A 167,161-nucleotide genomic window follows, 5' to 3' on the forward strand; every position below is an offset into this window, starting at 1 on the left:
CGCAATGCTGACGGCGGCCGTGTTCGTGCTGCCGGCCAACGCGCAAACCGATGCCAAGGCGGTCATCAAGACCTATTCCGACATTGCGCTCGCCAAATACGAGGATTCGCTGATCACGGCCGAGGCGCTCGACAAGGCTGTCGATGCGCTGCTCGCCAAGCCATCTGCCGAAACGCTGAACGCCGCCCGCGAGGCCTGGAAGGCATCGCGCGTTCCCTATCAGCAGACCGAGGTCTATCGCTTCGGCAATGCCATCGTCGACGACTGGGAAGGCAAGGTGAACTCCTGGCCGCTCGACGAAGGCTTGATCGACTATGTCGCCAAGAGCTACGGCACCGAGTCGGACGCCAACGCGCTCTACACCGCCAATGTGATCGCCAACAAGTCGATCGAGATCAACGGCAAGAAGGTCGACGCCACCGACCTGACGCCGGAGTTCCTCTCCGGCACCCTGCAGGAGGCCGGCGGTATCGAGGCCAATGTGGCGACCGGCTATCACGCGATCGAATTCCTGCTTTGGGGTCAGGACCTGCACGGCACCGGTCCGGGCGCCGGCGAACGGCCCTACACCGATTACGACCTCGCCAATTGCACCGGCGGCAATTGCGACCGTCGCGGACAGTATCTGAAATCGGCGAGCGACCTTCTGGTTTCCGATCTAAAGGATATGGTCGACGACTGGAAGGAAGGCGGCGGCGCCCGCAAGACCCTTGTCGATGGCGAGCCGAACGCCGCCATTTCGACCATCTTCACCGGCATGGGCTCGCTGTCCTATGGCGAGCTCGCCGGAGAGCGGATGAAGCTCGGCCTCTTGTTGCACGACCCGGAAGAGGAGCACGATTGCTTCTCCGACAATACCTACAACTCCCATCTTTACGATGCGATCGGCATCCGTGCCGCCTATCACGGCAGCTACAAGCGGCTCGACGGCACTGTCGTCGAGGGGCCGTCGGTGGCCGACATGGTCAAGGCGGCCGACCCGGCGGTTGCCAAGGAATTGTCGGACAAACTGGACGTCACCGTCGCCAAGATGGAGGCCGTCAAGGCGCGGGCGCTTGCCGGCGAGGCCTATGACCAGCAGATCGGAGAAGGCAACACGGAAGGCAATGCCACTGTGCAGGCGGCGATCGACGCGCTGGTCGATCAGACCAAGTCGATCGAACGCGCCGTCGGTACCCTGAAGCTCAATGCGATAGCCTTCGAGGGCTCGGACAGCCTCGATTCACCGGACAAGGTGTTCCAATAGACTATCGAAACCACCAGCCACGCGACGCAGCGAAGCGCCGTTAGCCAGAGCGAAAAATGCTGATCTGCCATTGCAACATCATCACCGAAAAGGAGATAGAGCAGACGATCGTCGGACTGCTGGATGAGGACCCCTGGCAGCTGATCGTGCCGGCGAAGGTCTATCACGCCATGCACAAGCGCGGTCGCTGTTGCGGCTGCTTCCCAAATGTGGTCGAAACGATCATTCGGGTCACCGAAAATTACCATGCCCGCTCGGCGGCGAGTGGCGTGGACATCGTTTCACACCTGGATCGCGTCAGAGGCCTGCGCGTCCAATACGGGAGCAGAACCCATGAAAGGCGAACAGCAGATCATAGAGCGGCTTAACGAGGCTCTGTTTCTGGAACTTGGGGCGGTCAATCAATACTGGGTGCATTTCCGGCTGCTGGAAGACTGGGGATATGCCAAGCTAGCGAAGAAGGAACGCGCTGAATCGATCGAGGAAATGCACCATGCCGACCGGCTCGTGGCGCGCATCATCTTCCTCGAGGGCCATCCGAACCTGCAGTCCGTGGCGCCGCTGCGCATCGGGCAGAATGTCAAGGAAGTGCTCGAATCCGATCTTGCCGGCGAATATGACGCGCGCACCGCCTACAAGCGTTCGCGCGAGGTTTGTAACGAAGCAGGCGACTACGTGACGATGAAGCTGTTCGAGGAATTGCTGGCTGACGAGGAAGGTCACATCGACTTTCTCGAGACGCAACTCGACCTGCTCGCCTCGATCGGCGAAGAAAAGTACGGTCAACTCAACGCAGCGTCGGCCGACGAGGCGGAATAAGGATATGCCGGAATGCGGCGCCCCCTAGATTTCATGCGCCGCTTGCGGCCGGCCGAGCATTGTGGCCTGCCGCCTCAGAAGAAGCCGCGATACGGTATCCTTCGCGGCGCCTTTCTTGCCGTGGTGGCGACGCTCACAGCCTCGGCGCTGGCCGGGGCGCCGCAACCGGCGGGGCTTGCCACCAGCCGCACGGATCTGACGCCGAAGGATCTGGCGCGCGTCATCGCCATCACCAGGCCGACCAGCGATTTCTCCAAGCCCGAGCAATTCGAGCTGATGCAGGGCGGCGCCGGCACCTCGAAGAAGGACGTCAACAAGGACGCCTTCTCGCAATCCTCCGCCAACATCAGCTTCGAGGAAGAGGGCACCTTCAAGCTCGGCAACGCCATTTTCCGCAAGAACTGGGTGTCCTCGCCATCCTCGACACAAGCCTCGGATGGGCTCGGTCCGTTGTTCAACGAGCGCGCCTGCCAGAACTGTCATCTGAAGGACGGTCGCGGCCATCCGCCCCAAGGCGACAGCGGCACCACCTCGATGTTCCTGCGCCTGGCAAGGGAAGCCAGTACCGAGGAGGAGAAAGCCGCGCTCGCCGATCACAAGGTGCTCAACTTTCCCGACCCGGTCTATGGCACACAACTTCAGGAGCTAGCCGTTCCCGGCCTGCAGGGCGAAGGCAGGATGCATGTCGATTATCAGGAGCAAAAAGTAAAACTGGCGGACGGCAGCGTCGTGTCGCTGCGTAAGCCGAGCTATTCGGTCGAGGGTCTCGCCTACGGGCCGCTCGATCCGCACACCACGCTGTCGCCGCGCATGACACCGCCGATGATCGGCCTTGGCCTGGTCGAGCAGATCGCTCCCGCCGACATCCTTACGCGTGCCGATGCGGCCGACCGCGATGGTGACGGGATTTCCGGCAGGCCAAACATAATACGCGACGCCAGCAGCGGTGAACTGACGCTCGGCCGTTTCGGCTGGAAGGCGCAGGCGGCATCGATCCGCCAGCAATCGGCGGACGCTTTTGCCGGCGATATTGGCATTTCGACGCCCGAAGTGCCGAAGCACTGGGGCGATTGCAGCGCCGCGGAAAAGACCTGCCTTGGCCTACCTAACGGTGTACAGGAGCGCCTCGGTCCGGTCGAAGCGCCGCCGCCGGTCATGGACCTCGTGACCTTCTATTCGCAAAACCTTGCCGTGCCGGCCCGGCGCGATCTCGACAGACCGGACGTGCTCGCCGGCAAAAAACTATTCTACGATATGGGCTGCATCTCCTGCCATACGCCGAAATTCGTCACCCGTCGCGACACCCCGAACAAGGCGCAGGCCTTCCAGCTGATCTGGCCCTATTCCGATTTCCTGCTACATGAAATGGGACCCGGTCTTGCCGACGGACAGGCGGTGGGCGAGGCCACGGGAAGCGAATGGCGCACGCCGCCACTGTGGGGCATCGGGCTCACCCAGACCGTCAGCGGCAACACCTTCTTCCTGCATGACGGGCGCGCACGAAGCCTGGCCGAGGCGATTCTGTGGCATGGCGGCGAGGGTCAGAAGGCGCGTGACCGCTTTGCCGCTGCCGATGCGGCCGACCGCGCCGCGCTGATCAAGTTTCTGGAGTCGCTCTGATGCGGAAGCGTCTTGCATTCGCTCTGATGCTGGTCCTCGCCGGTGCGCTGCCGGCATCCGCGACGGTGAAGGCTTCGGATGTGATCCAGCGGGCGATCGACGGCTTCGTCCGCCCGGCCTATGCCAGATTGCATGACCATGCGGACAGCTTGGCCAAGACCATGCACGCGCTTTGCCAAGCGCCCTCGCGAGACAATCTCGATGCGGCACGCGCCGAATTCTCAGGCGTCGTGGATGCCTGGTCGGTGGTGGAAATCATCCGTTTCGGGCCGATCGCGGAAAACAACCGGCTTGAGCGCATGCTGTTTTGGCCGAATCGCAAGAGCATCGGCCTGAAGCAGGTGCAGGCAGCACTTGCCGGCAAGGATCCGACAGCCGCCGATCCGGCCCAGCTGGCTACAAAGAGCGTCGCCATGCAAGGGCTCGGCGCACTGGAATTCGTCCTCTACGGCGACGGAGCCGGTCAATTGGTCGGCAGGGACGACGCCTATCGCTGCGCCTACGGTGCGGCCATTGCCGGCAATGTCGAGACGATTGCCGGCGAGGTTGGCGATGCCTGGAACGAGCCCAACGGCTTTGCCGCGCTCTGGGCCAATCCGGGTCCGCAGAACGCGCTCTACCACGACGGCACCGAAGCGGTGACCGAACTGGTCGGCGTCTTCATCAACGAGCTGGAAATGGTCCGCGACGTACGCCTGAAAGGCTTCCTGGGCGCCAAGCCGGAGGCCGACAAACCGAAACAGGCGATCTATTGGCGCTCGCAAAACACCGCCCGCTCGCTGACCGGGAATCTGGCGGGCATGGACACGCTGTTCCAGGCCTCGCAGCTTGGCGACGCGCTGCCGCCCGATGCGCGCTGGATGGCAGAATCGGTCCACATCCAGCTCACCAACGGGATCGAGGCGGCCAAGGCGATCAGGGGACCGATCGACAAGGCACTTGCCGATCCGGCGCTGCGCCAGAAGCTCGACTATTTCTCGCTGGTGACATCCAGCCTGACGACCCTGATCGGCACCAGGCTGACCGCCGAATTCGGCCTGACCGCCGGGTTCTCGTCATTGGATGGTGACTGATCATGAGGACGCCGCTGATCGATCGGCGCGATTTCCTGAGGGCCGCAGGCGCTGGTTTCGTAGCGGCGATGGCGCCGTCGGCCTGGGCAAAGACAATCGACGCCGACGCGGTCTTCGCCACCGCTTTCGTCAAGCGCGACGGCAGCTATGGCGCGGCCGTCCTGTCCGAGGCCGGCAAGTTGTTGCACACGATCGATCTGCCCGATCGGGGCCACGACGTTACCTTCGACCCGGTGTCCAAGCGTTCGGTGGTGTTTGCCAGGCAGCCGGGCACCTTTGCTGTCGTCTTCGACCATACCGGCCGCGATAAACCCCACACCATTGCCAGCGTTGCCGGCCGGCATTTCTTCGGCCATGGTGTGTTCTCGGCCGATGGCACGCTGCTCTACGCAACCGAGAACGATTTCGACAATGCCGCCGGCGTCGTCGGCGTCTATGACGCGCATGCGAAATTCAAGCGCATCGGCGAGTTCCCGACCTACGGCGTGGGCCCGCACGAACTTCTGCTTCTCTCCGACGGCAGGACAATCGCTGTCGCCAATGGCGGCATCGAAACGCATCCGGATTATGGCCGCGCCGAGCTCAATATCGCAACGATGAAGCCTTCCTATGTTCTGGTCGACCGCCTTACCGGCGATCTCACCGAAAAGCACGAATTACCGCCGGCGCTGCACCAACTGTCGATCCGCCATATGGATGCCGACCGCTCCGGCACCGTCTGGTTCGGCTGTCAATACAGGGGGCCGGGTACCGATCGTCCGCCACTGCTCGGCCGCGCGGCGCGCGGCATGGACCTGAAATTACTCGACATGTCGCAGGACGTGCTCTCCGCCTTCAGGAACTATATCGGCTCGGTCGCCGCCAACCCTGCTGCCGGCACCATCGCGGTGTCTTCGCCTGAGGGCAATTCACTTGCCGTGATCGACGCGGCCAGCGGCCGCATCGTCGCCACCAAGGCGCTGGTCGAGGTTTGCGGCGTTGCAGCCGATGGGGAAAGCTTCATGGCGACGACCGGCGCCGGCGATATCGTCGAGTCCGGTGGCTCGATACATTCCGAGCCTGACTATGTCTGGGACAATCACGTGCTGCGTATCGAGCAGGTCGGCTAGTCCCGATACCTATTGTGGCGATTGCGTGCGTTGGAACTTACATTCTTGGACCCGCGCCGAAGCCAAGTCGCCTGACGATTTATCCATTATTCCCTTGCGGGGATCAGCCCTGGCGGGCAGAGGGAAGCTGTTTTCGAAACTGTCTCAACCGGCCGCTTCATGAAATTGCTTGCCATCGACTGTGCCGCCAATCTCTGCGCCGCCTGCGTCTACGACGCGGCGGCCGGGAAAGAACTCGGCCGTTCGGTGCTCGATCTCGGTAAGGGTCATGCCGAGCATCTGATGGGTGTCATCGAAAAGGCGTTGGGGACCAGCAGAACCGACTATTCCGGCCTCGGCGCCATTGCCGTTTCGACGGGTCCGGGCTCCTTCACCGGTCTGCGCGTCGGCGTCTCGGCGGCGCGCGGCCTTGCGCTGGCGCTGAAAATCCCGGCGATCGGCGTGACGACTCTGGAGGCCCTGGCGGCGCAAGCGAGAGCGGCATTTCCCGGTCGCGCCGTGCTCGCCGCGCTCGATGCAGGTCGCGAGGAGATCCATGCGGCACTTTACGATGAGAGGTCGGTTCTGATCTTTGGTCCGGCCGTGACCGCGCTCTCGCAAGCAGCAGCCATGGCGGTCGACAGATCTGCGGTTCTCGCCGGCACGGCGGCAACCCAAATTGCCGCGGCGGCCGGGCGCAGCTTCGATCTCGGCGGGACGGCGGCCACCGCCGACATCGCCGTCTATGCCCGGCTGGCCGCCGCCCAACGTGCCGGTAAAAAGGGCGAGGGCGAAAAGCCGAAACCGCTCTATCTGCGCGGCGCCGACGCCAAGCCGCAGGCCGGCTTTATTCTATCTAGGCAAAAAAACTGATGCGCATTCCATTCCTCCAGCCGCGTCGCAGGGACTATGCGATCGAGCCGCTGACGGTTGCCGACAGTGCGGCCATGTCGGTGCTGCATCGCGAGGATTTCGCGCGGCCGTGGACCGACGACGAATTCGCCGCGCTGCTCGAGCAGGACACGGTGTTCGGCTATGCCGCGCGCGAGACCGGACAGGGTGCCAAGCCGCCGGTCGGCTTCGTGCTGGCTCGGCTGGCGGCCGGCGAGGGGGAGATCCTGACGGTCGCGGTGGCACGCTCGCATCGGCGCCGGGGGCTCGGCTGGCAATTGATGGATGCGGTGCTGCGTGAACTGCACGCACAGCGCGCCGAGGCACTTTTCCTCGAGGTCGACGAGACCAATGTCGCCGCGATCGCGCTCTACCGGCGGTTCGGCTTCCGCGAGGTCGGCAAGCGCGCCAACTATTACAAGTCGCCGGAGCACGGCCCGACCGGCGCGCTTGTCATGCGCCGCGATCTTCGCTAGCCAAACGCCGGGGTGGTGCGGATGATAGGAAAAATCAGGATTTTCCTGGCCCTGGGGCTGGTTGTCGTCGGCTCATTGGTGCTTGTGCCTTTGCAGATACTGTCGATGAGGACCGGACTCTGGCGCGAGACCTTCATCCTGAAGATCTGGCACAGGGTGATCGTCAGGGCGCTGGGGCTGCGCATCCATGTCAAGGGAGCGCTGTCCGGCCAGCGCCCATTGCTGATTGCTGCCAACCACATCTCCTGGACCGACATCATGGTGCTGGGGTCGATGGTCGACGTGACGTTCATCGCCAGGGCCGATATGGCAGGCTGGCCGCTGATCGGCATGCTGTCGAAGCTGCAGCGCACCGTCTTCATTGAACGTGAGCGCAAACGCTCGTCGGGCGACCAGGCGAGCGAGATCGCCCGCCGGATGGCCAAGGGCGACGCCATGGTGCTGTTCGCCGAAGGCTCGACCGGCGACGGCAACATGATCCTGCCGTTCAAGAGCACGCTGTTCGGCGCCGCTACAATGGCGATTGCCGAAGGGGCGGCCGAACAGGTCTTCATCCAACCGGTGGCGATCGTCTATACGCGCCTGCATGGCGTGCCGCTCGGCCGCCGGCATCGGCCGGTTGCCGCCTGGATCGGCGATGAGGAGCTGATGCCGCACCTCAAGGTGCTGATGGCCGAGGGCGCCCTCGACGTCGAGGTGCATTTTGGCGAGGCGATTGCTTTCTCCAGGGGCTCGAGCCGCAAGGAGACGGCAAAGCAGATGGAACGCCAGGTGCGCGAGATGGTGCAGGCGGCGCTCGCCGAACCGCGCCCGAGCCGGTAGTCTGCGCAGCTACCGGCCAGATTCGTCTGTTTTTTGTCGGGGAAAGGCGCTAGAAGCCGCGAAATGGAATTGAACACGATAGAACGCGACGACATCGGCGCTGCCGCCGAAAACCTGGTCGTTCCGCCTGCCGCGACCAGAAAGGTCTTCGTCAAGACCTATGGCTGCCAGATGAACGTCTACGATTCGCAGCGCATGACCGATGCTCTGGCGGCCGACGGCTATGCCGCGACAGACGCCATCGGCGAGGCCGATCTGGTGCTGCTCAACACCTGTCACATCCGCGAGAAAGCGGCGGAAAAGGTCTATTCCGAACTTGGGCGCATCCGTGAGCTGAAGGCGGAACGTGCCAAGGCCGGGCGCGAAATGCTGGTCGGCGTCGCCGGCTGCGTGGCGCAGGCCGAGGGTGCCGAGATCATCCGCCGCTCGCCGGCCGTCGATCTGGTCATCGGTCCGCAGACCTACCACCGGCTGCCCGGGGTGCTGGCGAGGGCGCGGAGCGGCGAAAAGATCGTCGAGACCGACTATGCCGTCGAGGACAAGTTCGAGCATCTGCCGCAGCCGAAGCGCGCCGAACTGATCAGGCGCGGCGTGACGGCGTTCTTGACCGTTCAGGAAGGCTGCGACAAGTTCTGCACCTTCTGTGTCGTGCCCTATACGCGCGGCTCGGAAGTCTCGCGGCCGGTCGCACAGATCGTCGCCGAGGCCGAGCGCCTGGCGGATGCCGGCGTGCGCGAGGTGACGCTGCTCGGCCAGAACGTCAACGCCTGGCACGGAAGAGGTGAAGACGGCGAGGAATGGGGCCTTGGCCGGCTGCTGTTCAGGCTGGCAGAGATTCCAGGTCTGGCGCGGCTGCGCTACACGACCAGCCATCCGCGCGACATGGACGATGAATTGATCGCCGCCCATCGTGATTTGCCGACGCTGATGCCCTATCTACATTTACCGGTGCAATCCGGCTCCGACCGCATACTCAAGGCGATGAACCGCAGGCATATGGCCAAGGACTATCTGACGTTGATCGACCGCATCCGTGCCGCACGGAACGACATCGCACTGTCCGGCGATTTTATTGTCGGCTTTCCCGGTGAGACGGAAGCGGATTTCGAGGCGACGATGCAGTTGGTCGAAGACGTCAACTATGCCTCGGCCTTCTCGTTCAAATATTCTCCGCGCCCCGGCACGCCGGGCGCGGAGATGGGCGATCACGTGCCGGAGGCCGTCAAGGACGAGCGCCTGCAGCGGCTGCAGGCGCTGCTTCTGAAACAGCAGCAGCATTTCGGCGCAAGCCTGGTCGGCAGGGCTATCGACACGCTGATCGAAAAGCCTGGCCGCCAGGCCGGCCAGAAGGTTGGCCGCTCGCCGTGGCTGCAGCCGGTTATTGTTGATGAAAAGGCCGGCGAAATCGGTGACATTATCCAGGTACGAATCACGAAGACGGGCTACAACAGCCTGTTCGCCGAATTGGCCTGAAGGCCTCGGCAGATGAGGAGAGACGGTTGAGCGCTGCTGAAGTCAAGAACCTGCCCCAGAACCTACCCTCCGGGGCCTCGGATATCGCGCACATCGTACTGACTTTCGACAATAACAAGCTTGCCAGCGCCCTTTACGGCCAGTTCGACGAGAATCTGGCCAGGCTCGAGCAGAAGCTCGGCGTTGACATCCGCTCGCGTGGCAACCAATTGACCATCAAGGGCTCTTCCTCGGCCGCCGAGCAGGCGCGCCGCGCCTTGGACAATCTTTACGGCATTCTGCAGAAAGGCACCGATATCGGCCAGTCCGATGTCGACGGCGCCGTGCGCATGGCGATCGCCACCGACGACCAGCTGACGCTGCCGACGCTGGAGCGCAAGGGCAAGGTGTCCGCCGCCCAGATATCGACGCGCAAGAAGACCATCTATGCCCGCTCGCTCAACCAGGACGCCTATATGCGCGCGCTGGAGCGGTCGGAACTCGTCTTCGGCATCGGCCCGGCCGGCACCGGAAAGACCTATCTGGCGGTGGCGCATGCGGCAATGCTGCTCGAACGTGGCATGGTCGAACGGATCGTGCTGTCGCGCCCTGCGGTCGAGGCCGGTGAACGGCTTGGCTTTCTGCCGGGTGACATGAAGGAGAAGGTCGATCCCTATCTGCGGCCGCTCTATGACGCGCTCTACGACATGATGCCGGCCGACAAGGTCGAGCGGGCGATTGCTGCTGAGGTCATCGAGATCGCGCCGCTGGCATTCATGCGCGGCCGTACGCTGGCGCACGCTGCCGTCATCCTCGACGAGGCGCAGAACACCACGCCGATGCAGATGAAGATGTTCCTGACCCGGCTCGGCGAGAACTCGCGCATGATCGTCACCGGCGATCCGACCCAGATCGATCTGCCGCCAAACACCAAATCCGGCCTGGTCGAGGCGCTGAGAATCCTCGACGGCGTCACCGGCATGGTGACCGTACGCTTCAATGAAGGCGACGTCGTCAGGCATCCGCTGGTCGCCGAGATCGTCAAGGCCTACGACCGTGACGGCAAGCTGGCCAGGGGCTTGGGTGTCGAAAGCTGATACGATTATGCGGCCGCATGGCTGAGGAGCAAAAGGCGGGGGGACCGCTTCCCGTCGAGATCGATATCGCGATCGAGGCGGGCGACTGGCCCGACGAGGCGGCGCTGATGCGGCTTGTCGACCGTGCCGTCTCGGCCGCCTTTGCCGAAACCGGTGCGGACGGCCGTTCCGAGCTCAGCATCGTCTTTTCCGACGATGCCCATATCCGTACGCTCAATGCCGGCTGGCGCGGCAAGGACAAGCCGACCAACGTCCTGTCTTTTCCGGCTTTTCCGTTTGCCAGGGGCGGGCCTCTGCCGCCGATGCTCGGCGACATCGTGCTGGCCGCCGAGACTGTCGCGCGCGAGGCGGCACTGGAAGACAAGCCCATCGAGGACCATATCTCCCATCTCGTCATCCATGGCCTGCTGCATTTGCTGGGCTATGATCACGAAACGGATGCCGAAGCGGAACTGATGGAAGCGACAGAGCGCGCAGCACTTGCGAGGCTTGCCATTCCCGATCCCTACACGTAATTACAAAAGACCAATTGACCGGACGATGATGAACGACAAACCAGAGACTGCCGCCCGCTCCGACGCCGGCAGTGTGATCAAGCCTTCCGAAACGACGGAAGAGGGCTCGAGTCCGAGTACCACGACCGGCAGCTTCGCCAGCGAGGCATCGCCTGCCGGTCCTTCCCTGTTCGATCGCGTGCTCGGGCTTTTCAGGCACCGCAACGGCACCAGCCTGCGCGAGGAGATTGCCGGTGCGCTTGCCGAAACGGCGAGCGATGCAGAATCCTTCTCGCCCGGCGAACGCGCCATGCTCAACAACATCCTGCGCCTGCGCGAAGTGCGGGTCGAGGACGTCATGGTGCCGCGCGCCGACATCGAGGCGGTCGAGATCACCACGAAGCTCGGCGACCTTCTGGGGTTGTTCGAGCAGTCCGGCCATTCCCGCATGCCGGTCTATTCGGAGACGCTCGACGATCCGCGCGGCATGGTTCATATCCGCGACGTGCTGGCGCACATCACCAAGGTCGCCCGCGTCAGAAAGGGCAAGACGACCAGGAAAACTCCGGTCGCGACGGTTCTCGATCTCGCCCAGGTCGATCTGGCGCGCACCATAGGCGATCTCAGCCTGATCCGACCGGTGCTGTTCGTGCCGCCGTCGATGCTCGCCTCCGACCTGATGGGGCGAATGCAGACGACGCGCACCCAGATGGCGCTGGTCATCGACGAATATGGCGGCACTGACGGTCTCGTCTCGCTCGAGGATATCGTCGAGATGGTGGTCGGCGACATCGAGGACGAACATGACGAGGACGAGCCGATGATTACCCAGGCCGGCGAAGGCGTCTTCATCGTCGACGGCAAGGCCGAGATCGACGACGTCGCCAAGATGATCGGCGAGGATTTCGCCGCCGGCGAGCACGGCGAATATGTCGACACGATCGGCGGCATGATCTTCAACACGCTTGGCCGGGTGCCGGCGCGCGGCGAAGTGGTGCAGGCCATACCCGGCTTCGAGTTCCATGTGCTCGACGCCGATCCGCGCCGCGTCAAGCGCGTGCGCATCGTCGAGACCCTGAAGGGCGAGCGCCGCCGCCGCGCCGTCCGCACCGAGCAGGCTTAGACGTCGAGTTTCGGCAAGCGGTGGAACCGGTTAGCGTCTTAGTTGGCCGTTAGAGCCAACCCTGGACCATGGCTTGCAGCGAATGCGGTCCAAAGATCCGACACCGAAAGAGTTCCTTTCCAAGGCCGAGCCAGCGCGAACAGCAGGACTGCACTTGGGACGGAAACCATCAGCATGGCCAGACGCCATTGAGCAGCGAATGTCGCCTCAAGTGAATTGTGCTCCCGTGACGACCAGCATCATCGCATCGCTGGGCAAGGTCTGCCAAGGTCGAGGCCGAAGTTAATGCTCGGCAGCCCCAGCTGGGCGCTATTTGGAGCCAAGGCCGCGGCCTGATAAATCTTGCTTCCTGATTCGCACGACTCGGAAGCATAGATGGAGCGCCAGGCCGGCCGGATAATTCTGCTTTGGGGCTGGCGGCGCGCGCTGGTGGCGTTTCTTGCCGGCGCGCTGGCGGTTCTTGCCCAGGCGCCTTACGATTTCTTCGCCGTCTGTTTCGTTTCGTTTCCCCTGCTGGTGTGGCTACTCGACGGCGCGACCGGCGAAGCCTCGGACGGTTTTCTGCGGCGCTTGCGTCCGGCTTTCGCCATCGGCTGGTGGTTCGGTTTCGGCTACTTTCTTGCCGGTCTCTGGTGGGTCGGCTCGGCGCTTCTGGTCGAGGCCGACAGCTTCGCCTGGGCCTTGCCGTTCGCGGTGGTCGGCATCCCCCTCGCGCTGGCCCTCTTTTACGGTTTCGCTGCCGTGGTTGCCCGGCTGTTGTGGAGCAACGACATCGGCCGCATCGCCGCGCTCGCCTTCGGCTTTGCGCTGGCGGAATGGCTGCGCGGCTTCCTGTTCACCGGCTTTCCGTGGAATGCCGTCGGCTATGCGGCGATGCCGGTGCCTTTGCTGATGCAGAGCGTATCGGTGACCGGCATGGTCGGCATGGACGCGCTTGCGGTCTTCGTCTTTGCGCTGCCGGCGCTGCTTGCGGCGCGCCGGCATCTCCGCCTCGGCGCGGCATTGCTTGTCGTGCTCGTCGCCGCCCATGCCGGCTTCGGCTATATCCGGCTCGCCGCCCCCGAAAAGCCGGCCGCCCGCAGCCTTGACGTCCGTATCGTGCAGCCTGCCGTCGACCTTACGGAAAAATGGGATACCTCGGTGCGTGACCGCATCTTCGCCACCATGATGGGGCTTTCGGCCAAGGCGCCGGAACCCGGCCATGACAGGCCGCAATTGATCCTGTGGCCGGAGACCTCCGTGCCGTTTCTGTTCACCGAACGTCCGGATGCCCTGCCTGCGATCGGAGAGGTGCTCGGCGATGGCCAGATGCTGGTCGCCGGCGTCGTTCGCGAAGAAGGCGGCTCGGCGGCCGGCAGCCGTTACTACAACTCTGTGGTGGCGATCGACGAAAGGGGCGAAATCGTCGATGCCGTCGACAAGGTCCACCTGGTACCCTTCGGCGAATACCTGCCTTTCGCCGATCTGCTCGGCCGCTTCGGGCTTGAGCAGCTTGTTGCCGGTCCAATGACCTTCGCGGCGGGCAATGAGCGGCATCCGATCGCGCTGCCCGGCGGTATCCGGGCGCTGCCGTTTATTTGCTATGAGGTCATCTTTCCCGATCTGGTCGCAGTTGACGCAACGTCAGCCGAGCTTATTGTGAACGTCACCAATGACGCCTGGTTCGGCGACACGCCGGGGCCGTACCAGCACTTCAGGCAGGCGCAGATCCGGGCGGTGGAGAATGGGGTGCCCCTGTTGCGCGCGGCTAATAACGGCATTTCGGCCGTTGTCGACTCGCGCGGTCGCATCGTCGACGCGCTGGCAATCGATGCACGCGGCGCGATCGATGTGCGTGTGCCGATCTCCAACCAAGCCATCGTTTCCTCCGGCCAACGACGCATTAACGGAATGCTGATCATGTTTTTGCTTGCCGTTGCGGCATGCATTTTGAACGTAAGGCAAAGGCTACGGGCGAATTGACAGCCGACACATTAGAAACTCATACTGTAAGCGCCTGAAAATTTTCGAAGTCGATAAGGTCGTTCTGTTGGGGCACGGGCCGCGGCGTCGTTTGGGCAGCAAAATAGAAAAAGCCGGAAAAATTCGGCGAGGAAAAAATGACAGAAGAAAACAAGAAAAAGCCGAATCCGATCGACATCCACGTCGGAAGCCGCATCCGGCTTCGCCGCAATATGCTGGGAATGAGCCAGGAAAAACTGGGTGAAAACCTCGGCATAACGTTCCAGCAGATCCAAAAGTACGAAAAGGGCACCAATCGCGTCGGCGCCAGCCGTTTGCAGGCAATCGCCTCCATACTCGGCGTCCCCGTCGCCTTCTTTTTCGAGGATGCGCCCGGTCAGGAGCCCGTGGGCAACCGTGGATTTGCCGAGGATGCTTCGATGACCTCCGCCGTCGAATTCTGCGGCAGCCCGGAAGGCCTCCAGCTGAATCGCGCCTTCGTCAAGATCGCCGATGTGAAAGTGCGCCGCAAGATCATCGAGTTGGTGAAGTCGCTTTCCACCGACGAAGTCGATTGACTGGCCCGTGAAGAGTTCAACAAGGAAAGGCTCGTCGTAGCTGGGCATGCAATTTCTCGCGGCTGCGCGCATTGAGGGATGTTCATTCCGCAGATGCGCTAAAGCGCAGATCGATTTCGCTCGACTCGCTTCCTGGAAGCCGTTTTCCTCAGTCTGTTGCGCAAGGGCTGATCGCAGTGCGCCCTGCCGCCGTCTCGGGATGCAAGGATAATAACGTCAAAATTCATGCCAGAACGGCTGCATGGCTTGACTAGCGACGCCCGGCACCGTTAACAACTGGCGCGCCAAAATCGGCGGCCTGCCGATATTTTTTTCAAGAGGGGACACCCGTGACGCGGCACAATTACTTCTTCACCTCGGAATCCGTTGCCGAGGGCCATCCCGACAAGGTCTGCGACCGCATCTCCGACGAGATTGTCGATCTCGTCTATCGCGAAGCCAGAAAGACCGGCATGGACCCGTGGAAGGTCCGCGTTGCCTGCGAGACGCTTGCGACGACCAATCGCGTTGTCATCGCCGGCGAGGTGCGCGTCCCCGAGACGCTGCTCAAGAAGGACAAGGAGGGCAACGTCCTGAAGGATGCGGCCGGCCATCCGATCGTCAACCCGGCCAAGTTCAAGTCGGTCGCTCGCAAGGCGATCCGCGAAATCGGCTACGAGCAGGCCGGCTTCCACTGGAAGACAGCCAAGATCGAGGTCCTGCTGCACGGCCAGTCGCCGGATATCGGCCAAGGCGTCGACAACGCCTCCGACCGGCAAGGCGAGGAGGGAGCCGGCGACCAGGGCATCATGTTTGGCTATGCCTGCCGCGAAACCCCGGACTTGATGCCGGCGCCGATCTATTACAGCCACAAGATCCTCGAATTGCTGGCGGCTGCGCGCCATGAAGGCAGCGGTGATGCCGGCAGGCTCGGGCCGGATGCCAAGAGCCAGGTCACCGTCCGCTATGTCGACGGCAAAGCGGCGGAAGTGACGCAGATCGTGCTGTCGACCCAGCATCTCGATGAGACGTGGGATTCGAAGAAGGTGCGCAACGTCGTCGAGCCCTATATTCGCGAAGCACTGGGCGACCTGAAGATTGCCGACAATTGCAACTGGTACATCAATCCGACCGGCAAGTTCGTCATCGGCGGGCCTGATGGCGACGCCGGCCTGACCGGCCGCAAGATCATCGTCGACACTTATGGTGGGGCTGCGCCTCATGGCGGCGGCGCTTTTTCTGGCAAGGACACCACCAAGGTCGACCGCTCGGCGGCCTATGCGGCGCGTTATCTCGCCAAGAACGTGGTTGCCGCAAAGCTCGCCGATCGCTGCACCATCCAGCTTTCCTATGCGATCGGTGTCGCCCAGCCGCTGTCGATCTACGTCGACCTGCACGGCACCGGCAAGGTCGACGAGGCAAAACTCGAGCGTGCACTGCGCGCCGTGATGGACCTGTCGCCTTCCGGCATCCGCCGCCACCTCGATCTCAACAAGCCGATCTATGCCAAGACGTCGTCCTACGGCCATTTTGGCCGCAAGGCCGGCCGCGACGGATCCTTCTCCTGGGAGAAGACCGATCTCGCCAAGGCGCTCAAGGACGCTCTCGCCGAACCGGTCGCCGAAGCAGTCGCCGCCTAACCGCGGCGCCTATGGATCCGAAGGACCGGCCAAGCCGTGCGACCGAGGCCTTTTTCGGTCGCCGGCGCGGCAAGACCATTCGACCACAACAGGCAGCGGCGCTGGAGAGCGGCTTCGCCGCCTACAAGCTCGATCTGACGGTTGAACCGCCGGCCGACTTGCGCAGCCTTTTCGAAGCCGAAGTTTCGGCTGTCCAGCTCGAAATCGGTTTTGGCGGCGGCGAACATCTTCTGCACCGTGCTACGGCCAGCCAGACGACCGGCTTTATCGGTGTCGAGCCTTTCGTCAACGGCATGGCCAAGATGATGATGGCGGTCCGGAAGCGGCCGCTTGCCAATCTGCGCGTCTATGACGACGACGCCACACGTCTGCTGGACTGGCTGCCGCAGGCTTCGCTTGACGGCATTGATCTTCTCTATCCGGATCCGTGGCCGAAGAAGAAGCACTGGAAGCGGCGCTTCGTCAGCCCGGTCAATCTCGACCGCTTCGCGCGCGTCCTGAAGCGCGGCGGAAAGTTCCACTTTGCGTCCGATATCGATAGCTATGTGAACTGGACGCTCCTGCATTGCCGGGCGCACGACGCCTTTACGTGGCAGGCAAGCGAAGCAGCCGACTGGCACCGGCCCTATGATGGCTGGCCGGGGACGCGCTATGAGGCCAAGGCCATTCGCGAAGGCCGACGGCCCGCCTATCTCACCTTCGTGCGGAAATAAGCGGGAAATTAGAGCTGAGCACAAGGCGAGCGGGCCGAAGGCTCTCGGCGCTCACTTGGCTCAGAAGCGACGGATCTTGTCGAAGGCTGCCGGCTCCATGCCGAGATTGCGCAGATCATGCGCACGCGGCTTGCGACCGCTTTCCACAGCCCGCGACGCGGCTACGGCGCTGCCGAACACGCTAAAGACATCGCCTATGGCTGAAAAAAATCCACGATTGTTCATGATGGTACCCTTTCGAGCGCAGTGAGCGCTCCAATTGTGCAATGCAACATAGGTAGTCGTGCGTGGCCGGTGCTCAAAGGGGGATCACTGCATGGGCGCCATGCATTTGGCGCAGCGCTGCGGACTCGGAGCCTTGCCGTCATGCAGGACGGGCTTGAAATGAGGACCACGATCGTCTATATCAGCTTCAAATTCTTGGTCGGTATGACGAAGAGTGGGTCCACCCGGTCCCGCTCTTTTTTATTACCTGCCGACCAACAGAAATCGAGTGACAGGACCGAATGACAGTGACGGCAAGCGAAGGCGACGACCGCATCATCCGCGAAAGCGGCATCGATGCGCGCATCGCGCTGATCGTTCAGCCGGTACTGCGCGCCATTGGCTTCCGCTTGGTACGTGTGCACCTGTCGGGCCAGAACGGGCTGACGCTGCAGATCATGGCCGAGCGCGAGGACGGCACGATGACGGTCGAGGATTGTGAAGAGGTCAGCCGGGCGGTGTCGCCGGCGCTCGATGTCGATGATCCGATCGAGAAGGCTTATCATCTCGAAGTGTCGTCGCCGGGCATCGACCGGCCGCTGGTCCGCAAATCGGACTTTGCAGCCTGGACCGGCCATCTGGTGAAGATGGAAACGTCGGTTCTCGTCGCCGACCGTAAGCGCTTCAAGGGCAAGATCGCCGAAAGCGACGCGGACGGTGTGCTGATCGAGCGTGACAAGGCCGCTTACGGCGAGGAGCCGACGGTACGTGTTCCCTACGATGCGATTGCCGAAGCGCGGCTGATTCTGACCGACGACCTTATCCGCGATGCGCTGTCGAAGGACAATCGGGCGCGCAAGGAAGCCAGGAAACGCCGCGGCGAACCCGAAGACGCACCAGAGGGTGCGGAAGACGAAACCGAACAGGAAATGTGATTGGGCTGCCGGCCGTAAAGGTCGGCAACAAGCTCGGGAGAAAGAAGATGGTTGTAAGCGCCAACAGGCTTGAACTGCTGCAGATCGCCGATGCGGTCGCGCGTGAAAAGTCGATCGACAAGTCGATCGTCATCGCCGCCATGGCCGATGCGATCCAGAAGGCCGCGCGCTCGCGCTACGGCCAGGAAACCAATATCCGCGCCGACATCAATGCCAACACCGGGGAGATGAAGCTGCAGCGGCTGATGGAAGTGGTCGAGAAGGTCGATGACTACGCGACGCAGATTGCCATTTCCTCGGCGCGCGAGCGCAATCCGGACGCCCAGCTCGGCGATTTCATTGCCGAACAGCTACCGCCGATGGATTTTGGCCGCATCGCCGCCCAGTCGGCCAAGCAGGTCATCGTGCAGAAGGTGCGCGAGGCCGAGCGCGACCGGCAATATGACGAATACAAGGACCGTATCGGCGAGATCGTCAACGGTACCGTCAAGCGCGTCGAATACGGCAACGTCATCGTCGATCTCGGCCGCGGCGAAGCGATCATCCGCCGCGACGAGCTGATTCCGCGCGAAAACTACAAGTATGGCGATCGCGTCCGTGCCTATGTCTATGACGTGCGCCGCGAACAGCGCGGCCCGCAGATCTTCCTGTCGCGCACCCATCCGCAGTTCATGGCGAAGCTGTTCACCATGGAAGTGCCGGAAATCTACGACGGCATCATCGAGATCAAGTCGGTCGCCCGCGATCCGGGTTCGCGCGCCAAGATCGCTGTCATCTCGCGCGACAGCTCCATCGATCCGGTCGGTGCCTGCGTCGGTATGCGCGGCAGCCGCGTCCAGGCGGTCGTCGGTGAATTGCAGGGCGAGAAGATCGACATCATTCCTTGGTCGCCTTCGGCGGCGTCCTTCATTGTCAATGCATTGCAGCCGGCGGAAGTCGCCAAGGTCGTGCTCGACGAGGATGCCGAGCGCATCGAGGTCGTCGTTCCCGACGATCAGCTGTCGCTGGCCATCGGCCGCCGCGGCCAGAACGTCCGTCTTGCCTCGCAGCTCACCGGCTGGGATATCGACATCCTGACCGAGCAGGAAGAGAGCGAACGCCGCCAGAAGGAATTCGTCGAACGGTCGTCGCTGTTCATGGAAGCCCTCGACGTCGACGAGATGGTCGGCCAGGTGCTCGCTTCCGAAGGCTTCACCAGCGTCGAGGAGGTCGCGTATGTCGACTCCGGCGAAATCGCGTCGATCGACGGCTTCGACGAGGACACGGCTTCGGAAATCCAGACCCGCGCCCGCGAATATCTGGAGAAGATCGAAGCCGAGCATGACGAGAAGCGCAAGGCGCTCGGCGTCAAGGACGAGCTGCGCGAGATCCCCGGCATCACCACCGCCATGATGGTGACGCTCGGCGAGGACGGCGTGAAGACGATCGAGGATTTCGCCGGCTACGCCGCCGACGACCTGACCGGTTGGAAGGAACGCAAGGACGGCGAGACGAAGGTATTCCCGGGTGTGCTCGCCAACCACGGCGTATCACGCGCCGATGCCGAGCAGATGGTCCTGGCCGCTCGCCTGAAGGCTGGCTGGATCACCGAAGACGAGCTTGCCGCCGAGGGCGTGCCGGCTGACGAAACCGTCGGTGCGTGAGGTGAAACCGCATCGCACCGAACCCGCCCTTGGACGAGATGAACGATCGCACCTGCATCGTCACCCGCAGTCAAGCCGAACCGGATGAACTGATCCGTTTCGTCGTCGGCCCGGATTCGGCCGTCGTTCCGGACATCAAGAGAAACCTGCCCGGCCGCGGTTGCTGGGTGACGGCCGACCGCCTACATATAGAGAAGGCAGCGGCCAAAAACCTGTTTGCCCGTGCTTTTAAGGCGCAGGTGAGCGTGCCGGCCGATCTTGGCGGCATGGTGGACGCGCTGCTTTCCAGGTCCGCTCTGGGCATGCTTGGCCTGGCCCGCAAGGCGGGCGCTATGGCGCTCGGAGCGACCAAGGTCGAGAGCGCCGTGCGCGGCGGACTTGCACTTTTCGTGCTCCACGCGACCGAGGCTTCCGACGATGGCGTCCGCAAGATAAGCCAGGCGCGACGGGCAACCGTCCACCTTGGCGGGCCTGCGATCCGCGCTTACAAACTTTTCTCCGAGGCCGAGTTGAGCTTGGCATTGGGGGGTACAAATGTGATACATGCTGCCGTTCTCGCGGGAGACGCGGGCAGGGCGGTCCAGAAGCGCATGGTTGCGCTCGACCGATATCGGGGCGGTTCCCCGGACGATCTGGCAATGCTTGCGGCCGTTGCTGACGAAGATGATGCCGCAGAGGATATGGAATGAGCGATACGAAATCGGGCGACGACAAGACGCTGAGTGTTACGCCGAAGAAGACCTTGACGCTGAAGCGCCCCGGCATGGAACAGGGCACGGTGCGCCAGAACTTCTCGCACGGCCGCACCAAGTCGGTGGTCGTCGAGACCAAGAAGCGCAAGTTCTCGCTGCCCGGCGACAAGCCGGAGCCGGCGGCAGCGCCTGTGTCCGTCTTCACGCCGAAGCCGGTCGCGGCAGCGCCTGCCGTTCAGGAAGCTCCCAAGGCGCCTCCCCCTCCGCCGCCGGTCGAACGCGGCGGCATGGTGCTGAACGAGTTGTCGCGCCAGGAAATGGAAGCACGCCGCCGGGCTCTCGAGGGCTCGAAGGTCCGCGATGTCGAGGATCGCCAGCGCGCCATCGAGGAAGCCAAGCGCCGCAGCGAGGACGAAGAGCGCCGCCGCCGCGAGCGCGAGGAATCGGCTCGCCGTCAGGCCGAGGAAGAGGCACGGCTGCAAGCCGAGGCCGAATCCCGCCGCCGTGCCGAGGAAGAGGCGCGCCGCCGTGCGCCGCTCGCCGCCGAACTGGCAACAGTCGATGACGAGGAAGAGGTCAAACCGAAGCGGACCGGTGCCGGCGCACCAGTGCGCCGTCTGGTTACGCCGGAAGTGGCGCGTCCGGCCAAACCGACCAAGGGCGAGGAAGACCGCCGCCGCGGCAAGCTGACTCTGAATTCGGCGCTTTCCGACGAGGATGCGCGCGCCCGCTCGCTCTCGTCGATGCGCCGCCGTCAGGAGAAATTCAAGCGCGCGTTGCATAACGAGCCACGCGAGAAAGTCATGCGTGAAGTGATCCTGCCCGAAACCATCACCATCCAGGAGCTGGCGCAGCGCATGTCCGAGCGCGCTGTCGACGTGGTCAAGTTCTTCATGAAGCAGGGCCAGATCCTGAAGCCTGGTGACGTCATCGACGCCGACACGGCCGAACTCGTCGCCACCGAATTTGGCCACACGGTCCGCCGCGTCGCCGAGTCCGACATCGAAGAGGGCTTGTTCAACATCGCCGATCGTCCCGAGGACCTGCAGCCGCGTCCGCCGGTGGTAACGATCATGGGTCATGTCGATCACGGCAAGACCTCGTTGCTCGATGCCATCCGCAATGCCAACGTCGTCTCCGGCGAGGCCGGCGGCATTACCCAGCATATCGGCGCCTATCAGGTCGAGAAGAACGCTCACAAGGTTACCTTCATCGACACGCCCGGCCACGCCGCCTTCACGGCGATGCGTGCCCGCGGTGCCCAGGCGACCGATATCGCCATCCTGGTGGTGGCAGCCGACGACAGCGTCATGCCGCAGACGATCGAATCGATCAATCATGCCAAGGCGGCCGGCGTTCCGATCATTGTGGCGATCAACAAGATCGACAAGCATGACGCCGACCCGCAGAAGGTGCGTTCGGAACTGCTGCGCCACGAGGTGTTCGTCGAATCGATGGGCGGCGAGGTGCTGGATGTCGAGGTGTCGGCGACCAAGGGCATCAATCTCGACAAGTTGCTCGAAGCGATCCTGCTGCAGGCCGAAATCCTCGACCTGAAGGCCAATCCGGACCGCACCGCGGAAGGCGTGGTCATCGAAGCCCAGCTCGACAAGGGCCGCGGCCCAGTCGCTACCGTGCTGGTGCAGACCGGCACGTTGATGCCGGGCGACATTCTCGTCGCCGGCAACGAATGGGGCCGGGTACGCGCGCTCGTCAATGATCGCGGCGAGCAGGTCAAGGAAGCGCCGCCGGCAATGCCGGTGGAAGTCCTCGGTCTGCAAGGTACGCCGCTGGCCGGCGACCGCTTCGCCGTTGTCAACAACGAAGCCCGCGCCCGCGAGATCACCGAATATCGCCAGCGTCTGGCGCGTGAGAAGGCTGTGGCCAGGCATGCCGGCCAGCGCGGCTCGCTTGAACAGATGATGTCGCAGTTGCAGACCAGCGGATTGAAGGAATTCCCGCTGGTCATCAAGGGCGACGTGCAGGGCTCGATCGAGGCGATCAACGCGGCGCTCGACAATCTCGGCACCGACGAGGTGCGCGCCCGCATCGTCCATGCGGGGGCTGGCGGCATTACCGAAAGCGACGTGTCGCTGGCGGAAACTTCGGGGGCTGCGATCATCGGCTTCAACGTTCGCGCCAATGCGCAGGCCCGCGCAGCCGCGGCTGCGGCAGGCATCGAGATCCGCTACTATTCGATCATCTACAATCTGGTCGATGATGTGAAAGCGGCGCTCTCCGGCCTGCTCTCGCCGGAGCGTCGCGAGACCTTCATCGGCAATGCCGAGATCCTCGAGATCTTCGACATCACCAAGGTCGGCAAGATCGCCGGCTGCCGTGTCACCGAAGGCAAGGTCGAGCGTGGTGCGGGCGTGCGCCTGATCCGCGACAACGTCGTCATCCACGAAGGCACGCTGAAGACCCTGAAGCGCTTCAAGGACGAGGTTTCGGAAGTTCCGGGCGGCCAGGAATGCGGCATGGCCTTCCAGAACTACGAGGACATGCGCGTCGGCGACGTCATCGAGTGCTTCCGCGTCGAGATGGTGACCAGGACGCTGTAAAGCGCTTGGCACCGATATGGGCCAGGACGCTTCAAATCTGGAAGGTATGTTCCCTCTATGGGAATATACCTTCCAAACAAATGATACGCAGCTTAAACGTGCTGCGCGTTCGTTTTCCGACCTGCGGTATGGTCGATCCAGGCGTTGGATTCTCACAGGTCTTGCTTGGCTGATTTTGATAGCCTCAGTTCTTTTGATTATCTGGACATCTGCGTTGGCCGTCGCTCTGCTGGAGTACCTTTCAAAGGGCGTGGTCTCCAGTGAGACAATTTACGTTCTCGCCCCAATTGCGATGGGGACTATATATATTATAGTAGCTCGTAGTTTTTTTGGTTTCTTTAAAAGGAAAGTAAATAATAAGAAAATTGGCAATATCACCGAACCGGTAAAGATCTTCGATGGGTATGTTATTCAGTTTTTGGACGAGAACTCGATAAAGAATCGAAGGATAGAACGGGTGCAACTGAGCAACGACTACCTGTTTTTCCTCATAGATAACGGTACCCGTTTCGTTTTTATCCCAAGGGATGTCGTTCCCGCCGATGCGCTCGAGAAAATAAAAATCTGGGCAACTCAGGCTCGGTCGTAGAACGAAGACCTATTAAGGTCAGTTGCCCAGGGTAGCCAAACCTGCCCAACGGCGTTAAGTCAGCGGTTTGAGGCGGTTCGAACCCGCGCGAAGGAAGAATTTTCATGCCAAGACCACCATCGGCTGGCCCATCCCAGCGTATGCTTCGCGTCGGCGAGCAGGTGCGCCATGCTCTGTCGGAAACCTTGCAACGTGGCGAGATTCTCGATCCGTTGATCGAGAATGCCGTGGTGTCGGTCTCGGAAGTGCGCATGTCGCCCGATCTGAAGATCGCCACCGCCTTCGTCTCGCCGCTTGGCGCCAAGGATGCCGGCGTGGTGGTCGAAGCGCTCAACAAGCATGCGAAGTTCGTCCGCGGCCGTGTCTCCGGCGCGCTGCGGCAGATGAAGTACATGCCGGAATTCCGCTTCCGGCTCGACACCAGCTACGACAATTTCCAGAAGATCAACGAATTGCTGCACTCGCCCGAAGTGGCGCGCGATCTCAGCGCCGACGACAAAGACAAAGACGACCGGAAGGACAGCGAATAGTGGCGCGTCGCGGCAAGAAGAAGGGCCGGCCAATCTCGGGCTGGCTGGTACTGGACAAGCCGGTCGGCATGGGCTCGACTGAAGCCGTCGCCAAGATCAAATGGCTGTTCCAGGCGGAAAAGGCCGGCCATGCCGGCACGCTCGACCCGCTGGCGTCCGGCATGCTGCCGATCGCGCTCGGCGAAGCGACCAAGACCGTGCCATACGTCCAGGACGGCGCCAAGGTCTACCGCTTCACGGTTGCCTGGGGCGAGGAGCGTTCGACCGACGACCTCGAAGGCCCGGCGACCAAAAGCTCGGACCGCCGTCCGGCGGAAGCCGACGTACGGGCGCTGCTTTCGAAATATACCGGCGTCATCATGCAGACGCCGCCGCAATTTTCGGCGATCAAGATCGCCGGCGAGCGCGCCTACGACCTTGCCCGCGATGGCGAGACGATCGACATTCCGCCACGCGAGGTTGAGATCGGCCGGCTCGACCTGGTCGAGCACATGGCAGATCGCACCATCTTCGAGGTCGAATGCGGCAAGGGCACCTATGTCCGCTCGCTGGCGCGCGACATGGGGCGCGACCTTGGCTGTTTTGGTCACATCGCCGAGCTGCGGCGGGTCGAGGTCGAGCCGTTCACGCAGGAAGATTTCGTCACCTTGGCCGAGTTGGAGGCCGCCCGCTTCGGCGAGCAGGGCGAGCCGCAAGCAGCAGACGCGCCGATCGACTTCGGTACCATCGATGCCCTTCTGCTCGACACCGCCGCGGCGCTCGAATGCTTGCCGCAGGTTGCGATCAGCGACGATGCGGCAACCAAAATCCGCCTCGGCAATCCGGTCATCATTCGCGGCCGTGACGCGCCGGTAGAAGCGGAGGAGGCCTGCGCCACCGCGCGCGGCAAGCTGGTCGCCATCGGCGCCATCGAGCAAGGCATGTTCAAGCCAAAGCGGGTCTTTGTCGGGTAACAGCTGTCGCCCGGCGCATGATCTCCAAACCGGATTCTATTTTGGGAAAGGATCATGCGCTAAATCAACAGGCCTACGGCGTCGTTTGCCGTCCGAAAGGATGTGCTGCGCTGTAGTGCCGTTCGACGCTGCACTCGAGGGGGCACATGGCAAAGGCTGACACGGTCAACAAACGAGCGGCGCTCAAAACACGGAGGCCGCCGGTCGGGGCTTCGCCCGGCACGCTGATCGCCGACCCGGCGGCACGCCGTTCCGAGCTCAGGCTGACATTGATCTCGCCCGAAAAGTTCAAGACCATCGACAATGCCAGCATCGACGACGTCAACACCCATTGCCACAATTGGCCGGTTATCTGGCTCGATTGCACAGGCCTCGCCAACATCCAGCTGATCGAGGAGATCGGCCGGATCTTCAACCTGCATCCGTTGGCGCTGGAAGATGTCGTCAACACCGGCCAGCGGCCGAAGGTGGATTTCTTCGAGGACCATGCCTTTGTCGTCGTCAGGATGATCGACGATGTCACCGCGCATCGCTACGAACAGATCGCCGTCTTCTTCGGCAGGAACTTCGTCGTCACCTTCCAGGAGCGCGAAGGCGACCCGTTCGATCCCGTGCGCAAGCGGATCGCAAGCTCGGTGCCCAACCGCTTGCGCTCGCGCGGCGCCGACTATCTCGCCTATGCTTTGATCGACGCCATCGTCGACAGCTATTTCCCGCCGATCGAGGCTGCCGGCGAATTGGTCGACAGCATTGAGGACCAAATGCTGAACCAGGCGCACAAGCATCAGATGCGGCAGCTTCACGAATTGCGGCGCGATGCCAATGTGCTGAAGGGCGTGCTTTGGCCGATGCGCGACGCGCTGGCGACCATGATCCGCAATGACGTCTCTTATGTGAAGGCCGAAACCAAGATATTTCTGAACGACACGCTCGATCATTCGCTGCGATTGATCGAACTGGTCGAAACCCAGCGCGACATGCTGACCGGCCTGATCGAGATGCACTTGTCGCTCAGCCAGGCGCGCACCAACGACGTCATCAGCTATCTGACGATCGTCTCGGTGATCTTCATGCCGCTTACCTTTCTCGTCGGCGTATGGGGCATGAATTTCGACCCCGACACCTCGCCCTGGAACATGCCGGAGCTGAAGGCCTATTACGGCTATCCGCTGTCGCTCGCCTTCATGGCGCTTGTCGCGGTCGGGCTCTTTGCGTACTTCAAATGGAAGAAATGGCTCTGACTAGGCGGAAGTGCCCGTTTATGCAGCAAAAAGCCGGGTTGTGAATTAGGCTGGCCTTTTTGTCGGAATTGCACTATATGCGCCGCAGCCTCGCGCTTTGACGCGTTGCTTGCACCGGCCCCTGCTGGACGACATCCCGGCTGAGGGCGTCCCGTTTCCTCAAACAGACAAGGAAAAACACGATGTCGATTACTGCCGAACGCAAGAAAGAATTGATGGGCGAATTCGCAACCGCCATGGGCGATACCGGGTCTCCGGAAGTCCAGGTGGCCATCCTTTCCGAGCGCATCAAGAACCTGACCGATCATTTCAAGGACCACAAGAAGGATAACCATTCCCGCCGTGGTCTGCTCGCTCTCGTTTCCCAGCGCCGCAGCCTGCTTGATTATCTCAAGCGCAAGGACGACGCGCGCTATCAGACGCTGATCGAGAAGCTCGGTCTGCGCCGTTGACGAATTGACCGGCGGGTTCTTTCGAGAGCCCGCCGGTCGCGCATTGGAGCATCGGATCATCCAAGGCTCCAATGAAGAAAGCAGAGCGCCGCGCACCGGTTTGGACGCGCAAAGGACGCTCTGAAGTTTAGATTTGCGCAGGATACTTTCCGAAAACCTGGTTTTCGGGTTCACGCGCAAGGCCAGTCGGATCGATTGGCCAACCCGGTTTCGAAACAGCAGAGGGCTACTCGAAACCGCCCATGGACGGTCATGGGGCAGGATTGCAGGACGCTCGTGCGGCACCGCGCCGAATAAGCCGAGCCTCCCGTTGTCTTGCCCGTGGCTGCCCGAGAAAGGAAGCCAAGGGAAAGGGGCATCCGCGCACGCTGAAACGGCGCGGCCCTTTCCGCATACGAAGGACAAGACATGTTCAATTACCACAAAGTCGAAATCGAATGGGGCGGCCGTCCGCTCATTCTCGAAACCGGCAAGATCGCGCGTCAGGCCGATGGCGCGGTGCTGGCCACCTACGGCGAAACCAAGGTTCTCGCCACCGTAGTCTCGATGAAAGAGCCGAAACCCGGCCTCGATTTCTTCCCGCTGACGGTCAACTACCAGGAGAAGACTTACGCCGCCGGCAAGATCCCGGGTGGCTATTTCAAGCGTGAAGGCCGTCCGAGCGAGAAGGAAACGCTGGTTTCCCGCCTGATCGACCGCCCGATCCGGCCGCTCTTCGCCGAAGGCTACAAGAACGACACCCAGATCATCGTCACCGTCGTCCAGCACGATCTCGAAAATGACCCGGACATCCTGTCGATCGTCGCCACCTCCGCCGCCCTGACCTTGTCCGGCGTGCCGTTCATGGGTCCGGTTGGCGGCGCCCGCGTCGGCTACATCAACGGCGAATACGTGCTCAACCCGCATGTCGACGAGATGCAGGAATCGAAGCTCGACCTAGTCGTCGCCGGCACCGCCGACGCCGTGCTGATGGTCGAGTCCGAAGCCAAGGAACTCGGCGAGGACCTTATGCTCGGCGCCGTCATGTTCGGCCACAGGGGCTTCCAGCCGGTGATCGACGCGATCATCAAGCTGGCTGAAGTCGCGGCAAAGGACCCGCGCGACTTCAACGCGCCGGACTATTCCGCACTTGAAGCCGAGATGCTCAAGATCGTCGAAGGCGAGCTTCGCGACGCCTACAAGATCACCGACAAGCAGAAGCGCTATGCCGCCGTCGACGCCGTCAAGGCGAAGGTCAAGGCCGCGTTCGCGCCGGCAGAAGGCGAAGAGGCCAAATACACGTCCGAACAGATCGGCACCGTGTTCAAGGAGCTCCAGGCCAAGGTCGTGCGCTGGAACATCCTCGACACCGGCTCGCGCATCGACGGCCGCGACCTGAAGACGGTCCGCAAGATCGTCTCGGAAGTCGGCGTCCTGCCGCGCACGCACGGCTCGGCGCTGTTCACTCGCGGCGAGACCCAGGCGCTGGTCGTCGCCACGCTCGGCACCGGCGAGGACGAGCAGTATGTCGATTCGTTGACCGGCATGTACAAGGAGAAGTTCCTCCTGCACTACAACTTCCCTCCCTATTCGGTCGGTGAAACCGGCCGCATGGGTTCGCCGGGCCGCCGCGAAATCGGCCATGGCAAGCTCGCCTGGCGCGCCATCCGGCCGATGCTGCCGACCGCCGACCAGTTCCCCTATACGTTGCGCGTCGTTTCGGAGATCACCGAGTCCAACGGCTCGTCGTCGATGGCTACCGTCTGCGGCACCTCGCTGGCTCTGATGGACGCGGGCGTGCCGCTTGCCAAGCCGGTCGCCGGCATTGCGATGGGCCTGATCAAGGAAGGCGAGCGCTTCGCCGTGCTCTCCGACATCCTTGGCGACGAGGACCACCTCGGCGACATGGACTTCAAGGTTGCCGGCACCGCCTACGGCATCACCTCGCTGCAGATGGACATCAAGATCGAGGGCATCACCGAGGAGATCATGAAGATCGCCCTCGACCAGGCCAAGGATGGCCGTCAGTACATTCTCGGCGAAATGGCCCACGCGCTGTCCGGCGCACGTGCCGAGCTCGGCGAGTTCGCGCCGCGCATCGAGGTCATGCACATCCCGACCGACAAGATCCGCGACGTGATCGGCTCGGGCGGCAAGGTCATCCGCGAGATCGTCGAAAAGACCGGCGCCAAGATCAACATCGAGGACGACGGCACCGTCAAGATCGCCTCGGCCAATGCCAAGGAGATCGAGGCGGCGAAGAAGTGGATACACACCATCGTCGCCGAGCCGGAAGTCGGTGAAATCTACGAAGGCACGGTCGTCAAGACCGCCGACTTCGGCGCTTTCGTCAATTTCTTCGGTCCGCGTGACGGCCTCGTCCACATCTCGCAACTCGCCAATGACCGCGTCGCCAAGACCTCCGATGTGGTCAAGGAAGGCGACAAGGTCTGGGTCAAGCTGATGGGTTTCGACGAGCGCGGCAAGGTCCGCCTGTCGATGAAGGTCGTCGACCAGGCCACCGGCAAGGAAATCGTGCGCGACAAGAAGAGCGAAGGCGAAGAAAACGCCGCCTAAGCTGATCTAACTATGCAATCGAAGCGGGCGCGCCGGAAGGTCGCGCCCGTTTGCGTTTCAACAACAGCCTTGCAGTTCAAGAGTGGTGAATGTCCGCCGAGCCGCTGAAAACGCTTTTCCATCCGTTCGAGGCCGGTGCTGTCTCCCTGCCACGAAAGGATGAACGCATACTCTTTCTCGGTGCCGAGCCCGGCTTTCGCTTGCCCGAAAGTTTTGATGCCAAGCTTCATCTTGTCCAAGGCTTCAGGCCGCACTTTCGCGCCTTGCAGGCGTCCGGCTTCGCGGTCACGCCGCAGGTCGAAGGCGAGGCTTTCGACGCGGCATTTGTGCTCGCTGGCCGCCATCGCGGCCAAAACGAGTTGCGCGTTGCCGAAGCGGTCGAACGCGCAGCACCAGGCGGGTTGATCGTCGTCGCCGGCAGCAAGGACGATGGAATCGCCAGCCTGCGCAAGCATGTCGGCGCCCTTGTGCCGCTCGAAGGCCACCTGCCGAAACATCACGGCATTGCCTTCTGGTTTCGCCGGCCGGCCGATACCGTTGCCGCGGCAACGCTTCGCGCCGCCAATCCGGACTTGGTGGTCGAGGACCGCTTCCGCACGGCCCCAGGCATGTTTTCCTTCGACAAGATCGATGCCGGATCGAAGCTGCTAGTCGAAAATCTGCCCAACGATCTGCGTGGCAGCGTTGCGGACTTCTGTGCCGGTTGGGGCTATGTCGCCGCCGAAGTCGCCGCCCGCTCACCCGGCATATCGGCGCTTGACCTTTACGAAGCGGATTTCGAGGCGCTGGAGGCGGCCAAGGCCAATGTCGGCAACACAGGCGTGGAGCCACGTTTCTTCTGGATAGATCTGTTGAGCGAACCGGTCGAGCGCCGCTACGACGTGGTCGTCATGAACCCGCCCTTTCACCGCAGCCGGGCGACTGAGCCGGAAATCGGTGCCGGCATGATCCGCGCGGCAGGCAAGGCGCTGAAGCCCGGCGGCCGGCTGTTCATGGTGGCAAACCGCCAGCTTCCCTACGAACCGGTGCTGGCGGCCGCCTTCTCCAGCCATGCGGAGCTCGCCCGCGACGGCATGTTCAAGGTCTTATCGGCGCGACGCTGAAATCCTGCGGGGCAAGCCGGCGATACGTCGCTCGCGCTATTCCCGCCCGCCGTCGGTCTGCTTCAATTCGTCAAGCGTCGGCATGGAAACGATGTGATAGCCGGAATCGACATAATGGATTTCGCCGGTGACGCCGGAGGACAGGTCGGACAGCAAATAGAGCGCGGAGCCGCCGACTTCATCGATCGTCACTGTACGGCGTAGCGGCGAGTTGCGCTGCTGGTAGGAGAACATGTGGCGTGCGTCGGAAATCCCGGCGCCCGCAAGCGTCCGTACCGGTCCCGCCGATATGCCGTTCACCCTGATGCCGCGCGGGCCGTAGTCGTTGGCGAGATAGCGGACGCTGGCCTCCAGCCCCGCCTTGGCGACACCCATAACGTTGTAGTTCGGCATGACACGGACCGAACCGGCATAGGTCAGCGTGACCATCGAACCGCTATCCTTCATCAATGTGGCGGCGTGACGGGCGATCTCGGTGAAGGAGTAGCAGGAGATCACCATGGTGCGGATGAAGTTGTCGCGGCTCGTGTCGGCGTAGAGGCCTTTCAGCTCGTTCTTGTCGGAAAAGCCGATGGCATGGACGACGAAATCCAGCCCGCCCCACGCCTTCCCCAAAGTCTCGAAAGTCGCGGCGACCGACACGCTGTCCTCGACGTCGCAAGGCACCACCAGGGATGCGCCCAATTTCTCGGCGAGCGGCTTGACCCGGCGCCCGAAGGCCTCGCCCTGATAGGTGAAGGCGAGGTCCGCGCCATGTTCGGACAGTTTGCGGGCGATACCCCAGGCGATCGAATGATCGTTGGCAACACCCATGACAAGCCCGCGCTTGCCCTTCATCAATCCGTCCATGGTCGGCAAATCCTTATGCGGAATAGCGCTGGAAAATCAGCGTTGCGTTGGTGCCACCGAAACCGAACGAATTGGACAAAACGGTGTCGATCCTTGCATCGTCGATGCGCTTGCGCACGATCGGCATGCCCTCGAATTCCGGATCGAGGTTCTCAATGTGGGCGCTCTCGCCGATGAAGCCGCCTTGCATCATCAGGATCGAGTAGATCGATTCCTGCACGCCGGCGGCGCCCAGAGAATGGCCGGTTAACGATTTGGTCGACGTGATGAAAGGCATCTTCTCGCCGAACACCTCGCGGATGGCGCCCATTTCCTTGGAGTCGCCGACCGGCGTCGAGGTGCCGTGCGTATTGATGTAGTCGACCGGCGAGGACACCGTTGCGAGCGCCTGCTTCATGCAGCGCGCCGCGCCTTCGCCCGACGGCGCCACCATGTCGTAGCCGTCCGATGTCGCGCCATAGCCGACGATCTCGGCATAGATCTTGGCGCCGCGTGCCTTGGCATGCTCGAGCTCTTCAAGAATCAGCACGCCGGCGCCGCCGGCAATGACGAAACCGTCGCGATCGACGTCGTAGGCGCGTGAGGCGACCGACGCCCTGTCGTTGAACTTGGACGACATGGCGCCCATGGCATCGAAGAGATCCGACATCGTCCAGTCGAGATCCTCATGGCCGCCGGCGAAGACGATGTCCTGCTTGCCCCACTGAATCAGCTCGTAGCCATTGCCGATGCAATGCGCAGACGTCGAGCAGGCCGATGAGATCGAATAGTTGACGCCGTGGATCTTGAACCAGGTGGCAAGCGTCGCCGACGCGGTCGACGACATCGCTTTTGGCACCGCGAACGGCCCGATCCGCTTGGGGCTGCCGTTTTTGATCGTGGTCTCGGCCGCCTCGACGATTGCACGGGTCGACGGTCCGCCGGAGCCCATCACGATACCGGTGCGCTCATTGGTGATGTCGGCCTCGTCGAGGCCGGCGTCTGCGATCGCCTGGTCCATTGCGACATGGTTCCAGGCAGCACCCTGCGACAGGAAGCGCATGGCGCGACGGTCGATCATGCCCGACGGGTCCAGCGTCGGCGCACCCCACACCCGGCAACGGAAGCCATGCTCGGCGAAAGAGTCGGAGAAGCTGATGCCGGATCTGGCATCGTGCAGCGAGGTCTGCACCTCGTTGGCATTGTTGCCTATCGACGACACGATGCCGAGACCTGTGACTACGACCCGTCTCATTCGCAACTCCTTCCAGCGGACCCCGAACCTGAAATCAATTTCCGGAATGGAACCATGCGCAAAATTAAAGTGCTACAGCGTTCATCAGACGTCCAAGACGTCGTACTACAGGGTCTTCGTTCAGACGGCGGCCGATTGCTTGGACAGACCGACCTTCAGATCCGTTGCCGCGTATATGGGCTCGCCATCTGCCTTCAGCCAGCCATCGGCGATGCCAAGCACAAGCCGACCGCGCATCACGCGCTTGAAGTCGACGCCATACTCCACCTTCTTGACCGAAGGCGTGACCATGCCTTTGAACCTCACCTCACCGGTCGACAGCGCCATCCCCTTGCCGGGTTCACCGAGCCATCCGAGATAGAACCCCGTCAACTGCCACATGGCGTCCAGGCCCAGGCATCCCGGCATGATCGGATTACCGATGAAATGGCAGGCGAAAAACCACAAATCCGGCTTGATGTCGAATTCCGCGCGGATGAAACCCTTGTCGAACGCACCGCCGGTCTCGCTGATCTCGGTGATGCGGTCGAACATCAGCATCGGCGGATAGGGCAGCTGCGCATTTCCCGGTCCGAACAGCTCGCCGCGGGCGCAGGCAAGCAATTCCTCGTAACCGTAGCTGGATTTCGAACCCGCCATCAATCTCGTCCCCGTGATCGTCCCGGGCGATAGGCGCCCTTGTCGGTGGTTTCCTAACACAATCTGTTTCAGGCCGGAAACCGGCGCTTGCGCTTAACCTGCCCGTCTGCCCGGGTCAATGCGCGCTATTGATCGCATTCGGTCGACAGAATATATGTCAGGACACGTCCGGTTTCGGCAGATGCTCAATTTCTGCCATTTTGGACCTGTCTGAGGCGGAACTGTGAGCGCGACGGATAGATGGATCTGGGTTGCCGGAAGGATAATGTCGCTGTGGACAAGCGCGTTCGCGAGGCCGGTCTGAGGCCGACACGCCAGCGCATCGCGCTGGCCGATCTGCTTTTCGCCAAGGGCGACCGCCATCTTTCGGCCGAGGAACTGCACGAGGAGGCGCTTGCCGCCGGCGTGCCGGTGTCTCTGGCCACCGTCTACAATGCTCTGCACCAGTTTACCCAGGCCGGTCTTCTGCGCATCCTTGCCGTCGAGGGATCGAAGACTTATTTCGACACCAACACCTCCGATCACCATCATTTCTATATCGAGGGCGAAAACAGGATCTTCGATATTGACAGCGGCCCGGTGACGGTTTCCAACCTGCCGGAGCCGCCGGAGGACATGGAGATCGCCAATGTCGATATCGTGGTGAGACTGCGTCCGAAACGCTGCGACTGACCGGCGCCTTATGAAATTCCTGGATTTGACGCTCCGGCTCGAATGGGTCGCCGTCGCGGTGGCGGCTCTTGTCTTCTATGCAATCGCCGGTGTTTCCTGGTGGCTGTTTGCCGTGCTCATTCTGGCGCCCGACCTGTCGATGCTGGGTTACATGGCCGGGCCGCGCGTCGGGGCGGTCGCCTACAACGCCTTGCACATACTGATCTTGCCCGTTCTGCTGGCGCTTGTCGGCAGCGTCTTTGACAATGCAATGGCGGTAGCTGTCGCGCTGATCTGGATCGCCCACATCGCCATCGACCGCGCTCTGGGCTATGGTTTGAAGCTGTCAAGCAGTTTCCAGGATACCCATCTCGGCCGCATCGGCCGCTAAACCATCCCCGAACCGAAGATCAGCGAAACAAATGCCGGATCCGGTGCTTGCAGCGCTGGCCCGACCTGCGGTTCGGAAAGTCAGTTCTTGACCTTTTCGCCGGGATAGGCACCCCAGACCAGCGACTGCGCGAGCCAGCCGGTATGGCCGTCGAAGGTCATTTCGCACCACTGGCCATCGCAGGACTTGATCGTGCCCATCACCCCCGGTTCGAGGATCGCGATGACGCCTGCGTCTTTTGCCGGGTCGTCAAGGAGGTTGACGCGAGCGTCCTTGCCGCGCTGCCAGGGGGCGACGATCGCCGTGCGACGGCCCGAAAGCAGCGACTGATTGATCCAGCCTTCCGAGCCGTCGGCATCACGCACACGGCGCCACGTATCGAACTCCTGGATGATCTCCATCGGCAGGCCTGGCTTCATATACATCCAGTCGACGGAATAATTGACGCCCGGCCCAACGCGCGAGTTGACGCGGCCGGATTTCAGGCTGACGAAGCGCGGCAGCGGCAAGCCGCTTGGTCCGAGCGTGACGCTCTGGGCGGGTGCGGCGGCACTTTGCGCCATCACCAGTGGGCTATGGATGAGAGCGCCGAGGAATGCTGCACTGAGGGTCAGGCGGAGCGACGCGAAACCAGACACTTTCGTTCCTTTCGGCGCCGGCCCATCGGCCTTCGCCCCTTTTTCTTTGTCTTCGGCGGAACCGCTTGTTACATGAATGACCGGTACCGCGATCGGCTCTCAGTTTCGCCGTTCTTGGTTAAAGAGGTCTCAACGAGATCGGGTTCGAGGAAAACAATGGCAGGCAAAAAGAAGCCCCTCGTCGTCATCACGCGCAAATTGCCCGACCCGGTCGAGACCCGCATGCGCGAGTTGTTCGACGCCCGCTTGAATGTGGAGGACAGGCCGATGACGCAGCCGGAACTGGTGGCTGCGGTCAAGGAGGCCGACGTGCTGGTGCCGACCGTGACCGATAATATCGACGCGGCGCTGATTGCCCAGGCCGGCGACAACCTCAAGCTGATCGCCAATTTCGGCAATGGCGTAGACAAGATCGACGTTGCGGCAGCGGCCAAGAAAGGCATCACCGTGACCAACACGCCGAACGTGCTGACCGAAGATACGGCCGACATGACCATGGCGCTGATGCTGGCCGTACCGCGGCGGCTGGCCGAAGGCGCCAACGTGCTGACCGGGGACAAGAAATGGGCGGGCTGGTCGCCGACCTGGATGCTCGGCCGGCGCATTTGGGGCAAACGGCTCGGCATTGTCGGCATGGGTCGCATCGGCACCGCCGTCGCCAGGCGCGCCAAGGCGTTTGGCCTCTCGATCCACTACCACAACCGCCACCGCGTACTGCCGGCAATCGAGGACGAGTTGGAAGCCACGTATTGGGAGAGCCTTGACCAGATGCTCGCCCGCATGGACATTATCTCGGTCAATTGTCCATCGACACCGGCAACCTTCCACCTGCTTTCGGCGCGGCGGCTGGCGCTTCTGCAACCGTCAGCTTACATAGTCAACACCGCGCGCGGCGATATCATCGATGAGGAATCGCTGGTCAAGCTCATCCATGACGGCAAGATCGCCGGCGCCGGCCTCGACGTCTACGAGCACGAGCCGGCGCTGAACAGCAAGCTGCTGAAACTCGCCCACAAAGGCAAGGTCGTGCTGTTGCCGCATATGGGCTCGGCGACGCTCGAAGGCCGTATCGACATGGGCGAGAAGGTAATCATCAACATCCGCGCCTTCTTCGACGGTCATCGCCCGCCCGACCGCGTGCTGCCGCTGCGGGCGTGACCGGCCATCGTGGCAGCGAATTCTGGTCGCGGCAGCTGCCTGCTCGCTTTTGGATAGCGTTTGCTTACAAAAGCACCTTGCGCATGGTGATTGAGGTCGGCCGGTCGTAACCTTTGTGTGCTGTCCGTTCGGTTTCGCGAAAGCCGAGGCGGGCGAAGGCAGCGTGGTTTCCAGTCAGTTCGACCCGGGTCTGGAGCTCGATGGCGGTCCTGTTGCGGCTGCGGGCAAGATCTTCGACGGCCTGCATCAGCTGTTTTCCGACGCCTTGTCCCTGAAGCGTCGGCTCGACCGCGAGCTTTCCAATATAGAGGTCGTCTGCGCGCTTCAGGACGAAGACGCAACCGACGATCTCGTTTCCCTTCAGTGCCAGGAATGCTGTCTCCTCCAGCGCTCTAGCCCTGAGATTTTCAACGGTGAGCCGATGCGCCGAGGACGGCGGGTCAACAACCTCGTCCATAAAGGCGAAGGCGCGCATGACCAGCGCCAGCACCTCGTCCCAACGGTCGAAATCGGCCGCAAGCTGCACGATGGAAACGTCGGCAGGCAGGCTCATGGGCTGGTTCGCTTGTAGCGGATCGTGTCGAAGCGTGCCGCCAGCGCATCGTAGAGCAGCAGTCGTCCGACCAGCGGCTCGCCAATCCCGGTGATCAGCTTGATCGCTTCCATGGCTTGCAGCGTGCCGATGACCCCGGTCAGCGCGCCGACAATGCCGGCCACCGCGCAGGATGGCACAAGTCCCGGCGGCGGCGCCTCGGGAAAGAGATCGCGGTAGCTTGGGTTCAACTTGCCGTCCGGGCCGGTTTCGAATGGCTTCAGTACGGTGACCGAGCCGTCGAAGCGGCCAACGGCGGCATGCACGAGCGGCCGGCTTTCCGCGGCGCAGGCGTCGGCCACCGCGTAGCGTGTCTCGAAATTGTCGGAGCCGTCAACGACGATGTCATAACGGGCAATGAGGGTAGGGGCGTTGTCGACGGTCAGCCTGAAATTGTGCTCTTCCACGACGACGTTTGGATTGATGCGGATGATCGCCGCTCTGGCACTGTCGGTTTTTGCCATGCCGACCATGTCCGTGCCGTGGATCACTTGTCGTTGCAGGTTGGAAAGCGAAACGATGTCGTCGTCGACGATACCGAGAGTGCCAATCCCTGCGGCGGCGAGATATTCGAGCACAGGCGCTCCCAATCCGCCGGCGCCAATGACGAGCACCCGCGCCCGCTTCAGCCGCTGCTGGCCGGCGCCGCCGATCTCGGGCAGCACGATGTGGCGGGCGTAGCGTTCGAGCTCTTCATCGGTGAGGGCGGCTGTGATCATCGCCGGACCATATAGCGGAGGAAAAAGCTTGTCAGGTATCAATGCATGCCGCTCAGAAGTGCGCCATGAACCAAGTTCAAATGGTCGGCCTGACCGTGCCGTGATCGACGGTCAGGAATTGCGCGCGTCCCTTGAGGCTGTCAAACAACGCGGCATCGGTCCCGGTCATGAAGGCCTGGCAGTTTAGTTCCTCCAGGATCGAGAACAAGGCCGCCCGTCGACCGCCGTCGAGATGGGCGGCGATCTCGTCGAGCAGCAGGATCGGTGTCATGCCCGACATCTCACCGGTTAGCCGCGCATGCGACAAGACAATGCCGACCAGCAGCGCCTTCTGCTCGCCGGTCGAACAGAGCTCGGCCGGCATCGCCTTGGGCCGGTGGCGCACCACGAGGTCGGAACGGTGCGGGCCGTCGAGCGTGCGTCCGGCGGTGCGGTCGCGGTCGCGCCCCTGGGCAAGCGCACGACGGAACCGTTCCTCTACGTCGACGGCCGGCAAAATACCGAGTTCGCCTTCCAGTTCGCCAGAGATGCCGATGTCGGCTTGCGGAAACGGTCCGTCGCCGGGCAGCCGGTCGATCATGGCGGCGAGCAGGCGCACCAGTTCGGCACGCGCCGCGGCAATCGCCACGCCGGTCTCGGCCATTTGCATCTCGATCGCATCGAACCAGGCACCGTCGCGTGAACCGTCGGCGAGCAGTCTGTTGCGGCCGCGCATTGCCTTTTCGTAGTCAAGCGCGCGCTGGCCGTGGCCAGGATCGATCGCCAGCACCAGCCGGTCTAGGAAGCGCCGGCGGTCGGCAGCCGGCCCGGGGAACAGGCCGTCCATGGCCGGTGTCAGCCAGACCACGCGCAGCCATTCCAGCATGTCTTCGGCTGAGCGTGCCGTCGCGCCGTTGATCCGCACCCGCCGGCCGGCTTCGCCGTCGCTGCCCGATATTCCGGTACCGATCTCGACCTGGCCTTCCGGCCCGTCAAGCCGGGCATGCAGCGCAAAGCCACCGTCGCCGCCTTCGCGCGCCACCTCGGAATAGGGTGCGCGGCGCAGGCCGCGGCCCGGCGTGAGCAGCGAGATCGCTTCAAGCAGATTGGTCTTGCCGGCGCCATTGTCGCCGGAGAAAACGACAGCGCCGGGATCAAGGTCGATTGCCAACGCCGCATAGTTGCGGAAATTCGTAAGTATGAGCTTACTTATGTACGTCTGCTGCGGTTTTGCAGATCTGGTCACGACAGCAAGATGGCCCCGTTCGGGCCCTACACCCGCATCGGCATCAGCACGTAGAGCGCGGTCTCGTCGGCCATATCGTGGATCAGTGTCGGGGAACCGGCATCCGCCAGCATGAACTTCGCCTCCGTGCCGGTCAGTTGCGCGGCAACGTCGAGCAGGTATTTGGCGTTGAAGCCGATTTCAATCGGATCGGACGAATAGTCGGCCGCCAGTTCCTCGGTGGCACTGCCCGAATCCGGGTTGTTGACCGCAAGCGTGACCTGCCCTTCGGCGATCGAAAGCTTCACCGCCCGGCCGCGTTCGGACGAAATGGTCGAAACGCGATCGACGGCAGCGGCGAAACTCTGGCGATCGATAATCAGCTTCTTGTCGTTGCCGGTCGGAATGACGCGCTGGTAGTCCGGGAAAGTGCCGTCGATCAGCTTGGAGGTCAAGATAACGCTGCCGATGGTGAAACGGATCTTGGTGTCGGACAACTCGGTGGTGACTGCAACATCGGGATCGTCGACCAGCTTTTGCAGCTCGCTGACCGTCTTTCGCGGGATTATGACGCCAGGCATGCCCTCAGAGCCTGCCGGCGCATCGATCTCGGCGCGCGCCAGCCGGTGGCCGTCGGTCGCGACAGAGCGCAGCTTCAGCTTGCCGCCGGCCTCGTGCGTGTGCAGATAAATGCCGTTCAGATAATAGCGCGTCTCCTCGGTCGAGATGGCAAACTGGGTCTTTTCGATGAGGCCCTTTAGTCCGACGGAATCGAGCCGGAAAATATGCGAGAACGACCCGGCTGAAAGCTCGGGAAAGTCGGACTGCGGCAGGCATTGCAGGCGGAAGCTCGAGCGCCCCGACGTCACCGTCATGGCGTTGCCGTCTTCGTCGGTCTTCAGCGCCACCTCCGCGCCGTCGGCAAGCTTGCGCACGATGTCGTAGAGCAGATGTGCCGGGACCGTCGTCGCCCCGCCACGTTCGACCTTTGCCGGCGTTGCTTCGGTCACCTCCAGGTCGAGGTCGGTCGCCTTCATTTCAAGGCTGGCCCCCTCGGCGCTGAGCAGCACGTTCGACAGGATCGGAATGGTATTGCGCCGCTCGACCACGCGGTGAACATGGTTGAGCGACTTCAGGAGATTTGACCGTTCCAGGATAACACGCATGACAAAACAGGCTCGCTTGAATGAATGAACGGGTCTCCGGCAAGCGGCGCCCCGCGAAAGGTCTGAACAGGCTCAGAATCTGCGTAAACTGACAGGAAAAACCCGGCAAACGCAAGCCCGCGCCACCGGTTCGGACCGGCTGCACGGGCTTTCCGGGGATAAAGGGGATAAAAAGGCCGGAGTCCGCGAGCCGGCGTTTTTCGGGCCGTCAGGCCTGGTCGTTGATCAGCCTTCTCAGCAATTCGAGTTCCTGCGCCAGTGTGTTGTCGGCACCGGAAAGATCCTCGATCTTGCGCACCGCATGCAGCACGGTCGTATGGTCACGACCGCCGAACCGCCGCCCGATCTCCGGCAGCGAGCGCGGCGTCATCACCTTCGACAGATACATGGCGACCTGCCGTGGCTTGACGATGGTGCGTGTGCGCCGGTTGGACAGAAGTTCGGTCTTCGACACGTTGTAGTGGCGCGCGACGATGCGCTGGATGTCCTCGATACGCACCCGCTTGGGTTCGCCCGAACGATAGATGTGGCCAAGGATCTCGTCGATGCGGTCGATGGTGATCTGCGGTTCGAAGGATTGGCGAAACAAAAGCTGGTTGAAGGCACCTTCGAGCTCGCGTCCGCTGCCGGTCACCGTGCGGGCGACGTGGTTGAGGATCTCTTCGGAAATATCGAGCGACGCATCGTCGAGCTTGGCGGTGGCAAGCCTGAGCTTGAGCATACCGATACGCATGGCGAAATCCGGGGCTGACATTTCCAGCGCGACGCCGCCGTTGAGGCGCGAGCGGACGCGTGGCTCCAGCGACTCCAATTCCGACGGCGGCCGGTCGGCAGCGACCACCACTTGCTTGGCGCTGTCGAGCAGCATGTTGATTAAATGGCAGAATTCGTGCTGGATCGACTTGCCCTGCAGGAACTGCATGTCGTCGATGATGAGGAGGTCGATGTCGCGCAGCTGTTCTTTCAGCGTCAGTGCGTTGTTGTCGCGGATCGCGGTGGCGAACCGCCACATGAAATACTCAGCCGTCAGATAGACGACCCGCGATTTCGGATTCTGCTTCAGCGATTCTGCGGCGATCGCCTGCAACAGGTGCGTTTTGCCCAGCCCGACCGTCGCGTGCAGAAAGAGCGGATTGAAACGCACCGCGCTCGACTGCGATTCCGCGACCGCCTTGGCGGCGGCAAAAGCCACTCGGTTCGATGGTCCTTCGATGAAGGAGGTGAAAGTGTAGCGTGGATCGAGTGGCGAACCGAGAACATTGTGCCGGAACTCGGTTTCTGCCGGCATCCCCGGGCGGGGTACCGGGACCCGTTCGACCCTGCTGGGGCTCGCCGTGCCCGCAGAGAGCGCGGTTTGCGTCTGCCTGGTCATCTTGCGCGCCGGGGCCACTTCTGGCTCGACGCTGTTGCGGCCCTGCCGTGTGGCGGTGCGAACCACGATCTCGATCTTGAGGATCTCCGGATCCTCGTGCTTCCACAACTCGGTGATGAGATCGAGATAGTGGCCGTTGATCCATGAACGCAGGAATGCGGTTGGCACTGAGATGCGGACAATGCCCTTAGAGGATTCAGCGACCTTCATGCGCCCGAACCAGCTCGAATAGACCTCGGTTCCCAGTCGCGCCTTCAACTGGGCCTTGACCCGATCGAACTTCTGTTCAGCTTCATTGGAAGCCGCCATGTCGTTCCTTCCGATTAACGTTCCAGGAAATGGGAGGTCGCCTGTAAGCTCCCTTTCGATGCCGCCGCTCTGCATGATCGAGTTCCTTGTCTCTTGTACCTGTTTTCCGCCGGGGATGCGCCTCCTGCATCCATGTTTCCGGCGACCGTGTCTTCGCTGCGACACCATCGCCGCCGCCGGCTGATGAATCGCCTCGTTGTCGGTCCGGCGCCGAAGAGCCGATCCGCTTTGGTCATGTCAGGGCAACAAAATGCCGTCCGGCGAAAAACCGCCGGCGCACCGTCGACCTGCCATGTACAATTACGCCAGTCCCCTACCGTATCGAAAAGACAAACCAACCCCGTCCGCGGAGTTAAATCCGCGGTGTAAACTCTGCCAATTTGAGCTGGCCGGTTTCAGGCTGGTCAAGGGCCAAGGGCCCGTCCCTTCGATGGACAGACATTACCGAAATCGCTGTGGATAGGGCAAGGCCACCCCTAACGGATTTTTAAGGAATCTGACTAGGAAGGCACGTTTCGAACGCCATGCCGCAACAGTTGATTTTGACAAAGCCATTGTGATTCAAACCCTTTTCCGGCGAATGTGAAAAAGGCCACACAAATGCGAAATTTTCTGAAATAATTCGCTTGACAGCCAATTGCCGCCTATTGGCCGCAGCCGATGTGAACAAGCTGTGGATCACCATCGGTAAACCTCTGAAAAAAAACAGTAATCTGTGACGCTCGGAAATTTTCGCATTGGCAGTTTCGAAGGCTGCGAATATCAGCGGGTATGTACACGCCGGCAAAGCATTTCGAACTTTGAAATGCACGCGGAGCGCCATTTTGCGGGCTTTCTTTTAAGTACTTGCCGGCAAACGAAAAAAACCCGGCGCGATTGGCCGGGTTTGAAGAAGCGCAGTTCAGGAAAAGATATATTAGGCCGACAGCACCTTGACCCGTTGGGCCAGCCGCGACACCTTGCGCGATGCCGTGTTCTTGTGCACCACGCCCTTGGTCGCGGCGCGCATCAATTCCGGCTCGGCCACCTTGAAGGCAGCCTGTGCGGCCGCCTTATCGCCGGCCGCGAGCGCCTCTTCGACCTGGCGGATGTAGGTCCGGACGCGGGAGCGGCGGTTCTTGTTGATCGCTGCGCGACGGGCGATCTTGCGCGTTGCCTTTTTGGCCGAGGAGGTATTGGCCATGGTGCCTCTCTTCTGATCTGGTGGGCGCTTGCGGGATACCGCAGGGCGCAAAAAACAAACGGGCAGCCACAGGGCCGCCTCGGTTGGTGCGGCTTATAGTTCAGCTTTTCCGGCGCGTCAACGCTGCAGCGCTTTCTTTTTGACCGGCGCCTTCGTCATCTCATCGGTTCGTGAAATTCGGCTTCCGCTTGCCGCTGAAGGCCGCCATGCCTTCCTTCTGGTCATCCAGCGCAAACAGCGAATGAAACAGCCGGCGCTCGAACCGCAGACCCTCGGTGAGCGTCGTCTCATAGGCGCGGTTGACGGCCTCCTTTGCCATCATCACCGACGGCAAGGAAAAACCAGCGATCTTGGCCGCTGCCTTAAGCGCTTCCTCGATCAACTCGCCGGCTGGCACCACGCGCGAGACAAGGCCGGAACGCTCGGCCTCGGCTGCGTCCATCATTCGACCCGTCAGGCACATATCCATCGCCTTCGACTTGCCGACAAAGCGGGTCAGGCGCTGCGATCCGCCCATGCCGGGCATGACGCCCAGCGTGATCTCGGGTTGGCCAAACTTGGCAGTGTCGGCGGCGATGATGAAGTCGCACATCATCGCCAGTTCGCAGCCGCCCCCCAGCGCATAGCCCGCCACCGCCGCGATGATCGGCTTTCGTGCCCGCGTAAATTCTTCCCAGCCGACGAAGAAATCCTGCAGATAGGCATCCACATAGGAGATGGACTGCATTTCCTTGATATCGGCACCTGCCGCGAAAGCCTTTTCCGAACCAGTGATGACCATGGCGCCGATGTCGGCATTGGCGCCCATGCTATTCACCGACGCGACCAGTTCCGCGAGCACTTGTGAATTCAGCGCGTTGAGCGCCTGCGGCCGGTTCAGCGTAATCAGCCCGACCTTGCCGCGGGTTTCGACGATGATGGTTTCATAGCCCATGCTTTGCTCCTCCTCGGTTCTGGTTCAAGCCTGACAGGCCCGGCAGTGGAAGGTCGAACGACCGCTTTGCACGATACGCTCGATGTGGCCGCCACAACCAGGCTTGGAGCAGCCTTCCCCCTCGCGATCGTAAACCGCGAAGGAATGCTGGAAGTAGCCCAGTGATCCATCGGTCTTCATATGATCGCGCAACGACGAGCCGCCGGCGGCGATCGCATCGGCGACGACCGAGCGGATTGCTTCGGCCAGGCGTTCGCTCTGCTCTTTGGCTTTCTTGCCGGCTCTCGCGAGGGTGCCCGCTTCGCGCAGCGGCGACAGGCCGGCCCGCCAAAGCGCTTCCGAGACGTAGATATTGCCTAGCCCGGCAATCAGCCTCTGGTCCAGAAGTGCCGCTTTCAGCGGTGACTTGCGACCTTTCAGCAACGAAGCGAGCAGCGCGCCGTCCAGTGCGTTGCCTGTAGGCTCGACGCCTAATCCCGCCAGCATCGGATGCATGTCGGGCTCGCCTTCCGAAAACAGCATGAACCCGAAGCGGCGCGGGTCGTTGAAGATCACGCGAGAGCGGACGCCGGCAGGGGATGCGATGTCGAAGACGACGTGATCGTGAGCAGTGTTTTTCGAGCGTTCGTGGTGGAACACGCCGGGCGTTGCGCTCTCGTCGGCCGTTTCGATGCGAAACGAACCCGACATGCCGAGATGGCAGATCAGAACCGGGCCGTTGTCCATGTGCATTGTCAGATATTTGGCACGGCGGCCGAGCGCCGCAATCGTCTTGCCGGTCAGCCGCTCCGAAAATCTCTCGGGGAACGGAAACCGCAAATCCGGCCGGCGTGCCTCGACACCGACAATGCGGGCACCTTCAAGGGCCGGCTGCAGACCGCGCCTGACTGTCTCTACCTCCGGCAGCTCAGGCATGGCCACCTATCGTGGCATGGAAGGAGGTGCCGTGACGGCCGCGCGCCAGCCCGAGATGTTCGGCCACGGTTTCGCCGATGTCGGCAAATGTTGTCCTCAGTCCGATGTCTGCGCCTTTGAAACCCGGCCGTGTCCCGATAATCGGAATACGCTCGCGCGTGTGGTCGGTGCCGCGCCACGTCGGATCGTTGCCGTGATCGGCGGTCAAAATGAGCAGATCGCCTGGCCTCAGCCGTGCGAATGCCTCGGGCAGGCGCCGGTCGAAAGCTTCGAGTGCGGCGGCATACCCCGCAACGTCGCGCCGATGCCCGAACTCGGTGTCGAAGTCGACAAAGTTTGCGAAGACGAGGTCGCCGTCGCGGGCGTCTTCCATGGCACCAAGCGTTTTGTCGAACATCGCCATGTTGCCGGCAGCCTTGCGGACTTCCGAGATCCCCCGATGGGCGAAAATGTCGCCGATCTTGCCGATCGCGATAACCCGGCTGCCGCGCGCCGTCAGCCGGTCGAGCAGCGTCGGTTCCGGTGGCGGTACGGCATAGTCGCGACGATTATGCGTTCGCTCGAACGTGGCGGCGGTTTCACCGATAAACGGCCGCGCGATGACGCGGCCGATATTCAGCGGATCGACGAGCCTGCGCACCACTTTGCAGAACTCGTAAAGCCGTTCCAGGCCGAAATGAACCTCATGCGCGGCGATCTGCAGGACGGAGTCGATCGAGGTGTAGCAGATCGGCTTGCAGGTGCGGATATGGTCTTCGCCGAACCGTTCGATAATCTCGGTGCCCGGAGCATGGCAATTGCCGAGGATGCCAGGCACCTTCCCTTCACGCACCATTGCTTCGGTCAACTCGGCCGGAAAGGCGGGAATCTTGTCTGGGAAGTAACCCCAGTCGAAACGGACCGGCAGGCCGGCTATTTCCCAATGGCCCGATGGCGTGTCCTTGCCGCTCGAAACCTCTTGGGCCGCGCCGTGAAAGGCGGCGGCAAGCGGTGCACTGCCGGCATTCTCAAACCTGAAACCCGTTGCCGTTGCCGCGGCCTGGCCGAGACCGAGCGCGAGCATGTTTGGTACAAGAAGGGGTCCGGCACGCAGGCCTTCGCGGTCGGCGCGGCCTTCTGCGCAGGCCCGCGCGATGTGTGCGAACGTATTGGAGCCGGTGTCGCCATAACGTTCGGCATCGGCCGCGCCGCCGATGCCGAAGGAGTCGAGGACAAAAAGGAAGGCGCGTGCCATCGAAAGGTTCATCATTGCCTGTGTGTTGGCTCAGACATAGGGTTCCGCGCCGCCATTGGCAATTCGGAAACCCAAACAGCACGGCTTGGCGTGCTGGTCCCCGGAGAGACGAATCGCAGCATGGTCGATCTGCGGATGGAAATGCGCGGCGCGGAGCTCGCATGAGGCTTGCCCTGACAGCATTCGCCACCGTACTGGCTTTGCTGCTGGATGCGTCTTGCACAAACCTGGCGCGAGCCGATTGGCGCGATGTTATCGGAACGTTCCGTATCGGTATCGTCGTCGAACCGTGCCGGTCCGAGGGACTATGTGCTGGCTGCAGCCATCGTGCGTCTAGTCTCGGCCCGCGGTCGCAAGCAATAGCAACAGACCGGTTAGCGGGCTTCAGGCGTCAGCAATCGCTGCACGGAATGGTCGGGCTCCTGCGCGGCCGCAGATAATATGTTTCCGCCATCGATATCGAATTGAAGACCGAGCTCAACCCGAACCGGCTTTGGCCGTCCGCCGACCAGGTAATGATTGGCTTGTAGGCGAGATCGCTTTCGACCCGGATGAGGAACGTGCCTTTGATCTTGAGCGCGCTCGGGACCGTCGTGGTGGAATCCTTGACCGCGTCGACGCTAGAGACGCCATCGACCAGTTTGCGCGACCACACGACCAGGACTTTCGGCGTCGTCTCGTTCGTCACCTGTATCGCCGTAATAATGATCTTCGGTTTCGAGCGGTTGTAGGGCTGGAGCGTGGAACTGCCGATCGCCATGATGGCATCGACATCGGCCGCCTTGACGGTCTGCTGCTGCGTGACGAGGTCCGCTACCATGCTGCCGATGCGGCTGACCTTCTTGCTGGTCTCGATGGCTTGCGAGGCCTCCATTGTCATAAAGTACATGATCAACAGGACAGGCACGATGAGGGCAAACTCGACAGCCGCAATACCGCGGCGGTCCGAGCAAAGTCGGACTGCTCTTGTACAAATCCCTGCGATGCCCAGCTGTGCCCCCGCACGAATCATGGCTTTGCCCTTTTCAAGCGACTACGTGGTTCAGTTGTCGAACGGCTCGTTCTGCCAAGTGATCGAAGCAAAATGCAGCGTTTTGCCGTCCTTCAGGTTGGCCATCGATTTGGCCATGAAGTCGGTCATCACCGGCCATTTGTAAAAAACACGCAGCATGTTTCTCGACTCCGCCAGGCCAGGTGCGACGGTGAAGGTCTGTGTGCTCGTGCCTTTGGTCAGCACGACGTCGCCATCCTGGATCTTGAAACCGGCCAGCGCCGCATCGGCGAAGGTCGGATATTCGCGCAAGTCCACCAGCAATCCGGGACAGGTCTTGGCGACCATGATCTCCAATTTGGTGCAGATCATATCCCGCAGCTTGGTGCCGGACACATCGGTCGGTCTTAATTGGCCGGTACGCAGCTGGCGCGCGATGTCGTCGGTTGCGTTTGCCATCACTTCCTGTGCGGCAAAAGAAATGCAGCTCTCCAGGATGGCGAAGACAAGAAGCGCGAAAGGAATTGCAAGCATGGCGAATTCGATCGCCGTGCTTCCGCGGCGGTCGCCCAAAAACCGTCTTGGAGAACCTGCTCGTCCTGCCTTGCTCATGTCCGCTGCCCGCCGATGCCGCTTCTGTATCGGTCCACCCTTAGTCGGAACCGATTGAAGTCCGGTTGGAATGACCGTTAAATTCAACGGGAAGGCCTTAACCCGGCGATAACCGAAGCACGTTCCCGCCAAAGACGGAGACGTCGGCTAGCTAATGCACGGCGCTCATTTCGGCTTCAGAGGCCTTCTCGGCATCGCTCTTATACGAGCTTTCGCAATATGGCGCGCAGGACATGGTCTGTACTTCGGAACGCCGATAGATGCGCACCGACGACGCTGCCTGGCGCACGACGGTTATTTGCTCATCGACGATCGGATTGCCCTGCTGGTCGAGGACGACGAGATTGGTGACGCCAAATCCCTTGCCGGTCAGTACGATCGTCGATGCGTCCTGCACGGAGGCGTCGGCGATCGCCGGATTGCCGACGACAATCGTATCGGCGGCGCGCGACAATTTGATGATCTTTGCCTGGTTCATCGTCACCTCGATGCCGGCGCCGGCCTTGGCTGGAAAGGCGAAAGCCGCTGCGGCAAAAAGCACGGCAACTGGAAATGATGATCTCGGCCCGGCCATTGAGGCGCCCCCTGGCAAACTGTTCAACGGAACATGAACGAGATTGGTGAACCAACCGTTAAGCGGCTGGAATTCAGGATCAAGCCGGAACCGGCATTGGGCCTAGCCGGCACGGCTGAAACGTCTTTGCCGAATTGCGCCTGTTGCGCCTTTTGTCGGCCGAGGCCCTGGCGGCGGGTATTTTAGTTCTGGGTTAACCACGCAATGTCGTCGAAGCGGGAAAGGAATCGGTAAGCCTGTTTATTAAGCCGATTGAAACAGCTTCTCCTTAGATTCGCAGTATCCGATCAGCCACCAAGAGAAGTTGACGGAAGTGCTGTAACAATTGGAGTAGGAGCTCGAATGTCTAACCTCATCGCACGTTTTGTGAAGGACGAATCCGGCGCGACCGCTATCGAATACGGTCTGATCGCCGCTCTTATCGCACTCGCCATCATGGTCGGCGCCGGCCAGCTCGGCAACTCGCTGAACGCCAAGTTCACCGCCATCTCCACTAAGGTGAACGGTAGCTGACCGTAACGGGTTCGGTTGTTCTGAAATAAGGGCCGCCGCACTGGCGGCCCTTATTTAGTCCTGGTATGAATTGAAATTTAGGCCTCATCAGTCGTTAGTCGAATAGGATTGGGTTGGGGCCAGATGCAATTGGGTCATAGGCGCGCCGATGCTTGAAGCCGTGATCTTCGTCGTATTTCCGTTCTGCATGCTTTTTGCCGCGATCTCCGACATGCTTTCGATGACGATCGCCAATCGCGTGCCGGTGTTGCTTGTGGTCGTCTTCGCCTTGGTTGCGCCTTTGACCGGTATGGACTGGGCCACCTATGGCTGGCATTTCGCCGCCGCCGGCCTGGTTCTCGCGGTGACGTTCGGCCTGTTCGCGCTGGGCGGCATGGGCGGCGGCGACGCCAAGCTTCTGGCTGCCACTGCCATGTGGATGGGACTGAACATCCATCTCATCGAATACCTCGTCGCCTCGACATTCATCGGCGGCCTGCTGACGCTAGCCATCCTCGCCTATCGAAAATCGCCGCTTGCCGCCGTCACAAGCCATAATCCGTTCCTGCGCCATTTCGCCGATGAGGCCACCGGCGTTCCGTACGGCATCGCGCTTGGCATTGGCGGTCTGCTCACCTATTCCGACTCGCCATTGATGGCCTGGGCACTTACCAGGCTGGCGGGCTGAATTTCACTTTACGCGGTTGGCGCCGAGCAGGCGAGTTGGCCACGTTTTCCTTCGGGCCGGGCTTGTCGGTCCAATTTATATAAACGTTAAATTAATCACGATCGTAAGTATAACATTAACCTTGTTTTGACGATTGCCGCTGCAAAGTCCCGCTTGGCTACGTGGTTTGCCAAGGCGAGGTTCGGACAGATGCCAGCATCCCGATTGATTATTCTGAGCGTGGCGATAGCCGCGGCCGGTGGTGCAGGCTATGTCGCGAAGAACATGGTCGTGGCTCCGCCGCCTCCGGTTGTCGATTCCGGTCCTCAGGCGCCGGCGATCGCGCTGCAGGATGTGCTTGTTCTTTCCGGCGACGTTCCGATGGGCAGTCCGCTTGAAAACAACATTTCCTGGGAGTCATGGCCGTCCGCAGGCATCAACGCAAATTTCATCACCCGCGCCGCCGAGCCTGAAGCGCTGGACAAGCTGAAGGGCGCCGTCGCTCGCGTGGCGCTCTACGCCGGCGAGCCGCTGCGGCGCTCGAAGCTGATCGGTGAAGGGCAAAGCTTCATGTCGTCGATCCTGCCCTCCGGCATGCGGGCCGTTGCCACAAGCATCTCGGCCGACACCTCGGCCGGTGGCTTTATTCTTCCCAACGATTTCGTCGACGTCATCATGACCCGCCGAGCCGATCCCGCCAATGGCGGTGGTCCGGGCTTCACGACCGAAACTATCCTGAAGAACATTCGCGTCCTGGCGATCGACCAGACCATTCAGGAGGACGAGGAAGGTAAGAAGACCAGGGTTGGCCAGACCGCCACCCTGGAACTGACGCCGCAGCAGTCCGAGATCATCACCGTCGCACAGCAGATGGCGGATCGCCTGACATTGGCGCTGCGCTCGATCAAGGACAGCCAGGACAAGAATGTGGGCGAAGCCGATTACCTGGTTTCCGGCAATGGCCGGCGCGGAACAGTGCGGTTGATCAAGTCGGGCGAAGTTTCCGAAGTGGGGGCAAGGAAATGAGGCTAAAAACCAAACTGCCGCTCATCCTGGCTGCGGCGATCGGCCTGTTTCTCCTTGGAACGAATGCATATGGCATTGTCGATGCCAGTGCGGCGGGCAATGCCAGGGTGACGGCTTCGACCGCCACCCAGCGGGTTAAGCTCGGACTGAACAAGTCGGTGGTCATCGACCTCCCGAGCGATGCCTACGACATTCTCGTCGCCAACCCCGCTGTAGCCGACGCGGTGACCCGCACCGCCAGGCGCATCTATCTGTTTGGAAAGGCGGTCGGCGAGACAAATATCTTCGTCTTTGGCCCGAATGGCGAGCAGATCGTCAGCCTTGACCTAGCGGTCGAACGTGACGTCGCCGGGCTGGAGGATTATATCAAGCGCTTCATCCCGTCATCGGAGGTCAAGGTCGAGTTGCTGAACGACAACGTCGTTCTGACCGGAACCGTGGACACTCCTCTGGACGCCAAGCGCGCGGCCGATCTGGCAACTATTTTCGTGTCCGGCGGCGAGGCAACCACGGGTCAATATTCGCAGACCGCTGCCGGCGGTTCGGCTGAAGCCGGCGTCGCGATCGATAACCCGGATGCCGAGCGCCGCGTCAGCAAGATCGTCAACCTGCTGCAGATCATCGGCGACGACCAGGTGACGCTGAAGGTGACGGTCGCGGAAGTCAGCCGCTCGGTGATGAAGCAGCTCGGCGTCAACATGGTGGGCAACGGCAGCAGCAACGGCATCAGCTGGGGCGCGGTAAGCGACAATTTCACTGGTTTGGGCAAGTCGCTGTCGAACTCGGGCCTCTCTATCGGGAGCTCGACGCTGCAGGCCTACATCAATGCCATGGAACAGTCCGGTGTCATGAAAACCCTCGCCGAACCAACATTGACGGCCGTATCCGGCGAGAAGGCGACCTTCAAGGTTGGCGGCGAATACAACATGGTGACCAGCGTTTCCCAAGCCGTATCAAACGATAACCAGACCGGTCTGAAGACGTATTCGGTCGAGAAGATCGAATACGGCATTGGCCTGGAATTCCAGCCGGTGGTGCTGTCTCCCGGCCGTATCAGCCTGAAAGTCAGAACCTCGGTTTCCGAGCCGACAACGGAGGGATCTGTGTCTTTGTCCGAAGGCGTAACGAGCCCGGGCATGAATGCCCTGTCGCTCCGCAAGCGCTTGGCCGACACAACAGTGGAACTGCCTTCGGGCGGCTCGATGATGATTGCCGGCCTTGTCCGCGATGATCTCAGGCAAGCTGTCAACGGCTTGCCCGGTCTGACAAAGATTCCAGTGCTTGGCGCGCTGTTCCGCAGCAGGGATTTCGTTCGCAACGAGACCGAGCTCGTCATCATCATTACGCCCTATCTGGTGAAGCCGGTGGCGCGCAACGATCTTGCCAAGCCGGATGACAATTTCAACGCCGCCAGCGATGGCGCCGGCATTTTCCTTGGCCGCGTCAACCGTGTCTACGGCACCATGCAGACCAACAAGCCCAACGGCCGTTACCACGGCGTTGTCGGCTTTATCTACAAGTAAGCGGGGAAGCGGTCATGTCTAAGGCAACATCGAAGGCACGGGCGATCACCGCGACGCGGTCAGTCCATTCGCGAATCTGGCGGCCGGCCGTTCCCATTATGGCGATCGCGGTGGCGGCATTGCTGGCCGGCTGCGCCAATCGCGACAGCGTCACGGTGGGTGCCATACCGGACGATTATCGCACCACCCATCCGATCGTCATAGCTGAGAAGATACAGAAGATCGACCTTCCGGTCGGCGCCGGCGACCGTGGCATGACCAGATCCCAACGTGACACGCTCCTGGGCTTCCTGGACGGATACGACAGGAGCGCGGCTCCGGTGCTGACGATCGAGATTCCGAGCGGCTCAGCCAACGAAATCGCAGCGGCCGCGGCCGGCCGCGATTTCGCCAGGCTGGCCATAGCCAGCGGCATCAGCCGGAAGCGGATCGACATGCGGTCCTATCAGTCTGTTTCGGCCGAAGCGTCCGCACCGGTCCGTGTTGCCTACGTCTCGGTGAAGGCTCAGACGGATAAATGCGGGCGCTGGCCCGAAGACCTGCTGCAGACTTCGGAAAACAAGCACTATGCCGATTTCGGCTGTTCGTATCAGAACAACCTGGCTGCCCAGATGGCCAATCCGTCCGATCTGATCGGGCCACGCAAGCCGACCCCGATCGACGCGGAAAATCGCGGCGCGGTGATCGACGTCTATCGTGACAGAGGTATTTCGGACGAATTCCTCGGCAATTCGGAAGTCGAATATTAACGAGTGTTGAGGCTCAACAAACCCTAAGCCGCGCAAGTCACGGAAAGTGATGACAATGAGCAATCTTGCCTATGACACAGAGGTACCGGGCGGCGAAACCTCGGAGCAGGATATTGCCGCGATGCAGGCGTTGCGGCCGATCCCGCGCATTTCGATCCAGGCATTTTGCGAGACCGAAGGCGTAGCCAATCCGGTCGAGCGCGCCGGCGAGGATCGCCGCATGGCCAAGGCCCATTTGAAGGTGCATATGGGGGGCATCCCCACCGCTATCGAATTCTATCAGTCGGCGCCGACGCCGAACCTGATCCTGCTTGAATCGCGCAGCGAGCCGAAGCTGTTGCTGGAACAACTCGCCCAGCTCTCCGAGCATTGCGACCCGACCTCCAAGGTGGTGGTTGTCGGCCACTACAACGATGTCGGCCTGTACCGCGAACTCATCCGTTCGGGCATTTCCGAGTATGTCATCGCGCCCGTATCGATGGCCGACATCGTCAGCGTGGTGTCTTCGATCTTCGTTGATCCGGAAGCTGAGCCGATCGGCCGCTCGATTGCCTTCATCGGCGCCAAAGGCGGCGTCGGCTCCTCGACCATAGCCCATAATGTGGCCTGGGCCATGTCGTCGCTTTTCAAATCCGAAGTGGTTGTCGCCGATCTCGACCTCGCCTTCGGAACGGCCAATATCAATTTCGACCAGGATCCGGCGCAAGGCATTGCCGAGGCAGTCTTCTCGCCGGAACGCGTCGACGAGGTCTATCTCGACCGGCTGCTCGCCCAATGCGCCGAGCACCTGTCGCTGCTTGCGGCCCCTTCGACCCTGGAGCGGGTCTACGATTTCGATCCCGACGCCTTCACCCAGCTTATCGACATAGCCCAGCGTAGCGCGCCGCTCCTCGTGCTCGATGTTCCCCACGTGTGGGCCGGCTGGACCAAGAACACGCTGGTCAAGGCCGACGAGATCGTCATCACGGCAACGCCCGAACTGGCCAATCTGCGCAACACGAAGAACCTGGTCGACATGCTGAAGCGGCTTCGTCCGAACGATCCCGCGCCAAAGCTTGTGATCAACCAGGCCGGTGTGCCGAAACGTCCTGAGATTACGCCGTCCGACTTCTCCGAATCGCTCGGCCTTTCGCCGATGTCGGTTATCCCGTTCGAGCCGCTTTTGTTCGGAAATGCTGCCAACAACGGACGTATGCTCGGTGAGATGGATGCCAAGAGTCCGGTTGTCGCCACGATCAACGAGATCGCCCATGTGCTGACAGGGCGCAGCGAAATCAAGATGAAGAAGAAGGCTGGCCTCGGCAACCTGATCGGCAAGCTTTCGCGCAACAAGAAGTGATGCCTCAGCGGTGGAATTGGTAAGCGATCATGTTTGGTAAAAGAGGCAGCGACGACGGCAACCGGACCATTCCGGAATTCCGTCAGCCAGCACCCGCGCCTGCCGCGCTGGCGGCCGCGAACCCTGTGGAAGCGGCCATAGCTGCCAGGCCGGCGGCGCTGCCGCCATCCGGCGCGCCTGCCGCGCCGACGGTTCGCCGTGCGGTCGAGCCGCCGCCATTGGCGCCGGAGCCGAAAAGTATCCAACGCCAAAAGAGCGAAACCTACTACGACACCAAAAGCCAGGTCTTCGCCGCACTCATCGATACGATAGATCTGTCGCAGCTCGCCAAACTCGATCCCGAAAGCGCGCGCGAGGAAATCCGCGACATTGTCAACGACATCATCGCGATCAAGAATTTCGCGATGTCCATCGCCGATCAGGAAGAGCTTCTCGAGGATATCTGCAACGACGTTTTGGGCTACGGGCCGCTTGAGCCACTGCTTGCCCGCGACGATATTGCCGACATCATGGTCAATGGCTCCAAGAACGTCTACATCGAAGTCAACGGCAAGGTCGAGCAGACCGGCATCCGTTTCCGCGACAACCAGCAGCTCCTCAACATCTGCCAGCGTATCGTCAGCCAGGTTGGCCGCCGCGTCGATGAATCAAGCCCGATCTGCGATGCGCGTCTTCCTGATGGCTCCCGTGTCAACGTCATCGCACCGCCCCTGGCTATCGACGGCACCGCACTTACCATCCGCAAGTTCAAGAAGGACAAGCTGACGCTCGACCAGCTGGTCAAGTTCGGCTCGATTTCTCCGCAAGGGGCCGAGATTCTCAAGATCATCGGGCGTGTCCGCTGCAACATTGTCATCTCGGGCGGTACCGGCTCAGGCAAGACGACGCTGCTCAATTGCCTGACCAACTATATCGACCGCGAAGAACGCGTCATCACCTGCGAGGACTCAGCTGAGCTGCAATTGCAGCAGCCGCATGTGGTGCGTCTCGAAACCCGTCCGCCCAACCTCGAAGGCGAGGGCGAAGTGACCATGCGCGACCTGGTCAAGAACTGTCTGCGCATGCGCCCCGAACGTATTATCGTCGGCGAAGTGCGCGGACCCGAAGTGTTCGACCTGCTGCAGGCGATGAACACCGGCCATGACGGCTCGATGGGAACGATCCACTCGAACAGCCCGCGCGAATGCCTCAACCGCATAGAGTCGATGATCGCCATGGGCGGCTACACGCTGCCGCAAAAAACCGTGCGCGAGATCGTCGTCGGCTCCGTCGACGTGATCATACAGGCTGCACGCCTGCGCGACGGATCGCGGCGTATCACCCACATCACCGAGGTAATCGGCATGGAAGGCGACGTCATCATCACCCAGGACATCGTTCTCTATAACATCAAGGGCGAGGACGCGAACGGCAGGCTGCTGGGCGAGCACGTGTCGACTGGCATCGGCCGTCCGCATTTCTGGGAGCGCGCCCGCTACTACGGTGAGGAGCAGCGCCTCGCGGTTGCGCTCGAGGCGATGGAGAAACGCGCTGATTGATCCGTCTGGAAGCGTGGGGGCCAGGGTCGATGTTCGGAATTGACGGCACCGTATTGGCATTCGTCGTGCTCGCCGGCTTCAGCGCCGGCGCTGTGGCCTATGCTTTCTTGTTCAACCGGATTAGCACCGAGAAGCAGGTCGGCAAGCGGCTTGAATCGATCAAGACCGCCGAGACGGATCGTTCCGTCGTCAAGGCGTCGCGCGATCGCGTGGCGGAAGCGGCCAAGCGTCGCAAGTCCGTCCAGGATTCGCTGAAGGATCTCGATCAAAAGCAAAAGTCCAATCAGAGCCTGGTCAAGAAGCCACCGCTGAAGATCCAAATCCGCCAGGCCGGCATGAAGATCTCGCTTGAGCGCTTCTATGTCTACTCGGCGGTCTGCGGCGTCGTATTGACGGCTCTTGTATATTTCATCGGTGCACCGTTGCTGGTCTTGCCGGCTGCGCTGCTGGTCGGCGTCTTGGGTCTGCCCCGCTGGTTCGTCTCGTTTCGCCGCGCGCACCGCGTCAAGGCGTTCCTCAACGAATTTCCGAACGCGCTCGACATCATCGTGCGTGCGGTAAAATCCGGCCTGCCGCTGAACGACGCCGTGCGTCTGATCGCCAACGAATCCCCCGAGCCGGTCAAGACCGAGTTCCGCCGCATAGTCGATTCGCAGCAAATGGGTTTGTCGATCCCCGACGCGGCCATGCGCATGCCAGAAACGATGCCGTGCACCGAGGCGAGCTTCTTCGGCATCGTCATCCAGATTCAGTCTCAGGCCGGCGGCAATCTTTCCGAAGCGCTGGGCAATCTTTCGCGCGTGCTTCGCGACCGCAAGAAAATGAAAGGTAAGGTCCAGGCATTGTCCATGGAAGCCAAGGCATCCGCCGTGATCATCGGCGCGTTGCCTTTCGTCGTCGCCTTTCTCGTCTATTTGACGAGCCCGAACTACATCATGCCCCTCTTCATCACCAGCACCGGCCATCTGATCCTCGGTTGTTCCGGCATCTGGATGTCGATGGGCGTCCTGGTAATGCGCAAGATGATGAATTTCGAAGTCTAGGACTCGCTATGACCGATCACGTCATCAGAACTCTCACCGACCCGTCCCTGCTGATCGCACTGCTGGTCGGCATCGCGGTGTTTGCGACCGTCTTCACGCTGCTGCCCGCTTTTGGCGGGAACCAGCTCAAGGCGCGCATGAAATCCGTAGCGCTGGAGCGCGATGAGCTGCGCGCCAAGCAGCGCGCGCGGCTGGCAGTCGAAGCCGACCGCCGCCGCAAGGGCCTGCGCGAAGAACAGTCGGTCGGCATGCGCAATATTGTCGATCGCCTGGATCTCAGGCGTGCGCTGGCGGATGAAGGTACCTTGCAGAAATTGAAAGTGGCGGGTTTTCGCGGGCAAAATCCGCTGACGCGCTTCCTTTTCTTCCGTCTCGTCCTGCCCTTCTTCGGCTTTGCATTGGCGGCGATGTATCTGTTCGTGCTCGGCGGATTGCCCGAGCAGCCGCTTTTCGTGAAGCTGTTCGTGTGCATCGTGGTAGCCTATGCGGGATTTTACGCGCCGGTGCTCTACGTCAACAACCGCGCTACCAAGCGCAAGCAATCGATTCAGATGGCGTGGCCGGACGCGCTCGACCTGTTGCTGATATGCGTCGAGTCCGGCATGTCGGTGGAAGCGGCGCTTCGCAAGGTCGCCGATGAGATCGGCGCGCAATCGGTGGCATTGGCGGAAGAATTCATCCTGACAAACGCCGAGCTTTCCTATCTGCAGGAGCGCAAGCAGGCCTACGAGAACCTTGCAAGCCGAACTGGCCTGGAATCCGTCAGGTCGGTGTCCCAGGCGTTGGTTCAGGCCGAGCGCTACGGCACGCCCGTGGCGCATGCATTGCGGGTGCTTGCCAGTGAGAGCCGCGACATGCGCATGAATGCCGCCGAGAAGAAGGCGGCCGCGCTGCCGCCGAAGCTCACCGTGCCGATGATCCTGTTCTTCCTGCCGGTGCTGTTCGCCATCATTCTGGGTCCCGCCGGCATCCAGGTGAGCCAGCGCGGCATCTTTGGCGACCAGCCGAAATCAAGCAGCGAGTAGCGCCAGCGGCGTTGCCAGAAACGCTGATACGATTCAGAGCCACGCTGCCGGTGCAGCGCGGCTCTTTGCGTTAGACATGTTGCGGAATTCGCGCGCCGGTTAGGCGCTCGAAGCGGTCAGTTGGTGGCGGGCTTTGCCTTGTCCTGGTCCTTGAGCTGGCTCCAGGCATTCTGCTGCGCCAGCATCTGGCGAAGGTAAGCGACGTTAGCCTGCGCCTGATCCGGCGACAGCTCTTGCGAGGCGATCTTCTCTGCCTCGTCGAAACGGCCTTGCAGACCGACGACCAGCGCAAGGTTCTGGCGGACGCGGCTATCTGCATTCGGCTGCTGGGCGGCTGAGCGCATATAGGTTTCGGCTGTGCGCAAATCACCTTCCAGCACGTACGACATGCCGAGATTGGAAAGGATCGACGGTTCGTTCGGCCTGAGGTCAAGCGCCTTGCGATAGCCTTGGCGAGCCTCATCCTTCTGGCCGAGCTGGTCGAGAATAGCAGCTTCCGCCGATACCAGTTTCCAGTCAGGATATTCGGGCGTCTGGGCGCGGCGCACGGCATCGAGTGCCGGCTCGAACTGTCCGTTGGCGGCAAGCGCCTTGCCATAGGCGGCGAGCACGTCGCGATCCTTCGGCAAGGCGATCGCCAGCTTGCGCATCACCGCAAGCGATTGGTCTGCGTCGCCGTCCATCTGCAGCGCCGCGGCATAATTTGTCGCGATCCGCTTGTCGCTGGGGTTTTTCGAATAGGACTGGCCGAGCGCCATCGTAGCGTTGTGCAGTTCGCCCGCCGACATTGTTTCCAGCGGCTTGCCGCTTGGACGAGAAATCGAGCCAGTCGTCAATTTGCTGGTTCCGCAGCCGGCGACGCCTGCAGCAAGCACCATCATCAACGCCGTGGTGATCAGCCTATTTGCGCTGGCGTTCATCCTGCGGTTGGTCGGCATCGGCACCAGGGCTCCGTTCATGCGCGTGACCATTTGCGAGGTCATCTTTCCTCCCGCAGAAATATTCTGTTAACCCTAACGGAGAGTTAAGAAACGCCGACTCGGAAGCCGGAGGCCAGCGAATGCCTGTCGAACTCGTCGAGAAAGAATTGAGCAATGCGCTGCCGGTCCATCTGGTGGCGAAGGATGCTCTGGCGGCGGCGGGCCTTGCGCCATCCTCGGTCGCCTGGGCCAAGGCCAACGGCTTTTCCGGCGAGGCCGGCAGGACGCTCATCGTGCCTGGCGACAACGGCGCGATTGCCGGAGCCCTGTTCGGCACCGGTGATGGCGAGGGCGCACTGGCCATCGGCGCACTAGCGAGAGCCTTGCCCGCAGGCGAGTGGCATTTTGCGTCCGCACCGGCCAAGCCGGAGCTTACGGCACTCGCCGTGGCGCTCGGCGGCTATGTCTTCACCCGCTACGGCAAGAAGCCAGGCAAGACGCTTCGCCTCGCGCTGCCGGCAGGCACCGACGCCGCCCGCATCCGCCGCCTCGCCGATGGCATTTTCCTGGCGCGCGATCTGGTTAACACGCCGACCAGCGATATGGGCCCCGGGCAGTTGGAGAAGGCCGCCCGGACCTTGGCCGCGACGCACAAGGCCGAAATATCGGTGACCAAAGGCGACGATCTTCTTACCGCCAACTTTCCGATGATCCACGCCGTCGGTCGGGCTTCTGCCGACGCGCCACGCCTGATCGACATGATTTGGGGGCCGAACAATGCCCCCAGGATAACGCTGGTCGGCAAGGGCGTCTGCTTCGATACAGGCGGTCTCGACATCAAGCCGTCCTCGGGCATGCTTTTGATGAAGAAGGACATGGGTGGCGCTGCCAACGTGCTGGGTCTCGCTTCCATGATCATGGCCACCGGGTTGAAGGTTCGGCTGCGCGTGCTCATCCCGGCTGTCGAGAATTCGATAGCCGGCAACGCCTTCCGGCCAGGCGACGTGCTGGTGAGCCGCAAGGGCATTACCGTCGAAATCGGCAACACCGACGCCGAAGGACGGTTGGTGCTCGCCGATGCCCTGGCCTTGGCCGATGACGAAGAGCCGCAGATGCTGGTCGATATGGCAACGCTGACAGGCGCTGCCCGTGTTGCGCTCGGTCCCGACTTGCCGCCGTTCTATACCGGTGACGAGACGCTTGCATCCGAGCTGGCGGACGCCTCCGTTGCGGTCGAGGATCCGCTATGGCGGATGCCGTTGTGGAAGCCCTATGACGCCAAGCTGGCGTCGAAGGTGGCCGACGTCAACAACGTCACGCCGGACGGTTTCGCCGGCTCGATCACGGCGGCGCTTTTCCTGAAGCGCTTCGTGGAAAAGACCGCCGGCTGGGCGCATGTCGACATCTTCGCCTGGAACCCGTTCGACCGCCCGCACGGCCTTGCCGGTGGCGAAGCGCAAGGCATCCGGGCGCTGGAGCAGGTCATTTCGAACCGCTACGGCTGATTCTCGGGCATAGCCGACGAAGGTTATTGACTGAAACGGAACCGAAACAATTTTCCGTCATGCTGGACGGATGTCGATTATCATGCGTCCAAGCCAGGCGTTGCGACTATGGCAACAGGTGGTGCTGTCGGAGGTGCGCGACGACGCGCCCGATCTCACCATGCGCCAGACGGCGATCCTGTTCACCATCTATCTCGATCCGCCGCCCCACACGGTACGGGGGTTAGCCGCCCGCCTCAACGTCACCAAGCCGGTGATCACCCGTGCGCTCGATACGATGGGGGCGCTGAAACTGGTGTCGCGGCACCGCGACAAGCTCGACAAGCGCAACGTGCTGGTCAGGCGCACAGTCGAAGGCGCGCTCTTTGTCGAGCGCTTTGGCGATGTTATCATTGCCAGAGCCCAAGAGTTGCCAATTTGAACGAGTTGCCGATTTGACCGCCAGGGATGCCCGCCTCCATGCCTTCCGCTCCGATCTCGCCGACGCCAGGCTGCGAGGCGAGGTCGCCGCCGACCGTTTCGTCGCCGGCCGGCCGGCTCGCATATCAGCCTCCGTCGCCGACATCCGCAAGGCGCCGCGCCCGGACGCCGGCGTCGATACCCAGCTTCTGTTCGGCGAAGACGTCCTCGTCTTCGAGGACGTTGAGGGCTGGGCCTGGATACAGGCCGAGCGCGACGGCTATGTCGGCTATGTCGCCGACACCGTGCTGGGCGGTCGGGAGCATGCGCCCACCCATGTTGTCTCGGTGCCGCGCACTTTCCTCTATCCGGGACCGGATTTGCGGTTCCCGGTGAGCGGGGAGCTCTCGATGGGGTCATTGGTGGCGGTGACGGGCTCAGCGGAAACGCGCGGCACGCATTATGCTCTGCTGCCGTCCGGCCAGGCGGTCATCTCGGGTCATCTCAGGCCGGTCGCCGAGGTTCATCCCGACTACGTCGCGGTCGCCGAGGCGTTTCTCGGCACGCCCTATCTGTGGGGCGGCGTCTCCGGCTTCGGCATCGATTGTTCCGGTCTCGTGCAACTTGCAATGCACATGGCTGGCAGGCAAGTGCTGCGCGACACCGACATGCAGGCGGCGACCGTCGGCGAGCCGCTCGAACCCGGGCCGGATTTTGCCGGGTTGCGGCGCGGCGACCTGGTCTTCTGGAAAGGCCACGTCGCGATCATGACAGATCCGGAGACCATGATCCACGCCAACGGCCACACCATGCTGGTGTCGCGTGAAGGACTGAGGGAGGCGGTCGCCCGTATCGGCTATCTCTATGGCGGACCGACCGGGTTTCGCCGGCCGTAGCGCGAATCGATCACCTTTTGTTCTGATTCTGCTTGGCGATTGCGCGCCGCCGCGCTACGTCTGGCGCGTGACAGAGCAGCCGCGCCTTGCCGAACAGAATGCCGCCGTCGTCCTGCCCGAGCCATTTGTCAAATGGTTTGCGGAAAAGGGCTGGTCGCCGCGCGCCCACCAGATCGATTTGCTGGCCAAAGCCCAGGGCGGCCGGTCGGTATTGCTGATCGCCCCGACCGGCGCCGGCAAGACGCTGGCCGGGTTCTTGCCATCGCTGACCGAACTGGCCGGCCGGCCGAGGAGAAGGCCGGGGCAGGCGCATCGAGGCATCCACACACTCTACATCTCGCCGCTGAAGGCGCTGGCCGTCGACATCGAGCGCAATCTCGGCAAACCCGTCGAAGAAATCGGGCTGCCGGTCACCGTCGAGACGCGCACCGGCGACACGCCCGCACACAAGCGCCAGCGGCAGAAGCTGGCGCCGCCCGACATTCTCCTGACCACGCCCGAGCAATTGGCGCTGCTGATTGCCGCGCCCGATGCCAGGCGCTTCTTCGAGGACCTGCGCTATGTCGTGCTCGACGAATTGCATTCGCTGGTGACCTCGAAGCGCGGGCATCTCCTGTCGCTCGGGCTGGCCCGGCTGCGCTCGTTTGTGCCCGCCCTGCAGACGATAGGCCTGTCGGCGACGGTCGCCGAGCCTGATGAATTGCGGCGCTGGCTGGTCAGCCAGAATCCACCGGGGCCGATGGCCGAACTAATCGTCGTCACTGGCGGCGCCAAGCCCGACATCTCCATTCTCGATTCGGAGGAGCGCGTGCCGTGGGCGGGACATTCGGCCCGCTACGCAACGCCGGAAATCTACAACGAGATCAAGCGCCACAAGACAACCCTGCTGTTCGTCAACACGCGCAGCCAGGCGGAGTTGCTGTTCCAGGAGTTGTGGCGGGTCAACGAGGAGACCTTGCCGATCGCGCTGCATCACGGCTCGCTCGACGTCGCGCAGCGCCGGCGTGTCGAAAAGGCGATGGGCGAGAACGCCCTGCGCGCCATCGTCGCCACGTCGACGCTCGACCTCGGCATCGACTGGGGCGATGTCGACCTGGTCGTCCATGTCGGCGCGCCGAAAGGTGCCAGCCGGCTGGCGCAGCGCATTGGCCGCGCCAACCACCGTATGGACGAGCCGTCCAAGGCGATCCTGATACCGGCCAACCGCTTCGAGGTGCTGGAATGCAGGGCGGCGCTCGACGCCAATTATCTCGGTGCCCAGGATACGCCGCCGCTGGTCGATGGCGGGCTCGACGTCCTGGCGCAGCACGTGCTGGGCTGTGCCTGCGGTGCGCCGTTCCATGCCGATGCGCTGTTCGAGGAGGTGCGGACGGCAGCACCCTATGCCGATCTCGATCGCCCGACATTCGATCGCGTCATCGATTTCGTCGCCACTGGCGGCTATGCGCTGAAGAACTATGAACGCTACGCCCGTATTCGTCTCAACAAGGACGGGCTGTGGCGGGTCTCAAATCCTCGCGTCGCCCAACAATACCGGCTCAATGTCGGCACCATCATCGAAGTGCCGGCGCTCAACGTCCGCTATGTCCAGGCCGGCAGCAGAGGCGCGGCTTCGCGTGGCGGCCGGGTTCTGGGCAAAATCGAGGAGGCGTTCCTCGAAACGCTGACGCATGGCGACACCTTCATGTTCGCCGGCAAGGTGCTGCGCTTCGAAGGTATCCGCGAGAATGAGTGCTTTGTCTCGAATGCACCCGGCAGCGACGCCAAGGTGCCGTATTACGGTGGTGGCAAATTCCCGCTTTCGACGTACCTGGCCGAACAGGTCCGCGCCATGCTGGACGATCCGCAGCGCTGGAAGAAGCTGCCGGAGCAGGTCGCCGACTGGTTACGCTTTCAGGCCGACAAGTCGGTGCTGCCGAAACGCGACGATCTGCTGATCGAGACCTTTCCGCGCGGCAACCGCTACTATCTGGTGGCCTATCCGTTCGAGGGCAGGCTGGCGCACCAGACGCTCGGCATGCTGCTCACCCGCCGCCTCGACAGGGCGGGAGCCAAGCCGCTCGGCTTTGTCGCCACCGACTATGCGCTTGCCATATGGTCGCTGGCCGATATGGGCCATATGTTCAGGGCGAAGAAACCGTCGCTGGCTGCGCTATTCGATCAGGACATGCTGGGCGACGACCTCGAAGCCTGGCTCGCCGGCAGTTGGTTGTTGAAGCGCACCTTTCGCAATTGCGCGCTGATCTCGGGATTGATCGAGAAACGCCACCCAGGGCAGGAGAAGAGCGGCCGCCAGGTAACCGTGTCGACGGATCTCATCTACGACGTGCTGCGCAGCCACGAGCCCGACCATATCCTTTTGCAGGCGACGCGTGCCGATGCCGCGACCGGTCTCTTGGATGTCAGCAGACTTGCCGAGATGCTCTCGCGCGTCCAAGGTCGAATCATGCATAAGAACCTCGAGCAGATATCGCCGCTCGCCGTGCCGATCATGCTCGAGATCGGCAAAATGCCGGTGCACGGCGAGGCCGATGACACGCTGCTGATGGATGCAGCCACGCTGGTCGAGGAGGCCATGGGGACGAAATGACTGTCGCGCTCGCCATGGCTGCGCCTCTGGCGGATGCGGGCGCTGTCCGTATCGCCGGCGAACGCGCGATCTGCGACCGTCGCGGCGTGCTCTATTTTCCCGAATTCCGGCTTCTGACCGTATCCGACCTGCATCTGGAAAAAGGTTCATCACTGGCCAGGCGCGGCACGCTGGTCCCACCTTACGACACCGGTGCGACGTTGCTCCGGCTGCAGGCGGTGATCGGCGATTATCAGCCTGCGATCGTTATCAGCCTGGGCGACAGTTTTCACGATGGCGGCGGCGCCGCACGTATGCACGAGAGCTTTCGCCAAAGGCTGGAGGGGCTGATGGTCGGGCGCGACTGGTTCTGGGTCGCCGGCAATCATGACCCGGAAGCACCGGCCGACCTGCCGGGCGAAACCGTGCGCGAATTGGCCATCGGTTCTCTGCTCTTCCGGCACGAGCCTTCGGCGGTGAGGGCGGAAGGCGAGATATCAGGTCACCTGCATCCTTGCGCCCGCATCGTGCAGCAAGGCCGTTCGGTGCGGCGTCGTTGCTTTGCCGGCGATGGCGGCCGCATGATCATGCCGGCTTTCGGCGCCTATACCGGCTCGCTCAACGTGCTCGATCGCGCCTATGCCGGGCTGTTCCGCCGCGAAACGCTGATGGCCTATATGCTTGGCACAGAGCGCATTTTCGCGATTTCCCACGCGATGCTCAGACCGGGCTGAACCTACCTGCCGTAGTACAAAGTGACCGTGTGCTTGGCCTCGGCGAAGAACAGCCAGCGCTCGACCAGCATTCCGGCGAGTTGGGCGATTGCGGCGAGTATCGACAGTGCTGCCGCATAGGGCCACGGCAAGGCGAACGCTGCGACCAGCAGCAACGCGGGCAAAGCAAATGCCAGCACCTGCGTGATCTGGCGGAGTTTAGCGCTGTGCTTGCGCGCAATGCGAAAACCCATCTCCTTGAGCAGATAGTTTTCCTCGGTATGCGGCCATTCCAGCGACCGCACCGTGCCGCCGGAAAGCCCGGTTGCGGTGTTGGCGTTGGTCGGGATCTCCAGCCTGTCATTGTATCGCCAGGTCGCCAGCTTCAAACCCCAGCCGAGCGCGGTCAGCAACAGGGCAGCCGCCAGAAGCATATTCGAGCCTGCGGCAAATCCCTGCAGCAGGGCGTTGAGCAGTACGCTGCCGGTCATCGCCGAAAAGACCAGGTAGGCGGGCAGGGTGAAGCGGCTGTGCCACTGGGCAATCGGCTTCAACGACGCGTAGATCATGCCGGTGGTGCAGACGGTTGCGACCGCGCCGACGGCAGCGAGCAGCCCGGCGACAGCCGCCCAGCCGCTCGTACGGCCGAGGACCACCCAGCCAATACCGAACAGTCCCGCCGGCACGAAGGTGGCGACCGAGGCAACACCTTCGCGCGACAGCCATGAGCTACGCCATTGCGAGAAGGCACGCCAGGCGCGTTCGGGCCGGCCGAGATGGCCGGCCGACGACAGCAGGCCTGTCGAGATCAGGCCAAGCGCCAGCCCCATGCCGGTGAGGCCAAGCCAGAAATCGGGCGGGATAAAGCCCTGTCCAGCGAGCACGCCAAGCAGCGCGAGCAGGCCGTAACCGGCGCCCGTGGCCGTGGTGAAAAAGACGACGGAGAAGGCTGGATGCATGAAGGCACGGGTCAGTTCGAGAGCATGCGGTCGACCCAGCCGAGGAAGCCGCCTTCGGCCCGCACCGCTTCAAGCGCTGGCGCCGGCACCGATGCGGCGCGGGTGGTGTGGGCACGTGGCGGCAGATATTTGTTGGTCGGCTTATAGCCCATTTCCGGCATCAGATCGACACCGCCACGCTCGGCCACCAGTTGCGAGATAGCGGATGCCGGATCGCCCAGATCGCCAAAATGCCGCGCGCTGGTTGGGCAAGCAGCGACGCAGGCCGGCACGCGATCTTCTTCCGCCAGATTGTCGTTGTAGATGCGGTCGACGCACAACGTGCATTTCTTCATCACGCCGACATCGGTGTCGAACTCGCGCGCGCCATAGGGGCAGGCCCAGCTGCACAATTTGCAGCCGATGCATTTGTCCTCGTCGACCAGCACGATGCCATCCGACGCCCGCTTGTAGGAGGCGCCGGTCGGGCAGACCGTGACGCACGCCGGCGTCTCGCAGTGCAGGCAGGAGCGTGGGAAATTGACCGTGCGCCCACCCATCTCGGTCATGTGCTCATAACTGTGCACGCGGTTGAACCAGACGCCGTCGACATTGCCGCCATAGGGGTCGATGTCGGTTAGCGGCGCCATATGGCCGCCGGTGTTCCATTCTTTGCAGGCGGTAACGCAGGCCTGGCAGCCGACGCAGGTGTCGAGATCGATGACAAGGCCGAGCTTCTTGTCGGTATGGGTGGGAAGGCAAGTCATTCCGCGGCTTCTCTTTTCATGCGGAACTCGGCGCCGAAACTGAGCTTGTCGGGCGAGAGCTCAGAGTCCGGCAGCTGGCGGAACCGCTCGAACTGCGGTTCGGTGAAGCCCGCTTCCTCGGGCGCGCATTTGACGATGCGCACGCGCAGGTCGAACCATGCGGCCTGGCCCGTTACCGGGTCGGAATTCGAATAGCGTTTGCCGTTGGCATCGGCGGAGGTCTGGTCGCCGATGATGTGGTTGAGCAGGAAGCCGCGATTGGATTCGGCCGCGTCGTCCTTGAGCCCCCAGCTGCCGCGCCGTTTGCCGATCGCGTTCCAGGTCCACACCGTATCGGCGTTGACGCCGTCGGCCAGCTTGATCTGTCCTTTGACCTTGCCGTTGATGCTCTCGATCCAAACCCAATCGTCGTCGACAAGGCTGAGGCCGGCTGCCGTCCGGTAGTGCACGAACAGTCGGTTCTGGCTGGTGATCTGCCTTAGCCAGGCATTCTGCCCGCCCCAGGAATGGTACATGTGCATCGGCCGCTGCGTCAGCGCGTGCAGCGGATAGGCTTGGCTGTCGACCGCAGCCTCTTCGAAGGGCGCATACCAGAACGGCAGCGGATCCATATAGGTCTCGATGCGGCTGCGCTCCGCCTCCGGCGGCAGCACCCCGCCATGGCCGCGCGCCGCAAGGCGAAAGCGCTGCATCGGCTCCGAATAGAGTTGGAAGACGATCGGCTCGGCCTTCGGCATGAAGCCCATGCTCTCAGCCAATTCGAGATACGAGCGGTTGGCCATCTTGTAATAGCGCTGATCGGCGGCGAAATCCTGGTGCCAGAAGCCGCCATTATCTATGTAGCGCTGCAACTGGTCGGGATTGACCTCGCCCTTGCCAACCGAGGCCCCGTCCTTGCCGCGCCAGCCGGCGAGCGGACCGACACCTGGCGTGCGCTCGTGATTGACGATGTAGTCGGCATAGTCGCGGTATTTGGCGGAGCCGTCGTCATGAACGAAGCCGGGCAGACCGAGCCGCGCGCCGAGTTCGATCAGCACCGTCTGGAACGGCCTGACGTCGCGGTCCGGCTCGACGACCGGATGGCGGATGGCGTCGCCCGGACCGTCGGCATGGCTGATCGGCCGGTCGAGCAGACTGATACAGTCATGACGCTCGAGATAGGTGGTGTCCGGCAGCACCAGATCGGCAAAAGGCACGGTCTCGGCATAATAAGCGTCGGAATAGATGATGAACGGGATCTTGTACTCGCCCGACGCATCGATATCGGTCAGCATCGCCATCGTCTCGACCGTATTCATCGACGAGTTCCAGGCCATGTTGGACATGTACATAAACAGAGTGTCGATCTTGTAGGGATCGCCGGCCCAGGCGTTGCGGATAACCGTGTGCATGAGCCCGTGTGCGGCCAGCGGCGCATCCCAGGAGTAGGCCTTGTCGATACGAACAGGCTTGCCGCCTTCATCGATCAGCAGGTCCTCCGGTCCGCAGACGAAGCCGAGCGGCATGCCTTCGAGCGGTGTCATCGGCTTTACATTCTTGCCGGCGGGCATTGGACCCGGCGGCGCGGACCGCGGATAAGGCGGTTTGAAGCGGAAGCCGCCCGGCACGTCCACCGTGCCGAGAAGCACCTGAAGCAGATGAATGGCGCGGCAAGTGTGAAATCCGTTCGAATGGGCCGAGATGCCGCGCATCGCATGCATCGACACCGGGCGACCCTTGATGGTCTCGTGCCGGCGGCCGGCCCAGTCCGTCCAGGCCACCGGCAATTCGATTTGCTGTTCGAAGGCGACATGGGCGAGTTCTGCGGCAATGCGTCGGATGGTGTCGGCGGAGATGCCGCACCGGTCAGTGACGGCGTCAGGTGAATAGCTCTCGTCCAGATAACGGTCGACGACGAGTTGGAAGACCGGCACGCAGCGGCGGCCGTCGACGAGAACGCTGCCGGTCAATGCGGGCTTCGCGTCCGCATCGCTGGCATTGACAGGCGTCTTCGCCACCCTGTCCCAAGCCAGCGGATTGCCGTCGCCATTGCGCATGAACAGCCCGTCATCGACAGCTCCAGGCTCCTGAACGACCAGGATGTGGGCATTGGTGTAGCGCAAGAGGTACTCGAGATCGATGCGGCCAGCCTTCAGCAATTCATGGATGAGGGCGAATACGAACAGGCCGTCGGTGCCGGGCCGGATGCCGATCCAGTCGTCGGCAATTGCATTATAGCCGGTGCGGCAGGGATTGATTGAAACCACCTTGGCGCCGCGCGCCTTGAGCTTGCCGAGTCCGATCTTGATCGGATTGGAATCATGGTCTTCGGCAACCCCGAACAGCATGAAATATTTGGTGTTGTCCCAGTCGGGCTCGCCGAACTCCCAGAACGAGCCGCCAATCGTGTAGAGGCCGCCGGCTGCCATGTTCACCGAGCAGAAACCGCCATGGGCGGCGAAGTTCGGCGTGCCGAACTGGCTCGCCCACCAGCCGGTCAGCGATTGCGACTGGTCGCGCCCGGTGAAGAAGGCGAGTTTCTTCGGATCGGTCTGGCGGATGTTCGAAAGCCGTTCTGTCGCGATCGACAAAGCTTCCTCCCACTCAATCTCGCGGAACTCGCCCGAGCCGCGCAGTCCGGTGCGCAGCAATGGTTTCGTCAGCCGCGCCGGGCTGTAATGCTGCATGATGCCGGCGCTGCCTTTGCCGCACAGCACGCCGCGATTGACCGGATGATCCTTGTTGCCGTTGATATACCGAACCTTGCCGTCTTTGATATGGACGTCGATGCCGCAGCGGCAGGCGCACATATAGCAGGTGGTCTTGGCGATGCTGTCGGAGACATCAGGCGACGTATCGACGCCGTCGCGTTCAGCGGGCGCGCGCGTATCGGCAAGCGGCCGTTGTGATGGTGCCGAATTGGCTCCGCGCAGCAGGTTGTTGGTCATGATCCGGTGATGCTCTTGCGCTCCGCTAACTTGGCTCTCGTCTTCGGACCTGGGCCGCGCATGTAATGTTGTTCCGGACGATAGCGTTCACCGACGAGCCGCCACCGCAGGCTGCGGGTCCAGTGCGCAAACACGGATTTGAACCGCCCCACCAATTCTACCCTCGACTGCTCTGGCGCGACTTTTTTCCAATTTCGGGCCAAAATTTAGAACAAAGCGACCGATCCGTCTAACAACTTGCTCTTGTAATTCCAATCGGATTTGCTTCTTAGTATCGGAATGACCCTGGACCAGTTGCGGATCTTCGTCGCCGTCGCCGAACGGGCGCACATGACCAAAGCGGCCGAGTTGCTGGGCATCTCACAGTCGGCCGCATCCGCCGCGATCCGCTCGCTCGAACAGCAGCATGGCGTCCAGTTGTTCAACCGCGTCGGCCGCAACATCGAACTCGCCGAGACCGGACGCCGATTCTTGCCCGAAGCCAAGGCGGTCCTCGAGCGGGCTGCGGCGGCCCACAATGTGCTGGAGCATGTCTCGCAGACGATATCAGGCAGTCTCTCGATAGCTGCCAGCCAGACCATCGCCAGCTATTGGCTGCCGCGCCGGCTCGCCTCTTTCCACGAAGCCTATCCTGCCGTCAGGCTGAGCGTGAGCATTGGCAACACCAGGCAGGTCGAGACCAATGTACTTGATGGCGCAGCCGATTTTGGCCTGGTCGAGGGGCGCACCGAATCCGACATTTTGCGGCGTGCCAAGGTCGATATCGATCGCATGATGCTGGTCGTGGCGCGCACGCACCCTGAGATCGCGGAAGTTTCGCCTGGACATCCCGACCTTGGCGGGCTTCGCTGGATCATTCGCGAAGGCGGGTCGGGCACGCGCGAGGCGCTGGAGGACCTTGCCCGACGCGACGGGGTTTCGTTCGCGGACCTGCAGATATTCCTGGTATTGCCGAGCAATGAGGCTATTCGCCAGGCGGTCGAGGCCGGCGCCGGCGCCAGCATCATTTCGGAACTCGTCGTCGCGCGCGCGGTCGCCGAAGGCAGTCTGCGTTCCGTGCCGATCGATCTGCCGAAGCGCGAATTTGCCATGATCACGCATCGCGACCGGCAGCCAAGCCTGGCCCAGATGGCGCTCAAGGCGCATCTTGGCGGCAAAGCTGAGAGATCCGCGCCGCTTTAAGCCGATCAGCCGAACTTCCGCTGCGCGTCGAGCGCCAGCCCAAGCCCGACCGAGCCGAACACATCGCCTTCGATTACCGACGCCTGCGGCACCAGCGCCAGGATCTGCTGCCTGGCCAGCGGGATCGCGGTCGATCCGCCGGTCAAGAACACCGCGGTGATATCCGAGGCCTTCACCTGTGCGTCGCGGATGGTCTGCTCGACCGTAGCCGCAACACGCTCAATGTCCCTGGCTATGGTGGCTTCGAGACTCTTGCGCGTGATTTCTGCCGTGAACCTCACCTCCGGCAGCGCGACCTCGACATCGGCCGACGATCGGTCCGTCAGCTCAATCTTGGCCTTTTCGACCAGTGCCGCCAGCGCGTGGCCGTAACGATGCTCGACGATGTGGATGAACCGGTCGACCAGGTCTGCGCGCTCCGCCTCATAGCGGATCTGGCGCAGATGCGTCATCGCCCTTGCGGTATAGACCAGGTTGATGCGCTGCCACGTCGCCAGGTCGATGAAGTAGCTCGCCGGCAGATTACGTTTGCCATCCTTGGTCGGTGAGAGATGGCCGAGCTGCGGCATCACATGGGCGATGCTCAACAGCCGGTCGAAGTCGGTGCCGCCGATATGGATGCCGCGGCTGGCCAGGATGTCGTCCTTGCGGTCAAGCGAGCGGGCGCGCTCGGGCGAGACCCGCACGATTGAGAAGTCGGACGTGCCGCCGCCCATGTCGACGATCAGCGCCAGTTCCTCGCGCGTCACCTTTTGTTCGTAGTCGAGCGCCGCGGCAATCGGTTCGAACTGGAAGGCGATCTGCTTGAAGCCGTGGGCACGAGCGGCGTTTTCGAGTTCGTGCTCCGCCTTGGCGTCGGCCTCGGCATCGTCGTCGACGAACTGCACGGGCCGTCCCAGCACGACGCTGTCGACCGCGTCATGGGCTTCTTCTTCCAGCTTCTTTTTCAGATGGCCGACGAACAGGCCGACAATCTCCATGAAGCCGATCGAGCGCGCCTTGATGCGCGTCTTTTCGTGGGCGAGCGAGCTGCCGAGCACACTCTTCAACGAGCGCATCAGGCGGCCTTCGATACTGTCCGTATAATTGGCAAGGGCGCGTCGCCCGAAATAGGTGTGGTTGTCCTCGAAATTGAAGAATACCGCACTGGGCAGCGTGACCTGGCCGTCTTCCAACGCCACCAGCCGCGGCTGCCCGTTCCTGACCACGCTTACGGTGGAATTCGAAGTGCCGAAGTCGATCCCGGCGAATGCTGGTCGCATCGTGCGTTCCTGTATTTCTGATTTGGGGAGCAGCAGCTCGTGTCCGGTCGGGCCGGGGGTCGCGGTCTAACCCATACCCTCGGAAAGGGAAACCACTTTTACGAGAGTTCAGTCTTTCCTGAACACCAGTCTTCCGAGCCAGCCGGTCAGCATGGCAAGCGATACGGCAAAGACACCGTAGAGGAAGGAATAGTCGTGCGCGACGCGGAAGATCGACTGTTCGAAACCGGACTTGCGGATTTCGAGCTGGGCGGAGCTTTCCTTGATGAACAAGCCGCTCTTGAACAGGAAGGCGCGGGCCTTATGGGTGCCGACCGGAACGTTTGGGGCGAGCCTGACGGTGGCGCGGAACAGGTTCTGCGACAGGAACTGCACACCGCCGACATTCTCGCTGTAGAGGCCGGTCGCCGCCTTGCGTTCGCGCAGCGCGGCGGTGAACTCCTCGATTGCCGCCGGGCTGTCCTCCGCGTCGGCCGGCTGCAAATAGAGGTTGGAGGCGCCAAGCGACAGCTGCTTGTAGCTGTTCGGATCGGTGACGTCCTGCAGCGGCCGCGTCGTCGCCACCGAATAGGAGACAGGTACGTTTTTGAAGGTCTCCGACTCCAGATTGACCCAGACGCCGAGCACCCGGTCCTTGCGGCGCACGACGACCGGCCGAGCCGGGCCTTCCAGCACGACGATCACGTCGTAGCGCCCTTGCCGCGCGACAAGCGGATCGGCATTTTCCAGTGAGCCGAAAATGGTCAGGTCGGCGCCGGAAAAGCCGGCGGTAATCGAGACATTGTCGGTGGAAAGGCCGATCTGGATGTTTTCGGTTAGTGGCGCCTGCGCCTTCGCCGGTGGCGCAGCAGCCAGCAGCGACAGCAAGACGGCGGCCGCGAGCGTCCTTAGGCCGGCCATCAGCTCAGGCCCACGCCGGACAGAGAATAGAGATTGGGCGGCGTGACGAAAAGATCGATGGCAAGCCGGATGGCTACCGCCAGCACGAGCAGCGCCAGCAGTGCCCTGAGTTGCTCGCCCCGCAGCCTCTGACCAGCCTTGGCGCCATATTGCGCGCCGGCGACGCCGCCTGCCATCAACAGGAAGGCGAGCATGACGTCGACCGTCTGATTGGTGGTGGCGTGGACCAGCGTGGTGTAAGCCGAGGTGAAGATGATCTGGAACAGCGAGGTGCCGATGACGACGTTGGTCGGCACTTTCAAAAGGTAGATCAGGGCCGGCACCATGATGAAGCCGCCGCCGACGCCCATGATCGAGGACAGGAAGCCAATCGCCGCGCCCAGCCCAAGCACCGGAATGACGCTGACGAAGAGCTTCGAGGCCCTGAACCGCATCTTCAGCGGCAGGCGGTGGATCCAATTATGCTGGCCGGATTTCTTCAACACCGGTGCGGCGCCGCTGCGAGTAGCGCGCAGCGCATTGACGCTCTCGACCAGCATCAGTCCGCCGACGGTGCCGAGCAGCACGACGTAGAGCAGCGAGATGAACAGGTCGAGCTGGCCGAGCCGGCGCAGGAGCGCAAAGACATAGATACCACCAGTCGAGCCGACGATGCCGCCGGCTAAAAGCACGCCGCCAAGCTTGAAGTCGAGCGTGCCGCGCTTCATGTGCGACAGGGCGCCGGAGAAGGAGGAAGCGATGACCTGGTTGGCGCCGGTGGCGACCGCGATTGCCGGCGGTATGTTGTAGAAGATCAGCAGTGGCGTAATGAGAAAGCCGCCGCCCACGCCGAACATGCCCGACAGGAAACCCACCGCCGCACCCATGGCCAGCAGCACGAAGATGTTGACGGAAATTTCCGCGATCGGGAGATAGATGCCCACCCGTCAGTCTCGATCAGTTTGCCTCCTGGCGAATGCAACCGTTGCGGGCATTTTGCGTCAGAAGGCTATCTCGTTCTTGCGCCGGCCGGGCCGTGAAGTCAAACTTCGCCGCACCGCCGAAACAAAAAACAACTCAATCAGTTAACAGGCAAATCTGTGGCAAGGGCGTCGCGGAAACGACGCATCCGCCGTTATTTACGCGCAAGCAGCGCCTTGACCAGCTTTTCGTCGATCGCGCCGGTTGCCTTCATATCGTTGTCGGCCTGGAAGGCCATGATCGCGTTCTTGGTTTTCTGGCCCATCATCCCGTCGGGATTGCCGGCCTCGTAGCCGTTCTTGTTGAGAATGCGCTGGATGTTCTGGACCGCTTTCTTCATGTCGATGCCGGCGGTCGTCTGCGGTGTGCCGTCCTGCCACGATTCAGGAACGTCGGCCGAATTGGCGGCTGGATCGAGCGGCTTGGCCTTCCACAGTTCAGCCGCGGCCCGCGCACGCTCCAGCTGCTCGGGCCTCAGTGCCTTGGCGATCTCATCGCGCTTGGCCGCCGCATCCTTGTCGCCGGTCTTGGCGACGAGTGCGAACCATTTGTAGCTCTCCTCGAGGTTCTGCTTCATGCCGACGCCCTTCGCCGCGAGGATGCCGAGATTGAACTGGCTATCCTTGACACCGAGATCCGCCGCCGCCTGGAACCAGCGCGCTGCCGATTCATTGTCGGTCACGCCATCCGCCGCCATCGCAAACAGCACGGCAAGATTGTGCATCGCGCTGGCATTGCCCTGCGCTGCGGCAAGCTGGTACCAGGTTTTCGCTTTCTTGATGTCGCGTGCGACGCCGATGCCCTTCTCGTAGAAATTGCCGATGCGGTATTCTGCCGGCGCGAAACCGAGTTCGGCAGCTTTCTCATACCATTTGGCCGCCGCCGCCATGTCTTCTTTGACGCCGCGAGACTCGGCGTAGCGCGAGCCGATCTCGAACAGCGCCTTGGCGCCGCCGCCCGCCGCTGCATCGCGCAGGGCGGCCGGACCGGCATCGGCCGGAACGTCGATCTTGGCAACGCCTGCCGCGGCAGCATCCGCCGGTGGCACCGTGCCGGTCGTGTCCTGCGTCGCAGCGGTGGCTATAGCAGGCGCGGCAGCCATTGGCTCGGCGTCGCTGGCCGTCGCCGCTGCCGGCGTGGGCACTGCGGCCGCGGTGTCTTGCGCCGCCAGGTCAGCGGGCTCCGCGGAAGCCGAGGGCGCCGTCGATGTCTCGGCTGCCGGTGTAGCGGGGCCGGTTTGCGCCGCCGTGTCGTCCTTGGTCATCGATGCGGATGGCTCTGCCTGCCTGACGGTGGGCGACGGCGCGCTCTCCTGTGGTGTCGTCTGCGCGTCCGCCTTCGGCTCGCTGGCAACGCTGGCCAAATTGGTTTCCACCGGCTGTACGGCCACGGCCGGTGCCGCCTCATTGTTGGTGACTTCGACCGGGTCGGAGAAGAAGGCTTTGCCCAGTTGCAGGCCGGCAAGCGCCAGCATGATGGCGATTGCCCCCATCAGGATCGGCTTGCGCCGCGCCTTGAGCAGGTCGCCGATCCTGAGTGCCTTGACCGGGCCTTTCATCGTCGACTGGCGCTTGAGGGCGTCCGCCTCGGCAGCCGCCGCTTGCGCAGCCCGTCTGGCTGCCGCAATGAAGTCCGATTTTGCCGCCTCAGCGCCGCCTTCCCGGGTCGGCTGCCCGCGCTCGTCGCGCACGCGCTTCATGATGGCGCTGAGGTCGGGTGCGCCGGAGCCGGGTTCCAGTGGCCGGTTGGCGAGCTTGGGGTCGAGGGGCTCGTCGAGATCGACGCTCGGTATCTCGGCGCTCTGCGCCGAGCCTGCAAGCGGCGGCATCTCGGCGTCCTTCTTGCCCTTCAAGGCGCGCGCCAGCCCGCCTAACATCGATTTCCTGCCGCCGCCTTGCTCGGATTTTTCACGCGTCGTGTCTGAACCGAGAGCCGCCAGGGCTGCTGCGGCGGCGGCCTCGGCTGGCGTACGCGGACCTGGCTCGTCGCGGACGAGCGCCGCGGCGCGGCCGTCGAGATCGGCCATGCTGCCTGTCAACGGCAGCGGCTGGTCGAGGTCCATCGACGGTGCGTCCTGTACCGAGATCTTGGATGGCCGGCCGAAACGCTTGCTCAACTCAGCGCTTGCCGGTTCGCCCGTCTCCAATGAACCAAGCCTGTCAACGATCTTGAGCAGCGTATCGTGGATAGCCTCGAACGTTCTCGAATTGCGCTCGTCCGAACGCCGCGTCAGTGCCTCGAGCGTCTTCAGGTCCTGGGCGAGGCCGGTGACGGCCGCCGTGTTGGCGCTTGATCCGGCCAGTGAGCGGACGGCGCTCTCAGCCGCCTCGCGCGCCGCGCCGAGGATGGAATCGCGGGTTCCGGCCAGCGACTTCTCGATTTCGTTGAGACGCGGGCTGATGTCGTCGAATTCCGGCAGCGGCGTGCCGGGCTTGGAAAGATGCGCCGTCAGGCCGGCGACCTGCGCTTCAAGGCTGCGGATCAACGCCGGGTCGATGCTGGCGACCTGTGCCGCGGACGAATCCAGCCGGCTTGAGATGTCTTCGAGCCGGCTCTCCAGGCCACGGATCGCCGCCTCGTTGGCGGGATCTGGAACGCGCGTCTCAATCCGCTTGGCCAGCGCGGTGAAGCGGGCGTCGATGGCATCCATGATGCCGGCGCTATCGACCTGCGGCATGCGCTGGTCTAGCCTGTCGGCGACCTCGTCCAACCGGCGCTCAAGGTCGCGAAACAGCATGTTGCCTTGTTCGATTGCGTCGCCCTGGCGACGTTCCATCATGCTGGACAGCACGTCGAAGCGCTGCTCGAGCCCCTGGAAGATGTAGTCGGCGTCGGGCATGGCAGGTGCGTGGTCGATCTTGTCGGCAATAAGCGCGACTTGCCTGGCAAGGCGCTCCATCGCCTGTTCCGGCAGATTGGCTCGGCCGGCCAGTTCATCCACGCGGCTCGACAATGTGTTGAGACGGTCGATGACCTCCCGACCCGGACGATCCTGCGACACTTCTTCGATTTGCTGGGCCAGTGAATCGATCCGCTTCTCGATGCGTTCGAAGGGCTCGGGGTCGAACGAATTGGCTTGCGCGGCAACCGTCGAGGCGACGATCGCGCGGGAAATCTCGTCGAGCCGCTCGTCGATCTGACTGAATGTGTCGCCGCCGCGATTGTCCTGCTGGCGGGCGAAATGGTCGACCGCTCCGGCAAGCGTGCGGACCTTTTCCTCGAGCGAGCGCAGCGACAGCGATTCCGGCAGATTGCTGACGGCATTGCTGATCTGTTCGAGCCGCTCCGTCAGCGCCGACAGGCCGGGTGCATCGGAACGCTTGCGCTGATCGGCCTCGACGCGATCCTCGAAAGCGTTCCAGCGGCGGTCGAAATCGTCCCAGCGGCGTCCGACCGCCTGCACGCTCTCCTCGCGCGCTAGCGTATCGAGCGCGGCTTTGACCTGCTCAAGCTCGAGCCGCAGCATATTGACGCTTCTGTCGTCGCTTTTTTCGGCCAGTGTCTGGATGGCGCCGGAAAGCCGCTCGAATTCGACGCTGAGTTCGGCGCTGCCTTTGCCGCCGCCATTTGACTGGAAGGCTCGCTCAATATTCTTCCGCAGTACCTCGAACTCGCGTTGCATGCCGGAGGTCATCTGCTGGCGCAACTCTTCGCGCAGGCCGCGCAATTCCCCGGCGATCTTGCCGGCTAGGGCGACGCCGTCCTCCTGGCCGCGCACCCGGTCGATATCGCGGGCGATCGCCTGGTAATTCTGGTCGAAAGCCGCTGCTGGACCTTTCGGCCGCTGCGCGCGTGGATCCTCATACCGGCGCTGCTGGCCATAGGGTTGGGCGCTGGGATAGCGTGGTTCTGCCGCTGGTCGGCGCGGATCGGGGTGGCTTGCCGTCTCCTCGCGCGTCCGCTCCAGCCGCTGCTCCAGAGTTTCCAGGGAGCGGTTGAGCTCTTCAAGCGTCGTGTGCGGCCGGCGTTGCCTGCCGGCGTTGAGTGTATCGAGGTAGGACCGCTTGCTGTTCATCAATGCGCCCGTTTCAGAATTGCTGGCTTTCACCAGGTTCCCAAAGTCCTGCCGGGACGAAGGCGACTGCTTGGCTTGTTGCAGTGGAAGACGAGCTTCCCGGTCTCATCCGCGCTCCGAAAAACCGTGAAAAATTCAGTACAGGATAGACACGGGTAACCGACATGCGCACATTTCGCCCCAACGTGGTAAACAACGCGTTAACCAAGCTTAAGAAGTTGCAACTTTGTCGGCTGGCTGCCGACGGCGCCGGGTGTCTTTTTTGGACGCGCAAAAGACGTTGTAGAATTTTGATCAACCGCATGATCGCTCCCGAAATCGGCAACGACCTTTTAGGTTGTCCGCTGGTGCTGCGGCATAAAGTTGCAAGACCAGAACGCTCTTGCGTGGTGAGGCGGCTATCGATATAGAATTGACGTAAACGTAAATGAGCGGATTACGCCGTTTGCGATTTGTTTGTTGAAACCACGAGTGGAAGCACGCCCCCGCTTTCACTCAGGCGACGCAAGGTCGGCGACCGCGACGCCACCAGACGGGGAAAGCCAGTGACCATGAAACTTATTTCGCCCGGCCAAGCCGCGGCCAACACCAACGATATGTCGAGCGAAGCCGGTGAAGAGCTTGTCCGCATCGGCGAAATGGCCAAGAAATACGGAGTGACGCTGCGTACGCTGCGTTTCTATGAGGACAAGGGTCTGCTCAACCCGCAGCGCGACGGCTCGACCCGTCTCTATACACGCCGCGACAGGGCCCGGCTGAAGCTGATCCTGCTTGGCCGCAAGGTCGGGTTCTCGCTGCGCGACGTCAAGCAGATGATGGACCTCTATGATCCGAACGGCTCCAACACCAAGCAATTGCGGCTGGCGCTCGACAAGTCGGAGAAGCAGCTTGCCCGTCTGCAGAAGCAGCGGGCGCTGATCGACGACGCCATCAGCGAACTGAGTGCTTCGATGTCGACCGTCCGGCAAATGCTGATCGAGCGCTCGACGCCGCAGGCCAGCGTAGCGAGCTAAACTAAGCTTTCGATTTGTGACGAATAAGAGGCGCGTGGCTTTCGCTGCGCGGTTCTTCGTCGTTTGCCGTGCTTTGTCGTTTGTCGTCCTGGCGCGCGGGAAAAAATTTGCCGCACCGCCGAATTGACGTTTACGCAAACGTCAATATTTGTTATCTCGACCACAACGTTGGTCCGTCTGCCATCCTCATATGCTGGGGCTGATTTCAGGGCCAAGACCGCATGGTGGAGGAAACGCATGCCGATCTACAGAGCGCCGGTCCGGGACACGCTGTTCGTGCTGAACGAAGTGCTGGGATATCAGCGTTATTCCAATCTTCCCGGATTTTCCGACGCGACGCCGGATGTGCTCGAGGCCATCCTTGCCGAGGGCGCGAAGCTCGCCGAAAACGTGATGCAGCCGCTGAACCGCGTTGGCGACGTGGAAGGCTGCATGCGCCATGACGACGGTTCGGTAACGACGCCGAAAGGCTTCAAGGAAGCTTTCGACCAGTATCGCGAAGGCGGCTGGATGGGGCTCGCGGCACCTGTCGAGTTTGGCGGGCAAGGCTTGCCCTACGCAGTGCACACTGCGGTTGCCGAATACATGGTGTCGGCCAATATGTCGCTGATGATGTATGCCGGCCTGACGCAAGGCGCGATCGCTGCGATCATCACCCATGGCACCAAAGAGCAGAAGGCAACATGGTTGCCGAAGCTGGTCGAGGGCGCCTGGACCGGCACCATGAACCTGACCGAGCCACACTGCGGAACCGATCTTGGCTTGCTGCGCACCAAGGCCGTCCCCAATGGCGACGGCACCTACAGGATCTCCGGTCAGAAGATCTTCATCTCGGCCGGCGAGCATGACATGTCGGACAATATCGTCCACCTGGTGCTGGCCCGTATCGAGGGCGCGCCGGATGGCGTGAAGGGCATCTCGCTGTTCATCGTGCCGAAGCTCAAGCTCGATGCCTCAGGCAATCCGGGCGAGAAGAACACCGTCTCCTGTGGCTCGATCGAGCAGAAGATGGGTATCCATGGCAACTCGACCTGCGTCATGAATTACGACGACGCTGAAGGCACGCTGCTCGGCGAGGCCAATGGCGGGCTGAAAGCAATGTTCACCATGATGAATGAGGCGCGGCTTGGCGTCGCCCTGCAGGGACTTTCGCTATCTGAGGTTGCCTACCAGAATGCGGTTTCCTACGCCAAGGATCGTCTGCAGGGCCGCTCGCTGTCAGGGCCGAAGGCGCCGGACAGGAAGGCCGATCCGATCATCGTCCATCCGGACATCCGCCGCAGCCTGATGACCATGAAGGCTTTCAACGAGGCCGGCCGCGCGCTGGCGCTGTGGACGGCGATCAAGTCCGACATCGCTCACCGCTCCGGTGACGACAAAGATCGCCAGGTCGCAGACGACTACACCGGCCTGATGACGCCGGTGGTCAAAGGCGTGCTCACCGACAAGGGGTTCGATCATGCGGTAATGGCGCAGCAGGTCTTCGGCGGCCACGGCTATATAGAAGAGCACGGCATGAGCCAGTTCGTCCGCGATGCCCGCATCGCCATGATCTATGAGGGTGCCAACGGCATCCAGGCGCTCGACCTCGTCGGCCGCAAGCTGGCCTTGAATGGCGGCCGCGCGGTCCAGGCTTTCTTTAAGGAAGTCGGAGAGTTCTGCGAGGAAAACCGCACCGACGAGACGATGGCGCCCTTCACCAAGGCGCTTAAAAAGGGCCTCAACGATCTGCAGGCGGCGACGATGTGGCTGGTGCAGAACGGCATGGCCAAGCCCGATAACGCCGGTGCCGCCTCGACCGATTACATGCATCTCTTCGGCCTGGTGGCGCTGGGCTATATGTGGGCGCAGATGGCCAGGGTGGCCGCAGCGAAATTGGCGAATGGCGCCGACGGCGCTTCGTCTTTCTACGACAACAAGCTGGTGACGGCGCGCTTCTTCATAGAGCGGATCATGCCGGAGACGTCGGCGCATCTTGCCCGCATCTCCAGCGGTGCCGACACATTGATGGCACTGCCGGCGGAAGCGTTCTAGCTTCGGCGTTCCCCTCCCCCTCGAGGGGAGGGTGGCCCGAAGGGCCGGGAGGGGTCCTGCGTGCAGTGCGCCGACCTCCATTCTGGTGCATGCCCTGTGAGGAAAATGATCGCAATGCCGTGGCACATGGCGCAGGTTGTAAAAGATAAGGTCGAGCAAGTCATCGGCGACCCCACCCGGCCGCTTCGCGGCCACCCTCCCCTCGAGGGGGAGGGGAACGTCGGCGCGAGGGAGAAACCATGACCCACCCCGCCGAAATCCTTGGCCTTCCCAAGCCCGCCTGGGCGGCGGACGAGGTCGGCATGCTTTACGACATGGCGCACCGCTTCATGTCGGAAGAGATCGCGCCGCGTTACGACGAATTCGAGAAGAACGAAATGGTCGACCGCGAGAGCTGGCTGAAGGCGGGTGCTGCCGGCCTGCTCTGCGCCTCGATGCCGGAGGAATATGGCGGATCGGGCGGCACCTTCGCGCATGAGAGCGCCATCATCGAGGCGATCGGCCATGTCGGCGTCGACGGGTTCGGCATTGGCCTGCACAATTCGATCGTTGCCCCCTATATCCTCCACTACGGCTCGGAGGAGCAGAAGAAGAAGTGGCTGCCGAGGCTGGCGACCGGCGAGCTGATCGGCGCCATCGCCATGACCGAGCCGGGTGCGGGCTCCGACCTTCAGGGCGTCAAGACGCGCGCCGAAAAGGACGGCAACCAGTACAAGCTCAACGGCTCGAAGACCTTTATCACCAACGGCCAGCTCGCCAATTTCATCATCGTCGTTGCCAAGACCGATCCTGAGAAGGGCGCCAAGGGCATCTCGCTGATCGTCGTCGAGACCGACGAGCTGGAGGGTTTCGAGCGCGGCCGCAACCTCGACAAGATCGGCCTCAAGGCCAACGACACGTCGGAACTGTTCTTCAACGACGTACGTGTGCCGACCTCGAACCTGCTCGGCAACCACGAAGGCCAGGGCTTCGTCCAGTTGATGCAACAATTGCCGCAGGAGCGGCTGCAGATCGGCACCACTGCTATTGCCATGGTCGAGCGGGCGCTGGCGCTTACCATCGACTACGTCAAGGAGCGCAAGGCCTTCGGCAAGGCCATCATCGAATTCCAGAACACCCAGTTCAAGCTTGCCGAATTGAAGACCGAGGCGACCATCGGCCGCGTCTTCTATAATGACTGCGTTGCCCGCCACGTTAACGGCGGCCTCGACCCGGTGACCGCTTCGATGGCCAAATACTGGCTGTCAGACCTGCAAGGAAAAGTCGTCGACGAATGCCTTCAATTGCATGGCGGCTATGGCTACATGAATGAATATCCGATTGCGCGCATGTTTCGCGACGCCCGCGTCCAGCGCATCTACGGCGGCACCAACGAGATCATGAAATTGCTGATCGGGCGCTCGCTCTGAGCGAGTTTCAGCGAACCCAAGGAGCAGGAAAATGGCCGAAGCTTATGTCTATGATGCCGTGCGCACGCCGCGCGGCAGGGGCAAGAAGGATGGCTCGCTGCACGAAGTGCCGGCGGTGCGGCTCGGCGCCAAGGTGCTCGAGGCCATCCGCGACCGCAACGGGCTGGACACCGGCACCCTCGACGACATCATCTTCGGTTGTGTCGATCCGGTTGGCGAGGCGGGTGCGGTCATTCCACGTGCCGCCGCTTTCGAGGCCGGCTACGACACCAAGGCGCCTGGCATGCAGATATCGCGTTTCTGCGCCTCGGGCCTCGACGCCATCAATTTCGGCGCCGCCAAGATCGCGCAGGGCGCCGACGAGGTCGTCATCGCCGGTGGCGTCGAATCGATGTCGCGCGTCGGCATGGGCGCCTCCGGCGGCGCCTGGTTCATGGACCCATCGGTCGGCCTACCCGGCTGGTTCGTGCCGCAAGGAATCTCGGCCGACCTGATCGCCACCAAATACGGCTTTTCGCGCGACGACGTCGATGCCTACGCAGTCGAAAGCCAGAAGCGTGCCGCCAAGGCGTGGGGCGAGGGCCGCTTCAAGAATTCGGTGATCTCGGTCAAGGACCAGAACGGCCTGACCATCCTCGACCATGACGAACATATGCGGCCCTCGACCGACATGCAGTCGCTTGCCGCGCTCAACCCGTCCTTCGTCATGCCCGGCGAAATGGGCGGCTTCGACGCCGTCGCCGTGCAGAAGCATCCCGAGGTGGAACAGGTCAACCACGTCCACCATGCCGGCAATTCCTCCGGCATCGTCGATGGCGCGGCGGCCGTGCTGCTCGGCTCGAAAAAGGCGGGAAAGACGCTCGGCCTCAAGCCGCGCGCACGCATCCGTGCGTTCGCCAACATCGGCTCCGAACCGGTGCTGATGCTGACCGGCCCCGTCGACGTCACCGAGAAGCTGTTGAAGCGGGCGAAGATGAAGCTGTCGGACATCGACCTGTTCGAGCTCAACGAGGCCTTCGCTTCGGTGGTGCTGCGCTATATGCAGGCTTTCGACATTCCGCATGACCGGATCAACGTCAATGGTGGGGCCATCGCCATGGGCCATCCGCTCGGCGCCACCGGTGCGATGATTTTCGGTACGGTGCTGGATGAATTGGAACGCCGCGACCTCAACACCGCGCTGGTGACGCTTTGCATCGGCGCCGGCATGGGCACTGCAACGATCATCGAACGCGTCTGACGGAGAGAGATGATGAGCTACACCAATTTCACCCTCGACATCGACGCCGACGGCATTGCGCTGGTCACCTGGGACATGCCGGACCGTTCGATGAACGTCTTCACCGAGGAGGTGATGCTCGAACTGAATACCATCGTCGACAAAGTGGCGAGCGATGCAGCGATAAAGGGCGCGGTGATCACCTCCGGCAAGGATACGTTCTCGGGCGGCGCCGACATCACCATGCTGCAGAAGATGCTGGCGACCCTTGCCGCCGACAAGGCGAAGGACCCGGAGAAGGCGACCAAGGCCCTGTTCGACAATGCGGGCACCATGAACGGCCTGTTCCGCAAGCTGGAAACTTCGGGAAAGCCATGGGTTTCGGCGATCAACGGCACATGCATGGGTGGCGCGTTCGAATTGTCGCTCGCCTGCCATGGCCGTGTCGCGGCCGATTCAGACAAAGTGAGGATGGCGCTTCCCGAAGTGAAGATCGGCATTTTTCCGGGCGCCGGCGGCACCCAGCGCGTGCCGCGGCTGACCGACCAGCAGCAGGCGCTGCAAATGCTGACGTCCGGCCAGACGCTGTCGCCTCAGAAGGCCAAGTCGATGGGCCTGATCCATGAGATTGCCGAGCCGGACAAGCTGGTCGAAACCGCCAAGGCGATGATCAGGAACGGCTTGAAACCGGTGGCGCCATGGGATGAAAAGGGCTTCAAGCTGCCCGGCGCCCCGATCTATTCGGTGGCCGGTGCCAATCTGTGGCCCCCGGCCATCGCCATTCTGCGCCGCGAGACCTATGGCAATTATCCCGCCGCTGCCGCCATCCTGAAATGCGTTTACGAGGGCTTGTTGGTGCCGTTCGACACCGCCCTGCGGATCGAGCAACGCTATTTCACCGAGATTATGCAGACCAGGGAAGCGGCAGCGATGATCCGTTCGCTGTTCGTGTCGCTCCAGGAACTGAACAAGGGCGCGCGCCGCCCGGCCGGTGTGCCGGAAACGAAGTTCAAGAAGATCGGCGTACTCGGCGCCGGCTTCATGGGCGCTGGCATTGCCTATGTGACGGCCAAGGCCGGCATTCCGGTGGTGCTGCTCGACCGTGACATGGAGTCCGCCGCCAAGGGCAAGGCGCATTCCGAGACCCTTATCTCGGATCAGGTGAAAAAGGGCCGTGCCAAGCCGCAGGACAAGGATCGGTTGCTGTCGCTGATCACGCCGACGGCCGATTACGCGGATCTTGCCGGCTGCGATCTTGTGGTCGAGGCGGTGTTCGAGGACTCGGCCGTCAAGAAGGATGCCACCGAACAGGCCGAGGCTGTGCTCAAGCAGTCGGCGATCTTCGCCTCGAATACGTCGACCATACCGATCACATCGCTGGCCAGGAATTCGGCGCGGCCAAAGAATTTCATCGGCATCCACTTCTTCTCGCCGGTCGACAAGATGATGCTGGTCGAGATCATCCTCGGCAAGAAGACCGGCGACAAGGCGCTGGCCACCGCAATCGACTTCGTCCGCGCCATCAAGAAGACGCCGATCGTTGTCAACGATACGCGCGGTTTTTACGTCAATCGCTGCGTACTGCGCTACATGTCGGAAGCCTACAAGATGCTGATCGAAGGTGTTCCGGCGTCGATGATCGAGAATGCGGCGAAAGCCGCCGGCATGCCGGTCGGTCCTCTGGCGTTGACCGACGAGACCGCGATCGACCTTGCCCAGAAGATCATGAAGCAGACCATGCGCGATCTCGGCGACAAGGCGGTCGATCCGAAGCAGATGGCGCTGATCAACACGATGGTCGACACGCATGGTCGCTTGGGCCGCAAGAACAGCAAGGGCTTCTATGACTATCCGGCAAAACCGGCCAAGAAGAAGCTGTGGCCAGGTCTCAGGGATCTCTACCCGCAGCTGGCGCCGGAGCAGGTTGATTATGAGGAACTGAAGCAGCGGCTGCTGGTCACCATCGCGCTTGAGGCGGTACGGGTGATGGAAGAGGGCATCGTTACCGACCCACGCGAGGCCGATGTCGGCTCGATCCTGGCCTTCGGCTTCGCGCCCTATACAGGCGGTGCACTGTCCTACATCGACGGCATCGGCGCTAAGAAATTCGTCAAAATCGCCAAGCGCCTGCAGAAGAAATACGGCACCGAGTTCAAGGCGCCGAAGCTGCTGCTTGATATGGCCGAGAAGGGCGAGACCTTCTACGAGCGCTTCGATCCCTATACCAGGGACGAGGCCAAGGAGGCGGCCTGACGCCGTCTTCGGCGGTGGACAAGATGGCGGCCAAGGGGTAGAACACGGAAGGTATTTTTTCCTGTTTCGAAGGAGAGCAAGGTGCTCTCGCACGACCGCGTTTGGGCCGCCATCGACGCTCTCGCCGAGCGTTATTCGCTTTCGGCCTCCGGACTGGCCAGGCGCGCAGGCCTCGACTCGACCGCCTTCAACAAATCGAAGCGGCTGTCCTCAGATGGACGGCCGCGCTGGCCGTCGACCGAATCGCTGGCCAAGATCATTGAGGCGACCGGCGCCTCGCTGGACGAATTTGCGGGGCTGGTCGAGGGTCGGGGTAATTCCGGCGCACTACCCGTGCAGAGATCGTCGGTGCCGCTGCTCGGCTTCGCCCAGGCGGGCGCCGGTGGCTTCTTCGACGACGCCGGGTTTCCAGCGGGGCAGGGATGGGATCTGATCGAGCTTCCGGCACGGGCAACCGAGACCTCCTATGCCTTGAAGGTCCAGGGCGATTCCATGCTGCCGCTCTATCGCAATGGCGATGTCCTGATCGTCGAGCCAGGGGCTACCATACGAAAGGGTGATCGCGTCGTCGTCAAGACCAATGCCGGCGAGGTGATGGCCAAGATGCTTGACCGCCAGACACCGAGGTCGATCGCGCTGGTCTCCCTCAATCCCGATCACCCGGACCGCGACATCCCCATGCGCGATGTCGAATGGGTGGCGCGGATTGTCTGGGCAAGCCAGTAGGCGCGGGGCCGGTGCGTCTGCCTCACCTTGCTTTGGCTGTTCTGGCGATCCCGGCGATGGCCACGGCAATTGTCGCCGGCGGCCGCGCCGTCCAGAGCGAAAGCGGCGGCCCCTGGGAGCAAATCCAGGTCGGCGTCGAAACTCAGCCCGCCGCGCCGGCTACGTCGGCCATCCCGAAACCAGTGCCGGCCAAGCAGGCGGCGCATTCGAGGGCAATCGATCCAGACATCGTGGTGCCGCCGCAGCCCGGTTCCAACGAGCTTGAACGGATAGAGCCGCGCGCCCCGTTGAGCGATCTGGCATTGGCTGGACCGCCCAAGCCGCCAAAAACGAAAATGCCCGACGACTGGAAAGGCACGAAACTATTCCAGCCCGTCGCATCGGCCGCCGGGGTCATCGAAGCAAAGGGCTATTCGATTGCGGTTTCCGGGATCGACATCGTCAAGCAGGAGGAGACTTGCACCGACGGCGGCGAGTCCTGGAATTGCGGCATTCGGGCGCGAACGGCCTTCCGCGCCTTTCTCCGCAGTCGTGCGGTGGTCTGTGCCGTGCCGCCCGAAGGCGGTCGTGATCTGATCGCCGCCGAGTGCCGGATCGGTAATCAGGATGTCGGTCAATGGCTGGTCGAAAATGGCTGGGCGCGCGCCGCCAAGGGCGGCCCTTACGCAGAAGCCGGCGAGAAGGCGCGTGCAGCAAAAAAAGGCGTCTTCGGGCCGGCGCCGAGCGTTTCAGGCCTGCCGCCGCTCCCGGCTGCTGCGTCGCGATCCGCGCCTGTAGCGCCTAGCTCGATCCTGGAGGAGCAAGACGGCGTCCTCATGCCGCCAGTTGACCAGCCAGCGCCCGCTGAATGAGCTCGCGCGTTTCGGCGATGCCGTAGAGCGCGGCGAAGGAGCCGAAGCGCGGTCCGCGTTCCTGACCTATCAGCACCCGATAGATCATCTGGAAGAAGGCGACGGAGACACCGGGTCCGCCCTCCGGGCTCTGCTTGGAATGGTCCTGGTAGCGCTCGATCTTGCGCGCAACATTGAGGGCAGCGTTCTGGATTGCCTCGCTGTCGGCATCAGCCGGCAGCGCGGCGAGCGCTTCCGAAAGCTTGGTCAGCGCCTCGCGCTCGACCGCGTCGGCAGCACGGTACACTTTCGCCGGCTTCACGAAATCGTCGAAATAGCGGATGGCATATTCGGCCAGCCGGTCGAGCTCGGGATGGGTTGTCGGCGTCACACCCGGCGCGTGGCGCGAAATGAAACCCCACAGCACGTCCCTGTTCTGCGCATTCGAGGCGCTGACCAGGTTGAGCAGCAGCGAGAACGGAACCGGCAGGTCGACTGCCGGGGGATTGCCGTCATGCATGTGCCAGACCGGATTGCCCAGCCGCTCCTTCCAGTCCTGCCTCTGATAGGCAGAGAGGAACGTGTAATATTCGTCTACCGCCTTCGGGATGACGTCGAAATAAAGCTTCTTCGCGGTTCGCGGGCGCTGGAACATATAAAGGCTAAGGCTCTCGGTCGGCGCGTAAGTCAGCCACTCGTCGATGGTCAGCCCATTGCCCTTCGACTTCGAGATCTTCTGGCCGTTCTCATCGAGGAACAGCTCATAATTGAAGCCCTCGGGTGCCGGAGCATCGAGCGCGCGGCAAATCTGCCCGGCGAGCTTGACGGAATCGATCAGATCCTTGCCGGACATCTCGTAATCGACGCCGAGTGCTGCCCAGCGCATCGCCCAATCTGGCTTCCATTGCAGCTTGGCATGACCGCCGGTCACCGGCGTCTCGAAGCGCTCGCCGGTGTCCGGGTCGCGCCACACGATGGTGCCGGCGTCGAGCTTGCGCTCGTCGATCGCGACTTGCATGACGATGCCGGTCTTGGGATGGATCGGCAGGAAGGGCGAATAGCTCAGCGCCCGCTCCTCGCGCAGCGACGGCAGCATAATTGCCATCACCTTATCGAAGCGCTCGAGCATCTTGAGCAGCGTCGCGTCGAAGCGGCCGGAAGTATAATAGTCGGTCGAGGAAGCGAATTCGTAATCGAAGCCGAAACGGTCGAGGAAAGTGCGCAGCCGTGCGTTATTGGCGGCGCCGAAGGACGGATACTCATTGGAGAACGGGTCCGGTATCCTGGTCAGCGGCTTGCCGAGATAGGCGCGCAGCATGTCCTTGTTAGGCACATTGTCCGGCACCTTGCGCAATCCGTCCATGTCGTCGGAGAAGCACAGCAGCCGCGTCTTGACCTTGTCTTCAGTCAGTACGCGGAAGGCGTGGCGCACCATAGATGTGCGCGCCACCTCGCCGAACGTGCCGATGTGCGGCAGGCCGGACGGGCCGTAGCCGGTCTCGAACAGCACCGTTTCCGGGTAGCCGCTGCTCGCGTAGCGGGCGACGATCTTTTTCGCTTCCTCGAATGGCCACGCCTTGCTTTCGGCGGCGGCGGCGAGGACTTCCGGGCTGAGATCGATCGGCTGTTGTTCGGCCATGATGCTATTCCTGCAACTTTGCCAGCATCCATGCCGGCAGCCGCATGCTCTAGACCATGATCCCGAAAAGTGGAACCCGGTTTTCGGGCAGGACCGTGATCAGGCAAGAAGCCCCCGTCCCGATAGTCAGGATGGATCAACTTCCAAGGCGTGATCGGAGCGCCAACGATCGCGGCTGTTTTTCCTTGCGGCGCCGGTCCCTCGTTCCTAACTTCGGGACCATCTCAAGGAGTTGTAAATGCCATTGTCGCCACACGAAGCCATGATCTACCTGATGGTCATCACCTCGGCGTCAGACCGCGACATGACCGACGTCGAACTGGCGCGGATCGGCGACGTCGTTCGATCCTGGCCGGTGTTTGAGGATTTCAACCAGGAGCGGCTGGTCGAGGTCGCCCAGGCCTGCCAGAAAATGCTGCATGAAAAGGATGGGCTGGAGGGCGTCCTGGCGCGCGTCGCCGAGGCGCTGCCCGAACGCCTGCGTGACACCGCCTATGCCGCCGCCTTCGAGGTCGCAGCTGTCGATCTCGAAATGCGCCTGGAGGAGGTGCGCGTCCTGCAGCTCGTCCGCCGGGAACTCGACCTCGATGCGCTGACGGTCGCCGCCATTGCGCGAGCCGCCAAGGCCCGCCTTCGCACGCTGACCTGAGCCGGCGGCCAAGCTCAGAAAAAACTGACGGGAAAATAGCGCAGATAGAACTCGGCGAACGTGCCTTTCACCGAGATTTCCTGCAGCGCGTAGTCGAAAGCGGCGGCCAGTGCCGGATCGTCGGCCCTGGTGGCGATTGCCATGCCTGAGCCGAGATATTCGGGCGCCAGATAGGGGCCGCCGGCAAAGCGGCAGCAGCCCGCTGCATCCGAACCGCCGAGCCAGAAGGCGAAACGCATGCCGTCGCCGAAGGCGGCGTCGATCTTGCCGGCTTTCAGCTCACCATAAAGCTCCTCCGGCTTTGCGAACGGGACGATTTGGACGTCGCCGAAATAATCGCGCAGCATCCGCTCGTGCGCGGAGCCGGCGATCACGCCGACACGCTTGCTGCGCAGCTTGTCGAACATTGGTTCGGTCAGCGCCTGTGTCTTCAGCATGATGAAGCGGGCCGGAAATTGCAGGTAGGAGCGTGAAAATGCGTATTTCGACCGCGACTCCGGCGTCGCGGCGATGCCGGCAATGATCGCTTCGCCCTCGCCCTTCCCGAGCGCACCTTCGAGCTCGGCCCAGGGCAGCGCCTGGATCTGGCATTTTTCGGCAACGCCGAGCTCGGCGCAGATGGCGCGCGCCAGGTCGACATGGAAGCCCGACAGCCGGCCTGCCCCATCGAGGAAATTGAACGGCGGGAAATCCGTGGTGGTCAGGAATCGCAGCCGCGGCAGCATCGAAAGGTCCGGCTTTGGCAGCCGCTCCTTGGCGTCCCAGAACAAGGGCACCTGCGGCTCCGCGGCGAGCGCAGCAGCCGCAAGCGATTGCGCTCCGATCAATATCGAGATCAATGAAATGGATATGCGCCGAAACGCCACGCGACGACTCCGTTCGGTCTTGCCCCGGCTTTCGTACGAAATAACACAGGTTTTTGTACGAAAAAAACACAGGTGCGACGGTTTTTGGTTTCATCATTGCAATTTAGGGATATTGTTTAGTGAGTTTGCAAGTGACTGCGTGATGCCGGCTGAAGAGGAGCAGTAGGACGCACAGGGAGGCAGCTTTGCAGTCCGGGGTTGATGGCGTGGTGCGGGTTGATCACTGCCATTGGCCTCAAGAGCGGAAGGCAACATGGGGTAGATGTTGCGATGGGTCATTTCGATCGTACGCTGGAGTTGATAGATCAGTTGCAGCACGCCGGCACAGCCGCCGCCGTCTGCGAAAAGCTGTTGGGGGTAACAAGCGGGTTCGGGCTGACGGCGCTGATGGCCGGGACGGTTCCGCAACCTGGCACGCCGAGAAACCAGCAAAAGGACCATGTGCTGCTCTGCGACTGGCCGGCTGAATGGCTTGAGCGCTACGTCGCGCGCAACTACGTCGATCACGACCCCGTCGTCAGCCACATGAAGCAGCTTCAAGCGCCATTCCAGTGGCGGGAAGCATCTCAGGGCATCCGCATCGGCAAGAGCGGCGGCGAGGTGATGGGCGATGCCGGGGAATTCAAGCTGCGCGACGGGTTGGCCTTTCCGCTAATCACGCTCGATGGCCAGATCGTCATGGTGTCGCTAGGCGGCGAGGCTGTCGAATTGTCGAGCGCCGATTTCGGGTTGGTGTCGCTGGTCTCGACTTATGCGATTGGCCGCGCAATGCAGCTCCACACCATGGCGGGCAAAACCATCGATCATGTCGAATTAACGCCGCGTGAGCGCGAATGCCTGCAATGGGCTGCTGTTGGCAAGTCCGAATGGGAGATTTCACAAATTCTCGGCATTTCGGAACACACGTCAGAGAAACACCTTCTTAACGCCAAAAGCAAACTCGGTGCCGTCAACCGGGTCCAGGCCGTCGCGGAAGCGATAAGGCGCGGCTATATTAACTAGGTCGGCCGCGCCGGCCTAGAAATTCTTGCTTGCGTGATCGCGTAATTTTTTTGGGAAAGCACGGCCGTATCTTCCTATTGAAACTAGGAGACGGCAAATGCTTTTTTCCCTCACAACCCAGGAATTGATGGAACGGCCCGACCTCTGGGAGGCAGTTCATCGTTTGCGTTACAGAGTTTTCGTCGAAGAGATGGGATGGACCGATCTGCAGCGCCCTGATGGCCTCGAGATCGATCAATTCGACCACGACGAGGCAGTGCACCAGATCGTCATCCGCAATGGCGAGCTCGCCGGTTATCAGCGGATGTTGCCGACAACCCGGGCCCATCTTCTAACCGATGTGCTGGCGGACCTTTATGAGGGAACCCCACCGTCGGGCCCGAATGTCTATGAACTGACCCGCTATGCGGTTGCGCCGGGATTCCGCGACGGTCGGCGCGGCGTGTCGACGGTCGGCACCGAGCTGATCGCCGGCTTCGTCGAGTGGGGTCTGAAGCGCAACGTCAACCAGGTGATCATCGAATTCGAGCCGATGTGGGTGCTTCGCGCGCTGCAGCTGCATTTCCTGGCAACGCCGCTCGGTTACCAGCGTACCTATGGCAACCAGCAGGTGGTTGCCACACTGCTCACCTTCAACGAGCACACGCTCGACGTGGTGCGTTCGCGCCGCAACCACTTTGCGCCGGTGCTGGCCAGAGGGTACCCGGACATGCTCGGACAGAGACGCGCCTCGTGAGATTGGAGAGAGGCCATGAACGTTCACTCAAAAGCAGAATTCCGCAATCACACGCTGATCGTCACGGTATCGTCGGGTGACGGCCGCCCGGTGCTGGACAGGCGGGCCTATGAAAGCCTGGCCAGGACATTCCACGAAGCCGCTGTCGACGACGACGTCCGCGTAGTGGTCCTGCGCGGCTTGGCCGGGTGCTTCTGCCTCGGTGCCGATTTCTCCGAATTTCTCGACGCCACCAAACATCGGCGACTGATCGCCGCCGTCACCGATATGTTCCGCACGCTGGCGACGTTTCCGAAACCGGTCCTTGCCTGTGTCGACGGCGACGCCGTCGGCGTCGGTTGCACCATCCTGTTCCACTGCGACATGGTGATCGCCTCGAGCAAGAGCACGTTTCGGGTGCCGTTCGTCGATTTCGGCCTGGTGCCGGACGCGGCGACCAGCATTCTGGCGCCGCAGAAGCTCGGCTATGCCGGGGCGTTCCGCTTCTTCTGCCTGGGCGACACGCTCGCCGCCGAAGATGCCAGGGCACTGGGCCTTGTCGGCGAGATCGTGACGGACGGCAGCGTCGAGGAAGCCACGTTGGCAAGAGCCAGGCAACTCGCCAAGAAGCCTGTCGCGGCGCTGCTACAGACGCGCGACCTGCTTAGGGGCGACACCGGCGCGCTCTGCGACCGCATCGATCAGGAGATCTCGCTTTTCCAGCAGGCGCTGCAGGACGACACCACGCTGAAGCGACTGCAGCGGATTGCCCGGCTGGCGGCATGAGAGCCGCGTATCGATGAGGTGAGCTTATTTTTCGAGGAAAGTCGGCCCTTCGCCGATGATCTTCTTGTCCTCCTTGCCGATGACGTCGAGGTCGCGGCCGTCATAGGGAAGCGAAAGGAGAATGCGCTGCATGACGGCCAGCCGCGCGCGCCGTTTGTCGTTCGCCCGCACAATGATCCAGGGCGCGAACTCCTTGTGCGTGCGCTCGACCATCAGGTCGCGCGCTTTGGTGTATTCGTCCCATTTGCTGATGCCGGCGATGTCGATTGGCGAAAACTTCCAGCTCTTCAGCGGGCTCCAGCGGCGGTCGTGGAATCGCTCGAGCTGCGTTTCCCGGCCGATGTTCAGCCAGAATTTGAAGAAATGTATGCCCTCGTTGCGGATCATCCGCTCGAAATGCGGAACCTCGTCCAGAAATTGCTCGTGCTGCTCGGGCGTGCAGAATCCCATCACCGGTTCAACGCCGGCGCGGTTATACCAGGAGCGGTCGAAGGTGACGAATTCGCCCGACGTCGGGAAGTGGTCGACGTAGCGCTGGAAGTACCATTGTCCAAGCTCGGTGGGCGTTGGCTTGGTCAGCGCCACGTTGCGCGCCGTGCGAGGGTTCAGATACTGGCGCAAAACGAAGATCGTGCCGCCCTTGCCGGCAGCGTCGCGCCCCTCGAACAGCGACATTACCCGCTTGCCCGTCGACTGCAGCCACGCCTGCGCCTTGACCAGCTCGATCTGCAGCTTCTCTAGCCTCTCGTCATACTCCTCGCTCTTCATCTTCTTGTCGTAAGGGTAACCGCCGGCAGTGAGCTTGCGGTCCTCGACCCAGTCGGGAAGCGCGGGGGCCTCGATGTCGAACGCCCTCTCCTTGCCGTCGATCATGATCTTCAGCGGCCCCGATGAGGGTGCGGCGGGGCTTTCCTTGGCGTTTTTCATCGAGGCGAACCTTTCCAGCTTCCGGACTCGTGCTATTGGGAGCCTTACTGCATCGGCCCGAAAATCGGAATCGATTTTCGGAAAGAACGATGCAGCAGATAAAGAGGTAGAGCGTCCTTTGTGCGCCCAATTGGACGCACTGCGCTCTAGCGCCGGTCCAGCAAGAAGTTCTTGAAGTGGCCGCAGACGGAGCGCAAATGGCCGACATCGGCACAGAGCGGAGAGGCAGGGCGCAAACCGTCGCCATGCGGCTGTGGAACAGCCGCTGGCTACTGGCGGCCGGCCTCGTTGCGGTTCTGATGGTCTATGGTTTTGCCGGCATGTCTGGCTATGTGGTGCTGCTGGCTGGCGCCGTGCTGGTTGCCGCTGCGATGCTGCCGGCCGGCATCGCCCGTCAATCGACCGAAAATGCCACGGCCATCGAGTCGGGCGTGCAACAACTTTCCGGCGAATATCTCGCGGCGGCGGTTGCCGATCCGCTGATCATTTTCGATCGCTCCGCCGCCATCGTCCACGCCAACGCCGCTGCCTTTGCCGCCTTCGGTGGGATTGCCCCCGGCATGTCGCTGTCGCTGAAATTCCGCGCGCCGGAAATGCAGGCCTTGCTGGATAGCATCTTGGCGGGCAACGTCGCTTCGGACAGCGTCGACTACATAGAAAAGCTGCCGGTCGAACGAGCCTATCGGGTGAGCGCGTCTTCAGTCGGCCATGCCACGGATCTCTACGTGCTGGTGTTCAAGGACCAGAGTGAGGCGCGCCGGATCGACAGAATGCGTGCCGACTTCATTGCCAATGCCAGCCACGAGCTGCGCACGCCTCTCGCCTCGATCGCCGGCTTCATCGAGACGCTGCGCGGGCCGGCCCGCAACGACCCCGCGGCGCGCGAGCAGTTCCTGCAGATCATGCAGAACCAGACCAGCCGCATGGCGCGCCTCATCGACGACCTTCTGTCGCTGTCGCGCCTGGAGATGAAGCCCTATCTCAAGCCGGGAACCGAGGTCGACCTGCGCCAGGCCATCGACAGCGTCATCGATTCGCTTGGGCCGCTCGCAAAGGAAAACGGCGTCGTCATCGAGCGTGATTTCGCGGAAGGGCCGCTCGACGTGCCCGGCGATCGGGACGAGCTTTTCCAGGTATTCGAAAACCTGCTGGAAAACGCCTGCAAATATGGTCAGTCGGGCGGACGTGTCGTGGTGTCGATCATACGCAGCGACAGCGATCCCGAACCGGGCATCGACGTCACCATCAGGGATTTCGGCCCCGGCATCCCCGAAGAGCACATCCCGCGCATCACCGAGCGCTTCTACCGTGTCGACGTCGAGAACAGCCGAACCCAGAAGGGCACCGGCCTTGGCCTGTCCATCGTCAAGCATATCCTGACCCGCCACAACGCCAGACTCTCCATCAGGTCGGAGGTCGGCAAGGGTGCGGCGTTCACGGTCCATTTGCCGGCTCGCTAGCGTAGTACTATCTCTAGCACATAATGGGCCGTTTCTTTTTTCTGTCATCCGGCTAGCGTATCAGCGGGGATTCGAGGGAACGACTCAACCACGAGATCCCGGGAAGGCATTTCGTCCATGCAGTCCGTGCATATCGTCAGCGCCTATGACGAGGAGCTGAAATATCTGTCGAAGCGCATCGCGGCGATGGGCGGGCATGCCGAGCGCATGGTCGAGCAGGCGGTCGCGGCGCTGGTCAATGCTGATCCGGGGCTTGCCCAGAAAGTCATTCGGGACGACCTGGTTCTGGATGAGGGACAGCGCGAGATCGACGACAAGGCGATCATCATCATCGCCAAACGCCAGCCGATGGCGACGGATCTGCGCGAAATCGTCGGCGCGATCCGCATCTCGGCTGACCTCGAACGGGTAGGCGACCTCGGCAAGAACGTCGCCAAGCGGGTGGTTGCCGTCGCAGACGGGCGCCAGCCGAACAGTCTGTTCCGCGGCCTCGAGGCTTTGGCCAATCTGGCACTGACCCAGCTCAAGGAAGTACTCGACGTCTATGCGTCGCGGTCGGTGGAGAAAATCGGTTTCGTGCGCGACCGCGACGACCAGATCGACGCCATGTACACCTCTCTGTTTCGCGAATTGCTGACCTACATGATGGAAGACCCACGCAACATCACCCCCTGCACACATCTCCTGTTTTGCGCCAAGAACATCGAGCGCATCGGCGACCACGCCACCAACATCGCCGAGACGATCTACTATATCGTCACCGGCGATCAGATGCCGGCCGATCGTCCGAAGGGCGATAAGACGGACAAGATTATTCTTCCCGCAACCCAACCAGCGAAGTGAGTTCTCTCAGCACTGATGCGAATTTCGGATTCGCCACCCGACAGAAAATTGCGCTAAGCTTTCGACGCGCCGACTTCTCAGTTCCGCGATGAAGGCCCGGCCTTCAGGAGGCTGCGATGGAATATGTCCGCGAGTTTGCTCCTGCGCCGCCGATGTCGGGTATAATCGCTTGCGGCGTCTATACGGCTGGGCGGCGCATCGCCGACATTCCGATCGAGGAAGCCGGCGAATGGGCCGGGAAGCCGGGCCACGTGGTCTGGATCGGACTGCTGGAGCCCGACCGCAATTTGTTGCTGCGCGTCCAGGCGCAATTCCATCTGCATGAGCTGGCGATCGAGGACGCCGAGCATCCGCACCAGCGACCGAAGATCGAGCAATATGGTGATGCCCTGTTCATCGTTGCCCGCACGGCGCAGCTGATCGACAGCCGCGTCACCTTCGGCGAGACGCATCTGTTCGTCGGCGCGGGCTACATCGTCAGCGTCAGGCATGGCCCGTCGACCTCCTACGCCGCCGTTCGCCAGCATTGGGAAAGCTGCCCGCATTCCCTTGCCAAGGGCGAGGATTTCGTCCTCTACGCCATTCTCGATTTCATCGTCGACAACTATATGCCGGTGCTTGAGCAGATCGAAAACGAGGTCGAGGCGATCGAGGACAAGGTTCTGCTGAAACCGATGACCGGCTCCGATATCGAACGGCTTTACATGCTGCGCCGCGATCTCTTGCGCCTGCGTAATGCGGCCCTGCCGCTGGTGGAGGTCTGCCGGCGGCTCACCAGCGCCGATCTGCCGCAAATCCACACAGCCATGCACCCGCTGTTTCGCGACGTCACCGACCACATCCGCACTGTCCAGGAAAAGATCGACAGCCTGCGTGAGGTTCTCGCCTTCGCCTTCGAGGCGAGCCTTCTGGTCGGTCAAAGCCAGGAGACGGCGATCTCCAAGAAGCTTGCCTCATGGGCCGCAATCTTGGCCGTGCCGACGGCATTCGCCGGCATTTACGGCATGAATTTCAGCGACATGCCGGAACTGAGGATGGAATATGGCTACCCGGCCGTCCTGGCGGCAATTGCCCTGATCTGCACGTTTCTTTACTGGCGGTTTCGCAAGAATGGGTGGCTATGAAGTGGGTGAATGATCAATAGTGAATAGGGCTAGGCAAGAGCCTTGCTTTCTTACTCCAAGCTCAGCCCGCCACCATTCACCATTCACCATTCACCATTCACCATTCACCTGCTCCGCCGCCGCTCCGATGCCGGCTGGAACGCCACGCGGGCGTGGTACTTGCAGTAGGGGCCGGTTTCGGCGGCGTCGTTGCCGCAGAAATGGAAGTCTTCCGAAAGCGGATCGCCGTTCGGCCATTTGCAAGTGCGCTCGTTGAGTTCGACAAGTTGCAGATGCCGCGAGATCGGCACGACGACGTTCTCGACCGGGCGGATATAGTGGCGCGCCACCGGTTCGGCATCGAACTGCGCCTTGAGCGCGGTCGCACCGATCGACATCGAGGTGGTGGCATGGCGCGTGGCGCTTGCTGCCCGGGACACCGATTTCTGGATCGTCGATCCCTGCACCGTCTTCTTCTGGCGTGCCGGTGAGGCGGTCGTGCGTCCGCGACCGGACAGTTTCAGCCGGTGCACTTTGCCGATGACCGCATTGCGGCTGACCCCGCCAAGCTGTGCGGCGATCTGGCTGGCGCTGAGGCCCTCCGACCACAATTTTCTGAGAAGTTCGACTCGCTCGTCAGTCCAGTTCATGAGACCGCGCTCCTGCTGAAACGTGCGGCAATCGGAATCCATTCCCGACCCGGCTTCTGCCGGGCAGACACCACATATATCGGGTGATTAGGTCCGCCGCACGAAATCTAGTTATTTCTCTACTACAATTACCTTATGCGCTGACTCGGTGACAAGAGTCCCAAGGCCAACACGAATCGGTTTTTTCGGTTTTCCCCAACTTGCCCGGTCGCTTAGGAGCCGGCGTTATGCTGGGGGGCTTGCCGCGCGACCTTGCGCGACCTTTTCGTTGACTTCACGGCCGAAAAACACGATAAGCCACAAGGGCCGCCGCTTTGGCGGCTTTTTGATTTTTCCGGTTCCGGAGACGCATATAATGAGCGGTTCGGCGCTTTTCGAGACCTTTGTTCGCGCACCCCTGGCTTTCGACCACGGTGAAGGCACCTGGCTGGTCACCGACAAGGGCGAGCGATATCTCGATTTCGCCGGCGGCATCGCCGTGAATTCGTTGGGCTACAGCCATCCGCATCTGGTCGCGGCCCTCACCGAGCAGGCCGCCAAGCTCTGGCACGTCTCTAATCTGTACGAGATTCCGGGACAGAGCCGGCTCGGCGAGCGGCTGGCCGACGCAAGCTTCGCCGACAAGGTGTTCTTCACCAATTCCGGCGCAGAGGCGCTCGAATGCGCCATCAAGACGGCGCGGCGCTACCACTTCGTCAAGGGCCATCCCGAGCGCTACCGCACAACCACCTTCGAAGGCGCCTTCCACGGCCGCACCCTGGCGACCATCGCCGCCGGCGGTCAGTACAAGTATCTGGAAGGTTTCGGCCCCAAGGTCGACGGCTTCGACCAGGTCGGTTTCGACGATGTGGATGCCGCCGAGAAGGCGATCACGCCTGAAACCGCGGCGATCCTGGTCGAGCCGGTGCAAGGCGAGGGCGGCATCAGGCAAGTGCCGACGCAATCGCTGAAGCGGCTCAGGCAGCTCTGCGATCAGCACGGACTGCTCCTGATTTTCGACGAGGTCCAATGCGGCGTCGGCCGCACCGGAAAGCTGTTCGCGCATGAGTGGGCGGGTGTCACACCCGACCTCATGGCGGTGGCCAAAGGCATCGGCGGCGGCTTCCCGATGGGTGCCTGCCTCGCCACCGACGAGGCAGCGGTCGGCATGACCGCTGGCGTGCACGGCACCACCTTCGGCGGCAATCCGCTGGCAATGGCGGTCGGCAACGCCGTGCTCGACGTGGTGCTGGAAGACGGCTTTCTCGAAGACGTCCGGCGCAAGGCACTGCTGTTGAAGCAGGGGCTCGCCGGTGTCGCCGACGAATTTCCGGATGTTATCGAAAGCATCAGGGGCACCGGCCTGATGCTCGGGCTTAAATGCGCGATGCCCAACACCAAGGTCACGGTGGCACTGCGTGACCAGCATCTCTTGACGGTTCCGGCCGGCGACAACGTTATCCGCCTGCTGCCGCCTCTCACCGTCACCGAAGCCGAGATCCGCGAAGCGCTCGAGCGCATTCGTGCCGGCGCCAAGAGCCTGGCAGATGCCATCGTCGCTGCCGCTGCGAAGTAATCCTGGAATTCCTGATGTCCCTTCGCCATTTCACCGATCTTTCCGCCGTTTCCGAAGGCGATCTGCGCTTCATGCTCGACGACGCAGCGGTGCGAAAGGCAAGGCTCAAGGCCGGCGAACGCAGCAAGCCGCTCGAAGGCAAGGTGCTGGCGATGATCTTCGACAAGCCGTCGACGCGCACGCGCGTGTCGTTCGACGTCGGTATGCGGCAGTTGGGTGGCGAGACGATCATGCTGACCGGCACCGAGATGCAGCTTGGCCGCTCGGAGACCATTGCTGACACAGCCAAGGTGCTGTCGCGCTATGTCGATGCCATCATGATCCGCACCACCTCGCATGACCGGCTGCTGGAACTGATGGAAAACGCTACGGTCCCCGTCATCAACGGGCTGACCGACGAGACCCACCCCTGCCAGCTGATGGCCGACATCATGACCTTCGAAGAGCACCGCGGTCCGGTGGCCGGTAAAACGATCGCCTGGACCGGCGACGGCAACAACGTGCTGCATTCGCTGCTGGAGGCATCCGCGCGGTTCCATTTCAAGCTGAATGTCGCCGTGCCCGAGGGCAGCGAACCGGCCCAGAAGCATGTCGACTGGTCGAAAGCCAATGGCGGCAAGCTGAAATTCACCCGTTCGCCCGAGGAGGCCGTTCACGAGGCCGACTGCATCGTCACCGACTGCTGGGTGTCGATGGGCCAGGAGCACCGTGCCCGCGGCCACAATGTCTTCCTGCCCTATCAGGTCAATGCGGCACTGATGGCGAAAGCCAAGCCGGATGCGCTGTTCATGCACTGTCTGCCGGCGCATCGCGGTGAGGAGGTTACCGACGAGGTCATCGACGGACCGCATTCGGTGGTGTTCGATGAGGCCGAGAACCGGCTCCATGCCCAGAAGGCGGTCCTGGCCTGGTGCCTGGGCGCTTGATACGAGCCGCGGTGATCCGGGCCGGCCTGATCTGCGCCGCCTTGATCTGGGCCGCCTTGATCCGGGAGTTGGTGGTGCCTATCTCAGGCGCATCACGCAAATCGAGCGCGTCTCGTCGCATGCGCCCCGGAGGGCGGCATCGCCGCGCCCCGGAGCTTTGTCATGTTGGAAACTCATCAATTGGCTGAACATAAACCCAAGCTCGGCGAATTCGGCTACGCCGGCGACGACCATGTCGTGCCGTTCGAGGTCGGCCCGCTCGACGTGCGCGGTCGCACCGTCCAGCTCGGGCCGATGCTCGATGCTATTCTCAGCCGTCACGACTATCCCGAGCCGGTCGCCCGGCTCCTGGCTGAAGCCTGTGTGTTGACGGTATTGCTCGGAACTTCGCTGAAGTTCGAGGGCAAGTTCATTCTGCAGACCCGCACCGACGGGCCGGTCGACATGCTGGTCGCGGATTTCTCCACGCCGCACGCGCTGCGCGCTTATGCCCGCTTCGATGCCGACCGGCTGCAGGCTTTGACTTCTGCCGGCGAGACGTCACCGCAGACGCTGCTCGGCAGCGGCGTCCTGGCGCTGACCATCGACCAGGGCGCCCACACACAACGCTACCAGGGCATCGTCCAGCTCGACGGCGTCACACTGGAAGATGCCGCACGCACTTATTTCCGCCAGTCGGAGCAGATTCCGACCGACCTCCGGCTTTCGGTTGCCAAGCTTCTGACGCCGGGCGTCGGCGGTGCTCGCGAGCAATGGCGGGCCGGTGGCCTGCTGGCACAATTCCTGCCGCAATCGGCGGAGCGCATGCGCGTACCCGACCTTCCCGGTGGCGACGGCGATCCGCGTGAGGAGATCCACGACCCGACCGACAATTCCTGGCAGGAGCTGCTGGCGCTGCTTGGTACTATTGAACCGACCGAGCTGATCGATCCGACGATCGGCGCCGAACGGCTGCTTTACCGGCTTTTCCACGAGCATGGCGTCCGTGTGTTCGGCGGGGTGCCGGTCGCCGACCAGTGCTCATGCTCGAGGGACAAGATCCACGGCATCCTTGAAGGCTTTTCCGCCGAGGAGATCAGGGACAGCACCGAGGATGGCAGCATTCACGTCGCCTGCGAATTCTGCTCGAAGCAATATGACTTCGACCCGGCGGAGTTTGCAGCGGCCGGATGACGGCCGTCAATTGACGGTGCGCCGCATTCCCGGCAAGTCGAGCGAGAAGGCGGGGATGGCGACGTCGAACGTCTCGCCCCGCCTGTTGCGCATGGTGTAGTGCCCGACCATGATGCCGGACGGCGTCGAGAGCGGGCATCCAGACGTATACTGATAGCTGTCGCCGGGGTTGAGTCCGGGTTGCTCGCCGACGACCCCGGGGCCGCGCACTTCCTCGACCTTGCCGGTGCCGTCGGTAATGTGCCAGTAGCGCGACAGAAGCTGCACGAACTCATCCGACTGATTGTCGATGGTCACCTGATATCCCCAGACATAGCGGTTTTGCGGAGGGTCGGAGTGATCCTCCAGATAGAACGGCCTGACCTGCACTTCGATGTTGCGGGTGACGGCGCTGTACATAAACTGCTCCAAAGCAATGTAGATGGAACTTTCGACGCTCAGCGCAGTTTGATCAACGATGCGCGTCATCTCCTTGCCCGACTCGAGCGCAGGTGCCGAAAAACAATGTCATTTAAGTGACACATGACAATGATGGTGTGCAGGCTTGTGCCGGGCGACTCAGCGTTCTGTCGAATTGTTGAAAACGGCCGTCATGCGGCCGGCACTTCTGGAGTGACCAGATCTCGATGGAACCGACATTCGCAGCCGCCCTCCTTTCCATAGCCCTCCTTCTTTCAAATCTCGCCAGCATCCTGTTAGCTTCGCTGAAGCTGAAGCGACCAGCCAGGATCGCACCGCCCGCCAACGCGCCGCCGGTATCGATCGTCATCCCGGCACGCGGCGTCGAGCCGTTTGCCGAAGAGACGCTGGAGCGCGCCTTCTCACTCGACTGGCCGCGCTACGAACTCATCTTCTGTGTCGCCCATGCCGACGACCCGGTGGTCAAGCCGATCACCGCAGCAATGGCGCGCTTTCCAGCTATTCGCGCCCGCCTTCTAGTCGGTGACGACCGCATCAGCGGCAATCCAAAACTCAACAATTGCGTGAAGGGTTGGGAGGCGGGGCGTTATCGCTGGGTCATCCTTGCCGATTCCAATGTGCTTATGCCGAGCGACTACGTCCAGCAGCTGATGGCGGCATGGCGGCATGGCACTGGCCTCGTCTGCTCGACGCCGATCGGCTCACGGCCGGACAGTTTCTGGGGGGAGGTCGAATGCGCCTTTCTCAACACGCTGCAGGCACGCTGGCAGTACGCTGGAGAGGCGCTCGGCCTCGGCTTCGCGCAGGGCAAGAGCATGTTGTGGAACAAGCCGATGCTCGACGCCAATGGCGGCATCCGCGCGCTTGCCGCCGAGATCGCCGAGGACGCCGCCGCGACCAAGCTGGTCAACGGGCTCGGACTGCGGGTCAATCTTGTCGCCTCGCCCTTCGAACAGCCGCTCGGCCGGCGCACGCTTGGCGAGATCTGGTCGCGGCAGGCGCGCTGGGCGCGGCTGCGCCGCGTCACCTTCGCGCTGTTCTTCGCCCCCGAGATCCTGATCGGCGCGGCGCCGCCGCTGGTGCTTGCGCTGATCGCGGCGGCTGACGCCGGCGTCAGCCTGCCGGCAACCGCCATCGCCGTGCTGGTCGCGGCCTACCTGCCGGAATGCGCCTTGGCCTCGGCCAAGGGATGGCAGCTGTCGCCGCGCACGATCCCGGCGATGATGGCGCGAGACCTGATGCTTCCCGCCATTTGGGCGCGCGGATGGCTGAGCGGCGCCGTCGACTGGCGCGGCAACGTGATGACTATCCAGACAAAGACCGTCGCGGAGCTGGAAGAGACCCCGTCCGGCGCCTGATCGGGCGCGTTCCCGCTCGCCTCTGTTCGGCCATCCCTTATCCGGCAACTCTCAGTGCCTGCTCGATGTCTTCGAGCAGGTCGTCGGCGTCCTCAAGGCCAACTGACAGCCTGAGTGTTCCCGGTCCGATGCCGAGCTCGGCGCGGGCCTCATCGGTCAAGTTCTTGTGCGTCGTCGTCGCCGGATGGGTGATCAGGCTCTTGGCGTCGCCGAGATTGTTGGAAATGAGCACGACGTCGAGTGCGTTCTGGAAGGCAAAGGCCGCCTGCTTGCCGCCCTTCACATCGAGGCAGATCAGCGTCGAGCCACCCGACATCTGCTTCTTGACCACGGCCGCTTGCGGGTGGTCGGCACGGCCAGGATAGATGACACGGGCGATTTGCGGGCGCTCGGCCAGGAAATCCGCGATGCGGCCGGCACTTTCCGTCTGCTGGCGTACGCGTAGCGGCAGCGTCTCAAGGCCTTTCAGCAGCGTCCAGGCATTGAAGGGCGAGAGGCTTGGGCCGGTGTGGCGGAAATAGTCATGCAGGTTCTCGTCGATCCATTTCTTGTCCGACAGAACGATGCCGCCAAGACAGCGCCCCTGGCCGTCAATATGCTTCGTGGCCGAATAGACGACGATGTGGGCGCCGAGCTGCAGGGGTTTCTGCTGCAAGGGCGTGGCGAAGACATTATCGACGATCAGCCTGGCGCCGATCGAATTGGCAAGTGCCGCGACGGCGGCAATGTCGATCACTTCCAGCGTAGGATTGGTCGGGCTTTCCAGGAAGAACAGTTTGGTGTTCGGCTTGACCGCCTTTTCCCAATTGGCGATGTCGGTGCCGTCGACCAGCGTTGCCTCAATGCCGTATTTCGGCGCCAGCGTCTCGACCACCCAGCGGCAGGAGCCGAACAGCGCGCGCGCCGCTACGATATGGTCGCCCGCCTTGGCGCTGCACAGCAGTGCTGCCGTCACCGCCGCCATGCCGGATGCCGTGGCGCGCGCGTCTTCGGCTCCTTCCAGCGCGCACATGCGTTTTTCAAACATGTCGACCGTCGGATTGGCATAGCGCGAATAGATGAAGCCCGGCTCCTCGCCCTTGAAGCGGGCCTCCGCCGCTTGCGCCGTCTCGTAGACATAGCCTTGGGTGAGATACATCGCCTCGGAGGTCTCGCCGAAGCCGGAACGCAGCGTTCCGGCATGCACGAGTGCGGTCTGAGGCTTCCAGTCGCGCTTCTTGGTCATCATTCCATCCAAACACCAAAATTGGTCCAAACAACAAAAAACCGGTCGCGAAAGTCGCAACCGGTCCATATGGCCTTGCGGCCCGACGGTCCTTTAGCGACTTGTTTAACGTGGCTGCAAGCCGACCGGCCAAATCACCACGGGATAACGAGCTTTAGACCCGCGCCACGCTTGCGTCAATTGCCGGCATGATTAAGAGGGTTGTACCAAGCAGGTGCCAAACGCGTCCACGGTCGGACCTGCGACAGAACAAGACCTCGCCCGGCGTTCGAACGGAGCCAGACCCTTGCGGCAGACAGGCATTCTTCCCGATCAGGATATTTCCGCGCTGTTCCAGACGGGCGCGCTGAAATCGCCGCGCACGCTCGATGCCGATCAGATCCAGCCGGCCAGCCTTGACCTCAGGCTCGGCGACAAGGCCTGGCGGGTGCGTGCTTCCTTCTTGCCCGGCCCGGACCACAGGGTTGTCGACAAGCTCGACCGGCTGAAGCTGCACGAGATCAACCTCGCCGAAGGTGCCGTGCTGGAAACCGGCTGCGTCTACATCGTGCCGCTGCTCGAAAGCCTGGCGCTGCCCGCCCATATTTCCGCCTCCGCCAACCCGAAAAGCTCGACCGGACGGCTCGATATCTTCACCCGGGTAATGACCGACCGTGGCCACGAGTTCGACAAGATCGCCGCCGGCTATGAAGGCCCGCTCTATCTGGAGGTCAGCCCGCGCACTTTCCCGATCGTCGTGCGCACCGGCTCGCGGCTGTCGCAGATCAGGTTCCGCACCGGCAATGCGCTCTTGTCGGAAAGCGAGCTGCACGACCTGCACCGCACCGAGATGCTGGTCGCCACCGAACCACCCAACATCTCAGGCGGCGGCATCGCGCTGTCGATCGACCTCGACGGCGACAAGGATGGGCTTGTCGGCTATCGCGGCAAGCACCACACCGGCCTGGTCGACGTCGACAAGCGCGCCGCGCAGGATGTCGTCGATTTCTGGGAGCCGCTCTACAAGAGCGGTGCCGGCGAGCTGGTGCTCGATCCGGACGAATTCTATATTCTGGTGTCGCGCGAGGCGGTGCATGTGCCGCCGCTCTACGCGGCCGAAATGACGCCCTTCGATCCGCTGGTCGGCGAGTTCCGCGTCCATTATGCCGGTTTCTTCGACCCGGGTTTCGGCCATTCGGCGTCGGGCGGCACCGGCAGTCGGGCGGTGCTCGAGGTGCGTAGCCACGAAGTGCCGTTCATCCTCGATCACGGCCAGATCGTTGGACGGTTGGTCTACGAGCACATGCTGAAACGGCCGCGGGCGCTCTACGGCACAGATCTCGGCTCGAACTATCAGGCGCAGGGCCTGAAACTGTCCAAGCATTTCCGCGCCGCCCGCTGAGCTTGTTCGCAATTCCGTCAGCCGCGAAACAGATATTCTTTCGCGGCGCCAAGGCAGCCATGAAACTGACCGATAAAGAGCAGTTCTCGCACTGCCAATCGCTTCTTCCCCCAAAATCCTCTGGTTTGCTTCTCGTCGTCAAGTGAGGCGCTTGAGCTGGACTGCAAGGGGAACAACTGCTTGTCGATACATCCCAGCACATGGGCTCTGGCGGAGTCGATACCGCAGGCTCTGCCATTGTCGTTCAGTCTGTCAGCGCGGAGTGCGGACGTCATGCGATCCGCGTTGCGCATCAGAAAGCTCACTTGCGATTTCGAATAACCGGTGGCCAGAAGCCGGTTAGTCATCGACATCCGGGCCCCGCGATAGGATTTTGCGCTGCATTGTCCGGCGCTGTAAGCCGCTGGGGAGAAATAGGCGAGGAACAGGACTAAACTTACGAACACAGTGCCAATCCGCAGGCCGTTCATTTCTCGCCCCTGAATTATGTCACCAGTTTACAACGCCTTCACCGCCACCTTCACCGGCTGCTCGATTTCAAGCGGGTTGCGCAGAGGCAGGCCGAAATCCTGCGCCTCGATTTCGAATACGTCACCGGCCTCGGTCCTGATGCCGTCGGCAAAGGACAGCGTCGCCGTGCCGAACATGTGCACATGCACGTCGCCCGGCTGGCGGAAGGCCGAGTATTTGAAGTGGTGATGCTCGAGATTGCCAATGGTGTGCGACATGTTCGCCTCGCCCGACAGGAACGGCTTTTCCCAAAGCAGCTTGCCGTCGCGCAGGATGCGTGAAGCGCCGCGGATATCGGACGGCAGATCGCCGATCAGGATCTCCGGCCCGAACGAAGCGTTGCGCAGCTTGGAATGGGCAAGGAAGAGATAGTTCACACGCTCGGTGACGTGGTCGGAAAACTCGTTAGACAGCGTGAAGCCGACGCGGAACGGGGCGCCGTCGTCGCCGATCACATAGATACCGGCGATTTCCGGCTCCTCGCCGGCATCCTGGGCGAAGGCCGGCGACATAAGCGCCGCCCCGGGCGCCACCGCCATGGTGCCGTTGCCCTTGTAGAACCATTCCGGCTGCACGCCGATCTGGCCTTTCGCCGGCTTGCCGCCCTCAAGCCCCATGCGGAACATCTTCATGGAATCGGTCAGCTGTTCCTCGCCGTCCGTGCTGAGCTTCTTGTGCATGGAATCGCGGGTCGCGGCGGAGCCGAGATGCGTCAGCCCGGTGCCGGTGAGATGGAGATGCGCCGGATCGGGATGGTTGATCGGCGACAGCAGCCGTCCCTTCTTGTAGGCTGCGTCGAGATCGACGGTTTCGCCGAAGCCCTTGCGCTCGATCAGGGCGACAAGCCCGCTGCCGGTACGCGCGGCTTCCATCGCCAGCGAATAGACGCTGCGGGCGCCGTTGATGACGCGGGTCTTGCCGCCGTTGCGGGCAACGACGCGGATCGTCTCGGCGTCGTCGAGGATTTGTGAGATCAGCATGGTAACCCTCTCTGAATTGTGGGCTGGCCTGCCCTTTCTCGGCAAACCCTGCCCTGCGCGGCCAGGACCCTGTCCGCGCCTCGGTTGAAATTCTTCGTCCGGATTGCGCTCGCGGATCAGGTCCCTCGGGGGACTTCTTTGCGCCGCCCGGCAGCGCCGCGATGTGACCCGTATGCCTCCTGGTTGCCTCTCAAGCCTTGTTCTTGTTGTAGACGTCGAAGACGACGGCGCCGAGCAGCACCAGGCCTTTGACCACCTGCTGCCAATCGACATTGACGCCCATGATCGACATGCCGTTGTTCATGACGCCCATGATGAAGCCGCCGACCACCGCGCCGATGACCTGGCCGACGCCGCCCATCGCCGAAGCGCCACCGATGAACACCGCGGCGATGACGTCGAGCTCGCTGCCGAGGCCGGCCGCCGGCACAGCCTGCCCCAGGCGCGCTGCGATAATCAGACCGCCGAGTGCCGACAGCACGCCCATATTGATGAACACCATCAACGTCAGCCGTTCGGTCTTGATGCCCGATAGCTGGGCTGCCTTGGCATTGCCGCCCATCGCATAGATGCGACGGCCGATCGTCATGCGTTTGGTAACGAAGACGAACAACGCGATCAGCACGCCCATCACCATGAGAACGATGGGGAGGCCCCTATAGGTGGCGAATTGGTAGACGAGAAACAGCGCCAGCGCGCTGATCACCAGGGTCTTGACGACGAACAGCGAGAAGGGCTCGGCTTCGTAGCCATGCTTCTCGCGGGTGCGCCGTGCCCTGAGGCCGAAATAGGCATAGGCGAGCACGGCGACGAGGCCGATCACGATCGTCGTCAGGTGCAGCGTCAGGCCGCTGCCGACAATGGTTTTGCCGGCGGCGTTCACGGTTGGCGGTATCAGCGTCAACGGGCCGATCAGGTCCGGAATGAAGCCGGAACTGAGCGCCTTGAAGCCGACGGGAAGCGGCCCTACGGAAGACCCGCCACCCAGCAGCGCCTGGCAGATGCCGCGGAAGATCAGCATGCCCGCCAGCGTGACGATAAAGCTCGGTATTCGGTGATAGGCAATCCAGTAGCCTTGTGCCCCGCCGATCGCACCACCGACGATCAGGCAGATGATCGACACCACCAGCGGATTGCTCAATGGGCCAAGCGGCCAGATGACCATCATCATCGCCGCCAGTGCGCCGATGAAGCCGGCGACGGAGCCGACGCTGAGATCGATGTGACCCGAAACGATCACCAGAAGCATGCCCAGCGCCATCACGATGATGAAGCTGTTCTGCTGTACGAGATTGCTGAGGTTCACCGGCTTGAACAGCGTTCCGGACGTGGTGAACTGGAAGAACACCATGATTGCGATCAACGCCAGCACCAACCCGTATTCGCGCAGGTTGGTGACCAGCGCCGAGACGGCAATGCGAGGTCCCTGTTGTAGATCCTGGGCAACGCCGGTCTGCGGCCCGGGAGCGCTTTCGGTGCTCATGATGCTTTTCCTTCTCCGCGGACGATGGCGCGCATTATCTTTTCCTGGCTGGCGTCGCTTGCCGCCATTTCGCCGACGATGCGTCCTTCGTTCATGACGTAGATGCGGTCGGTGATGCCGAGCAGTTCGGGCATTTCCGACGAGATGACGATGATTGCCTTACCCTCGGAGGCGAGACGCGCGATGATCGTATAGATTTCATACTTGGCGCCGACGTCGATACCGCGTGTCGGCTCGTCGAGGATCAGCACTTCCGGATTGGCGAACAGCCATTTCGACAGCACCACCTTCTGCTGATTGCCGCCAGAAAGGTTGCCGGTCATCTGGTAGACGCTCGAGGCGCGGATATTGGTCCTGCCGCGATAATCGTTGGCGACCGAAAGCTCGCTCAAATCGTCGATCACGCCGTGGCGCGACACGCCGGGCAGGTTGGCCAGCGTGATGTTGTGCTTGATGTGGTCGATCAGGTTGAGCCCGTAGGTCTTGCGGTCCTCGGTAACGTAGGCGATGCCGTGTTCCACCGCCTTGCTCACCGAAGAGACGTCGATCGGCTTGCCGTTGAGGAACACCTCGCCGGTGATGCGACGGCCATAGGACCGGCCGAACAGGCTCATGGCAAACTCGGTCCGGCCGGCACCCATGAGCCCGGCAATGCCGACCACTTCGCCCTTGCGGGCGTTGAGGTTGATACCCTTGATGACCTGCCGCTCGGCATGGATGGGGTGGTAGACCGACCAGTTTTTCACTTCGAGAACGGTCTCGCCGATCTTCGGCTCGCGCGGCGGATAGCGGTCGTCGAGCGAACGGCCGACCATCGAGGTAATGATGCGGTCCTCCGAGATGTCCTTCTTGGCCAGCGTCTCGATAGTCCGCCCGTCACGGATGATGGTGACCTTGTCGGCGACCCGGTTCACCTCGTTGAGCTTGTGCGAGATCAGGATCGAAGTGATGCCTTGCCGCTTGAATTCGAGCAGCAGATCGAGCAGCGCCTGGCTGTCCTTTTCGGACAGGCTCGCGGTCGGCTCATCGAGAATGAGCAACTTCACTTCCTTGCTGAGCGCCTTGGCGATCTCGACCAGCTGCTGCTTGCCGACGCCGATATTGGTGATCAGCGTGTTGGGGTCTTCCTTGAGGCCGACCTTCTTGAGCAGGGCGCTGGTGCGCGCCTCATTGGCATTCCAGTCGATGACGCCGTATCTGGCGTGCTCGTTGCCGAGAAAGATGTTTTCGGCGATCGACAGCATCGGCACCAGCGCAAGCTCCTGGTGGATGATGACGATGCCCTTGCGCTCGCTGTCATGGATGCCTTTGAAATGGCACTCATCGCCGCGATAGATGATCTGGCCGTCATAGGTGCCGGACGGATACACACCCGACAGCACCTTCATCAGCGTCGACTTGCCAGCGCCGTTCTCGCCGACCACGGCATGGATCTCGCCTTCCTCGACCATGAGCTTGACGTTCGACAGCGCCTTGACGCCGGGAAACGTCTTGGTGATGTCGCACATCTCCAAAATCGTCGATGCCATTGAGAATACCACTCCTGCGAGGTCCGCAAACAATACCGGGCTGGCTCGCCAACGAAAAGGGGCCCTGCCTGCGCAGGACCCCAGGCTTTGTAACCGCGATTACTTCAGCTCTTCGGCCTTGATGTAGCCGGAATCGACCACCAGGGCCTGATAGTTCGACTTGTCGACGTCGTGCGGTGTCAACAGGATCGAGGGAACGACCTTGACGTCGTTGTTGTAGGTCGTGGTGTCGAGGCCTTCCGGCTTGCCGCCCGAGAGCACCTTGTCGACGAGTTCGACCGTCGCCTTGGCGAGTTCGCGGGTGTCCTTGAACACGGTCGAATACTGTTCGCCGGCGATGATCGCCTTGACCGAAGCGGTCTCGGCGTCCTGTCCGGTGACGATCGGCCATGGCTGATCGGCGGTGCCGTAGCCTACGGCGCGCAGCGAAGCGATGATGCCGCGCGACAGGCCGTCATAGGGCGAGAGCACGCCATCGACGCGGCTGCCGTCCGAGTAGTTGGCGGAGAGCAGATTGTCCATGCGGGCCTGGGCGGTTGCCGCCAGCCAGCGCAGCGTGCCGACCTTGTCCATGCCCATCTGGCCGGACTTCACGACGAGGGTCTTGTCGTCGATCAGCGGCTGAAGAACCGACATGGCGCCGTTATAGAAGAAGAACGCATTGTTGTCGTCCGGCGAACCGCCGAACAGCTCGATGTTGAACGGGCCCTTCTTCTCGGGATAACCGAGACCCTTGAGCAGCGATTTGGCCTGGATGACGCCGACGCCGAAATTGTCGAAGGTGGTGTAGTAGTCGACATTTGGCGTCTTCTTGATCAGGCGGTCGTAAGCGACGACGACAACGCCGGCGTCATTCGCCTTCTGCAACGCATCGCCCATCGTGGTGCCGTCGATCGAAGCGATGATCAGCGCCTTCGGGCCCTTGGTGATTTCGTTTTCCAGCTGGCTGAGCTGGTTCGGAATGTCGTCCTGCGCGTACTGCAGGTCGACAGTGTAGCCCAGAGCCTCGAGCTGGGACTTGACGGCGTCGCCGTCGTTGATCCAGCGCTGCGAGGTCTTGGTGGGCATCAGCACGCCGATCAGGCCTTCGCCCGCCTGCGCCGGCAGCGTCATGGCCGCGATGCCTAGGGCCGCGACGGCGGCCAGTGTCTTGATAATCTTCACATTAACTCTCCCTGGTTGATGGACGCGTACCCTTGGGTTTCGTGGGCCGCGCAATCGTGCAGGAGCGCCAAACGCGCCGCTGCCGTCAATCGATCTCCGGTATCCTCCCAATCGGCCCCGAGACTCTGGTTTCAATCGATACGAGTTTTCCCTCGTCACCGACCGTCAAGCCTCAGGACGCGCGAAGGGTGTGTCGCTTTGCCATAACTGTCAAATGCGATCTTTGATGGTTGCTATATCGAGACTGATATGGCTTAGGCTAGTGACGACGCTGCCGGATCCTGCCAGGGCGCCGGGCGTAAGAGTAGGGAAGAATCATGGCAGCGCTGCGAAATCCTGGCGGAATATCAGCCAGTTACGATGAAATCCCGGGTGATGGCGGAACCTTGCTGCGCAGCGGCTTGAGCCTGCGTCACATGCGTATGATCGCAGCCCTCGACGAGCACAGCCGAGTGAGCGCCGCGGCCCAGGTCATGAACATCTCGCAGCCGGCGGCCTCGCGCATGATCGCCGAGATGGAGGCCGTGCTCGACGTCAAGCTCTGCGAAAGGCTGCCGCGCGGCATCACGCTGACACCCTATGGCAAGGCGTTGGCACGGCGCGCGCGATCGATCCTGCTCGAGATGCGTGAGGTCGACCGCGAGATTTTCGAGCTCAAGGCGGGCAAGGGCGGCTCGGTATTCCTGGGCGCGGTGACAGCACCGGCGATCGAGCTGGCGGTGCCGGCGATCCGCGAGATCCGGCGCCTTTATCCGCGCATCGAAATCACCATGCAGGTCGAGACCTCGAACGTCCTGGCACGCGAGCTGATCGCCTCGCGCCACGATTTCATCATCGCCCGCATCCCCGACGACCTCAATCCGCGGCTGTTCGAAGCGCGCGTCATCGGCGTCGAGAAAGCCTGCCTGATCGTGCGCCGCGGCCACCCGCTGACCAAGGGCAAGGCGGTGCGGCTGGAAGACACCGCCGCCTATGACTGGGTTTTCCAGTCGGGCGGCTCGCCGCTGCGCCAGGCGATGGAAAGCAACTTTTTGAACCGCAACATCGCGCTGCCGGACCGCATCCTCAACACCAGCTCGCTGCTATTGACTCTGGTCATGGTCGCGCAATCCGACGCCATTGCGCCGGTTTCGATCCAGGTCGCGAAGTTCATCCAGAACCCCGAAGGCCTGGCCGGCGCCATCGATGTTGTCCAGACTGAATTCGACATCGAGGTCAGGCCCTACAGCCTGATCACGGTGAAGAACCGCGCGCTGTCACCGGCAGCCAAGATGCTGCACGACTTTATTCTGCGGGAGGTGGGATAAGGGCTGGAGCGGCAAGCGGAGCGCATCCCGTGGCCGGCCAGACGACCAGACAGGCCCGCCAGCAGCGGCGCCGATGCACGTCGGCCACTACTGCCTGATGCTCAAAAAAGGCCCGCCAGCAGAAGCCAGCGGCCCAAGGGTAGACTTTCCGGTTGGGGTCATTCGAGGCCCCGCCGACCCTCAATGTGAGATATTCCACGAACTGGCACATCGGCCAAACAGATGAAAGACGGCCAGCCCGGGCTGTAAAACTGCCTATAAATCCGCTGGTTTTCAGCTTGGCCAGAACAAGTGCAATGCACCGGGGGGCAAGAGCTGGAGCGGGTAGCGGGAATCGAACCCGCGCGTTCAGCTTGGGAAGCTGACAAGCTACCATTACATCATACCCGCGCTGGTTCCTCCGATATCATGGCCCGGCGCCGATGCGCAATCCGGTTTGAGGGCTCGGCTTGATGCAGGGCTATCAACTGCGTATTTCTAGGCATGTGCCCGAATCGCGGCACCCGACTGTGGAGACAGGCTTGTCCGCACTGAACCGCTTTCTCGGCGATACGCCGCTCCGGGTGATCCTGAAGCTGCTTGTGGTGTCGTTCCTCGTCGGGCTGGTCATGAATGCCTTCGGCTGGTCGCCGATGGATGTGCTTTATGGCATTCGCAAATTCTTCATCGACCTGTGGAATTTGGGCTTCCACGCCATCGACCGTTTCCTCGGCTACATCCTGCTCGGTGCCGCGATCGTCGTGCCGGCCTTCATCCTGCTCAGGATCGCTAACTACCGGAAGTGAATTTTCAGGCGTAGCCCGCCGCCACCTCGAACAGGATGGCGTGCCGTGCAGCAAGTGCTGCGACATCCGTCGAATAGCCGCCGCCGATAACGCCACATACCGGTATGCCAAGCGTGCGGAAATGGCGGATCACCATATCGTCGCGGGCGCGCAGCCCGTCATCCGTGAGCGACAACCTGCCGAGCCGGTCCTCGACATGGACATCGACGCCGGCATTGTAGAAGACGAGGTCCCAGCGCCTTCGCGCCGACAGCTCCGGCAGGATGGCGTCCAGCCGCTCCAGATAGGCTGCATCGCCGGCGCCGTCGGGCAGGGCGACATCGAGATCGGAGGCGATCTTGCGCGCGGGGTAGTTGCGGTCGCCATGCATGGAGAAGGTAAACACGCGCGGCTCGTCGTTCAGGATATCCGCCGTGCCGTCGCCCTGATGCACGTCGAGGTCGACGACCAGGATGTTTTGGACAGCAGCTTCGGCGAGCAGCACCAGCGCGGCAACGGCTACGTCGTTGAAGGTGCAGAAGCCGGCGCCTTGCGCGCGCCGTGCATGATGGCTGCCGCCGGCGGTGTTGCAGGCGATGCCGTTCAGCAACGCTAGCCGCGCCGCCAGCACCGTGCCGGCCGTTGCGAGCTTCGCCCTCAGCGAAACCCGCGGTCCGACGGGAAAGCCGATCTCGCGCTCGATCGCCACCGGCACTTTGCAGGCAAGCACCTGGTCGACATAGTCTGCCGCGTGGGCAAGCTTCAGCCATGATGGCCGCGCCGCCTCCGGCTTGTTGAGCGCTTCGGGACGTGCCAGGCCGCGTGCCCGCAACGCATCCATCAGCAGCGGATATTTGCTCATCGGGAAGCGGTGGTTGACGGCGAAGCCGGCGTCATAGTCGGGATGATGAACGATCTGCAAGGGCATGGGGCGGCCGGTGCGCCAGAGGCGGATTTCGGTTGACCATAACGGGGTGGATGGTTGCGCGAGGTCGGCAAACTGGGGCACATCGGCTGGCCGATCAAGCCGCAACGGGAAGCAACACGCGTTTGGAGCAGGCTTTACCCACCGAAGCCCACGCCACCGAAGCCAGGGCCTTTGTCGTCACCAACCGCTCGGTGCTCGCCATCGCCGTGCCGATGACGCTTGCCTATCTGACGACGCCGTTGCTCGGAATTGTCGACACGGCGGTGGTTGGGCAGTTCGGCGACGCCGCCCTTCTCGGCGGCCTTGCGGCCGGCGCCCTGATCTTCGACGTCGTTTTCACGACCTTCAACTTCCTGCGCTCCGGCACCACCGGCCTCGTCGCCCAGGCCTTCGGGCGCGGCGATGCGCTGGAGGAGCAGGCGGTGTTCTGGCGCGCCGTGCTGATCGCGGTCGTCGCCGGCGTCGTGCTTGCCGCGCTTGCGCCGCTGGTCTCCACCGCCGGGCAATGGTTCATAGGCGCCGAACCGCGCGTCAGCGCGGCGATGGACGTCTATATCCGCATCAGGATGCTCGCAGCACCGTTCTCGCTGATCAATTACGCCATCCTCGGTTACGTGCTTGGGCGCGGCGAGGGCGGGCTCGGGCTGATGCTGCAGTTGATACTGAACGGCATCAACATCGCCCTCTGCTTCCTGCTTGGCCTGGAGCTCGGCTGGGGCGTTGCCGGCGTTGCCTGGGCAACGGTCACCGGCGAATTCGTCGCCATGCTGCTTGGTCTCGCCATTGTCGGCCGGCGCTTTTGGGCGGCGCCCAGGCTGCCGCGCCACCGCGTCCTCGATCTGCCGGCATTCCTGCGCATGATGTCGCTCAATCGCGATATCATGATCCGCTCCTTTTCGCTGCTCGCCGCCTTCGCGCTGTTCACGCGCCAGGGCGCACAATTCGGCACTCTGACGCTGGCCGCCAACGCCGTGCTGATGAACCTCTTCCTGGTTGCCGGCTATTTCCTCGACGGTTTCGCCACCGCCGCTGAACAGCTCGCCGGGCGCGCCATAGGCGCCCGTGCCGCCACGGCGTTTGACCAGGCGGTGCGGCTGACGCTGCTTTGGGGGCTCGGGCTGGCGGGCGCGGCGACACTCTTCTTCTTGCTGGAGGGCACGGATCTGATCGCCCTTATCACGACCGCGACAGACGTCCGCGCCATCGCCGATATCTACCTGCCCTGGGCGGCGTTCACCGCGCTCAGCGGCGTGCTGGCTTTCGAGATGGATGGTGTTTTCATCGGCGCGACATGGTCGCGCGACATGCGCAACATGATGCTGTTGTCGTTCCTGTCGTTCAGCGCCGCGCTGCTGATTCTGGCGCCGGCCTTCGGCAATCACGGCTTGTGGGCGGCGTTGCATGTCTTCCTGCTGGTACGCGGCTTCAGCCTGCTCGCCATATTGCGGCTGCGGGTGCGCACAGCCTTTAACTGATCGCTAAAGCGGTTTCGCCGCCCAGTGATCGAGGCGGCTGTCGCGAAGCTCGCGCAGCGACTTCAGCCCTTGACTGTCCACGAAACGGGCCATGCCGGAAAGAATGCGCCCCGGCAGCGCAGGCCCGGCATAGATCATGCCGGTATAGAGCTGCACGAGATCGGCGCCGGCACGGATCTTTTCCAGCGCCGTCTCGGCGGAATCGACGCCGCCGACGCCGATGATAGTGGGATCCGGGCCAAGCAGTTTTCGCATCCTTGCCAGCACGATAGTCGAGCGCTCGAACAAGGGTTTCCCCGAAAGCCCGCCGGCCTCGCCGGCAAGGCCGGCGCTGCGCAGGCCGGATCGCGCGATCGTGGTGTTGGAGACGATGACGCCGTCCATTTGCTTGTCGTTGATCTCGGCGGCGATGTCCTCAAGCTCGGCCTCGACCAGATCCGGCGCGATCTTGAGGAACACGGGCGGTTTTGCCGGTGCCGCCGCACGCGCGGCCATGACCCGCGACAGGAGCTCGCCAAGCTGGTCGCGCGCCTGCATGTTGCGCAGGCCCGGCGTGTTCGGCGAGGAGATATTGATCGTCAGATAGCTGGCATATCGCGCGAACCGGATCACGCCGCGCTCATAATCACTGACGCGGTCGGCGCTGTCCTTGTTGGCGCCGATGTTGATCCCGACGATGCCGGGGCGGCCCTTGCGGGCGGCAAGGCGCTTCTCTGCGGCGGCGTGGCCTTCATTGTTGAAGCCCAGCCGGTTGATCACTGCCCCGTCCGAAGGCAGCCGGAAGATGCGCGGCTTCGGATTGCCCGTCTGCGGCAGCGGCGTGATCGTGCCGACCTCGGCGAAGCCGAAGCCGAGGCCGAGCAGCGCGTCCGGCACTTCGGCATTCTTGTCGTAACCCGCGGCCATGCCGAGCGGGTTCGGGAAATCGAGCCCGCAACGGCTGACCTTTAACCTGTTGTCCTGCGGCGGACGACCGGCGACCGGCAGCCCGCATCTCAGCGCGGCAATCGACAGCCCATGCGCGGTTTCCGGATCGAGCGTGAACAGCAGTTTCTGGCCGATCCGGTCGAACGCGCTCATTCGGCCTCCAGCGCCGGGAATTCATGCCGGCCGTCAGCGCCGAGCGGCAATGCCTGCACCGAAACGACCGCATCGAGGCCGAGCCCGCCATAGAGATGCGGGAACAGGGCGCCGCCGCGCGAGACCTCATATTTCAGCGCATCGCCGAGGCGCGCGCTATCGACGGCGACCAGCAGCAACCGGCTTTGGCCGGCGAAATGTTTGGCCGCCGTTTCCCGAACCTGCCCGGCGGTAGAAAAATGGATGAAGCCGTCGGCGACGTCGATCGGCGCGCCGGTGAAGCCGCCTTCTCTTTCAGCCTCGCGCCACAGCGCCTCGGGAACTATCTTGTAGATGATCTCGGACATCGTTGCGCTATAGTCCGAACCGACCACGCGGGGAAGGGCAGGCCCGTGTTCTTCCCCATTTCAGGTTCATCCCCATTTCAGGCGCAAACTGTGATAGATTGCGCTGACTGGCTCATGGAGGAAAACATGCGTCTGAAACACGTCTTGATCCCCGCAGCACTGGTGTCGCTTGTCGCGGCGTCGGCCTTTTCCGAGGAAGCCGATCGCTACCGGTTGGAGAAATCGGCCAATGGCTATGTCCGCATGGATACGCAAACCGGCGCCATGTCGCTCTGCGAGGAACGCTCCGGCCAACTCGTCTGCAAGACGGCGGCCGACGAACGTGCCGCCCTACAAGATGAGGTCGACCGGCTGCAAAATTCGGTGAAGGCGCTCGACGAACGCGTCGCCAAGCTCGAAAATTCGCTTGCCGCGCGTTTCGAATCGACTTTGCCCAGCGAGGAGGATTTCAACAAGACGATGGGCTACATGGAGCGCTTCCTGCGCAGCTTCATGGACATCGTCAAGGACATGGACAAGGACGAAGACAGCGCCAAGCCCAATTCGCAAAAGACCTAGGCAATTCGCAAAAAGACCTGGGGCGGGAATAGCAAGCCGCCCACCCGAACAGCAGGCGTAGTGTTATGATCGTTCAGATCCTGCAAGGCGGAAAATCGCCAACGGGATTCGGGGAGGGATATCACCGTTGGGCTACACATTCGTCATTGCCGATGATCACCCGCTTTTTCGCGGTGCATTGAGGGAGGCTCTCGCGGGCATCGGAGACGTTGCCGCCATTCATGAGGCCGGCGATTTCGAAAGCGCCAAGGCGCTGGTCCTGGCCAATGAGGATGTCGATCTGGTGCTGCTCGATCTCTCGATGCCGGGGGCAAGCGGTCTTTCCGGCCTGATTTCGCTGCGCGGCATCCATCCGGCGGTGCCGATGATGGTGGTCTCGGCGCATGACGATCCGGTGACGATCCGGCGCGCGCTCGATCTCGGCGCCTCCGGCTTCATCTCCAAATCGGCCAGCATGGAGGAGATCCGCAATGCGGTGCAGTCGGTGCTCGCAGGTGATATCGCGGCACCCGCCGGGGTCGATCTCGGTGTCGAGCGCGATCCCGAGATTTCCGACCTGATCAAGCGGCTGCAGGCGCTGACCCCACAGCAGACGCGCGTGCTCGGCATGCTGGCTGAGGGACTGCTCAACAAGCAGATCGCCTATGAGCTCGGGGTCTCCGAAGCAACGATCAAAGCGCATGTCTCGGCTATCCTGCAGAAGCTCGGCGTCGACAGCCGCACCCAGGCGGTCATCCTTTTGTCCAAAATCGGCAGCGACCCGCTGCAGACGGCCGGCTGACTCCTATTCGGCCGCCGGCGCCAGCGGCCTGACCCTGGCCATCATCGAGCGCAGCATCGCCGGTTTCAGTGGTTTGCTGATCACCGGCACGTCGAGCCTGCCGGCAGCGGCGCGAACCTCGCTGGAGCGGTCGGCGGTGACCAGCACGGCCGGCAGGTCCTCGCCATGGATCGCACGCAACTGGGCGATCAATTCGAGGCCGGTCCTGTTGTCGAGATGATAGTCGGCAAGCACGATGTCCGGCCGATGCACGCCGGACCTCTCGAGATCCTCCGCGCCGGAAAGCGTGTCGACGCTGCAGCCCCAGCCCTCGAGCAGCAGCCGCATGCCGTCGAGGATGCGGGCGTCGTTGTCGATGCAGAGCACATTGAGCCCGGCAAGCGAGGCCGCGGCACGGGCAGGCGGCTTCGCCTCCGCCTCGCGCCGCGGTGCCTGCACGGCCACCACCGGCAGCAACACGGAAAAGCGTGTGCCCTTGCCTGGGTTGGAGAAGATCCGGATTTCGAGGCGCAGGACGCGGGCGATGCGGTCGACAATGGAGAGCCCAAGGCCGAGGCCTTCCGCCTCGCGTGCGCCCTCGTCGAGCCGGGTGAATTCGCGGAACACGGTGTTGAGCTTGTCGCCGGCAATGCCGATGCCGGTGTCGATAACCTGGATCTCGGCCAGTTCGCCGCGCCGCCGCGCGCCGACCAGGATGCGGCCACGGCGCGTATACTTGATGGCGTTGGAAACCAGGTTCTGGATCAGCCGGCGCAGCAGATTGCGGTCCGTCATGACGCTGAGCGACGACGGCATGATCGAGAGTTCGAGCTTCTTTTCGGCGGCAAGCGGCCGGAAGTCGTTGCCGATCTGGCGCAGCAGCCCGTCGAGGCCGAAGCTCGTATCGTCCGGCTTCATCGCGCCGGCATCGAGGCGCGAAATGTCGAGCACCGCGCCGAGGATGGTCTCGACCGATTCCAGCGACGATTCGATGTTCATCGCCGCCTTGCCGGCAGGTCCCTTGCCGGTCTTCTCGATCAGTGACGAGCAATAGAGGCGGGCGGCGTTCAGCGGCTGCAGGATGTCGTGGCCGGCGGCAGCGAGGAAGCGGGTCTTGCCGAGATTGGCCTCCTCGGCCAGCATCTGCGCCTGCGCCAGCTCCTCATTGACGCGGGTGAGCTCGGCGGTGCGGCTCTTCACCCGCTGTTCCAGGGATTCGTTGGCGCGCTTAAGCGCCAGATCCTGCTCGACGCGTCCAGAAATGTCGGCGTAGGTGGCGACGATGCCGCCGTCCGGCATCGGATTGGAGCGCAATTCCAGGATGCGCCCGCTGGTCTTCAGCTCCATCTGCCATGGGCTGACGAAGCTGGTCAGGCGGTTGAGCATGGTGACGCGCTGGTCTGCCGGTATGTCACCGCGCTCGGCAAGGTGGCGCAGGATACGATCGAGTGAGACGCCGACCTGGCCCATCTCGTCGGGCAGGTCGAACAGCGCCCGGTACTGGCGGTTCCAGCAAATCAACCGGAAATCGCGGTCGAAGACAGTGATGCCCTGTTCCATCTGGTCGAGTGCGATCTGCAGCAGGTCGCGATTGTGCTGCAGCGCCTCGGTGGCGTCGTCGAGCAGGCGGAAGGCGTCCTTGGATTCGCGGTCGTTGCGGCGCAGCAGCAGCGACAGGATCAGCCGCGCCGAAGAGGAGCCGACGGCACTGGCCAGAAGCTGTTCGGAGAAGCGGATGACATCCATGCTGGCCTGTTCGTTGCCGTGCAGTGAAGTGCCGCTGCTCTTTTCGAACGACTGAAAGGACCGCTCGGTCCGTTCGACACCGAGATAGCGCGCGATCGTATCCTTGAGGTCGTTGACGGTTATGGTGGTGCGGAAGCGGCGCAGGCTCGGCAGCGGCCCCGCCTCGCGCGGCACGAAGATCGATGCCTGGATACGTTCCAGCGGCACGGAGGCGCGCGACAGCGAGCCGAACACAAAAAACAGCAAGTTGATCGACAGGCTCCACAGCACGCCATGGTTCAGCGGCTCGGCGACGGTGCCGAAAAGAGCCTGCGGCCGCAATGCATCGAAGCCGAACAGGCCGTGGACGAGGATGCCGGTATCGGGCGCGACGAGCGAGGGAAGCAGCAGCGTATAGCTCCAGACGACGATGCCGGCGACCATGCCAAGTGCGGCACCCCTTCCGTTGGCGCCGCGCCAGATCAGGCCGCCGATCATTGCCGGCGCGAACTGCGCGATCGCGGCGAACGACATCAGGCCGATCGAGGACAGCCGCGCGCTATTGGTGCTCTCGCGGTAGTAGAGAAAGGCGATGAACAGCATGATGAAGATCGCCGCCCGCCGTACATTGAGGATGAGCGTCGACCAATCCTCGTTCTCGGATGTCGTGGTCCGCAGCAGCCGGCGCACGAACAGCGGAATGACCAGGTCGTTGGAGATCATGATCGACAGCGCGACGCTTTCGACGATCACCATTGCGGTCGCCGCCGACAGCCCGCCGATGAAGGCGGCCATGGCCAGCACGTCGTGGCCGCTGAACAGCGGCAGCGACAGCACGTAAAGGTCGCTGCTGGTCCTGGGGCCGACCAGTTCCAGGCCGGCCAGCGCGATCGGCAGCACGAACAGGTTGATTGCCACCAGATAGAGCGGAAACACCCATGTCGCGGTGCGCAGCTCGGCCTCGCTGCGGTTCTCGACGATGGTGACATAGAACTGGCGCGGCAGCATCAGGATGGCAAAGCCGCTCAGGCATGTCAGCACCAGCCAGGTGGCGAGCGAGGTGTTGTAGCCCATCGCCTGGCGCACCTGCGTGTTTTCGGCGAGCCGGTCGAACATGTCGCCTGGCCCACCGAAGATCAGGAACATGACCATCAGGCCGATTGCCAGGAAGGCGGCGAGCTTGACCACGGTTTCGACTGCCACCGCCAGCACCAGCCCGTCCTGGTGCTCGGTGGCATCGGCGTGGCGCGTGCCGAACAGCACCGCAAACAGCGCCAGCAGCATGGCAACGACCAGCGAGATGTCGCTGACGAACGGATCGAACGACGGCGGCGAGCCGGTATAGTGCTCGACCATCAGGCTGACCGAGCCCGAGATCGCCTTCAATTGCAGCGCCATATAGGGCACCGCGCCGATGGTCGCGATCAGCGTGGCGATCGCCGCGACAGCAAAACTCTTGCCGTAGCGGGCGCCGAGAAAGTCGGCGATCGAGGTGATCTTCTCGGTTTTGGCCAGCCTGACGATGCGCTGTAGCAGCGGAAAACCGAACACAAACACCAGCACCGGTCCGATATAGATGCCGAGGAACTCGAGGCCGCGCTCGGAGGACAGGCCGACCGAGCCGAAGAAGGTCCAGGAGGTGCAGTAGATGGCGAGACTGAGCGCATAGATGAAGGGCCGGGCGCGGCCAGGCCCGGATGAAGTCGAGCGCCGGTCGCCCAGGCTGGCGATGACGAACAGCAACGTCACGTAGGCGATCGCGATGATGACGATGAACCAGCCCTGCACGGCTCGAACTTCCTCCCTGCGCCGGCTTTTTCATCCGGCCTTGCAGACGCAATCACAGCTTGGCGACCGAGTCCATCGCGGCTTTCGGCGCATTATGGCCGCGGCTTCGCACAATCAAGGCCGGGGAAACACGTCTTTGCGCCTGTCGCAACCGCAGGTTTTTGCTATTCTGCCGGCCGGTCGATGCCGAGGCGTGGACGGCAGCACGGCCGGTCAGGACAAGGAGGGTCGAATGCTGAAAGAATTTCAGGAATTCATTTCAAGGGGCAATGTGATGGACCTGGCCGTCGCCGTCATCATTGGCGCTGCCTTCGGCAAGATCGTCACCTCGCTGGTCGACGACATCATCATGCCGGTCATCGGGGCGATTTTGGGCGGATTGGACTTCAACAACTATTTTCTGCCCTTGTCCTCGGCCGTTAACGCCACATCGCTGGCTGAGGCAAAGAAACAGGGCGCGGTCTTCGCCTATGGCAGCTTCATCACCGTGGCGCTGAATTTTCTCATTCTCGCCTTCATCATCTTCCTGATGGTCAAGGCGGTGAACAATCTGCGCCAGCGGCTGGAGCGCGAGAAACCGGCCGCCCCGGTTGCCCCGCCACCGGCCGACGTCGCGCTGCTCACCGAAATTCGCGATCTCCTCGCCAGAAAATAGCGCCTGCGGCAACTTTCTGGACCAAAACCCCGGTCGCTTGCGCCCGGGGTTTTCTGTTTTCGTCCGCCCTGAAACACGCTAGCAGTCGAGCAAACGAAAACGGACCCATCCATGACCCTGATCGATACTCTGCGCGCCGAAGCGCGGGCGGCGCCTGAAAGCGGCATTGTCGCCGTCATGAACCGCGGCCGCGGCCGCGACGGCATGATCCCGCTCTGGGCCGGCGAGGGCGACCTGCCGACGCCTGCCTTCATCACCGATGCAGCCGCCAAGGCACTCGCCGGCGGCGAGACCTTCTACACCTGGCAGCGGGGCATTCCCGAACTCAGGCAGGCGCTCGCCCGCTACTACACCAGGCATTTCGGCAAGACTTTCGCCAACGAGGAATTCATCGTCACCGGCTCCGGCATGCACGCCATCCAGATGGCCATCGATGCGGTGGCCGGCAAGGGCGACGAACTCGTCTACCTGTCGCCGGCATGGCCGAACTTCGCCGCCGCCGCCGGCGTCGCGGGCGCTGTTCCAGTCGCGGTCACGCTCGACCAGTCGGGCAATGGCTGGTCCTGCGATGTCGACAAGATCGCAGCGGCGATCACGCCGCGGACCAAGGCGCTGTTCGTCAACACGCCGTCCAACCCGACCGGCTGGACCGCCGACAAGGAGACGCTGCAGGCGATCCTCGACCTTGCCCGTGAAAGGGGCCTGTGGATCATCGCCGACGAGATCTATTCGCTGTTTCATTACGGTCACGGCCGGGCGGCGTCCTTCATCGACATCATGGCCGATGAGGACCGCATCCTGTTCGTCAATTCCTTTTCCAAGAACTGGGCGATGACCGGCTGGCGCATCGGCTGGATCAAGATCCATCCCGCCTTGCAGCAGGTGTTCGAGAACCTGGTCCAGTATTCGACGTCCGGCGTTGCGCAGTTCATGCAGCGCGGCGCCGTCGTTGCCCTCGATGAGGGCGACGCCTTCATCGTCGAGCAGGTGGAGCGGGCGAGGGCGGCGCGCGACCTGGTGTGCGGCATTCTCGCCGAAACCGGCAGGGCGCGGTTCACCGTGCCGCAGGGCGCATTCTATCTGTTCTTCGCGGTCGACGGCATCTCCGATTCCCGCGCTGCCGCCTTCGACATGGTCGACCGCGCCAATGTCGGCCTGGCTCCCGGCACCGCCTTCGGCCCCGGCGGCGAAGCCTTCCTCAGGCTGTGCTTCCACCGCCGTCTCGACCAGCTCGAGGAAGCCGCGCACCGGCTGGCGAAATGGATGAAGAATATGTGAGGTTCAGGTCGGACGGAGCCGGATACGGGCGCAGGCAACCTGGATCGCTGCACTTCTCGGCCGCTGTAACGGCATGGATCCTAGGGTCTGCGCTCCGCTTCGCGTTCGCTCCGCCCTAGGATGACGAAGCGAAGGGAGGCTTCCAGCCAATCTCCGACGTCCGCGATTGGCCTTACGCCACCACACGTTCGTCATCCTAGGGCGTAGCAGGAGCGAAGCGACGTAGCGGAGACCCTAGGATCCATGCCGTAACCTTTGAGCGCTGCTGCGTTGAACAACAGGCAGCACTTCGTCCAGGCGGAACCTTCACCCGCCCGACTTCGGCACCAGCAACGGAATGACGCGGTCGCTCTTGGCGACCGACGGTCGGCCCGCCGAACCGTAGGGAATCCCCAACGCATCCCATGTCTCGACCAGCGCGTCCTGCAGGGACGCAATCAACGCGTCCGAATGGAACGGTGTAGGCGTGATGCGCAGCCGCTCGGTGCCGCGCGGCACCGTCGGATAGTTGATCGGCTGGATATAGATGCCGTGCACACCGAGCAGGCGGTCGCTGGCCATCTTGCAGAGCTCGGGATCGCCGACCAGAAGGGGCACGATGTGGGTAGGCGACTCCATCACCGGCAGGCCGGCCGCGGCCAGCACTTGCTTGGTCCGTGTCGCCTGACGCAGCTGCGCATCGCGCTCGGCCTGCGAGCGCTTGAGATGGCGGATCGAGGTGGTTGCCGCGGCGGCGATCGCCGGCGGCAACGCCGTGGTGAAGATGAAGCCCGGCGCATAGGAGCGCACCGCGTCGATCACCGCAGTGTTGCCGGCGATGTAGCCGCCAAGCGTACCGAACGCCTTGGCCAGCGTGCCCTCGATGATGTCGATGCGGTCGGCCAGCCCTTCGCGCTCGGTGATGCCGCCGCCGCGCGGCCCGTACATGCCGACGGCGTGGACCTCGTCGATGTAGGTCATGGCGTTGTAGCGCTCGGCGAGATCGACGATCTGCTTGATCGGCGCGATGTCGCCGTCCATCGAATAGACGCTCTCGAAGACAATCAGCTTGGCGCGCTCGCGGCCGGCCGTCTGCAGCAGGCTTTCGAGATGCGCGACGTCGTTATGGCGGAAGATCTTCTTCTCGGCGCCTGAGCGCCGCACGCCCTCGATCATCGAAGCGTGGTTGAGCTCGTCCGAGATGATCAGGCAATTGGGAAGCAGCTTTGCAATGGTCGAGATCGACGCCTCGTTGGAAACGAAGCCGGAGGTGAAAACCAGTGCGGCTTCCTTGTCGTGCAGGTCGGCCAGCTCCAGTTCGAGCTCGACCAGCGGGTTGCTGGTGCCGGAAATGTTGCGGGTGCCGCCGGCCCCCGACCCCATCTTGCCTGCCGCCTTCTGGAACGCGGCAATGACGTCGGGATGCTGGCCCATGCCGAGATAGTCGTTGGAGCACCAGACGGTGATTTCCTCGGCGCGGCCATTGGCGCGCCAGATGGCGCGCGGGAATTTCCCGACGATACGCTCAAGGTCGGCGAAGACGCGGTAGCGACGCTCCGCATGGAGCTGGTCGATCGCTTCCTCGAAAAACCGCTGGTAATTCATGTCGCCTTCCCAGTTTTGCGCGGGATCATAGTCATTGGCCTTTTCGGCGTCCACCTGGCCTTTTTGGTCAAAATGCCACGCCCCGTGCCTGTTCCTAACGACCACGGAACGTGGCCTATTCCCTTGATGTGGATCAATCTTGTTTCAGGACAATGCCACGCGCCGATGAGACTGGTTACCGCAGGTTTTAATGGCCTGGCGGCAGATTTTCCAGTACGGCGACGATTGAGACAGTTCCGACAAATCATGAATAGCGAGGATGCGGATGACGGTTTTGGTGACAGGCGGTGCCGGCTATATCGGTAGCCATATGGTCTGGGAATTGCTGGACACGGGCGACAACGTCGTCGTCCTCGACCGGCTTTCCACCGGCTTTGAATGGGCGGTCGCCCCGGAAGCAAAGCTCGTCGTCGGCGACGTCGCCGACAGGGAACTGGTCGCCTCGATCATTCGCGACAATAAGGTCGACGCGATCATCCATTTCGCCGGCTCGATCGTGGTCCCCGAATCGGTCGCCGACCCGCTTGCCTATTACGAGAACAACACCTGCAAGACGCGCACCTTGATCGAGACCGCGGTGCGCGAAGGCGTGCCCAATTTCATCTTTTCCTCGACCGCCGCCGTCTATGGCGGCGCCGGCCTGGAGCCGGTGCGCGAGGATGCCCGGCTTGCGCCGGAATCGCCCTATGGCCTGTCCAAGCTGATGAGCGAATGGATGCTGCGCGACGCGGCGATTGCCCATGGGTTGCGCTATACGGCGCTGCGCTATTTCAACGTCGCCGGCGCCGATCCGAAGGGCCGCACCGGCCAATCGACGCCCGGTGCCACGCATCTGATCAAGGTCGCCTGCGAGACGGCGCTCGGCAAGCGCCCCTTCATGCAGGTGTTCGGCACCGACTATCCGACGCCGGACGGTACCTGCATGCGCGACTATATCCACGTCAGCGACCTGGCGGCGGCGCATCGGTTGGCGCTTCAGCGGCTGCGTGCCGGCGGATCGAGCCTGGTCGCCAATTGTGGTTACAGCCACGGCTATTCGGTGCTCGAGGTCATCGACAGCGTCCGCCGCGTCTTCGGCCATGATTTCGACGTGCGGATGGGCGATCGCCGCGCCGGCGACGCCGCCGCGGTCGTCGCCAATTCGGAGCTGGCGCGCGGCGAGCTCGGCTGGACCCCGCAGCGCGACAACCTCGACCAGATCGTTGCCGATGCGCTTGCCTGGGAGCGCATCCTGACCAGCAAGAATTCGGCTCTGGGGTGAAGAAGGGCTCTCCGCAAAGGTTGGCTCAGCGCGCTGGGGGCGGAATGAAAATCCTGGTGCTTGGGGCCGGCGTCGTCGGTACGGCGGCGGCCTTTTATCTGGCCAGCGACGGCCATGAGGTGACGGTGATCGAGCGCCATCCGGCGGCGGCACGCGGCACCAGCCGGTCGAATGCCGGCCTGGTGTCGCCCGGGGATGCCACCGCCTGGGCCTCGCCCGCCGCGCTGAAGACGTTCCTGCGCGGCCTCTACAACCACGATCTCGGCATCAAGGTGCGGCTGCGCTTCGATCCGTATTTTTTCGCCTGGAGCCTGCGCTTCCTGCGCCAGTGCACGCATAAGCGCATGCGCGCCAACACCGACGTCAAGCTTCGTCTGGCGCTCTATTCGCGCGACTGCATCAACGCCGTCTCGGCCGAAACCGGCATCCACTATGACGAGCGCAAGAAAGGCATTCTCTATTTCTTCCGCTCGCAGCAGAGCTTCGATACCGGCACCGACAACTATCGCTATCTCGGCGAACACGGCCTGCCGATCGAGATCGTCGGCCGCGACCGGCTGGTCGAGCTCGAGCCCGGCCTTGCCGGCGCCAAGGACAAGATAGCCGGCGGCGTCTATTCGCCGATCGACCAGACCGGCGACTCCAGCCAATTCACGCAGAACCTCGCTGCCTATGCCGCCGAGAAACTCGGCGTCCAATTCCTCTACGGCACCACGGTCGAAGGCCTCGACATCGACGGCGACCGGGTGCGCGCCGTGATGACCTCGGCCGGCCCGGTGGCGGGTGACGCAGTGGTCATTTCCATGGGGCCGGAGAGCGGTCTGCTCGGCCGCCGCTACGGCATCGATCTGCCCGTGTATCCCGTGAAGGGCTATACCGTGACTGTTCCGCTGGAAGATGAAAGCAAGGGGCCGATCATGGGTGGCGCCGACGAGGACCGGCTGATCGGCTATTCCAGGCTGGGAAATCGGCTGCGGATGTCCTCGACGGCGGAGTTCACCGGGTTCGACCGCACGTTCAAGCCACGCGATTTCAACTCGATCCTGAACACCGGCAAGGACCTGTTCCCCGGCGCTTTCGACGAGAGCAAGGCCGAGGTCTGGGCTGGACTTCGCCCGATGATGCCAAACTCCGTGCCGGTCATCGGCCGGGCGCGGTACGACAATCTCTACCTCGACACCGGCCACGGTCATCTCGGCTGGACCATGGCCTGCGGCTCGGGAAAGTTCCTTGCCGACATAGTTGCCGGCCGCAAGCCGGAGATCGATCCGCAAGGATTGCTCTATGCGGGCTAGGCATCTCCGGGCATCAGGGCGGCATGAGCTCGGCGGTCAGGCTCGTTCGTCGACCGTTGAACGCCAGGAGCGCACGTAACTTGTCCAGAGTGGATCGGCCGACGGTTCGGTCCTTTCGCCTCTGCCTTGCGGTGTCCCCTGGTCCGACGCCAGCAAGGCGGCGCCGATACTGGTGCCGGTGGCGGCCTCGGAGGCGATGACGCCACGCGCCGTCGCCGCAGCCAGCATGCGGGTGAACAGCCGGTTGCGGGCGAAGGGTCCTTCGACGATGGTTGGACCGTCCGCGCCGATCAGGTCGAGGCAGGTCGCGGTCATCAGCGCCAGGTAGAACGAGATGGTGACAAAGCGCTGGCCGACGCTCATACCGTCCGCGTTAAGCCATGATGCGGTATGATGCGGAAACGGGCCCGAACCCTGTTGGGTCGAGGGCAATAGGGACGTCTTGCGCGCCAGCACCGTGGCAACATCGTCTTCCGTCCAGTTCTCCGATTGGCCCTCGGTCAGCACGGAAAACTCGCGGCCACCCATGAAGCGCGCCGACGGCACGGGATCGCCGAGCGCGTTGACATTGACCAGCGTATCGCAGGCCGGGTCGAGCGCGATCTTGTTGCCGCCAACCGCCATCGACACCACCCAGGTGCCGGTCGAGACCACGGAGAAAGGCGGTCGGTCGGACAGGAGATGTGGCAGCAGCGAGGCGTTGGAATCGTGCAGGCCGCAAAACACCGGCGTTTGCGGGTCGAGCCCGGTCCGTGTCGCAAGCGCGGGCAGGATCGGCCCGAGGCGGTCCTTCGCCGGCCGCACCGGCGCCATTAGCCGGCGCCATTGCAGCCGGTCGACCAGCGACGAAAAATCCGCTTTCCACGGGTTCCACAGATCGGTGTGGCAGCCGAGCGAAGTCATCTCGCTGGCGGCGACGCCGGTCAGGCGCAAGGCCCAGTATTGCGGATACATCAGGATCGCGGCGGTTCTGGCGAAATCCGCCGGAAAGCGCTTCTGCTGCCAGAACAGCTGCGCGCCGAGATTGAGGCCGGCCGGCAGGCGCGGCGTGCCGGTCTCGGAGAACGCCGGACGGATCGTGTCATAGTCCCCGGCAAGGGCATCCGGACCGTCGAATTCGTAGTCGAGCACCGGCAGCGCCAGTTCGCCTGATGCGTCGACCAGCACGGACGTTGCGCCATGGGTGGTGATCGATATCGCATCGATGCGCTGCTCGCAGTCGATCTCGGCCAGGCTGCCAAGGATAAACGCCCATAACCGCTCGACGTCATGGTGCGGGTATGGGCCTTGCCGAACCGGCTCGTTCACCATCCTGCGCAGCGTGACTTCGCTTGCTGCGGCAAGATCGACCAGCGTCACCTTGGCGTTGGTCTTGCCGATATCGATGACGGCGACGTGGCGGGTCATTCCATATGGAACATTGTTTCCAGCGGCACCGCCACCGGCTCGTTGTTCGGCTTGGTCTCCATGATGTCCGCCATCCCGGCCCACCAACGCTGCATCACCGGATGCTTCGGCAATTCGTCCATGCCGTGGTCGTCACGGCGCCACAGCACGCCGAACAAGGTGTTGGTCTCTTCGTCGAGATGGATCGAGTAATCGGAGATACCGGCCTGCTTGAGCAGCGCGACCAGCGACGGCCAGATGTCGTCGTGGCGCTTCTTGTATTCGGCCTTCATGCCCGGATTGAGCTTCATCTTGAACGCGTATTTCTCCGGCATCAGGCAAAGCGCTCCCGCCGTACTCGCCGCCACAGGATCGGCAGCGCGATGACGATGATCAGCAGCAGGCCGATGAAGATCGACATAACAATCCCTGGCACATTGAGCAGGCCGAGGCCGAAGGTCACCAGCCCCATGATGAAGGCCGCGAGCACGACGCCCACTATGCTGCCGGCCCCGCCCAGGATGCTGACGCCACCAAGCACCACCATGGTGATGACTTCCAGCTCGTAGCCCTGCGCGATCGACGGCCGGGTCGAGCCGAGCCGCGATGTGATCAGCACCGAGGCGATGCCCGCCATCAGGCCGGTCAGGCAAAACAGGATGAATTTGATACGGCCGACGCGTACGCCGGAAAACTGCGCCGCGACCGGGTTGTTACCGATGGCAAAGACCCGGCGGCCGAAGCTCGTCCGGTGCAGAAGGAACCAGTAGACGACTGCCGCGACCAGGAAAAGCGTCAGTTCGAACGACACCACCCACCAGACATAGCCCTGGCCGAAGAAGGCGAAGCTCGCGGGATAGCCCTTGTAGGCCTGGTCGCCGAGGATGATGAAGGCAATGCCGCGAAACAGGCTCATCGTGCCGATGGTGACGACGATCGACGGCAAGCCGAGCCTGGTGACGAGCAGTCCGTTGAAGGCGCCGCAGCCGAGCCCGGCGACGAGGCCGATTGCCACCAGTTCAGGCATGCCGGCGCCGGCCTGCACCGCCATGCCCATCATTGTTGACGCCAGCGCGATGATGGCGGCCACCGACAGGTCGATTTCGCCGGAGATGATCAGCAGCGCCATGGCCAGCGCGATCAGCGCCTTTTCCGTGAAGTTGAAGGTCAGGTCCGACAGCGACCACGCGTCGAGGAAGTAGGGCGAGGCAAAGCTGTTGACGGCAAAGATGGCAACCGCCACGACGACCAGAAGCGCCTCCCAGGAGAAGACCGCCGACGTCAACGGCTTGTCGAGCCGATCGGGAATGTGGCGTGGGGCAGGGGTGTCGGTCATGCCGCTTCCGCTTTCTTGAGGATGATGCGGCCTTGCCGGCGTTCGCCGCGCGCGTTGAGCACCACGGCCAGGATGATGGCGCTGCCTGAAATCGCCATCTGCCAGAAGGGCGAGATATTGATGACCGGCAGCGCGTTGGAGATGATACCGAGGAACAGCGCACCGAGCACGGCGCCGCCGACCGAGCCGATGCCGCCGGCGATCGAGATGCCGCCGATGACGCAGGCGGCGATGATGTTGAGCTCATAGCCGTTGGCGACCTCGACCGAGGCGATGACGTAGCGCGAAATCCACAGATAGCCGCAGAGGCCGCCGATCATCCCCGAGATGCAGAAGACGATGAATTTCGTCCGGCCGACATCGATGCCGGCATAGACCGATGCGGTCGGGTTGACGCCGATGGCATAGATCGAGCGGCCGAGCGCGGTGCGCGTCATCACGAGGAAAAACAATGCAATGACCAGCAGGGCGATCCACGACAGTACCGGAATGCCGAGGAAAGCCGCACGCTGCAGGCCGATGAACTCAGCGCTCATCTGGTCGGCGTTGACCCAGGCGCCGCCTGAAATAACGAACGTGGCGCCGCGGTAGATGGTGAGGGTGCCGAGCGTTACCACGATCGAGGGAATGTTCAGCCGCCATACCAGCAGGCCGTTGATGGCGCCGAGCACCAGGCCGACCAGAAGTGCGATGACGATCAGCAGCGGGATCGGGATCGCCGGATGCGCGGCGTTCAGCATTGCCACCACCATGCCGGTGAAGCAGAGATTTGAAGCCATCGACAGATCGATCGAGCGGGTCAGGATGACGACCATCTGGCCGAGCGCCAGGATCATCAGGATCGACGTGTCGTTGAACACCTGGCGCAGGTTGGCCGGATCGGCAAAACCTGGAAACCGCGTGGAGATCAGCCCGATCAGCACGACGATTGCCGCCAGCAGCCAGACCTCGCGGTGTTTGAGAAGAGCCTTCATGCCGCGATCCCCGCTGCCGTCCTGACCAAGGTTTCGGCGTCGAGCCCTTTATTGTCGTAGACCGCGGCAATGCGGCCCTCGCGCATAACGACGACGCGGTCCGACATGCCGAGGATTTCCGGCAATTCGGACGACACCATGATCACCGACAGGCCTTGCGCGACGAGCTCGGCCATGAAGCCGTGCACGGCCGCCTTCGAGCCGATGTCGATGCCCTTGGTCGGCTCGTCCAGGATGATCACCTTGGGCGCGGTCGCCAGCCATTTGGCGATGACGATCTTCTGCTGGTTGCCGCCCGACAGCGTGCCGACGTCCTGGCTGAGCGAGGAGGCGCGCAGATCGAGCCGCTCGGTGTAGGAGCGGGCCAGCGCGAACTCTTCGGCCAGCCGCAATATGCCGGACTTGGATGTCCGTTTGAGCGAGGGCAGCGAGACATTCTGGAAGATCGGCAGGCCGATCACCACGCCTTGCTTGCCGCGTTCCTCCGGCACATAGACGATGCCGGCGTCGATCGAATCCGCCGCCGATTTCGGCGCGATTGCCTTACCCTCCAGCGTGATCGTGCCGCCGCTGGTGCGGGTGATGCCTGATATCGCCTGCATCACCTCGCTGCGCCCGGCGCCGACAAGGCCGTAGAAGCCGAGGATTTCGCCCCTGTGCAGCTCGAAGCCTATGTCGTCGAACTCGGTCGGGTGCGACAGGCCGGAGACGGCCAGCACCGGCGCGCCGATCTCGGCCTTGCGCTGCGGAAAGATGTGATCGACCGAGCGGCCGACCATCATGCGCACGATCTGGCTCTGGCCGGCGTCCTTGATCAGGCCTTCGCCGACCATCTCGCCGTCCCGGAACACGGTATAGCGGTCGGCGATGTGGTAGATCTCATCGAATTTGTGGCTGATGAACAGGATCGCCTTGCCGTCGCTCTTGAGGAATTCGATCAGCAGGAAAAGCTCTTCGATCTCCTTCATCGAAAGCGCTGCCGTCGGCTCGTCCATGATGACGATCCGCGCGTCGATGGACATGGCGCGGGCAACCGCGACTAGGTGCTTGTTGGCAATGCCGAGATCCTTCAGCCTGGCGTCGGCGTCGATATGGCCGGCGCCCATCGTGTCGAGCACCTCGCGGGCATTCTTGCGCATGGTGCGCCAGTCGATGGTTTTGAAACGCGTGCGCGGCGCATGGCCGAGGAAGATGTTTTCGGCCACCGTCAGGTCGTCGAACAGCACGGTTTCCTGGTGGATGGCGGTGATGCCATGCCCGAACGCGGCGTGGGCGCTGGGCAGTGTGACCGGCTGGCCGTCGATGCTGATCGTGCCAGCATCCGGCTGGTAGATGCCGGTCATGATCTTGACCAGCGTCGACTTGCCGGCGCCGTTTTCGCCGATCAGCGCGGTTACCTGGCCGGGATAGAGCGACAGGCCGACATCGTGCAGCGCCCGCACGCCGGGAAAGCTTTTCGAGATGCCGGACAGCGTCAGGCGCGGTCCGGATGACAAAGGCGCTTCATGTGCCACTTCGTGCTGGGCTGTCGTGTCCATAATCGTATCAAGCCCTGTAGCAAGGTTCGTTTGAAAGCGCGGCGGAACCTGAGCCCCGCCGCACCGTTTCGAAGGTCCCAGGATCAATAGATCTTGGAGAACTTTTCGATGTTCGACTTGTCGAACTGGAAGGGCGGAGCCATCGCAGCCGAGTTGGTGTCGTCGAGCGTGACCTTGCCGACGCGGCCGATCGACAGCGTAGCACCGGGCTTGGCCTCTTCCTTCTTCACCGCCAGGTCGTGGGCGAGGTAGACGGCGGAGTAGCCGAGATCGATCGGGTTCCACAGCGCAACCGCCTGGCTGGCGCCATTGTCGATGAACTTTTTGAACTCCGACGGCAGCGCCAGGCCGGTGACGTTGACCTTGCCGATCAGGCCTTCATCGGTCACCACCTGCGCGGCGGCAACGACGCCGACCGTGGTCGGTGCGATGATCGCCTTGAGGTTCGGATAGGACTTCAGCAGGCCCTTGGCTTCGTCCGTGCTCTTGGCCGAGTCGTCGTCGCCATAGACGGTGGCGACGAGCTTGATCTTGGGGAACTTCTCCGGCAGCACCTTCTTGGCCGCGTCGATCCAGGCATTCTGGTTGGTCGCGGTCGAAGAAGCCGACAGGATGGCGACATCGCCGCCTTCCGGCAGATAGTCGGCGGCCAGCTTGATGATGGTCTCGCCGATCAGGTTGGTATCGGAGGGGTTGAGGTGAAGCTGGCGTCCTTCCGGCGCGACGCCTGAATCCCACGAGATGACGGTAATGCCGCGCTGCATCGCCTTCTTCAGCACTGGCACCAGCGCGTCGGCGTCGTTCGCCGAAATGGCGATGGCATTGACCTTCTGGGCGATCAGCGAATTGACCACTTCGATCTGCGCTTCGGCGGTCGCCTTGGTCGGGCCGGTGTAGATGATGTCGACATCGCCGAGCTCCTTGGCCGCCTCTTCGGCGCCCTTGTTGGCGGCGTCGAAGAAGCCGTTGCCGAGCGACTTCACCACCAGCGCGATCTTGACGTTTTCGGCGTAGGCGGCATTCACGAACATGGCGGCGGAGAACGCCGCCGTAACCATCAGTTTCTTCAGAAAGCTCATCGAATATCCTCCCTTGAGCGTTGCATTCCATCGCCGCTGCGGGCGTGAGTGGTTCTCAGGCCTGCAGCGAAGATTCTTCCTTGTTGGTTGCCGTTGTGCGGGCGATGATCAGCGTCACGCCGGCGGTCTCAAGCATCTTGGCTTCGCGGTCCTCGATGGCGTCGTCGGTGATCACCGTGGCGATGCGCGACAGGCCGCACAGGATCAGGCTCGAGCGTTTGCGGAACTTCGAGGAATCGACCAGCACCACCAATTCGTCTGCCTGGTCGATCAGTTTCTGCTCGGCCTGGATCAGCAGCGGGTCGCCTTCCATAAGACCGAGCGGCCCCAGCCCTTGCGCGCCCATGAACATGCGGCGCGCGTAGAAATTGCGCGTCACGTCATTGTCGAACGGCGACAGGATGATGTTCTGCTCGCGGTAGATGGTGCCGCCCGACAGCATCACCGTGTTCTTGGAGTGCCTGAGCAAGTGCTCCGCGATCGGGAAGGAATTGGTGAAGATCGGCATGCGGCGGCCGGTCAGGAAATGCACCATCTGGAAGGTGGTGGTGCCGCCATTGATGATGATCGGCTCGCCGTCCTTGCACAGTTCGACGGCTTCCCGCGCGATTGCCCGCTTCTGCGAAGCGTTGATGGTCTCGTTGACGGAAAAGGGCCGGCCGGCAAGGCCGATGAACTGCGGCGGCGAAAGCGCCTCGGCGCCGCCGCGCACCCGGCGCAGCCGTTTTTGCACATGCAATGCCGCGATGTCGCGCCGGATCGTCGCCTCCGACGACTCCGTCAGGTCGACCATCTCCTGCACCGTCACCACAGGCTTTTCCTGGACGGCGGACAGAATGATCCTGTGGCGCTCTTTCTCGTGCATGGTTCCTCCCTGCCGGAGCATCTAGTCACCCAAAGCGCGCAGTGTCAATCATTTCCGATCAGATAATTTCATTGTGCAATGCAATATGACTGATATTGATCGTTTGTGATTGACAAGGCCGCCGCTTGCGTAGAAATTCGTACAAAAGGGACCCGCGCCGTTTGCGTGTCCCAAAGGGAGGATACCTATGCTCGACAAGCGCTCCGGCACGCGCCTCGCCAATCTTTGGGATGACGCAAAAGCGCAAGCAATGAGCGAGCCCGAACGTCTGGTCTATCGCTCGAATGTTCTTGGCTCCGACAAGCGCGTCACCAATTATGGCGGCGGCAACACCTCCTCCAAGATCTGGCAAAACGATCCGCTCACCGGCGAGAGCGTGGAAGTGCTGTGGGTCAAGGGCTCGGGCGGCGACAGCGCCTCGATCAAGCTCGACGGCTTCGCCACGCTCTACATGGACAAATTGCGCGCGCTGAAAGGTCTCTATCGCGGCCTCGAACATGAAGACGAGATGGTCGGCTATCTGCCCCATTGCACCTTCAACCTCAACCCGCGCGCGGCTTCCATCGACACGCCGCTGCATGCCTTCGTGCCGAAGCCTTATGTCGACCATATGCATCCCGATGCCATCATCGCCATTGCCGCCGCCAAGGATTCGCAGGCGCTGACCAAGGAGATCTTCGGCGACACGATCGGCTGGCTGCCATGGAAACGTCCGGGCTTCGAGCTCGGCCTGTGGCTGGAGAAATTCTGCCGCGAAAACCCCGAAGCCAAGGGTGTCGTACTGGCCAGTCATGGCCTGTTCAGCTGGGGCGACACGCCGAAGGAATGCTACGAGACGACGATCTCGGTGATCAACCAGGCGATCGACTGGTTCGAGCGCAAGAGCCAGGGCAAGCCGATTTTCGGCGGCGAAGTAGTCAAATCCCTCGATGCGCCTGCGCGTCGCGCCGCGGCCGCAAAACTGATGCCGAGGATCCGTGGCCTGATCTCGGAGAACAGCCACAAGCTCGGCCATTTCGACGATTCCCCTGCCGTGCTCGAATTCGTCAATTCCAGGGATTTGCGGCCGCTGGCGGCACTCGGCACGTCCTGCCCGGACCACTTCCTGCGAACCAAGATCCGGCCGCTGGTCATCGAGTTCGACCCCCAAAATCCCGACGTCGATGCCGTCATTGCCCGTCTTGCCGATGATGTGGCGGAGTATCGCGTCGGCTACCGGGCCTATTATGACCGCTGCAAGCACGCGGATTCGCCACCGGTGCGCGATCCGAACGCCGTCGTCTATCTGATGCCCGGCGTTGGCATGTTCACCTTCGCCGGCGACAAGGCGACGGCGCGCATATCGGGCGAGTTCTACGTCAACGCCATCAACGTCATGCGCGGTGCCTCGACGGTCTCGACCTATGTCGGCCTGCCCGACCAGGAAGCCTTCGACATCGAATACTGGCTGCTCGAAGAGGCAAAGCTGCAGCGCCTGCCGAAACCAAAGGCTCTTGCCGGCCAGATTGCGCTGGTCACCGGCGGCGCCGGCGGCATTGGCCGGGCCACCGCCAACCGGCTGCTGCGCGAGGGCGCGTGCGTCGTGCTGGCCGATATCGACGAAGCAGCCCTTGCCGGCGCCAATGACGAGCTTGCCAAGGCCTATGGCAAGGATTTCGTGCGGCCCGTAGTCATCAACGTCACGTCCGAGGATCAGGTGATCTCCGGCTTTGCCGAAACGGCGGTCGAATTCGGCGGCATCGATATTCTGGTCTCCAATGCCGGCCTGGCCTCCTCGGCGCCGATCGAGGACACCACGCTGACGCTGTGGAACAAGAACATGGACATCCTGTCGACCGGCTATTTCCTGGTTTCGCGGGAGGCGTTCCGGCTGTTTCGGGCGCAGAAGATCGGCGGCAACGTCGTCTTCGTCGCCTCCAAGAATGGGCTTGCCGCATCGCCAAACGCCGCCGCCTATTGCACTGCCAAGGCCGCCGAAATCCATCTGGCACGCTGCCTGGCGCTGGAAGGCGCGGAAGCGCAGATCAGGGTCAATGTCGTCAACCCCGACGCCGTGCTGCGCGGCTCGAAGATCTGGAGCGGCGAATGGAAGGAACAGCGCGCCGCCGCCTACAAGATGTCGACCGACGATCTCGAGGAGCACTACCGCTCGCGTTCGATGCTGAAGCGGTCGGTGTTCCCCGAAGACATCGCCGAGGCGATCTATTTCTTCGCCTCCGATATGTCGGCCAAATCGACCGGTAACATCATCAACGTCGACGCCGGCAACGCACAGAGCTTTACGCGATAAGCAGTCGTTTGAGGGTTGGCGCCGACGCCGGAGCTTTACCCTTCTCCCCGTTACCATACGGGGAGAAGGTGCCGGCAGGCGGATGAGGGGCAGCGCCAACCGAACGCATTTGGGAGGAAACTTTAGTGTCCGAAACCATCATCTCCGCCGATGTTGTCGAGAAAGATAATGCCGCGCGCAACGCCAATCTCAAGCGCGACTACGAGTCCCTCGGCGAGCGCCTCGACCGCCGCGGCATCGCCATCGACGCCATCCGCGACAAGGTCGAGAAATTCGCCGTCGCCATCCCGTCCTGGGGCGTCGGCACCGGCGGCACCCGCTTTGCCCGCTTTCCCGGCGCCGGAGAGCCGCGTGACATTTTCGACAAGATCGAGGACTGCGCCGTCATCCGGCAATTGACGCAGGCGACGCCGACCGTCTCGCTGCATATTCCCTGGGACAAGGCCGATCCGAACCGGCTGAAGCAGGCGGCATCCCGCTTCGGCCTCGGCTTCGACGCCATCAACTCCAACACCTTCTCCGACGCCAGGGACCAAAAACTTTCCTATAAATTCGGCTCGCTGTCGCATGCCGATGCAGCGACACGCCGGCAGGCGGTCGAGCATAATCTCGAATGCATCGAGATCGGCAGGACGCTGGGCTCCAAAGCGCTGACGGTATGGATCGGTGACGGCTCGAACTTTCCCGGCCAGGTCAATTTCGCCAAGGCATTCGAGCGCTATCTCGACGCGATGAAGGAGATCTATGCCGGACTGCCGGACGGCTGGAAACTGTTCACCGAGCACAAGATGTACGAGCCGGCCTTCTATTCGACCGTCGTGCAGGATTGGGGCACCAACTACATCATCGCCAACGAGCTTGGCGACAAGGCGTTCTGTCTGGTCGACCTTGGCCATCACGCCCCCAACGTCAACATCGAGATGATCGTGTCGCGACTGATCCAGTTCAAGAAACTTGGCGGCTTCCATTTCAACGATTCGAAATATGGCGACGACGATCTCGACGCCGGCTCGATCGATCCCTACCGGCTGTTCCTCGTCTTCAATGAACTGGTCGATGCCGAGCTTGCCGGTGCCGAAGGTTTCGATCCGGCCCACATGCTCGACCAGAGCCATAACGTCACCGATCCGATAGAAAGCCTGATGTTGTCGGCGGTCGAGGTGCAGCGCGCCTATGCGCAGGCGCTGCTGGTCGACCGCAAGGCGCTCGAAGGCTTCCAGGACGCTAATGACGCGCTGATGGCGACGCAGACGCTGAAGACAGCCTATCGCACCGACGTCGAGCCTATCCTTGCCATGGCGCGGCTGAAGACCGGCGGCGCCATCGATCCGGTCGCCGCCTACCGCGCCGCCGGCTACCGGGCGAAGGTCGCAGCCGAACGGCCGGCGGTGGCGAGCGTCGGCGGCGGGATTGTTTGATATTGGCTGAAAAACGAAAACCCGCCTAAGGCGGGTCGTCGGTGCGAATCAATCGCGATTGTTGCGTTTATAAGCCCAGGCTTGGGCGGATCGCATTCCAGTCTTCCCAAGCATTCTCAAGCCTGATGTCATCATAGCCGCGCTTCTCCGCCACCTGCGCGGCGACGTCGTATGGCATCGCCATGCATGCGGCGCTGTCCCTGATCGCCACGACTTCGTCCTCAGTCAAAGGCGAGCCCTTTTGCTGTTCGCGATTGAGCAGAACCGCCACAAGCGATGGGATCGCTACCAAAACCAACTGCTCATCGGTCACGTCAGATTCTCTGTCGGCTTGTACTTCACCAGCTTCTTGAGCCGCTCGCCCAGGGGCTTCTCGTCGTCGCGTTCAGGCCCGCGGGCTACGTCCTTGAAGTTGTGGATCTGGGATTGCTTCGGATCAGCCATGCTTACGCCTGTACCATGCTCAGTGGCTGCGGCCTATCCTTGCCATGGCGCGGCTGAAGACCGGCGGCGCCATCGATCCGGTCGCCGCCTACCGCGCCGCGGGCTACCGGGCGAAGGTCGCAGCCGAACGGCCGGCGGTGGCGAGCGTCGGCGGCGGGATTGTTTGATATTGGCTGAAAATGAAAACCCGCCACGAAGGGCGGGTCGTTGGAGCCAATTAGCACCATATCCAAATTAATAGCATAGCTGCCGGCACAAAGCAAGAACAAAGTTGCTGTATAACTGAAAAATTCTGAGAGCCGCGATGAAGCGTGGCCTTGGTACCAACGCTGCGGCGCTCAGCAGTTACGGCATGGATCCTAGGGTCTCCGCGACGCAGCGGAGACCCTAGGATCCATGCCGTTGCAGTCGCCGAAGATTGCAACGGCGGTTGCGAGGCGAACCGGCACAGGCGTGCGAACCCTCCCGATTCTTTCGATCTTCGCAGTAGACTCAACCGCTCCAAGCGCGTTTCCTAGGCCTACCCCACGCCTCGGAGCACGGCCATGCACAATTTCCGCCGGACGCTGATTGCCGTAAGCCTTTCCCTCACCCTGACCTTCGTACCCTTCCTCGCCTATGCCGCCTCGCCGCAGCCGGCGAAGGGCGAGCTCGGCATGGTGGTGACCGCCCAGCATCTTGCGTCTGAGGTCGGCGTCGAGGTGCTGAAGAGGGGCGGAAACGCGGTCGATGCCGCGGTCGCCGTCGGCTATGCGCTGGCCGTGGTCTACCCGACCGCCGGCAATATCGGCGGTGGCGGCTTCATGACCATCCGCTTCAAGGACGGCCGCTCGACCTTCCTCGATTTTCGCGAGCGCGCGCCGCTGGCCGCGACCAAAACCATGTATCTCGACAAGGACGGCAAGCCGGTAAAAGGCGCCAGTCTCGACGGCTATCTGGCGGTCGGCGTGCCGGGCTCGGTCGCTGGTTTCGAGATGGCGCGGGAGAAATACGGCACGCTGTCGCGGCAGGACTTGCTGGCGCCGGCCATCCGCTTTGCCAAGGAAGGCTTCGTGCTGGAGCAGGGCGATGCGGCCTCGCTCCAGGGCGGCGCGGAGCGGTTGGCAAGGGACCCAGCGGCGGCGGCCATTTTCCTCAAGCCGGACGGCAAGCCCTATGCTGTCGGCGAGCGGCTTGTTCAGCCCGATCTCGCGGCTTCGCTGGCCGCCATTTCCGACCGCGGGGCGGATGCCTTCTACAAAGGCGCGACCGCCGACGCCATCGTCAAGGCGAGTGGCGAGAAGGGCGGCATTCTGGCCAGGGCTGATTTCGAAAGCTATGCGGTGCGCGAGCTCAAGCCGGTGACCTGCAATTATCGCGGCTACGAGATCATTTCCTCGCCGCCGCCGAGCTCCGGCGGCGTCATCATCTGCGAGATCCTCAACGTGCTTGAGTTCTATCCGCTGTCCTATCTCGGCGCCGGTTCGGCCGAGACGGTTCACGTCATGGTCGAGGCGATGCGCCACGCCTATGTCGACCGCAATTCGGCGCTCGGCGATCCCGGCTTCATCGACAATCCGGTCGCAAAACTGCTCGACAAGAATTACGCCAGGGAAATTCGTGAAAAGATCGATCCGTTCCGGGCCGGCGTCTCGCAGGAATTGATGCCGAAGGGTTTTGGCGAGAGCAAAGAGACGACGCATTTTTCGATCATCGACAATGATGGCAATGCCGTCGCGGTAACCTACACGCTGAACGGCTCTTTCGGCGCCGGCGTTGTCGCCGCCGGCACCGGCATCCTGCTCAACAACGAGATGGACGATTTCACCCAGAAACCCGGCGTGCCCAATCTCTATGGCCTCGTCCAGGGCGAGGCGAATGCGATTGCGCCGAAAAAGACGCCGCTGTCGTCGATGAGCCCGACCATCCTCGCCAAAGACGGCAAGCCGTTCATGGTCATCGGCAGCCCCGGCGGTTCACGCATCATCACCATCACGCTGGAGGCGATCGTCAACGTCGTCGACCACGGTATGAACATCCAGGAGGCCATCGACGCACCGCGCATCCATCACCAATGGTTGCCCGACACGGTCTATATCGAACCTTTCGGCCTGTCGCCCGATACCGAAAAGCTGCTTACCGGCATGGGCTACCGCCTCGATCTTGCCGACACGACCTGGGGCCAGGCGGCCGGCATCCTGGTCGGCGGCAAGAGCCTGGCGGAAATCGAGAAGGGTGGCGGCGCCCGCTACAATGGCGCCATCGACAGCCGCGCCGCAGCCGGCAAGGCTATCGGGTATTAGACCCCAAAAGTGGGAATCGGTTTTTCGGATAAGATCATGGTCAACAATAAGATTTCGCTCTGAATCAGGTGACCAGCGCGATCGTGGACGCTATCAGCATCAGCGCCGCGATGCCGACGAACAGGGCGTAGATGCGTGGCCGGTCGAGCAGAAGCGCATTGCCGGATATCCATGCCGCGGTGGCGCCACCAAGCGCGAAAAAGAAGGTGCTGCGGCGCCCGAAGCTCAAGCCGGCAGCCATCAGGCCACCGATGATCAGGGCGCCGAACACGATGATCACGGCGACCGCGTATTTCTCGAAATCGTTGCTGCCGGCGCTCGGGCCGATTGCGTTCAACCTCGACAGATCGTCCGGATCGAACGGGCTGGTCGACCCATATTCGTCTTGACCGACAGGCTCATGCATTATTCGTTCTCCGCAAACCGACAGCAAATCATCAAGCCTCGCCGAGCGCAACCGCTCGCCGAATGTGATCGGCACGGTGTTCAACACTTTCTGGCGGCGGCTTGCCAGAGATTTTTGAATTCGCGCTTGGATCGCCGCCCCGCTGCGCGGCCTGGTCAAGCGCCTTGCCCGAGCTGAACCTTCATGCCGCCCTGGCCAAAGACTGCGTTGCCTGAACGGAAGCCCCAAGCACCGCCTGTGCGCTGTCTGCCTGCCTTTCATCGACATGCGCCAGCACCAGGATCACACCTTGTGCGGCATCTGGCTTGCCTGGCTGCTTGCCGATATCGGACAATGCGCCGAAAAGTCTGCCGGCAACGCAGCCCAAGGCTGCACCGACGAGGGCCGATGCCAGCCATCCCGCGCCGAGGGGATCGATGCCGGGGATATCGAAGGCGCCGAGGCCGGCCAACAAACCCGCCGCGCCAAGGGCGGCACCGGTGCCTGGACCGCGCAAGACGGCGCCGATTTCGTCGTCGTAGGGTCCGATGATACTGATCTGGTGGCGCGCAATTCCTGCCGCCTGAAGTGCTTCGACGGCTCGCGCCGCCTGGTCATGGGAATCAAAAAGTCTGCTGATTGTTCGCATTGAAACTGCCTGTGAGGCCCCCGCCTCGACGGCACGGCGGGTTCCTGCTGAGCGACGACTGCCCGAGCTTTCACGTCACTCGATGATCTTGACGATCTTGCGCGTGCCTGGGTCGACGACGACGGTGCGGTTGTCGACGACGACATAGCGGTATTTGACGTTGGGGACTTCATGAAGCTCGACGGTATCGGGGAGCGTCGAGCCGATATTGAGCTCCACCCCAGGGATTTTCACCGAGGCCAGCGGCTGCTTCTTCACATACTCCTTGATGACCGTTTCCTGCTGCGGTTCGATGACAACGTCTTGCGCCGCAGCGGCGCCGATGCCTGCCAGCAGCAAAAATCCCGCCACCGCGGTGGAAAGATGCATTCTCATGGTCGTCTCCTTTGCGAACTCGGTCCGCTCTTCACGCCAAGGCTCACTCGAACGGAAGGCAGCTGAAAACGTTCCGTCGACGGGGCTTCGGTCCCGCCCGGCAGGGACCAACCGACGTGTTGCCGCAGGACCTAAGTCTGATCCTTGCGCGCAAAGGGTGGGTTTGCCGCGTGACCCGGAACCGTGGCGGCGCGTGGCCGTTGCTGGCTGCACGTTCCGGGAGGATTCCATGGAAAAGGTCGACGGTTGCTCGCACCGGTCCTGGCTGTTTCCATTCCGATCGAACCCGGCATCTGCGCAGCACTGTCCCTTCCTGCGCCGATAAGGGTTCGCGCGTCACTTTGTGGCGGGCGAACCCTCAAATTGCTGCGTGCACCAAAGTTGACCCCCTGAAGCGAAGAGAAGGGGCGAGGAGAGCGGAAATGGCCGATAACAAGAGCAAGCGAGACTTCAGCGACCGCAATCGCGTTTCGGCGGATGAATATTATGAGGTCGAATATTTCGCGCGGGAAAATGGTGTTTCGCCCAGCCAGGTGAGCAAGCTGATCAAAAGGACCGGCGGCGACCGGATGATCCTCTCGCAGGCGGTGAAGGCATTGCGCGAGCGCAAGTGAGCTGGCGGCGAAGCCAACGGTGGAAAGGCACTGATCGCGATCGGCCGAGATCCGGCCAGCTATCGACAACGTGCCCGGATGCCGCCGCTTCGGCCAAGCGCAATGCCCCGCTACTTCTTCGATTCCGATGAAGACGGAATTGTCTATTCCGACGATCAGGGAACATTATATGACGATCTCCCGCTGGTCAGGAAAGAAGCCCTTCGCACATTGGCCGAGATGGCCAGGGATGGCCTTCCTCATCGCAGGATTGCAGTCAAGGTCCGGGACGACCGTGGCGGTCTGGTCCTTGAAGTGGCTTTGACCTTTGCCGTTGAAACGCGGCACTTCGACGAGCGGATTTTCCGGATCGACTTGCGCACGAACTGACGGCTCGATCATCATCGCGCCGAGCATCAGATTTCTGGTGCAGCGGCATCTTCCCCTGGCGCGGAACATTAGAAATCTCTAATTGTTATCTTAAGCAGCGGGAACCTCCCAGGTTTCTGCTGCAGATCGGGTGCAACCCGATCGGCCCGCGCCCTCCGCCAGAGGCGCGGGCTTCGTTTGTTTAGCCGATGCGCAACGCCGTTCGGCAGCAGCATATTGGAGGCCTGCGGGAGCATTAGTAACATCTGTCGCTACCGCGGCGCCCTGGCGCCCAGGCAACGGAGCCCGTCGTCCGACAGGGCGGCGGGCTTTTTTGACGCGGGTCGGTCATCACGCAATCGATGGAATTCTGGCCGGCGCCGCTTCGTGTGGCATGGGGTAAGGTGCCCTGACGCAGCGCCGGCCAAGCGGAAATCAGGTCCGCCGCAGCCAGATTGTAGCCGCGCCGGCGCAGCAGGTAATTGCGTGATCGCGGAAGCCGCACCATTGCAGAGCCCTCCCAGCAGTTCGGTCTGCCCAGCGGCTGACCCGATGCATTCATTCATTCTGACGATGCACCGGACGCCCCGACGGCGGAAATTGGACGCAGTACTCGCTCTCGATTCAGCGGCCGATGCTCCCTGCAGATTTCGGACGAAAGGCCATTCTATCCTTGTCGCGCCTGGATTCTTATCAGATCGTGGCAAGGTTTGCCTTTACGGCCGCGTTTGCCGGCGTTCTGCTGTTCGCCCTTTTGCCGGAGCAAGTCCTGCGGGGCCTTGGCCTGGCTTTCACGTCTGATCACGACAAGCTCAATCACGCCGCCGCCTTCGTCGTCCTGGCGGCTCTCGGAAGTTTCGGCTGGCCGGAACGCAAGGCGAAGCTGATCGTACTCCTCGTTCTCACGGGCGCGGCGATCGAGGGGCTTCAGGCCGTGCGACTGATAGGGCGCGACCCGGATCTATTCGACTGGGTCGCCGACTGCGCGGGAATCGCGTGCGGACTGATGGTTGCAAGCTGGACAAGGCGGCTCGCCGGCGGATTGCCATAGCTCGAAAGCGCATAACGGAATCGGCGCGCCCGTGCCCCAATAAGGGGAAATTGGCCGGCGCCACTGGGGGGCGCGTTGGGGTAAGTTGCCTGATGGGGCGCCGGCCAGGCGGAAAAATTACGTCCGCCGCAAAGTAACATAGCAGGAACGGCAAAGCGCGGCAGTAGCGTGATCGCGGAAGGTCCGCGTTGGCGCCTCCGGTGCGGTGACCCGTTTTGGATCAACAAATCTGGCACCTGAATTGCACTGCAGGCAATGCCGGGAAATCCCGGCAATCGTCCCCGAATATGGGGCCTCGCCGCTTCGCAAATGGAGCGGCGGGCCTTTTGCCGGACGTTGAAAAGTAGGCCGATCAGCGGCTTAGCCGATCACGGTGTGCTTAGCCCGATTTCCCCTGCCAAGTGCTTATTCTCACAAGAGAAATTCTAAAGCGCCCAAGCATCGGTGCTTGACACAGGTTTCGATAACTGGATAAGTGGATACACAGATACGCTCTGATCGGACCAGGGACATGGCAGCTGACGCAATCGAGCCGTTGGGCATCACGACCGCCGAGGAGGAGGCTTATCGCCACATTCAGCGGGCCCTGAGGATGGGGCGTTACCGGGCCGGGGACCGGCTGATCCCGGAAGAGATCGCGACGGAAATCGGCATGAGCCGCATGCCGGTTCGCGAAGCATTCCGCCAACTGGCCGCGGAAGGTCTTGTGGTCATTCGCCCGAACCGTGGCTGCATCGTCGCCGGGCTTACCCTCGATGAGATCTACGAAACCTTTGAAATACGCTCGGTGCTCGAAGGGCTGGCGGTGAGGCTTGCCATGCCGCACATCGATGCCGAAGTGCTTGAAGAACTGGAACGCCAGCTGGACCGCATGGAGCGCGCCAGCCAGACCGGCAGCAGCGACTGGGTCGTGCGCCATCAGGCCTTCCATTTGCAGATTTGCCAACTGAGCAACCGACCCAAACTCGTCCGGCAGATTGCCAGCCTGCACGTCGTGATCGAACCCTACCTGCGCATCTGGTTCGACTATGTCGACAAGCCCGCCAGCGCGCGTGCCGAGCACGAGATCCTGATCGACGTGCTGCGGTCAGGTGACGCCGGCAAGGCTGAGATCGTCATGCGGGATCATATCGTCGAGACAGCGCCGCTTCTGGCCAACTTCGCAAGTCCCGGCCGCCGCTAGGGAATACTCGTTGAAGCCGAAAGATAATCCGGCACGACGAAAGGGAACTGCCGTACCGGCAAAAAAGAGGAGAATGACATGAAAATTAGCCGCATCGCAGCCATTGCGTCGGTCCTGTTCGGCCTGGTCCAGGCCGCCGTTGCACAAGAAACACCAAAGGCAATTACCATTGCCACCGAAGGAGCCTACGCGCCCTGGAATTTCACAACAGCCGACGGCAAGCTGGACGGCTTCGAAGTCGATCTCGCCAATGATCTGTGCGGGCGAATGAAGATCGAGTGCAAGATCGTCGCACAGGACTGGGACGGCATGATCCCCGCGCTGACCGTCGGCAAGTTCGACGTGATCATGGCGAGCATGTTCATCACTGAAAAACGTCTGAAGGTCATTGATTTTACCCAGCCATATGCGGTTGACCCCTCAGGTTTCGCGGTCGCCAAGGATAGCGAACTGGGCAAGCTCGGCATTTCCAACGAGCGGTTCAAGCTGGACAATGAAGCCACTTCGCAGGCGGCAATCGACAAGCTCAAGCCATTGCTGAAGGGAAAGATCATTGGAGTTCAGGCTGCAACGGCGAACCTGGAATTCCTGAAAAAATACTTCTCGGACGTCGCCGAGATTCGCGAATACAAGACCACCGAGCAACACGATCTCGATCTTGCCGCGGGTCGCATCGACGCGCTCTTCGCGCAACAGACAGCGCTGGCCGCCACGCTGAGCAAGCCGGAGTTCAGCGACTATACGCTTGCAGGACCAGGATTTGTCGGGGGTCTCTTCGGTCTTGGCTCCGGGGCCGGCATCCGCAAAGAGGACACCAAGCTGAAAGACATGCTCAACGGCGCCATCGACGCCGCGACCGCCGACGGCACGATCAAAACCCTGTCGCTTAAATGGCTCAAGAGCGACGTTACTCCAGTCAAGTAAGCGCTTGCCGGCGAACGGCCATTCCTGACCACGTTCCGGAGCTGAGCCGTTCGTCCTGCCGGGGCATCAATGCCGGGGGTATCAATGCCGGGGGTATCAATGGTTGACGCATTCCGGCTGCTTGGTTTCCAGCACGGAGGTTGGGGGGCTGCTCTTCTCATGGCGGCCTCGGTCACAGTGCTCCTGTCTGTGCTGGGCTTTGCGCTTGGCGCTGTATTTGGCGGGCTGGCAGCGGCCGGGCGTCTCCGCAACTCCAAAATATTGAGGTTCTTGGCCCTTGGCTATTGCACGGTTTTCAGGGGCGTGCCCGACCTTCTGACCATTTATCTGCTTTACTATGGAGGTAGCGTCGCCCTGACCTCGCTTGGTCATAGCCTGGGCGGGTCCGGATTCGTCGGCGTTCCGGCCTTTGCCACCGGAACCTTGGCTATCGCGATCATCTCGGGCGCCTATCAAGCCGAGGTCTATCGAGGGGCTTACGTCGCCATCGACCAGGGACAGCACGATGCCGCTTGCGCGCTTGGTCTCAACCGGCTGCAGCGGCTGCGACAGGTTATTTTTCCCCAGCTCCTGAGATACGCGCTGCCAGGTCTCGGCAATGTGTGGCAGTTGGTTCTGAAGGACTCCTCGCTGATATCGGTAATCGGCCTCGTTGAACTGATGCGCCAGGCGCAGATCGCTGCAGGTTCGACCCGTGAACCGTTCATCTTCTACATTGCTGCAGCCTTGCTCTATCTGGCTATCGCTTCCGTCACGGGCCACGCCTTTTACCGTCTGGAACGGAAGGCGCCGTGGCGCGTCCGGTCGGCATGATAGATTTCAGTTTTTTCCTTGAGATCCTGCCGAAGCTACTCGCCGGCCTGCCGCTCACGATGGAACTGGCCCTGACTTCCATCGTTGCCGGCTTCATTCTTGCCGTCACATTGGCGCTTGCCCAGCAATCGGAATCGCCCTTCGTCGTCTTGCCGATCCGTGGCTTCGTTGCCGTGTTCAGGGGCACGCCTCTGCTGGTGCAGATTTTTCTGACCTATTATGGCCTTGGTCAGTTCCGGCACCAACTGTCGGCAATTGGATTATGGGCCGTTTTCCGCGAACCCTACTGGTGCGCAATCATCGCGCTGACCCTCAACACCACCGCCTATGGCAGCGAAATCCTCCGCGGCGCGATTCAATCGGTGCCACGCGGCCTTGTCGAGGCGGCGCGGTCTGTCGGCCTGTCCACCTGTTTGACCTATCGGCACGTTATCCTGCCGCTGGCCTTTCGCCAGGCGCTGCCGAGTTACGGCAATGAAATCATCCTGATGATCAAGGGCACGTCTCTGGCTTCCATCGTGACCTTGATGGAGGTGACTGGAATTGCCCAGGGATTGATCTCCCAGACCTACCGCGCCTTTGAAGTCTTCATTTGCGCGGGCGCCATTTATCTCACTTTGAACTTCGCGATCATCCGGGCCTTGGCGGCACTCGAATACTGGATGTCGCGGCATCTGCGGCACCGCCCCTCGACGATGAGCGACGCCGCCTCTTGAGCACGACCAGAAGGGCATAGCATGCGAAATTTTGAGAAACCAACGCGCTCGGTCGTCGTTTCACGCGAGGCCATGGCCGCCACCTCTCATCCGTCGGCGACCCTGACGGCGGTCGAGATCATGGCGGCCGGCGGCAACGCCATGGATGCCGCCATCGCAGCCTGCGCGGTGCAATGTGTCGTCGAGCCAGCCTCGACCGGCATTGGAGGCGACTGCTTCGCTCTTCTGTCGCGAAACGGATCCGGCGAGGTCATCGCCTACAACGGGTCGGGCAGGACACCCGCCGCCCTGACAATTGACTGGTTCCTCGAACGTGGCATGGCCGAGGTGGCCCGCAATTCTCCCGGCTCCGTCACCATCCCGGGAGCCATCGATGCCTGGACCAGATTGCACGCTGATCATGGACATATGCCCTTCGATCAAATCCTGGCCCCCGCTATACGTTTCGCCGAGGAAGGCTACGCCATTTCACCGCGGGTCCATCGTGACTGGGCGTTGGAAGAAGAACTTCTGGCCTCCGATGTAGCCGCGAAACGGATTTTCCTGCCAAACGGCCGCGCGCCACGTGTTGGCGAAGTGCATCGCCAGCCTGAGTTGGCTGCAACGCTGCGGCTGATCGCCAAGAAGGGACGAGAGGCCTTCTACACTGGCCCTGTGGCCGACGACATGGTCGCCTATCTTCGTGGGCTCGGCGGATTGCACACACTTGAAGATTTCGCCTCGGCAACAGGCGAATACGTGACCCCGATCAGCACGGCGTTCCGAGGCTGCGATGTGTTCGAATGTCCGCCGAATGGCCAGGGTGTGATCGCGCTGCTCATTCTAAACATCCTCTCGCGCTTCGAAGCGCACGGCGACCCGCAATCCGCGGACCGGCTTCACCTGGAAATCGAAGCAACACGCCTCGCTTACGCCGCGCGTGACCTGCTCGTCGCCGATCCCGACACTTCCGAGGTCCCGGTGGCCGACATGTTGTCGAATGCCTGGGCCGATCGTCTGGCCGGCATGATTGACCTAAAGCGCGCCCGCGCGGACCTGCCTGCGTTCGATATGCCGCTGCACAGCGACACGGTCTATATTTCCGTTGTCGATAAGGACCGCAATGCGGTCAGTTTCATTAACTCGGTCTTCGACAGCTTTGGCTCGGGCCTGGTCTCGCCACGCTCCGGTGTCGTCTTGCACAATCGCGGGCAAAGCTTTTCGCTTGACCCCAGGCACCCCAATGCAGTGGCGCCGAACAAGCGACCTTTGCATACCATCATACCCGGGATGCTTGCGAGAGACGGCCGGGCAGAAATGCCTTTCGGCGTTATGGGCGGCTACTACCAGGCAATGGGCCACGCGCACCTGCTGACGAAGGTGCTCGATTTCGGGATGGATCTGCAGGAGGCGATTGATCTGCCGCGGGTCGCCCCCGTCAGCGGCACCATGAACGTCCAGGCCGAACACGGGCTCGCTGGCGAAACCGTAGCTGAACTTAGCCGACGCGGTTTCGAAATCATTCCCGCCACGGACCCGATCGGCGGTGCGCAGGCCATTCGCATCGATTGGGCAAACGGGACCCTGCTGGGCGGTTCTGAACCGCGCAAGGACGGCTGCGCCCTCGGTCTGTAGAGCGGTTATGGCCAGAGCGAGATGCAAGATGCCGAAGATGCTCTCCATTGACATTTGGCCGAGCAGGAGCCGCTGGCGCCATGGTCCCGATAATTCTTGCACGCCATCGACAATCCGATCGGCGCGAGGTTGTCACCCATGTCTTAGGTACAAACTGTTACCCATGTCTCCGAGCCGTACAGGGAAAAAATGGTGCCCAGAGGCGGATTCGAACCACCGACACGCGGATTTTCAGTCCGCTGCTCTACCAACTGAGCTATCTGGGCCTGCTCCGGTGGGCGGCAATCTGCACACCGGGTTCATGAAAGCGCCGTAGGCACCCCTTGAAAGCGCGTGGGTTATAGCACGGGAATCCGGCCTGTCCAGCGCTTAGAGCATGATCCCGAAAAGTGGAATCCGGTTTTCGGAAAAGATCATGCTCAGACAAAACGCCAGAACCTGTTCCGTCCGACAGTATCCGGATGGAACAAGTTCTGGACATTGATTTCAGGCGGGAAACGACAGGCAGTCCGCAAGGCCGATCATCGGTCACGATCGCGGCTGCGAAACCGTCCCAAGCCTGTGGAAAACCGCAGGTGGACGGTGCTATTTCTGGTCGTCGTTCTGATCCTCGTCGTCGCGGCCCGGGATGACGTAGACCCCCTTCAGCCAGCGGTTGAGGTCGATGTCCTTGCAGCGCGTCGAGCAGAACGGGTAGGTTTCGCGCGCCGATGGCTTGCCGCATTCGGGGCAGGGCCGCTTGGGCCGCAACGGCGTGACCTTGTCGTCCGGGCTCATATCCGCGCACCCGACAGCCAGTTGGCGTGCACCTTAAACCCTTCGCCACTCAAAAGCGCTACCGTCTCGTAGAGTGGCAGGCCGACGACGTTGGTGTAGGAGCCGACAAGCTTGACGACGAAGGCGCCGGCAAGCCCCTGGACGCCATAGCCGCCGGCCTTGCCGCGCCATTCTCCGGATGCGATGTAGGCCTCGATCTCCTCGCGCGGCAGCCGCTTGAAGCGCACCCTGGTCTCGACCAGCCGCAAGCGCTGCTTGCCGCCAGGTGTGATCAGGCAGATGCCGGAATAGACGCGGTGCGAACGGCCGGACAAAAGCCCAAGGCAGTTGGCGGCGTCGTCGAGCGTCTCGGCCTTGGGCAGGATGCGTCGCCCGACGGCAACCACCGTGTCGGCCGCCAGCACGAAGCTCGGCGCGTAGTCCGTCTCGGTTTTCAGCGAGGCCAGCGCTTTCTCGGCCTTCTGCGTCGCCAGGCGCTTGGCCAGCGAGCGCGGGTGCTCGGCGCGCAGCGGCGTCTCGTCGACATCAGCCGGCAGCACACGGTCCGGCTCGATGCCGGCCTGCTGCAGCAGCTCGATCCGGCGTGGCGAACCCGAGGCAAGCACGAGCTTCTGCAAAATGCCCATCGCGATCCCGGCCGGGTCCTTGAACTTACTTGAAGCGGTAGGTGATGCGGCCCTTGGTCAGGTCGTAGGGCGTCATCTCGACCAGGACCTTGTCGCCGGTCAAAACGCGGATGCGGTTCTTGCGCATGCGGCCGGCCGTATGGGCGATGATTTCATGTTCGTTTTCGAGCTTGACCCTGAACATCGCGTTGGGCAGCAGTTCCGTCACGACACCCGGAAACTCGAGGACTTCTTCCTTCGGCATTCGATACCTTTGCTTGGATGGGTACTTCCAGCGCCCCGGCCGGAAAGTTGCGCGGAACCTATATGATAAACGTCCGCTTGTGAACATGCTTAATCCGCGGCGTTTTCAGCCCCGTTGCCGAGGAAACGGCGGCCGATCCGCCCCTTCAGCCGCTCGCGCACGTCGCGGTAGGCGGCCATGATCTGATCGCGCGTGCCGCTGACGCCGGTCGGGTCGGGCATAGGCCAATACTCGACCTCGACGGCCAGCGAGCGGGTGAGTTCGAGCGCGATGTGGTGGGCTTCCGGCGCCAGCGTGACGATCAGGTCGAAATAATCGTCCTCGAGGTCATCCATCGTTCTCGGGTGCCGTTCGCCGAGCGACAGCCCTTCTTCGGCCAGCACGGCATCGACGAACGGATCGCGTTCGCCGCCGCGCACTCCCGCCGAGGCGACGAAGGTGGTAGGCGGGAGCACCTTGCGCGCCAGCAATTCGGCCATCGGCGAGCGCACGGCGTTCATGCCGCAGACAAACAGGATCGAGCGGGGCAGGATCTGGCGGGGCAGCGGGGCGGCCAGTTTCAGCCTCGCCAGTGCAGCACGCAAACCAGCGTGAACAGCCGGCGCGCCGTGTCGAAGTCAATCTCGATCTTGCCGGCAAGCCGGTCCATCAGCCTCTGCGAGCCTTCATTGTGCAGGCCGCGCCGGCCCATGTCTATCGCCTCGATATGGCTTGGCGTCGCGGTGCGGATGGCATCGTAATAGCTTTCGCAGATCATGTAGTAGTCCTTGACGATGCGCCGAAGCGGCGTCAGCGACAGGATGTGGGTGACCACGGCTGCGCCGTCCTCGCGCGCCACCGCGAACACCAGCCGGGATTCGGCCAGCGACAGTTTTAGCCGGTACGGCCCGGCGCCGTCGTCATTGACCGGCTGGAAGCGGTTCTCCTCGATCAGGTCGAAGATCGCCACCGCCCGCTCATGCTCGACATCGGGCGTCGAGCGGCCGATCGTCTCGTCGAGCTCGACATCGATCAGCCTGGCGCGGGTTTGGTCGTAGTCGGACATTTCTACATGTTCAGCCGGATGGCGACGGAGCGTCCATGTGCATCGAGGCCTTCCGCCTTGGCGAGCGTGATCGCCGCCGGCGCCAGTGCCCGCAACTGCTCCGGCCCGAGCTTCAGGATCGAGGTGCGCTTGACGAAATCGAGCACCGAAAGCCCGGACGAAAAGCGCGCCGAGCGCGCCGTCGGCAGCACGTGATTGGAGCCGGCGACATAGTCGCCGATGGCTTCCGGCGTATGACGGCCGAGAAACACCGCACCCGCATTGCGCATCCGCGCCAGGAAGCCCTCTGGGTCGTCGATGGCAAGCTCGACATGTTCGGCCGCGATGCGGTCGACCAGCGGCAGTGCTGCCTCGATCGTCGGCACCAGGATGACGGCGCCGAAATCGCGCCAGCTCGCCGCCGCCGTTGCTCCGCGCGGCAGGTTCTGCAACTGCCGCTCCACCGCCTGTTCGACCGCTGCGCCAAAGGCACGGTCGTCGGTGATCAGGATCGACTGCGCCGACACATCGTGTTCGGCCTGGGCGAGGAGGTCGGCGGCGATCCAGTCCGGATCGTTGCTGCCGTCGGCGACAACCAGCACTTCCGACGGCCCGGCGATCATGTCGATGCCGACCGTGCCGAACACCTGGCGCTTGGCCGCCGCGACATAGGCATTGCCAGGGCCGACGATCTTGGCGACGGGCTTTATCGTTTCGGTACCATAGGCAAGGGCCGCGATCGCCTGGGCGCCACCAACGCGGTAGATTTCGGAGACATCGGCAAGGTCGGCTGCCACCAGCACCAGCGGCGGCACCTCGCCGCCGGAGGCCGGCACCACCATGGCGATGCGCTCGACGCCGGCGACCTTGGCCGGCACCGCGTTCATCAGCACCGAACTAGGATAGCTCGCCGTGCCGCCCGGCACGTAGAGCCCGACGGCCTCGATTGCCGTCCAGCGCGAGCCGAGCTCGACGCCGGCGGCATCGGTGTAGCGGTCGTCCTGCGGCATCTGCCGCTGGTGGTGGGAGCGGATGCGCTCGCGCGCGAATTTCAGCGCCTCGACCGTCTGCGGATCGGCGGCCTCGTAAGCCTTGGCAATGTCGTCCCTGGAGACGGCGATGCCGAGCCTGGCCAGGTCGCCGCCGCCGAATTTCTGCGTGTACCCGACCAGCGCCGCGTCGCCCTCGGCACGCACCTTGGCGATAATCTCGCGCACCACGGCGTCGACATCGGCCGAGACTTCCCGCTTGGTCAGCAGGAACGCGGCAAAGCGCTGCTCGAAATCGGCGTCGGACTGGCGAAGCGTGATAACCATCACATCAGACCCTGTGGACCGGGCGCGACGTCGCTTCCCAGGCGCCGCCGACATCGGCAAGCCGCGCCTCGATGCATTCGACATCGAGCATGATCGCGCCGCCGCCCGAAAAGATCAGCTCGACGATGCCGGCCGGTTTGTCGAGCGCGAGAAAGCTGATCGCCAGCAGTGACAGCACCTCGTCCGGCTTGTCGCGGGCAATGCCGCTGGTCTTGGCGCCGAGCACCCGGTCGAAATGCAGCACGGCCTGCCGCCGCTCATTGTGCTGGCGGAAGAAGCCGGATTTCGCCTCCCAGACGAAGCGGTTCATGGTCAGCACGAAGCGCTTTACCGAAGGCAGGTATTCGAGATCGCTGACCTTCATGACGGCATCCTGGACATGCGCCGAGATGATGCTCAGATCCTGATCGTCGAGCGCGACAAGCTTGAGGCCATTCATGCGGAATTCGCACCTGCGAGTTGATTATTCGACCTTCTGTTAGGCGGTCTTTCCTGCTCGTGCAACCGCGCCGGAGGTCTTGTCCAGGCAATCGCCCCGGTCAGCGCTGCCCCTCATCCCCCTGCCGGGACCTTCTCCCCGTATAGGGACGGGGAGAAGGGGCTGGCCGCAACCTCGGCACCCTCCCGCAACGCTGGAGATTGGCGAAATCCTTCGCGAGGCGTCCCTTCTCCCCGTCCCTATACGGGGAGAAGGTCCCGGCAGGGGGATGAGGGGCAGCGCCGACCTGAGCCTGCTATGGTCACCCCGAAATGCGCTCGATCTCCGCGCCGCAGCCGGACAGCTTTTCCTCCAGCCGCTCGAAGCCGCGGTCGAGATGGTAGACGCGGTTGACCGTGGTTTCGCCTTCGGCCGCAAGGCCGGCAATGACCAGCGACACCGAGGCCCGAAGATCGGTCGCCATGACTGGCGCGCCCTTCAGCTTCGCTACGCCGTCGACGATCGCCGTCTGGCCGGACAGCGTGATGTGGGCGCCTAGCCGGGCGAGTTCCTGGACGTGCATGAAGCGGTTTTCGAAGATCGTCTCGGTGATGCGCGACTTGCCCTTGGCCATCGTCATCAGGCCCATGAACTGCGCCTGCAGATCGGTCGGGAAAGCCGGGAAGGGCGCCGTCGTCACATCGACCGGCGAAATGCCGGCGCCGTTGCGCCTGACGCGGATGCCGGAATTAGTCTGCGTGATCTCGGCGCCGGTCTGCGAAATGATGTCGAGCGCCGTCTGCAACAGGTCGGGCCGCGCGCCTTCCAGCACGACGTCGCCGCCGGTCATCGCCACCGCCATCGCATAGGTGCCGGTCTCGATGCGGTCGGGGATCACCCTGACGCGGGCACCCGACAGCGCCTCGACGCCGTCGATGGTGATGGTCGCCGTGCCGGCGCCCGAGATCTTCGCGCCCATGGCGTTGAGGCATTCGGCGAGGTTGACGATCTCCGGCTCGCGCGCGGCGTTTTCGAGCACCGTCTCGCCCTTGGCCAGCGAGGCCGCCATCATCAGCACATGGGTGGCGCCGACCGAAACTTTCGGGAACACATAACGGTTGCCGACAAGCCGGCCGTTCCTGGTCTTGGCGATGACGTAGCCGGTGTCGACGTCGATATCGGCGCCCAGCGCCTGCAGGCCTTCGAGGAAGAGGTCAACCGGCCGTGTGCCGATGGCGCAGCCGCCGGGCAGCGACACCTTGGCTTCGCCCATGCGGGCCAGCAGCGGTCCGATCACCCAGAACGACGCGCGCATCTTCGACACCAGCTCGTAAGGCGCCGTCGTGTCGACGATGTTGCGGGCGGAGAAAGTGATGGTGCGCGAATAGCCTTCCTGCTGCTTTTCGCGGCGGCCATTGACCGAATAGTCGACGCCGTGATTGCCGAGGATGCGGATCAGCTGCTCGACATCGGCCAGATGCGGCACGTTTTCCAGCGTCAGCGTGTCATCGGTCAAAAGCGCGGCGATCATCAGCGGCAGCGCAGCGTTTTTCGCGCCCGAGATCGGAATGCTTCCGGCAAGCTTGTTGCCGCCGACAATTCTGATGCGATCCATGAAGAGCGTCCCCTCGGCGCCAAGGCCGGTTTAAATCGGTTGAGTCTGTTGCGGCCATCTAGACCATTGGCCGGCTTGGTTCAAGAAACAGGCTACTCCCCACTTTGGCCCACGCCGACTTGGCCAAAGTACCGGCGACCAACATAGCCGATTCGCGTTAATCTTTTTTCATCACCGCTTGCAGCCCCTCCGGCCGCTTGTCGGCGTCGCCGGCTCTTCGTGAGCGCGATTGCGCCTTGCGCTTCTGCAGGTTGGCGCGCAACTGCTCGGCCAGCCGGTCCTTGCGGCCCGTTCCGGCCTTTTTCGCTGAACCATCCTTCTTCGGTGATCCATCCTTGTTCGGAGAAACTGTCTTGCCGTTCATCGTTCTGCCCCCGGCCGGCGACCCGCCGGTGCATATAAAGGGATAGCCAACATTGTGGCACGGCCATGTCCGCAACGATCGCCCGGTGCGGCCTTTCAACCCGTCTTTGTCTTGGCCTTGCGCTTGCCGGTTCGATATGGCAGAAGCCCCGCCATCGGCGGCTGCGGTAGCTCAGTGGTAGAGCACTCCCTTGGTAAGGGAGAGGTCGAGAGTTCAATCCTCTCTCGCAGCACCAGTCTATCCGCACCATGCAGAGCTATGGCCATCGCCGCGCATGACCGACTGAGCAAATAGAGGCTATCAGGGCAGATCGCGACGCATACCGGCTGAATGATACGGAGCCGAGCTGCCTTGTGCCCGGCTCCTCCGGCTTTGACGGGAACCTATGCAGCGTCGCCTGTTAGTTGCCGACGTCGCCGCCCCGGAGCCGCTTCACGCACAAAGCGCGAAGGACCAGAGCGGCATCGGCGTAAGTGATCGCCTTTTCGCCGCCGAAAACCAGTGCATTGCCGACAACCTCTAGGACATCGCCCTCGATGCGCCAAGGAAGAATATCGGTGCAGGTCCGCATGCGGCCGAAGACCGAACTGATCGGCACCATCTGGTCCTCAAATTCCACGTGCGGCTCGTCCGTTCCCGGAATCCAGGTTTGGTAAGCTTCCAAGGCATCGTCGAAGGCTCCGTGCAAATGAATCGGAGCATGGCCCTCATGCAGTGCGGGTAAAAGGCGTGTGGTCATCGGTCTCCTCCTGGATCGCGGCAGCCAGCCAATGCTGCCAGGTAACCCCCGCATTTCGATGATTGGTCTATGGCCGGATGCGACGGGCGCCTACCCAATAGCCGCAAGTGCCGATGCCCCAATAGAAGGCTTCATCCCGTCCTGAGCGGCGAAATTTCGCCTCGGAGTCAGAAGCGTCGTCCGCCTGCGCCTGATCCGGCGCATAACGTGAACGCTCCATGGGCGGGAAAAGGGCGCCGATCACGATCCTGATACAGCCCGGAACGGGTTCCAGAAATGTCTGCGTCATCGTCATCTCCTGATCCTGCGAACATGGACGGCGAAAAGTCAGGCACTTGAAGCGGGCAGTATGACCGGCTTCTTAGCAAATGTCTATCAAACTTGTAGACATTGGCTTGTAAGGAGCGAGCCTCAGACGAAATGCCATGCGAGCTTGCCTGTGACTACGGTGGATGCTTGATCGCCAAGCTTCCTGCTATCCGCGCCTCGAACGGCCGCAGCTCCCGGTCTCTTGGCACTTTGCGACGGGGATCAGCTCCATCGCGCCTTCCTCGCGAGCGCGACGGATCTTCAGAATGATGATCCGTCCTTCATGAACCTTGGTCGAGCCGCCAACATGCGATCAGGTGCTCGTCGCCAGCTTGGCTGAGGGGCGGTTCGGCTTTCCAGCAATCGGCAACAGCGAGCGAGCAACGGCCGGCGAAGGCGCATCCCTGGCTCGGGCCCGCCGCGATGTCGGCCTGAGAGATGATCTTCGGCGCTGCATCGTCTGAAGACGCCGCCAGCAGCAGTTTCGTATAGGGATGATTGGGTCCGTGAAAAATCTGGTCGGATGAGCCGGTTTCGACCAGGCGGCCGCGGTACAGCACGCCGATCCTGTCGGCCATGTAGCGCACGACCCTGAGATCGTGGCTGATGAACAGATAGGTCGTGTCCTTGTCGCGCTGCAGGTCGTTGAGCAGGTTGAGAACAGTTGCCTGGACGGAAACGTCGAGCGCCGAAGTGGGTTCGTCGAGCACGACGACCTTCGGCACGCCGGCGAAGGCCCGTGCGATGGCCGCCCGTTGCCGCTGGCCGCCGGATAGTGATCGCGACTTCTGCTCGGCTGTGGCGCCGGCAAGGCGAACCGATTGCAGCAAATCGCTGACGCGGGCCTTTATCTCACTGCTGCGCAGGCCGGCGAGCCGGCGCAGCGGGCGGCCGAGGATCCTGCCGATCCGCTTACGCGGGTTTAGCGTGCGATCCGGCGACTGGAAAACCATCTGCACATCGCGGCGTTCGCCAAGACTTCTCTTCTCGACGCGCGGTGCGACCGTCCTGCCGAACAGTTCGACCGATCCGGCGTCTGGCATCTGTAGGCCGGTGACGATCCTTGCCAGGGTCGACTTGCCGGAACCGGACTCGCCGATCAGCCCGAAGGTCTCGCCGTGGCCGATATCGAGATCGACATTGCTGAGCACCGGTTGGCTGCCGAAGGCATGGCTGATACCTTTACAGGCGATCGCGATTCGGCGTTCTTTGCGCTCGCCGGCATCTTCATTCTGGACCGCTGAGTGCGATGGCAGGCCGTCCGTCTCCGCCAGTCTTCCATTCCGCTTCGTGTAGTTGAGCGCCGGGATCGAGGCGATCAGCGCCTTCGTATAGGCGTGAGAGGGGTTGTCGAAGATATCGCCGGCGGCGCCGCTTTCGACCACGGTTCCCGACTGCATCACCGCCACCCGGTCGCAGGAGCGGCGGATCATGTTGATGTCGTGGCTGATCAGCAGAATGCTGGTCTTGTGGTCCCTGCGCAGGCCGGAGAGGATGGCGATGATCTCGGACTGGACGCTGGCGTCGAGCGCCGTCGTCGGCTCGTCCAGCACCAGCAGCGACGGGTCGAGCGCAATCGCGATGGCGATGTTGGCGCGCTGCTGCATGCCGCCGGAGAGTTCGTGTGGATAGAGCCCCAGCACCCGTTCCGGATGGCTCACCCGAACGCGCCCGAGCAGTTCGCAAGCCCGCTCGCGCGCCTCGTCACGGCGCACCGGGCGATGCCGCATGATCGTCTCGGTGATCTGGCGACCGATCGTCATGCTTGGGTTGAGGGCCGCGCCCGGGTGCTGGTAGACGGCGGCGATGTGATTTCCCCTGAGTTGGCGCAACTGCTCGGCGGAGAGGTCGCGGATTTCGCGGCCCTGGAACTCCAGCGCTGACGCCGCGATGCGGGCATTCTTCGGCAGATAGCGCAGGATGGCGAGCGCCACCGAGCTTTTCCCCGATCCAGACTCGCCGACAAGGCCGAGTGCTTCGCCTTCGCCTATGCGCAGGGAGACGCCACTGACGGCGGGATGCGATCCATTGCGCCCGTCATAGGCGATGGAAAGCTGGTCGACGTTCAGAACCGAGGAGGACATTGGGAGCTTGAAACCACTTTCTTCCAGCGTCGCGATCGAGGGCAATCGCTTCCACTTTCGCAACGCATTATATCTATAAAGTTACTCGAATTAGGACGGAGCGCAATCTAACTTTCATGGCTCAAGAGCGATTGTCGCCGCTTGCCGAAGCAGTGCGACAATCTCCGGAGCAGATCTGGAAGGAGACCGGCATGGCTCGAGACCACATGATCCTCAGCGCATTTTTCTTCAACCCGCAGGGCGATCATCGGATGTCGTGGCGCCATCCGCGGGCGCCGGGCCGGGAGGTGCTGGACTTCGAGTTCTACCGTGATCTCGTGCAAGCGGCCGAGCGGGCCAGGATCGACACCATCTTCGTCGCCGACCACGTTTCGATCTGGGATTCGGTCAAGAGCGGTGTCGCCCACTACGCCAATGCCCGCCTTGAGCCATTGACGCTGCTGTCGGCACTGGCCGGCGTGACCAAACACATCGGCCTGATCACCACGGTGTCGAGCTCGTACAGCGAGCCCTACAATGTTGCGCGCATGTTCGCCTCGCTCGACCATATCAGCAAGGGCAGGGCGTCGTGGAACGTCGTCACATCGGCCATGGACGAGGAGGCGCGCAATTTCGGCCGCGACGGCAACATCGAACATGCGTTCCGCTATGAGCGCGCGGCCGAATTCCTCGATATCGTCAAGGCGCTTTGGGACAGCTGGGAAGACGAGGCGCTGCTGATCGACAAGGAGACGGGCTATTTCGCCGATCCCGACAAGGTCCACCCCATCGATCACAAGGGCAAGCACTTCAAGGTGCGCGGGCCGCTCAACGTTTCGCGGCCGCCGCAGGGCCACCCGCTGATCGTCCAGGCAGGCTCGTCCGAGGACGGCAAGAACTTCGCCGCCGCCCAGGCCGACGTGCATTTCGCCATCTACAGCACCAGGGAAGACGGCATCAAATACCGGCAGGACATCAACGAGCGCCTCGCCCGCTATGGCAGGCGGCCGGAGAGCTTCAAGATCCTGCCGGGCATTCTGCCGATTGTCGCCGCTTCCGAGGCGGAAGGCCGCGAAAAGCAGGAATACCTCCAGACCCTGTTGCCCGATCAGGTCGGCATCGACCTTCTGTCCAGCTGGAGCGGCATCGATCTCTCCGTCTATCCGCCAGACGGGCCGCTGCCGCCGCTGCCGGACGAGAGCACCTTCAATGGCGGACGGACATCGCTCAACCGGGTCAAGGAATGGTCGAAGCAGAATCTCAGCCTACGCGACATCGCCCGCAAGCTCGCCAACAGCGGTTCGGTGCCGACCGTCGCCGGCACGCCCAAACAGATCGCCGACCAGTTGCAGGACTGGTTCGTTTCAGGCGCCGCCGACGGCTTCAACCTGATGTTCCCGCTGCTGCCCGAGGACTGGGTGAATTTCGCCGAGCAGGTGGTGCCGGAGCTGCAGCGCCGCGGCGTGTTCCCGACCGAATACGCGCCGGGAACGCTGCGTGACCGCTTCGGTCTGGCGCGGCCGGCAAACCGCTTCGCCGAGCAGCGCGACAACGCACGCGCCGTGTCCTGACCGGGAGAACGATCATGACCGTCGCGCCAAGATTGCAGCCTCGCGAAGCCACCGCGCCGCAGCTCGTCAATGTCCTGCACAGTCCCAAGCGTGTGCGCGTCAAATTCGGCGGCCGCACCATCGCCGACAGCCGCAACGTGCTGGTGCTGCGCTCCAACCATTTCCTGCCGATCTATTTCTTCCCGCCGTCAGCGGTAGATCCGTCGGTGCTGAAGCCCTCGCTGCATCGCGAACCGCATCCAGTCGGTGGCGAGACGGCCTATTGGGATATCGACAGCGGCGACAGGCGCAGTGCCAACGCGGCGTGGGCGTTCATCTCGCCGCCGGACGAAGCGCTGGCGTCCCTGGCCGGGCGGATCGCCTTCACCTGGAAGGCCGTCGACCAATGGTTCGAGGAGGACGAAGAGGTCTTCGTCCATGCGCGAGACCCTTATGCGCGCATTGATGTGCTGCAAAGCACGAGCCATGTGCAGGTCTGGTTCGACGGCGAGCCGATCGCCGACAGTCACCGCCCGGTGCTTTTGTTCGAGACCCATCTGCCGACGCGTTTCTATCTACCGGCGGAAGACATCCGGCTGGAGCGGCTGATGGCGTCCGTTACAACGACGCGATGTCCCTACAAGGGCATTGCCTCCTACTGGTCGGGGCTGCTGAGCGACGGAACGGTGCGCCCGGACATCGCCTGGAGCTACCGGGATCCAATCGTCGAAATGCCGAAGATCAAAGGCCTCATCGCCTTCTATCCGCAGGCCGTTGACCGCATCCATCTCGACGGTGAACCCGTCGCATAGATTTTTAATTTTCATTTCAAAGCAGGGTTTAACATGACCAAACGCAGGGATATCGACGCACTTCGCAGCCTGTCGGGGGACATCTGGAATGTCGCCGTCGACGAATATCAGGGCGGCTTTCTCAAGCGCCGCGATCTCCTGAAATACGCCGCACTGCTCGGCCTGACAGGCTTTGCCGCCTCGCAGGGGTTCGGAGCCGCACGCGCCGCGGCCGCCGCCGGCGGCACGGTTCGTGTCGGGCTCGGTCAGCCGACCAAGGCGATCGATCCGGTTTCGGTGACCGATCCGGCCAGCATCGGGGTGATCAGCCAGGTCGGCGAATATCTGATCCTCGACGATCCGAAGGACGGTCTCCAGCCGAAGCTCGCTTTGTCCTGGGAGGCCGACGAGACAGCCAGCCGCTGGACCTTCAAATTGCGGCAAGGGGTGAAATTCCACGATGGCCGCGCGGTCACCGCCAGGGACGTGGTGGCGAGCTTCGAGCGGCTGGTCGATCCCGCCAGCGGCTCGTCGGCGCTCTCAGCCTACAAGGGCATCCTGTCCAAGGGTGGCGCCAAACTGGTCGACGAGCAGACAGTCGCCTTCGATCTCGACGGTCCCAACAGCAACTTTCCCTTCTATGTCTCCTCCGACGTCTATAATGCCGTCATCCTGCCGGCCGACTATGCCGGCGATTTCGAGAAGACTTTCAACGGCACCGGCCCGTTCAAGCTCGAATCCTTCCGTCCCAAGCAAGGCGCCAGCTTCGTGCGCAATCCGGATTACTGGGGCGAGAAGGCACTGCCCGACCGCATCGAGATCAAGTTCTTCGACGACGAGCAGGCGCAGGTGCTGGCGCTGCAGGCCGGCCAGCTCGACGTCATCCCCAGCACGACGCGGTTGGAACTGGCGATCGAGGGCAACCCCAACTTCAAGCTGCTCAGCGTGCAGGCAAGCTCGCATGACCAGGTGCATCTCAGAACCGACCAGGCGCCGTTCACCGACAAGCGCATCCGCCGCGCGCTGGCACTCACCATCGACCGCGAGGCGGTGGTCAAGGGGCTGCTGAAGGGCCGCGCCATCGTCGGCAACGACACCCCGTTCGCGCCGATCTTCCCTTCGGCCGATCCGTCGGTGCCGCAGCGCAAGCACGATATCACGGAAGCCAAGCGGCTGCTTGGCGAGGCTGGCGTGCCGAACGGCTTCGAGGTGACGCTGACCACCGAACGCGCCTATGACATTCCCGACTATGCGGTGATCATCCAGAACTTCGCCAAAAAGATCGGCATCGATGTCAAGCTCAATGTCCTGCCGCAGGACGCCTATTACGGCTCGGCGACCTTCGGCAGCTCGCCTTGGCTGGATTCGGTTCTCGGCATCACCGACTACGGCCATCGCGGCACGCCCGACATCTTCCTCAACGCCACGCTGAAGAGTACGGGAGCCTGGAACGCGGCGCATTTCAACAACCCCGGCTATGATGCGCTGCTGCTCGACTACTCGAAGGCGCGTGACCTCAATGCCCAGCGCCTTGCTGCCGGCAAGATCCAGACGCTTTTGCTTGACGAGACGCCGGCGATCATCAGCTACTTCTCGCAATACAGCCGGATTGTCAGCTCGAAGGTCGAGGGCGTGCGCTTCACCGCAATCTCGCATCTGCTGCTCGATCGCGTTTCCTTCGTCCAGGCATGATCGCGACATGCTGACCGGCCGCATTCTGTCAGCGCGTGTGGGCACTCTTGTCCTCACGCTGTGGCTTGTCAGTGTCCTGGTTTTCTTCGCCGGGCAGGTTTTGCCCGGCGATGTCGGCCGCGTGATGCTCGGGCCGTTTGCCGACGCGCAGGCGGTGGCGGAGCTGAACAAGCGGCTGGGCGCCGACCAGCCAGTCCTCGTCCAGTATTGGCTCTGGTTCAGCAAGGCGGTGTCAGGCGATTTCGGCACCTCGCTTTCGATGCGCGCGCCGGTGGCCCCGTTCGTGCTGGAGAGCCTGAAGCGCTCCGCATCCCTTGCCGGCATTATTTTGGTCTTTCTCATTCCGCTCGGGGTTGGCGGCGGTGTCATCGCCGGTCTCAACGCCGGCCGCCTCATCGACCGGCTGATCGTGATGGCGGGCGTCTCCTTCGGCATCGTGCCGGATTTTGTGTCCGGCCTGATGCTGCTCATCGTTTTCGGCCTGTGGCTGAACTGGTTCCCGATCTCAGGCGTTGCGCCGGATGGCGCGGGCTTCTGGACGCAAGGCTATTATCTGATCCTGCCGGCGCTGCCGCTGGTGCTCAATCTTGCCGGCTACATCGCCCGGATGACGCGGGCCGGCGTGATCGAGGCGATGGCCGCCGACTACACACGCACCGCCGTCCTGAAAGGGCTTGAGCGGCGCGAGATCATCCTTCGGCACGTGCTGCGCAATGCGCTGACCCCGACCATCGCGGTGCTGGCGACGCAGACCGGATACATGCTTGGCGGGCTGGTTGTGATCGAAGCGCTGTTCGGCATCCAGGGACTTGGCAATCTGGTTCTGAACGCGGCCAAGGCGCGAGATTTCCCGATGCTTGAAGCGGGGGTGCTGGTGATGGCGGCAATCTTTGTTCTTTCGGCGGCGGCGGGCGACTTCGTGCTGGCCTTGCTCGATCCGCGGCAACGCCGTCGGACCTCGCCATGACGGATCTGACGGAGTTTCCCGCATCACGGCGCGCCGTGGCCGGTTTTCCGGCGGTGCGCAGGATCGGCAGTGCCTTCTCCGGACTGCCCCCATCGGTCGTGATCGGAACGCTGCTGCTACTGTTCTGGGTCGTATGCGCGGTAGCAGGCAATCTTTTCGTTCCGTATGATCCCTATGCCGAGGATTTTCTGGCGATGCTGACGCCGCCCGATGCCTCGCATTGGTTCGGGACCGATCAGCTCGGCCGCGACCTGCTGTCCCGCATTGTCGTCGGATCGCGCGACATCCTGCTGGTTGCGCCGCTGGCGACGCTGGTCGGCGTTGCCGCCGGCAGCATCATCGGCCTGGTGCTCGGCTATTTCGATGGCCTCACCGATGCCATCGGCGCGCGGCTGCTCGATACACTGATGGCGTTTCCATTCATCGTTCTCGTCACCATGACGCTGGTGGCGATCGGGCCGTCGAACCTGACGGTCGTCCTGGTGATCGGCATCGCCTATGCGCCGCTGGTGGCGCGCACCGTCCGCGCCGCCGTACGCGAGCAGAAGCAGCGCGACTATGTCAGCGCCGCCCGGCTTGGCGGCGAAGGCGCGCTCGCCATCATGTTCCTGGAGATATTGCCCAACATCAGGGAGACCATCCTCATCGAGTTCGTCACTCGGCTGGGCTACGCGTTCTTTTCGATCGCGACGCTGAGTTTTCTGGGCCTCGGCATCCAGCCGCCTTCCGCCGATTGGGGGCTAGCCGTCGCCGACGGCTACGGCTTCCTGACCGGCGGTAAATGGTGGGTCGTCGTTTTCAATTCCGGCGCGATCGTTTCACTGGTCATGGCAACGAACTTAATTGCCCAAGGCTTAGGCGCGTTTGAAAATGGTGATGGATGAATGCGAAGCCGTATTGATGGCCTGAGCTTCGGTCTGCTCGCTATACGGACATTGCTACGTCCATTAGCAGAACGGCATTTTTCTCCGCGAGGCCGAAAAATCGGAACGTAGTTCCTTATCTCTATAGATTTTGTCGAATATCGTCTGCCCCGGTTTGGAAATGACCCGATGCGCATGCAGGGTCCGGGAGATTGACGAGTTGGCAAGGCTATCGGTTCTCGGAATATCCGGCGGCGTAAGCACACCATCGCGCACTACCGCGGTGGTCAACGCGCTGGTCAAGGCAGTCGCCTTGCGCGTCCCGGCAGACACCGGCCTGATCGAAATCACCGAGGCGGCGCCTTCGATTTTCGCCGGGCTGTCTCGTCGTGCGCTCGGCGCGTCTGGCGAAGCGATCATCCAGCGTGTCGAGAAGGCCGACCTGCTCGTGGTCGGAACGCCGGTCTATCGGGCGTCCTACACCGGCGCTCTCAAGCACCTGTTCGACCTCGTCGATCATCGTGCACTGACGGGCAAGACCGTGCTTCTCGCGGCAACCGGCGGAAGTCCATACCATGGCCTGGTTCTCGAACATCAGCTCCGGCCATTGTTCGGTTTTTTCGGGGCCGTCACCGTCCCGACCGGCGTCTACGGCGCGCCCGACGATTTCGTCGATGCCAAGATCGTCGGCGCAGCGATTATCGAGCGCATCTCACGGGCCGCTACCGAAGCGGTCTCCTTGCTCACTTCCAGTCACGCGAACACCGCCGTCGCCGCGCGCGTCGGCTAAGCCAATCAAAAAAGGGGACACCAACCATGACCTCGCATTCCGACAACGTGAAATTCGCCTACTGGGTCCCGAACGTCTCGGGCGGCCTGGTCATCTCCAACATCGAGCAGCGGACCGGCTGGGACATCGACTATAACCGCAAGCTCGCCCAGATCGCCGAGGCCAACGGCTTCGACTACGCGCTGAGCCAAATACGCTTCACGGCCGGCTATGGCGCCGACAACCAGCACGAATCGGTATCGTTCAGCCATGCCTTGCTCGCTGCCACCACAACGCTGAAAGTCATCGCGGCGATCCTGCCCGGCCCATGGAATCCAGCGCTGGCGGCCAAGCAGATAGCCACCATCAACCACCTGACCAATGGCCGTGTCGCCGTCAATGTCGTGAGCGGCTGGTTCCGCGGTGAGTTCGCCGCCATCGGCGAGCTGTGGCTCGACCATGACGAGCGCTATCGCCGCTCGGAGGAATTCATCCGTGCGCTGCGCGGCATCTGGACCGAGGACAATTTCACTCTGAAGGGCGACTTCTATCGCTTTACCAACTACTCGATGAAGCCGAAGCCGATCGATCCGCAGCCGGAGATCTTCCAGGGCGGCTCATCACGCGCGGCGCGCGACATGGCTGCGCGGGTTTCCGACTGGTATTTCACCAACGGCAACACGCCGGAAGAGATCAAGAAGCAGGTTGACGACATCAAGACCAAGGCGAAGGCCAATGGCCACAAGGTCAAGATCGGCGTCAACGCCTTTGCCATCGCTCGCGAAACCGAGGCAGAAGCGCGCACCGTGCTCGACGAGATCATCGCCAAGGCCAATCCGGAGGCGGTGCAGGGTTTCGCCGATCAGGTCAAGAATGCCGGCAAGGC

157 protein-coding genes, 3 tRNA genes, 2 pseudogenes and 1 riboswitch (1 of these 163 running past the window's edge) are annotated in these 167,161 nt (G+C 62.5%); of the genes and pseudogenes, 95 read left to right on the plus strand and 67 right to left on the minus strand.

Going from position 1 to position 167,161, the window contains the following annotated elements; genetic code table 11:
* From NKH90_RS10075 to trmB, 17 genes are all read left to right on the plus strand, one after another.
* Nucleotides 1-1,246, plus strand: partial view of an imelysin family protein gene (locus tag NKH90_RS10075; protein ID WP_352819329.1) — the 3' portion only. It extends 44 nt beyond the left edge of the window; 1,246 of the gene's 1,290 nt are visible here — the last part of the coding sequence; the start codon falls outside the window, past its left edge; the stop codon is at nucleotides 1,244-1,246.
* 56 nt (nucleotides 1,247-1,302) lie between these two features.
* Nucleotides 1,303-1,614: a (2Fe-2S)-binding protein gene (locus NKH90_RS10080; RefSeq protein ID WP_023676882.1), complete on the plus strand. Its 312-nt coding sequence runs from the start codon at nucleotides 1,303-1,305 to the stop codon at nucleotides 1,612-1,614.
* Entirely contained in the window at nucleotides 1,580-2,065 is a 486-nt protein-coding gene (gene bfr / locus NKH90_RS10085) for a bacterioferritin (protein WP_023676883.1), read from the plus strand. The genes NKH90_RS10080 and bfr overlap by 35 nt, the downstream gene beginning before the upstream one ends.
* A gap of 12 nt (nucleotides 2,066-2,077) precedes the next feature.
* Complete coding sequence (locus NKH90_RS10090) at nucleotides 2,078-3,685, plus strand: di-heme oxidoreductase family protein (RefSeq protein ID WP_352470052.1); 1,608 nt, start codon at nucleotides 2,078-2,080, stop codon at nucleotides 3,683-3,685.
* Nucleotides 3,685-4,758: an imelysin family protein gene (locus NKH90_RS10095; RefSeq protein WP_352819215.1), complete on the plus strand. Its 1,074-nt coding sequence runs from the start codon at nucleotides 3,685-3,687 to the stop codon at nucleotides 4,756-4,758. The genes NKH90_RS10090 and NKH90_RS10095 overlap by 1 nt, the downstream gene beginning before the upstream one ends.
* Before the next feature lie 2 nt (nucleotides 4,759-4,760).
* Nucleotides 4,761-5,867, plus strand: coding sequence for a DUF1513 domain-containing protein (locus tag NKH90_RS10100; RefSeq protein WP_352767055.1), 1,107 nt, complete (start codon nucleotides 4,761-4,763; stop codon nucleotides 5,865-5,867).
* Nucleotides 5,868-6,026: 159 nt separating this feature from the next.
* Nucleotides 6,027-6,719, plus strand: a complete 693-nt coding sequence (tsaB, locus tag NKH90_RS10105) for a tRNA (adenosine(37)-N6)-threonylcarbamoyltransferase complex dimerization subunit type 1 TsaB (protein ID WP_352470056.1) — start codon at nucleotides 6,027-6,029, stop codon at nucleotides 6,717-6,719.
* On the plus strand, nucleotides 6,719-7,213 hold the full coding sequence (gene rimI / locus NKH90_RS10110; RefSeq protein ID WP_352470057.1) for a ribosomal protein S18-alanine N-acetyltransferase: 495 nt from the start codon (nucleotides 6,719-6,721) through the stop codon (nucleotides 7,211-7,213). The genes tsaB and rimI overlap by 1 nt, the downstream gene beginning before the upstream one ends.
* Before the next feature lie 21 nt (nucleotides 7,214-7,234).
* The gene (gene olsA, locus NKH90_RS10115; RefSeq protein WP_352819218.1) at nucleotides 7,235-8,035 is read left to right on the plus strand and encodes a lyso-ornithine lipid O-acyltransferase; all 801 of its coding nucleotides are present in this window, start codon (nucleotides 7,235-7,237) and stop codon (nucleotides 8,033-8,035) included.
* A gap of 63 nt (nucleotides 8,036-8,098) precedes the next feature.
* Nucleotides 8,099-9,508, plus strand: coding sequence for a tRNA (N6-isopentenyl adenosine(37)-C2)-methylthiotransferase MiaB (gene miaB / locus NKH90_RS10120; RefSeq protein WP_352819220.1), 1,410 nt, complete (start codon nucleotides 8,099-8,101; stop codon nucleotides 9,506-9,508).
* Nucleotides 9,509-9,534: 26 nt separating this feature from the next.
* Entirely contained in the window at nucleotides 9,535-10,584 is a 1,050-nt protein-coding gene (locus NKH90_RS10125; RefSeq protein WP_352541253.1) for a PhoH family protein, read from the plus strand.
* A 17-nt stretch (nucleotides 10,585-10,601) separates the two neighbouring features.
* Nucleotides 10,602-11,099, plus strand: a complete 498-nt coding sequence (ybeY, locus tag NKH90_RS10130; RefSeq protein WP_352470060.1) for an rRNA maturation RNase YbeY — start codon at nucleotides 10,602-10,604, stop codon at nucleotides 11,097-11,099.
* A 28-nt stretch (nucleotides 11,100-11,127) separates the two neighbouring features.
* Nucleotides 11,128-12,201 carry a hemolysin family protein gene (locus tag NKH90_RS10135; RefSeq protein ID WP_352819222.1) on the plus strand — a complete coding sequence of 358 codons (1,074 nt, stop codon included), beginning with the start codon at nucleotides 11,128-11,130 and terminating at the stop codon, nucleotides 12,199-12,201.
* Between the two features lie 375 nt (nucleotides 12,202-12,576).
* Nucleotides 12,577-14,163 carry an apolipoprotein N-acyltransferase gene (gene lnt / locus NKH90_RS10140; protein WP_352819224.1) on the plus strand — a complete coding sequence of 529 codons (1,587 nt, stop codon included), beginning with the start codon at nucleotides 12,577-12,579 and terminating at the stop codon, nucleotides 14,161-14,163.
* 137 nt (nucleotides 14,164-14,300) lie between these two features.
* On the plus strand, nucleotides 14,301-14,720 hold the full coding sequence (locus tag NKH90_RS10145) for a helix-turn-helix domain-containing protein (RefSeq protein ID WP_023676895.1): 420 nt from the start codon (nucleotides 14,301-14,303) through the stop codon (nucleotides 14,718-14,720).
* A 329-nt stretch (nucleotides 14,721-15,049) separates the two neighbouring features.
* Nucleotides 15,050-16,339 carry a methionine adenosyltransferase gene (metK, locus tag NKH90_RS10150; RefSeq protein ID WP_023676896.1) on the plus strand — a complete coding sequence of 430 codons (1,290 nt, stop codon included), beginning with the start codon at nucleotides 15,050-15,052 and terminating at the stop codon, nucleotides 16,337-16,339.
* Nucleotides 16,340-16,350: 11 nt separating this feature from the next.
* Nucleotides 16,351-17,052 (plus strand): tRNA (guanine(46)-N(7))-methyltransferase TrmB, encoded by a 702-nt coding sequence (gene trmB, locus NKH90_RS10155; protein ID WP_352819226.1) that lies wholly within the window; start codon nucleotides 16,351-16,353, stop codon nucleotides 17,050-17,052.
* A 60-nt stretch (nucleotides 17,053-17,112) separates the two neighbouring features.
* Here trmB and NKH90_RS10160 read toward each other — a convergent pair whose 3' ends face one another.
* The gene (locus NKH90_RS10160; RefSeq protein WP_352448601.1) at nucleotides 17,113-17,277 is read right to left on the minus strand and encodes a hypothetical protein; all 165 of its coding nucleotides are present in this window, start codon (nucleotides 17,275-17,277) and stop codon (nucleotides 17,113-17,115) included.
* Between the two features lie 281 nt (nucleotides 17,278-17,558).
* Between NKH90_RS10160 and rimP the strand changes: the two genes are divergently transcribed.
* From rimP to NKH90_RS10215, 11 genes are all read left to right on the plus strand, one after another.
* Nucleotides 17,559-18,191, plus strand: coding sequence for a ribosome maturation factor RimP (gene rimP, locus NKH90_RS10165; RefSeq protein WP_023676900.1), 633 nt, complete (start codon nucleotides 17,559-17,561; stop codon nucleotides 18,189-18,191).
* 47 nt (nucleotides 18,192-18,238) lie between these two features.
* Nucleotides 18,239-19,834, plus strand: coding sequence for a transcription termination factor NusA (nusA, locus tag NKH90_RS10170; RefSeq protein ID WP_023676901.1), 1,596 nt, complete (start codon nucleotides 18,239-18,241; stop codon nucleotides 19,832-19,834).
* A gap of 38 nt (nucleotides 19,835-19,872) precedes the next feature.
* A complete protein-coding gene (locus tag NKH90_RS10175; RefSeq protein ID WP_352470189.1) occupies nucleotides 19,873-20,523 on the plus strand; it encodes an RNA-binding protein in 651 nt (216 codons plus the stop codon).
* Nucleotides 20,520-23,087, plus strand: coding sequence for a translation initiation factor IF-2 (gene infB / locus NKH90_RS10180; protein ID WP_352819228.1), 2,568 nt, complete (start codon nucleotides 20,520-20,522; stop codon nucleotides 23,085-23,087). Before NKH90_RS10175 ends, infB begins: the two co-directional genes overlap by 4 nt.
* Nucleotides 23,088-23,103: 16 nt before the next feature.
* Nucleotides 23,104-23,676: a hypothetical protein gene (locus tag NKH90_RS10185; protein WP_352819230.1), complete on the plus strand. Its 573-nt coding sequence runs from the start codon at nucleotides 23,104-23,106 to the stop codon at nucleotides 23,674-23,676.
* A 104-nt stretch (nucleotides 23,677-23,780) separates the two neighbouring features.
* A complete protein-coding gene (gene rbfA / locus NKH90_RS10190; protein ID WP_352541264.1) occupies nucleotides 23,781-24,206 on the plus strand; it encodes a 30S ribosome-binding factor RbfA in 426 nt (141 codons plus the stop codon).
* A complete protein-coding gene (gene truB / locus NKH90_RS10195) occupies nucleotides 24,206-25,159 on the plus strand; it encodes a tRNA pseudouridine(55) synthase TruB (RefSeq protein WP_352541265.1) in 954 nt (317 codons plus the stop codon). Before rbfA ends, truB begins: the two co-directional genes overlap by 1 nt.
* A gap of 146 nt (nucleotides 25,160-25,305) precedes the next feature.
* On the plus strand, nucleotides 25,306-26,400 hold the full coding sequence (corA, locus tag NKH90_RS10200) for a magnesium/cobalt transporter CorA (protein ID WP_352613885.1): 1,095 nt from the start codon (nucleotides 25,306-25,308) through the stop codon (nucleotides 26,398-26,400).
* A 140-nt stretch (nucleotides 26,401-26,540) separates the two neighbouring features.
* Nucleotides 26,541-26,852, plus strand: coding sequence for a 30S ribosomal protein S15 (gene rpsO, locus NKH90_RS10205; RefSeq protein WP_352819331.1), 312 nt, complete (start codon nucleotides 26,541-26,543; stop codon nucleotides 26,850-26,852).
* 408 nt (nucleotides 26,853-27,260) lie between these two features.
* Nucleotides 27,261-29,408, plus strand: coding sequence for a polyribonucleotide nucleotidyltransferase (gene pnp / locus NKH90_RS10210; RefSeq protein ID WP_352819232.1), 2,148 nt, complete (start codon nucleotides 27,261-27,263; stop codon nucleotides 29,406-29,408).
* 89 nt (nucleotides 29,409-29,497) lie between these two features.
* Nucleotides 29,498-30,511, plus strand: a complete 1,014-nt coding sequence (locus NKH90_RS10215; protein WP_352767033.1) for a class I SAM-dependent methyltransferase — start codon at nucleotides 29,498-29,500, stop codon at nucleotides 30,509-30,511.
* Between the two features lie 36 nt (nucleotides 30,512-30,547).
* Here NKH90_RS10215 and fabI read toward each other — a convergent pair whose 3' ends face one another.
* The 3 genes from fabI to fabA form a co-directional block, all read right to left on the minus strand.
* Nucleotides 30,548-31,360, minus strand: a complete 813-nt coding sequence (gene fabI, locus NKH90_RS10220) for an enoyl-ACP reductase FabI (protein WP_352613887.1) — start codon at nucleotides 31,358-31,360, stop codon at nucleotides 30,548-30,550.
* A gap of 13 nt (nucleotides 31,361-31,373) precedes the next feature.
* Nucleotides 31,374-32,594, minus strand: a complete 1,221-nt coding sequence (fabB, locus tag NKH90_RS10225) for a beta-ketoacyl-ACP synthase I (protein WP_023676911.1) — start codon at nucleotides 32,592-32,594, stop codon at nucleotides 31,374-31,376.
* A 120-nt stretch (nucleotides 32,595-32,714) separates the two neighbouring features.
* Entirely contained in the window at nucleotides 32,715-33,233 is a 519-nt protein-coding gene (gene fabA / locus NKH90_RS10230) for a 3-hydroxyacyl-[acyl-carrier-protein] dehydratase FabA (protein ID WP_023676912.1), read from the minus strand.
* Between the two features lie 240 nt (nucleotides 33,234-33,473).
* On the opposite strand from fabA, the gene irrA reads away from it, so the two are divergent.
* Nucleotides 33,474-33,905 carry an iron response transcriptional regulator IrrA gene (gene irrA / locus NKH90_RS10235; RefSeq protein WP_352819234.1) on the plus strand — a complete coding sequence of 144 codons (432 nt, stop codon included), beginning with the start codon at nucleotides 33,474-33,476 and terminating at the stop codon, nucleotides 33,903-33,905.
* Nucleotides 33,906-33,915: 10 nt separating this feature from the next.
* On the plus strand, nucleotides 33,916-34,275 hold the full coding sequence (locus NKH90_RS10240) for a DUF4260 domain-containing protein (protein ID WP_352680480.1): 360 nt from the start codon (nucleotides 33,916-33,918) through the stop codon (nucleotides 34,273-34,275).
* An 80-nt stretch (nucleotides 34,276-34,355) separates the two neighbouring features.
* Here NKH90_RS10240 and NKH90_RS10245 read toward each other — a convergent pair whose 3' ends face one another.
* On the minus strand, nucleotides 34,356-34,913 hold the full coding sequence (locus NKH90_RS10245) for an SH3 domain-containing protein (protein ID WP_023676915.1): 558 nt from the start codon (nucleotides 34,911-34,913) through the stop codon (nucleotides 34,356-34,358).
* A gap of 156 nt (nucleotides 34,914-35,069) precedes the next feature.
* On the opposite strand from NKH90_RS10245, the gene NKH90_RS10250 reads away from it, so the two are divergent.
* Nucleotides 35,070-36,071: a 2-hydroxyacid dehydrogenase gene (locus NKH90_RS10250; RefSeq protein ID WP_352470076.1), complete on the plus strand. Its 1,002-nt coding sequence runs from the start codon at nucleotides 35,070-35,072 to the stop codon at nucleotides 36,069-36,071.
* A gap of 64 nt (nucleotides 36,072-36,135) precedes the next feature.
* On the opposite strand, the gene NKH90_RS10255 is transcribed toward NKH90_RS10250, so the two are convergent.
* The 9 genes from NKH90_RS10255 to NKH90_RS10295 form a co-directional block, all read right to left on the minus strand.
* Nucleotides 36,136-36,624 (minus strand): GNAT family N-acetyltransferase, encoded by a 489-nt coding sequence (locus tag NKH90_RS10255; RefSeq protein ID WP_352819237.1) that lies wholly within the window; start codon nucleotides 36,622-36,624, stop codon nucleotides 36,136-36,138.
* The gene (locus NKH90_RS10260) at nucleotides 36,621-37,382 is read right to left on the minus strand and encodes a molybdopterin-synthase adenylyltransferase MoeB (protein WP_352470078.1); all 762 of its coding nucleotides are present in this window, start codon (nucleotides 37,380-37,382) and stop codon (nucleotides 36,621-36,623) included. The genes NKH90_RS10255 and NKH90_RS10260 overlap by 4 nt, the downstream gene beginning before the upstream one ends.
* Before the next feature lie 76 nt (nucleotides 37,383-37,458).
* Nucleotides 37,459-38,607, minus strand: coding sequence for a DNA replication/repair protein RecF (gene recF, locus NKH90_RS10265; protein ID WP_352470079.1), 1,149 nt, complete (start codon nucleotides 38,605-38,607; stop codon nucleotides 37,459-37,461).
* A 26-nt stretch (nucleotides 38,608-38,633) separates the two neighbouring features.
* On the minus strand, nucleotides 38,634-39,752 hold the full coding sequence (gene dnaN, locus NKH90_RS10270) for a DNA polymerase III subunit beta (protein WP_023676920.1): 1,119 nt from the start codon (nucleotides 39,750-39,752) through the stop codon (nucleotides 38,634-38,636).
* Nucleotides 39,753-39,960: 208 nt separating this feature from the next.
* A complete protein-coding gene (gene dnaA / locus NKH90_RS10275) occupies nucleotides 39,961-41,433 on the minus strand; it encodes a chromosomal replication initiator protein DnaA (RefSeq protein WP_023676921.1) in 1,473 nt (490 codons plus the stop codon).
* A 916-nt stretch (nucleotides 41,434-42,349) separates the two neighbouring features.
* The gene (rpsT, locus tag NKH90_RS10280) at nucleotides 42,350-42,616 is read right to left on the minus strand and encodes a 30S ribosomal protein S20 (protein WP_023676922.1); all 267 of its coding nucleotides are present in this window, start codon (nucleotides 42,614-42,616) and stop codon (nucleotides 42,350-42,352) included.
* A gap of 160 nt (nucleotides 42,617-42,776) precedes the next feature.
* On the minus strand, nucleotides 42,777-43,550 hold the full coding sequence (locus NKH90_RS10285; protein ID WP_352685689.1) for an enoyl-CoA hydratase: 774 nt from the start codon (nucleotides 43,548-43,550) through the stop codon (nucleotides 42,777-42,779).
* A gap of 24 nt (nucleotides 43,551-43,574) precedes the next feature.
* Nucleotides 43,575-44,465, minus strand: coding sequence for a bifunctional DNA-formamidopyrimidine glycosylase/DNA-(apurinic or apyrimidinic site) lyase (gene mutM, locus NKH90_RS10290; protein WP_352819239.1), 891 nt, complete (start codon nucleotides 44,463-44,465; stop codon nucleotides 43,575-43,577).
* Nucleotides 44,458-45,699 (minus strand): phosphopentomutase, encoded by a 1,242-nt coding sequence (locus NKH90_RS10295; RefSeq protein ID WP_352819240.1) that lies wholly within the window; start codon nucleotides 45,697-45,699, stop codon nucleotides 44,458-44,460. Before NKH90_RS10295 ends, mutM begins: the two co-directional genes overlap by 8 nt.
* A gap of 161 nt (nucleotides 45,700-45,860) precedes the next feature.
* Between NKH90_RS10295 and NKH90_RS34810 the strand changes: the two are divergent.
* Nucleotides 45,861-45,989 (plus strand): annotated as a pseudogene (locus NKH90_RS34810) (phosphate/phosphite/phosphonate ABC transporter substrate-binding protein); the annotation flags it as partial.
* 101 nt (nucleotides 45,990-46,090) lie between these two features.
* Here the strand turns inward: NKH90_RS34810 and NKH90_RS10300 are convergent.
* The 3 genes from NKH90_RS10300 to NKH90_RS10310 all read right to left on the minus strand — a co-directional run bounded on the left by NKH90_RS10300 (nucleotide 46,091) and on the right by NKH90_RS10310 (nucleotide 47,876).
* Nucleotides 46,091-46,711 carry a TadE/TadG family type IV pilus assembly protein gene (locus NKH90_RS10300; protein WP_023676926.1) on the minus strand — a complete coding sequence of 207 codons (621 nt, stop codon included), beginning with the start codon at nucleotides 46,709-46,711 and terminating at the stop codon, nucleotides 46,091-46,093.
* Nucleotides 46,712-46,741: 30 nt separating this feature from the next.
* Nucleotides 46,742-47,302, minus strand: a complete 561-nt coding sequence (locus tag NKH90_RS10305; protein ID WP_352541276.1) for a TadE/TadG family type IV pilus assembly protein — start codon at nucleotides 47,300-47,302, stop codon at nucleotides 46,742-46,744.
* A 151-nt stretch (nucleotides 47,303-47,453) separates the two neighbouring features.
* Entirely contained in the window at nucleotides 47,454-47,876 is a 423-nt protein-coding gene (locus NKH90_RS10310) for a pilus assembly protein N-terminal domain-containing protein (protein ID WP_352613897.1), read from the minus strand.
* A 342-nt stretch (nucleotides 47,877-48,218) separates the two neighbouring features.
* Between NKH90_RS10310 and NKH90_RS10315 the strand changes: the two genes are divergently transcribed.
* The 9 genes from NKH90_RS10315 to NKH90_RS10355 all read left to right on the plus strand — a co-directional run bounded on the left by NKH90_RS10315 (nucleotide 48,219) and on the right by NKH90_RS10355 (nucleotide 57,278).
* On the plus strand, nucleotides 48,219-48,389 hold the full coding sequence (locus NKH90_RS10315) for a Flp family type IVb pilin (protein WP_023676929.1): 171 nt from the start codon (nucleotides 48,219-48,221) through the stop codon (nucleotides 48,387-48,389).
* A gap of 148 nt (nucleotides 48,390-48,537) precedes the next feature.
* Entirely contained in the window at nucleotides 48,538-49,056 is a 519-nt protein-coding gene (locus tag NKH90_RS10320) for an A24 family peptidase (protein ID WP_023676930.1), read from the plus strand.
* 189 nt (nucleotides 49,057-49,245) lie between these two features.
* On the plus strand, nucleotides 49,246-50,061 hold the full coding sequence (gene cpaB, locus NKH90_RS10325; RefSeq protein ID WP_023676931.1) for a Flp pilus assembly protein CpaB: 816 nt from the start codon (nucleotides 49,246-49,248) through the stop codon (nucleotides 50,059-50,061).
* On the plus strand, nucleotides 50,058-51,584 hold the full coding sequence (locus tag NKH90_RS10330; protein ID WP_352819243.1) for a type II and III secretion system protein family protein: 1,527 nt from the start codon (nucleotides 50,058-50,060) through the stop codon (nucleotides 51,582-51,584). Before cpaB ends, NKH90_RS10330 begins: the two co-directional genes overlap by 4 nt.
* A gap of 14 nt (nucleotides 51,585-51,598) precedes the next feature.
* Nucleotides 51,599-52,333, plus strand: a complete 735-nt coding sequence (locus NKH90_RS10335; RefSeq protein ID WP_352448620.1) for a CpaD family pilus assembly protein — start codon at nucleotides 51,599-51,601, stop codon at nucleotides 52,331-52,333.
* A 55-nt stretch (nucleotides 52,334-52,388) separates the two neighbouring features.
* Nucleotides 52,389-53,672: a CpaE/TadZ family protein gene (locus tag NKH90_RS10340; protein WP_352819245.1), complete on the plus strand. Its 1,284-nt coding sequence runs from the start codon at nucleotides 52,389-52,391 to the stop codon at nucleotides 53,670-53,672.
* Nucleotides 53,673-53,701: 29 nt separating this feature from the next.
* The gene (locus NKH90_RS10345; RefSeq protein WP_352819247.1) at nucleotides 53,702-55,210 is read left to right on the plus strand and encodes a TadA family conjugal transfer-associated ATPase; all 1,509 of its coding nucleotides are present in this window, start codon (nucleotides 53,702-53,704) and stop codon (nucleotides 55,208-55,210) included.
* A 29-nt stretch (nucleotides 55,211-55,239) separates the two neighbouring features.
* On the plus strand, nucleotides 55,240-56,253 hold the full coding sequence (locus NKH90_RS10350) for a type II secretion system F family protein (protein ID WP_352819249.1): 1,014 nt from the start codon (nucleotides 55,240-55,242) through the stop codon (nucleotides 56,251-56,253).
* A gap of 8 nt (nucleotides 56,254-56,261) precedes the next feature.
* Complete coding sequence (locus NKH90_RS10355) at nucleotides 56,262-57,278, plus strand: type II secretion system F family protein (protein ID WP_352819251.1); 1,017 nt, start codon at nucleotides 56,262-56,264, stop codon at nucleotides 57,276-57,278.
* 116 nt (nucleotides 57,279-57,394) lie between these two features.
* Here the strand turns inward: NKH90_RS10355 and NKH90_RS10360 are convergent, their stop codons facing one another.
* Nucleotides 57,395-58,216, minus strand: a complete 822-nt coding sequence (locus tag NKH90_RS10360; protein ID WP_352470190.1) for a tetratricopeptide repeat protein — start codon at nucleotides 58,214-58,216, stop codon at nucleotides 57,395-57,397.
* 122 nt (nucleotides 58,217-58,338) lie between these two features.
* On the opposite strand from NKH90_RS10360, the gene NKH90_RS10365 reads away from it, so the two are divergent.
* The 5 genes from NKH90_RS10365 (at nucleotide 58,339) to pdeM (ending at nucleotide 64,301) form a co-directional block, all read left to right on the plus strand.
* Complete coding sequence (locus NKH90_RS10365) at nucleotides 58,339-59,703, plus strand: leucyl aminopeptidase family protein (protein WP_352819253.1); 1,365 nt, start codon at nucleotides 58,339-58,341, stop codon at nucleotides 59,701-59,703.
* Between the two features lie 70 nt (nucleotides 59,704-59,773).
* Nucleotides 59,774-60,124, plus strand: a complete 351-nt coding sequence (locus NKH90_RS10370; protein ID WP_352819255.1) for a MarR family winged helix-turn-helix transcriptional regulator — start codon at nucleotides 59,774-59,776, stop codon at nucleotides 60,122-60,124.
* Nucleotides 60,087-60,998: a C40 family peptidase gene (locus NKH90_RS10375; RefSeq protein WP_502893817.1), complete on the plus strand. Its 912-nt coding sequence runs from the start codon at nucleotides 60,087-60,089 to the stop codon at nucleotides 60,996-60,998. Before NKH90_RS10370 ends, NKH90_RS10375 begins: the two co-directional genes overlap by 38 nt.
* A 67-nt stretch (nucleotides 60,999-61,065) precedes the next feature.
* A complete protein-coding gene (locus NKH90_RS10380; RefSeq protein WP_352819257.1) occupies nucleotides 61,066-63,588 on the plus strand; it encodes a ligase-associated DNA damage response DEXH box helicase in 2,523 nt (840 codons plus the stop codon).
* Nucleotides 63,585-64,301, plus strand: coding sequence for a ligase-associated DNA damage response endonuclease PdeM (pdeM, locus tag NKH90_RS10385; protein ID WP_352819259.1), 717 nt, complete (start codon nucleotides 63,585-63,587; stop codon nucleotides 64,299-64,301). Before NKH90_RS10380 ends, pdeM begins: the two co-directional genes overlap by 4 nt.
* 2 nt (nucleotides 64,302-64,303) lie before the next feature.
* Here pdeM and NKH90_RS10390 read toward each other — a convergent pair whose 3' ends face one another.
* From NKH90_RS10390 to NKH90_RS10400, 3 genes are read right to left on the minus strand one after another with little or no spacing between them, the layout of a single operon-like run.
* Nucleotides 64,304-65,239, minus strand: coding sequence for a dimethyl sulfoxide reductase anchor subunit family protein (locus NKH90_RS10390; protein ID WP_352819260.1), 936 nt, complete (start codon nucleotides 65,237-65,239; stop codon nucleotides 64,304-64,306).
* An 11-nt stretch (nucleotides 65,240-65,250) separates the two neighbouring features.
* Entirely contained in the window at nucleotides 65,251-65,985 is a 735-nt protein-coding gene (locus NKH90_RS10395) for a 4Fe-4S dicluster domain-containing protein (RefSeq protein WP_352541286.1), read from the minus strand.
* Complete coding sequence (locus tag NKH90_RS10400; protein ID WP_352819261.1) at nucleotides 65,982-68,912, minus strand: molybdopterin oxidoreductase family protein; 2,931 nt, start codon at nucleotides 68,910-68,912, stop codon at nucleotides 65,982-65,984. Before NKH90_RS10400 ends, NKH90_RS10395 begins: the two co-directional genes overlap by 4 nt.
* A 279-nt stretch (nucleotides 68,913-69,191) precedes the next feature.
* Between NKH90_RS10400 and NKH90_RS10405 the strand changes: the two genes are divergently transcribed.
* A complete protein-coding gene (locus tag NKH90_RS10405; RefSeq protein WP_352613907.1) occupies nucleotides 69,192-70,094 on the plus strand; it encodes a LysR substrate-binding domain-containing protein in 903 nt (300 codons plus the stop codon).
* Between the two features lie 5 nt (nucleotides 70,095-70,099).
* On the opposite strand, the gene NKH90_RS10410 is transcribed toward NKH90_RS10405, so the two are convergent.
* The 4 genes from NKH90_RS10410 to NKH90_RS10425 all read right to left on the minus strand — a co-directional run bounded on the left by NKH90_RS10410 (nucleotide 70,100) and on the right by NKH90_RS10425 (nucleotide 77,231).
* Nucleotides 70,100-71,356: an Hsp70 family protein gene (locus tag NKH90_RS10410; RefSeq protein ID WP_352613908.1), complete on the minus strand. Its 1,257-nt coding sequence runs from the start codon at nucleotides 71,354-71,356 to the stop codon at nucleotides 70,100-70,102.
* A 108-nt stretch (nucleotides 71,357-71,464) separates the two neighbouring features.
* Nucleotides 71,465-72,256 carry a TIGR02186 family protein gene (locus NKH90_RS10415; RefSeq protein WP_352819263.1) on the minus strand — a complete coding sequence of 264 codons (792 nt, stop codon included), beginning with the start codon at nucleotides 72,254-72,256 and terminating at the stop codon, nucleotides 71,465-71,467.
* Nucleotides 72,256-73,179 (minus strand): sulfite exporter TauE/SafE family protein, encoded by a 924-nt coding sequence (locus NKH90_RS10420; protein WP_023676949.1) that lies wholly within the window; start codon nucleotides 73,177-73,179, stop codon nucleotides 72,256-72,258. Before NKH90_RS10420 ends, NKH90_RS10415 begins: the two co-directional genes overlap by 1 nt.
* A 191-nt stretch (nucleotides 73,180-73,370) precedes the next feature.
* A complete protein-coding gene (locus tag NKH90_RS10425) occupies nucleotides 73,371-77,231 on the minus strand; it encodes a peptidoglycan-binding protein (protein WP_352819265.1) in 3,861 nt (1,286 codons plus the stop codon).
* Between the two features lie 551 nt (nucleotides 77,232-77,782).
* Between NKH90_RS10425 and NKH90_RS10430 the strand changes: the two genes are divergently transcribed.
* From NKH90_RS10430 to NKH90_RS10460, 7 genes are all read left to right on the plus strand, one after another.
* Nucleotides 77,783-78,244, plus strand: a complete 462-nt coding sequence (locus tag NKH90_RS10430) for a MerR family transcriptional regulator (RefSeq protein WP_023677331.1) — start codon at nucleotides 77,783-77,785, stop codon at nucleotides 78,242-78,244.
* Nucleotides 78,245-78,481: 237 nt separating this feature from the next.
* A complete protein-coding gene (locus NKH90_RS10435; protein WP_352819267.1) occupies nucleotides 78,482-80,278 on the plus strand; it encodes an acyl-CoA dehydrogenase in 1,797 nt (598 codons plus the stop codon).
* Nucleotides 80,279-80,517: 239 nt separating this feature from the next.
* Nucleotides 80,518-81,687, plus strand: coding sequence for an acyl-CoA dehydrogenase family protein (locus NKH90_RS10440; protein WP_352819269.1), 1,170 nt, complete (start codon nucleotides 80,518-80,520; stop codon nucleotides 81,685-81,687).
* Between the two features lie 31 nt (nucleotides 81,688-81,718).
* Nucleotides 81,719-82,927 carry an acetyl-CoA C-acetyltransferase gene (locus NKH90_RS10445; RefSeq protein WP_352819271.1) on the plus strand — a complete coding sequence of 403 codons (1,209 nt, stop codon included), beginning with the start codon at nucleotides 81,719-81,721 and terminating at the stop codon, nucleotides 82,925-82,927.
* Nucleotides 82,928-82,939: 12 nt separating this feature from the next.
* Complete coding sequence (locus NKH90_RS10450; protein WP_352819273.1) at nucleotides 82,940-85,159, plus strand: 3-hydroxyacyl-CoA dehydrogenase NAD-binding domain-containing protein; 2,220 nt, start codon at nucleotides 82,940-82,942, stop codon at nucleotides 85,157-85,159.
* 81 nt (nucleotides 85,160-85,240) lie between these two features.
* Nucleotides 85,241-85,885, plus strand: a complete 645-nt coding sequence (locus tag NKH90_RS10455; protein ID WP_352766996.1) for a S24 family peptidase — start codon at nucleotides 85,241-85,243, stop codon at nucleotides 85,883-85,885.
* Between the two features lie 11 nt (nucleotides 85,886-85,896).
* Nucleotides 85,897-86,736 carry a thermonuclease family protein gene (locus NKH90_RS10460; protein ID WP_352819275.1) on the plus strand — a complete coding sequence of 280 codons (840 nt, stop codon included), beginning with the start codon at nucleotides 85,897-85,899 and terminating at the stop codon, nucleotides 86,734-86,736.
* Here the strand turns inward: NKH90_RS10460 and NKH90_RS10465 are convergent.
* A complete protein-coding gene (locus NKH90_RS10465) occupies nucleotides 86,699-88,354 on the minus strand; it encodes a lysine--tRNA ligase (protein WP_352819277.1) in 1,656 nt (551 codons plus the stop codon). The genes NKH90_RS10460 and NKH90_RS10465 overlap by 38 nt on opposite strands.
* Before the next feature lie 238 nt (nucleotides 88,355-88,592).
* Between NKH90_RS10465 and NKH90_RS10470 the strand changes: the two genes are divergently transcribed.
* A complete protein-coding gene (locus NKH90_RS10470; protein WP_023677339.1) occupies nucleotides 88,593-89,003 on the plus strand; it encodes a tellurite resistance TerB family protein in 411 nt (136 codons plus the stop codon).
* Nucleotides 89,004-89,017: 14 nt separating this feature from the next.
* Here NKH90_RS10470 and NKH90_RS10475 read toward each other — a convergent pair whose 3' ends face one another.
* Entirely contained in the window at nucleotides 89,018-89,869 is an 852-nt protein-coding gene (locus NKH90_RS10475; RefSeq protein WP_352819279.1) for an ABC transporter substrate-binding protein, read from the minus strand.
* A gap of 270 nt (nucleotides 89,870-90,139) precedes the next feature.
* Between NKH90_RS10475 and NKH90_RS10480 the strand changes: the two genes are divergently transcribed.
* The 3 genes from NKH90_RS10480 (at nucleotide 90,140) to NKH90_RS10490 (ending at nucleotide 92,372) form a co-directional block, all read left to right on the plus strand.
* Nucleotides 90,140-90,871 (plus strand): helix-turn-helix transcriptional regulator, encoded by a 732-nt coding sequence (locus NKH90_RS10480; protein WP_352470107.1) that lies wholly within the window; start codon nucleotides 90,140-90,142, stop codon nucleotides 90,869-90,871.
* Nucleotides 90,872-90,968: 97 nt separating this feature from the next.
* Nucleotides 90,969-91,607, plus strand: coding sequence for an acyl-homoserine-lactone synthase (locus tag NKH90_RS10485; protein WP_023677342.1), 639 nt, complete (start codon nucleotides 90,969-90,971; stop codon nucleotides 91,605-91,607).
* 15 nt (nucleotides 91,608-91,622) lie between these two features.
* Entirely contained in the window at nucleotides 91,623-92,372 is a 750-nt protein-coding gene (locus NKH90_RS10490; protein ID WP_023677343.1) for an enoyl-CoA hydratase-related protein, read from the plus strand.
* 24 nt (nucleotides 92,373-92,396) lie between these two features.
* Here the strand turns inward: NKH90_RS10490 and ppk2 are convergent, their stop codons facing one another.
* Nucleotides 92,397-93,299, minus strand: a complete 903-nt coding sequence (ppk2, locus tag NKH90_RS10495; RefSeq protein WP_352685725.1) for a polyphosphate kinase 2 — start codon at nucleotides 93,297-93,299, stop codon at nucleotides 92,397-92,399.
* A 197-nt stretch (nucleotides 93,300-93,496) separates the two neighbouring features.
* Between ppk2 and NKH90_RS10500 the strand changes: the two genes are divergently transcribed.
* The 3 genes from NKH90_RS10500 (at nucleotide 93,497) to NKH90_RS10510 (ending at nucleotide 96,726) form a co-directional block, all read left to right on the plus strand.
* Nucleotides 93,497-94,759 (plus strand): sensor histidine kinase, encoded by a 1,263-nt coding sequence (locus tag NKH90_RS10500; RefSeq protein ID WP_352819282.1) that lies wholly within the window; start codon nucleotides 93,497-93,499, stop codon nucleotides 94,757-94,759.
* Between the two features lie 117 nt (nucleotides 94,760-94,876).
* Nucleotides 94,877-95,602: a phosphate signaling complex protein PhoU gene (gene phoU, locus NKH90_RS10505; protein WP_023677346.1), complete on the plus strand. Its 726-nt coding sequence runs from the start codon at nucleotides 94,877-94,879 to the stop codon at nucleotides 95,600-95,602.
* Between the two features lie 116 nt (nucleotides 95,603-95,718).
* A complete protein-coding gene (locus NKH90_RS10510) occupies nucleotides 95,719-96,726 on the plus strand; it encodes a magnesium and cobalt transport protein CorA (protein ID WP_023677347.1) in 1,008 nt (335 codons plus the stop codon).
* 104 nt (nucleotides 96,727-96,830) lie between these two features.
* On the opposite strand, the gene NKH90_RS10515 is transcribed toward NKH90_RS10510, so the two are convergent.
* On the minus strand, nucleotides 96,831-97,355 hold the full coding sequence (locus NKH90_RS10515; RefSeq protein ID WP_023677348.1) for a GcrA family cell cycle regulator: 525 nt from the start codon (nucleotides 97,353-97,355) through the stop codon (nucleotides 96,831-96,833).
* Between the two features lie 355 nt (nucleotides 97,356-97,710).
* On the opposite strand from NKH90_RS10515, the gene NKH90_RS10520 reads away from it, so the two are divergent.
* From NKH90_RS10520 to NKH90_RS10530, 3 genes are all read left to right on the plus strand, one after another.
* Nucleotides 97,711-98,910, plus strand: a complete 1,200-nt coding sequence (locus NKH90_RS10520; RefSeq protein ID WP_352819284.1) for an aspartate aminotransferase family protein — start codon at nucleotides 97,711-97,713, stop codon at nucleotides 98,908-98,910.
* A gap of 14 nt (nucleotides 98,911-98,924) precedes the next feature.
* Nucleotides 98,925-99,836 (plus strand): ornithine carbamoyltransferase, encoded by a 912-nt coding sequence (argF, locus tag NKH90_RS10525; RefSeq protein WP_352470112.1) that lies wholly within the window; start codon nucleotides 98,925-98,927, stop codon nucleotides 99,834-99,836.
* Between the two features lie 162 nt (nucleotides 99,837-99,998).
* Nucleotides 99,999-101,009 (plus strand): Hsp33 family molecular chaperone, encoded by a 1,011-nt coding sequence (locus NKH90_RS10530; protein WP_352541305.1) that lies wholly within the window; start codon nucleotides 99,999-100,001, stop codon nucleotides 101,007-101,009.
* 6 nt (nucleotides 101,010-101,015) lie between these two features.
* Here the strand turns inward: NKH90_RS10530 and apaG are convergent, their stop codons facing one another.
* Nucleotides 101,016-101,408 carry a Co2+/Mg2+ efflux facilitator ApaG/CorD gene (gene apaG / locus NKH90_RS10535; RefSeq protein ID WP_352470114.1) on the minus strand — a complete coding sequence of 131 codons (393 nt, stop codon included), beginning with the start codon at nucleotides 101,406-101,408 and terminating at the stop codon, nucleotides 101,016-101,018.
* A 227-nt stretch (nucleotides 101,409-101,635) separates the two neighbouring features.
* Here apaG and NKH90_RS10540 point away from each other — a divergent pair, with 227 nt between their 5' ends.
* On the plus strand, nucleotides 101,636-102,787 hold the full coding sequence (locus NKH90_RS10540; protein WP_352819286.1) for a ceramide glucosyltransferase: 1,152 nt from the start codon (nucleotides 101,636-101,638) through the stop codon (nucleotides 102,785-102,787).
* Nucleotides 102,788-102,824: 37 nt separating this feature from the next.
* Here the strand turns inward: NKH90_RS10540 and NKH90_RS10545 are convergent, their stop codons facing one another.
* Nucleotides 102,825-104,015: an O-succinylhomoserine sulfhydrylase gene (locus NKH90_RS10545; RefSeq protein WP_031211967.1), complete on the minus strand. Its 1,191-nt coding sequence runs from the start codon at nucleotides 104,013-104,015 to the stop codon at nucleotides 102,825-102,827.
* A 70-nt stretch (nucleotides 104,016-104,085) separates the two neighbouring features.
* Nucleotides 104,086-104,163, minus strand: a riboswitch (SAM riboswitch).
* 135 nt (nucleotides 104,164-104,298) lie between these two features.
* On the opposite strand from NKH90_RS10545, the gene NKH90_RS10550 reads away from it, so the two are divergent.
* Entirely contained in the window at nucleotides 104,299-105,393 is a 1,095-nt protein-coding gene (locus NKH90_RS10550) for a 2'-deoxycytidine 5'-triphosphate deaminase (protein ID WP_352819289.1), read from the plus strand.
* Between the two features lie 17 nt (nucleotides 105,394-105,410).
* Here NKH90_RS10550 and NKH90_RS10555 read toward each other — a convergent pair whose 3' ends face one another.
* The 5 genes from NKH90_RS10555 to chvE all read right to left on the minus strand — a co-directional run bounded on the left by NKH90_RS10555 (nucleotide 105,411) and on the right by chvE (nucleotide 111,059).
* On the minus strand, nucleotides 105,411-105,863 hold the full coding sequence (locus tag NKH90_RS10555; RefSeq protein WP_352819290.1) for a hypothetical protein: 453 nt from the start codon (nucleotides 105,861-105,863) through the stop codon (nucleotides 105,411-105,413).
* 27 nt (nucleotides 105,864-105,890) lie between these two features.
* A complete protein-coding gene (araD1, locus tag NKH90_RS10560; protein ID WP_352457733.1) occupies nucleotides 105,891-106,883 on the minus strand; it encodes an AraD1 family protein in 993 nt (330 codons plus the stop codon).
* A gap of 190 nt (nucleotides 106,884-107,073) precedes the next feature.
* A complete protein-coding gene (mmsB, locus tag NKH90_RS10565) occupies nucleotides 107,074-108,366 on the minus strand; it encodes a multiple monosaccharide ABC transporter permease (RefSeq protein ID WP_352774687.1) in 1,293 nt (430 codons plus the stop codon).
* A complete protein-coding gene (mmsA, locus tag NKH90_RS10570; RefSeq protein ID WP_352819292.1) occupies nucleotides 108,363-109,895 on the minus strand; it encodes a multiple monosaccharide ABC transporter ATP-binding protein in 1,533 nt (510 codons plus the stop codon). Before mmsA ends, mmsB begins: the two co-directional genes overlap by 4 nt.
* Before the next feature lie 99 nt (nucleotides 109,896-109,994).
* Entirely contained in the window at nucleotides 109,995-111,059 is a 1,065-nt protein-coding gene (gene chvE / locus NKH90_RS10575) for a multiple monosaccharide ABC transporter substrate-binding protein (protein ID WP_254816339.1), read from the minus strand.
* Between the two features lie 317 nt (nucleotides 111,060-111,376).
* Here chvE and NKH90_RS10580 point away from each other — a divergent pair, with 317 nt between their 5' ends.
* Complete coding sequence (locus NKH90_RS10580) at nucleotides 111,377-112,366, plus strand: LysR family transcriptional regulator (RefSeq protein WP_352685289.1); 990 nt, start codon at nucleotides 111,377-111,379, stop codon at nucleotides 112,364-112,366.
* Between the two features lie 316 nt (nucleotides 112,367-112,682).
* Here the strand turns inward: NKH90_RS10580 and NKH90_RS10585 are convergent.
* A tRNA-Gly gene (locus NKH90_RS10585) sits at nucleotides 112,683-112,756 on the minus strand.
* 131 nt (nucleotides 112,757-112,887) lie between these two features.
* Here NKH90_RS10585 and NKH90_RS10590 point away from each other — a divergent pair.
* On the plus strand, nucleotides 112,888-113,151 hold the full coding sequence (locus NKH90_RS10590) for a DUF6460 domain-containing protein (RefSeq protein WP_023677362.1): 264 nt from the start codon (nucleotides 112,888-112,890) through the stop codon (nucleotides 113,149-113,151).
* Between the two features lie 4 nt (nucleotides 113,152-113,155).
* On the opposite strand, the gene NKH90_RS10595 is transcribed toward NKH90_RS10590, so the two are convergent.
* Nucleotides 113,156-114,058 (minus strand): histone deacetylase family protein, encoded by a 903-nt coding sequence (locus NKH90_RS10595; protein ID WP_352819294.1) that lies wholly within the window; start codon nucleotides 114,056-114,058, stop codon nucleotides 113,156-113,158.
* A 50-nt stretch (nucleotides 114,059-114,108) separates the two neighbouring features.
* Between NKH90_RS10595 and NKH90_RS10600 the strand changes: the two genes are divergently transcribed.
* Nucleotides 114,109-115,533 (plus strand): MATE family efflux transporter, encoded by a 1,425-nt coding sequence (locus tag NKH90_RS10600; RefSeq protein WP_352774693.1) that lies wholly within the window; start codon nucleotides 114,109-114,111, stop codon nucleotides 115,531-115,533.
* Between the two features lie 3 nt (nucleotides 115,534-115,536).
* Here the strand turns inward: NKH90_RS10600 and NKH90_RS10605 are convergent, their stop codons facing one another.
* Both NKH90_RS10605 and NKH90_RS10610 read right to left on the minus strand, forming a co-directional pair.
* Complete coding sequence (locus NKH90_RS10605) at nucleotides 115,537-116,613, minus strand: quinone-dependent dihydroorotate dehydrogenase (RefSeq protein WP_352470124.1); 1,077 nt, start codon at nucleotides 116,611-116,613, stop codon at nucleotides 115,537-115,539.
* Nucleotides 116,610-116,960 (minus strand): DUF952 domain-containing protein, encoded by a 351-nt coding sequence (locus tag NKH90_RS10610; protein ID WP_023677366.1) that lies wholly within the window; start codon nucleotides 116,958-116,960, stop codon nucleotides 116,610-116,612. The genes NKH90_RS10605 and NKH90_RS10610 overlap by 4 nt, the downstream gene beginning before the upstream one ends.
* A gap of 126 nt (nucleotides 116,961-117,086) precedes the next feature.
* Here NKH90_RS10610 and NKH90_RS10615 point away from each other — a divergent pair, with 126 nt between their 5' ends.
* Both NKH90_RS10615 and NKH90_RS10620 read left to right on the plus strand, forming a co-directional pair.
* On the plus strand, nucleotides 117,087-117,518 hold the full coding sequence (locus tag NKH90_RS10615; RefSeq protein WP_352448652.1) for a hypothetical protein: 432 nt from the start codon (nucleotides 117,087-117,089) through the stop codon (nucleotides 117,516-117,518).
* Between the two features lie 118 nt (nucleotides 117,519-117,636).
* Nucleotides 117,637-118,299 (plus strand): response regulator, encoded by a 663-nt coding sequence (locus NKH90_RS10620; RefSeq protein ID WP_473556440.1) that lies wholly within the window; start codon nucleotides 117,637-117,639, stop codon nucleotides 118,297-118,299.
* A 3-nt stretch (nucleotides 118,300-118,302) separates the two neighbouring features.
* Here NKH90_RS10620 and NKH90_RS10625 read toward each other — a convergent pair whose 3' ends face one another.
* Nucleotides 118,303-121,791, minus strand: a complete 3,489-nt coding sequence (locus NKH90_RS10625; RefSeq protein ID WP_352819296.1) for a PAS domain-containing hybrid sensor histidine kinase/response regulator — start codon at nucleotides 121,789-121,791, stop codon at nucleotides 118,303-118,305.
* A 232-nt stretch (nucleotides 121,792-122,023) separates the two neighbouring features.
* On the opposite strand from NKH90_RS10625, the gene mscL reads away from it, so the two are divergent.
* Both mscL and NKH90_RS10635 read left to right on the plus strand, forming a co-directional pair.
* Nucleotides 122,024-122,446, plus strand: coding sequence for a large conductance mechanosensitive channel protein MscL (gene mscL, locus NKH90_RS10630; protein WP_352488570.1), 423 nt, complete (start codon nucleotides 122,024-122,026; stop codon nucleotides 122,444-122,446).
* A 111-nt stretch (nucleotides 122,447-122,557) separates the two neighbouring features.
* Entirely contained in the window at nucleotides 122,558-123,724 is a 1,167-nt protein-coding gene (locus NKH90_RS10635) for a pyridoxal phosphate-dependent aminotransferase (RefSeq protein ID WP_352819298.1), read from the plus strand.
* 306 nt (nucleotides 123,725-124,030) lie between these two features.
* On the opposite strand, the gene hemA is transcribed toward NKH90_RS10635, so the two are convergent.
* Nucleotides 124,031-125,308 (minus strand): 5-aminolevulinate synthase, encoded by a 1,278-nt coding sequence (gene hemA, locus NKH90_RS10640; protein WP_352448656.1) that lies wholly within the window; start codon nucleotides 125,306-125,308, stop codon nucleotides 124,031-124,033.
* Between the two features lie 265 nt (nucleotides 125,309-125,573).
* Here hemA and galE point away from each other — a divergent pair, with 265 nt between their 5' ends.
* Together galE and NKH90_RS10650 are read left to right on the plus strand one after the other, a co-directional pair.
* Entirely contained in the window at nucleotides 125,574-126,569 is a 996-nt protein-coding gene (gene galE / locus NKH90_RS10645) for a UDP-glucose 4-epimerase GalE (RefSeq protein WP_352448657.1), read from the plus strand.
* A 44-nt stretch (nucleotides 126,570-126,613) separates the two neighbouring features.
* Entirely contained in the window at nucleotides 126,614-127,864 is a 1,251-nt protein-coding gene (locus NKH90_RS10650; protein WP_352501717.1) for a D-amino acid dehydrogenase, read from the plus strand.
* Between the two features lie 36 nt (nucleotides 127,865-127,900).
* On the opposite strand, the gene NKH90_RS10655 is transcribed toward NKH90_RS10650, so the two are convergent.
* The 7 genes from NKH90_RS10655 to NKH90_RS10685 all read right to left on the minus strand — a co-directional run bounded on the left by NKH90_RS10655 (nucleotide 127,901) and on the right by NKH90_RS10685 (nucleotide 135,042).
* The gene (locus tag NKH90_RS10655; protein WP_352819300.1) at nucleotides 127,901-129,271 is read right to left on the minus strand and encodes an FGGY-family carbohydrate kinase; all 1,371 of its coding nucleotides are present in this window, start codon (nucleotides 129,269-129,271) and stop codon (nucleotides 127,901-127,903) included.
* Nucleotides 129,268-129,585 carry an L-rhamnose mutarotase gene (rhaM, locus tag NKH90_RS10660; protein WP_352819301.1) on the minus strand — a complete coding sequence of 106 codons (318 nt, stop codon included), beginning with the start codon at nucleotides 129,583-129,585 and terminating at the stop codon, nucleotides 129,268-129,270. Before rhaM ends, NKH90_RS10655 begins: the two co-directional genes overlap by 4 nt.
* Nucleotides 129,585-130,586 carry an ABC transporter permease gene (locus tag NKH90_RS10665; protein ID WP_352819303.1) on the minus strand — a complete coding sequence of 334 codons (1,002 nt, stop codon included), beginning with the start codon at nucleotides 130,584-130,586 and terminating at the stop codon, nucleotides 129,585-129,587. Before NKH90_RS10665 ends, rhaM begins: the two co-directional genes overlap by 1 nt.
* Nucleotides 130,583-131,560, minus strand: a complete 978-nt coding sequence (locus NKH90_RS10670) for an ABC transporter permease (protein WP_352613932.1) — start codon at nucleotides 131,558-131,560, stop codon at nucleotides 130,583-130,585. Before NKH90_RS10670 ends, NKH90_RS10665 begins: the two co-directional genes overlap by 4 nt.
* Nucleotides 131,557-133,098, minus strand: a complete 1,542-nt coding sequence (locus NKH90_RS10675; RefSeq protein WP_352819305.1) for a sugar ABC transporter ATP-binding protein — start codon at nucleotides 133,096-133,098, stop codon at nucleotides 131,557-131,559. The genes NKH90_RS10670 and NKH90_RS10675 overlap by 4 nt, the downstream gene beginning before the upstream one ends.
* Before the next feature lie 83 nt (nucleotides 133,099-133,181).
* Nucleotides 133,182-134,177 (minus strand): rhamnose ABC transporter substrate-binding protein, encoded by a 996-nt coding sequence (gene rhaS, locus NKH90_RS10680; protein ID WP_352448664.1) that lies wholly within the window; start codon nucleotides 134,175-134,177, stop codon nucleotides 133,182-133,184.
* Between the two features lie 55 nt (nucleotides 134,178-134,232).
* Nucleotides 134,233-135,042, minus strand: coding sequence for a DeoR/GlpR family DNA-binding transcription regulator (locus NKH90_RS10685; RefSeq protein WP_352488252.1), 810 nt, complete (start codon nucleotides 135,040-135,042; stop codon nucleotides 134,233-134,235).
* A gap of 187 nt (nucleotides 135,043-135,229) precedes the next feature.
* Here NKH90_RS10685 and NKH90_RS10690 point away from each other — a divergent pair, with 187 nt between their 5' ends.
* Both NKH90_RS10690 and rhaI read left to right on the plus strand, forming a co-directional pair.
* A complete protein-coding gene (locus NKH90_RS10690; RefSeq protein ID WP_352819308.1) occupies nucleotides 135,230-137,332 on the plus strand; it encodes a bifunctional rhamnulose-1-phosphate aldolase/short-chain dehydrogenase in 2,103 nt (700 codons plus the stop codon).
* 125 nt (nucleotides 137,333-137,457) lie between these two features.
* Nucleotides 137,458-138,750: an L-rhamnose catabolism isomerase gene (rhaI, locus tag NKH90_RS10695; RefSeq protein ID WP_352470137.1), complete on the plus strand. Its 1,293-nt coding sequence runs from the start codon at nucleotides 137,458-137,460 to the stop codon at nucleotides 138,748-138,750.
* Between the two features lie 67 nt (nucleotides 138,751-138,817).
* Here rhaI and NKH90_RS10700 read toward each other — a convergent pair whose 3' ends face one another.
* A complete protein-coding gene (locus tag NKH90_RS10700; protein WP_352470138.1) occupies nucleotides 138,818-139,063 on the minus strand; it encodes a hypothetical protein in 246 nt (81 codons plus the stop codon).
* A complete protein-coding gene (locus NKH90_RS10705; RefSeq protein ID WP_352470139.1) occupies nucleotides 139,060-139,194 on the minus strand; it encodes a hypothetical protein in 135 nt (44 codons plus the stop codon). The genes NKH90_RS10700 and NKH90_RS10705 overlap by 4 nt, the downstream gene beginning before the upstream one ends.
* A 26-nt stretch (nucleotides 139,195-139,220) precedes the next feature.
* On the opposite strand from NKH90_RS10705, the pseudogene NKH90_RS10710 reads away from it, so the two are divergent.
* Nucleotides 139,221-139,361, plus strand: a pseudogene (locus NKH90_RS10710) (sugar isomerase); the annotation flags it as partial.
* A 378-nt stretch (nucleotides 139,362-139,739) separates the two neighbouring features.
* Nucleotides 139,740-141,476, plus strand: coding sequence for a gamma-glutamyltransferase (gene ggt, locus NKH90_RS10715; protein WP_352819310.1), 1,737 nt, complete (start codon nucleotides 139,740-139,742; stop codon nucleotides 141,474-141,476).
* A gap of 64 nt (nucleotides 141,477-141,540) precedes the next feature.
* Here the strand turns inward: ggt (NKH90_RS10715) and NKH90_RS10720 are convergent, their stop codons facing one another.
* From NKH90_RS10720 to NKH90_RS10730, 3 genes are all read right to left on the minus strand, one after another.
* On the minus strand, nucleotides 141,541-141,882 hold the full coding sequence (locus NKH90_RS10720) for a hypothetical protein (protein ID WP_292663955.1): 342 nt from the start codon (nucleotides 141,880-141,882) through the stop codon (nucleotides 141,541-141,543).
* A gap of 181 nt (nucleotides 141,883-142,063) precedes the next feature.
* A complete protein-coding gene (locus NKH90_RS10725; RefSeq protein ID WP_352541327.1) occupies nucleotides 142,064-142,510 on the minus strand; it encodes a hypothetical protein in 447 nt (148 codons plus the stop codon).
* Between the two features lie 75 nt (nucleotides 142,511-142,585).
* Entirely contained in the window at nucleotides 142,586-142,885 is a 300-nt protein-coding gene (locus NKH90_RS10730; RefSeq protein ID WP_352488261.1) for a DUF1236 domain-containing protein, read from the minus strand.
* Between the two features lie 422 nt (nucleotides 142,886-143,307).
* Between NKH90_RS10730 and NKH90_RS10735 the strand changes: the two genes are divergently transcribed.
* From NKH90_RS10735 to ggt (NKH90_RS10770), 8 genes are all read left to right on the plus strand, one after another.
* A complete protein-coding gene (locus NKH90_RS10735) occupies nucleotides 143,308-143,499 on the plus strand; it encodes a DUF3606 domain-containing protein (RefSeq protein WP_352501725.1) in 192 nt (63 codons plus the stop codon).
* A 102-nt stretch (nucleotides 143,500-143,601) separates the two neighbouring features.
* Entirely contained in the window at nucleotides 143,602-143,868 is a 267-nt protein-coding gene (locus NKH90_RS34815; RefSeq protein ID WP_352501726.1) for a DUF6894 family protein, read from the plus strand.
* 679 nt (nucleotides 143,869-144,547) lie between these two features.
* Nucleotides 144,548-144,898 carry a VanZ family protein gene (locus tag NKH90_RS10745; protein WP_352819315.1) on the plus strand — a complete coding sequence of 117 codons (351 nt, stop codon included), beginning with the start codon at nucleotides 144,548-144,550 and terminating at the stop codon, nucleotides 144,896-144,898.
* Nucleotides 144,899-145,409: 511 nt separating this feature from the next.
* A complete protein-coding gene (locus tag NKH90_RS10750) occupies nucleotides 145,410-146,081 on the plus strand; it encodes a GntR family transcriptional regulator (RefSeq protein ID WP_352470145.1) in 672 nt (223 codons plus the stop codon).
* Between the two features lie 78 nt (nucleotides 146,082-146,159).
* A complete protein-coding gene (locus NKH90_RS10755; RefSeq protein ID WP_352470146.1) occupies nucleotides 146,160-147,005 on the plus strand; it encodes a transporter substrate-binding domain-containing protein in 846 nt (281 codons plus the stop codon).
* 99 nt (nucleotides 147,006-147,104) lie between these two features.
* Nucleotides 147,105-147,818 carry an ABC transporter permease gene (locus NKH90_RS10760; RefSeq protein ID WP_502896431.1) on the plus strand — a complete coding sequence of 238 codons (714 nt, stop codon included), beginning with the start codon at nucleotides 147,105-147,107 and terminating at the stop codon, nucleotides 147,816-147,818.
* Nucleotides 147,815-148,534 carry an ABC transporter permease gene (locus tag NKH90_RS10765; protein ID WP_352819334.1) on the plus strand — a complete coding sequence of 240 codons (720 nt, stop codon included), beginning with the start codon at nucleotides 147,815-147,817 and terminating at the stop codon, nucleotides 148,532-148,534. The genes NKH90_RS10760 and NKH90_RS10765 overlap by 4 nt, the downstream gene beginning before the upstream one ends.
* A 21-nt stretch (nucleotides 148,535-148,555) precedes the next feature.
* A complete protein-coding gene (ggt, locus tag NKH90_RS10770) occupies nucleotides 148,556-150,148 on the plus strand; it encodes a gamma-glutamyltransferase (protein ID WP_352501729.1) in 1,593 nt (530 codons plus the stop codon).
* A 190-nt stretch (nucleotides 150,149-150,338) separates the two neighbouring features.
* Here the strand turns inward: ggt (NKH90_RS10770) and NKH90_RS10775 are convergent.
* The 10 genes from NKH90_RS10775 to NKH90_RS10820 all read right to left on the minus strand — a co-directional run bounded on the left by NKH90_RS10775 (nucleotide 150,339) and on the right by NKH90_RS10820 (nucleotide 156,532).
* A tRNA-Phe gene (locus NKH90_RS10775) sits at nucleotides 150,339-150,414 on the minus strand.
* 319 nt (nucleotides 150,415-150,733) lie between these two features.
* A complete protein-coding gene (gene yacG, locus NKH90_RS10780) occupies nucleotides 150,734-150,925 on the minus strand; it encodes a DNA gyrase inhibitor YacG (protein WP_352470149.1) in 192 nt (63 codons plus the stop codon).
* Entirely contained in the window at nucleotides 150,922-151,551 is a 630-nt protein-coding gene (locus NKH90_RS10785) for a Maf-like protein (RefSeq protein WP_352470150.1), read from the minus strand. The genes yacG and NKH90_RS10785 overlap by 4 nt, the downstream gene beginning before the upstream one ends.
* Nucleotides 151,552-151,576: 25 nt before the next feature.
* Nucleotides 151,577-151,795, minus strand: a complete 219-nt coding sequence (infA, locus tag NKH90_RS10790) for a translation initiation factor IF-1 (RefSeq protein ID WP_006200926.1) — start codon at nucleotides 151,793-151,795, stop codon at nucleotides 151,577-151,579.
* 89 nt (nucleotides 151,796-151,884) lie between these two features.
* Nucleotides 151,885-152,367 carry an arsenate-mycothiol transferase ArsC gene (locus NKH90_RS10795; protein WP_502895753.1) on the minus strand — a complete coding sequence of 161 codons (483 nt, stop codon included), beginning with the start codon at nucleotides 152,365-152,367 and terminating at the stop codon, nucleotides 151,885-151,887.
* The gene (locus NKH90_RS10800) at nucleotides 152,355-152,840 is read right to left on the minus strand and encodes a UPF0262 family protein (protein WP_352613943.1); all 486 of its coding nucleotides are present in this window, start codon (nucleotides 152,838-152,840) and stop codon (nucleotides 152,355-152,357) included. Before NKH90_RS10800 ends, NKH90_RS10795 begins: the two co-directional genes overlap by 13 nt.
* 2 nt (nucleotides 152,841-152,842) lie before the next feature.
* A complete protein-coding gene (gene hisD, locus NKH90_RS10805; RefSeq protein ID WP_352819319.1) occupies nucleotides 152,843-154,135 on the minus strand; it encodes a histidinol dehydrogenase in 1,293 nt (430 codons plus the stop codon).
* 4 nt (nucleotides 154,136-154,139) lie between these two features.
* Entirely contained in the window at nucleotides 154,140-154,574 is a 435-nt protein-coding gene (locus NKH90_RS10810; protein ID WP_352470153.1) for a DUF2948 family protein, read from the minus strand.
* Between the two features lie 301 nt (nucleotides 154,575-154,875).
* Nucleotides 154,876-156,168, minus strand: coding sequence for a UDP-N-acetylglucosamine 1-carboxyvinyltransferase (gene murA / locus NKH90_RS10815; RefSeq protein WP_023677408.1), 1,293 nt, complete (start codon nucleotides 156,166-156,168; stop codon nucleotides 154,876-154,878).
* A gap of 157 nt (nucleotides 156,169-156,325) precedes the next feature.
* The gene (locus NKH90_RS10820) at nucleotides 156,326-156,532 is read right to left on the minus strand and encodes a hypothetical protein (protein WP_352501732.1); all 207 of its coding nucleotides are present in this window, start codon (nucleotides 156,530-156,532) and stop codon (nucleotides 156,326-156,328) included.
* A gap of 160 nt (nucleotides 156,533-156,692) precedes the next feature.
* Here NKH90_RS10820 and NKH90_RS10825 point away from each other — a divergent pair.
* Nucleotides 156,693-156,767: transfer RNA gene (locus tag NKH90_RS10825), tRNA-Thr, on the plus strand.
* Nucleotides 156,768-156,932: 165 nt separating this feature from the next.
* Here NKH90_RS10825 and NKH90_RS10830 read toward each other — a convergent pair.
* The 3 genes from NKH90_RS10830 to NKH90_RS10840 form a co-directional block, all read right to left on the minus strand.
* Nucleotides 156,933-157,271, minus strand: a complete 339-nt coding sequence (locus NKH90_RS10830; protein ID WP_352501733.1) for a BRA0787 family protein — start codon at nucleotides 157,269-157,271, stop codon at nucleotides 156,933-156,935.
* A gap of 67 nt (nucleotides 157,272-157,338) precedes the next feature.
* Nucleotides 157,339-157,566, minus strand: a complete 228-nt coding sequence (locus tag NKH90_RS10835) for a hypothetical protein (RefSeq protein WP_352819321.1) — start codon at nucleotides 157,564-157,566, stop codon at nucleotides 157,339-157,341.
* A 295-nt stretch (nucleotides 157,567-157,861) separates the two neighbouring features.
* On the minus strand, nucleotides 157,862-159,664 hold the full coding sequence (locus tag NKH90_RS10840) for a dipeptide ABC transporter ATP-binding protein (protein WP_352501735.1): 1,803 nt from the start codon (nucleotides 159,662-159,664) through the stop codon (nucleotides 157,862-157,864).
* A gap of 191 nt (nucleotides 159,665-159,855) precedes the next feature.
* On the opposite strand from NKH90_RS10840, the gene NKH90_RS10845 reads away from it, so the two are divergent.
* From NKH90_RS10845 to sfnG, 7 genes are all read left to right on the plus strand, one after another.
* Nucleotides 159,856-161,214, plus strand: a complete 1,359-nt coding sequence (locus NKH90_RS10845; RefSeq protein WP_352813650.1) for an LLM class flavin-dependent oxidoreductase — start codon at nucleotides 159,856-159,858, stop codon at nucleotides 161,212-161,214.
* A 14-nt stretch (nucleotides 161,215-161,228) separates the two neighbouring features.
* The gene (locus tag NKH90_RS10850) at nucleotides 161,229-162,005 is read left to right on the plus strand and encodes a DUF427 domain-containing protein (RefSeq protein ID WP_352813648.1); all 777 of its coding nucleotides are present in this window, start codon (nucleotides 161,229-161,231) and stop codon (nucleotides 162,003-162,005) included.
* Nucleotides 162,006-162,038: 33 nt separating this feature from the next.
* Nucleotides 162,039-163,676: an ABC transporter substrate-binding protein gene (locus NKH90_RS10855; protein ID WP_352813646.1), complete on the plus strand. Its 1,638-nt coding sequence runs from the start codon at nucleotides 162,039-162,041 to the stop codon at nucleotides 163,674-163,676.
* A gap of 7 nt (nucleotides 163,677-163,683) precedes the next feature.
* Entirely contained in the window at nucleotides 163,684-164,643 is a 960-nt protein-coding gene (locus tag NKH90_RS10860; protein WP_352453579.1) for an ABC transporter permease, read from the plus strand.
* Nucleotides 164,640-165,527, plus strand: coding sequence for an ABC transporter permease (locus NKH90_RS10865; protein WP_352819323.1), 888 nt, complete (start codon nucleotides 164,640-164,642; stop codon nucleotides 165,525-165,527). Before NKH90_RS10860 ends, NKH90_RS10865 begins: the two co-directional genes overlap by 4 nt.
* Before the next feature lie 199 nt (nucleotides 165,528-165,726).
* Entirely contained in the window at nucleotides 165,727-166,296 is a 570-nt protein-coding gene (gene msuE / locus NKH90_RS10870) for an FMN reductase (protein ID WP_352819325.1), read from the plus strand.
* Between the two features lie 26 nt (nucleotides 166,297-166,322).
* Nucleotides 166,323-167,161, plus strand: an 839-nt coding sequence (gene sfnG / locus NKH90_RS10875) for a dimethylsulfone monooxygenase SfnG (RefSeq protein WP_352819327.1), incomplete at its 3' end; no start/stop codon positions are given.

It is taken from the genome of Mesorhizobium sp. M0898 (genome assembly GCF_040319695.1).
In the GTDB taxonomy this organism is placed as follows: domain Bacteria; phylum Pseudomonadota; class Alphaproteobacteria; order Rhizobiales; family Rhizobiaceae; genus Mesorhizobium.

Coding starts and splice junctions, on each gene's coding strand:
- NKH90_RS10545 (WP_031211967.1), bottom strand. CDS start 104,015: ATGATGACCAAGAAGCGCGACTGGAAGCCTCAGACCGCACTCGTGCAT.
- NKH90_RS10095 (WP_352819215.1), top strand. CDS start 3,685: ATGCGGAAGCGTCTTGCATTCGCTCTGATGCTGGTCCTCGCCGGTGCG.
- NKH90_RS10860 (WP_352453579.1), top strand. CDS start 163,684: ATGCTGACCGGCCGCATTCTGTCAGCGCGTGTGGGCACTCTTGTCCTC.
- NKH90_RS10580 (WP_352685289.1), top strand. CDS start 111,377: ATGGCAGCGCTGCGAAATCCTGGCGGAATATCAGCCAGTTACGATGAA.
- NKH90_RS10135 (WP_352819222.1), top strand. CDS start 11,128: ATGAACGACAAACCAGAGACTGCCGCCCGCTCCGACGCCGGCAGTGTG.
- NKH90_RS10485 (WP_023677342.1), top strand. CDS start 90,969: ATGCTTTTTTCCCTCACAACCCAGGAATTGATGGAACGGCCCGACCTC.
- NKH90_RS10435 (WP_352819267.1), top strand. CDS start 78,482: ATGCCGATCTACAGAGCGCCGGTCCGGGACACGCTGTTCGTGCTGAAC.
- NKH90_RS10320 (WP_023676930.1), top strand. CDS start 48,538: ATGCTTGAAGCCGTGATCTTCGTCGTATTTCCGTTCTGCATGCTTTTT.
- NKH90_RS10720 (WP_292663955.1), bottom strand. CDS start 141,882: ATGCATGAGCCTGTCGGTCAAGACGAATATGGGTCGACCAGCCCGTTC.
- NKH90_RS10410 (WP_352613908.1), bottom strand. CDS start 71,356: ATGCGACCAGCATTCGCCGGGATCGACTTCGGCACTTCGAATTCCACC.
- NKH90_RS10500 (WP_352819282.1), top strand. CDS start 93,497: ATGGCCGACATCGGCACAGAGCGGAGAGGCAGGGCGCAAACCGTCGCC.
- NKH90_RS10725 (WP_352541327.1), bottom strand. CDS start 142,510: ATGCGAACAATCAGCAGACTTTTTGATTCCCATGACCAGGCGGCGCGA.
- apaG (WP_352470114.1), bottom strand. CDS start 101,408: ATGTACAGCGCCGTCACCCGCAACATCGAAGTGCAGGTCAGGCCGTTC.
- NKH90_RS10540 (WP_352819286.1), top strand. CDS start 101,636: ATGGAACCGACATTCGCAGCCGCCCTCCTTTCCATAGCCCTCCTTCTT.
- NKH90_RS10765 (WP_352819334.1), top strand. CDS start 147,815: ATGATAGATTTCAGTTTTTTCCTTGAGATCCTGCCGAAGCTACTCGCC.
- dnaN (WP_023676920.1), bottom strand. CDS start 39,752: ATGCGTGTTATCCTGGAACGGTCAAATCTCCTGAAGTCGCTCAACCAT.
- NKH90_RS10390 (WP_352819260.1), bottom strand. CDS start 65,239: ATGCATCCAGCCTTCTCCGTCGTCTTTTTCACCACGGCCACGGGCGCC.
- NKH90_RS10480 (WP_352470107.1), top strand. CDS start 90,140: ATGGGTCATTTCGATCGTACGCTGGAGTTGATAGATCAGTTGCAGCAC.
- NKH90_RS10675 (WP_352819305.1), bottom strand. CDS start 133,098: ATGGACACGACAGCCCAGCACGAAGTGGCACATGAAGCGCCTTTGTCA.
- NKH90_RS10215 (WP_352767033.1), top strand. CDS start 29,498: ATGTCCGCCGAGCCGCTGAAAACGCTTTTCCATCCGTTCGAGGCCGGT.
- NKH90_RS10355 (WP_352819251.1), top strand. CDS start 56,262: ATGACCGATCACGTCATCAGAACTCTCACCGACCCGTCCCTGCTGATC.
- NKH90_RS10800 (WP_352613943.1), bottom strand. CDS start 152,840: ATGTCCGACTACGACCAAACCCGCGCCAGGCTGATCGATGTCGAGCTC.
- NKH90_RS10365 (WP_352819253.1), top strand. CDS start 58,339: ATGCCTGTCGAACTCGTCGAGAAAGAATTGAGCAATGCGCTGCCGGTC.
- NKH90_RS10400 (WP_352819261.1), bottom strand. CDS start 68,912: ATGACCAACAACCTGCTGCGCGGAGCCAATTCGGCACCATCACAACGG.
- corA (WP_352613885.1), top strand. CDS start 25,306: ATGGCAAAGGCTGACACGGTCAACAAACGAGCGGCGCTCAAAACACGG.
- NKH90_RS10520 (WP_352819284.1), top strand. CDS start 97,711: ATGAGCGGTTCGGCGCTTTTCGAGACCTTTGTTCGCGCACCCCTGGCT.
- rimP (WP_023676900.1), top strand. CDS start 17,559: ATGACAGTGACGGCAAGCGAAGGCGACGACCGCATCATCCGCGAAAGC.
- NKH90_RS10160 (WP_352448601.1), bottom strand. CDS start 17,277: ATGAACAATCGTGGATTTTTTTCAGCCATAGGCGATGTCTTTAGCGTG.
- NKH90_RS10865 (WP_352819323.1), top strand. CDS start 164,640: ATGACGGATCTGACGGAGTTTCCCGCATCACGGCGCGCCGTGGCCGGT.
- NKH90_RS10375 (WP_502893817.1), top strand. CDS start 60,087: ATGTTATCATTGCCAGAGCCCAAGAGTTGCCAATTTGAACGAGTTGCC.
- NKH90_RS10450 (WP_352819273.1), top strand. CDS start 82,940: ATGAGCTACACCAATTTCACCCTCGACATCGACGCCGACGGCATTGCG.
- NKH90_RS10840 (WP_352501735.1), bottom strand. CDS start 159,664: ATGTCCTCCTCGGTTCTGAACGTCGACCAGCTTTCCATCGCCTATGAC.
- NKH90_RS10285 (WP_352685689.1), bottom strand. CDS start 43,550: ATGGGCTATGAAACCATCATCGTCGAAACCCGCGGCAAGGTCGGGCTG.
- NKH90_RS10260 (WP_352470078.1), bottom strand. CDS start 37,382: ATGATCACAGCCGCCCTCACCGATGAAGAGCTCGAACGCTACGCCCGC.
- yacG (WP_352470149.1), bottom strand. CDS start 150,925: ATGAGCCCGGACGACAAGGTCACGCCGTTGCGGCCCAAGCGGCCCTGC.
- NKH90_RS10470 (WP_023677339.1), top strand. CDS start 88,593: ATGCCATTGTCGCCACACGAAGCCATGATCTACCTGATGGTCATCACC.
- NKH90_RS10300 (WP_023676926.1), bottom strand. CDS start 46,711: ATGATTCGTGCGGGGGCACAGCTGGGCATCGCAGGGATTTGTACAAGA.
- NKH90_RS10555 (WP_352819290.1), bottom strand. CDS start 105,863: ATGAACGGCCTGCGGATTGGCACTGTGTTCGTAAGTTTAGTCCTGTTC.
- NKH90_RS10835 (WP_352819321.1), bottom strand. CDS start 157,566: ATGACGATGACGCAGACATTTCTGGAACCCGTTCCGGGCTGTATCAGG.
- mmsB (WP_352774687.1), bottom strand. CDS start 108,366: ATGAGCACCGAAAGCGCTCCCGGGCCGCAGACCGGCGTTGCCCAGGAT.
- infB (WP_352819228.1), top strand. CDS start 20,520: ATGAGCGATACGAAATCGGGCGACGACAAGACGCTGAGTGTTACGCCG.
- irrA (WP_352819234.1), top strand. CDS start 33,474: ATGGATCTGGGTTGCCGGAAGGATAATGTCGCTGTGGACAAGCGCGTT.
- infA (WP_006200926.1), bottom strand. CDS start 151,795: ATGCCGAAGGAAGAAGTCCTCGAGTTTCCGGGTGTCGTGACGGAACTG.
- NKH90_RS10405 (WP_352613907.1), top strand. CDS start 69,192: ATGACCCTGGACCAGTTGCGGATCTTCGTCGCCGTCGCCGAACGGGCG.
- fabB (WP_023676911.1), bottom strand. CDS start 32,594: ATGAGACGGGTCGTAGTCACAGGTCTCGGCATCGTGTCGTCGATAGGC.
- hemA (WP_352448656.1), bottom strand. CDS start 125,308: ATGAATTACCAGCGGTTTTTCGAGGAAGCGATCGACCAGCTCCATGCG.
- miaB (WP_352819220.1), top strand. CDS start 8,099: ATGGAATTGAACACGATAGAACGCGACGACATCGGCGCTGCCGCCGAA.
- NKH90_RS10605 (WP_352470124.1), bottom strand. CDS start 116,613: ATGAGCGCGTTCGACCGGATCGGCCAGAAACTGCTGTTCACGCTCGAT.
- argF (WP_352470112.1), top strand. CDS start 98,925: ATGTCCCTTCGCCATTTCACCGATCTTTCCGCCGTTTCCGAAGGCGAT.
- NKH90_RS10490 (WP_023677343.1), top strand. CDS start 91,623: ATGAACGTTCACTCAAAAGCAGAATTCCGCAATCACACGCTGATCGTC.
- NKH90_RS10415 (WP_352819263.1), bottom strand. CDS start 72,256: ATGGCCGGCCTAAGGACGCTCGCGGCCGCCGTCTTGCTGTCGCTGCTG.
- NKH90_RS10175 (WP_352470189.1), top strand. CDS start 19,873: ATGAACGATCGCACCTGCATCGTCACCCGCAGTCAAGCCGAACCGGAT.
- nusA (WP_023676901.1), top strand. CDS start 18,239: ATGGTTGTAAGCGCCAACAGGCTTGAACTGCTGCAGATCGCCGATGCG.
- NKH90_RS10360 (WP_352470190.1), bottom strand. CDS start 58,216: ATGCCGACCAACCGCAGGATGAACGCCAGCGCAAATAGGCTGATCACC.
- NKH90_RS10600 (WP_352774693.1), top strand. CDS start 114,109: ATGGTTGCGCGAGGTCGGCAAACTGGGGCACATCGGCTGGCCGATCAA.
- mutM (WP_352819239.1), bottom strand. CDS start 44,465: ATGCCTGAGCTGCCGGAGGTAGAGACAGTCAGGCGCGGTCTGCAGCCG.
- NKH90_RS10530 (WP_352541305.1), top strand. CDS start 99,999: ATGTTGGAAACTCATCAATTGGCTGAACATAAACCCAAGCTCGGCGAA.
- NKH90_RS10655 (WP_352819300.1), bottom strand. CDS start 129,271: ATGACCCGCCACGTCGCCGTCATCGATATCGGCAAGACCAACGCCAAG.
- NKH90_RS10295 (WP_352819240.1), bottom strand. CDS start 45,699: ATGGCACGCGCCTTCCTTTTTGTCCTCGACTCCTTCGGCATCGGCGGC.
- NKH90_RS10685 (WP_352488252.1), bottom strand. CDS start 135,042: ATGCACGAGAAAGAGCGCCACAGGATCATTCTGTCCGCCGTCCAGGAA.
- pnp (WP_352819232.1), top strand. CDS start 27,261: ATGTTCAATTACCACAAAGTCGAAATCGAATGGGGCGGCCGTCCGCTC.
- rpsT (WP_023676922.1), bottom strand. CDS start 42,616: ATGGCCAATACCTCCTCGGCCAAAAAGGCAACGCGCAAGATCGCCCGT.
- NKH90_RS10650 (WP_352501717.1), top strand. CDS start 126,614: ATGAAAATCCTGGTGCTTGGGGCCGGCGTCGTCGGTACGGCGGCGGCC.
- NKH90_RS10090 (WP_352470052.1), top strand. CDS start 2,078: ATGCGGCGCCCCCTAGATTTCATGCGCCGCTTGCGGCCGGCCGAGCAT.
- NKH90_RS10335 (WP_352448620.1), top strand. CDS start 51,599: ATGTCTAAGGCAACATCGAAGGCACGGGCGATCACCGCGACGCGGTCA.
- NKH90_RS10610 (WP_023677366.1), bottom strand. CDS start 116,960: ATGTCCGAGATCATCTACAAGATAGTTCCCGAGGCGCTGTGGCGCGAG.
- NKH90_RS10340 (WP_352819245.1), top strand. CDS start 52,389: ATGAGCAATCTTGCCTATGACACAGAGGTACCGGGCGGCGAAACCTCG.
- rhaM (WP_352819301.1), bottom strand. CDS start 129,585: ATGCCGGAGAAATACGCGTTCAAGATGAAGCTCAATCCGGGCATGAAG.
- NKH90_RS10665 (WP_352819303.1), bottom strand. CDS start 130,586: ATGACCGACACCCCTGCCCCACGCCACATTCCCGATCGGCTCGACAAG.
- NKH90_RS10705 (WP_352470139.1), bottom strand. CDS start 139,194: ATGGCTGATCCGAAGCAATCCCAGATCCACAACTTCAAGGACGTAGCC.
- hisD (WP_352819319.1), bottom strand. CDS start 154,135: ATGGTTATCACGCTTCGCCAGTCCGACGCCGATTTCGAGCAGCGCTTT.
- trmB (WP_352819226.1), top strand. CDS start 16,351: ATGGATCCGAAGGACCGGCCAAGCCGTGCGACCGAGGCCTTTTTCGGT.
- NKH90_RS10185 (WP_352819230.1), top strand. CDS start 23,104: ATGGGCCAGGACGCTTCAAATCTGGAAGGTATGTTCCCTCTATGGGAA.
- NKH90_RS10810 (WP_352470153.1), bottom strand. CDS start 154,574: ATGAATGGCCTCAAGCTTGTCGCGCTCGACGATCAGGATCTGAGCATC.
- NKH90_RS10080 (WP_023676882.1), top strand. CDS start 1,303: ATGCTGATCTGCCATTGCAACATCATCACCGAAAAGGAGATAGAGCAG.
- NKH90_RS34815 (WP_352501726.1), top strand. CDS start 143,602: ATGCCCCGCTACTTCTTCGATTCCGATGAAGACGGAATTGTCTATTCC.
- NKH90_RS10735 (WP_352501725.1), top strand. CDS start 143,308: ATGGCCGATAACAAGAGCAAGCGAGACTTCAGCGACCGCAATCGCGTT.
- NKH90_RS10310 (WP_352613897.1), bottom strand. CDS start 47,876: ATGGCCGGGCCGAGATCATCATTTCCAGTTGCCGTGCTTTTTGCCGCA.
- NKH90_RS10425 (WP_352819265.1), bottom strand. CDS start 77,231: ATGAACAGCAAGCGGTCCTACCTCGATACACTCAACGCCGGCAGGCAA.
- NKH90_RS10145 (WP_023676895.1), top strand. CDS start 14,301: ATGACAGAAGAAAACAAGAAAAAGCCGAATCCGATCGACATCCACGTC.
- rimI (WP_352470057.1), top strand. CDS start 6,719: ATGCGCATTCCATTCCTCCAGCCGCGTCGCAGGGACTATGCGATCGAG.
- olsA (WP_352819218.1), top strand. CDS start 7,235: ATGATAGGAAAAATCAGGATTTTCCTGGCCCTGGGGCTGGTTGTCGTC.
- NKH90_RS10845 (WP_352813650.1), top strand. CDS start 159,856: ATGGCTCGAGACCACATGATCCTCAGCGCATTTTTCTTCAACCCGCAG.
- NKH90_RS10315 (WP_023676929.1), top strand. CDS start 48,219: ATGTCTAACCTCATCGCACGTTTTGTGAAGGACGAATCCGGCGCGACC.
- NKH90_RS10430 (WP_023677331.1), top strand. CDS start 77,783: ATGAAACTTATTTCGCCCGGCCAAGCCGCGGCCAACACCAACGATATG.
- NKH90_RS10350 (WP_352819249.1), top strand. CDS start 55,240: ATGTTCGGAATTGACGGCACCGTATTGGCATTCGTCGTGCTCGCCGGC.
- ybeY (WP_352470060.1), top strand. CDS start 10,602: ATGGCTGAGGAGCAAAAGGCGGGGGGACCGCTTCCCGTCGAGATCGAT.
- NKH90_RS10615 (WP_352448652.1), top strand. CDS start 117,087: ATGCGTCTGAAACACGTCTTGATCCCCGCAGCACTGGTGTCGCTTGTC.
- araD1 (WP_352457733.1), bottom strand. CDS start 106,883: ATGCTGATCTCACAAATCCTCGACGACGCCGAGACGATCCGCGTCGTT.
- fabI (WP_352613887.1), bottom strand. CDS start 31,360: ATGGACGGATTGATGAAGGGCAAGCGCGGGCTTGTCATGGGTGTTGCC.
- NKH90_RS10730 (WP_352488261.1), bottom strand. CDS start 142,885: ATGAGAATGCATCTTTCCACCGCGGTGGCGGGATTTTTGCTGCTGGCA.
- NKH90_RS10855 (WP_352813646.1), top strand. CDS start 162,039: ATGACCAAACGCAGGGATATCGACGCACTTCGCAGCCTGTCGGGGGAC.
- NKH90_RS10690 (WP_352819308.1), top strand. CDS start 135,230: ATGCTCGACAAGCGCTCCGGCACGCGCCTCGCCAATCTTTGGGATGAC.
- NKH90_RS10395 (WP_352541286.1), bottom strand. CDS start 65,985: ATGACTTGCCTTCCCACCCATACCGACAAGAAGCTCGGCCTTGTCATC.
- tsaB (WP_352470056.1), top strand. CDS start 6,027: ATGAAATTGCTTGCCATCGACTGTGCCGCCAATCTCTGCGCCGCCTGC.
- mmsA (WP_352819292.1), bottom strand. CDS start 109,895: ATGGCATCGACGATTTTGGAGATGTGCGACATCACCAAGACGTTTCCC.
- NKH90_RS10785 (WP_352470150.1), bottom strand. CDS start 151,551: ATGGGCATTTTGCAGAAGCTCGTGCTTGCCTCGGGTTCGCCACGCCGG.
- NKH90_RS10850 (WP_352813648.1), top strand. CDS start 161,229: ATGACCGTCGCGCCAAGATTGCAGCCTCGCGAAGCCACCGCGCCGCAG.
- pdeM (WP_352819259.1), top strand. CDS start 63,585: ATGACTGTCGCGCTCGCCATGGCTGCGCCTCTGGCGGATGCGGGCGCT.
- phoU (WP_023677346.1), top strand. CDS start 94,877: ATGCAGTCCGTGCATATCGTCAGCGCCTATGACGAGGAGCTGAAATAT.
- fabA (WP_023676912.1), bottom strand. CDS start 33,233: ATGGCGGGTTCGAAATCCAGCTACGGTTACGAGGAATTGCTTGCCTGC.
- NKH90_RS10510 (WP_023677347.1), top strand. CDS start 95,719: ATGGAATATGTCCGCGAGTTTGCTCCTGCGCCGCCGATGTCGGGTATA.
- NKH90_RS10345 (WP_352819247.1), top strand. CDS start 53,702: ATGTTTGGTAAAAGAGGCAGCGACGACGGCAACCGGACCATTCCGGAA.
- NKH90_RS10330 (WP_352819243.1), top strand. CDS start 50,058: ATGAGGCTAAAAACCAAACTGCCGCTCATCCTGGCTGCGGCGATCGGC.
- NKH90_RS10370 (WP_352819255.1), top strand. CDS start 59,774: ATGTCGATTATCATGCGTCCAAGCCAGGCGTTGCGACTATGGCAACAG.
- mscL (WP_352488570.1), top strand. CDS start 122,024: ATGCTGAAAGAATTTCAGGAATTCATTTCAAGGGGCAATGTGATGGAC.
- NKH90_RS10830 (WP_352501733.1), bottom strand. CDS start 157,271: ATGACCACACGCCTTTTACCCGCACTGCATGAGGGCCATGCTCCGATT.
- rhaS (WP_352448664.1), bottom strand. CDS start 134,177: ATGAGCTTTCTGAAGAAACTGATGGTTACGGCGGCGTTCTCCGCCGCC.
- NKH90_RS10755 (WP_352470146.1), top strand. CDS start 146,160: ATGAAAATTAGCCGCATCGCAGCCATTGCGTCGGTCCTGTTCGGCCTG.
- NKH90_RS10100 (WP_352767055.1), top strand. CDS start 4,761: ATGAGGACGCCGCTGATCGATCGGCGCGATTTCCTGAGGGCCGCAGGC.
- NKH90_RS10595 (WP_352819294.1), bottom strand. CDS start 114,058: ATGCCCTTGCAGATCGTTCATCATCCCGACTATGACGCCGGCTTCGCC.
- ggt (WP_352819310.1), top strand. CDS start 139,740: ATGCACAATTTCCGCCGGACGCTGATTGCCGTAAGCCTTTCCCTCACC.
- rbfA (WP_352541264.1), top strand. CDS start 23,781: ATGCCAAGACCACCATCGGCTGGCCCATCCCAGCGTATGCTTCGCGTC.
- murA (WP_023677408.1), bottom strand. CDS start 156,168: ATGGATCGCATCAGAATTGTCGGCGGCAACAAGCTTGCCGGAAGCATT.
- NKH90_RS10305 (WP_352541276.1), bottom strand. CDS start 47,302: ATGAGCAAGGCAGGACGAGCAGGTTCTCCAAGACGGTTTTTGGGCGAC.
- NKH90_RS10240 (WP_352680480.1), top strand. CDS start 33,916: ATGAAATTCCTGGATTTGACGCTCCGGCTCGAATGGGTCGCCGTCGCG.
- NKH90_RS10515 (WP_023677348.1), bottom strand. CDS start 97,355: ATGAACTGGACTGACGAGCGAGTCGAACTTCTCAGAAAATTGTGGTCG.
- NKH90_RS10255 (WP_352819237.1), bottom strand. CDS start 36,624: ATGAGCCTGCCTGCCGACGTTTCCATCGTGCAGCTTGCGGCCGATTTC.
- ppk2 (WP_352685725.1), bottom strand. CDS start 93,299: ATGAAAAACGCCAAGGAAAGCCCCGCCGCACCCTCATCGGGGCCGCTG.
- NKH90_RS10465 (WP_352819277.1), bottom strand. CDS start 88,354: ATGGCCGAACAACAGCCGATCGATCTCAGCCCGGAAGTCCTCGCCGCC.
- NKH90_RS10635 (WP_352819298.1), top strand. CDS start 122,558: ATGACCCTGATCGATACTCTGCGCGCCGAAGCGCGGGCGGCGCCTGAA.
- cpaB (WP_023676931.1), top strand. CDS start 49,246: ATGCCAGCATCCCGATTGATTATTCTGAGCGTGGCGATAGCCGCGGCC.
- ggt (WP_352501729.1), top strand. CDS start 148,556: ATGCGAAATTTTGAGAAACCAACGCGCTCGGTCGTCGTTTCACGCGAG.
- NKH90_RS10440 (WP_352819269.1), top strand. CDS start 80,518: ATGACCCACCCCGCCGAAATCCTTGGCCTTCCCAAGCCCGCCTGGGCG.
- lnt (WP_352819224.1), top strand. CDS start 12,577: ATGGAGCGCCAGGCCGGCCGGATAATTCTGCTTTGGGGCTGGCGGCGC.
- NKH90_RS10820 (WP_352501732.1), bottom strand. CDS start 156,532: ATGAACGGCAAGACAGTTTCTCCGAACAAGGATGGATCACCGAAGAAG.
- dnaA (WP_023676921.1), bottom strand. CDS start 41,433: ATGGCGGCTTCCAATGAAGCTGAACAGAAGTTCGATCGGGTCAAGGCC.
- galE (WP_352448657.1), top strand. CDS start 125,574: ATGACGGTTTTGGTGACAGGCGGTGCCGGCTATATCGGTAGCCATATG.
- NKH90_RS10750 (WP_352470145.1), top strand. CDS start 145,410: ATGGCAGCTGACGCAATCGAGCCGTTGGGCATCACGACCGCCGAGGAG.
- bfr (WP_023676883.1), top strand. CDS start 1,580: ATGAAAGGCGAACAGCAGATCATAGAGCGGCTTAACGAGGCTCTGTTT.
- NKH90_RS10670 (WP_352613932.1), bottom strand. CDS start 131,560: ATGAAGGCTCTTCTCAAACACCGCGAGGTCTGGCTGCTGGCGGCAATC.
- NKH90_RS10445 (WP_352819271.1), top strand. CDS start 81,719: ATGGCCGAAGCTTATGTCTATGATGCCGTGCGCACGCCGCGCGGCAGG.
- NKH90_RS10760 (WP_502896431.1), top strand. CDS start 147,105: ATGGTTGACGCATTCCGGCTGCTTGGTTTCCAGCACGGAGGTTGGGGG.
- NKH90_RS10250 (WP_352470076.1), top strand. CDS start 35,070: ATGGCAGGCAAAAAGAAGCCCCTCGTCGTCATCACGCGCAAATTGCCC.